This is a genomic window from Actinomycetota bacterium (assembly GCA_016700055.1).
Classification (GTDB): Bacteria; Actinomycetota; Acidimicrobiia; order Acidimicrobiales; family Ilumatobacteraceae; genus Kalu-18.
Genome location: CP064997.1, coordinates 2,678,251 through 2,903,624, shown reverse-complemented (window position 1 = coordinate 2,903,624; position 225,374 = coordinate 2,678,251). Strand labels below are relative to the sequence as shown.

The following is a 225,374-nucleotide window of genomic DNA, read 5'->3' as shown; positions in this document are numbered from 1 at the left end:
TCGCCGCGCGCAGGGGGTTCGTCGAACAGCTCGTCGTCGCCGACGTCGACGCCGGCCGGGCCGAACGTGCCGCGCACCGCACCGGCGACGTTCGCATCTCCTCGACGCGCGTCGACGCCTCCGACCCTCTGGACGTGGCCGAGCTGGCCCGCTCGGTGCGCGCCGACGTGCTCGTCAACGCTTGCGATCCACGGCTCAACCCCGCGCTCTTCGACGGTGCCTTCGAGGCCGGCTGCCACTACCTCGACATGGCGATGCACATGTCGCAGCCGCATCCGACCAAACCCACCACCCACGTCGGCGTCCTGCTCGGGTCGGAGCAACTGGCGGTCAGCGACAAGTGGGCCGAGCGCGACCAGCTCGCTCTCGTCGCGATGGGCGTCGAACCCGGCCTGTCGGACGTCTTCGCCCGCTACGCCTGCGACAACCTGTTCGCGACCGTGCAGGAGGTGGGCGTGCGCGACGGAGGCGACCTCGTCATCGACGGGCACGGCTTCGCTCCGACGTTCTCCATCTGGACCACGATCGAGGAGTGCCTCAACCCGCCGATCGTCTACGAGCGCGACCGCGGGTGGTTCACCACCGAGCCGTTCAGCGAGCCCGAGCACTTCACCTTCCCGGAGGGCATCGGTGCCATCGAGTGCGTGAACGTCGAGCACGAAGAGGTCGTCCTGATGCCCTGCTGGCTCGACGTCGGCCGGGTGACGTTCAAGTACGGCCTCGGCGAGGAGTTCATCGACGTCCTGCGGACCCTGCACAAGCTGGGCCTCGACAGCACCCGGCCGCTGAGGGTGCGCGACGTCGAGGTGGCGCCTCGTGACGTCGTCGCGAGCGCGTTGCCGAACCCGTCCGAGCTCGGCGACCGGATGCGGGGGCGCACCTGCGCGGGAGTCCTCGTGCGCGGCACGGGCCGCCTCGACGGCTCACCGCGTGAGGCGTACCTGTACCAGGTGGTCGACAACGACTGGACGATGCGCGAGTGGGGTCACCAGGCCGTCGTCTGGCAGACGGCGGTGCACCCGGTGGTCGCGCTCGAGCTGCTCGCCGAGGGCATCTGGGAGGACGCCGGCGTGCTCGGGCCGGAGGCGTTCCCCGCCGAGCCGTTCCTCGACCTGCTGCCTGCCCACGGCATCGGTTGGGCGATCGAAGAGCGGAGCCCGACCATCCCCGAACGGTGAAGCCGATCAGCGGGCGCGCAGGGTGAGCACCTGGAACGGGCGCATCGCGATCGCCACCGTGCCTTCCGGGCCGAGCTGGAGGGGCGCCAGCGGGCGCTCCAGCAGGTCGCACTCGACGACCGATGCCGCGCCGTCACGCCAGGTGAGGTGACCCGTGGTGCGGGCGCCTCTCGTCTCCCACAGCCGGACGACGAGGTCGCCGGAGCCGTCCTCGGCCCGCTTCACGGCGCCGACGAGCACGCCGGGCACCGCGCAGTCGACGATCGGCGCCGTCGTCACCGGCCGTCCGGCGACGACGCGAACGGGGTGCGCGAGGCGGTGGGCCTCGGTCTCGATCCCGGCGTCGAACGGGTCGCCGTCGTGCACCCACCACGACCAGTGCAGGTCACGCTGCCCGCGGTCGGCCGACGGGTCCGGATAGCGCGCGGCGCGGAGCAGGGTCAGCGCCAGCGCCGGGCCGCGCACGTCGTAACCACGCGGGCCGTCGGCCAGCACGGCGACGCCGAAGCCGGGTTCACCGACGTGCACGTACCGATGGGCGCACACCTCGAACATGGCGGCATCCCACGTGGTGTTCGCATGGCGCGGCCGCTGCACGTGTCCGAACTGGATCCCGCAGGTCGCCGAGCGAGCGAGCACGTCGACGGGCAACACCGACTGCAGCCGGCGCTCGTCCTCGTGCCAGCTCGCGCTGAGGTGGTGATCGACCCGCGCCGACCCGGCGACCACGCTCGTGCGTAGCTCGAAGGTCGACTGCTCGGTGCGGAACCGGGTGACGACGAGAGCGCGGAGCGGACCGGACTCCACCACCTCCCACGAGCACGGGATCAGCTCCTCGCCGGCACCACGCGTGTCGGTCTCGTCGATGTCCCAGGCGTCGTACTCGGCCGGATGATCGCGCCGCAGCACGAGCGTGCCGGCAGCCGAACCGACGGGTAGCACCTCCCGGCCGGAGGGGAGGTGCCGCAACGACACCACGCGTCCGTCGCCGTCCCAGACGAGCTCGACGATTCCGTTGCGTATGCAACGATCCGCGACGACGACGGGCTCGACACCATCTGGCAGCTCGCCGCTCGACCCCAGCTCGGATGCCCCGAAGGCCGCGACGTCCACCCACGCCGCCTTGCCACCCACGTCGACGACGCCGCCGGCGCGCACCGGCGCGGGGTTCACCACCCACTCGGCCCCGGCCGCCGCGGCCCCCGACGCGCCGAGGGCCGCCGACGCGCCGAGGGCCGTCGCGACGAGCTCTTCGGCCGCGGCGGCGACGCGCGCGTGCGCAGCTTCGGCGTCTTGGTGCACCCACGCGATCGACGAACCGGGCAGGATGTCGTGGAACTGCTGGGTGAGCACCTCGCGCCACAGCGCGCCGAGCTCGGCGCCGGGCCAGCGGCCGGCACCGGCGGACGCGCTCCACAGCTCGGCCTCGTGGAGGGCCAGCTCGCACCGGCGGTTGCCCTGCTTCGTCGCCACCTGGCTGGAGTACGTACCGCGGTGCTTCTCCAGGTATAGCTCGCCCACCCACACCGGAGCGTCGTCGCCGTACTCGGCGAGCGTCTCGGCGAAGAAGCCGTCGGCGGAGCCGATGCGCACCGCGGGTGTGCCCTGCCAGTTCGCGCTCAGCCTGGCGCGGGCGAGCATCGTGTCGGTGGCACCGCCCCCGCCGTCGCCGTGGCCGAAGCAGACGAGCGAGCTCGACGCCCCGGCATGGTCGGCGAACCGCCGCGCGGCCCCGCGTAGCTCGGCCGGGGCGAGCCGGGCGTTGTACGTGTCTATCGGACTGAAGTGGCTCAGCACGCGGGTGCCGTCGATGCCCTCCCACCAGAACGTGTGGTGGGGGAAGCGGTTCGTGTCGTTCCAGCTCAGCTTCTGCGTGAAGAACCATCTGCATCCCGCGCCGGCGAGTAGCTGGGGCAGGCTGGCCGGGTAGCCGAAGTCGTCGGGCAGGAACCCGCCGGGGCACGTGAGGTCGAACCACTCTGCGAATGCGCGCTGGCCGTGGACGAGCTGGCGCACGAGGCTCTCCCCGGAGGGCAGGTTGAGGTCGGTCTCCACCCACATCCCACCCGCCGGCTCCCACCGGCCTTCGCGCACCAGCGCCTGCACCTCGGCGAACAGCTCCGGCGCGTCCTCGGCCACCCAGGCGTAGTGCTGGGCCTGGCTGTGCGTGAAGTGGTGGTCGGGGTGCCGGCGCAGCAGGTCGACGGCGTTGGCGAACGTGCGGACGGCCTTGCGCCGCGTCTCCCGCAACGGCCACAGCCACGCCGTGTCGAGGTGGGCGTGGCCGGTGGCGACGAGGCGATGGGCACCGGGTGCCGCACCGACATCGAAGACCGGCGCCAGCGCGGCGCGCGCCGCCGGCGCGGTGGCGGCGACATCGCCGCGGTCCAGGGCGAGCAGGCAGTGGTCGAGCGCGCGGAACGCCCGGGCCCGCAGCGGGTCGTCCGCGTCGAGCACGATCACGAGGTCGATCAGAGCGTGCAACTCGACGGCGAGTGCCTGCACCTCGGGCTCCAGCACGGCCAGCTCGGCGCGGCGCAACGTGTACAGCGGGTGCGCCGGTGCCGTCGCCGGGTCGCCGAGCAGCGTCGGCTCGTACCCGAACACCGGGCCGGCGAGCATCGGTATCGCCACCGCCTCCACCCACACCTCAACCGGAGATCCCGGCATGTGCTCGCCGACGCGGACGAGGCGACGGTCGGGCTGCACGCCGTGCACGATCCGGCCGTCGACGTAGGCGAGGCCCTCCACCTGGAAGCCGTCGGCGCGGCCGCTGAAGCCGAGGTCGACGTGGGCGACGAGCGTTCCGCCGCGTGCCTCGGGCGCGACGGCTCGCAAACGGAACCAGCGCGTGTGCCACGGGCGACCCCAGCGATCACCCACTCGGAACGCCTCGACGGGCGCATCCCGCGCCTCGATGAACGGCACCGGATCGAACCACTCCGCGGTGGCGGCGACGTCGAACTCGACGGCACGCGCGGTGACCGCCGGGCGCACCCAGGTGTCGAGCACGCGCTGGGCTCGCTGCACGGCGGGGCCGCTCACCTGGTGCACGTGCGCCTCAATCCGCCCCGGTCGCGCCCGCGCCGTCGTCGGCGCTCGCCAGCGAGCCGATCACCGGCTGCGCGAAGCGCAGGCGACGGTCGAACCCGGCCTCCGACGGCAGCCAGCCGTCGCGGTCCGGCCACAGCAGCTGCACCATCGACACGCCATCGGCGGGCCGTCGTGAGCGCCGCTGCCAGGAAACCGCGGTGGTGAACAGCTGACCCCACCGCGCCATGTCGAGCGGGGCGAACGCGCAGCGCAGGTCGTTGTCGAGCAGCCCGACGACGGCGACGCCGAGGGGGATCTCGGTTCCTCCGCCGAGCAGCGAGGCGACGAGGTCGAACATCCCCCGGCTGGCGACGGGCGTCAGCCCGAACAGCGCCACGTCGGGGAAGCCGAACGCGTCCTCGAATCCGATCGTGTACGAGTAGCCCGGGAACGGTGGGTCGAGATCGGGGCGCGCCGGCACAGCTTCGATCGCCCAGCCGTTGGTCTCGATCATCCACTCGATCTTCTCGCTGTGCGGGATGTGGAAGTCGGGCAGCTCGTCCGGCACCGCGCCAGCGTTGCACACGCCCGAGCGCAGTACGTTGGCCCCGACGTCGGTACGGTTCGACCCCCCTTCACCATGTACAAGTTCTTGCTCCGCCCTCGCTGGCTCGCGTTCCACCTGCTGTGCCTCGCCGGCATCGTGTTGATGGTGAACCTGTCGCTCTGGCAGTTCCGCCGTCTCGACGAACGCCAGCAGCTGAACGCCGCGGTCGAAGCGCGCAGCGCGGTCGCCACCAGACCCGTCGAAGAGCTGCTCCCCGGCGAAGAGCCGGTCCCCGGCGACGACGCGCTCGACGCGCTGGAGTGGTACACGACCATTGCGTCGGGCACCTACGACACCGCCGCCCAGGTGATCGTCGTCAACCGCAGCCAGGGTGGTCAGGCCGGCCAGAACGTGGTCACCCCGTTGGTCCTCGACGACGGCCGGCTGCTGCTCGTCAACCGCGGCTTCGTGCCGCTCGCCGCGGCGGTACCGCCTCCACCGGAGGGGACCGTGGTCGTCGAGGGGCGCCTGCGCGTCTCGCAGGAACGCAGCCTCGGCCAGCTGAGCGACCCGGCGGAGGGCACCCTCGCCGAGGTGCTCCGGATCGACATCGAGCGCCTGGCCCGCCAGCTCGACGCGCCGGTGGTACCGATGTACGTCGATCTGATCGCGTCGCAGCCGGCGGAGGGCGACCTGCCGATCCCGGTGCCCGAGCCCGAGCTCGGCAACGGGCCTCACCTGTCGTACGCGATCCAGTGGATCATCTTCGCCACCTCGGTCGCCGTGGGTTGGGTGCTGGCCGTCCGCTGGTCGGTTCGCAAGCGGGCCGAGCGAACCTAGCGAGGGTGGTCGAGGGCGGCCATGCGACGGAACTGCTCGACCACGTCGGGGCTCTGGTGCGCGGGGTCGAGATGGCGGTAGGCGGTCTCGACGTTGACGGTGATCCGGCCGAACTCGCCCCAACGGTCGAACCCTCCGACGTGGGAGACGCCCATCTCGCGCGCGATGTCGCGCGCCGCCTCGAACGCGTCGATGCCCTCCCGGAAGTGCTGCGTCGCCTGCTCGTCGACGAACGTGAGGTAGTCGCGCACCGCGACGACCCCGGCCTTGTCGGTGAGCGGGCCGTGCCCCGGCACGACCGACTCGACGTCCATGCCGAGCATCAGGTCGCAGGCCGCCACCCAGTTGGACAGCGGGCCGGCCCACACGATCGGGGTGCCGCCGATGAACAAGATGTCGCCGGTGTACACCGTCTTCGCGTCGGGCACGTGCACCAGCAGGTCTCCTTGCGTGTGCGCCGGGCCGACCTCGATCAGCTCGATCGCCCGGCCACCGACTTCGACGTCGAGGCGACCCTCGAACGTGCGCGTCGGCAGGCGCACCTCGATGCCGTCGAAGTCGAACGCGCCGAAGAAGCCGCGGAACAGGTCACCGACCTCTCCCTCGGCGTGGTTGAGCGCGGCCAGCATCGCCGGCGGCACCTCGGTCATCTCGTGGGCGGCGGCGGCGGTGGCGATGATCTCGGCCCGGTCGACGAGCTGGTTGCCGTAGCAGTGATCACCGTTCGCGTGGGTGTTGACGAGCGTGGCGATCGGCGCCGCCCGCGTGTGCGGAGCCATCTCGGCGAGCATCTCGGCGGTGAGCCGTAGGTCGAACAACGTGTCGACGAGCAGCGACGCCCCCTCGCCGACGACGAGCCCGGCGTTGGACCACCCCCAGCTCCCGTCGGGCTGGAGATACGCGAGGCAACCCTCCCCCAGCTCGTGCAGACCCAACGTGTACGCATCCGGCGCGCTCATCGCCACAGGATGCCAGCTGAGCCGCGACGTCGACGGCGTCAGCGACAGGCGACGGCGAGCAGCTGCTGGCTGGTGATCCGGTTCGCACCGTACCTGCGCACCGACTCGGCCAGCTCGGCGTCGTTGGTGGCCACCACCACCGGCCGGCTGCTCGGGAGCGCGGCCACCTCGTCGCGGATGACGTCGTCGGCGATGACCCCCGCGGGCGAGTACACGATGCGCACCAAGCGGCGCCCCGACGCCGCGGCACCGGCCACCGTCTGGCCGTCGAACACCACCAGAACCCGGCAGCCGTAGCGGCGCGCAAGCTCCTCGCCGGCGAGGATGCACTGCTCGCGCTGGGCGGCAAGGTCGAGCGCCGGCCAGCCCAGCTTGGCGACGTTGTAGCCGTCGACGACCACCTCGACGTCGGGAGCCCGCACCAGGGCCCGTGCGGCCTCGACCGAACCCGCGGCCACACCGCCGGGCAGCGCGAGCGGCTTGCGCCGCGCCGGGCGCGGTGACGGCACCGGCGCCGACCCCGCCCCGCCGTCGTCTGCGCCAACCGCCGTCACGTTGCCGGCGATGCCCGGGTCGGCGCTGCCGCCGAGCACCACCGCGACGCGCTCTAGCGCGTCGGCGAGCTGGCGGACGCTGCGGATCGCGTCGCCCAGCCCGGCCGCCGCACCGGCGCGCACGACGGCACCGTCGTCGCGCGGCGGGTGGGCGAGATGCTCCTCGTCGCCGGCACGGTCGGCGAGGGCCCGGTCGCGGACACCCTCGGCCGCGCTGAGCGCCGCCTGCAGGTCGCCCCGCTCCGACCTGGCCAGCTCGGCCGAGCGCACCGCGCTCTGCGCCGCCTCTTCCGCGCGCTGGGCCCGGGCGGTGAGCCCCTCGATCTCCCGGCGCAGGGTGGTGACAGCCTGCTCGTGGGCCCGCTCCAGCTCACGGGTGTCGCTGCGTTGGGCCCGCTCGCGAGCGAGGTCGGCCTCGAGCCCGGCGAGCCTCGCCTCGGCACGCGCGGCGCGTTGCTCGGCCCCCTCACGCCGGCGCTGCTCGGCGTTCAGGCCGGACTCCAGTTCGGCGGTGCGGGCTTCGTCGCGCTCGGCGGCGGTCTGGACCTCGGCGGCGGCACGCACGGAGTCCTCCCATCCGGGTCCGCGGTGCAGCCACGCCAAGCCGGCTGCGCCGACCAGGTCGATGTCGGCGACGGTGGCGACCCGTGCTCTCAGCTCGGGATCGCTGACGACCACCTTGCGCATCGCGATGAGGTGGTTCTTGGTGAGCCGCCTGGCCTGGAGCGCCTGGCGGATGGCGAGCGAGACGGGCGCCGCGCCGGGTTGGCGCTGGTCGTGGCGCAGCACCTCGACCACGAGCTCCAGCGCCGCGCGGAGCACCTCGACCGGCACGTCGGGCACATCGCGCGGTGAGTCAGCGATCACCCGTCGGCCTCGTCGAGCGCTTCGACGACCATCTCGACGACACCGCTCGGCCCGCACCACCGGCAGGTCACCGACTCGACGCGATCGTCGAGCACCACCGGCTCCTCGACGGTCAGCTCACCACCGGTGGTGTAGTGGTGGAACGCGCTGGTGCGCGTGGAGCGCACGACGTCGAAACGGGTGAGGTTGCCGCACGAGCTGCAGCGGTACCGGAACGGAGCAGCCATCGCCGGCACCTTACCGAGGCTTGACAACGAACACCCGTACGGGTACATCTGTTCGCCGGATGGGACGGGGAACGCAAACAGGGCGCGCCGCAGCCGGGCAGCGCAGCCTCGACGAACTGGGCACGCCGCTGCACGAGGTGGTGTTCTGCGTGATCGACCTCGAGACCACCGGGGGCTCCCCCGGAGCCGACCGGATCACCGAGATCGGCGCCGTGAAGGTGCGCGGCGGAGAGTGCCTCGGCACCTTCCAGACGCTCGTCAACCCGGGGTGCGCGATCCCCCCGTCGATCACCGTGCTGACCGGCATCACCGAGGCCATGGTGCTGCCCGCACCCCGCGTCGAACAGGTGCTGCCGTCGCTGCTCGAGTTCGCGGCAGGCACGGTGATCGTCGGGCACAACGTGCGCTTCGACGTCGGGTTCGTGAACGCTGCGCTCGAACGCGGCGGCCGCGGACGCCTGACGCACAGCGTCGTCGACACGGTCGCCCTTGCCAGACGCCTCGTGCGCGACGAGGTGCCCGACTGCAGGCTCGGCACCCTCGCCTCCCGCTTCCGTCTCGACCACCGCCCCAGCCACCGCGCCCTCGACGACGCCCTCGCCACCGCCGACCTGTTGCACCTGCTGCTCGAGCGCGCCGCCGCGTACGGGGTGCTCGGCCTCGACGACCTGCTCTTGCTGCCCCAGCTCGCCGGGCACCCCTACGTCGCGAAGCTCCGCCAGACCAACCTGCTTCCTCGCTCCCCTGGCGTGTACCTGTTCCACGGCGCCGGCGACGAGGTGCTCTACGTCGGCAAGGCCACCAACCTGCGCCAGCGGGTGCGCAGCTACTTCAGCACCAACGAGACCAGGCGCAAGGTAGGTGCGCTGTTGCGTGAGGCGCAGCGGGTCAGCCACGTGGAGACGCCCGACCCGCTCACCGCCGCCGTGCTGGAGCAGCGCTACCTCCACCAGCTGCTGCCGCGCTACAACCGCGCGGGCACCACGTGGCAGCGCTACTGCTACGTCAGGCTCACCACCGAAGAGGCATGGCCGCGCATCGTGGTGGTCAAGGACCCGGCGCGCAGCGGCGTGCACCTCGGCCCGCTACCCAGCCGCGCGATGGCCACGCTCGTCGTCGAGGCGCTGCAGTCCGCGATCCCGCTGCGCCGCTGCGGCAAGCGCATCGGGCCCCGCCACGTAGTCGCCTCCGACGCCACCCCGTGCGCGCCGGCGCAGCTCGGCGTGGCGATGTGCCCGTGTGCCGGTCAGGCCGATCCGGCCTTGTACGCCGAAGCGGTCGGCGCGGCGGAGCGGGCGATGACCACCGCGCCGCACCTGGTGCTCGACCACCTGTACCGGCGGATGACCGAGCTCGCCGCCGCCCAGCGGTTCGAGGAGGCCGCCGCGGTGCGTGACCGGGCCAGCGCGTTCGCGGGTGCAGTGCGCCGCCAGAGGCTCACCGACCAGCTGCGCCACGCCGGGCGGATGGTGCTGCGCCTCGGCGACGTCGAGATCGAGCTCGACCACGGCCGCCTGCTCGACGCCCGCGTGCCGGGCGCTCTGACGGCCGCCCTTCCACTGCCGCCCGACGAAGCAGTGCTCCCCGGGGTCCCGCTGCCGAGAAAGGCGGTCGACGAGCTGCTCTGCATCGGGCGCGCGCTCGACGCCGACGCCGACCGGCTGCAGATCCTCGAGTGCTCGGGCACCTGGGCGTCGGCCCACCCGGCGGTGCCTCACGTCGAGCGCCTCACCCTGCCCCGGCGCGGCCGACTCGCGGCCTGAGACCGCGCTCGTCGCCGTCGTCAGGCGGTCGTGGTCGCGGCTGCCTCGGCGGCCGCGGCGGCCTGAGACACCTCGACCAAGCGGTCGAGGGTGTCGGCCGCCTTGCCGGAATCGATCGTCTGGGCGGCGAGCTCGATCCCGGCTTCGATCGAGTCGACCGCGGCGCCCACCACGAGCGCCGCGCCGGCGTTCAGCAACACGATGTTGCGGTGCGCGCCGTGGTCACCGGCCATCACCCGGCGGACGAACTCGGCGTTCTCCGATGGCAGGCCGCCCTCGAGCTCCTCGGGGATCGCCGGCGCCAGGCCGAGACCGACAGGGTCGACCGTGAACGTCGTGACGTGGTCGTCGTCGAGGGCGAGCACCGTGCTGGGGCCGGTGGTGGAGAGCTCGTCGAGCCCGTCGCCGTGCACCACCCAGGCCCGCACCGCCCCGTGGATGCGCAGCGAGGCGAGCATCCGCTCGGCCATGCCCGGGTCGGCGACACCGATCAGATGGCGCCGCACACGACCGGGGTTGGCCATCGGCCCGAGCAGGTTGAACACCGTGGCGATGCCGACCTCTTTGCGCGCGCCCGCCGCGAAGCGGAACGCGGGGTGGTAGCGCGGCGCCAGACAGAACCCGATGCCGGCCTCCTCGATGCAGCGCAGCACACCGTCGGGCGCGAGCTCGATCGCCACGCCCAGGGCTTCGAGCACGTCGGCGGCGCCGCACTTCGAAGATGCCGCACGCGCGCCGTGCTTGCACACCGGCACCCCGGCGGCGGCGACGACGATCGCCGACATCGTCGACACGTTCACCGAGTGACTGCGGTCGCCCCCGGTGCCGACGATGTCGACCGCCCGGTCACGCAGGTCGTCGGCGAGGGGCACGAGCGTGGCCGCGGCCAGAACCGCGTCGAGCATCCCCGAGATCTCCTCCGGCGTCTCGCCCTTGGCGCGCAGTGCGACGACGAACGCGATGAGCTGGGCCGGGGTCGCGTCGCCGTCGAGGATCGTCGACATCGCCGCCCGCGCGTGCACGCTCGGCAGGTCGTAATGGTCGAGCACCGCGGCAATCAGGCTCGGCCAGCCCCCGATCTCGTCCAGGCGCGGGTGGGTGCTGGTGGTCATCGAAGCGAGGCTAGCGAGCGCGGTTCAGGCCGACCGGCGGCGCTGGCGCACTATCCGGCGCCGTTCACGCTCCGTGGCACCGCCCCACACGCCCACCTTCTCGCGACTCGACAGCGCGTGCTCGAGGCACGCGATGCGCACCCCGCAATCGGCACACACCGATTTCGCCTGATCGGCCTCGTCGTCGGTCTCCGGGTAGAAGATGCCCGGGTCGAGACCCCGGCAAGCCCCCAGCTGCCGCCACACGATTTTGTCCACCAGTGATCATCCCCTGTGAGCCGGACACGGTCGCAGAGACGACACTAGGACTAGTTCCGGGCCGTTGGGAAGGCCCAAATCGCGAAACAGCCGACGTGGCTGGGTCAGGCCGCCCCGAGGTCGCCGCGCAGCTCTTCCAGGGTCTCGGCGCCGAGCCGGGTCGACCACGGATACTCGGGGTGAACCGACTCGAAGACCACCTCGCCCGTCGCCATCGCCGTGACCTGCGCGGGGGTGAAGTCGAACTGCACGTAGTGCACGGCCGCGGTGACGTGTTCACGGGTGAGCTGGCGGGCGTGCTGTTCTTCGCTAGCCGAGCGCACCGCCTGGGAGTCGGGCAGGCGGAACTGCAGCGAGCGCTCGATGCCGACGAGCTTGGGCAGCCACTCGCGCAGCTGGTCGTCGGTGGTCAGCTCCAGGAACAAGGTGGCGCAGAGCTGGCCGGGCTCGGGGATCATCGGGTTGTAGGCGTCGAGCTCGCCTTGGATCTCGGCGTCGGAGATCAGCTTCTCCGCCCGGGCCATCTCCTGCACCTGGTACCGCACCGTCTCGCGGTTCTCGAACGTCAGCGTCATGATCGGACCGAGGTGCACGCGGCGGCGCTCCTTCAGCGCCATCACCCGCGCCCGCGTCGCCTCGCGCTCTCGTTCGTACTCGCGCAGATCGGCGATGTCGCCGACCTGCAGCCGGCGTGACCCCTTCGTCGCATCGGTCATCGAGGCTCCTCGGGGATGCCGTACGCACGGGCGAGGAGCTGCAACGGGTGCAGCGGCTCCCGCCCGGTCTGCTCGTTGATCGCGGTGTTCGCCAGATGGCAGTCGCCGGTGACGACGTCGCCGCCGGCGCGAAGGATGTCGTCGCCGAGCTTGCGGGCGATCGGCACGGAGATCTCGGTGTTCTCGGCGCGCAGGCCCCACATGCCGTCGATGCCGCTGCACTGCTGCACCAGCTTCACCTTCGCGCCGGTCAGCTTCATCAGGTCGCGGCTGCGCAAGCCGATGTTCTGGGCGCGCAGGTGGCACGGGGTGTGGTACGTGATCGTCTCGGGCACGTCGCCCTCGAACTCGAGGTCGAGGCTGGCGCCCTCGCTCTTGTGCAGGTCGACCAGGTATTCGGCGGCGTCGAACGTGTGGGCGGCGACTAGCTCGGCCTCGGCGCGGTGGGCCTCGTCGACGTAGTCGACGTAGTCCTTCTTCAACACGTAGCCGCAGGTCGGCTGGGGCACGACGATGTCGGTGCCCTTGCGCACGGTGGTGGCGAGCGCCGCCACGTTCTTGTTGGCGATCTTCTTGAACTGGTCGATGTCACCGCTGTGCAGGAACGGAGCGCCGCAGCAGTGGGTGGTGTCGGTCAGCGAGCACTCGATGCCGTTGCGCTCGTACACCTTCACCAGATCGTGGCCGATCTGAGGTGCCTGATACTCGACGAGACAGGTGGGGAACACCGCCACCCGGCCCTGGCGCTTGCCGATGCGCAGCTTGGGACGCCGCTTGAACCAGGTGGTGAAGCGCTGCCTCGCGAACGGCGGCAGCAGGCGCACGCTCGACACGCCGGCGGTCTTTTCGACCAGCTTGCGCAGCAGCGACCCCGGTGCGGCACCGAGCACCTTGTTCATCATCGGGCTCGCGGTGGTCGCCACCTTGCCGAGCATGTCGGTGCGACCCATCAGCTCGGTGGTCAGGCGGTCGCGGGCCGATGCGAGCTTGCGCTCGTGGCGCATCGCGTCGGCCCGCAGCATCAGTCGCGGGAAGTCGAGCGCCCACTCGTGCTGGCCGGGGATGTAGGGGCAGTTGACGTAGCAGAGCTTGCACTGGAAGCACTCATCGATCACCTGGTCCTGCTGCGCCGGGGTGAGCTTGCCGGCGTCCTGGTCGTCGTGGCGGTCGATGAACTCGAACAGCGTCGGGAACGAGGTGCAGAACTTGAAGCACAACCGGCAACCGTGGCAGAGGTCGTAGACGCGGGTCAGCTCGTCGCGGACGTCCTTCTCGTCGAGGTACTTCGGGTGGTGCGGGTCGTACGTGATGGTCATCTGGGCCTGCTCGGGTCGCGTGGGTGGACTGCAGCGTTGGGAGGGGCTGTATCAGAGTCGGGTGGGGCCCAGGCCGAACGGCCTCGGCCCCACCCGACGCGGCGCGCGTCAGAGCGCGTCGAGGCCCTGCTGGAAGCGCCCGGCGTGGCTCTTCTCGGCCTTCGCGAGCGTCTCGAACCAGTCGGCGATCTCGCCGAAGCCCTCGTCGCGGGCGGTCTTCGCGAATCCCGGGTACATCTGCGTGAACTCGTAGGTCTCGCCGGCGATGGCGGACTTGAAGTTGTCGTCGGTGTCGCCGATCGGCTCGCCGGTGGCCGGGTCGCCGACCGTGGCCAGGTACTCGAGGTGGCCGTGGGCATGGCCCGTCTCACCCTCGGCGACGGAGCGGAACAGGGCCGCAGCGTCGGGGTAGCCCTCGACGTCGGCCTTCTGGGCGAACCACAGGTAACGGCGGTTGGCCTGGCTCTCGCCGGCGAACGCTTCCTTCAAGTTGTCGTGGGTCTGGGACTTGGTCAGATCAGCCATGGGTCGGCTTCTCACTTTCCTCTTGTGGTTTGGCTCGGTTGGGGATCGGTGTTGCTGGATGGGCTGGATGGGCTGGATGGGCTCGATGAGCCGGCGGGGACGGCCGGGACGGACTGGATGTCGCGAGCGGCGCCGGCACAGGACGCGCACTGGCCGCGGAACACGATCGCGGTGGACTCCACCTCGAACCCCGCGAGGTCGGCGAGGTCGAGCTGTTCGGCTCCGGTGACGTAGACGTCGCGCACTGCCGAGCAGGTGTCGCATACGAGGTGCTGGTGTTCGTCGACGTTCGGATCGAACCGGCTGGCGCCGGCGCCGAGGTCGAGCAGGCGCAGCTCACCCATCGCGACGAGGTCGGTGAGCGTCTGGTACACGGTGCGCAACGAGATGCCGGGCATCTCGGCGCTCGCCGCCGCGTACAGCGAGTCCGCCGTCGGATGCGTCTCGTTGCCGTGCAGCAGCCTGAACAGCAGCTGGCGCTGAGGTGTCAGCTTCAGCCCGTTCGCGCGGAACTCGGTGGTGAGCTCGGCAGGCAGCTTCATCACCGCCCACCATAAACGCACTGATTGCTAGTTCGCAACTCATGCGAACTACTCCCTCCCGTTCTCGGTCGGATGAGTCGCGCTATGTGTCACAAATCCGACCGAGAACTTGGGGGACGCCCGATCGCTGCGGGGGTTGCTACCCAGGAGTAACCTCTGCGGCGAGGACGAATCGCGCCCGGACCTGATCCGGGGACGGGCACTCGGAGCGGGGAGGCTCACCATGGCTCACTTCTGTGCCAGCTGCGGTTCGGGGATCACCGAGGGCGCGGCGTTCTGCCCGAACTGCGGTGCACTCACGCAACCGGGTGCCGGCGCCCAGTCGTCGTCGCTGCCCCCGCCCCCGCCGGGGGGCGCCGTTGCGCCACCGCCGCCCGGACCGCCGACGGCCGTCGGCTTCCCGGCCGCGGGAGGCGACGAGCCGCCTGGCGAGAAGAAGAAGAACGTCCCGCTGCTCGTCATCCTCGGCATCGGTGCCGTCTTGCTGCTCGTCGCCGGCGTGCTGGCGTTCAGCGGCGGCGGAGACAAGGACCAAGCCGACGGGTCGACGACCACTGCCGTCACGAGCGCCGGAGAGGTGTTCCTCGAGCCGGCGACGCAGCCGGGACCCGACCCGTTCACGGCGAGCGTCGACACCAACACCGCTGACGCGCCGGCGCGAGTCGTGCCCGCCAGGGCCGGTGTCACCACGACCGTGCCGCGAACGACCACCTCCGGCGCGACCACGACGGTCACACCGACAACCGGTGTGCCGACGGCGACCACCTTGCCCCTCGACAGCGCCGTCGGGGTGCGCACCATCGAAGCCACCCGACCCGGCCTGTACGGCGGCACGCGGGACAACGCCTCGTGCAACGCGGCGCAGATGATCTCCTATCTGCAGAGCGAGCCGGAGAAGGCCGCCGCGTGGGCCGGTGTGCAAGGCATCGACCCCGCAAGGATCCCCGAGTACATCGCCGGCCTGACGCCTGTGGTGCTGCGCCTCGACACACGCGTGACGATGTACGGCTTCCGCAACGGCGTCGCCACCGCGCGCCAGGTGGTGCTCGAGGCCGGTTCGGCGGTGTTCGTCGACGAGTACGGCATCCCCCGCGCGAAGTGCAGCTGCGGCAACCCGCTGGCCCCGCCGATCGCTCAGCCTGAAGGCATCACCTGGCGCGGCGACCCGTGGCCGGGGTTCGACCCGACGACGATCGTCGTCGTCAACAACACGACGAACATCACCATCAACGACTTCACCCTCGTCGACCTGAACGGGGCCGGGTTCTTGAAGCGCCGCCCCGGCACCACCGACGGCAGGGTCGACGACGGCCCGGTCCTCATCGACTACATCTGCGACCTCTACCCCGAGGCCTGCATCCCGCCCGACCTGATCCCGCCCGACGTCATCGTGCCTACGACCCGGCCAGGAGAGCCCGAGCTCGGCACCGGCGACGTGCAGGTGACGCTGCGCTGGGGAAGCACCGCCGACCTCGACCTCGCCGTCGTCGACCCCGCCGGGTCCAGGATCGACTTCACCACCCCGACGTCGCCTTCGGGCGGAGAGCTCGACGTCGACTCCAACGCCGCATGCTCGTCCGCCACGACCTCACCGGTGGAGAACGTGTTCTGGCCGCCAGGGCAGAGCCCGGAGGGTGAGTACACGGTCATCGTCAGCTACTGGGCCGAGTGTGGCGACGCCACCGGCCCGCAGTCGTACGAGCTGTCGGTGTTGATGAACGGCGTCTCGATCGAGCCGACGGCTGCCGGCGTGTCGTACAGGACCGATCCCGGCGGTGCCACGGCCGTCGAAGCGGCGTTCACGGTGCGTGCGCCGGCCGCCGGCGTCGACGGGAGAGGAGAGCGTCTCACCCAGGTAGCGGGCACGCTCGGTGCCCCCAGCGAGGAGAACTCGTACACGTTCGCGAAGGAGGTCGGCCAGGAGATCAACCCGGTGCCGGGAACTCCCGAGAACCTGAACGTCGACCCGCTCGCCGCCGGGTCGCTCGAGGTGTCGTGGACGCCGGGCGGGGTCGAGACGAACGCTCCGGAGACGGGCTACGAGATCACCGTCGATCCGATGGGCGTGCGCTTCGTCGTGCCGTTCGACACGCTCAGCTTCACCATCCCGGGGCTCGAGCCGGGCGTTGCGTACACCGTTTCGGTCGTCGCGTTCAACGAGGCCGGTGGGAGCCCTCCGGCCACCGCGATCGTCGAGACCATGGGCGAGGAGCCCTCCGTCCCCCAGACGGCTCCGCCACCGGCGAGCCCGGACGGCTCGGCCGTCGAGACGCTGGAGCAGTACTGCGACCGGCTGTTCCCGGACGACTTCATGAACTGGACGCTCTGCATGCACGACCCCGCTGGGGATCCGATCCCCGCGTGAGTCCGCGCTACAACATGGGGGTGCCAGCGCAGCCCCCGTTCGAACGCACGACGATGCTGCGCCGTCTCGCGACCGAGGAGTTCGACGTCGTCGTCGTCGGCGGTGGGATCACCGGCACCGGCGTCGCGCTCGACGCCGTCACCCGCGGGTTGCGCACCGCACTCGTCGAGCGTGACGACTTCGCGTCGGGCACGTCGTCGAAGAGCTCCAAGCTGGTGCACGGCGGGCTGCGGTACCTGCAGCAGGGCGAGGTACGCCTCGTCTACGAGGCACTGCGCGAACGCCAACGGCTGAAGCGCAACGCGCCGCACCTCGTGCGCCTGCTGCCGTTCATGATCCCGATCCTCGTGAAGGACGGCCTGATCTCGAAGAAGATCGCCCGCGCGCTCGGTTCGGCGTTGTGGATGTACGACCTCACCGGTGGCGCCCGCATCGGGCGCGTCCACCGGCGCCTGCGGCGGGCGAGCGCCCTCGCCCACATGCCGACGATGGACTCCGAGCGGCTCTCCGGCGCGTACCTCTACTACGACACGGCCGCCGACGACGCTCGCCTGTGCCTCACCGTCGCACGCACCGCTGCTGCGCACGGAGCGGTTGTGGCCAACGGTGCCAGGGTCACCGGGATCGGCCACGACGCGAGCGGCAAGGTGTCGACGGTGCAGGTCGATGCCGGCACTTCGACGCTGACCATCCGCACGCGGGTCGTGGTCAACGCCACCGGCGTGTGGGCCGACGAGGTGCGCGCGCTCGATGAGGGCTCCGACCCGGCAAGGTTGCGACCGGCCAAGGGCGTGCACGTCACCGTCCCGTGGGAGAAGGTGCGCAACACGATCGCGGTCATCATCCCGGTGCCGAAGGACAAGCGCAGCCTCTTCCTGGTGCCCTGGGGCCAGCGGGCGGACGGCACGTTCCAGCACACCTACGTGGGCACCACCGACACCGACTACGACGGCCCACTCGACGACCCGCAGTGCACGAAGGAGGACCTCGACTACGTGCTCGCCGCGCTCGGCGCGAGCGTCACCACCGGCATCACCGCCGACGACGTCACCGGGACCTGGGCCGGTCTGCGCCCGCTCGTCGACGCGGCTCCTACCGACCGCACCGCCGACCTCTCCCGGCGACACTCGGTGCAGGTGAGTGCCTCCGGAGTGGTCACCGTCACCGGCGGCAAGCTGACGACCTACCGCGAGATGGCCGAAGACGCCGTCGACGCAGCGGCGCTGCTGCTCGGCAGCGACGGGCGTTGTCGCACCAAGCGGCTGCGCCTGCTCGGCGGCGACCGGCGCAAACGCGCGGGTGCGTCGCCGGGCTCGCTCGCAGACCACCTCGACGGTCGCCACGGCAGCCTCGCCGCCGCGCTCACGCATCTCGTCGACGCCGACCCGTCGCTCGGCGCGCCGCTCGTCGAGGGCCTGCCCTACTTGCGCGCCGAGGCGGTCTACGCCGCCCGCCACGAGATGGCCCGCTCCGTCGACGACGTGCTCAGCCGGCGCACGAGGGCCAGGCTGCTCGATCGCCGGGCGTCCGTCGAGGCCGCGCCGGAGGTGGCGCGCCTGCTCGCCGCCGAACATGGCTGGGACGAGGCCGAGACCAGCCGGCAAGCCGACGAATACCGGGAGCTCTGCGCCCGCGAGGCGCAAGCGGGCCTCGGATTTGAACCGAACAGGCCCGATGGCTCCCCTCTCCCGACGACACCCTTGGCCGGCCCCAGATGAGCGCACCTACGCCGCCGATCGAGCTCACCGGAACCGGCGAGCACCTCGGCTCTCCCGTGGTCGAAGTCCCCGCCGAGCTCGTCGACCGGCTGCGCGCCGTGTGCCCCACCGACACCACGGTCGCCGCCACGGCAGAGGCGAGCCGCGACTGGTGGCCGCTCGCCCTGCATTGGTCGCTCGCCGGCGAGGTGCCCCGGCGCGCCGGCGCCGTGTGCCGGCCGACGACACCCGAGCACGTCGCCGCCGTCGCGGCCGCCTGCCACGGTTCCAGGGTGCCGCTCACCGCCGCCGGGGGGCGCAGCGGCGTATGCGGGGCTTCGGTCCCGGTCCACGGCGGAGTGCTGCTCGACCTCAGCGGGCTGCAAGGGGTCGTCGACGTCGACGAGGAGTCGATGGTGTGTGAGGTGCTCGCCGGCACTTTCGGGCCCGACCTCGAGCAGGTGTTGCGCGCCCGCGACCTCACCGCGGGGCACTTCCCGCAGAGCTTCGACCTCGCCACCGTCGGCGGATGGGTCGCGTGCAGAGGAGCCGGCCAGTACTCGACGCGGTACGGCAAGATCGAAGACATCGTCGCCGGTCTAGAGGTGGTGCTCGCCGACGGCACCGTCGTGCGCACCGGTGGAGCGCCGCGCTCGGCCGCCGGACCGGACCTCACCCAGGTGTTCGTCGGCAGTGAGGGCACGCTCGGCATCGTCACCCGCGTGTGGTTGCGCTGCCGGCCTGCACCCGCTGTCGAGCGCCGCGCGGCGTACGCGTTCGAGTCGTTCACCGCGGGCATCGATGCCTGTCGGCGCATCCTGCGCCGCGGGGCGACGCCGGCCGTGCTGCGCCTGTACGACGCCCCCGAGAGCCAGCGCGGACAGGGTGGGGACGGCACCCAATGCGTGCTGCTCGTGCTCGACGAGGGGGACCAGGGTCTGGTGGACGCGGGCATGGCGGTCGTCGCCGACGAGTGCGCGGCCACGCCCGGATCGAGCCCATGGCCGGTGGAGACCGTCGAGCGCTGGATGCACCACCGCAACGACACGAGCGCACTGCAGGGGCTCACCCGCAAGGGCTTCGTCGTCGACACGATGGAGATCGCCGCGCCGTGGTCGAAGCTGGCGGCCATCGACGACTCCGCCCGCGCGGCGCTGCTCGCCGTCCCCCACGCCCGGGCCGCCACCTGCCACCTGTCGCACAGCTACGTCGACGGCGCCTGCCTGTACTTCACGTTCGCGGCCACCCCTCCTGCCGACGAGGTCGACGCCACCTACGCGGCGCTGTGGGACGCCGGGACGCGAGCGGTGCTGGCCGCGGGCGGCAACCTGAGCCACCACCACGGCGTCGGTCTGAATCGCTCCCGGTTCACCGCCGAAGCCCTCGGTGACGCCCACCAGGTGCTGGTCGCGCTGAAGAAGGCCCTCGACCCCGCCGGCATCTTGAACCCCGGCAAGCTCGGCCTGCCGAGCCCCTTCGGCGCGCCGGCATGGCCCGCGGCCCCAGCAGGCGCCCCACCCGGTGAGGAGCCGCGGCGTTGACCGACCGCTTCGACCGGGCGGCCATCCGCGCCGGAGCCTCGGTGGCACTGGTCTTCGCCGTGCCCCTTTCGATCGCCGCCCGCGCAGTGGCCGACTCCGCCGACGGTGCCGACGGCGACGGGGGTAGCGCGCTCGCCGCGCTGTTGTCGTTCGGCGCCGTGCTCGGCTTCGTGCTCGGTGCCGGCGTGGCGGCCTGGCACCAGCGCCGCGGCACGCCGCTGTCGCACGGCATCGTCACCGCCGGCGGCACCTACGTGGCCGCCCAGGCCGTGTTCGTCGCCGTCAAGCTGCTGCGCGGCGACGAGGTGCGATGGTCCGCGGTGTTGTTCAATCTCACGATGGCACTGGTCGCCGGGGTGGTCGGAGGCTTCCTCGGCTCCTACCTGCAGGCCAAAGGAATGAGCCCACAGCGCCAAGGCGCCGGAAAGGACGGCTGAGCCATGAGCATCCTCGTCATCGATGTCGGCACCAGCGGTCTGCGCGCCGGGGTCGTCAACCCCGACGCGTCGATCACGGCCCTCGAGCACCGCGCCACTCCGCCCTCCACCCCGTTCCCGGGAATGGTCGAGTTCGACCCCGCCGAGATGGCCGCGACGGTGCTCGAAGTCGCCCGGGCGGTGATCGAGCGCACCGGGCCGGTGGACGCGGTCGGCGTCACCTGCCAGCGCGCGTCGACGGTGCTGTGGGACCGCGCCACGGGCGAACCGCTGGGGCCAGGGATCGGCTGGCAAGACCTGCGCACGGTGTTCGACTGCATCATGGCCAAGGCCGAGCACGGCCTCGGGCTGGCTCCCAACCAGACGGCGACGAAGGCGGCGTGGCTGCTCGCCAACCATGCCGCCGGGCGCGACCCCGCCGAGCTCTGCGTCGGCACGGTCGACTCGTGGATCGCGTGGACGCTCTCCGGTGGAGAGCTGCACGTCACCGACCACACGAACGCAGCCGTCACCGGGCTAGCGCTCGTCGACGGCACCGCCTGGAACCCGGCCAGCTGCACCGCCCTCGGTCTGCCGATCGAGCTGCTCCCCCGCATCGTCGACACCTCCGGAGTTGTCGGCCAGGCGTCGGCTCTTCCCGGCGCCCCCGTGATCGCCGCGCTCGTCGGCGACCAGCAGGGCTCGCTCGTCGGGCAGGGTTGCGTGAAGCCGGGCATGGCCAAGATCACCTTCGGCACGGGCGGGATGCTCGACGTATGCACCGGCGCTCCTGCTCCGAAGACGGCGCACAGGCTGGCCAACGGCACGTTCCCGATCGTCGCCTGGAGCCGCGACGGCGAGCTCACTTGGGGCGCGGAGGCGGTGATGCTCTCCGCGGGCACGAACGTCGAGTGGCTGGTCGACGACCTCGGCGTGCTGGCGAACCCGCCCGAGAGCCACGACGTCGCCGCGCAGTGCGAGACCACGGAGGGCGTCGTCTACGTGCCTGCGCTGCTCGGCCTCGGCACCCCTCGCTGGGACTACGGCGCCCGGGGCACGCTGCTCGGCGTCACCCGCGGCTCGGGCCGGGCCCAGCTCGTGCGTGCCGTGCTGGAAGGCGTCGCCCATCGCGGGGCCGACCTCGTCGAAGCCGCCGAGGCGGATACCGGGCTGTCCATCGGGTCGCTGCGTGTGGACGGCGGGATGAGCACGAACCCGACGTTCGTGCAGGCGCTCGCGAACACGACCGGCCGCCCGATCGAGGTCTCCCCGGTGGTCGAGGCGACCACTCTCGGCGCAGGCTTCCTCGCCGGGCTGGCGATCGGCGCCTGGAGCTCGCTCGACGACGTCGCCGCCGCCTGGCGGCCCGCCTACCGGGCGGAGCCGACGGCTCCCCTCGACCGCGCAGAGTGGGCAAGAGCAGTCGAAAGAGCCGCCGGATGGATCCCCGACCTCTCCGCCCTCGACTTCTAGAGTTGCCCGGGCGCCCCCCGGCCGGGAAGGCTGGGAGGGATCGACGATCGGACAGCAATGATCGAAAGGAATCCTTCGTGGACATCACGCACGCCGACGTGACGGAGAAGTCCGCCGCCGACGGCGCGAACAGGCGCCGTTTCCTCGGCGCCGGCATCGTCGGAGCCGCGCTGGCCGCAGTCGCCGCCCGCCCCGTCTCCGCCCAGACGGACGACAGCGTCGCCGAGTCCACCACCACGGCCCCGCCGGCGCGACCGACCGCTGCCGACACCGACCTGCTCGTCTTCGTCCAGCAGGTCGAGCTGACCGCGATGGCGCTGTACCGCGCCGCGCTCGGCAGCGACGTCGATCTCGACGACACCATGCGTGCCAACTTCGACGCGCTCCGCCTCCACCACGACGCCTACGCGAAATCGGTCGCCGGGCTGGTCGGCGGTGTCGCCACCAACAGCCACGACGAAGCGCTGTACGACGAGCTCGTCGACGGCTTCGAGCAGGGCAGCGCGGCCGAGGTCGCGAAGGCCGCCCACGACCTCGAGAACTCCCTCGTCGCTACGCACACAGCGCTGTTGAGCGAGCTGGAAGGCACCAACGCGTCCAGCTTGGTGGCCTCCATCCAGATCGTCGAGGCCCGCCACGCAGCGGTGCTCGCCAAGCTGGCCGGGCTCGATCCTGTCGCCGACGCCGACGCCTTCTTGGTGACACCCGACATCGAGCCGCTGACGCCGGCGGACGACGCCTGAGATTGGAAGGGATCTCCATGGAAGCGGTCAACCGCCGTCGATTCCTAACGACCACCGGTGCGACGCTGTCGCTCGGTGCCCTCGTCGCCGCCTGCGGCGGTGAGTCCGACGCAGGCGGGATCCCCCGCGTCGGCACCGTGCCCCCGACGACGGCACTCCCCGATGCGCCGGTCACCGATGTCGCCCTGCTGCGCACGTCGACCTCGCTCGAGCACAGCGCGATGCACGTGTACGAGGCGCTCGGGACGACGCTCGGCGCCGACGCGGGCGAGCTCGCCTCCCGCTTCCTCGCCGACCACGAGGCCAACGCCGCGACGTTCGCCGAGCTCACCACCGCGGCCGGCGGTGAGGTGTTCGCCTGCCCCAACCCCCGCTTCCAGCGCGTGTACATCGAGCCTGCGATCCAGCTGATCGAAGGCGGTGACGGGGTCGAACCCTCCCCGGAAGCAGCAGCCGATTCGCTCACCGTCGCGCACGCGCTCGAATCGCTGATCGGCTCCACCTGCCAGTCGTTCGTCCCCATGCTGAACGACCAGGAGCTGCGGATGGAGATGATGAACATCGGCCAGCAGGCCGCCCGCCGCTCGGCCGTTCTCGCCATGCTGATCAATCCCGACGTGCTGATCGACTCGAGCAGCCTGCCCGGCGGCACCGCTGTCGAGGAGGGGGCGTCCACCACGTTCGCCGTGCCCGGCGCGTTCGGGTCGCTCGCGCCGATCCCGATCACCATCGGCGCGCCCGACGAGAACGGCACCGCCACGACGGTGAACCTCGAGACGCTGAGCCTCAACTCGCTCGCGTACGAGTACCTCGGCGCCTGCGAAGCCTGAGCTCGCGACTCCAGCCGTAGACTGGCCCGCGACGGTGAGTCGGCCGGGTGGCCGCGGCACGCACATGTGTGTCGAGGAAAGTCGGGACTCCGCAGGGCAGGGTGCTGGCGAGAGCCAGGTCGGGGCGACCTGACGGATCAGTGCAACAGAGAGAGTCCGCCGATGGGCCCGGGTGACCGGGCCACAGGCAAGGGTGAAACGGTGCGGTAAGAGCGCACCAGCGCCCGGGGTGACCCGGACGGCTGGCAAACCCCACCCGGAGCAAGGCCGAGCAGAGGGCACGGACGGCCCGTTCGCCCTTCGGGGCACCCTCGGGTAGGCCGCGTAGATGGATGGTCACCAGCTCGCCGAGGCGAGCCACAGGATCCCGCTTACAGGCCGGCTCACCGTCACCAACCCTGCCCGCCCAGCGCCCTGAGCCCGGCGCGCCCTCCGCCGCGGTGGAAGTGCGATATCTCAGCGCACCCGTCTGTCTCCACACATCGCACTTCGCCGGGGGCTTCTGGAAGTGCGATATCTCAGAGCACCCGTCTGTCTCCACACATCGCACTTCCCCGGCGGCGGGGGTATGCGCTCGAGCGGGCCTGGGCGGCTAGCGCAGCATCACCGCGCGGGCCACGGCAGCGACGGCGCCTACGTCGTCGGTCAGCACGTGGCCCCGCCGGCCGGGCCCGGGGCCGGGGCCGGGGCCGGGGCGCAGCACCAGGCCGAGCGCCGAGTCGGCGCCGAGCACGGCGACCACGGTCAGCCCGGCGTTCGGATCGTCGCGGCCGACGTCGACCACGTACGCGCCAACAGGTGCCAGCCCGAGAACGCTCGTGGCGGCCACCGTCAGGTGGGCCCCCGCGCCTGCGATCGCGGCCAGCGGACACTGCAGCGAGGCCGCCCCACCGGGGAGGTCGCCGACCTGCACCACGACCGTCGCCTCGTCGCCGATGCCGAGCGCCTCGTCGAGCAGCCGGCCGACGAGCACCGTCGCCGTCTCGGTGTCGATCTCGGGCCAGTCATCGCCCCATTCGTCGAGCAGGCCGCTCATCGTCGTCGGCGCCGCCGCGGCGGGCAGCACCAGCGGGCCCCCGTGGACGACCTCGGAAACCTCACGGGGGTAGCCGAACCACCAGCCCTGGCCGAGCTGAACCCCGAGCTCCCACGCCCGGCCGGACTGCAGCGAGCTCTCCACTCCCTGGGCCACGGTCGGTGCGCCGGTGCGTTCGTGCAGCATCGACAGCACGGCGGCCATCCGCTCCGGTGGCAGCGCTCCCCCGGCGTCGATCGTGCACGGGGCGAGCTTGACCACGTCGGGCTCGAGCAACGCGAGCATCGACATCGACGTGGTCTCCTCGCCGAGGTCGGTCAGGGCGATCCGCCAGCCTCGTTCCCGAAAGCGCTTGATCGTGTGCAGCACGTCCACCGGGCGGTCGTAGGCGTCGGCGACGCCGATCTCCAGTGTGCACGTGGCGTTTGCGGCAGCCGCGCGCATCGCTGCCTCGAAGTCGTCGGTCACGGCGCCGAAGAGCATCGCCGGACCGGCGTTCACGAAGACGCCGTTCTCGGGCTGCCAGCGCCCAGACCGGCTGACCGCGTCGACGGCCAGCGAGAACGCGTGCCTGTCGAGCTCTACGTGGCAGCCGACCTCGGTGGCGCGTTGGAAGTACCCAGCGGGCAGCTCGATGTCGGACCCGGCCGGGCCCCGCAGGAAGGCCTCGTGGCCGACGACGACACCGGAAGCGATGTCGACCACCGGCTGGAACACCATTCGGGCTTCCGCCAGCAGCTCCTCCGGGCCTAGCCCGGTCCCGTGGGCGCGGACATCCACGACCGGCTCGGCGGCCGAGGCCTGAGGAGCCGGAGAGGTCGAGCGCGCAGGCGCTTGCACGACCATGACATCGGCAGTCCCAACGGCCGACTTGACCCTTTCTTCACGAGCGGGTGGTTCAGCCCTCGGCCGGCGGATCGAGGAGGTGCAGCGTCTCGTTGAAGCTGTACAGCATCGGCCCGCGGGGACCGATCCCGATGCGTGTGATCGAAGCCGTGTCGAGGCGCACGCGCCACGACACAGAGACGTCGGTACCCACCGCCCAACACACCGCGGCCTTGATCGGGGACACATGGCTGACCACGACCACGTCGCCCTCGGTCGCCCGCTGGCAGAGCTGCTCGCAGGCGGAGCGCACACGGCGATCGAGCGTTGCCAACGACTCGCCCCCTGGTGGTTCGAAGTCGGCGTCGGTGCGCCAGCGGTGCCACGTGTCGCCACCGACGTCTGTGATTCGTCGGCCGTCGAGGTCGCCGTAGTCGAGCTCTGTCCAGCGCTCGTCCACCTGGATGGGACGTCCCTGCGCGATCGCCGCAGCGGTCTGGCGCGCCCTCGCGAGCGGGCTGGAGACGACGGCGGAGATCCCACCGAGCACGCCCGCGAGGCGTGCCGCCTGCCACTGTCCGAGGTCGTCGAGGTTGGCGTCGAGCCTGCCCTGGAGCTGCCCGGCGGCGTTGAGCGCCGTACGCCCGTGACGCACCAGGATCAGCACGTCGCTGCCCCGCCTTGGGGCGCCGCGAGCTGCCCGGTGCGCACGAACGCGCTCCGTTCGGTGGCCCGCCGCAACCCCAGCCGCCTCCAACCGATCACCAGCACCGCCAGCCCGGCCAGTTCGAGCGGCACGTTCCACCACCCCCGGGCGACGACGGGCAGCGGCTCGTCGCCGAAGCCGAGCCCGGTGAACGGCCACCAGAACGCCTCGGCGTTGGCGAAGGCCCCGTCGAACACCAGGTGCAAGAAGGTGCCGATCGGCAGCGCCAGCCAGCGTCGGCGAGCAGCCCGCCGGCCGACGGTGGCCACCATCACCACGACCATCAGCCCGACGCTGCCGGCAAGGGAGTGCAGCACGGACGATCCGCCGGTGAGCCCGTCGACGACGTCAGGCAGCAGCAGGCCGAGCGCGAGCACGCGGTAGTCGAATCGTGGGTCGCGGAACACGAACCACACGGTGGCGATTCCGGTGCCGAGGAACCACAGCAGCACTGGGGCCTCAGCTCACCAGCATCCGGCCGCAGTTGGGGCACTCACCCACTTCGCCGGCTGGAAGGTGACGCACCTCCTCCAGTTCCGAGCGGGACAGGTCGATGTGGCAACCCCCGCAGCGTGAGCCGTCGAGGCGCGAGATGGCTACACCGTCGTGCAACGACCGGGCGCGCTCGTAGCGCACCACCACCGCCGCCGGCAGCTCCCCCGCGAGGACACCGCGGCGGTCGGTCAGCTCGGCCAGCTCGGCATCGATCTTCGATTCCGCCGCGGCGAGCTGCACCTCGGCCACCGATACCTCGGCTGTCACGTCGGGTTCCTTGCCGGCGAGTTCGCCCGCAGCCGACTCGAGCGCACCGAGCTCGTCGAGCAGCTCCAAGCCGCGGTCGTCGAGATCGCTGCGCTGTTGGGCGAGCCCGGCGATCTCCCGCTGCAAGGCCTCGGCCTCACGCGGCGCGATGACCGTGCGCAGCTGTGCCTCCAGTCGCCTGGAATGCGCGGCGAGGGAGTCTCCCTCGGCCTCGGCGCGGGACAGCTCCGCCTCCAATTCGGTCATCCGTGCTGCCGCCGCGCGCTGCGCCGCGGCCAGCTCGGAGCGCGACCTCGTCGCCTCGGCGTGCTGCGCCCGCTCCGGCAGCCGCTGACGTGCGACGCGGAGTTGGTCGGCTCCCGTGTCGGCACGCTGGATCTGCAGCAGCAGATCGAGCACGTCGGTGTGGTCTGGACCACCCTCATCCATCAGTTGATTCGCCTCCCTCAGCGAGCAACCCTGTCGGGCGCGGTCAATCGCGCACCCCGGCCGGAAGGCTGCCGGCACAGTCGTACACCATGAACTCGTTCGGCCTCACGCTCGGCAGCGGCCACGTCGGGTCGGTGTTGCCTCTGGCGATCGTCGTCCCGGGATCGACCGGCCTGATCACGGCGGTGGGTGGTGGTGACGTGGTGGGTGCCGCCGAGCCTGGCGGAGCGCTGCCGTCGGGAGGCGTCGTCGTCGGCGGCGGGGTCGCGGCTGTCGTCGTCGACTGGCCCGGCGTCGGGATGGTCCCGGACACCAGACGCCCGAGGCAGTCCGCACCGGGCAGGTACAGGCGCGTCGACGGGCGGGTGTACGGCGCGGGCGGCGGGAAGGACTCGAACCCCAGCCCGAAGTGGGCGTAGTCCATGAACTCCTTCCAGATCGCGGCGGGGAACGTGCCGCCCTGCACCTTGCGCACGCCCGCGGCGACGAACTCGGGGATGTCCTCCATGGGCAGGTGTCGATCCGGGTGCCCCACCCAGACCGCGGTGGTGATCTGAGGCGTGAACCCGACGAACCACGCGTTCGTGTTCTCCTCCTGCGTGCCCGTCTTGCCGGCCGCGATCCGTCCGTCGGCCAGCGCGTGGTCGTCGGCGGTGCCGCGCTCGAGCACGCCGGTCAAGATGTCGGCGGTGCGCCACGCCGCCTCGGAGGTCAGCACCGGCGTGCCGAGGTCGAGGTGCTGGTACACCATCCCGCGTGGCGACTCGATCGTCTCCACCAAGTACGGCTCCATGTGGACGCCGCCATTCGCGATCGTCTGCGCCCCCGAGGCCATGTCGAGCGCGCTCATCTCGTTCGCCCCGGTGGCATAGCTCGCGTACGGCATGATCGGATCGCGCTCGGCGATCGGCTGGCCCTCGTACAGGTAGCCCGAGCGCGCCATGCGGTACGTGGTGGACACCACGCGGTCGAGACCGACCATCTGCGACAGCCGCGCGAAGGCACAGTTGATCGAGTACCAGGTCATCTGTTCGAGCGGGCCGAGCGAGCGGCTGACGCCGCTCTCCACGACGAACGGCTCGTCGGGGTTGTCCGGGTTGGGCAGCGTGCAGGGGCGGGTGCCGTCGATCAGGTCGTTCGCCTGCGCGCCGGCCTGCACGGCGGCGGCGAGGATGAACAGCTTGATGCTGGAGCCGGTCTGGCGGGTGCTCAGCGCCAGGTTGACCTCGTTGCGCCCTGCCTCGAACGGTCTGCCGCCGACCATCGCCAGCACAGCGCCGGTGCGGGAATCGAGCGACACGAGCGACGCCTCGACACCCGCGAAGTTCATCGGTAGCTGGTCGGTCTTGGCCTGCTCGGCGGCGAGCTGCTTGAACGGATCGAGCGTGGTGTGGATGCGCAGACCACCGCGGAAGAGCGCGTTGTAGCGATCCTGGTAGGTGTCCCCGAGGATCGTCGAGCGGTTCAACAAGAAGTCCTTGACCGCTTCGGAGAAGTGCGTGCGCTTGATGTCGCGCTCGGGGAAGCTCTGCACCACCTCCGGGATCTCCCAGTTCTCGGCCAGGTCGTCGGCCTCGGCCTGATCGAGCAGTTCGGCACGAACGAGCATGTCCAGCACCTGGGCGAAGCGGCGCCGGCTCTGCTCGGGGCTGCGGATCGGGTCGTACGCCGAGGGTGCCTGGATCAACCCGGCGAGGAAGGCACCCTCGATCAGGTCGAGGTCGACGAGGCGCTTGCCGAAGTACACCTCTGCCGCGGCCTGGATCCCGTAGGCGTTGTTCCCGAAGTAGATCGTGTTCAGGTAGCGCTCCAAGATCTCGGACTTGGTGTGCTCCTTCTCCAGGCGCAGCGCGTAGACGGTCTGGAGCAGCTTGTAGCGCCCGTCGCGCTCGAGGCCGGCGAGGAACTCGATCTTCACCACCTGCTGCGTGATCGTCGAAGCGCCTTGCCGCGCACCACCTTCGAAGTTGGACAGCGTGGCTCGGATCAGGCTGCGGACGTTGACGCCGTCGTGGCGGTAGAACTCGCGGTCCTCCACCGCCAGCACCGCGCTGATCACGTCGGCGGGCACCTGGGAGAGGGAGACGGGCTGGCTGTTCTCCAGCTCGTAGACGGCGATCTCGTTGTCCAGCGTGTCGTAGACGTACGTGCGCTCGGCGAGGTCGGCGAAGGCGGGCAGACCGAGGGGCACCTGCGAGTGCGCGTTCAGCGCCTGCCACCCGCGCGGCCCGGCGCCGACCACCACGGCGGTCAGCAACAGGGCGCCGGCGCTCACGACGATGCCGAGACGCAGGAGCCAGCCGACGAGACGCATGACCGGGATCACGGTAGTGCTGGTGCCGTTCCCGAGGGCATCACTGCCTCGACCCCGCGACTACCGTGCCCTGTCGTGACCCACCCGATCCGTCCCTTCCGCTTCGGCGTCCAGGCCTCCGGCGCCCCCGATCGGGAGAGCTGGCTCGAGATCTGCCGCCGGACCGAGGGCAACGGTTACGACGTGCTGACGCTTCCGGACCACTTCTCCGACCAGCTCGCGCCGGTGCCCGCGCTCATGGCGGCCGCGGCGGCGACTACGACGCTACGCGTCGGGTCGCTGGTGTTCGACAACGACTACAAGCACCCGGTGGTGTTGGCGAAGGAGATGGCCACGCTCGACGTGCTGTCGGACGGCCGTTTGGAGATCGGCCTCGGAGCCGGATGGATGCTGAGCGACTACGAGCAGTCGGGCATCGAGTACGACTCGGCCGCCGTGCGCATCGACCGCTTCGAGGAAGGGCTCGCGATCATGAAGAGCGCGCTCGGCCCCCACCCGTTCTCCTTCCAGGGCGAGCACTACCGGATCAGCGGGTACGACGGGCTGCCCAAGCCCGTGCAAGAACGTCCGCCGATCCTCATCGGAGGCGGTGGCAAGAGGGTGCTGTCGATCGCCGCGCGGCAGGCCGACATCGTCGGCATCAACGCCACGCTCACCGCCGGGAAGGTCGGACCCGAGGCCTTCGACTCGATGTCGCCTGCAGCCGTCGACGCGAAGGTCGCGATCGTGCACGAAGCGGCCGGTGAGCGGCTCGACCACCTCGAGATGAACGTGCGCGCCTTCATGGTGAACGTCACCGACGACAGGGACTCGGTGATCCAGGGCCTGGCCACCATGCTCGCCGTCGACGTGTCGATGCTCGAGGAGTCGCCGTTCGCGCTCGTCGGCAACCCGGCGCAGATCGCCGACTCGCTGCGCGCCCGGCGCGAGCGCTGGGGCTTTTCGTACGTCATCGTCGGTGCGGAAGACATCGACAGCTTCGCTCCGGTCGTCGCCGAGCTCGCCGGCACCTGAGCCAGCGCCAGCGCCCGGTGGAACCGCCCCGCGGCCTTGCCCTGTGCGGCGCGGGTCTGATCTCGTACGCGCACCTCGCTGCGGCCCGCCATCTCGGCCTGGAAGTCGTGGCGGTCGCGTCACGGACGCCGGAGCGCGCAGCCGAGCGAGCGGCCCAGGTGGGCGCGAGGGCGGTGGGCTACGCCGACCTGCCGGCCGGGGCGCAGCACGTGCTCGTGCTCACGCCGCCCGCGCTCCACGCAGGAGACACGTTGACGATGCTCGACGCCGGCGCGGCGGTGCTCGTCGAGAAGCCGTTGTGCCGCACCCTCGCCGAGGCCGACGCGCTCGTCGCGGCGGCCGCCGAACATGGCGAGCGGGTGCTGTACGGCGAGAACCTCGCCTACTCCCCCGTGGTGCGTGAGCTGTTGCGACGGGCACCGGCACTCGGAACGCTGACCAACCTCGAAGTCCGCGCCCTGCAGCACCTACCGACGTGGGGGGACTTCACCACCGACGAGTGGGGTGGAGGGGCGCTGTTCGACCTCGGCGTGCATCCCCTTGCCGTGGCGGTGCTCGCCGCACGCGCCGGCGGTGCCGGCGAGGTGAGCGCGGTCGAGTGCGCGCTGCGCGGTGGCAGCGGCCACGGCACCGACGAACACGCCGACGTGTCGCTGCACTTCGAGAGCGGACTCGTCGGCAAGGTCGTCTCCAGTTGGCAGGGTCCGCAGCAGCCGCTGTGGGACGCGCAGCTCGCGAGTGCCACCGGCGTGCTGCGCGCCGAGTTGCTGCCCGTGCCTCGTCTGGAGCAGCTCGGCGAGCCGGTCGCCTTGCCGCCGGCGCGCACCGATCCGCCACTCGTCGACCAGTACGGATACCTCGACCAGCTGCGGGCGTTCGTCGCGGACGTGGGCGACGGTCGCAGGCCGTTCATGGACGCCGCGTTCGGGCGCCACATCCTCGAGATCGTGTGCGCCGCCTACAGCTCGGCCGGCGCCGACGGCGCGCCGGTCGCGATGCCGTTCGGCGGCGAACGGGCCTGGACGCCGCTCCAGCACTGGCGCCAAGGCAGATAGCCGCGTCGGTAACCTGGCCGTCATGGCCGAGCCGGCGACGCCACGCAGCGACCATCGCATCCGCATCACGTACTGCGTGCCTTGAGACTATTCAGACCGCGCCGTGAGCGCCGGACGAGACCTCTTGCACGACTACCAGCACGTCATCGCCGAGCTGACGTTCGTCACCGGGTCGAAGGGGGTGTTCGACGTCGAGGTCGACGGCGAGATCCTCTATTCCAAGCATGCGATCGGACGCCACGCGGAGCCGGGCGAGGTCCTCTCGCTGTTCCGCGAGATGTACGCCGCCGACGTCACGCCGTACGAGCGCTGACGTCCTGTCGCCGGGGCAACGAAGGAAACCGAGGGCGATGACGGACGCGCCCGAACCGGCGTCGCTGCGGGTTTCGCGCCGGCTGGCGATCCCGCTCGACGAGCTCGACATCCGGGCGACGACGAGCGGCGGGCCGGGCGGCCAGCACGCGAACCGCTCGCACACCGCGATCGTCGTCCGCTTCGACGTCGCCGCCTCGCCGTGCCTCGACGAAGCGCAACGTGAGCGCCTGCTCGAGCGTCTCGGCCCGGTGGTGACCGCCCGCTCGTCCACCGAGCGTTCGCAGGCTCGCAACCGCGAGCTCGCGCTGGAGCGTCTGGCCGACAAGCTGCGCCGCGCGCTGCTGGTGACCCCTCCGCGGCGCGCTACCCGCCCGACGAGAGCGTCTGTCACCAGGCGCCTCGACGCGAAGCGCCGCCACAGCACCCGCAAGGCCGATCGCCGTCCGCCGTCTGCAGCGGACTGAGTGAGCGCCGCGCTAGGACGCGCCGCGCAGCCGGCGCAGCGGGGGCACCGTCGACGGCGGCTGGCGTCGTGGCGGCAGCGAGGCCAGCAGCTCCGTCGTCGCGTCGGTCACCTGACGCACAGCGCGCTCGAAGGCGTCGACCGACAGCGCGGAGACGGTCTGCACGCCGCTCACCTTGCGCACGTATTGGCGGGCAGCAGCCTCGATCTCGTCGGTGGTCGCGGCCGGATCGAGGCCACGCAGGATGGTGATGTTGCGGCACATCTCGATCTCCTCAGCGGGCGGTGACGCGCCCGATCCAGCCGACGAGGGCGTCGGTGATCTCGTCGCGGTTGGTCTCGTTGAACACCTCGTGGCGCGCCCCGGGGTAGAGCGCGACGGTCACGTCGTGCACGCCGGCCTGGCGGTACCGGTCGCCGACCAACTCCACCAGCGGGCCACCTCCGGCCAGCGGGTCGGCGTCGCCCGACACCAGGTAGATCGGCAGGTCCGAGCGGATTCCCTTCAGGCGGTCGGGATCGGCGGTGTCGGCGAGGCCGGCCAGCATCCCGGCGGTGGAGGCCGCGTCGATCCCGAACCCGCAGGCGGGGTCGGCGCAGTACTTGTCGACCTCGTCGGGGTCGCGGCTCAGCCAGTCGTAGTCGGTGCGCGACGGCTCGAATGGGGCGTTGAACGCGCTCAGGTCGACGTCGGCCGACGGGTCGATGCCCACCGCGATCACGTCGATCGCCGAGGTACCCGACAGCACGGCCGCGTCGATGTCGGCGCTGTGGTCGAGCAGATAGCCCTGGAGGGCGAACGAGCCCATGCTGTGCCCGAGGAGGACGAGCGGGATGCCCGGGTGCTCACGACGGGCGAGCGCCCCGAGCTCGCCGATGTCGCTGACCAGACCTGCCCAGCCGCCGTCACCGAGGTCGCCCTGGCGCTCGACCGACCCGGCGGTGCGGCCGTGACCACGGTGGTCGTTCGCGTAGACGACGTATCCGGCGGCGTTCAGCGCCTCGCCCAGGCGCCGGTAGCGGGCGGCGTGCTCACCCATGCCGTGGGCGATCTGCACCACTGCCCGCGGGGCACCGTCGCCCGACCACTTGTACACGTACACCTCGGTGCCGTCCGCCGCGGTGAGAGTGAAGGTCTTTTCGTCCATGGCGTGAATGCTGGCAGATCCGGGTATGGCGTGCCGCGTGACACCCGGGCTGGTCTACGTCGACGACACCGAACCAGGGCTTGCGCGGCGGCGCCGGGGGCGCGGCTTCACGTACCTCGACGTCGACGGCCGGCCGCTGGACGACCAGCTCGTGGTGGCGCGACTGCGCTCGCTGGCCGTACCGCCGGCGTGGACCGACGTGTGGTTCTGCGCCGACCCCGACGGCCACATCCAGGCCACCGGGCGTGATGCGAAGGGGCGCAAGCAGTACCGCTACCACGCCGAGTGGCAGCGTGCCCGCAACGAGGCCAAGTTCGAGTCGCTCCGTGACTTCGGCGGGGCGCTCGCGGGACTGCGCGAGCGCGTCGGCGCCGACATGCGGCGCGGCGACCTCTCCGCCGAACACGTCGTCGCCACCACCGTGTGGCTGCTCGACAAGACGCTCATCCGCATCGGCAACGTCGAGTACTCACGCGACTCGTTCGGCCTGACGACGCTGCTGTGCAAGCACGTCAAGGTGGCCGCAGACACGCTGCGATTCAGGTTCGTCGGCAAGTCGGGCAAGCCCCACGACGTCGTGCTCAGCGATCGCCGGGTCGCCCGCATCGTCGCCAAGTGCCAAGAGCTCCCGGGCCAGAAGCTGCTCCAATGCGTCACCCGCGACGGCAATGCGGGTGACGGTGGCAACGGCGGTGGCGGTGTCGGTGGCGGTGGGGTGCGCGGCATCGGCTCCCGCGACGTCAACGACTACATCCGTGAGGTAACGAGCACGGACTTCACCGCGAAGACGTTCCGCACGTGGGGAGCGAGCGTGCACGCGATGGCCCAGCTCCGCGAGCTCGATCCGCCGGCGACGGAGGGAGAGGCGACGGCTCGCATCCGCGAGGTCGTCAAGGCGACGGCCGAGCGGCTGCGCAACACGCCTGCGGTCTGCCGACAGAGCTACGTCCACCCGGCGGTGCTCGACGCGTATGCCGACGGGTCGCTGCGGTCGGCGGCACCGCGGGTGCGCGGCAGGGCGCGTGAGCTGTTGGCAGACGACGAAGCCCGCCTCCTCACCCTCCTGCGAACCAAACCGTAAGCCAACGCCCTCCATTCTCGGTCGGATGAGTCGCGCTATGCGTCACAAATCCGACCGAGAACTTAGGAAACCGATCCGTCCGTTTTGCGCGACAGTTGGCCGTGGGGAAGATCTGGGTCGCGGACATGGAGCCGAGCACGCGCTTTCCGCTGTACACCCGCGGCAACACCGGGGAGGTCTTCCCGCACGTCGTCACCGCGCTGACCGGCACACTCGTCGGCGCCGCGGTGGGCCAGGCGCAGCTCGAGGTGTTCTTGGAGATCGGCTTCGTCCGGCCGGGCGACCTGGATGAGGCGCTGCTCGGCACCGGCGTGTTCGGCGGCTACCTGTACGCCAACGGCTCGCTTGCTCGACTGATGGGCGTGCGCACGCCGGGGATGACGCCGGCCGACGCCGAGGAGCAGGTGTTCGGCAACGTCGAGGGGGTGCCGCCGTACCAGCCGCGCAAGGGCGATAGGAACCTGTCCGCCACGGCGCGGATCGTCCGTTCGATGGTGAGGTTCCTACGCCACCCGGATCTGGGCGAGCTCGACAGCGCCCGCGCCGACGCAACCGAATGGCTGGAGTCGTTCCCGCCGCTGGAATCCTGCAGTGACGACGAGCTGCTCGCCCTGGTGCACCAGTACCCGCCTCGGCTCGTGCAGAGCATGAAGAACCTGCTGCAGATGGGCATGTACGGCGGAATGGCGCGGGTGTTGCTCGATCAGCTGGTGGCCCGCGCGCGGCTGCCCGCGAGCACCGCCAACCGGCTGGTCGCCGGCATCGACGACGTCGACTCGGCGCAACTCGCCACGCAGCAGTGGGCGCTCGCGCGGACTGTTGCCGACGATCCGGACCTGACGGCCGAGTTCGACGTCGGTCTGGACGGTCTGCTCACCCGCGTCGCCGGCACCTCGTTCGAGGCGCATCTGCAGGAATTCCTGGGGCGTTACGGGCACCGCGGCAACGACGAATACGAGCTCGCCACTCCGTGCTGGGCGATGGACCCGTGGCCAGTGCTCGCCGCTATCGACCGGCTGCGCCACGTGCCTGAGGAGCGCTCTCCCCGGGCGGCGATGGACCGCCTAGTCACCGAGCGCGCCGCGGCCGAGGCGGAGTTGACCCGCCGGATGCGCGGCCTCCGCCGGCCGATGCGCCGTATGGCGCTGCGCTGTGCGGCGATCTCACGCGAAGGCTCCGTCGGCCGGGAGCGGGTGAAGGACATCCTCGTACTCGAGAACCTCGGCGCGCGCCGTCTGCTGGACGAGGCGGCGCGGCGGGCCACGTCGAGAGGTGGGCCGGCCGATCGGCGAGCCATGTTCTGCGTGACCATCGACGAGCTACCTGCCTACCTCGCCGATCCGGCCTCGTTCGCGTCGACGATCGCCGAGCGCGTCGCGCTGGAGGCGCGGCTGAACGAACGTGAACCGCCGATGTGGTTCGAGGGCCGCATCCCCCACCCCGATACCTGGCCGCTGCGCCACGGCACCAAGCGCGACGCCGCTTCGCCGGGAACGGAACTGACCGGCCTCGCCGTGAGCGCCGGTCAGGCGAGCGGCCCGGCACGCGTCGTCACCGACCCCGGCGATCCGCGTGGGCTGGAACCAGGTGAGGTGCTGGTCTGTGCGATCACCGACCCCAGTTGGACGCCGCTCTTCCTCGTCGCCGCCGCAGTGGTGTGCGACACCGGTGCGATGCAGAGCCACGCCGCGATCGTCGCTCGCGAGTTGGGCATCCCCGCCGTCATGAGCGTGCCCGGTATCACCGCCGTCGCGGACGGCACCTGGCTCGACGTCGACGGCGACACCGGCACCGTCCGCCTCCCCCTCTCCGGCGCAGGCTCAGAGCCAGACCCAGCGTCAGGCGTACCATCCGGGGACCGCCCGGGAGGAGCGCCATGACCCGCACTGAATCGTTCCCCGATGGCTTCCGCTGGGGCACGGCAACCGCAGCCCACCAGATCGAAGGTGGCAACTGGAACAACGACTGGTGGGCCTTCGAGCACGCGCCGAGCTCCCCGGTGGTCGAGCCCTCCGGCGACGCCTGCGACTCGTGGGAACGATGGGCCGACGACATCGCCATGTGCGAGCAGATCGGAGTCGACAACTACCGGTTCTCGCTCGAATGGAGCCGAATCGAGCCCGAGCGCGCCACGTGGTCGACGTCGGCGATCGATCACTACCGCCGCCAGTGCGAGGCGCTGCTCGCCTGCGGCATCGACCCGGTGGTCACGTTCCACCACTTCACCACTCCCCGCTGGATCGCCGACCTCGGCGGCTGGAGCTCGCCCGCAACCGCCGACTACTTCGCCAGCTTCTGCGAGCGGGCGGCCGGTCAGCTCGCCGACGTGCTCCGCATGGCCTGCACCATCAACGAGCCGAACATCGCCTCGTTCGTGGGCTACGGATTGGGGCTGTTCCCACCCGGGCTCGCCGATCTCGGTCTGGTCGTCGAGGTGAACGAGGTCTTCGTCGCCGCCCACCGCAAAGCCGGCGACGCCATCCGCTCGGCTGCCCCGGGGGTACCCGTGGGCCTGACGTTGGGGATGACCGACTACCAGGCAGTCGACGGGGGCGAGCGCACACGCGACGCCGTGAGGGCCTTGATGGAGGACTCGTTCCTCGAGGCCTCGGTCGGCGACGACTTCATCGGCGTCCAGACCTACAGCAGGTCCCGTTGCGGGCCTGACGGCCAGCTCGGACCCGAAGCTGGTGTCGAGGTACTCCCGATGGGCTACGAGTACTGGCCGGAGGCGCTCGGTGCCACCATCCGCCGGGTGTGGGAGGCGACCGAGGGGAGGGTGCCGATCCGGGTCACCGAGAACGGCATCGGCACCGACGACGACGCCCAACGGATCCGGTACCTCCGCACGGCACTGGAAGGCGTGCTCGACTGCATCGCCGACGGCATCGAGGTCACCGGCTACACGTGCTGGTCCCTCCTCGACAACTTCGAATGGGCCTTCGGCTACGGACCGCACTTCGGCCTGGTCGAGGTCGAGCGGACGGCCCCGTTCACGCGGACCCCCAAGCCGAGTGCTCACTGGTACGCCGAAGTCATCCGAGCCAACGCCCTTCCCACAACCTGACAACCCGAGCGCCCCCTAAGTTCTCGGTCGGATCAGTCGCGCTATGTGTCACAAATCCGACCGAGAACGCGTGGGGGCCGGGCGAGAAACGGAGCAATCGAGATGTTCGACTTGAGCGGGCGTACCGCGCTGGTGACCGGATCCGGGCGCGGTGTGGGCGCAGGCATCGCGAAGGTGCTGATCGAGGCCGGGGCGCGCGTCCTCGTCAACGACCTCGTCGCCGAGCGAGCGGAAGCGACCGCCACCGAACTCGGCCCACAGGCGACGCCGCTGCCGTTCGACGTCTCCGATTACGAGGCCGTCGAGGGGGCCATCGCATCGGTCGGACCGATCGACATCCTCGTGCACAACGCCGGCATCCCCGCCTCGATGCGGCCGGTGAAGTTCCGCTCCCTGCCACGGCAGGAGTGGGCGCCCTACGTCGACGTCAACCTGTACGGGCTGCTCAACTGCGCCAAGGCCGTCGTCGACGGCATGTGCGAGCGGGGCTGGGGGCGCGTGATCACCATCTCGTCGGGCTCGGGGACCCACGGCCAGAACATCGGCGTCTCCCTGTACGGAGCCGGCAAGGGCGCCGGGATCAGCTTCACCCGTCACCTGGCGATGGAGTGCGCGGCCGACGGGGTCACCGCCAACACGCTCGCGCTCGGGCTGATGGAGCGGCCCTCGGACGACGGCGGCGCCGGCGAGGAAGCCAGGACGGTCACCGCCAAGATGGCGTCGATGGTGCCCGTCAAACGACTGGGGACGGGCGAGGACATCGGCTACGCCTGCGTCTTCCTCGCATCGAACGAAGCGAGCTGGATCACCGGCCAGACCATCTCCGTCAACGGCGGATCGATCACCACCTGACACGCGCGCGCTCCCCACTACAGTCGCTGCCATGGAGACGGCCCCGCTGATGAGCTTCAAGAGCCATGTCGCTGGCAAGAACGCCGAGGTAGACATCTACGTCGACCGGATCGAGTGGAGCAAAGCCGGTGACGCCCGCTGGCGCAACCGGGCATTGACGCTTGGCTTATCGCTGCTCAAGCCGGCCGCATGGATGGCGCAGAAGTGATGCCGATCAAGTCAATGTCAGGCGTCTGGCAAAGATGGACTCCCTTCCAGGTGGCGTCATTGCTCCGCACACGGTCGAGTTCCGTGTCAAAGGCCGCGCCGCCCCTCACCCAGCTCCCGGCACCCTGCTCAACAGACACCCCCCCGCCCCGCCCGCGCAGAGCGCAGCCCCCCCCCCCCCCCCCCCCGGCGGGGGTGGGTCCCGTCGTGGTCGGCGATCGCGCGACCCCGGGACTTGGACAATATCGCGGAAGCGGCATCCGGTCGCCGCGCAGCACCTGCGGCGTGAGGAATTGTCACTCATTATCGAGGATCTTGTGTACGTCGACGCCCCCCCCCCCCCCCCCCCCCCCCCCCCCCCCGGGCGCGGTCGCAGCCGAACCCTGACCGACGTCGATGGTGGGCGCAGAGGGACTCGAACCCCCGGCATCTTCCATGTAAAGGAAGCGCTCTGACCAGCTGAGCTATGCGCCCGTCGAAGGGACGCTGCAGCCTAGCGGTGGTGCCGCGAACGCCGAGAGGCATCCGCGGACCGCGCGCTGCGCGCAACTACCGTCTCGGCCGTGGGGAGCCGTCCGGGTGACGCGGAGAGCGAGCTGCTGAAGCAGTACCTCGACGAGATCGGCGAGTACACGCTGCTCACTGCCGCCGACGAGCGCCACCTCGGCGAGACGATCGCCCTCGGGCGTCGGGCCGAGCAGAGCCTCGCCGACGACGCGATCGCGCTCACCCGCCGGGAACGTCAACGGCTGCAGCGCCTGGTCGACGAAGCGGGCAAGGCCCGCCACACGTTCATCCAGTCCAACCTGCGCCTCGTCGTCAGCGTCGCCCGCCGCTACCAGGGCGCCGGACTCGGCCTGCTCGACCTGGTGCAGGAGGGCAACCTCGGTCTGATGCGCGCCGTCGACCGCTTCGATCACACGAAGGGCTTCAAGTTCTCCACGTACGCCACCTGGTGGATCCGCCAGTCGATCGGCCGGGCGCTCGCCGACTCGTCACGCACGATCCGCGTGCCGTCCCACGTGCGTGACCTGTACTCGCTGATCGACCAGAGCACCGACCGCCTCGCCAAGGATCTCGATCGCCCGCCGACCGTCGAAGAGGTCGCCGCGCACTCGGGAGTGCCTGCCGAGCGCGTCGCCCTCGCCCGCCAGCACCGCCGGGCGCTCGTCTCGCTCTCGGCATCGGTCGGCTCCGACGGCGAGACCGAGATCGGCGACTTGATCGCCGACGACGAAGCCGTCGCGCCCTACGAAGCGGCTGCCGCGGCGCTCGACCGGCGTGCGTTGGAAGTGCAACTGCAACGACTTCCCGTGCGTGAGCAACTTGTGCTGCGACGGCGCTTCGGTCTGGACGGCGCGCCGGAGACGCTGGCCGACATCGGCGACGCGTTGAACCTCACCCGCGAGCGCATCCGCCAGATCGAGGCTCGCGCCCTCGGCAAGCTCCGCCACCCGAGCCTTTCGCGCTCGTGGGATGCCGCGCACCGCCCGCTCACCCCCAATCGGCTGAGCACGGCACCGACGCTCAGCTGAAGCGCTGGCGCGCCGCGAGAGCAACGGGCAGCAGTTCGTCCCGGGCGGCCACAGGCGTGCGCCGCGCCGCCGGGTCGAGCGTCACCAGGTCTCTGCCCAGCGCGTCGACGACGGGTATCCCCACCTCGGTGCAGATGAGCATCCCGCCGAGGTAGTCCCACGGGCCGTGCGCGTCGAAGCTGCAGTCGATGTACGCGTCGAGCACACCGCAGGCGACCATGCACAGGTCGAGCGCAACGGCCCCGAAGGCCCGGAACTGGCCCCAGCCGAGGTGCTCGGGCGGCAACCCGGACAAGCCGACGAGAGCCTCTTCCCACGGCGGAGGCAGCTCGTGACCCTCGCCGAACGGGTCGAGGGTGCCGTCGTGGTCTCGGTACGCACCGGCGCCGCGCTGGGCGGTGAATGTCGTCCCGGTCACGTGGTCGAGGACGAGCGCGACCAGCGGCCCTTCGCGGTCGACGACGCAGAGCGACGTCGCATACCAAGGGATGCCCCGACTCGCGTTCGTCGATCCGTCGAGTGGATCCAACACCACGACGAGATCCGAGTCCCCTCGCTCGAGCCCGCTCTCCTCCGACAGGATCCCGAGGTTCGCCTTGCGCAGCACCTCGAGCGCGGCCTCGTCGGCGTGAAGATCGGCCACATACTGGCCCGGCCGTACGCCGGAGAGCCCGAACGGAATCGCGCCCGGGACCACGCCGGCGACGGCGTCGGCCGCCTCCCGGCACAGCATCAGCAGGGCGTCGGGGTCCACGGGGCGACGGTAGTGTCGGGGCGGCACGCGCCCGGTCATCCGATGCCGGCGCTTGATCCTCGAGGGAGCGGTGTGGCGGTCATCGACGTCGCCGGGTTCGTGGCAGATCTGAAGAGCCATGCGATCGACCACGGCTTCCACGTCCACGACGAGCGTCACTTCGTGGAGACCTACTCGTTGCGTCAGCTGTGGGAGGTCGATCTGCATCCCGAGGAGGCGTGCAGCGGCCCGATCGATCTCCACCTGGCGCTAGAGGTCGACCCTCGTGCCCTGCTCGGCTTCGAGGACGAAGTGCTGAAGATGGACGATCCCGACGACGAACCGCCCGACGGGTTCACCTTCCCGCTGATCTTCAACTGGACGCTGCCGCCGCTCCCCCAGCCACCCGACCTGCTGGTGCTCGCCACCGAGCTCGCCGGCGTCGGCGGCATCGACCTGCCCGTCGAGGTGTCGGCGATCGACTCCTTCCCCTCAGTCACCGACGCCCCCGAGCGCAGCCTGTCGATCGTCGCCAGGATCTCGGTCTCCTTGGCCGAGGTCTACCTGGCCGACGAGGATTCGTTCTGCGTGGTGCTCGATCGATGCAAGGACGTCAGCCTCTTCCTCCTCGAGCAGTCCCCTGTCTGGCTGAGCGAGACGTGAACCTCTTTCCCTAAAGGAGCACTCCATGCGTGTCAGTGAGCTGATCGACATCCTCCGCGAGCAAGACCCGAACGCCGAGGTGGAGATGGCCGTCATCGCGCCGGTCGACGACGCCGCCGACGAGATCACGGTCGACCGCTACACGGTCGAAGGCGTCCTGCCGTGGAACAACGAAGAAGACGACGACGACGAGTCCGAGGGCGTGTCGATCTGGCTGGTCGGCGGCGACGAGGGCGACGTCGAGGCCTTCCTCGACGCGATCGACGCGGAGACCGACGAGCTCGATCCGCTCGATCCGCCCGACGCGGTCGACGCGGTCGACGCCGTCGAGGGCGCCGCCACGAACGCCGAAGCCGACACCGGCAAGGAGTGAACGCGACGGAGTCCAGCCCCGCGCCGAGGGCCGCGCGACGGGTGGCCTGACCCATGCCCCGCCTGCGCCTGCGCCTGCTGCCCGCGGGAGCCGGTCGGGATGCGGCGCTGCTGCTCGAGACCCGCTCGATCCGCGCCTTCGGCGACGGGCTGGTGAGCGTCGTGCTCGCCGCGTACCTGAGTGCACTTGGCCTGTCCGATCTGCGCATCGGCATCGTCGTCGCGGCGACATTGCTCGGATCGGCGGCACTGACCCTGGCCGTCGGGCTGCGAGCACACAACGTCGGGCGGCGGAGACTGCTCCGGCTGGTGTCGCTGCTGATGGTCGCCACCGGGCTCGGCTTCGCGGCGGTGACCGGGTTCTGGCCGTTGCTCGTCGTCGCGTTCGTCGGCACGCTGAACCCAAGCGGAGGCGACGTCAGCGTCTTCCTCCCCACCGAGCAGGCGCTGTTGCCGGCGACGGTGCCCGACAACCAGCGCACCGCTCTGTTCGCGCGCTACAGCCTGCTCGGCGCGCTAGTCGCCGCCGTCGGCGCACTGTCGGCAGGCTTGCCGGAGTGGATCGCAGACGCCTTCGGGGTGGCGTCGACGACGGCGTTGCGCTGGGCGTTCGTCGGCTACGCCGCGCTCGGCGGTGTGGTGCTGATGCGCTACCGGCTGCTCTCGCCGGCGATCGAACCGACCGAGGAGGCCCCCGCATCCGCGCTCGGCCCGTCCCGCCACGTCGTCTACAGGCTCGCCGCCCTGTTCAGCCTCGACGCGTTCGGCGGCGGGTTCGTGATCACCGCGCTGCTCGTCCTGTGGCTGCAGCGCCGCTTCGGGCTGTCGATCGCCGTCAGCGGCGCGGTGTTCTTCTGGGCTGGTGTTCTTTCCGCCTTCTCCGCGCTCGTCGCCGTCCAGATCGCGCGGCGCATCGGGCTGGTACGCACGATGGTGTTCACCCACCTGCCCGCCAACGGGTTCTTGATCCTCGCCGCGTTCATGCCGAACGCGCCGCTCGCGGTCGCGGCGCTGCTCGCTCGCTCCGCGCTGTCGCAGATGGACGTGCCCGCCCGCACCTCGTACGTGATGGCGGTCGTGTCGCCCGCCGAGCGGCCGGCGGCGGCCAGCGTCACCAACGTGCCCCGTAGCCTCGCGCCCGCGCTGCCCGCCGTGGCCGCCGGCTGGATGCTCGGGCAGTCGACGTTCGGCTGGCCGCTCGTCATCGGCGGGTGCCTGAAAGCCGTCTACGACATGGCGCTGCTCCGCCAGTTCCGCGACATCCGCCCGCCCGAGGAAATCCCCGAGCGGGACTGAGGACGCCACGGATCGGTGGGTCAGGGCCGAGCTGCGATGACCATGTTGAACGGCGTCTCCGTTGCCCGGAGCACCGACGAGAACCCGGCGTCGGTGAGCACGCTGCGCAGCCGAGTCTCGCCGGCCTGCGCACCGAGGCATGCAGCATCGGCGCCACCCTGCGCGCGGGACGCAGGCGTGCACACGAACGTCGACGCCGAGTAGAAGACCCGCCCGACGATGTTGAAGTTGTCCTCGACCTGCTCGGCCGCGTTCGGCTCTACCAGCAAGAGGACGCCGCCCTCGGCAAGGGATGCCCGCACGTGGGCCGCAGCCTGCGTTGGGTCGCCCATATCGTGCAGCGCGTCGAAGATGCACACCAGGTCGAAGTCGCTGCCCGGATACGCCGCGGCGGAAGCCACCTCGAACGTGACCCGGTCGCCGACACCTGCGTCGGCCGCGCGGCTGCGGGCCGCGGCGATCGACTCGGGGTGGTAGTCGTACCCGACGAAACTCGAGTTGGGGTACGCCTCGGCCATCAGGATCGTCGAAGAACCGAAGCCGCACCCGATGTCGGCCACGCTGATGCCGCGCCGCAGCGCCGCGTCGAGACCGTCGATCGCGGGGATCCAGGCGCTCACCAGGTTGGCCGCATACCCCGGGCGGAAGAACCGCTCCGTCCCCGAGAACAGGTCGTGGTGGTGCTCGTGCCAGCCGACGCCCTCGCCGGTTACGAACGCGTCGCGCACGGCGTCCTCGTCGCGGTGCATCGACGACACCACCGCCATACCGCCGGCGAGGAACGTCGGCGCGGAGTCGTCGGCCAGGCACGCAGCCTGCGCGGCGTCGAGCCAGAAGGTGCCCGTCTTCGAGTCGTAGTTCGCATAGCCACTTGCGGCCTGGGCCAGCAACCACTCGCGCAGGTAGCGGGCGTCGTAACCCGTTGCGTCTGCAAGCTCGGCGGGGGTTGCCGGCCCAGTCGCGGCGAGCGTCGTGTACAGGCCGAGCTTGTCGCCGAGGACCACTGTCGCGGCGTGCGCGACGGCGCCGAGGTCACCGACGAACTTCATCGTGAACGCCTCGAGCTGCTCGAGCGACGGCGCTGGTGTCGCCGTCTGGGTCGGGGTGGTGGTGGTGGCAGTTGACATCTCGACTCCTTACGAAGAACGTGGAGCCTCATCGTCGGCCCTCACCCCTGCAGCGACCTTGCAGTCCCGACTGCAAGGTGCCTGCAGTCCTTCAGAGAACGATGACCTGAATGAACCCGATCCCGCGCCCGCTTGCCTCATCAGTCGACGAGTTGCTCGCGGGCACGCGCCGTCTCGGCGAGCACCAGCCGGCTAGCTCACGCTCTGGTGCTCACTTCGAGCAGCTCGAGCTCGACGGCGAGCGTTGCGTCGTCAAGTACGTGCACCCCGACAGCGACTTCACGATGCGGGTGTCGGGTGACATCGGGTGCCGCTCGCGGCGGGTGTGGGCGTTGGGGATGATGGACGTGGCCGCCGACGTCGTCGACCACGCCACCATCGGCGCAGCGCCGTGGGGCAGGAACGGCTGGGGTGTCGCGCTGCTGATGCGTGACGTATCGGCACAACTCGTTCCAGCCGACGAAGAGCCACTGCCTGAGGAGCACCACCTTCGCTTTGTCGACCATTGCACGGCGATGGCGGCACGTACGTGGGGGTGGCACGACGATTTCGACCTGCTGCCGCACCGGCTGCGATGGCAGTGGTTCGGGCGCGGTCAGCTGGAAGGCGAGCGCCAGCTCGGATTCCCCGAACCCGTTCCACGGATCGCCGTCGAAGGCTGGCAACGCTTTGCCGAGCGTGTCCCCGCACCGCTCGGGGCAGCCGTCGAGGAGCTGCGCACCGATGCGACGCCGCTCTCCGAAGCGCTCTTGACCACACCACAGACGTTCCTCGACGGCGACTGGAAGCTGAGCAACCTCGGGATCGGCGATGACGGCCGCACGATCCTGCTCGACTGGGCGTACCCGGGCGAAGGCCCGATCTGCCACGAGCTCGGTTGGTACCTGGCCCTGAACAGGGCACGCCTGCCGGCCGGCCACACGAAGGAGTCGACGATCACCGAGTTCGAGGCGGCACTGCGCCGCCACGGCGTCGAAACCGACGCCTGGTTCGCGCGTCAGCTCGACCTTTGCATGCTCGGTGCCCTGGTGCAGTTCGGCTGGGAGAAGGCGCTCGGCGACGATGAGGAGCTGGGCTGGTGGTGCACCGCCGCGAGCGCCGGGCTGGAACGGCTGTGATCTAGCCCGCAAGACCGGACTGGTCGAGCTCCTCCAACAACGCGGGCAACTCGAGCGCGGCACAGCGACGGAGTACGCCGACCGAGCGGGCGACGCGATCGGTGTCGCGGTCGCCACCCGCCAGCGCGAGCTGAACGTGGGCGAGCGCCTCGTAGCGTGCCGTGCCGAGCGCAGCCGCACTCGTCACAACGTCGCACGCAAGCTGCGCCGCGGCCGGATCGTCGCCGCCCGCTCGGGCGACGCGAGAACGGATCAGCCCGAGTCGGTGGCGCTGGTGCCACGCCATCGTTCCGTCCCAGGTGTCGATCGCGTTGAGCGTCTGCAGCAGTGCAGCGGCGGTGGACGCATCGCCGCCGGCGAGGTAGCCGTCGGCGAGGTCCAGCCACGCCACCCAGTACGCCTCCGCCAGCGCGTCCGAGGACGGGCCCGATCCGTCGACTGCGCCGTTGTGCTCGATCGCGGATCGGTTGAGGTCGATCGCCTCGGCGGAGCGACCGGCCCCGCGCAGCAGCCAGGAACGAACGTTCAGCTCAACGGCCACGAAGCGCGTGCCCGGGGTTCCGGCGCGCCGGGTCGCCTCACGCAGGTCGTCGCAGGCGTTCATCGCGTCACCCAGCCGGCCCAACTGACCGAGCGCCATGACTCGGGCGAACCGCCCGTGGAGCGGCGCGAACGGATGGGCGATGTGGTCGGGATCGAGGAGCGCGTGCTCGACGAGCTCGAGCGCGTCGTCGGGTCGGCCCTCGTGCAGCCGGACGTGACCGAGCCACACCTCTGCCACGCCTCGCACCGCGGGGGGCCCGTCGAGCGCTTCGACCAGCCTCTCCCCCGCGACCGACGTGTCGCCGATGCCGTGGCGGATGCGCCCGCCGAGCGCCAGCGCGCTCGCCCGAACCGCACTCCCGGGCGCCGCCCGCGCCACTGCCTCGTCGGCGAAGCGCCGCGCCCTGTCGTAGCGGCGCCGGTAATAGTCGATCCAGCCCGCGGTTTCCAGCGCCTCGGCGGAGCCGTCGAGCGCCATCGCCCGCTCGGCTGCCGCGGCGGCCTCGTCCATCCGCCGCCCGGCCATCAGCACGAGTGCAAGCGCGCGGTGCGTCTCGGCGGATTCGGCAGCATCCAGCGAAGCTCGCATCTGTGTCTCGGCGGCGGCGAGGTCGGCCCGCCCGAACGACACCATCGCGGCCTCCCTGTACGCGCGGCCGGCAATCTCGCTCGCGCCGCCGAGGCCGGCGTGCACGGCGACGGCGAGCGGGTCACGGGCCGGCCGGTCGTCGAGCAAGCGCGCGGCTTCGCGATGCAACAGCGCGGCGCGGGCCGTGCCCGTGCTCTCGGCGAGTGCCTCGCGCATCAGCGCGTGACGGAACTCGTACCCCGTCCCGCGCTCGACCAGCAGGCCGACGCCGGCCGCGCGTTCCAACCGCCCGATCAGCTCGATCGCGGGCTGGCGCAGCACGCCAGCGACGAGGTCGACGTCGAGAGACGCGTCGAGCACAGCGACAGCGCGCAGCAGCTCGACGTCGAGTGGATCGAGCCTGGCAAGCGTGCTGGCGACGACCTGCTGCACCGACTCCGGCAGCGCATCGTCGGGCGCGCCGGCCAGCGCCAGGGCGAACAGCGGATTGCCGCCGCTGCGGGCGTGCACAGATGCTGTGCGAGATGGATCGCTGCTGCCGATGAGGGTCCCGACCGCGTCCTGGTCGAGGGGGTCGAGCGCTACCTCGTGCGCGCTTGCGATCGTGTCGCCCGACCGCGTGATCGCGATCACCAGCAGGGCACCGTCTTGGCCCTGCACCCAGCTCAGCCACTCCCGTGTGGCCGAGTCGGCCCACTGGACGTCGTCGACGACGAGCACCGCCGGCGCCGGCGCAGCCATCAGGCGCTCGAGCACGGCTCCGAACCACCTGAACCGGTCCGCACGGGTATCGAGACGCGAGCCGGCCGTGAGCCTGTCGGAAGGACCGAACTGCGCCAACGCGCCGTCGTGAGCCAGCGCGTCGATGATCGGCTGCAGGGGCAGGTCGCGGCCGAGCTCGTCGGCGCTCGCTGTGATCACGCGGACCCCCGCCACGGAGGCACGCTCGACGAAGGCCTGCACCACCGCGCTCTTGCCGACGCCGGCCTCACCGACCACCAGCACGAGGCGCACACGCCCACGTGCTTGCTGGAGCTGCTTCTCCAGAACCTGCAGTTCCTCATCGCGACCGATCAGCTCCGAGCGCGCCCGGGTCGGTATCGGGACGATGTCTGCCGCCCCGGTCAGCACCTTCGTGTGGAGTGCCTCCGTCTCCGGGCTCGGCGACACGCCGAGGTGCTCGGCGAGACGCTCCCGCGCCCGCGCGTACGACGCGAGGGCGGAGGCCGGTCGTGCCCCGGCGACCTGCGCCCTCATCAACACCCGCAATGTGGCTTCGTCGTACGGGTCGTGGGCGAGCGCGGCTTCGGCCGCCAGCTCGGCGGCGAGGTGATCTCCCGCTATCAGCGCGGCCTCCGCAGCCACACCGCGGGCGCGGGCGGTGACCGCGGACGACGCAGCCCGCTCCGCCTCCAGCCACTCCCCCTCGTCGTCGGGCAGCAACACGCCCCGGGCCAGCTCGAGCGCAGCAGTGCTCGCGGCGCGAGCCGCGCCGAGGCGGCCCGCTTGGAGCGCTCCGGCAGCGTCTTCGACCAGCGCGCTCAGCTCGTCGACGTCGAGCCAGTCGACGTGGAGCGCAAACCCGCCCTCCGATCGGGTCAGCCGGTCAGCGCCGAGCACCCGACGCAGACGGGACACGAGCACGCCGACCTGCTCCGTCGGCCGCGCCGGGCGGGCGTCGTCGGCCCACAAGATGTCGGCGAGCGCCGGCACCGACACCGGGCTAGCGCGAGCCAACGCCAGCACCTTCACGAGAGTGCGGGCCTTGCGGCTGCCGATCTCGACTTCGCTCAGACCTTCCACACTGAGGCCACCCAACAGACGAACCCGCAACGAAGACTGGCCGGCACTCACCGGCCAATTGTCGCCGATCTCGACGACCCACCGTCCGAAGTGGGGTGCTCGCTAGCGTCTTGCCGGAGGAGCAGCCGATGCTGGAGTTCGACAACGCGAGTAAGCAGTTCGGACAGCTCGCCGCACTCGACGGGTGCAGCTTTACCGTCCTACCGGGGAGATTGACCGGCTTCCTCGGACCCAACGGTGCGGGCAAGACGACGGCGATGCGCGCCGTGTTCGGCCTGCTTCATCTCGATACGGGCGAGGTGCGCTGGCGAGGTGGCCCGATCGGTGCCGCAGAGCGCAAGACGTTCGGGTACATGCCCGAGGAGCGGGGCCTCTACCCCCGCATGCGGGTGCGTGAACAGCTCGTCTACTTCGGTGAGCTGTGCGGACGCTCGAGTGGAGAGGTCCGGCGCAGTGTCGACACCTGGCTCGAGCTCCTCGGCCTGGCAGACCGCCGCGATGCCCAAGTGGACGCGTTGTCGCACGGGAACCAGCAGCGCGTCCAGCTGATCGCCGCGCTCGTCAACCAGCCGGAGCTGCTCGTGCTCGACGAACCCTTCTCCGGGCTCGATCCGCTGGCGATGGCCACGATGGGCGATCTGCTCGCCGAGGTCGCCGCTGCGGGGGCGACGGTGCTGTTCTCGAGCCACCAGCTCGACCTGGTCGAGGATCTGTGCCAGGACGTCGTGGTCATCGACCACGGCCGGATCGTTCTGGCCGGGGAGCTCGACGAGATCCGCAGCGCGGTGCCGGAGCGGTTCGTCCACATCCGGTACCGCGGCGAGTCACCCGACTGGTCGATGTTGCACTCCGTCGAACTCGTCGAGGTCAAAGAGGGTGAGGTACTGCTCCGTGTAGCTGACGACGCCGACCTCACCGCGGTGGTCGCGATGGCCCGCCAAGCGCCGGAGGTCATCTCGTTCACCTATCAGCCGCCGACGCTGTCGGAGCTCTTCCACCGGGCCGTGGCCCCGTGAGCACCACATGGCAGGTCTGGTTGGTGGCCCGCCGAGAGCTTCGCGAGCGCATCCATTCGAAGGGGCTCTGGGCAGGCACGGCGCTGATGCTGCTCGTCGTCGTGGCGGCCATCGCCATACCGTCGCTGGCCGACAGCGGCCCGGTCACGATGGACGTCGGCTTCACAGGATCCACCCCCGACGACCTCTCGATGGTGGTCACCGAGATGGGCCGAGGTGTCGACGTGACGGTGCGTGTCCACGACTACGGCGATGTGGACGCCGGGATGGAGGCAGTCCGCGGCGAACACATCGACGCGCTCGTCGTCGACGCCTCGCGACTGATGTGGCTAGGGACGCCAAACGAACGCCTACGTGCGGTGCTGACAGGAGCGATTCAAGTGGTGGCAGTGCAAGAGCGTGCCGCCGCGGCAGGCATCAGCGCCGACCAGCTCGCCGAGTTGACCGCACCTGTCGAGGTCGACAACGTCGAGTTGGGCATCACCTCGGGGCGCAGCCCCGACGACGAGACGGCCGCCGCCATCATGTCCGTCCTGCTGATCGTGGCCATCGCGTCCTACGGGCAGCTGGTGCTCATCGGCGTCGCGCAGGAGAAGTCGAGCCGCGTCGTCGAGGTGCTGCTCGCCCGCATGCCGGCCCGCACCCTGCTCGCCGGCAAGGTGCTCGGCATCGGTCTGGTCGGGTTCGCCCAGTTCGTGCTGACCGCGCTGGTCGCGCTGGTCACCGCGCTCGTCGTCGACGCCGCCGACATCCCCGCGATCGGTGGCGACGTGCTGGCCTGGGTGGTGGTGTGGTTCGTGCTCGGCTACGCCTTCTATGCGATGGCGTACGGGGCGTTCGGCTCGCTCGCGTCGCGAACAGAAGACGCCTCCAGCATCGCCACCCCGGTGACGACACTGCTGATCGTCGCCTATTGGGCCGCATACGTCCCGGTTGCCGGCGATCCAGAAGGCGCCTGGGCCAAGCTCGTCTCGTACCTACCCCCAACCGCACCGTTCGCGATGCCGGCGCGCATCGCGTTAGGAACGGCGACCTGGTGGGAGCCGTTCCTGTCTGCGGGCATCGCCGTTGCCGCCATCGCCGCGCTGGTCGTGTTCGCCGGCCGGGTGTACACCGGCGCAATCCTCCGCACCGGCGCCACCGTCAAACTGCAGGACGTCTGGCGCTCGACCCCACCCAGTTCTCGGTCGGATTTGTGACGTATAGCGCGACTGGATCGACCGAGAACGCGAGAGGGTCACTCGGGCGGGGTCCAGGTGGCGCCTTCGGAGGGCTCCGGGTTGGTGGCGCTCGGGGTAGGTACGCCACCCCACACGACGAGCTGGTCTCCGGTCCACACGGCGTTCGGGCCGTTCAGGCCGGCGAGCGGACCGTCGTCGTGTCGCTTCCACTCCCCCGTAGGCACATGGACGGTGACCGGCGCGTCTTGATCAGAGAACAGCACCAACCACTCCCCGGCGGCAGCGAGGGTCAGGGTCTGGGGGGCAGCGATCGGGATCGCGCTGGTCCGCAGGCTCCACCCGTCCCCGACACGCACCACGACCGCGAGCTCAGACCCGCCGCCGCCCTCGGGTTCGACGATTGCGACAAGTCCGGCCTCGGTCATCACGATGCGGCTGTCGCTGAGCGGCGCCGCCGTCGGGAGCGGCGGGGCCGGAGGATCGATCGCCCGCCACTGCTCCGTCGCGGGATCGAAGGCGATCCCACCGCTGGTCCCGTTCCACGCGACGATCTCGCGTCCGGTCCACACGACATCTGTCTCTAGCCGGCTGAGGCCGGCGACGATCTCGGCTTTGGCGCCAGTGCCCTCGTACACCGGTCCGTAGACCCACGAGTCGTTCGCCGGGTCGTAGCGGGCGATCGCGAGATCGGGCTGTCCGATCGGGTTGGTGCCGGCAGGCCCTAGCCCCCATACGGCGTCGTCTGTGGCGACGGTCGCGGCCAGGTACATGTCTTCGACGTAAGGCAGGTCGACCCATTCCCCCGCGACCGGGTCGAAGCGGCCGCCGCCACCTTTGGCCAATGCATAGAGCTCGCCGTCGAAGAACGCGCTCGTCAGGCCCGGGTGGCCCCATCCGGGCCCATCCAGGTTCCGCCAGGAGTCGGTGCGGGGGTCGTAGGCGGCGCCGTCGGAGTAGGCGAAGCCGCGCGACAGGCTGGACCCCGCCCAGAACACGGCCTCGGTGCCGGTCCACGCCGACACCGCGTACGGGCGAGGGTCGATCGGAGCCTCCGCGACCGGGCTCCACGTGCCGAAGTCGCGCGGCATCTGCGGTAGTGGGGCTGCAGGATCTGCAGCGCCGCCGGGGCCGTCGCGGCGATCGAGCGTGACCAGCACGCCGACCAGAACCAGCACCGCTGCCGCGGCGACGCCCAGCGCGGCCAGCACCGCGGGCCGACGGCGCCGACCCGGCTGCCGAGGAGCCGTCGCAGTCACCGCATACGGGCCCGACGTCTCACCGGCGATCGGCGACGTCTGCGCCTCGGTCGCGCTCACGAGCGCTTCAGCGAGCTGCGGGAGCTGTTCGCGGAGTCTGTCTTCGACGACGCTCATGTGAGCTCCTTTCTTAGGGTCGACAGGGCTCGGCGGGCCAGCGAGCGAACGGTCGGCGGCCTCACCCCGAGAGCAGTTGCGATCTCGTCGTCGCCGACGTCGACGAAGTAGCGCAACACGACGACGATCCGCTGGCGATCAGTGAGCCGGTCCAAGGCATCGCGCAGCTCGATGAGCTGAGTCGGGAGCTCCACCACAGCTTCGTCGGTCAGCCGCACCGAGTGGCGGTGCTCGATCGAGCGCCGCCGCAGCACGGCTGCACAGCCGCGCACGACCGTGGTGCGCAGGTAGGCACCGGGGCGTTCGATCGACGACCAGCGGTTGCCGACCGAGATGAACGCGTCCTGCACGACCTCTTCGGCCACCGCGTGTGAGCCCACGAGCAACGTCGCCATCTTCACCATGCCGGCGCGTTCGACGGCGAACAAGCCCTCGAGCTCCGCCCGGGGCATCCCCGAGCCCGTTCCGGGCTCCGGTGTCGATAGCGCAGCCATTCACCCCCAACGATGCACCATCGCGGCCCGATGTTGCACCGGTCATGTCAAGTGAGCAGCTCGATCTCGCATTTCAGGCCCGACGCTCCGGCCAGTCGTGCGTCTGCGGTGAGAAGACGCGCCCATCTGGCCAGCGAGGCGTGTCGTAGAGGTGAGGTTGTCGCCAGCTCCCGCCCCGGTGGAGCCGTGGGGACGCTGGATGCGGAGTGCACGAAGGTCGTCGAGTGCGAACTGCGCCCGCCGAGGATCGAGATCGCCCGACGCCGCCAGGCGGCGCCACGCAGAGGTCACCTCGAGGTCGATGAGGTGTGGCGCGGCAAGCCGTTCACCCTCCAGCCGACTGCGCGCCCGGTCGCCGTCGCTGCCGTCGTCGCCGAGAGCCGTCACCAGAATGCTGGCATCGACGACGATCACCGGGAGGCACGATCGGAGCGAACGATCTTGGCCGCAGTTCTGAGCGGTGCGTGTCCACCGGCCCGGCCGCCCGCCCTGGCCAGCACTTCGTCGAGCGTCAGTGTGCGGGCTTCGTCGACGAGCAGCGGCTCCTGCAAGGACATCCCCCGCACGTCCCCGGTCACCCTCCTCACTGCGCCACCCCGCCACTGTCACACCCCCGAGCGCATTCCCCCGCCGGCCTCGGGTCGGAGTTCGAGGGGCTCACCGCTGCGATCGATGCCATGCGCCGGGTGGACGCCGACGGTCTGAGTGACGCCGAGTTGCACGCGTCGGTGGTCGCCCTTCAGCAGACCGAGGCCTGCCTGCGCGTGGTGAAGGCAGGCTTGCTGCGGCGCTGGGACGCACGCGGGGTGTGGACCGACGACGGTTCACGCAGCGCCGCTCACCGCCTCGCGCGCGAAACAAACACCTCAGTGCGCTCCGCGAAGGTCGAAGTCGCCCGGGCCCGTGATCTGGCCGTGATGTCCCACACCGCGGCGGCGATCACCGCCGGGCGGCTGTCGCTCGACCACGTCCACCTGTTCTCCAAGGCACGCAAGGAGCCCTGCGAGGCGGCGTTCGCCGAAAGCGAGGAGTGGCTGGTCGATCAATGCGCCAGGCTGCGGTACGCGCAGGCCCACAAGCTGATCGACTACTGGCGCCAACGCGCCGACGCCGCCGCTGCAGAAGAACAAGCCGAACGGCAGCACTTGGCGAACTCGCTGTACGCCTCGACGACCATCAACGGCACTGTGGTGATCAACGGCCAGCTCGACGCCGTCTCGGGCGCGGTGTTCGCCGCCGAACTCCAACGGCTCGAACGCCAACTGCTGCTCGCGGACAAGGCATCGCTGACCGTGCGCACCCCCACGCAGCGCCGCGCCGCGGCACTGGTCGAGATGGCGAAACGCTCAGCCGCGTCCACAGGCGGCCGGCAGCGGCCGCTCGTCACCGTGCTCGTCGGCGAAGACACGCTGCGCAACATGTGCGAGCTGTCCAACGGCACCGTCATCACCCCCGGCCAAGCTGGCGCACTGCTCGACGACGCAATGTGGGAGTCGGTGCTGTTCGACGGACCGTCCACCGTCATCTCGATCAGCAACAAGCGCCGCTTCACCGCCACGCTGCGACGCGCGATCGAGGTCCGCGACCGCCACTGCCAACACCTCTCCGGCTGCGACGTGACCATCGAACGCTGCGACGTCGACCACATCGTCCCCCACCGCGACGGCGGCCCGACCAGCCAGTTCAACGGACGGCTGCTCTGCCCCTTCCACAACCGCCACCGCGACGTCAGCGACCACAACTTGGTGCAACCACAACCTGAAGTCCCACTCGACGAGCGTGACCGCATCCGCGCCCGACTTCGCTGGCGCCTCCAACACCAAGCCACCGACGGCGACGGCGACGGCGACGAGGACGACAGCGACAGGTAGCTGTGTCCTACGGCGTCCACACCCACATCTCGCCGACGAGTCGTCCCTCACCGGAGGTCCAGTCCTGTCCGCCGAACACGACGAGGCGGCGCCCGCTGTTGGTGATCGCTTCTCCCTCGTGCACGCGTGACACCGTCGAGGAAGTTCTCGTGGCCGAGCTAGTGCCGCGTCAGCCAACGTTGGCCGCGTTCCGGTCGACACAGAGCCGGCGGTATGTGGCAGTCAGCGATTGCCTCCCAACGGCCACTCGTGGGGAAGCACAGCGTAAACGTCCACATCCTTGCGCTGCCCGTTCCACACGCCGTGGGCGCGAAGCGTCCCCTCACAGGTGAACCCGGCGCGGAGCGCGACCGCGGCCGAAGCCGCGTTCTCGGACTCGATCGTGAGGAAGACGCGAGCAGCTCCGAGCTCGAACAACCAACCCGTCATCAGTGTTGCGGCGCAAGTCGCAAGCCCTCTTCCTCTCGCACCTGGCGCCAGCCAGTAGCCGAACTGAGCTACGTGTGTGCTCGACCATTGGTCGACGCCACACATGCCGACCGGCTGCCCCAAGTCCGCATCAACGATCGCGAAGGCGGCGCCCGTCGGATCACCCTCCACCTCGAATGTACGCCAGCTCTGCTCAATGCGTTCGATGACTGTGATCGCGTCAAGGAGCGAGGCGGGCGCTGGGCCGTTGTAGCGCTCGATTGCCGGGTCCCTCCACGCTTCGGCCATGAAGACTGCGTCGGAGGAGCTCCAGTGTCTTAGCACGACCGCATCGTCGGACAAGCTGACCGGCGATCTCGCACCGCCGGGCTCCGGCTCGCCAGCTCGTCCGTCGAAGACGACCGCAGAATCCGGATTCTCCGACACGCCCATTCGGCTGACGCTACGACCTCCAGCCAGTAGAACCGTCCCCGAGGTGCCGGCAGGCGGCAGGGCAAACGTTGACTGACAGAGCACTAGCAGAACAGGCTTTGGCACCCGTCGTCGTCGGGGTCGGGGGGTTCGCTGGCGTCGAGCCAGACGGCTTCGTCGACGGGTGCGATGCTGCGGGCAATCCGTTCGGCAGCATCGCGATCGCCGACGTAGCCGAACAACACCTCGGCGCCTTCGGTCGTCCAGGCGACCGTCACTCGGATTCCGTCGACGGCGATCACGACAGGTGTGCCGTCGAGGTCGATGGTGTCGACCTCTGCTGTCTCGCTCCAGCCGGTGATGACCGCCTCGGCATTCTCTGCCTGGATGCGAAGCTCCGCGATCGGGGTCCCCTCGGCGTCAAACCAGACCAGCGCTCGCTGTGGTCCCGACTCGCTCTCCGCGAACTGGCGTAGTCCAGCCGGCAGCTCGAGGTCCCATCCGGGTTGCGTCGAGGGGCGCCTCTGCATGGTGCGGGCGAGGTCGATCACCGCACTCTCTTCGAGGTTGAACGCTCTGATCTTGACCAGACCGCCGGGCGCCGCGAGCTCGACGAAGACCACGTTCCCCGGGCTTTGCACCAGGTACGCGTCGGTCCACGGGTTGACCCAAGCACTCGTGTCGATCTGTTCGGTGCGGAACTCCTCGGGTGTCGCCGGTGCCGGTTCGGCAACGGTTCGCACGAGCAACCAAGCGTTGTCGTCAGTGTCGACGTAGGTCTGGACGTACTCGGCGAACGCGAACCCGCTCTCGACCGACTCGCTGCGCACGATTCGTTCTTGGTTCGGCACCGGTTCCGACGGAAGGAGCAACGGCAGATCCTCGACGGAGCCGGGCGAGTCCCCACCCCATGGCCAATCCTCGAGGAGGATCGGAACGTCGGGTTGCGACGGCGGAGAGGTCTCCGGCAGCGTCGTGTCCGGTGCCGACGTTGCCTCCGGAGGGTCGGTCACCTCGCCAGGGTCGGTGGTGGGCGCGACCGCATCGTCACCTCGGTTGAAGGCCAATACCCCCGTTACGAGGACGACGATGGCAGCGGCCACAGCGCCGAGCATCCACCTGCGCCGGCGGTGCGGCACGGTCGGTGTCACTTCGATGAGGCCATCCCACTCGGCGTCGAGCAGGCCACGGAGCTCGTCCCGGAAGCCAGGCCGCGGCTCGGTGTCGACCATGCCCGCACGCAGTTGGTCGATCCAAGGATCGTTCATGAGATCCTCCTCGATGCTCGTGCTTTTCGCTTGGCCCGCTGCAGCAGCGACTCGGTGGCCCGTACCGACGAGCCCATCAAGTCGGCGACCTCGCCTACGGGAAGATCCTCGACGTAGCGCAACACCAGCGCAGCCCGCTCGCGATCGCTCAGGCCGTCGAGCACACTCGCTGCGCTTTCCTTCGCCGGCTGTTCGTCGGCCGAGGCTGCCACCAGCCGCAAGCGGCGCTGCTCGCGATCGGCGGAGCGGAGCCGGTCGATATGCAGCCGCCGCACCGTCGTGATCAACCAGCCCACACCCACGGTGCTCACCTGACCTGCTCGCGCGGAGCGTGTCAGTCGTACGAAGGCGTCTTGCACGAGGTCCTCGGCTGCCTGGCGATCACCGTTCGTCAGCCGCGCCGCACTTCGATACACGTCGGCGAACGCGACGTCGTAGAACGCCATCAACCCCTCACGGGTCGTCACGTCATGCTGTTCTGCTCGGTCAGCCACGAACCCGTTCACCTGCCTTCACCCGTATGACGTCACCGAGCCGTCCGTTTCCGTCGCGCGATTTCTCAGCAGGTCCTGCTAGTGGGGCGGGTGGGGATCGAACCCACGACCCAGGGATTATGAGTCCCCTGCTCTGACCACTGAGCTACCGCCCCGTGCTGCCCCGGCCGCCTCGGGCGGGCCAGACCCGAGCCGACGGTACCCCCTCCCCAAGATTCTCGGTCGGATCTGTGACACATAGCGCGACGGATCCGACCGAGAATGGGAGGGCGTGATGAGCCTGCGGGGGCACAGCGCTGGCGGGGCTGGCGGGGCACGGCGCCGCGGGGCTGGCGGGGCACGGCGCCGCGGGGCTGGCGGGGCACGGCGCCGCGGGGCTGGCGGGGCTGGCGGGGCTGGCGGGGCTGGACGCGGGACCGGGGTCGCTGCCGGATGGCAAGCGACCCCGGTTGCGTGCGTGTCTGCCCCGCTAGGGGCCGGGCTCCGGGAGCAGGGCTCGAACCTGCGACCCGCTGATTAACAGTCAGCTGCTCTGCCAACTGAGCTATCCCGGAAGGCGAGGGATGAGGATAGCAGCGGCCCCCCGCCTCCGAGGCTCTCAGTCGAGCTCGATCGGGGCTTCGTCGGCAGTGGAAAAGCCAGCTGCATCGACCTTCTCGGCAACGGCGACCTCTTCGGGCTGGTCGTCGTCGCCGATCCCGGCTTGGCGGCGCACCCGCTCGGAGATCTCGACCATGATCTCGGGGTTCTGGGTGAGGAAGGTCTTCGCGTTCTCCCTGCCCTGACCGAGCTGCTCGCCCTCGTAGGTGAACCAGGCACCGGACTTCTTCACGATCCCGAGGTCGACGCCCATGTCGAGCAACGTGCCCTCACGGCTGATGCCCTTGCCGTACATGATGTCGAACTCGGCCTGGCGGAACGGCGGGGCAACCTTGTTCTTGACAACCTTCACTCTGGTGCGTGAGCCGACCACCTCGGCGCCGTCTTTCAGCGACTCGATGCGACGGATGTCGAGGCGCACCGACGAGTAGAACTTCAGCGCCCGACCACCAGGGGTGGTCTCCGGGGAACCGAACATCACGCCGATCTTTTCGCGCAGCTGGTTGATGAAGACGGCGATGGTCTTGGTCTTGTTGAGGTTCGCGGTGAGCTTGCGCAGCGCCTGGCTCATCAGCCGCGCCTGTAGGCCAACGTGGGTGTCGCCCATCTCGCCTTCGATCTCGGCCCGTGGGGTGAGCGCGGCGACGGAGTCGATGACGACCACGTCGAGCGCACCGGAGCGCACCAGCATGTCGGCGATCTCGAGCGCCTGCTCGCCAGTATCGGGCTGGGAGATGAGCAGCTGGTCGATGTCGACGCCGATCGCGCGGGCGTAGATGGGATCCATCGCGTGCTCGGCGTCGATGTACGCGCAGATCCCGCCGTTGCGCTGGGCCTCGGCGACGACGTGCATCGCGAGGGTGGACTTGCCCGAGGACTCGGGGCCGAAGATCTCGACGACGCGACCCCTCGGCAGGCCGCCGACGCCGAGCGCGAGATCGAGCGAAAGCGCGCCGGTCGACACGGTCTCGATGTGCATGCTGCTCTTTTCGCCCATCCGCATGATCGATCCCTTGCCGAACTGCTTGTCGATCTGGGAGAGCGCCATGTCCAGTGCCTTCTCGCGGTCGGTGCTCATCTGGTTCATCTGCCTTCCCCCGCATGGAGCGGGCCGGTGGTGGTGTGAGGGCCGGATCGCACGGCCCCGATTCGTATGTGCGGACCATACGGTGGGGGTGTTACACCGAAGGCTGGACCGAACGACAGGAGCGTAACTTCGAACAGGCGTTCGTTCAAGCACCTTTCGCAAAGATCCGCGATCAAGCGCCGTCCAGGTCGCGAGCCGCGAGCCACAGGTGGGCGTCGGCCAGCTCGTCGGCCAGCGGCGGGCGAGCGCTCAGGTCGATCGCCATCCAGATCGTCTGGCTCAACGGGTAGGCGACGACGGGAGCCACCAGCCCGACGATGCCGAGCACGACGAGCAGGCCGACGACGGGCACCTCCGGCACCGTCGCCACGATCGCCACCGTCATCGCGATCAGGATCATCGCCAGGTTCAGCACCAGGTTCACGGTCAGCGACCCGAGCTCTTGGCCCTCCGCGCGCGTGCGTCGCAGGCCGCAGTTCTGGCACCGCTCGCGGTTGCCCATCCACCCCCGGAACCACGCCCGGGGGTCCGAGCACCACGGGCAACGGCGCCGCGCCGCCCTGCCGAGCCGGGCCGCGAGGCCGGCGTCGGCACGGGCCATGTCCTCGTCGAGCGGTGAGACACCGTCATCACCCCCTCGATCCGGCATCTCGCCATGCTACGGACCGAGCGCTTCGGGCCGCGAGACTGCCGCCGTGCGGCGCTCCGTCTCTACCCTCTTGCTCTGGCTCGCCTCGTTGCTGTTCGGCGCGGCGATGACGGGATGGTGGATGCAGCAGACCGTGTTCGACCCGTCCAACACCGAGTCCGTCACCGACGCGGTGTTGGACCACGAGTCGGTGCGCACCGAGCTGACCCGGCGGATCACCGAAGCGACGGCCGAGCAGCTCGGCGTCGACCGTGACGAGGTCGCGTTCGCCGTCGACCGGGCGGCGCAGACCCCGGCCGGTGCCGAACTGCTCGCTCAGCTCGTCGTCGACAGCCACGCCCGGCTGATCGGCGAGCGCGACGCCCCGGTGCAGATCACACCCGCCCAGCTCGTCGTCGTGCTCGGCGACGACCGCGCGGCCCTGCTGCCGGCGATCTTGCTCCCCGTGCCGCGGGTGTCGTCGCTCGCGTGGTTCAACAGCACGCTCGACGACCTGGTGCTCGCCACGTTCCTCGGCGCACTCGGGTGCGCGCTCTTGGCCCTCGTGGTGCACCCGGACAAGGCGCGGATGCTGAAGATCCTCGGACTCGGACTTGTCGGTGTGGCGGTGTTGGTCGGGATCATCGGCTGGGTGCTGCCGACGTTCGTGCTGCCGGTGCTCACCGACAGCCCGTGGGCGAAGGCGATCCCGGAGATCGCGCACAGTGCGCTGTCGCTGCTCGTCGGGCTGTCGCTCGTCAGCGCCGGCCTCGGCATGGCGGCGATCATCGCCGGCGTCGCCTGGGGCCGTTCCGAACGCGCCTTCTAGGTGCAGAGCTCGGCGGCGAACTCGCGGAACACGTCGGCGTAGCGAGTGGAGTCGTGCTCGTCGTGCATCACCGAGATCAGCCACTGCTCGTCGAGTCCCGGCGGCAGCAGGATGCCGCGGTTGATGCCGTGGATCCACTGCGCGAACGCGAGGTCGAAGTCGGTCGCCTTGTAGTCGCGGTAGTTGCGGATCGGCTCGTGCGCCCAGGTGACGCAGCCCTTGGCGCCGAACTGCACGGTGTGCGCGGGCAGGTCGTGGTCGCGGATGACCGCGTCGCATCCCTCGACCAGTCGCTTGTTGCGCGCGATCGCCGCGTCGACGTTCTCGCGCGTGCACGCCTCGCTGAGGGTCGCCTTGGCCGCGGCCATCACCAGCGGGTTGCCGTTGTAGGTGCCGAGGTGCAGCACGCGACCTTGCGTGATCAGGTCCATGTACTCCTGTCTGCCGCCGAACGCACCTAGGGGCAGCCCGCCGCCGATCGACTTGGCGAGGGTGACGAGGTCGGGCGTGACGTCGAAGTACTTGGTCGCCCCTCCGTAGCCGGCGGTGATCCCGGTCTTCACCTCGTCGAAGATGAGCAATGTGCCGTGGCGCTCGGTGATCTCGCGCACCGCGGCGAGGTAGCCGGGCTGGGGCATGCAGATGCCGATGTTCTGCATGACTGGCTCGACGATGAAGCACGCCACGTCGCCACCCGCGAGGGCACGCTCCAGCGCGGCGGGGTCGTTGTACGGGATGACGATCGTGTCGGCGAGCACCGCTTGCGTGATGCCCTCGGTGCTCGGCACCGGGATCGGCGCGTCTGCCGGGCCGGCGAGGTGCAGCGGCGGCTTCATCGAGATCATCACCTCGTCGTGGTGGCCGTGGTAGCCACCCTCGACCTTGACGAGCTTCTCCCGCCCGGTCGCCCCGCGGGCGACGCGGATGGCGTCGTTCGTGGCCTCCGTGCCCGAGTTCGTGAACCGCCACATCGGCAGTCCGTAGCGCTCGCCGAGCAGCTCGGCCACCTCGGCGTTCAGCTCGCACGGGGTGACGTACAAGGTGCCGTGGTCGAGCTGCTCACGCACCGCACGCTCGACGGCGGGATGCATGTGACCGGCGAACAGCGCGCCGAAGCCCATGTCGTAGTCGACGTACTCGTTGCCATCGACGTCGACCATGCGTGATCCGGCAGCGTGACGCACGACGATCGGGTGCGGGTCGTAGGCCTGGAAGCTCGACGGCACGCCGAGCGGCAACACCTTGCGTGCCCGATCGGTGGCCCGCTGGGAGCCGACCGTGCGCTGCGCGTAGACCTCGAGCTCTCGGCTGGTGATCTCCTTAGCGCGCTCGACGAGGTCGGCATGCGTAATGGAATTCGTCGTCTTCATCGTTCCCCTCGGCTGAAGTCGTTGCAGAGACGCTACCACGCCACGTATCACGCACGATGGGGAGGTCCAGGGTTTGGGGAATCGGCCCGGCTCGGCCACACTTTTCGTCATGCCCGATGCGAACGACGAGAACGTCGAGTCCTCACCCCCGCCCTACAGCGGCCCAGGCGCGCCGGTGAGCGCCTTCATGGGGAGCGAGGTCGTCTGCATCGCCGCCTCGGCGACGGTCCGCGAGGCCGCCCGCCTGCTGGCCGACGCCAGCGTCGGATGCATCGTCGTCGGCTCGCCGGCACAGGTGGAAGCGGTGATCTCCGAGCGTGACATCGTGCGCGCCGTCGCGAGCGGAGTCGACATCGACGCCGTCACGGCGAACGAGCTCGGCAGCCACCAGCTCGTCTGGGTGTCGGCCGACGACACGGTGGGCGACGTCGCGGAGGAGATGATGGAGGACTACATCCGCCACGTGCTGGTGCGCGACGACACCGGGCTGGTCGGGGTCATCTCGATGCGCGATGTGATCTCCGCCTACACGTTCTGAGTCGGGCACGTTCGGAGTCGGGCACGTTCTGAGTTGGGGTCGCGCAGGCCCTGTGGCACACTGTGCACCCCTCATGGTGGGCGTAGCTCAGTTGGTTAGAGCGTCAGATTGTGGCTCTGAAGGCCGGGGGTTCGATTCCCCTCGCTCACCCCAAGCAGCCCGGACCGCTTCGTCGAGCGGTCCAACGAACGCAGTTGGGGCCCATCGCGGCCATGCCTAGACTGCCCTTTCGGCTTATCCGCCTCTAGCTCAACGGCAGAGCAGTGGACTCTTAATCCATTGGTTCTGGGTTCGAATCCCAGGGGGCGGACTGTTGTCGGCAGCATCCCTGCGCGCACTCGTCGTCTGCGCCAACCCCAACGCGCAGAGCTTCAGCCACGCCCTTGCCGCCGCGGCGCGCGAGGGACTCGAACGCGGCGGCCACGACGTGACGACGATCGACCTGTACGCCGATGGCTACCGGGGCGCGATGTCGGCCGACGAACGGGCCGCGTACCACGGCGAGCGGCCCGTGCTCGACGAAGCGGTGGCCCGGCACATCGAGCTGGTGCAGCAGTCGCAGATCCTGGTCTTCGTCTACCCGACGTGGTGGAGCGGCATGCCGGCGATCCTGAAGGGCTGGTTGGAACGCACGATGGTGCCCGGCGTCGGGTTCGTGTTCCACCCCCGCACGCACCGCGTGAAGCCCGGGCTGACCCACGTGCGCCACATCGTCGGGATCAGCACCTACGGCTCCTCCCGGGCCTACGTGGCCACGATCAACGACAACGGCCGGCGAGCCCTGTCGAGGGCGCTACGCATGTCCACCGGGTGGCGCACCCGCTGCCACTGGCTCGGCCTCTACGGGATCGACACCAGCACCGCCGACGAGCGCGCCGCGTTCGTCGAGCGCGTCAAAGAGCGCACGGGTCGTCTGACGTGAGGGTGCTCGTCGTCTACTGCCACCCGGATCCGGGTTCGTTCACGGCGGCGGTGCGTGACCGGGTGCTCTGCGGTCTCGCCGCCGGCGGCCACGAGGTGCGCCTCACCGACCTGTACGCCGACGGCTTCGAGCCGGCGATGACGGCCGCCGAGCGCGCCGCGCACCGCGACCCTCCCGAGGCGAAGTCCGCCGTAGCCGCGTATGCCGCCGACCTGCAGTGGTGCGAGGCGCTCGTGCTCGTCTACCCCACCTGGTGGTCCGGCCAGCCGGCGATGCTGAAGGGCTGGATCGACAGGGTGTGGGTGAGCGGCGTCGCCTGGCACTTACCGCCGGGCAGCTCGCGCATCCGCCCTCTGCTGCGCAACATCGACCGCATCGTGGCGGTCACCACGCACGGATCACCGAAGCGGATCAACGCGCTCGAGGGCGAGGGCGGCAAGCGCGTCGTCACCCGCGCCTTGCGCGTGCTCTGCCATCCACTTACACGCACCAGGTGGATCGCGCTCTACGGCCTCGACACCGCGTCGTTCGAACGGCGCACTGCTTTCCTCGACCGCGTGGAGCGCCGCCTCAGGCGACCGTGATCTCCGCCGATCCACATGGTAGAATCCCGACTAGTTTTGTCAACAATGCTACCTACCTCCCCGGAGCCATGACCTCGCCTTCCGCCATCGCCCGCAGCCACCTCGACCAGCTCGAGGACGAGAGCATCTTCATCTTCCGCGAGGTCGCCGCCGAGTTCGAGCGGCCGGTGCTGCTGTTCAGCGGCGGCAAGGACTCCGCGGTGATGCTCCACCTCGCCCGCAAGGCGTTCCTGCCCGCCCGCATCCCGTTCCCCGTCATGCACGTGGATACCGGGCACAACTTCGCCGAGGTGTACGAGTACCGCGACGAGATGGTGGAGCAGTACGGCGTGCGCCTCGTCGTCGCTTCGGTGCAGGACTCGATCGATCGGGGCAGGGTCACCGAGGAGTCGGGCCCGCGGGCCAGCCGCAACAGGCTCCAGTCGGTGACGCTGCTCGACGCGATCAACGACAACCAGTTCGACGCCGTGTTCGGCGGTGGCCGGCGCGACGAGGAGAAGGCACGGGCGAAAGAGCGCGTGTACAGCTTCCGCGACGAGTTCGGCCAGTGGGACCCGAAGAACCAGCGGCCCGAGCTGTGGAGCCTGTACAACGGCCGCCACCGCAAGGGCGAGCACATCCGCGTCTTCCCGATCAGCAACTGGACCGAGCTCGACGTGTGGCAGTACATCCAGCGGGAGCCGGTTCCGTTGCCGTCCATCTACTACGCCCACCGCCGCCCGGTGTTCCGCCGTGACGGCCTGCTGTACGCGCACACCGAGTTCATCCAGCTCATCCCGGGCGAGGAACTGGAAGACCGCGTGGTGCGGTTCCGCACGGTCGGCGACGCCACCTGCACCGCCGCGGTCGAGTCGATGGCGGCGACGGTGGAAGAAGTGATCGCCGAGGTCGCGGCGGCCCGCATCACCGAACGCGGCGCCACTCGCGCCGACGACCGGATCAGCGAAGCAGGCATGGAGGACCGCAAGCGGGAGGGCTACTTCTGATGACCGAGCTGTTGCGATTCGCCACGGCAGGAAGCGTCGACGACGGCAAGTCCACCCTGATCGGACGCCTCTTGCTCGACGCGAAGCAGATCTTCGAGGACCAGCTCGAGCAGGTGGAGCATGCCTCGCAGAGCCGCGGCCTCGACTACGTGAACCTCGCGCTGCTCACCGACGGCCTACGCGCCGAGCGCGAGCAGGGGATCACCATCGACGTCGCGTACCGGTACTTCGCTACGCCCCACCGCAAGTTCATCATCGCCGACACCCCCGGCCACGTGCAGTACACGCGCAACATGGTCACCGGCGCGTCGACGGCCAACTGCGCGCTGGTGCTCGTCGATGCCCGCAAGGGGATGACCGAGCAGTCCCGGCGGCACGCGGTCATCGCCTCGCTGCTGCGGGTGCCCCACCTGGTGGTGTGTGTGAACAAGATGGACCTCGTCGACTTCGAAGAGGGCGTGTTCGACGAGATCCGCTCGATGTTCGGGGACTTCGCGCGGAAGCTGACGTTCACCGACGTCACGTTCATCCCCGTGAGCGCGCTGCACGGCGACAACGTCATCTCGCACTCACCCGCGATGCCGTGGTACCACGGCCCGACGCTGCTGTGGCACCTCGAGAACCTGTACGTCGGCAGCGACGCCAACCTGATCGACCCGCGCTTTCCCGTGCAGTACGTGATCCGCCCGTTCGACGACGACCACCACGACTACCGCGGCTACGCGGGCACCGTCGCCGGTGGGTCGTTCGGCGTCGGCGACGAGGTGATGGCACTGCCGAGCGGACTGACCGCGTCCGTCGTCGGGATCGACACCGCCGACGGCCCCGTCGCCACCGCCGTCGAGGGCATGGCCGTCACCTTGCGCCTCTCGGCCGAGATCGACATCTCCCGCGGTGACCTGCTCTGCCGGCCGAACAACCACCCGGAGATGAGCCAGGACCTCGACGCGATGGTGTGCTGGTTCTCCACCAAGCCGCTGCAACCCGGCGGCATGTACGCGCTGAAGCACACCACGCGCTCGGCCCGGTGCAGGGTCGGCGAGCTCCTCTACCGGCTCGACGTCAACACCTTGCACCGCGAAGAGTCCGACACCCTCGCGATGAACGACATCGGTCGCATCCGCTTCCGCTCGACCACTCCCCTCACGTTCGACGCGTATCAGCGCAATCGCACGACGGGCAGCTTCATCCTCGTCGACGAGGCCACGAACGAGACCGTCGCCGGCGGAATGCTCATCGGCGCGGCACCGTGACCCGTCTGCGCCGATGACCTCCGATCGGTCCCCCGACGTCACCTGGCACGCGAGCGCGCTCGCTCCCGAGGTGCGGGCCGGCGCGACCGGTGGGCCTGGAGCAACCGTGTGGCTGACCGGGCTGTCGGGGTCGGGCAAGTCGACGCTCGCCTTCGCGGTGGAAGACGCCCTCGTGCGCTCCGGGCGCGCCGCGTACGTGCTCGACGGCGACAACCTGCGCCACGGCTTGAACGGCGACCTCGGCTTCTCCGATGAGGACCGTGACGAGAACGTGCGGCGCGTAGGCGAGGTGGCGCGGCTGATGGCCGACGCGGGGCTGGTCGTGCTCGTGCCCGTGATCAGCCCGTTCCGGGCCGGACGCGCGCGGGCCCGCCGAATCCACGAGCTGGCCGGACATCGCTTCGTCGAGGTGTTCGTCGACACCCCGCTCGCCGAATGCGAGCGACGCGACCCGAAGGGGCTCTACGCGCGGGCCCGGCGCGGCGAGTTGGAGGGCATGACCGGGATCGATTCCCCGTACGAGCCCCCGCAGCGGCCCGAGCTGCATCTCACCCCCGTGACACCGTTCGACCAACAGGTCGAGCAGCTGATCGCCGCGCTCGCCCGCTGAGCGTTTCGACCTTCAGCGGGCGCACAACGCGACGGCCACGTCGGCCGCCACGCGAGCGTTGTTCTCCGCCAGCGCGAGGTTGGCCGGCACGCTGCGCCCCGCGGTCGCCGCGGCGATGCGACCGAGCACGTACGGCGTCACCGCGGCGCCGGTGATCGCCTCCCTCGCGCAGGCGGCGAGGGCGTCGGCGAGCACCGCCTCCAGCTCGGCGGCGTCCAGCTCGTCGCCATCGGGGATCGGCACGGTCAGCAGCACCCCCGTGCGCGGTCGGGCGCGGGCGGCCAGCACCGCGGCGACCTCGGTGGCGGTCTCCACCCGGTGGGGTACCGCCAGCCCGGACGAACGCGTGTAGAAGGCCGGGAACCAGTCGTGGCGCCAGCCGAGCACCGGCACCCCCGCGGTCTCCAGGTACTCGAGGGTGCGCGGCAGGTCCAAGAAAGCCTTGGCTCCGGCGCACACCGTCACCACGGGATGGTTGGCCAGCGCGTCGAGGTCAGCCGAGATGTCACCGGTCACCTCGGCCTCGCGGTGCACACCGCCGATCCCGCCGGTGGCGAACACCGACACCCCTGCGGCCGCGGCGAGAGCGACGGAGGCCGAAACGGTGGTCGCGCCGAGATCCCACCGCTGGGCCACGGCCACGGCCAGGTCACGTTCGGCCGCCTTGCGGGCGGGGCCGAGGATCCGCGCCTCCTCGCCGGGCTCCAACCCGACGCGCGCCACGCCGTCGACCACGGCCGTCACCGCCGGGACGGCGCCACCGGCGCGGATCGCGCCTTGGCAGCGGTCGAGCGCCGCGGCGTTGTGCGGGCTGGGCAGGCCGAGGTGCGAGAAGATCGTCGATTCCAGCGCGACCACGGGTCGTCGATCGGCGAGCGCTACGGCCACCTCGGTCGAGACGACGGGCTGCAACATCGCGCCAGCATCGCAGATGGCTCAGCCGGTGCCCACACGCTCGAAGCGGGTGACCACCTCGACGTGCGTCGTGTTCGGGAACGTGTCGATCACCTCGGCGCCGGCGAGGCGGTAGCCGTGCTCGCGCAACAGCCCGGCGTCGCGGGCGAGCGACACCGGGTCGCAGGAGACGAGCACGAGCAGTGGGGTGCCGGTGGCCGCCAGGCGTTGCGCGGCCTGCCGGCCGAGCCCGGCGCGGGCTGGATCGGCGATCACGAGCGCGGCCGGACACGGCTGCCACGACTCGACCTGGCGATTCACCACCTCGGCCCGGTGGCCTGCCAGGTTGACGGCCGCGTCCGCGCACGCTGGGGCAGCGGACTCGACCACGACCACCGGCCGGTCCGCGGGGACCACGGTCGCGGCGAACAGCCCGACGCCGCCGTACGCGTCCACGACGGCGCCCGCCGGCCAGTCCCTGGCGGGGCCCGCGCTTCGGCGCACGGCGTCGACGATCGCCTCGGCCGCCTCTCGTGACGGCTGGAAAAAGGCGCCGTTGCCGACACGCAGCCTCCGTCCGCCGACCACTTCGTGGACATGACCCCGCCGACCGGTCTGCACGTCGTCGGGCAGCGATGCGGGGCGCGCCAGCTGCGCGGGCGTCCACCAGGCGGCGCGCTCGGCGGTGGCCGCGCCCACGCGGAGCACGATCTCCTCCCCATCCGGAAGACGCAAACGACCGAGCAGCTCGGAAAGCAGCGGGTGGGCGACCAGGCAGTCCGTGACCGCCACGACGTCGTGGCGCCGCGCGGCGCGGAACCCCACCCGGCCCTCAGCGTCGACCGCGAGACGAACCGTCGTGCGGTAGCGCTCGTCGGGGAGCGCCGGGGCGACGGTCACGGCAGGATCGGCGATGCGGCCGGTGCGCTCCAGCGCTTCGACGACGATCTGTCGCTTCAACTCGCGCTGGGCGTCGACCTCGACGTGTTGCCAGCCACAACCGCCGCAGCCGCGCTCGACCGCCGGGCAGGGCGGAGTGCGTCGCGCAGCAGTTGGCTCGATCACCTCGACCGTGCGGGCAAAGGCCACGTCACGGCGCTCGCGGTCGATCTCGGCCACGACCAGCTCACCGGGTAGCGCCCCGGTGACGAGCACCACCCGCCCGGTGTCCTCGCGCCCGAGCCCGTCTCCGCCGGCGACCACCTTGTCGACCCGGAGGGTGATCCTGCGCCGGTCCACAGCAGGCAAGGCTAAGGCGCTCCCGGGTCGCGGCCCTTCCCGGGTCCTGCAGCTAGGTTCGGGTCGTGTCGCTGCCGGTCCAGATCGCGCCTTCAGTTCTCACCGCCGACCTCGCCCGGCTGGGCGAGGAGATGGTCGCGCTCGAGGCGGCAGGGGTCGACCTCGTGCAGTGGGACGTGATGGACGGCCAGTTCGTGCCTAACCTCACGTTCGGCCCCGACGTCATCGCCGCCGCCCGCCGCCACACCACCGTGCCGTTCGAGGCGCACCTGATGGTGCTCACCCCCGACGTGCTCGCCGAGCGCTACGTCGAGGCCGGGTGCAGCCGGCTGATCGTGCACGCCGAGGCGTGCCCCCACCTGCACCGCACGCTCGGCAACGTCGCCTCGATGGGCGCCACGGCCGGCGTCGCGCTGAACCCGGCGACACCCGTCTCGGCCGTCGCCCACGTGCTCGACCTGGTCGATCTGGTGCTGGTGATGACCGTGAACCCCGGCTTCGGGGGCCAGTCCTACATCGCCGCGATGGAGCCGAAGATCCAAGAGCTGCGCGCGCTGCTCGACGCGAGGGGCCTCGCCGACACGGTCAACATCGAGGTCGACGGCGGCATCGGCCCCGCAACCATCGCCGGCGCTGCGGCGGCGGGTGCGAACGTGCTGATCGCCGGCACCGCGCTGTACCGCGACGAGCTGGGGCTGGCCCACGCGGTGGCCGACCTGCGCGCCCGCGCCGTTGCGGCCGCCGCCGGCTGAGACACCCGTGGCAGGGCCGAACGCCCCGTCAGCGTGGGCGCGGGGTGCGCGGTGCCGGGTGGGTCTGCACCAGCGGCTCACCTCGCCATAGGCGCGCCGTGCCCCTGCCGACGCCCAGCAACACACCGCGCAGCGCGGCCAGGACGACGAGCAGGCCGAGCACCCACGCGGCAGGAAGCAGCAGCGCCCCCAGCAGGCCGCGCCTGTCGTCGAGCATCGGGCTGAGCACACCGGAGTCGATCGTCGAACCGTCCAGACGCAGGGTGCGCATCGCGTCCTCGAACTCGGGGCAATCCTCTCCCGAGTCGTCGATGCCGACCACCTGGTCGCCGCCGAACATCGGCGCGGGCTCGCGTATGCGCGAGGCCAGTCGCCCGGTCGCGTCGTCGACACCGGCGCCCACCAGGTACTGATCACCGATCACGAGGTAGCGCACGTCCTCGCCGTAGTCGACGTCGACGAAGCCTTCCACCGCGAACTGCCCGAGTGACCCGGAGCGCACCTGCACGACCGCGAAGCGGGCGGTGCGGACGTCGGTGACATCGACCCGCCCGACGAACACGGCCTGCACCGGTTCCGGCGGAAAGCAGCCCGGCGGCAGCGTGCTCGACGTCGGCGGCGGAGACGTCGTCTCGGCGCCGCTGGTGTCGTCCTGGGCACCGGCACTCGTCGGCGAGATCGTCAACACGAGCGCGGCGGCGGCTACCAATCCGACCGCCGACACGGCCACGGCAGCGCTCCCGCGTGTTGGCAGTCGCATGACTGCGCCCACGCTAGCGAGCGCCCGCGCGGCCCGGCGGTCACCCGCGCGAGCTGCTAGCGGCCCTCGTAGGTGGGCTCCCGCTTGTCGACGAAGGAGGAGATCGCCTCGACGGTGTCCCTGGTGCCGAAGTTGACCGTCTGCGCCGCGCCTTCGTCTTCGAGCGCCTGCTCCAGGCTGAGGCTCATCGAGTTGTTGAGCATCCGTTTGTTCTGGGCGAGGGCGATCGGCGGCAAGGCGGCCAGCCGGCGGGCCCACGCGTCGACGAACTCGTCGAGCTCGGCGTCGGGAACCACCCGGTTGACGAGCCCGATCCGGTCGGCCTCGGCGGCGTCGATGATGTCGGCGAAGAAGGCGAGCTCCTTCGCGCGGTGCAGCCCCACGCGCCTTGGCAGGATCCAGCTCCCGCCGAAGTCGAGCGACAACCCGCGGCGGGTGAAGATCTCCGAGAACCGTGCCGTCTCGCCGGCGACCACCAGGTCGCAGCCGAGCGCCAGGTTGCAGCCGGCGCCGACGGCGACGCCGCGCACCTTCGCGATGGTGGGCTGGGGCAGGCGGGCGAGCGCCAAGGCCACCTCGGTGATCGCGCGCATCGAGCTGAGCTGGTGCGTGTGGCGCGCCTCGCCTCCCCTGTCCCACAGGTCGGCCCCGGAGCAGAACTCGCCACCCGCGCCGGTGATCACGACCACGCGATCCGTGCTGCTCGGCTGCACCTCACGCAACGTCGCGTACAGCTCGTCCCACATCAGAGCGCTGATCGCGTTCTTCTTCGCCGGGGCGTCGAGGGTGATGGTGACGATGCCGTCCGCACGAGCCACGTCGATTGTCTGCATGCCGGCCGACGATACTGACCGCCGTGGGTTTCAATCCGTACCAGAAGCACCGAACGAACGTCGCCGACTACTTGTTCGTGCTCGCCGCGCTGGTGGTCGTGGTGGCGCTCGTCGCCTGGGCGTTCCTCGGCTGAGGCGTCCGCCGCCTGCTCAGAACGCGTTCTCGAGCACCTCGAGGTGCACCCCGGTCATCGCCGCGACGTCGAAGCGCACCTCGACACCACGTCGCCCGCTCACCGCCAGCCAGACCGCGGCCACCCGCCGCAACCGGCGCTGCTTCGCGAAGCCGACGGCCAGCGAGGGGCTCTCGAACGCGCCGGTGGCTCGTGCCTTCACCTCGCAGAACACCACCAACGTGCCCTTGCCGGCCACGATGTCGAGCTCGCCGTGCTCACACCACCAGTTGCGATCGAGCACCTCGTAACCGCTCGCCCGGTACCAGCGGGCCACCTGCTCTTCCGCCCACGCGCCACGGGCGCGGTTCGCGTTCCCGGATCCGTCGGACATCCGCTTCACCCCTACGACCGTCGGGCCATCAGGGGGAAGCGTCGACATTGAACCGTCGCCGGCCCGCGATCACACCGTGGCGGGTTGGAGGGAGTCGCGGGCGTCGAGCCGGTCGAGCTCGTCGAGCTCGGCACGCCGGCTGATCGCCCAACCCGGGCTGCGCACCACGAACCCCACCCGATCGCGCCATGTCTTGCTGCGGGCCACGTCACGGGCGATGTCGCGGTACTCGTGGGTGCTGACGGTCCACAGGTTGTAGGTGCCGACGTTCTTGGTGAGCCCGTACACCACCGGGTCGGCGATCGGCATCTCGCGTTGGAACGTGCCGAACAGCTTGTCCCACACGATGAGGATGCCGGCATGGTTGCGGTCGATGTAGCGGCGGTTGCTGCCATGGTGCACGCGGTGGTGCGACGGGGTGTTGAGCACGGCCTCTGCCCGCCCGAGCGAACGGATCATGTCGGTGTGGATCCAGTACTGGTAGATCAGGTTGAGACCGTGCGAGACGCCGATGATGTTCGGCCGCACACCGAAGCGGGCCATCGCCCCGTACGGCACCCACACGCCGAACGCCCCGGCGACTGGTTGGCGCAGCGCGGTGGACAGGTTGTAGTGCTCGCTCGAGTGGTGCGGCACGTGGATCGCCCAGAGCGCACGCACCTCGTGCATCAGGCGGTGGTTCCAGTAGTAGCCGAGGTCCCACCCGACCATCGCGACGGACCAAGCCAGCGCCCCGTTGCCGAGGTCGCGCCGGTGACCGCCCTTGCGCCACATCCGCTTCGCACTCGTGGCGGTGGCGGCCGCGCCGCAGAGCGCTACGCCTCCGGCAGCCAGCGCGACCACCCCACCCACCTCGGCCACCTTCCGCGCGCGCTCGACGCGGCCGCGATCGGCCTCGGGCTCCACATCCGCGCGGCGAACGACGCGGTCGGCGATGGTGGCCGCCGTGGCCGCCGATGCGGCGACCCCGACGACTGCCCATCCGAGCGCACCGCGCTTCGCGCGTCGCGGTGCAGTCGCGGCGACGAGCGCGGCGGTGATCGGTGTGGTCAGGCTTAGCACACCCATGCCCAGGCTGGTGGCGGTGTCGGGGCCGGTGTAGTCGGCCGCGCTCGGCCCCAGCCGAGCGGCGCGGCGCTGCAGGGCCAGGCGCTCCCACGCCATCGAGGCGAAGTAGAGCGGCGTGACGGCGACGGCCAGGTCCACCATCTCAGTCTCGCTCCTAGAGGCGGGAGAAGCTCAGCAGAGCGACCACGAAGTCGGAGTCGCCGGTGAACGGGCGCATGTCCCACGTGGAGAACAGGTCGTCGGGCAACAGGTCGGCATCGGCGATGTCGCCGAGGAAGTCGTCCAGGTCGTAGCCCCTGGCAAGACCGAAGCCGACGGCGATGCGGCCCTGCTCCCGCAGGTGCAGCCCCAGCCGGCGCAACACCTCACCCCTGGTGCTCGGCGCGAGGAACGTCATCACGTTGCCCGCACAGACGATGGCGTCGAAGCCCTCGGTGATCCCCTGCTCGGGCAGGTCGAGCTCGGCCAGGTCGCCCACCAACCAGAGCGGGCCGGGATGGTCCTGCTCGGCCGCGGCGATCAGCCTCGGGTCGACGTCGACGCCGACCACGTCGTGACCCGCAGCGCCGAGGAAGCCCCCCACCCGCCCGGGGCCGCACCCGGCGTCGAGGATGCGCGCCCCGCGACCCACCAGCGCGTCGACGAAGCGGGCCTCGCCGGCCAAGTCGTCACCGTTGGCCGCCATCTGGCGGAACCGCTCGATGTACCAGGCCGAATGCTCTGGATTGGCGTCGGTGATCTCGACCCACCGGCTGCGTTCGACCACAACGTGCTCCTTCTACGAGGTTCGGCTTCGTCTACGGCGAAGACGCGCTCAGAGGTCGAGCTCGGGGTTCGCCAGTTCCTCGACGTTGACGTCTTTGAACGTGAGCACCCGCACCTTCGGCACGAAGCGCGCCTTGCGGTACATGTCCCACACCCAGGCATCAGTGAGCTCGACCTCGACGAGGGGCCGGGCACCGTCGCCACGCAGGTGCAGCTCGACCGAGTTGGCGAGATAGAAGCGGCGCTCGGTCTCGACCGCGTACCGGAACATGCCGGCGACGTCTTGGTACTCCTGGGCGAGTTGCAGCTCTCGTTCGGCCTCGAACTGCTCGAGATCGTCAGGTGTCACGGAGGCGCTGCTCAGGCCGGGGCGCGAGGCTCAGCTCTCGCGCTTTTCCTTGACGCGGGCGGCCTTACCGACGCGATCGCGCAGGTAGTACAGCTTGGCCCGGCGCACGTCGCCGCGCTTCACGACCTCGACCTTGGCCACGATCGGGCTGTGCTTGGGAAACGTTCGCTCGACCCCGACGCCGTAGCTGAGCTTGCGCACGGTGTAGGTCTCGGCTACGCCCGAGCCCTGGATGGCGATGACGTTGCCCTGGAAGATCTGGACCCGCTCCTTGCCGCTCTCGACCACCCGGACGTGGACCTTCAGCTCGTCACCAGGGCGGAAGTCGGGGATGTCCTCGCGAAGGTTCTGCAGGTCGACGATGTCGGTGGTCTTCATGGGGGCTCGGTCCTGTTGGGCGGCGAGTGGAACGCTCAAGGATAGGTGAGCGGAGGTACCTCTTCCAACAGCCGCCGCTCGGCGTCGCTCAGCCCTCCGCGCCGCTCGATCAGGTCTGGCCGGTAGCGCAGCGTGCGATGCAACGCCTGGGCGCGGCGCCACCGCTCGATGCGAGCGTGGTCACCGCTGCGCAGCACTTCGGGCACCGACCACCCCTTGAAATCGGCGGGGCGGGTGAAGTGGGGCTCCTCCAGGAGACCCGTGGCGCCGAAGCTCTCCGCGACCGGGCTCGCCGCGTTGCCCATCGCCCCCGGCAGCAGGCGGGTGACCGCTTCGATCACCAGGCACGCCGCCACCTCTCCCCCGGCCAACACGACGTCGCCGACCGACAGCTCGCCGTCGACCAGGTGCTCCCGTACCCGGTGGTCGACGCCTTCGTAGCGCCCGCACAGCAAGCTGAACCCGGCGAGCGAGGCGAGCTCGTGCGCGAGGTCCTGATCGAACCGGCGTCCGCCGGGGCCGAGCAGGTAGAGCGGGCGCGGCGGCGCCGCGGCCTCGACCGACGCGAACACCGGATCGGGGCGCAGCACCATGCCCGCGCCGCCGCCGAAGGGAGCGTCGTCGACGCTGCGGTGCACGTCGGTGGTGTGCTCACGCAGGTCGTGGCAGCACAGCTCGACCAGCCCGGTCTCGCGCGCCCGGCCGAGCAGGCTCTGCGCGCAGAAGCCGTCGACGAGGTCGGGGAAGATCGTGAACACGTCGATCCGCATGGGAGCGCCCAGGCTACGTGGGCTCGCCCTCGGCCAGGTCGAACAGCCCTGGCGGGGGGTCGATCTCGACGACCCCGTCGTCGAACGACACGACGAAGGTGACCGGCACGAGCGCCCCGGAGTCGAGCTCGAGCAGTTCGTGAGCAGGGTTGGCGACGACGCTCACGCACCGGCCCCGGTCGGCGCCGCCGACCTCCACCACCCGGGCACCGATCAGCTCGTGGACCCACAAGACGTCGTCGTCGAGGACGGGCTCGGCGTAGGCCAACCGGTTCACCAGGCGCTCGGCACCGGCCCGGTCGTCGACACCGTCGACATGAACGAGGAAGCGCCCCGGCACGGGGCGCGAGGCGGTGATCGTCAGCCACTCCCCCGCCCACAGGCGCGCACCGGGTTCGGCGCGCTCGACGCGATCGGTGGACAGGTCGAGATAGAGCTCGCCGCGCACACCGTGCGCCCGCCCGATGCGGCCCACCTCGAGCAGTCCCGGGGGGACCTGGGCCGCCATTCTGGCTGGGTGGTTCAGTCGACGAAGTCGACGTCGACGTCGACAGCGTCCTTCGCCGCGGCTGCACGCACCACGGAGCGGATGCTCTGCGCGGTACGGCCCCGGCGTCCGATGACCCTGCCGAGGTCGCCAGGGCCGACGCTCACTTCGAGCTTGGTGCGGTTGCGGCCGGCCACGACGTCGACGTGGACGTCGTCGGGGGCGTCGACGATGGAACGCACGATGTGGGTGAGCACGGCCACTGCCGTCGGAGCGACGACGTCGTCACGCCGGTTGCCCTCTTCGACCTCGTCGAACTCGGTCATGTCGTCGGTCATGTCGTCCACGGGCGAGGCGTCACTTGGCCGCGCGGGCGGCGGTGAACTCGTCCCAGGCGCCGGAGACCTCGAGCAGCTTGCGCACGCGGTCGGTCGGCTGGGCGCCCTGGAGCAACCACTTGACGGCCTTGTCGTTCTGGATCGTGACCACCGACGGCTCGCTGCGCGGATTGTACTGACCGACGATCTCGATGAACCGGCCGTCTCGGGGCGAGCGTGAGTCGGTCGCCACGATGCGGTACTGCGGCTGCTTGGTCTTGCCCACTCGGGTGAGGCGCAGCTTCACTGCCATCTCGTTCAGGGCTCCTCGGGTGCTCGGGAAACCTCGCAAGGTTAGCGGTCGGGCACCTCGCCCCCAACGTGGCCCGGTGCCTGCGAAGCCGGACGCGGTGTACGCCGGCGGCTCAGCGCACGTCGGGGAAGTTGCCGGCGGTCCCGGGCATTCCCGGCAATCCCGCCATCCCGGGCATCCCCGGCATACCCGGCATCGAGGGCAGCGACATCTTGCGCCTGCCCTTCTTGCCCTTGGCGCCCTTCGGGCTCATTCCCATGCGCTTCATCATCCGCTGCATCTCGGAGAACTGCTTCACCAGCCGGTTGACGTCAGCGGTGGTGGTGCCGCTGCCGTTCGCGATGCGCAACCGGCGCCCGCCGTTGATCACCTCGGGCCGGCGGCGCTCCTCTGGCGTCATCGAGCGGATGATCGCCTCGATCGGCTTCAGCTGGTCGTCGCCGATCTGGGCGCCCTTCAGCTCCTTCGGCACGCCCGGCAGCATCCCGAGCACGTTGCCGAGCGGACCCATCTTCTTCAGGCTCTGCATCTGCTCCATGAAGTCGTCGAGGGTGAACTCACCCTCGAGCAGGCGGATCGCGGCCTCTTCGGCGCTTTCCTGCTCGAACGCCTGCTCGGCCTGCTCGATCAGGGTGAGCACGTCGCCCATGCCGAGGATGCGCCCCGCCATGCGGTCGGGGTGGAACTGCTCGAACGCGTCGAGCTTCTCTCCCGTCGAAGCGAACGCGATCGGACGCCCGATGACCTCCTTCACCGACAGCGCTGCGCCGCCGCGGGCGTCGCCGTCGAGCTTGGACATGATGACGCCGTCGATCTCGAGGGTCTCGTGGAACGCCTCGGCCACCCCGACGGCATCCTGGCCGGTCATCGCGTCGACGACGAGGAACGTGTAGTTCGGCTGCACCGCCAGCGACACCTGGCGCACCTGCTCCATCATCTCGACGTCGATGGCGAGGCGCCCGGCGGTGTCGACGATCAGCACGTCCTTGCCGAGCCGGCGTGCCTCGGCCAGGCCGCGGTTGGCGGTCTGCACCGGATCTCCGGGCTCGGAGAAGACCGGCACGTCGATCTGGCGGCCGAGGGTGCGCAGCTGCTCGACGGCTGCGGGGCGCTGCAGGTCGGCACCGACGAGCAGTGGCTGGCGGCCCTGCGCCTTGAACCAGCGGGCGAGCTTGGCCGCGCTGGTGGTCTTGCCGGACCCCTGCAGACCGGCCATCAGCACCACCGTCGGAGGCTTCGACGCGTACGCGATGCGCAGCGTCTCGCCGCCCAATATGTTGGTCAGCTCGGCATTGACCGCCTTCACCACCTGCTGGCCGGGGTCGAGCGCCTGGGACAGCTCGAGCCCGATGGTGGCCTCGCGGATGCGGGCGACCACGTTGCGCACGACGCCGACGTTGACGTCGGCCTCGAGCAGGGCGGTGCGGATCTCGCGCAGCACCTCGTCGACGTCGTCGTCGGTGAGGCGGCCCTTGCCGCGCAGGCGCTTGAAGATGCCCTCGAACCGGTTGGACAGTGTGTCGAACATGGTGAGGGCCCGAGCCTACCGGCCCGCGGTGGTGCTCAGCCGATGGTGGCGGAGGTGACGAGACCCGCCGCGACGACGAGGTTCACCCGGTCTTCGCGGTAGTCCATCGTGGCCGGGAAGACCTCGCCGTCACGCTCGACCACGCGGGCGACGAAGCCGCTCGTCTCGATCACCTTGACCGCCTCTTCCTCGGCGAGCCCGACGAGGTCGGCGACGTCGAGCGCCGTGGCCGCGTCGCTGCCGGGAGTGCCGGTCTCGACGGGCGCAGTGTCGACCGGTGCCACGGTCTCCGATACTGCCGTGTCGGGGGGAGCTGTATCGGGCAGCGGGACCGTGTCCACGGGGACCGTGTCGACCGGGACGGGCTCGACCGGCACCAGGAACTCGGCGGGTACGGCGCTGACCGAGTACCGGCCGCCGTCGGCGTCGAGGAAGCTGTAGCCGGGCAACAGGTGGATCGGACCGTCGACGGACCACACCATGACGAGCTCCTCCTCGACCCCGACGATGTCGACGACCATCGGTTCGATCGGCTCGATCGGCTCGATGCCGACCGTGGGGTCGACCATGGGGTCGACTGCGGGGTCGACCAGGGCCATCGTGTCGGGGACGACGTCGTCGCTTCCTGCCTCGACGCTTCCGCCCTCGACGCTCTTCACGGCCGCGCCCGAGTAGGCCGCCCAGCCGGCGAAGACGGGGTCGTTGCCGAGCTGCAGGCGCTCGAGGCCGGCGGCGGTGCCGATGCGCGGATAGTCCGCATCGCGCTGGGGATCGGCGAGATAGCCGCCGGCGTACATCAGCTCGCCGTTCTCCCCGTAGCTCGCGGTGATCGACAGCGGGGAGCGAACACCGTCGAGCAGGCGGTAAGCCGTCGGGCTCGCGCTCCACTCGTCGGCCCAGGTCTCGAACACGTATTCGCCGGGATCCTCACCGAGGCTGGCCATCAGCTCGCCCAGCTTCGCCTCGGCCTCGTCTGCGGTGGGAACGCCGACAGGAGGCTCCATCTCGGGACACTCGACCGCAGGCATGTCGACGGCCGGTTCGGCGGTGTCCGAGGTGGCGACGGTGTCCGAGGTGACGGCGGCGTCCGAGGTGCCGGCGGCGTCCCCGCCCTCGCTGCTCTCGGCCACGGCACACCCCACCGCCGCGGTGTCCTGCCACGCGGGCGAGTACCACCAGTAAGCCGTCGAGTCACCGGAAACTCCCAGGGAGGGCCCGGAGCCGTCGTCGGGGCCGACGATCCATCCCCCGCCCCAGTCGGCGGGCTGCTCACGGGGCTCCCCGGTGACAGCGAAGACCGCGGCGAGCTCACGCACCTGGTCGGCGGTCACCGTGACGTCGGGCAGCGTCCACGAGGCGGCCTCCGTGTCGAATGCCGGCAACTCGGCGGCGAGGCGGTATTCGATGTACGCGAGCATCGTCATCGCGTCGGCCATCATCTTGCCGTCGGCTGTCGCCACGTCTGCCGGGGCGCCACCGCCCCCGACGGACTCGGCCGACGCCGCGGCGCCTCCTCCGGACGGGGCCGCGGCGACCTGGATGACCGGTGGCCCACCGGCGTCGGAGCCGTCGCCGCCGCAGGCGGAGAGCACGAGGGCGAACGTCGCGGACAGGGCGAGGAACGTGCGGCGAGATGGCGTCATGTGCTTACGACGTAGTCGGCGGTGATCTGGTTCCCGGGTCGTTCCGCTAGATGAGCGGGGGGTCTCAATCGCCGAACAGCGCGGCGACGAACTCGTCGGGATCGAACGGCACCAGGTCGCCGAGCGTCTCGCCGAGTCCGACGAGCTTCACCGGGATCCCGAGCTCGGTCTCGATGGCGAACACGATGCCGCCCTTGGCCGAACCGTCGAGCTTGGTGAGCACGACGCCGGTCACCTCGGTGGCCTCGCGGAACTCGCGGGCCTGGGCGAGGCCGTTCTGGCCGGTGGTCGCGTCGATCACGAGGAGCACCTCGGTGACCCGGCCCGGCTCACGGCCCGCCACGCGGCGCACCTTGCGCAGCTCTTCCATCAGGTTGCTCTTGTTCTGCAGCCTGCCAGCGGTGTCGGCGAGCACCAGGTCGTAGCCACGCGCCGCCGCGCGCTGGATGCCGTCGAAGATGACCGAGCTGGGGTCGCCGCCCTCGGCGCCGCGCACGAGCTCGGCACCGGAACGCTGCGCCCAGACGTCGAGCTGCTCGGCGGCCGCGGCGCGGAAGGTGTCGCCGGCGGCCATCAGCACGCGCCTGCCCTCCGCCGCCTGCTGGGCACCGACCTTGCCGATCGTCGTCGTCTTGCCGACCCCGTTCACGCCGACGAACAGCCACACGTTCGGCGAGCCCTCTGGGCCGGGCTCGAAGAGCAGCGACCGGTCGGCGCCGGCGAGCCGCGCGGACATATCTGCCTGCAGTGCGTCGAGGAGCTGGTCGGGCTCGGAGATCTCCTTCGACTGCACCCGCGAACGCAGGTCGTCGAGCAGGTCGTCGGTGACCTTCACACCCACGTCCGCGCGCAGCAGGGCCTCTTCCAGGTCGTCCCACGAGTGCGGGGTGATGCCGGAGCGGCTGCGTACGCCGACGAAGGCGGACGTGAGGGTGGCGCGCGCACGCGCCATGCGGTCGCGGAAGCTGGGAGCCTCCGCCTCGACGACGATCGTCGAGCCGGGTGCAGCCTGCTCGTCCTCGACGGGCTGCGGGGGTGGCACCGGCGGGCGCCGCGTGGGGGCAGGGGCTGGCGAGGCGGACGGTCGGGCGCGGTGGCGGCCGACGAGCAGCACGCCGATGCCGAACACCACGACGAACGCGATGAGGACGAGGTAGATCCACAACATGGCGCCGGCCACGCTAGCCCTGGACCGGCGCCGCCCACCTGCTGCTCAGGTGCCGGCCGACACCCGCTCGGTGACCACCTTCGACGAGCCGCCGGGCTGCATCGTCACCCCGAGCAGGCAGTCGGCGGCCTCCATCGTGCGCTTCTGGTGGCTGACGATGAGCAGCTGCGCCTCCTGGCAGAACTCGGCGACGAGTCCGAGGAAGCGGTGCAGGTTCACGTCGTCGAGCGCGGCTTCGACCTCGTCCATGACGTAGAACGGCGACGGCCGGCTGCGGAACACGGCGAACAAGAAGGCGAGCGCGGTGAGGCTGCGCTCGCCACCGGAGAGCAGCGACAGCTTCTTCACGTTCTTGCCGCCCGGCTTGGCCTCCACCTCGATGCCGGTGTTCAACAGGTCGTCGGGGTCGGTCAGCATCAGCCGGCCGCTGCCACCGGGGAACAGCGTCGTGAACAGATCGGTGAAGTTCGCGCTGACGTCGGCGAAGGCGGCGGCGAAAACCGACTGGATCTCGTGATCGACGGCCCTGATCACCCGCAGCAGCTCGCGCCGCGTGGTCCGCACGTCTTCGAGCTGCTCCTCGAGGAAGCGGTGCCTTTCCTGCAGCTCGTTCCACTCCTCGAGGGCGAGCGGGTTGATCGGGCCGAGCAGGCGCAGCTCACGCTCCAGCTCCCGAACGCGCTGGGGCGCGGTCGCGCCCTCCGGCAGGGTCGGCAACTCGGCAGCCATCGCCACGTCGGGCTCGGTGTCGAGGTCGCGGCGCAGCGTCTCGACGGCGGCTTCGAGCCGCATTCGCACCTCGGCCTCGTCGATCTCCACCCGGCGGACTCGCTCGCGCACCTCGTCGAGGCTCGTCTCGGCTGCGGCGCGTTCGCGGCGGAGCTGGTCGAGGCGCGCAGACACCGCCCTCACCTCGTCGCTCAGTCGCCGACGCCGCTCGTGCAGCGCGGCCAGCCGGTGCTCGATCAGGTGCCTGTCGGCGTCGACGAGCGCACCCAGGCGGTCGACGGCCCGCACCGACCGCTCGATCAGCTCCCGCTGCCCGGCCGCCCTGGCCCTGGCCTCGGCGTCGGCGGCGAGGCGGCGCTCGGTCTCGGCCAGGCGCTGTTCGAGCAGCTGGCTGCGCTCGTGCAGCCCGGCGCGATGGACGTCGAGGTCCTTGCGACGCCCGGCAAGCACCGCGGCGCGGGTCTCCAGTTCCGAACGCAGCTCGGTGCGCGCTCTGACCGCCGCCGACTCGGCAGCTTCGTCGGCCTCGAGCGAGGGCACGAGGAGCTCGAGCTCGGCGATGCGTGCGCGCTCACGCTCGAGGCGGTCGTCGAGGTCGGTCAGCGAGCGCTCGGCGACCTCGACCTCGGTGGTGAGCTCGCGTCGATCGCCTTGGACGCGCGCGAGCGACTCCGACGCAGCGGTGAACCGGGCGTCGTTCGCGTCGAGCTTGCGGTGCAGGTCGTCGGCGGCGCCGGTCGCGGAGTGCACCCTGGCACTCGCCTCGGCGACCTCGGCGCTGCACGCCTCGAGCGCCTCGGTAGCGACGAGCACCTGCTCGTCGGCCTCCTCGAGCGCTGCCGCGGTGGCGCCTCCGGAGGCAGCGGCCAGGCGCCAGCCAGCGGCTCCGAACCGGTCTCCCTCAGTGGTGACGACGACCGTGTGGGGGTGCGCGAGCGCCACGTCCAGCGCTTCTCGCCAGCCGGCCACGCGCACGGCACCGTCGAGCAGCACGTCGAGCAGCCCTTCGACCCTCGCGTCGCGCGCCGAGACCCGTTTGCGGACCGCATCCCCGGCCGGCTGGACGCCCTGATGGCGCGGAGCGACCGCGGTCGCCCCGAGCGACAGCACCGCACCGGCCGCGTCGGCCGAGCGCAGGTGCTCGAGCGCCCGGCGCGCCGCCGCGGCGTCACGCACCACCACGCCGAGCAGCGCCTCGCCAAGGGCTGCTTCGACCGCGGCTTCCCAGCCCTCGTCGATGACGACGAGCTCCATCAGCGTGCCGACGACGCCGTCGACACCGGCGAGATGCTCTGCACCTGCACGGGAGCGCGCGCTGTCGAGCGCCATCTGTAGTGCCTCGGAACGGGCCTGCCAGCGCGCGAGCGTGGCCGCGCAGCTCCGCTGACTCGCCGTGGCCCCGTCGAGCTCGGCCTCGGCCTCGAGCCGGCGCGCCTCTGCCTCTTCCACCTCGGCCACGAGGGGTGCTTCGACGGTCTCGGCCGCGCCGCAGTCCGCCCGCAACCGCTCGACCTGGTCACCGAGGCGGCCGAGGCGATCACGCAGCTGATCGACGCGGTGCCGGGCGCGCTCGCGCTCGGACTCGGCGCGCCCGAGCGAGCCGAGCAGCGACCTCAACTCGCCGCGCACCTCGGCAGCAGCACTCGCCGCCATCGCCGGCTCACCGCCGGCGTCGAGCGCCTCCAGCGCCAGCCTGCGCTCGGCGCCGAACGCGGCCTCCTCGGCCGCCAGCTCGTCGGCGCGTGGCGCGAGGGTGCCGAGCTCGGCAGACACGAGCGCCAGCTCGTCCTGCACGCGGGCGGCGTCGTGCTCCAGGTTCGCGACCACTCCGGCGTCCATCAGCTGGCCGCGGTCGCGCTCCATCGAGCGCCGACGCTCGACGAGCACGGCGGCGAGGCCGCGCGTGCGCTCACGGAGCTGCTCCACCCGCACCAGCTCGTCACCGATGTCGAAGTCGCCCCGCGCGGTGAGCTCTGCCTCGGCGCCGATCACCTCGGTGTCGAGCCGGGTGAGCATCTGGCGCAGATCCCGCTCCTGCACCGTGGCCGCCTCGCGATCGCGCCCGAGCACCTCGAGCCGCCGGCGGTGGCCGGCGATCTCCCGTCCGGCGAGAAACAACCGCAGCGCGGAGAGCTCGGCGACGAGGTCGTCGTGGCGGCGGGCGGCCTCGGCCTGGCGTTCCAGCGGGCGGAGCTGCCGGCGGACCTCACGCAACAGGTCCTGTACACGCAGCAGGCTCGCCTCGGTGGCCTCCAGCCGGCGTTCGGCCTTCTCCTTGCGCTTGCGGAACTTCAGCACCCCGGCCGCCTCTTCGATGACCGAGCGCCGCTCCTCGGGCCTCGCGTTGAGCACCGCGTCGATCTGGCCCTGGCTCACGATCACGTGCTGCTGGCGCCCCACTCCGGCGTCGGAGAGCAGCTCTTGGACGTCGAGCAGGCGGCACCCCACGCCGTTGATCGCGTACTCGCTCTCACCGGTGCGGAACAGCGTGCGTTTCACGCTGACCTCGGAGAACTCGAGCGGCAGCAGGCCCGCGGAGTTGTCGAGCGTCAAGGTGACCTCGGCCCTGCCGAGCGCTGCCCGCTTCGCCGTCCCCGCGAAGATGACGTCGTCCATCTTCTGGCTGCGCACCGAGCTGGGAGCCTGTGCGCCGAGCACCCACGCGATGGCGTCGACGACGTTCGACTTACCCGAGCCGTTCGGGCCGACGACGACGGTGACACCCGGCTCGAGATCCAAGACGGTGGTGTCGGCGAACGACTTGAAGCCTTTGAGGGTGAGCGTCTTCAAGAACACGGCAACCGGCGACGATAACGCGCCAAGCGTCGCCGAGAGGGCACCATCTGGCCACCCGCGGGCCCGATTCGCGCGTCAGGGCGCGTCAGTGCTGGCAGCGGGGGCAGTAGGCCGTCGAACGCCCGGCGACCATCTCGCGCACGATCGTCGCGCGCCCGCAGGTGAGGCACCGCTGACCGGCGCGCTCGTACACGCGATGGAACAGCTGGTACCCGCCGTCTCCCCCCGTCAGGTCGACGTACTGGGCGTCGCGCAAGGTGGAGCCACCCTCGTCGATCGCGGCGCGCAACACGTCGTGGATCGCCGCGTGCAGGCGGGTGATCTCGCGGGCGGTGAGCGTCGACGAGACACGGTCGTGGCGCAACCTGGCCTGATGCAGGATCTCGTCGGCGTAGATGTTGCCGATGCCGGCGATCAGGTGCTGATCGAGCAGCAGCGCCTTCAGCCGCCGGCTGCGACCGAGCAGGATCGAGCGCAGCACCGCCCGGCTGAGGTCGTCGGCAATCGGGTCGACGCCGAGGCGGGCCAGCTCAGGCACCTCCTGCTCGGCGTTGTCGGGGTCGAACACCACCACCTCACCGAACGTGCGCGGATCGACGAACCACAGCTCACGTGCTGCGCCGACCTCCGCGCCTTGGCCGGCTCCGGCCAGGTGCATGACGACGTGGGTGTGCGCCGGCCGTGGTGCCCCGGGCGGAGCGAGCAGCAGCTGGCCGCTCATCCGCAGGTGGACCATCAGCGAGTCGCCGGTGTCGAGCGGGCAGACCAGGTACTTGCCGCGCCGGCCGGCCGAGGTCATGGTGGCGCCGCTCAGGCCGGCGACGAGGGCCTCGCGCGAGGTGCGCCGCACGGTGCGTTCCCGCCCGACCTCGACCCGCTCGATGCGATGCCCGACGACGTGGGCCTCCAGCCCGCGCCTGACGGTCTCGACCTCGGGCAGCTCGGGCAAACCGCCGGCCTCAGTGCGCCGAGCCCGTCTGCATGCGAGCGAAGGCCACCTCGGCCGCCGCCTGTTCGGCGAGCTTCTTCGAGCGCCCTTCGCCCTCGCCGAGCAGACGGCCCTCCAGGTAGACGCTCGCGAAGAACCGCTTCGCGTGGTCCGGGCCCTCCTCGTGCAGCACGTAGACCGGCGCCCCTTCGCGCATCCGGGCGGCGAGCTCCTGCAGCGACGTCTTGTGGTCGAGCCGGTCCAGGCGTTCTACAGCGCGGGTCATGCGGTCGTCGAGCAAGCGCTCGATCAGCGCGTACGCCTCGGCGCTGCCGCCGTCGAGGTACACCGCCCCGATCACCGCCTCGACGGCATCGGCGAGGATCGAGTCCTTCAGCCGGCCGCCGGCCGCGTCCTCGCCGCGTCCGAGGAGCAGGTGCCGGCCGAGGTCGAGCTCGGCGCCGACGGCCGCGAGCGTCTGGGCGTTGACCACGCTCTTGCGCAGGTCGGTCAACTTGCCCTCCGGCAGCTCGCCGTGGCGGCGGAACGCGAGGTCGGCGACGACGAAGCCGAGCACCGCGTCGCCGAGGAACTCGAGGCGCTCGTTGGACGGCTGGCCGCCGTGCTCCGCGCACCACGAACGATGGGCGGTCGCGCGTTCGAGCAGCGCCGGGTCGCGGAACGAGTACTCGAGGCGCCCGGCCAGCTCGAGGAGATCTGGACGGCTGCCGGAGCCGAGGTCCGGACGGATCTCGAGCCGGTCGGTCACCGTGGTCCGCTCACCCGGAAGCCTGAACGCGCGCGAAGACGTAGTCGACCGCGTCACGGACGGTCTTCAGGTCCTCCAGGTCTTCGTCCTCGATGCGAAAGCCCACCGAGCGCTCCCCCAGCTCCTCCTCCAGCGCCTCGACGAGCTCGATCAGCGCCAGCGAGTCGGCGTCGAGATCGTCGACGAAGGACTGCCCTTCGCTGATCGTCGACGGGTCGATCTCGAGGATGTCGGCGAGGCGGTCGCGGACGATCTCGAAGATCGCGGGGCGGTCGAGCGGTCCCTCGACGACGTGGGTCTCGGCGGGCACGGGTTCCTCCTCGGTGCGGCTCCGCGCACGGCCCGCGACCACCACGGCCGGCCGGCGCTCGCGGAGATGGTAGCGGTCGGGCCGTTCAGGACTCGGCAGCGACGGCAGAGCGGATCTCGTCGACCATGCCACCGCGCACCATCTCGGCCGCGACCTTGATGCCGTTCACCATCGCCCGTGCGCCCGAAGAGCCGTGGGAGATGATGCAGACGCCGTCCACACCGAGCAGCACGGCGCCTCCGTAGGTGTCGGGATCGAGGCTCTCGTACAGCGGCATGAGCGACGGCAGCAGGGCTTCGGCGTGTGGGCGGTTCGCCTCTTCGGCGTTGAAGGCTTCGAGCAACGCGCGGACCACCGTCTTGATCCCGCCTTCGAGCGTCTTCAGCACGACGTTGCCGGTGAAGCCGTCGGTGACGACGACGTCGACGTCGTCGCTCATGATGTCGCGGCCTTCGACGTTGCCGACGAACTCGATCCCCGCCGCGCTCGCGAGCAGGCCGAACGCCTCCTTGCGGAGCGAGTCGCCCTTGCCGGGCTCCTCGCCGATCGACAACAGCCCGACGCGGGGAACGGCGATGCCGAAGCGGTGGCGCGCGTAGACCGAGCCCATCTGGGCGAACTGCACCAGCCACTCCGCCTGCACCTCGGCATTGGCACCTGCGTCGAGGAGCACGGTCGGCGTCGAGCCGGGTACCGGTATCGGTGTGGCGATCGCCGGGCGGTTGACGCCCTTCACGCGCCCCATGCGGAACAGCGCGGCAGCCATCGTCGCGCCGGTGTTGCCGGCGGAGATCATCGCCGAGGCACGCCCGTCGCGCACGGCCTCGGCACATCTCACGAGCGTCGAGTCCTTCTTGCGCCGCACCCCTTGGGCGGGGTCGTCGTGCATCTCGATCACTTCGCTCGCCACGATCAGGGGCAGATCACCGAGGCCCTCTAGCTCGGCCGGGCCGACGAGGACGACGGGAATGCCGAGCGCGGCAGCGTCGTGGGCGCCGGCGAGGATCTCGCCCGGCGCACGGTCGCCGCCCATCGCGTCGACGGCGATCGGGAGCATCGTCTGTTCGGAGATCAGCCGACGTCGACCGCGACGCGGTCCTTGTACCACCCGCAGGCAGGGCACACGGTGTGGGGCAGCTTCGCGTTCCCGCACCGAGGGCAGATGCTGCGTGACGGGCTGCCCAGTTTCCAGGCGCCCGCCCGGCGACTACGGGTCTTCGACTTCGACTTCTTCTTCTTGGGAACGGCCACGGCGATCTCTCCTCGACAAAGGCCGGGAAAGACTAGCGGCGCCATCGAGGAACCGACCAGCCCGCCGGTTCAGCCGTCGGGCACGTTGCCGCGCAGCACGTCCAATGCCGCCCAGCGTTCGTCGACCACGTCGGGGGCGCAGCCGCACTGCTCCACGTTGCGATCCACACCGCACACCGGACACAGGCCGGCGCAGGCCGGCTGGCACAGCGGCGCATCGGGCAGCTCCAGCAGGACCGCCTCACGCACCATCGGCTCGAGGTCGACCTGTTCGTGCTCGATCGGGAACGCGTCCGGATCGGTCAGTTCCAGCTGGTACAGCTCGTGCAACGCCGCGCGGGCGACACCCCCGATCGGGCGCAGGCACCGCCGGCACTCGACGAGATACGGAGCGCTCACCCAACCGTCGACGACGAGGCCGTCGGTGAGGCTCTCCACGCGCAGCTCGATGTCGACCCGCGCATCATCGGCGAGGCGCTCGTCGGCCAGGCCCAGCTCGTCGGCGTCGATGTCGAGCACCACGAGGCGCTCCGAACCCGGCCGGCGGAGCAGCTCGAGAGCGTTGACGAGGAGTGGTCTCACCATGGCGGAGCCTCAGCGGTCCTGGTCGAAGAAACCCTTCGTCGGATCTTCCTCGGCGTCTTCGGGTTCTGCCTGCTGCGCGCCGATCGAGAGCCGGTGGCGGCCGGCGGAGACGGTCTTCTGCAGCTTGTCGAGCAGGATCTCGAAGCTGCCGAGCCGCTGATCCAAGAAGTCCTCGGTCTCGTGGCGCAGCCGGCGCGAGTCGGTCTCGGCGGCGTCGATGATCGCCCGGGCGCGCTGCTCGGCGGCGCGGACCACCTCGGTGCGCTGCACCATCCGCTCGGCCTGGACCCGGGCCGCATCGAGCAGCTCGTCGGCTTCGCGACGAGTCTTCGCGACGAAGTCCTGGCGCTCCTTCAGCATCCACCGGGCCTGGCGGAGCTCGTCGGGCAGCCGGTGCAGCGCCTCTTCGAGCAGCTCGATGATCTCGTCGCGGTCGATGCGCGGCGTCGACGACAACGGCATGTTGGGCGCCGTGGCGACGATGTCGACCGCGCGCCGCAGCAGAGTCTCGGCGTCGCCGATGTACTGCCCGCCCTCTTGGGGGTCGTTGCGCCCCCGGCGCAGGTCACCGTTGCCGGGGTGCTCGTGCAGGGTGGCGTCGTCGTCGTCGTCGTAACCGTCGTAGCCGTCGTAGCTCATCGGGACTGCCCTTCGGCAGAAGAGGCACGGGAGAGATGCTTCGCCACGGCGGCAGGCACTAGATGGGCCACGTCGCCACCGTACTGGCTGATCTCCCTGATGAACCGACTGCTGATGAACGAGAGGTCCGGCCTGCACGGCACGTACACAGTGCGCACTCCGCTGACGGAGTGGTTGGTGTGCGCCATCTGCTGCTCCACCTCGAAGTCGCCCGAGGTGCGCAAGCCCTTCACGATGAAGTCCGCCCCGAACTCGCGCGCGGCATCGACGGCGAGGCCGGTGAACGACTCGACGCGGACACCGGCGACGTGGGCCGTGCTTTCGCGGATCATCGCCAGCCGCGCGGCGAGCGGGTAGAGCCCGCTCGGCTTGGCGGGGTTGTGCATGGCGACGACGACGACCTCGCCGAAGAGCTCGGCCGCCTGCTCGACGACGTCGAGATGACCGAGATGGAACGGATCGAAGCTGCCGGGGTACAAGGCTGCGGTGGACATGGTGCGGGCCGTCACGGTACTCGCTGGAGGAAGGTGACCCATGTGCGGCCGTACCGGCGGGAGCGCACGGCCTCCCAGCCGTCGGGGCCGACCACCTCTTCGTCGCTCTCGGCGACGACGAACGGAGCGCTGAGGCGCCCGAGCAGGCCGTCCCATCCGGTGAAGCCGTACGGCGGGTCGGCAAGCACCAGGTCGAGGCCGGCGAGCGTGCCGGCGAGCGCGCCGACGTCACCGGGCACCACTCTGGCCCGCTCGGTGAGGCCGAGGTTGGCGAGGTTCGTCCGCAGCATCGTGAGCGCGTCGCGGTCGCGCTCGACGAACACACACGTGGCCGCGCCGCGCGAGAGCGCCTCGATGCCGAGTGCCCCGCAGCCGGCGTACAGGTCGGCAACCGCCGCATCCTCGACCAGTCCCAGGCTGCTGAGCGCATTGAAGACGGCCTCGCGCACCTTGTCGGTGGTCGGCCGCGTCGCCCTGCCCTCGGGGGCCAGGATGCGCCGGCCTCGGAGCGTTCCGGCCACCACGCGCATGCGCTGGAGCGTACGGGCCAGACTGGACCAATGGTGGTGCCCGAGCCCGAGATCGTCTGCGTCGACTGCGGCGGGCCGGCACGGCTCACCTCGTACCCGCGCGAGGACGGCACCTGGTGGCCCGGTGACATCGTCACGTACCGCTGCCGCGACTGCCTCGACCGCTGGGACCTCGTCCTGCCCGACGACCTCGACTAGCTCTTGAAGAGGAACTCTTCGTCTTCCGGGCTGAGCAGCAGCTCGAGCTCCTCACGCAAGTCCTGGTGGGCGGCCAGGGTGGGGTCGGCGTCGACGATCGCGAACGCGGCATCGCGCGCGAGGCCGACCAGCTCGCGGTCACGGCGCAATGACGCGAGCTTCAGATCGCTGCGTCCCTTCTGGGCCGTGCTCATCAGCGTCCCCTCGCCGCGCAGGTCGAGGTCGACCTCGGCCAGCTCGAAGCCGTCGTCGGTGCCGACCACCGCCTCGACCCTCGCGCTCGGCTCCTCGCGCTCGGGCGTCACCAGCCAGCACCTCGACACCGCCGCCCCCCGCCCCACGCGCCCCCGGAGCTGATGGAGCTGGGCGATGCCGAAGCGGTCGGCGTCGAGGATCACCATCGCCGTCGCGTTGGGCACGTCGACGCCCACCTCGATCACCGTCGTCGCCACGAGCACGTCGAGATCACCTTGGCGGAACCGGCCCATGACGGACTCCTTCTCCGCCGACGAGAGCCGTCCGTGCAGCAGGCCGAGGCGGAGTCCGGCGAGCTCGCCGGCGGAGAGCCGGTCGTACGTCTCCTGCGCCGAGGACACCTCCAGCTTCTCGCTCTCCTCGATCAGCGGGCACACCACGTACGCCTGGCGGCCGGAGTCGACCACCTCGCTGCGCACCTCCGCCCACATCATCTGCTCGATCAGCGGGCCGTTGACCCACTCGGTGCGCACCGGCGTGCGCCCGGGCGGCTTCTCGCGCAGCACGCTCACGTCGAGGTCGCCGTAAACGGTCATCGCCGCCGTGCGCGGGATCGGGGTGGCGGTCATCACCAGCACGTCGGGCACGCTGCCGGCCGTCTTGGCACCCTTCGAACGCAGCGCGGCACGCTGTTCCACCCCGAAGCGGTGCTGCTCGTCGATCACGACCACGCCGAGGCTGTGGAACTCGACGCCTTCTTGGATGAGTGCATGCGTGCCGATCACCAGGTCGACCGAGCCGTCGGCGAGCCCGCTCAGGATCTCGCGCCGCTCCACGCCGGTGACGCGGTTGGTGAGCAGCTCGACGCGCAGCGGCCGGTTGCCGAACAAGCTGGCTGGCGACGGCACGGTCACGTCGCGGAGCAGCTCCCGCACGCCGGCGAAGTGCTGCTCGGCGAGCACCTCGGTGGGCGCCATCAGCGCGCCCTGGTGCTCGCCCTGCACCGCGACGAGCAGCGCCGACACGGCGACGACCGTCTTGCCCGATCCGACGTCGCCCTGGAGCAGCCTGTGCATCGGCTGGGGTCCGGCGAGGTCGGCTTCGATCTCCGCGATGACCCGGGCCTGGTCACCGGTGAGGGGATGGCCGAACGCTTCGTGGAAGCGGCGCACCTGCGCTCCCCCTACGTCGTGGCGGATGCCGGTCGAGTTGCGCTCGATCGCCCGTTTGCGCACCACGAGCACCAGCTGCACGCGCAGCAGCTCGTCGAAGGCCAGCCTGCGCCGGGCAGCCTCCTTCTCCGCCATCGACTCCGGGACGTGGATGCCGGTCAGCGCGCTGTGCCGATCGACCAGGCCGAAGCCGGCGAGCACCGCGCCGGGTACGGGGTCGTGCACACCGCGCCCACGACAGCGCGCGAGCGCCTCGTCGACCGCTTGCAGTACGGCCCAAGAAGCGAGATCGACCTTCTCGCTCTGCGGGTAGATCGGCACGATCGGGCGCGGCCGCTCGTGCGGGTCGCCGAGCACGTCGACTGTGGGGTTGGCCATCTGCTTCACCCCCTGGAAGCGGCCGACCCGACCGAACACGGCCACGACCAGCCCGGGCTGCAGCTGGCGCTCACGCCACGGCTGGTTGAAGAACACGAGCGACATCCGTCCGGTGCCGTCACCGATCGTGGCCACCACCCGCCCTGGCGCCCGGCCGCGCCTCGGCGGCGCACTCACCGAACGGATCTCGCCGACGACGAGCGCCTCGGTGCCGTCCGCGGCGGCCTCGACGGTGGCCTCACGGGTGCGGTCGACCCAGCGCCGCGGGTAGTGCATCAACAGTTCGAGCACGTTCGTGATGCCGAACTTCTCGAACGAAGCGAGGCGCTTGCCGGTGCCCACCTTGGCCAGCCGGGAGAGCGGGATCTCCGCCAGCTCGGGGAAGGTGATGCCAGCGGCGGTCACTCCACCCCGAACAGGTACGGGTAGAGCGGCTGCCCGCCGCGGTGGCGCTCGACGACGAGATCGGGGTAGTGCGTGGAGAGCCACTCCTCGATGGCGTCGCTGGCGGAGCGTTGCGCGTCGGCGCCCTCGATGACGGTGACGATCTCACTCGCCGGGCGGATCAGCTCGGCGAGCAACGTCGTCGACACGGCGACGGGGTCGGAGGCGACGGCGACGATGCCCTCACCGCGCACCAGCCCGATCCAGTCCCCCGCCCTCACCGCGGTGCCGTCGCTCGAAGAGTCGCGCACCGCCTGCGTGACCTCGCCCGTGCCGACGGACTCGATGGCCGAGATCATGCCTTCCTGGTTGGCCTCGGCGCTGCCCTCGGGGTCGTACACGACGAGCGCGGCGAGCGCCTCGGGCATGGATCGGGTCGGGACGACGAGGACGTGCTTGTCGGACAGCGCGTCGACCTGGTCGGCGACGGGGATGATGTTCTTGTTGTTCGGCAGCAAGATCACCTGGCCGGCGTTGACGTGGGCCACCGCGTCGAGCAGCTCGGCGGTGGACGGGTTCATCGTCTGACCACCGGTGACGACGCCCTGCACGCCGAGCTGGCCGAACAGCTCGGCCAGCCCCTCACCGCTGCACACCGCGACCACCGCGGTGACGACAGGCGGCAGCCCCGCGCCCGGGCCGGCGAACGGAGGCACCCCGTGCAGCTCGGCCTCCCGTGAGGCGTGCTCGTGCTCCACCTCTTCGAACAGGTCGGTCACCCGGATCTTGCGCGGCCGGCCTTCGAGATCGAGCGCGACCTCGATCGCCGCGCCGACGTCGTTCGTGTGGACGTGGCAGTTCCAGAACCCCTCGCCACCGACGACCACGATCGAGTCGCCGATCGCGCCCCAGCCTTCCTTGAACTCCTCGATCCGCTCGTCGTCGAGGTCGAGGAAGTACATCACCTCGTAGCGCAGCTCGGATACGTCGAGCTCGAGCCCGGTGGCGTCGTGGTGGCGGTGCGCGGCCGCCTCGAGCTGGGCGGGGCTGGGGCCGGCCGATGCGTCCGGTTCGGGCATCGGTTCTCCGTCGAGCACGTGCAACGCCGAGTCGAGCAGCAGCAGGTATCCCGCGCCGCCTGCGTCGACGACCCCGGCGTCTTTCAGGACCGACAGCAGCTCGGGGGTGTTGTCGAGCGCCTTTCGACCCGCCGTGCGGGCCGCCCGCAACATCTCGGTGAGGCTCGCGCCCCCCGCCGCGCTCGCCCGCGCGGCCTCGGCGGATTCGCGCGCGACGGTCAAGATGGTGCCTTCGATCGGCTTCAGCACGGCCTTGTAGGCGGCGGCCGCAGCGGCCGACAGGGCATCGGCCAGCTTCGAGGCCGTGGCCGACTTCGCGTCGGCCAGCGTGCTCGTCAGCCCCCGCAGGATCTGGCTGAGGATGACCCCGGAGTTGCCCCGCGCCCCCATCAGGGAGCCATGGCTGATCGCGTGACACGTCGGCCCCAGGTCGGGCGCGGCCTTCTCCAGCTCGGCGACGACTGCGTCGAGCGTGCGCGCCATGTTCGTGCCGGTGTCCCCGTCGGGCACCGGGTACACGTTGAGCCGGTTGATGCCGGCCGCGTGAGCCTGCATCGCGTCGCGATAGGTGATGACCGTCTGGCGCAAGAGGTCCGCGTCGAAGACCTCGGCGGGACGGTCGGGCAGGGCCACGGGCCGCACTGTAGTGACGATGCATCGCCCGTCGACGCTTGGGTAGTTGGCGTGTCCGCTGGTAGCCTTCGTCGTCCAGGCGGGATCTCCACCCGCACGGCTCACCCGGAAAGATCTCGTCATGGCAGCAGTGTGCGAAGTGTGCGGCAAGCACCCGTCCTGGGGCATGTCCGTCTCCCACTCCCACCGGCGCACGAAGCGTCGCTGGAACCCGAACATCCAGCGTGTGCGTGCCCTCGTCGGCGGCGCCCCGAAGCGGATGTACGTGTGCACCGGCTGCATCAAGGCCGGCAAGATCGTGAAGGCCGGCCGCTAGCGAGCGAGGGTCCGACGACGCCATGCAGGGGATCATCAAGTCCTACGACCCGGGCACCCGCATCGGGGTCGTCATCACCGACACCGATCTGAGCGAGTACGAGCTTGCCCCCGACGCGCTCGCAGGCAGCATCTTCCGCATGGTGCGCCAGGGTCAGCGGGTGATCTTCGACATCGACGCCGACGGCCGCGCCACGCGGCTGCGCCTCGGCTCCGAGGTCGATATGAAGACCCCCGGTCACTGATTTCCAAGTCGGCGCAGCGTGGCGTCGACCGAACACAGGAAGAAGGTCCGAGCGATGAGCGGTACAACCACCAACCAACGCCTTCGGCAGTGGGTCAGCGACTGGGCCGACATCTTGGGACCCACCGACGTGTACTGGTGCGACGGTTCGGCCGACGAGTACGACCGCCTCGCCCAGCAACTCGTCGACGGCGGCACGTTCACCGAGCTGGACGAGGCCAAGCGACCGAACAGCTACTGGGCGCACTCCGACCCCGGCGACGTCGCCCGCGTCGAGGACCGCACGTACATCTGCTCGGTCGACGAGGCCGAGGCCGGCCCGAACAACAACTGGCGCGACCCCGCCGAGATGCGCGACGAGATGAAGCGCCTCTACACCGGCGCGATGCGCGGCCGCACGATGTACGTGGTGCCGTTCTCGATGGGCCCGCTCGGCTCACCGATCGCCCACATCGGGGTGCAGCTGACCGACTCGGCGTACGTCGCGGTCAGCATGCGGATCATGACCAGGATGGGTCAGGGCGCGCTCGACGTGCTCGGCGACGGCGATTGGGTGCCCTGCATCCACTCGGTCGGGGCCCCCTTGCAGCCCGGCGAGGCCGACGTCGCGTGGCCCTGCAACCCCGACAACAAGTACATCGTGCACTTCCCCGAGACCCGCGAGATCTGGAGCTTCGGTTCCGGATACGGCGGCAATGCGCTGCTCGGCAAGAAGTGCTTCGCGCTGCGCATCGCGTCGGTGATGGCCCGTGACGCCGGCTGGCTTGCCGAGCACATGTTGATCCTGAAGCTCACCAACCCTGCCGGCGAGGCGAAGTACATCGCCGGCGCCTTCCCCTCCGCGTGCGGCAAGACGAACCTCGCGATGCTCGTGCCGACGATCCCGGGCTGGAAGGCCGAGACGGTGGGCGACGACATCTGCTGGATGAAGTTCGGAGACGACGGCCGCCTCTACGCGATCAACCCGGAGGCCGGCTTCTTCGGGGTCGCCCCGGGCACCGGCTACGACACCAACGCCAATGCGATGAAGACCCTCTGGGGGAACTCCATCTACACCAACACCGCATTGACTGCCGACCTCGACGTGTGGTGGGAGGGCATGACCGACACGCCGCCGGCAAGCGCCACCGACTGGCGCGGCAATGAGTGGACGCCCGCGGCCGACACACCGGCTGCACACCCGAACGCCCGCTTCACCGCGCCGGCCGCGCAGTGCCCGTCGATGGCTCCCGAATGGGAAGACCCCGCCGGCGTGCCGATCTCGGCGATCCTCTTCGGCGGGCGGCGGCGCACGACGATGCCCCTCGTCACGCAGGCATACGACTGGGAGCACGGCGTGTTCCTCGGCTCGATCATGGCTTCGGAGACCACGGCCGCGCAGGCCGGGGCGGTCGGCAAGCTGCGCTTCGACCCGATGGCGATGCTGCCCTTCTGCGGCTACAACATGGCCGACTACTTCGCCCACTGGCTGACGATCGGCAAGGCGACCGACGCCGCCAAGCTGCCCAAGCTGTTCTTCGTCAACTGGTTCCGGCGCGACGACGACGGCCGCTTCCTGTGGCCGGGCTTCGGCGAGAACAGCCGCGTGCTGAAGTGGGTCTTCGAGCGTGTCGACGGCGAAGCCGATTGCGTCGACACCCCGATCGGGTATTTGCCGACCAGGGATTCGCTCGACACCGAGGGACTCGACGTCGACCCTGCCGACCTCGACGCGATCTTGTCCGTCGACGTCGCGGGCTGGCGCGACGCCATCCCCCAGGTGCGCGCGCACTACGCCCAGTTCGGCGGCAAGGTCCCCGCGCAGCTCGGTGTCGCCCTCGACACCCTCGAGACCAAGCTCGGCTGAACAGCCCCGCCGGGGCCTTCAGGCCTGGCCGACGAGCATCGCCCGTATGCCAAGGCCCATCAAGAACAGTCCGCCGAACCCGTACAACAGGTACAGGCGGTGCTGCATCTGGTTGCGGTAGCTGTAGATGATCGCCGCGGCGATGATGCCCACGAACCCGTAGAACGCGTGGAACTCGGGGAACTGCAGCTTGTACCGGTTGACGAGCAGCACGCCGAGCACCACCTGCACGAGGATCGTGAGCTCGGCGACGAGCGTGAACCACCACAGGGCTCGGCTGCGCAGCGAGCGGAAGCGGTGGGCGGCCAGCGCCCACAGCCCGGCGAGGCCGTTGGAGATGACGACGAACCACGCCCACGACGAGTGAAGATCGAGCATTGCCAGCGCGGACATGAGCGCGGCGAGCCTACCGGGCGGTCATTCCCCGCAACCGATGCCGCCGAAGACGGAGGTGACGACGCCCGTCGGTGTCGTGTTGGTGAGGTTGCCGCTGAGGCGCTCCTCGATGATGAAGCCCGACCCGAACACGTCGTCGGCGAAGAGCTGGACGCCAGGAACCGCGGCCTGGAGCTGCTCCACCGACGAGCCGAGTCCGATGCCTTCCGCAGTGACGAGGCCGTCGGGAACGGGCGTGGCGCCGAGCGGCGGTCCGTAGACGTACGCGAAGAAGTGCAGCCGGCCGCCCGAGGACTCCTCGCTCTCGTCGCCGAACAGCAGCAGCAGCTCGTTCCAGTTCACGCCCCTCACGGTCGTGCCGGGGCAGGTGCCGAACGGGCTGAACGGGTCGATCCAGCCGCTGTCCGCGGTGGGCGGGCCGAGGACGCCGGTCATGTACTCGATGACCGGCTCGGGGTCGACACCGAACGCGGCGTCGCCGATCCCTGTGGCCGACAACGTGAGCGCCGCGCCGGGAGCGGCCGTGGTCGTCGTCGGGGCGACGGTGGTGGTCGACGACGTCGAGGTGGTGGACGTGGACGTGGAGCTCGACGTGGAGGTCGTCGTCGGCGAGCCGGTCGTACTCGTCGGCAGGGTCGTCTGCGGCGCCGCCGACGTAGGTGGCTCGGGGGCGAGTGTGCTGTCTCCGGTCGAGTCGTCGCCCCCGCAGGCCGAGACGGCGAGGAGGGTCACCGCCGATAGTGCAGCGAGCGCGACGGCCTTGGCAGAGCGGGACATGGCCCCATTGTGGCCCGTCAGCGGATCAAGGTGTCGGCTTCCCGGCCGGGCTCGACGAGCACCAGCTCGGGCCCGACCACGTCGACGACGGTGATCGAGCAGTTGTCGAGGCGCTTGATCACGAGCCGGTCGTCGCCGAGCGCGGCACCGATCGCGGCGTTGATCGCGACGAAGTGGGAGAAGACGACGGTGTCGGCTGCGCACGCGAGCAGCCGGCGCAGAACACCGTCGCGGAAGTGCGTGTAGCGCGGCCCGAGCGCCTGCCAGGTGCCCGCCATCGCCGCCTGCAGCCATACCACCCGTTCGGCCATCGCCACCCCCTCCGGCGAGGGGATCTCGGCGACCGCGTCGTCGACGACGGCGGGCGTCGTCCAGGCGTGCGCGAGCGGGGCGGCGGTCTCTTGGCATCGCCGCAGCGGGCTGGTGATCACCGCGAGCGGACCGAGCGGGCTCAGGGTGTCGCAGGCCTCCCCGGCCTGGACCCGGCCGAGGTCGTCGAGCGGCGGGTCGGGGTCCGAGTCCCATCCGGCGGCGGCCCGACCGTGGCGGACGAGGTAGAGGCGGGTCACAGCGTGCTCGTCAGCCGAAGATCCAGCCGGCCCGGGGTCCGTCCGCCTCGACGCCGGGCTCGATGTACCACTCCGTCCCGAAAGCGCCGGCGAAGATCTCGTCGGGCATCTGCAGGAAGAAGCTGGTGTCGGTGATCTGGCTGCGGTGACAGGCCATCGAGGCCCGCTTCTGCGCCACGAACGCGGTCACGTCGACGGCGAGGGTGATCTCGTGCTGGGGCGTGCCGAACGGGTTGCCGTCGTCGGCCGGTCCCTCGGGGTCCCACTCGTCCTCGCCCTCGATCTCTGGGAAGGCGGTGCCGGTCTCACGGGCGGCGAGGAACATCTCGGCGACCCGGGTGCGGTTCATCGTCGCTTCGAGCACCCGCGGTGTGCCGGCCAGTTCTGCCGCGCGCCGCCCGACGCGATGCACCTGGATGTGGTCCGGATGGCCGTAACCGCCGTGCCAGTCGTAGATCGTCAGCACGTCGGCGGACTCCTCACGCAAGACCTCCGCCAACCGGGCCGCGGCCTCCTCGACCGGTGCCTGCAGGAAGCTGCCCGGGTGCTCGTTCTGGTCCCACCCGGTCATGCCGCTGTCGCCGTAGCCGAGCCACACGACTCGCGCCACCCCGAGCTCGGCCGCTGAGCACATCGTCTCGGCACACCGGCGCTCGACGAGGGTCTCGGCCGGACCGAGGTCGTCGGGAACCTCGCCGTGCTCGCCGTCGGTGGCCACCACCAGCACCACCCGGCAACCCTGCGCCGCGGCCCGCGCGATCGTGCCGCCCGTCTGGATCGACTCGTCGTCGGGGTGGGCGTGGAAGCAGACGAGGGTGCCCATCGGCGCTTCAGGCGTCCTTGACCGCGCCGGCTTCGACCAGCGCCGTCACCTCGGCGTCGGTCAGCCCCCAGTCGACCAGCACCTCGCGCGTGTGCTGGCCGGGGTGCGCCGGCGGGCTCGACACCTCGGCAGCGGTACGGCTGAACCGGGGTGCCGGGCGGGGCTGAGTGACGCCCCCGATCTCGACGAACGTCTCGCGCTCGACGTTGTGCGGATGGGCGGCGGCCTCGCTCATCGTCAGCACCGGGGCGAAGCACACGTCGGTCGCTTCCATGATCGCGCACCATTCGTCGCACGACTTCTGCGCGAACAACTCGGCCATCCGCACCTTCAGCTGCGGCCAGGCCGCCTTGTCCATCTGCTTCGCGAACGCCGGGTCGGCGTCGAGGCCGGTCAGGCGCAGCAGCTCAGCGTAGAACTGGGGCTCGATCGAACCGAGCGAGATGTAGCGGCCGTCGGCACAGCGGTAGACGTCGTAGAAGTGGGCGCCGGTGTCGAGCAGGTTGGTGCCCGGGGCGTTCTCGTCGAACAGGCCGAACGACTTGAACGCCCAGAACATGGTCATCAGCACGGCGGCGCCGTCGACCATCGCCGTGTCGACCACCTGCCCCTGCCCGCTGCGCCCCGCCTCGAGCAGCGCGCACACCACTCCGTAGGCGAGGAACATGCCGCCACCACCGAAATCGCCGACCATGTTGAGCGGCGGTACCGGAGCCTCACCGGCCCTCGCGAAGTGGGCGAGGGCACCCGCGAGAGAGATGTAGTTGATGTCGTGGCCGGCCGCGTGCGCGTACATCCCGCTCTGGCCCCAGCCCGTCATCCGCCCGTAGACAAGCTTCGGATTGCGCCCGAGACAGTCGTTCGGACCGACGCCGAGGCGTTCCATCACGCCGGGGCGGAAGCCCTCGATCAGGGCGTCGGCAGACTCGACCAGCCGCAACAGGGTGGCGACCCCGTCAGGATGCTTCAGATCGAGCGCGATGTTGCGCCGGCCGCGCTGCATCACGTCGAAGCCCGGCGTATCCGGTGCCGGGCCGCGCACCGCCTGGGTGCGCTCGACGCGGATCACCTCGGCGCCCATGTCGGCGAGCATCATCGCCGCGAACGGCCCGGGGCCGATGCCCGCCATCTCGATCACTCGGTAGCCGCTCAGCGGTCCGGGCATGTCTCGTTCTCCTCGGTCGGGTTCGTAGCTGCGGCGCAGCAATCAGGCGTCGGCGAGCTTCGCGTGTGCTGCGATGGCGCCGGTGACCGTCGGCCACAGTGGCTGGGGGATGTCGTGGCCCATGTCGGCGAGCATCAGCAACGAGGACCGCGGCACCAGCTCGGCGGTGCGTTCGCCGCCGGAGGGCGCGATGAGGGTGTCGTCGCGGCCGTGGATGACGAGCGTCGGCACCTCGAGCTTGGCCAGACCGGCGGCGCGGCTGCCGGTCGCGTAGATCGCCCCCAGCTGGCGCTGGGCGCCCTCCGGGTAGAAGGAGCGGTCGTAGCTGCGCGCGGCGAGGGCCTTCACCTCGACCGGGTCGAACCACCGCTTCGACTGCCACACCGAGTACTTGACGCTCGATTCGACGTAGTCGTCACGGCCCTCGGGTGGCGGAGCGAGCAGCACCTGAGCGGCCTCTGGCATGGGCGACCCGAAACCGGGCTCGCCGGTCGTCGACATGATCGAAGTCATCGAACGCACTCGCGTCGGGTGCTCGATCGCCATCTGCTGGACGATCATCCCGCCCATCGACGCGCCGGCGATGTGCGCGCGGTCGATCCCGAGGTGGTCGAGCAGGCCGACCGCGTCGGCGGCCATGTCCGAGAGCGTGTACGGCAGTTGCGGGAGCTTGTCCGGCTGGCCGCCGAGCGCGGCTTCGAGCACGAGCCCGATGTCGACCGACACGCCGTCGAACTTGGTGGACAGCCCGCAGTCACGGTTGTCGAAGCGGATCACGCGGAAGCCGTGTTTGGCGAGCTGTTCGCAGAACCCGTCCTGCCAGGCGATGAGTTGGGCGGTGAAGCCCATCACTAGGAGCAGTGGGGTCCCATCGGCCGAGCCGACGACGTCGTACTCGAGCTCGATCCCCCCGTTCAGCGTGGCGCGAGGCATCGGGCGAGTCTCACCGGGTCCCGCCTCGCCGGTCAACCCGGAGCCACTCCTCGGCTACGTTCGGGCCCCATGGCGTCCGCCCGCTTCTCCTCGACGACGTTCGGTGTGCACACCGGCCCGCAGCACTGCACCATCGACGACCTGCGCGCCGTCTGGCGCAAGGCGGAGGACCTCGGCTTCGGCTGGATATCGATCTGGGACCACTTCTACGGAGCCACCGGCAGGCCCGACGACGCGACGTGCTTCGAGGCCGTCGCGCTCCACGCGGCGCTCGCCTGCGAGACATCCCGGGTGCGCGTCGGCTCGCTCGTCTACTCGATCGGCTACCGCCATCCAGCCGTACTGGCCAAGCTGATCACGACGATCGACCACCTGTCGGGGGGCCGCGCCGACCTCGGGCTCGGCGCCGGCTGGGCCGAGGTCGAGTACAACGCCTACGGGATCGACTTCCCGACGGTGAAGACGCGGATGGACCAGCTGGAAGAGGCCGCGGAGTGCGTGCGCGGGCTGCTCCGCGACGAGACCACCTCGTTCGCCGGTGAGTGGTTCACCATGCGCGAGGCCCGCAACGAGCCTCGCCCGGTGCAGGCCGCACTGCCCATCTGGGTGGGCGGCACGGGCGAGAAGCGGACGCTACGCATCGCCGCCCGCTTCGCCGACGGGTGGAACGTGCCCTTCGTCAGCCCGGAGCAGTTCGCGGCGAAGAACGAGGTGCTCGACCGCCACTGCGCCGACGTCGGGCGCGACCCGGGCGAGATCCGCCGCAGCGTCAACGTCGGGATCGCCTGGACCGAGGAGAGCCTGCAGCGCCAGTTCGGCCTGCTCGCCGACGTGGTGAGGGGCGGGGTGCTGACCGGCTCCGACGACGAGGTGCTCGAGCGCATCGCCGGCTACGTCGACGCCGGCGCCGGGCAGATCAACCTCGCGCTGCGGCCGCCGTTCGACATCGACGCCCTGGAGCGCTTCAGCGCCACGCTCGGGCTCGGCTAGGACCCGTATCCGCCGCGGGGCGATGACGTCGCCCCGCGTGGCGATCGCCTATGTTTCCCCGCGTATCCGAGCGTGGGAGACCCGCGGGAAGGACGTGGCAAATGCCCGAGGCGACGCTGCTGACCGACGGCCTCTACTTCGGCGAGGGTCCTCGCTGGCACGACGGCAAGCTGTGGTTGTCGGACTTCTACGACCATGCCGTGAAGACCATCGACGAGCACGGCCACGTCGAGGTGATGGTCGAGGTGCCCGGCATGCCCTCCGGCCTCGGGTGGTTGCCCGACGGCCACCTGCTGCTCGTCAGCATGACCGACCGGCGGCTGCTGCGGATCGAGGCCGAAGGCCCCGTCGAGCACGCCGACCTCTCGGGCGTTGCCACATTCCACACGAACGACATGGTCGTCGACGGCTCGGGTCGTGCCTATGTCGGCAACTTCGGCTTCGATCTCGACGAGGCGATGACCACGAAGGGCGTCGAGCACGTCATCGCCGATCACGCCACCGCGGCGCTCGCCCGTGTCGACCCCGACGGCTCCGTCCACGTCGCTGCCACCGACCTTCACTTCCCGAACGGGATGGTGATCACCCCCGACGGGTCGACGATGATCCTCGCCGAGACGCTCGGCTTCCGGCTGACGGCGTTCGACATCGCCACCGACGGCTCGCTGTCCAACCGAAGGGTCTGGGCCGATCTCGACACCCGCGTGCCCGACGGCATCTGCCTCGACGCCAACGGCAACGTGTGGGTCGCCAACCCACTCGCGCCCGAATGCGTGCTGGTCGCCGAGGGCGGCGAGGTGCTCGAGGTGATCGTCACCGACCAACCGTGCTTCGCGTGCATGCTGGGCGGCCCCGACGGCAAGACCCTCTACATGTGCACCGCGGCGAGCTCGGTCGCCACACTCGCCAGTCAGGCGAGGAGCGGCCACGTGCTCACCGCGCGGGTCGCGGTCGGGCACGCGGGGCTTCCCTGAGGGCTCGCGCGATCCGGGCAAGCGCTGCCGGGGTACGCACGCCCCACCAGAAGAGATCGCGGCCGTCGATCCGCATGATCGGCACGCCCGCCAGCACCTCCGCCAGCTCGGTCTCGTGGGCGACCTCGAACACGTACGGCTCGCTCGGCAGCAACACCAGGTCCGGAGCTGCGGCACCGATGTCGGCGAGCTCCACCGCCGGGTAGCGCTGCGGCGCGTTAGCCGTCACCAGCTCGATCCCGCAGCGATGCAGCAACGCGCCGCCGTAGGTGTCGGCGGAGATGCTCATCCACGGCCGACGCCAGATCGGCACGAATGCCCGCCGCGGCGCTTCCCCGGTCGCCGGGCCCGGCGACGCAAGAGAGTCGAGATCGTGCGGGGTTGCGGCCCCGGCCGCGGAGGCGAGCTCGGACAGCTGCTCACCGAGGCCGTCGATGCCGTGCACCGCCGTCACGTGCAGGTGCAGACCACGCTCCTCCAGCGCCACGGCGTCCTCACGGCGGTTCTCCTCCTCGTCGAGCACGACGAGCTCGGGTGCCAGCGCGACGATCTGCGCGATGTCGGGGTTCTTCGTGCCCCCGACGCGGGCGATGCCGGGCTGGTCGCAGAAGCGCGTACACCCGACGACGTCGACACCCCACGCGAGCAGCGTCTCTGTGGCGGAAGGGACGAGGCTGACGACCCGCATGCCGATGGGCCGCCCGCCTGGTCGCGTCAGCCGAGCCCGAGCAGGCGGCGCTTCTGCGCCTCGAACTCCTCTGGCGTGAGGCTGCCGCGGTCGCGCAGCCCCTCGAGCTTCTCGAGCTGCGAGGCGACGTCGGTGCCGGCCGACCCGCCGCCGCCCTCATCGCGCCGCTCCTTCATCTCCATCTGCGCGTTGATCAGGTTCTGCACCCGGGCCGGGCCGCGCACGTCGGTGAACTGCTGCTGGCCGGTCTCGCCCGCGGACTCGATCAACAGGTCGCCGGCGCCGATCATCCGCTCGAACGGGCCCTGGTGGAACAAGACGTTGTTGACGCGCTGAAGGGGGATCTCGATACCGGTCTTGGAGAGCAACCCCTCGCGGAAGATGATCCGGTGGGTGGTGACGACGAAGTTCGTCGTCGCCCACTTGATGTACCGGATGGCGAGCGCGATCGCCGAGACCACGATGAACGCGAGGAGTACCCACTTCACCCACGACGGCGGGTCCCAGAAGACCACGGCGACGATCGACAAGACGATCGCGAGGGCGAGGGCGAGGGCGGCCTCGGCGAAGTACCACCAGTGGGGGTGCAGGTCGAGCACCACCGACTCGTAGTCGTTCAGCAGCTTCCTCGGGTAAGGCATGGGCGGCACTGTACCGAGCGGCAGGCGGGCAGCCGGAACACATCTCGCGCCTAGGGTGCCGAGCCGATGGACGTCGACGCGATCACGAGGGGGCTCGACGCGGCGCAGGCCGCGGCCGTCACCACCCCGTCGCCTCTGCTCGCCGTCATCGCCGGGGCCGGTTCGGGCAAGACGTCCGTGCTCACCAGGCGCGTTGCGCATCGCGTGGCCACCGGGCTCGCCGACGCGCAGCACACGATGGTGCTCACGTTCACCCGCCAAGCGGCAGGAGAGCTGCGCCGCCGGCTGCGCACGCTCGGCCTGCGTGACACCGTCGCGGCCGGCACCTTCCACGCCATGGCCCTGGGCTTCCTCCGCCAACACTGGGCCGACAGCAACCGCCCGCCGCCGACCGTCGTCAACGACCGCGCGCGCCTCGTCGCCGAGGTGTTGAGCGCCCGCACCACCAGCCGTCCCGCCGACGTGTCGGCGGAGATCGACTGGGCAAGGGCACGCCTCGTGCCTGCCGACCAGTTCGTCGAGGCGGCGAAGTCCGCCCGCCGGCGCTGCTCGGCCCCTCCGGCTGTCGTCGCCCGTGCCTACGCCGACTACGAGCAGCTGAAGCGCCGACGCGGCATCGTCGACCTCGACGACCTGCTCTCGCTCCTCCACGAGGCCGCCGCACAGGACCGCGAGTTCGCCGAGGCGCTGCGCTGGCGAGTGCGCCACCTGTACGTGGACGAGGCCCAGGACCTGAACCCCCTGCAGGCCCGCCTGCTCGAGCTGTGGCGCGCCGGCCGCGACGACCTGACCATCGTCGGCGACCCCGCCCAGGCGATCTACGGCTTCACCGGCTCCGACCCGACTCTGCTCGTCGACGTCGGCGAGCGGTTCCCCGGGGTGGAGATCGTCCGGCTGAACACGAACTACCGCTGCACCCCCGAGATCGTCGCCGCGGGACGCCGGGTTCTCGCCCACGCCACACCTCCCCCACCACTGCACTCGTCGCGCCCGGAGGGCGCAGCCGTTCGGGTCGTCGGCCTCGCCGACGAACGCGAGGAGGCTGCCAGCGTCGCGCGGCTCGTCCGCGACATGCGCCGACCGGGGGGCGGTGGTCGTCGGTGGCGGTGCTCGCCCGCACCAACGCCCAGCTACCACCGATCCTCGACGAGCTCGCCCGGCGCGCCATCCCCGCCCGACTCGGCAGCCGCCGCCTGACCCCGGGCGTCGCCGACGCCGTCGCCGACGCCGCCGCGCAACCGAGCGCGCACCGGCTCTCGGCCTGGGCGCACGACGTGCTCCACACACCCCTCGACGCGACGTCGCCAGGCCCGGGCGCTGACCACCGCCACAAGACCGCGGGTGAGGATTCTGCGGCCGCGGACCGCCGGCGGGTGGCCGCCGCCGTGATCGAGTTCCTGGAGGACGGCGGTGGTGACGGGCGGGCGTTCGCCGGTTGGGTACGCACGACGTCGCCGTTCACCGACGTCGAGGGCGACGCCGTGGAGCTGTGCACGTTCCATGCGGCGAAGGGCCGCGAGTGGGCGAGCGTGGTGGTGTGCGGGGCCGAGGCCGGCCTGCTCCCCCACGGGTCGGCCACCACCAACGTCCAGCGCGCCGAGGAGGCACGGCTCGCGTACGTGGCGATCACCAGGGCTGCCGACCAAGCGGTGATCACGTGGGCCGCGTCGCGCGACGGTCACCCCCGCGAGCCGAGCCCGTACCTGCACGGCCTTACGACCCATGACGAAGCGAACGCCATCACCGCTCCGCCGCCAAGCCTGCGCGCCGAGCGCAAGGCGCCCGACCCGAGGCTCGAGGCACTCGCCAAGTGGCGACAATCGGCGGCGCGGGTTGCGGGCATCGACCCGGTGCTGGTGCTACCCGACGCCGTGCTGGCCGCCGTGGCCACGCGCCGCCCGACGAACGTCGACGAGCTCGCCGCCGTGTCCGGCGTCGGCCAGATGATGGCGAACCGGTTCGGCCCGCGCATGCTCGAAGTGCTCGCCGCCGCCGCCCAGACCGCAGCCGAGGTTGAGCCCGAGCCCGCTCAGGCCGCTCAGGCCGGCGACGCCTCCGCGCCGCCGGACGCCTCCTCGGGCTGAGCTTCGCCGAGACGCATCTGCAGCAGCCGCTCGAACACACCCGGCTTGATGGCGATGAACACCCCGGAGGCCTCGGCGCACAGCGTGTCGCCCGCACTCAACGTGGCATGGGTGAACACCTTGCGGCCTTCGGTGCGCTCGTAACGCCCGACGTAGCGCACCTCCCGGTGCAGCGGCGTCGGCGAGCGATAGCTCACCTCGAGCCGGCCCGTCATCCCGGTCTGGCCCGACAGGGCTTGCGCGAAGCCGAGCACCTCGTCGAAGCCGGCGGCGATGAACCCGCCGTGCAGGCATCCAGGAGGGCCCTCGTAGGCCGAGCCGTAGGTGGCGGTGGCGACCACCTCGGCGGTGCCGACCCGCAGTTCGAGCGGCGGCGCCAGCGGGTTCAGGAGCCCCATGAACGGGCTGAACTCGACGAAGCCGTGTGACTCCTCGAGACTCCTGCTGCGCCGGCCGAGAGTAGCGAGCCTGGCGAGCGAGCCCTCCGCCGCGCCTTCGTAGTTGCGCCCGTGGGCGCGCCCGGCCAGGCCCGCGATGGCCTGCTCGACGAGCGTCGCGGCAGCCTCGAGCTCGGCGTCGGGCGCGGTCGAGCGCACCAGTTCGTCGATGATCGTCCGCGTCGCCGCCGCCAGGCGGTGGCGGGCGTCGATCGGTCGGTCCGCGCCAACGATTTCCTCCATCGATGCTCCTTCTTGCTCAGTCGTCGAGATCGACCACGACCGGTGCATGGTCGCTCGGTTGCTGGCCCTTGCGGGCATTGCGGTCGATGACCGCCCAACGGGTGCGGTCGGCCACCGGGCGGGAGCCGAACACCAGGTCGATGCGCATCCCCCGGCCCTGGTGGAAGTCACCGGCTCGGTAATCCCACCACGAGTACAGCCCAGCGTCGTCGTGCTGCAGGCGGAACAGGTCGACGAGACCCCACTGCTCCACATGGGCGAGCGCCGCCCGTTCGGGAGGGCTGACATGGGTCGCGTCGACGAAGGCAGCCGGGTCGTACACGTCGCGATCGTCGGGGGCGATGTTGAAGTCGCCGGCCACCAGCACCGCGTCGCCCGGTGTGCTCGCCGCGGCGACGTGGTCGTGCAAACGCGCGAGCCAGCTCAGCTTGTACCGGTAGTGGTCGTGGTCCACGACCCGGCCGTTGGGCACGTACACGGTGCTCACCCGGATGCCGGCACACGTGGCGGAGAGGATGCGGGCCTCGTGATCGGGCTCGACACCGGGCGCAAAGTTGGTCACCACGTCGTCGAGGCCCACCCTGGACAAGATCGCGACCCCGTTCCAGCGCCCTTCCCCGAAGTGGGCGGTGGCATACCCCATCGCCTGGAAGCTGAGTGCCGGGAAGGCCGCGTCGGCGAGCTTGGTCTCCTGCAGGCACACCACGTCGGGCTGCACCTCGGCGAGCCACGCCTCGACCCGCGGCAGACGGGCCTTCAACGAGTTGACGTTCCACGTGGCGAGGCGCACGACCAAGAACCGTAGGGCCGACGACGGGTGAGCGCCTCACCCGATGTGTTCAGCTGGCGCCCCGCTTGGCCGGCGGCTTCTTGGCCGGCGGGGCCTTCTTCGCCGGAGCCTTCTTCGCCGCCGGCGCCGACTTGGCTGCCGGCGGCTTCTTCGCCGCCGGCGTCTTCTTCGCCGCCGGCGGCTTCTTGGGTGCAGGCGCCGTGGCCGCGGCGGTGGCTTCCTCGGCGGCGGTCTCGGTGGCCGGTGCCTTCTTCGCGGGCGATTTCGCCGGTGCCTTCGCCGTGGCCGGAGCCTTCGCCGCGGTCGGTTCCTTCGCCGCGGCCTTCGCCGGTGCCTGCTTCGCGGCCGGCGCCTTCCTCGCGGCCGGCGCCTTCTTCGCCGCCGGCGCCTTCTTCGCCGCGGCCTTCTTGCGCGCCGCGATCTTCGTGGCGGCCTGCTCGACGAGCACCGGCGTGTCCGAGGGCTGCAGATGCAGCACCCTCGCCACGTGGGGCACGGCGAGGTCGATGCTGCGTCTGCCGGGGGCATAGCTCTCGACGACGAGGGTGACCGCTTCGCCGAGCTGCATCGCCTCGCGCGCCGAGCGGGGCGCGGGGTCGGACATCAGGCTCAACGGCACGTAGCCGCGGACGTCGCCGATGCGGACGTACGCGCCGTGCGAGGAGTACGTGTCGACCACCGCGTTCACGCTGCTGCCCACCGGGTGGAGCTCTACGAACCCGAGGTAGGCGAGCAGGTCGTTCACCGGGGCTCCGGCCGCCGGCGCCGGTTGGGCCGCCTCGGTGTCACGCGGCCGCCGCCGGCGGGCAGGTTGATCGGAAGAGGGTGCCGCCGCCTTCGCCCGCGGCGGTGGGGCGGTCGGTACCGGCATCGGCTGGCTCGCGGCCTTGCTCGCCCTCCGGCGCCCGCCCTCGTTCGTGCGGGAGGAACCCGCGGCCTTGGCGGCGACGCCCGGCTCTGACCCGGCCGGCGCATCCTTGCGCCTCGCATCGCGGGTGGAACGCCGGCTCGTCGGCCCGCGTACGGGGCTGCGCTCGACGAACACCCAGCCCACGTGGGGTACGGGCTTGCCGCCGATCAGACGTCCTTCGGTGAACAGCCAGTCGTAGACACCGTGGAACTCCTGGAACGAATCGTTGGACAAGATGGTCGCTCCGACCTTGTCGGCGATCGCCAATACGAACGCGTCTCCGCGCCCGACGGCGCCCGCCGGGGGTGCGACCAGCTCGTTGTTGGCGATCCCCTCGTCGAACTCGGCGACCTCTTTCGAGTCGATCCGGTGACCGAACGTGGCGTCGACGACGACGGTGATCAGGTCGGTCGGGTGCTCTTCGATGTACGAGGTGACTGCCTCGTTCAGCTGACGCAGGCTGGGCTTGGAACGCCCCTCGGTGGCCAGGTTGGATCCGTCGACGACGACATATCTCGGCATAACAACAGCTCAGTCAACCATCCGAGCGCCATGATCGGCGGGATGGGCCCCGCTGACCACGGCCGCATACGGTGGCGGGATGATCCGGGCCGTGCTCTGGGACTTCGGGGGCGTCATCTTGTCGAGCCCGTTCGAGGCGTTCAACGACTACGAAGCGGAGAACGGCCTGCCCACCGATTTCATCCGTGGCGTCAACTCGACCGATCCGCACACCAACGCGTGGGCCCGGTTCGAGCGCAGCGAGATCGACCCGGTCGCGTTCGACGCTGCCTTCGCCGCCGAGTCGGCGCGCCTTGGCCACGAGGTGCGCGGTGCGGCGGTGCTCGCGCTGTTGCACGGTGAGATCCGTCCGGAGATGGTGCGCGCCCTCGCTCGCGTGAAGGAGGCCGGGTTGCTCACGGCCTGCCTCACCAACAACGTGGTCAGCGGGGGCGGTGACCCCACCGGCCGCGGCGACCTGATCGCCGAGGTGATGGGCCTGTTCGACGTGGTGGTCGAGTCGAGCAAGGTGGGCGTGCGCAAACCCGAGGTCCGCTTCTACGAGCTGGCCTGCGAGCTGCTCGCCGTGACCCCCGAGGAGTGCGTGTTCCTCGACGACCTCGGCGTCAACCTGAAGCCGGCGGCCGAGATGGGGATGAAGACGATCAAGGTGGCGTCGGCTGCCCAGGCGCTCGGCGAGCTCCAACACGTGCTCGGCATCGACCTGCGCTGAGATCGGGCCGCTAGTCGGATCCGAGGCCGGCGAACGTGGCGTCCATCAGATCGGCGTGCTCTTGGTCGTGGATGGTCTTCGAGCCCGTGGCCGGGCTTCCTGACTCGACGCGGGCGACGTGGCGCAGGTCGTATCCCTGCTCCTTCACCCTCCAGGTGCGGTGCTCGACGAACTTCCAGGGGCCCATGTTCTCGGGCTCCTCCTGCAACCAGACGACCTCCCGCGCCCCGGCGTAGCGGTCGAGCACGGCTTGCATCGCCGCGGTCGGGAACGGGTAGAGCTGCTCCACCCTGACCACTGCCACCGGCGCGGCGCGCTTCGTGCGCTCGGCCATCGCGTCCCAGGCCACCTTGCCGCTGCAGAACACCACCCGGCGCACTGCCGCCGGATCGGTGACCCACGGGTCGTCGAGCACCTCTTCGAACGACCCCCGCGTCAGGTCTTCGAGGCTGCTCATCGTCTCCTTCATGCGCAGCGGCGACTTGGGCGTGAAGATCACCAGCGGACGGCTCACGTCGTGGTGCACCTGGCGGCGCAGCAGGTGGAAGTACTGCGCCGCGGTCGTCGCGTTGCAGAGCTGGATGTTGTCCTCGGCGGCGAGGACGAGGAAGCGCTCGATCCGCGCCGAGCTGTGCTCGGGCCCCTGGCCCTCCATGCCGTGGGGCAGCAGCAGCACGAGCCCGTTCGTCAGGCCCCACTTGTCCTCGGCGGCCACCAGGTACTGGTCGATGATCACCTGCGCGCAGTTGATGAAGTCGCCGAACTGGGCCTCCCACATGACCAGCGCGTCGGCGTTCGCGTGTGAATACCCGTACTCGAACCCGAGGGCGGCGTACTCGCTGAGCAGCGAGTCGTAGACCCAGAACCTCGCCTTCGCGCCGGGCAGCTCGTCGAGGGGAACGAAGACCCGCTCGTTGTCGTAGTCGATGAGCGCCGCATGGCGCTGGCTGAACGTGCCCCGCCTGCTGTCCTCGCCCGACAGCCTGACCGGGGTGCCCTCGAGCACGATCGACCCGATGGCCAGGGCTTCTGCCGTCGCCCAGTCGACCATGCCCGTCTCTTCGAGCTGGCGGGAGCGAGCTGCGAACTGGCGCGCCAGCTTGGGGTGCGGTGTGAAGCCCTCCGGGTACGCGGTGAGGCCGTGGAAGACCTGTTCGAGCACGGCCCGATCGACGCCGGTGGCGACGTGGGGCAGCACACCGTGAGGCTTTGGTGGCTTGGCCGCTCGCACTTCGTCAGGGGCGTGTGCGCGGGTCTCGTCGAGGGCGACCTGCAACTTCGACTGGAAGTCGTTGAGCGCGGTCTCGGCCTCGTCGAGGGAGATGTCGCCGCGCTTGACGAGCGTCTCGACGTAGAGCTTGCGCACGCTGCGCCGCTCGGCGATCGCCTTGTACATCAGCGGCTGGGTGTAGCTCGGGTCGTCACCCTCGTTGTGACCGTGGCGGCGGTAGCACACCATGTCGATGACGACGTCCTTCGCGAACCGGCGCTGGTATTCGTACGCCAGCCGGGCCACCCGCGCGCAGGCCTCTGGGTCGTCGCCGTTGACGTGGAAGATCGGCGCCTGCACGGTCTTCGCGACGTCGCTGCAGTACAGCGAGGAACGTGCGTACTTGGGCGAGGTGGTGAACCCGATCTGGTTGTTGATGATCAGGTGGATCGTGCCCCCGATGCGATATCCGCTGATGTCGCTCATCGCCAGGCACTCGGCAACCACGCCCTGGCCGGCGAAAGCGGCATCGCCATGGATGAGCAGGGCCAGCACCGGGAACGAGCCGGGCGGCTCGATCTGGTCCTGCTGGGCGCGGGCGATGCCCATCACGATCGGGTCGACGGTCTCGAGATGGCTCGGATTGGCGGCGAGCTCGACGCGGATGCTGCGCCCCGTCGGGCTCTCGTACTTGCCGCTCGCGCCGAGGTGGTACTTCACGTCGCCGGAGCCCTGCACGCTCGTCGGGTCGAGGTAGCCCTCGAACTCCTTGAAGATCTGGTCGTAGCTCTTTCCCATCACGTTGGCGAGCACGTTCAGCCGGCCGCGGTGCGCCATGCCGAGCACGGCGCCGTCCATGTGGTCGTCGGCGGCGCGGGAGAGGATCTGGTCGAGGATCGGGATCGCGCTCTCTGCGCCTTCCAGCCCGAAGCGCTTCGTGCCCACGTACTTGGTGGCGAGGAACTTCTCGAAGGCCTCGGCTGCGTTCAGGCGCTCGAGGACGCGGTGCTTCTCCTCCTTCGACAGCTCGAAGCCGACGCCCTCGACGTGCTCTTGGATCCACCGCTGCTCTTCGGTGTCCTGGATGTGCATGTACTCGATACCGATGCTGCGGCAGTACGCGTCGCGCAGCGTGCCGAGCAGGTCGCCGAGCGTTGCCCGCTCGACCCCGCCGACTCCGCCGGTGAGGAACTCGCGATCGAGGTCCCAGATCGTCAGGCCGTACGTGGCCGGGTCGAGCTCGACCGGCAGCTCGGGCTCGCGCCAGCGCAGCGGGTCGAGGTCGGCGATCAGGTGGCCACGGACGCGGTGGACGCGGATCAACGTCGCGACCTGCATCTGCTTGTGCAGCATCGCCTCGTCGCGCTCGGACGGGTTGACGTCGGGGCGCCACTTCACGCTCTCGTACGGGACGTTCAGGCTGTGGAAGACGTCCTCGTAGAAGTCGTGCTCGCCGAGCAGCAGCTCGTGCACGCGCTTCAGGAAGAGCCCGCTCTCGGCGCCCTGGATGATGCGGTGGTCGTAGGTGGAGGTGATGGTGACCACCTTGGACACCCCGAGGCCGCGCAGCGCCCGCTCGTCGGCGCCCTGGAACTCGGCCGGGTAATCGATCGAGCCGACGCCGACGATCACCCCCTGGCCGGGCATCAGCCGCGGCACGCTCTGGACGGTGCCGATCGTGCCGGGGTTGGTGAGCGTGACCGTCGCCCCCTGGAAGTCGCTCACCTGCAGCTTGTTGGCCCTCACCTTGCGGATGAGGTCTTCGTACGCGCCGAGGAAGGCGGCGAAGTCGGCGGTGTCGGCATCGCGCACCACCGGCACCACGAGGGTGCGTGAGCCGTCGCTCTTCGCGACGTCGACGGCGAGGCCGAGGTGCACGTGCTCGTTGCGCACCACGCGCGGCTTGCCGTCGGTGCCCTCGACGAAGGTGTTGTTCATCGCCGGGACCTCGTCGGCGATCGCGCGCACGATGGCGTAGCCGATGAGGTGCGTGAAGCTGACCTTGCCCAGGCCGGCGCGCTGGCGGTAGCCGTTGATCACCTTGCGGTTGACCTCGAGCAGCTTGGCCGGGACGTTGCGAAAGCTCGTCGCGGTGGGGACCGCGAGGCTGCGCTCCATGTTGGCCACGATCGCTGCGCCCGCGCCGCGGATCGGGTCACCGACCTCGACCGCTGGCACCGGCGCCGCAGCAGGTGCTGGTGCCGGCTGCCCGGCGGGGGCCGCCGGCGCGGTGGCCTCGGCGGCCGCAGGTGGTGCCGGTGCCAGGTGTGGTGCTGGCTCAGCGGAGCGGAAGTCGGAGAAGAACTCCCGCCAGGCGTCGCCGACCGAAGCCGGATCGGCGCGGTACTTCTCGTACATCTCCTCGACGAGCCACGAGTTGGTGCCGAACCCGCGACCCGCATCTCCGTCTGACATCGAGCCAACTGTACCGGCGCCCGTTGCACCCCTGTTCAGGACGGTTGGCGGCCGGGGCGCCACAGTCGCCATCTCTTCGGTCGACCCCCCGGATAGCGTCTCGGCCCATGCGCAACCGCTTGATCAGCTCCGTCGCGATCGCTGCCGGCGCCCTCGCCATTGCCGCCTGTGGCGGCGACGACGCAGGATCCTCGCCGGAGATCCCCGCCGACGCCGACCTCGTCGTGCGCGCTGTGCCCACGATCCGCTGGGACAGCCCCACGTACACCGTCACCGGTGGCGAGGCGAAGGTGGTGCTCGTCAACGAGGAGAGCATCTACCACGACATGGTGATCCTCGAGGGCGACAACGTGATCGTCGGTGACGTCAACTGGGAGGTCACCGCCAAGGGCGACGTCGCCGTGCAGACGCTCACCCTCGAACCCGGCGAGTACGCCGTCTTCTGCCGCGTCCCGGGTCACTCGACGATGAACTCCACCCTCACCGTCTCCTGACCCCCGGCCCCCGGCCCCCGGCCCCCCGGCCCCCCGGCCCCCCGGCCCCCTGGCCAAAACCCCGACCCCAAACCGCAGCTTCCGCGCCAATCTGTCAACGAAACGACCCTGAGCGCACGTTCGTTGACAGATTGGCGCGATACCTGCGCGAGGGAGAGCTGCGGGGAGAGGATCTCGCGCAGGTGCTGGCTACATCGAGGGGGCTTCTTCGAGGACTTCCACCTCGACGGTCTGGGTAGCGCCAGAGCCGAACTCGAGCGTCAGCTCGAACTTCTGGCCGATCTCGAGGGGGGCGACGAGGTCGAGCATCATCACGTGGTAGCCGCCGGGCATCAGGTTGACCACCTCGCCTGCGGGCAGGGCGATCTCGTCGACCGGGCGCATCACCATGCCACCTTCCATCGTCTCGCTGGTCATGCCCGTGTCGTCGGTCTCCTCGACAGGCACTACCTCGTGGATCTCGACGGTGCCGGCGATCGATGCGTCGACCGCTGCCCCGACCAGCGTGTCATTCGCCGACGCGGTGATGTCCATGTACGCCGCGCCTGCGGTCGTCATCGCCGGGCTGTTGCGGGCCCAAACGTTCTCGATGACGAACGTCGCATCCTCCGACGGGGCGTCGGTCTCGGTCGGACCCGAAGTCACGTCGGTCGGGCCGGAGGTGTCCGACGAACCGCCGTCGTCGCCGCCGCATGCACCGAGCACGAGCGCCGTAGCGGCGAGCCCGGCCACGAGCGCACTCCTGTGGGATCTCTTGATCATCTGTCGTCGACTCCTTCGGTCGTTCACGAATGTTTCACGCTGCTTCTGTCGGTCTAGCTACCTGCACGACTGACCGTTCGCGCGTGAGCGCCTGGGGCAGCCGTCGCCCTAGAGGTCGTCCCGGGGCGGCTCACGGTTCCCAACCGGGGCTGAGGTGATGCATGACTCGCGTCACATTCGGACGCGGCCGGCCGGCGAGCGACCACAGCAGCAGCAGACCGACCACCTCGAACAGGTGCTGGGACTCGGCGAGCGCGCCCGCGTGCCCGTCGACGGTGTCGATGACCGCGGTCAGCATCGACAGCACGGCGAGCGCGCCGACGACGGGCAGCATGCCGAACGCCCGCACCGGCCGCCACGCGGCGTACAGCAGACCGATGGCCACGGCCACCGTCAACGACCCGACGTGGCGCGCGACGTGCACCGTCGCCCCCGTGTCGTCGCCGAGCACGAGCGCCGGCAGTCCGAGCACGATCTGGGTCAGCGCCACGCAGGCCAGGGTGAACCTCACCCACTGGCGATGCCCGAGCCGCGGGGGGTGCACGCGGGCCAGGACGGCAGCGGTGAGGTCAGGCACGGGTTCGGCCGGGTGCAGGCGCACCATGCGGTGCAATGCCAGCCACTCGTGCTCCAGCGCGGCGCACGCCGCACAGTCGGCGAGGTGTTCCTGCAGCGGGGCGCTGCCGGACAGGTCGAGCTCGCCGTCCAAGAAGGCGGAGAGCACTTCGGGGACTTCTTCACACCGCATGTACCTAGAGTCGAACGGCCCTGCCCGTTGGTTCCCGGGCCCGCCAGCATTGGAGCCAGATGGACCAGCTGACGTCTCTCATGCTGCGCGCCTCGGACGGCGAGCGCGAGGCATTGGCCGACGTCGTCAGGCGCACGCAGGCAGACGTGTGGCGCCTTTGCGCCTACCTGACGAGCCCCGACGATGCCGACGATTTGACCCAGGAGACCTACGCCCGCATGTGCGCGGGCCTGCAGCGGATCACACCCGAGACCGACGGGCGCGCCTGGCTGCTCGGCATCGCCCGCCACGTGGCCGTCGACCACGTTCGCCGCGCGGTGCGCTGGCGTCGTCTGGTGCTGCCGCGACCGAGACCCACCTCGCCCGACGACACGGGCGCCACCGACCTGATGGCGCTCGTCCAGGCGCTCGACCCCGACCGCCGGGCAGCGTTCGTGATGACCCAGCTGCTCGGCCTGTCCTACGAGGAGGCGGCCGAGGCCTGTGGGTGCCCGATCGGCACCATCCGCTCTCGCGTCGCGCGGGCACGCACGGAACTCGCCCACCAGGTGAGCGAGTCCGGGCAGGCTCCCCGCCGGAGGGCGGGCGGCGACGGGCTCAGGGGATGATCAGCCCTTCGGACAGCAGGTAGAGCACGACGAACAGCACGCCGCCGGTGATCATCGCGTTGCGGTGCGTCTCGAACGGCCACAGCAGCTTGTTCGTGGCGGCGGTGCCACCGAGCATGCCGAGCGCGGCCAGTTCGATGACCGCGCCGAGCACCACTGCGATCAGGACGAACACCCACGCGTTGCCTGCGGAATCGTGGAAGCCGTACAGGTGCGCCGACGCGACCATGAACCAGAGCATCGGGATGCTGAAGATGAAGTTCGCTCGTGAGGCGAGCAGCGCCCTCCGGCCCGCACCGGCCGCGGCCGGATCGGCCTCTGCCCCGCCGAGCACGTTGGCCGCGTTCGCCAGCACCGTGCGCTGCTGAGGCCAGATCACCATCCAGACGTTCGTCGCCATCGTGAGCCCGAGCAGCATGCCGACGAGGATCGCCGCACTGTGGCCGAGCCCGATCGCGGCGGTGTCCGTCATGAAGCCCTTCATGTAGTCGTTGATCACGCCGAGCATGAGCAGCCCGAGGATCAAGGTGACGAGCGCCGACCAGCGGAACCACCACAGCGCGCGGCGGGCGAGCTTGTCGATGGAAACGGTCCGGGCGCGGGCCTCGTCGCCGTACGCGGCGAAGCTCGGCACCTGCACCACGTTGAAGTAGTACAGCAGGCCGATCCAGGTGACTCCTGCGAGCACGTGCAACGCGCGCAACAGCACTGGTAGGCCGGTGTCCGGATCGAGGATCTCCATCGCTTACCCCCTAGACGTTCGATGAACAGGTGCGCGGACCGTAGCACCGCGTCCCGATCAGGCTCGGGAATGTCACGGGCGGGCGCGGCGGTAGCGTCAGCGCCCCACCCCGAGGGCAGGACGGACACCAACTCGACATGGCGCACGAGTTCATCTACACCTGCTACAAGCTCGCCCGGCACTACCCACCCGACCGCACGGTGCTCGAGAACATCTCGCTCTCGTTCTACCCGGGAGCGAAGATCGGCGTGATCGGCCCGAACGGGTCGGGCAAGTCGAGCCTGCTGCGGATCATGGCCGGGCTCGACGACGGCTTCTCGGGCGAGGCGCGGCTCACGCCGGGCTTCTCCGTCGGGTTCCTCGCGCAGGAGCCAGTTCTCGACGCCTCGAAGGACGTGCTCGGCAACGTGATGGACGGCGTCGCCGGCGTCCAAGCACTGATCGAGCGGTACAACGACGTGATGGCGATGTGGGCCGACCCCGACGCCGACTACGACAAGGTCGGCGCGATGCAGGCCGAGCTCGAGGACAAGATCGCCGCCGCCGACGCGTGGAGCCTGGATCGCAACGTCGAGATCGCGATGGATGCGCTGCGTTGCCCACCGAACGATTCCGACGTGACGACGCTGTCCGGCGGTGAACGCAGGCGGGTGGCACTGTGCCGGCTGCTGCTCTCCCACCCCGACCTGTTGCTGCTCGACGAACCGACGAACCACCTCGACGCCGAGAGCGTCGACTGGCTGGAGCGGTTCTTGCAGGAGTACCACGGCACCGTCGTCGCGATCACCCACGACCGCTACTTCCTCGACAACGTGGCCAAGTGGATCCTCGAGCTCGACCGCGGGCGGGGCATCCCGTTCGAAGGCAACTACACGAGCTGGCTGGAGCAGAAGCAGGAGCGCCTCGCCCGGGAGGAAAAGGGCAACGAGGCTCGCCGGCGCACCCTGCAGCACGAGCTGGAGTGGGTGCGGATGGCCCCGAAGGCCCGCCAGGCCAAGGGCAAGGCCCGGCTCAGCGCGTACGAGCGGCTCCAGGCCGAGGCCGAGGCCGCCGAGCGCGGCCCCGAGCGGTTGGAGATCACGATCCCTCCCGGCCCGCGTCTTGGCGAGACGGTGATCGAGGTCGAGGGCCTGTGCAAGGGGTTCGGCAACCGGCTGCTGATCGAGGACCTCTCGTTCTCCCTGCCGCCGGCGGGCATCGTCGGCATCATCGGCCCGAACGGCGCCGGCAAGACGACGCTCTTCCGGATGCTGACCGGGGACGAGCCCCCCGACGCCGGCACGATCAAGACCGGCGAGACGGTGCAGCTCAGCTACGTAGACCAGAGCCGCGACAGCCTCGACCCGGCCAAGACCGTGTACGAGGAGATCACCGGTGGCGTCGAGCACATGCGGGTCGGCCATCGCGAGGTGCACGGCCGCGCCTACGTGGCCTCGTTCAACTTCAAGGGCAGCGACCAGCAGAAGCTGGTCGGCGACCTGTCCGGCGGCGAGCGCAACCGGGTCCACCTGGCCAAGGTGCTGAAGAGCGGCGGCAACCTGCTGCTGCTCGACGAGCCGACGAACGACCTGGACGTCGACACCCTCCGCGCGCTGGAGGAAGGCCTCGATTCCTTCCCCGGCTGCGCGATCGTCATCAGCCACGACCGGTGGTTCCTCGACCGCATCGCGACCCACGTGTTGGCGTTCGAAGGTGACAGCCAGGTGCGCTGGTTCGAGGGCAACTTCGCCGAATACGAGACCTGGCGCCATAAGAACCTCGGCGCCGCGGCCGACCAGCCGCACCGACTGAAGTACAAGCCGCTCGCCCGCTGAGCAGTAGCCTGGTCCGAGCCAAGGAGGGACCCCCGATATGTGCGCTTCATGCCTGTCGAACGCCGAGTTCGTGCTCACCAACGTCGCCCTCGTCGGTGCCTTGGTGAAGGCCCCGGTGCATCGGGCGCTCGCCGATCTCGGTGTCGTGGCGCCGCCCGATCCGGTCGCGCACGACGTGCGTACCGTCGCCTTCTTGCGTTCGCTCGATCTCGACCCCGTGGCGCTGCTCGGCGCCGACGCCGTCGAGGCTGCAGCCGCGTGGGCACCCGCCCCGGCGAGCTACGGGTTCGGGCTGGGACGCCGCTCGCGCCGCCCCATCGGCTCCCACAGCCTGGCCATCACCAAGTAGACGAGCCCGAGCAGGGCCAGCGCCACAGGGAACACGATCCACGGGTTCACCCCTGGCAGCGAACGAGCCTTGATCCACCACGGGCCGGTCCACGACAAATCCATCGGATAGCCGCGCCGCTTCACCCCGTCGATCGTCGGCGTGGCGAGTACGTGGGCGTACAAGAACCAGGCCGTCATCCGGCAGACGCCGAAGAAGAAGGTCGCCCGGTAGAGGGCCAGCAGGCCCCGCTCGGGCAGGAACCGCCCGAACCACGCCCAGGTGCGCGAATCGGCCGTGACCACGTTCGTCCGCCAGAACTCGCGGGTCAGCACCCGCCACGAGACGAGCACCACCGCGAGCCAGAACAGGTCCATCACCAGGCCGAGGCTGCTGTAGTAGGCGGCTGCGTCGAGGTACTTGCCTCCCTCGACCGTTGCCGCGTAGGCCCACGTCTTCATCGACCAGTTCAGCGTGGAGAACGGGAAGATGAGCATCGTTCCGACGCTGTCGTTCACGTCGGTCAGCGCGTGCGCGGCAAGCCCGAACACGAAACCCACGGTGAGGGCCCGATTGCGCTTCCACAGCCAGAGGAGCAGGCCGAGCACGACGCCGAGGAACAACGTGTGGGTGAAACCCATCCCCGGCCATCCACGGTGCCAGCGCTCGGGCACGTCGGCGCCGTAGTGGACGCCGTTGACCGTGATCCCGTACACCCAGAACTTCGACAAGAAGTCGGGCATGAAGTCACCGAGGTACACCCCGAAGAAGCTGACCTTGCCCTTCATCTTCGACGGCAGGTGGGCCTGCACGGCGTAGACCTCGAACTGGTGGGCGGCCCAGCTCATCGGTGCTTGCGGACCATGTCGACGAGGGCGGGGCCGGCGACGACGGTGACGACGAGCCATGCAGGCCCGAGGAACCACGTCAGCAGCCACTTGTGGTACATCCCGATCACGATGTAGCTGACCGCCGCGAGGCTGTACCAGAAGACCGTCTCACGAGCCGAGAGCCGGCGGCTGCCGCGGTGATCCAGCGTGGCGTCTCCTTCGGGCATCCGTCGGGAAGGTACCGGACCCGAGCGGGGCCATGCGCATCGGCCCTTCTCGGCCAGAATGGGGGGCGCATGGCTCCAAAGCTCATCCGGGCCGCGTGCGGAGTGTGCTTCGTCGCGGGGATCGCCGGCATGATCGTCACGTCGGTGAACGGCAACAACGAGGGGTACGTGGTGACGATCGGCATGGTCACCGCCGTGGCCGCGCTCGTCCTCGTCGTGACGTCGGCGCTCACCGCCAGCCGGCGGATCGACGTCTTCGTCGAGGCAGATGCCGAGCGCTTGGAGCGCCGTGTCGACGCCCTCGTCGCCGCCGGGGCCGACGAGCACTCCGTGCGTGAGCTCGTGCGCGACGCGGTACACCTCGGGCGCGGCGCGTGACGGACACCCGCTCCGACCACCAACTTGCCGCGCAGCTCGCCACCGATGCGGGCCGCTTGCTGGTCGAGGTCCGCGCGGACCTACAGGCCCGCGGGGCGTCGCCGTGGCAGGTGAAGGACGCCGGTGACATCGTCAGCCACGAGTACCTCGCGCAGGCCATCGCGCAGGCTCGGCCGGGCGATGCGGTGCTGTCCGAGGAGGGGGCGGAGGATCGGCGCCGCTTCGACGCGGAGCGCGTCTGGATCATCGACCCGCTGGACGGCACGAACGAGTTCGGCGAGCCCGGCCGCCACGACTGGGCCGTGCACATCGCGCTGTGGGAGCGCGGTGCCCTCACCGCCGGGGCGGTATCGCTGCCGGCGCTGGAGATGACGTTCGCCACCGACCCCGCGCCCGAGCTGGCCGACAGCAGCCGTCAGCGACCGCGCCTGATCACCTCCCGCACCCGCGCCCCCTATGCCGCGGTCGTGGTCGCCGAGCAGCTCGGCTGCGACGCCGTGAGGCTCGGCTCCGCGGGGGCGAAGACCATGGCGATCATCGTCGGCGAGGCCGACATATACGTGCACGACGGGGGCATGTACCAGTGGGACAGCGCTGCTCCCGCCGCCGTCGCGAGAGCTGCCGGCCTCCACGTGAGCCGCATCGACGGCTCCGAGCTCGTGTACAACGACAGAGACCCATGGCTGCCGGACCTGCTCGTCTGCCGTCCCGAGTACGCCACACCGGTCCTGGACGCGCTGTGGGGCACGGAGCGGCGCGGGGCAGGGCCTGGTTCCTGAAGACCCCGGACACGCGGCACCCCCGCCGACGGCGAAGGGCGCCTCACGTCGTAGACTCCGCAGGTTCCTTCCAGGGCCGATCGGAGCCGAAGCCCAGATGTCCGCCATCATCTCCAGCCCCGGTGAGATCCCCCCGGTCGGCGCGCCCGCCCACGCCGCGCGCGCCACCGTCGAACGGCCCCCGGGTCTGGTCGTGGCCGCGCTCGCCTCGATCGCGGCGGGGGCGATCCATGCCGGCGCAATCGGCATCCACACCGAGCACCCTCAGCTCGCCCGGCTGTTCGTCGTCGTCGCCGTGTTCCAGCTCGGCTGGGGTCTGCTCGCCCTCGCCGTCCCGTCACGCCCGATGGCAATCGTCGGCTTCGTCGGCAACGCCGCCATCGTCGGCGGGTGGGTGCTCACCCGCGTAGCCGGCATCTCATGGATCGACGGGCTCGAGACCCGCGAAGCCGCGCAGTTCACCGACAGCGTCTGCGCCGCGTTCGGCGTGATCGCGGCAGGGACCGCTCTAGCCGCGGCGCTGCTCGGCGAGCGGACCCTGCCGAGGGCGCGGGTGGTGGTACCTGGCGTGGCGATGGCCGCGCTCGCGATTCCGGCGATGTTCGTCGGCAGCAGCCACAGCCACGCGAGCGCCGACCACGGCCACGACGAGACGACCACGGCGGCCGTTCCCCACGACGACTCCGTCCCCCACGACGACTCCGTCGCCCACGACGACTCCGTCCCCCACGACGACTCCGTTCCCCACGACGACTCCGTAGCCCACGACGACTCGGTTCCCCACGACGACTCGGTCGCGCACGAGGAGACGACCGACGTGGCCGCGTGGCCACGGCCGTGGGACCCCGCCGAGGGCATCGACCTCTCCGGTGTACCGGGCGTCACCCCCGAGCAAGAGGCGCGCGCTGCCCAGCTGCTCGAGGACACGCTGCGCGAGCTGCCCGCGTTCGCCGACCCGGTGGCGATCCAAACCCTCGGCTACCGCTCGATCGGCGACGCCAGCACCGGCTTCGAGCACTTCATCAACCGCGAGATGATCAACGACGACAAGCTGCTCGACCCGACAGCACCCGAGTCGCTCGTGTTCCAGGTGGACGCCGCGAGCGGAGAGAAGTCGCTCGTGTCGGCGATGTTCATCGCACCGACGGGCACCGCGATGGACGACCCCAAGCTCACCGACATCGGCGGCGCGCTGATGCAGTGGCACATCCACGACAACTTGTGCTGGGGCCTGCGCGACGGAGTGCCCGTGGTCGTATCGGTCACCGATGCCAACGGCGGATGCCCGCCCGGATCGTTGCGGGCCGGAGGCGCGAACCCGATGGTGCACGTGTGGATCGCGCCCCATGCGTGTGGGCCCTTCGCCGCGCTGGAGGGCCACGGCGCCGGACAGACGGCTGGTGACGGTCCACGCGCCGACCAATGCCAGGCCGACCACGCCGACCACGCCGAGGCCGACGCCGACGACACCTCGACCTCGGTGCCTCCCCAGCAGTACGACCCTGATCTACCGATCGACCTGTCCGGCGTCGAGGGCGTCTCGGTGGCCCAGCAGGCTCGCGCCGAGAACCTGATCGCGGTCACGCTGCGCTACCTGCCGCAATACGCCGACCCGGCCACCGCCGAGGCCGACGGCTTCGCCAGCATCTTCGACGGTGCCACCGGCTACGAGCACTACATCAACTGGTCGTACATCAACGACGATCACATCCTCGACCCGCTGTACCCGGAGAGCCTCGTCTACCGCCACGAGAACGGCGAGAAGACGCTCGTGTCGGCGATGTTCATGCTGCGCGACGGCGAGACTCTCGACACCGTTCCCGACGTGGGCGGCGCCCTCACCCAGTGGCACATCCACGACAACCTCTGCTTCTCGGAGGACCCCTACGTCAGCGGCAAGACCCGCGTCGTCGGTCTGACCAACAGCGAGGGTGGATGCACGTTCGGGATCGAGCTGCACCAGAACCCGATGCTTCACGTATGGATCGTCCCCCACGAGTGCGGCCCGTTCGCCTCGTTGGAGGGAATCGCCGGCGGACAGATCGCCGAGGGCGAACAACGCTGGTGTGACACCGCCCACGGCGGCCACTGACGCGAGATGCAGACGGAGCCCCCCGCAGACCTCGACTTCGGAGCGTTCACCTCCGCGGCCCCCTGGGTGCTCACCCCAGATGGCGGCGACTGGACGCCGATCGCCGGCTCCCTGCGGGTAGCGGCGCGCGAGGAAGCACCCCTGCTCACCAGGCCGCGGCGGCTGCCGCCCGGCGCTCGTGTGCTGACCGTCGTCGGGCGTCTCGGCTACGCCGTCGGGCCATGGCTGTGGCAACGCCGACGCGGGCGCTTCGACTCGCCCGAGGCGGGCCGCGCCGTCATCTCACGACGGCTGCGTCTCGCGGCCGAGGCGCTCGGACCGACCTACATCAAGCTCGGCCAGATCATCTCCGCCGGCGAGGGCCTGTTCCCCGCCGAGCTCGTCGCCGAGTTCAAGCTGTGCCGTGACCAGGTCGCCGCAGAGCCGTTCGAGACGGTGAGGCTGACCGTCGAGCAGGATCTCGGCGCGCGTCTGGAGGACGTGTTCGCGGAGTTCGACCCGACCCCGCTCGCCGCCGCCTCCATCGCGCAGGTCTACGCGGCCCGGCTGCGCAGCGGCGAAGAGGTCGTGGTGAAGGTGCAGCGGTCGCAGATCGCCACGCTCGTGCGCAAGGACCTGCGGGTGATGGCATGGCTCGCCCCCCACCTCGTCGGGCGCATACCGGTCGCCTCCCTCGCCAACCCGCCGGCCCTCGTCGAGCTGTTTGCCGAGACGATCGTCGAAGAGCTCGACTTCCGGATGGAAGCGGCCAACATGCTCGACGCCGCCGCCGTACTCCACGACCTCGGCCAGACCGGCTTCGTCGTGCCCCGGCCGCACCCCCATCTCGTCACCCGCCGCGTGCTCGTCATGGAGCGCTTGCACGGGTTCAACTTCGACGACGTGGTCGGCATGCGCGAGGCGGGCATCGACACCCACGAAGTGGTGCGCTCGCAGATGGTGGCGCTGATGGAGGGCGCCATGGTGCACGGCCTGTTCCACGGCGACCTGCACGGCGGCAACCTGTTCGTGCTGCCCGACGGGCGCACCGGCCTGCTCGACTTCGGCATCGTCGGCAGGCTCACGCAGGAGCGCCGCCTCGCGTTCTTGCGCATGATGCTCTGCGGGATGACGAACGACGTCGTCGGCCAGATGGCCGCGCTGCGCGACCTCGGGGCACTGCCGCGCGACACCGATATCGACGCCGTGATCCGCGACCTGCACCTCGACCAGCCCCCGGTCGACCCGACGTCGCTGACCGGGGAGCAGCTCGTCAACGAGGTCCAGCGGATCGTCAAGGCCTTGCTCGGCTACGGGGCGCACATGCCGAAGGAACTGATGCTGTACGTGAAGAACATGGTCTTCCTCGACGGCGCGATCGCCCGGCTGGCCCCCGACCTCGACATCCTCGCCGAGGTGAGCGCGATCTCGCTCAAGTTCGCCGAGCGCCACGGCGAACGCCTCGGCCGCGAGCTGGGGATCGACCACACCAAGGTCGAGTTCGACCTCGGTGGTGTCAAGGCCAGCTTCGGGGTGGATGCCGATACCGACCAGCTGACGTACCGTGAGCTGCAGGCCCGGCGTGAGCTGATCCAGAAGCGAATGCGCGAACACGTCGGACGCTGACGGCGCAGGTCGGCGAGGGACGTTCGACACATGCGGTTGCTGATCGCCAGTTGTGAGGTCACGTACACGGGCCGGCTCGACGCGCACCTGCCTCCGGCCGTCAGGTTGATCATGGTGAAGGCCGACGGGTGTGTGGCCGTCCACGCGGACGGCGGCGCGTACAAGCCGCTCAACTGGATGAACGCGCCGAACACGCTCGTCGAGTCCGACAGCGAGTGGGTGATCACTAACCCGAAGGGCGAGCAACTGCGGATCACCCTGCACGAGGTGCTGCTCGACACGGCTCACGACCTCGGGACCGATCCCGGGCTCAGCAAGGACGGCGTCGAAGCGCACCTGCAGGAGCTGCTCGCCGCGACGCCGGGAGCCATCGAGCCGGGGCTGGTGCTCGTCCGGCGGGAGTACCCCACCGCGATCGGCCCGATCGACCTCGTGTGCCGCGACCAGCAAGGCCAGCTGGTGGCCATCGAGGTGAAGCGCCGCGGTGACATCGACGGAGTCGAGCAACTCGGCAGGTACATCGAGCGGTTGCGTCTCGACTCCTCGCTCGGCGACGTGCGCGGCGTGTTCGTGGCGCAGTCGGTCAAGCCCCAGGCGCGCGTGCTCGCCGCGGCCCGCGGCGTGCGCTGGGTCGAGGTCGACTACGAAGGCCTGCGCGGCAGCCGCCCCGACGAACTCACGCTGTTCTGATCGATCGAAGTTCTCTCGAAATCTCCCGTCTTCGGGTTGACGAGACGAACATATGTTCGTATACTGGTTTGATGGAACCCGTAGTTGGGTTTGTAGGGGTCGAGGACGAGGCGCTGGCGGCTTTGAACGCCGGTGTCGATGCCCTGTCCGGCCTCGATCTCGTCGGGTTGTCTGACGACAGATTGCACGCGTTGACGATCGCCGTGCAGCGCTGCACCGCCCGGTTGGGGGTGGCCCGCGCCGCTGTCGTTCGACGCTGGGATACACGTGGGGTGTGGGCCGGCGACGGGTCGCGCAGCCCCGCCCACCGCCTGGCCCGGGAGACGAACACCTCGACGCACTCCGCCAGGGTGGAGCTCGCCAGGGCGCGGGATCTGGCGGTGATGCTCAAGACCAGAGACGCGATCGACGCTGGTCGGCTGTCGTTGGATCACGTGTACCTGTTCGCCAAGGCGCGCAAGGAACCCTGCCAAGCCGCGTTCGCCGACAGTGAGCAATGGCTGGTCGACCAGTGCGCCCGGTTGCCGTTCCCCGACGCCGAACGGCTCGTCCGCTATTGGCGTCAACGCGCCGACGCCGCCGCCGCGGAGGACGAAGCCGAACGCAACGAAAGCGCCAACACGTTGCACGCGTCCGCGACCTTGGACGGCACGGTGGTGATCAACGGTCAACTCGACGCCGTGTCGGGGGCGGTGTTCACCAACGAACTACAACGCCTGGAACGCCAACTGCTGCTCGCCGACAAGGCGCAACTAGTCGTGCGCACCGCGACACAGCGCCGGGCGGCGGCGTTGGTGGAGATGGCCAAACGCTCAGCCGCGTCCAAGACCGGCCGCCAACGCCCACTGATCACCGTGCTCGTCGGCGACCAGACACTGCGGCACATGTGTGAGCTGTCCAACGGCACCGTGATCACCCCCGGCCAAGCAGCCGGACTGGTCAACGACGCACTGGTGGAATCGGTGATCTTCGACAACAAGACCACCGTCATCGCCGTCACCCACAAACGACGCTTCACCGGCGCCCTACGCCGCGCGATCGAAGTCCGCGACCGCCGCTGCCAACACTCCTCAGGTTGCTATGAGACCGTGGAGCGTTGCGACGTCGACCACATCACCGCCTGGCGCGACGGCGGGCCGACCAGCCAGTTCAACGGGAGACTGCTGTGCGCCTTCCACAACCGCCACCCCGACGTCAGCGACCACCACCAGGTCAAACCCCAACCCGTGAGACCGATCGACGACCTCGACCGCCTCCGCGCCCTCATCCGCTGGCGCAACCAACAAGCACAAGCCGCCGAAGACAAAGCCAACGACAACGACGACGACGGCAGCAAGAACGACAGCGACGACGGCGACGAGAGCAACAGCTAGCTGAAGCGGAGCAGCCCCTGGTCGATGACCGTGCGATCGCCGACCGCGGTGGTGAACACCGCTTCGCCGTCACCGGTGACCCACATGCGTACGGTCAGTGCCTCACCGGGCAGCACCGGCGAGGAGAACCTGCCCTCGACGTGGTGGAAGCGCGAGGGATCGCTGCCGCAGAGCGTGTGCAACAGCGCCCTGCCGGTGAAGCCGTAGGTGCAGAGGCCGTGCAGGATCGGGCGGTCGAAGCCGCCCATCTGCGCGAACGCGGGATCGCTGTGCAGCGGATTGCGGTCGCCCGACAGCCGATAGACGAGCGCCTGGTCAGGCGAGGTCTGGTACGTCACCTCGTGGTCGGCGGCGCGCTCGGGTGGCACGTTCTGGGGCCCCGACGGGCCACGGTCGCCTCCCCACCCACCCTCGCCACGGATGAACGCCGACATCGTCGTCGTGTAGAGCGGGTTGCCGTCGGCAAGCACGGCCTCGGCCGCGGACACCACGACGGCAGCCTTGCCCTTGTCGTAGATGCCGGTGATCTTCGACGTGATGGTGGCCGCACCCTCCACCGGGAGCTCGCGATGCAAGGTGACGCCCTGCTGGCCGTGGACGAGCATCGCCGGGTTGAACGAACCGATCTGGCCGAGCGCACCGCCGCTGCCCCGTCCGAACCCGATCACCACCGGGAACGTCGGGAACACACGCTGGGGTGTGTTCTGGGTGTTCTCCGTGGTGAACGCCAGCTCGTCCGTACCGGCGCCGATTCCTACTGCGTAGAGCAGGGCGTCTTTCGAAGTCCACGAGATCTCGACAGGCTCGCTCGTGGCTCCTACAGCATCGGGGTTGATGGGCATCGCAGTCTCTCCTTGGCGGTGTTTCGTCGATCTGTCGCCGGCCGATCGGCCGGGGAGGTCACTTGGGCTGAGGTTGAGGACGCGACCCTGGCCTGCCGTCCATTCCGCTGTTCCTGCGGGCGGTGGCCAACAGCTCGGCCACGACCGGGCCGAGCTCTGTCGGGTCGTCGACCGGAGCATGTTGAGGGCCACGCACCCAACCCTCGGCGACGGCGAGCATCTGCCCGCTCGCCTCGAACACCTGGCCGCTGACCCCCTTCGACTCCGCCGATGCGAGCCAGGTGACGATCGGGGCGATCCACCGCGGGGAACGCATCTCACGCTCCTCGTCGGTCTCGGGTGCCGGGCCGAGGCCCTCGGTCATGCGCGTGAGCGCCACAGGCGCGACTGCGTTGACGGTGACCCCGTAACGAGAGAGCTCGAGCGCGGCGATGTTCGTGAACGCGGCGATGCCGGCCTTCGCGGCTCCGTAGTTGGTCTGGCCGGGGTTGCCGTAGATGCCGCTCACGGACGTGGTGTTGATGATCCGTCCGTCCACCGGCTTGCCCGCCTTCGACTGCTCCCGCCAGTACGCCGCGGCCCACCGGCTGGGGGCGAACGTGCCCTTCAGGTGCACGTTGATCACCGAGTCCCACTCCTCCTCGGTCATGTTGACGAGCACCCGATCGCGCAGGATGCCGGCGTTGTTCACGATGACGTGCAGGTCGCCGAAGGTTTCGATGGCGGTGTTGACGAGGCGCTGCGCGCCCTCCCAGTCCGACACGCTGTCGCCGTTCGCGACGGCCTCGCCGCCCATCGCCTTGATCTCCTCGACCACCTGCTGCGCCGGGGACACGTCGCCGCCGCTGCCGTCGACGTTGCCGCCGAGGTCGTTGACGACCACCTTGGCACCATGGCTGGCCAGCATCAGCGCGTGTTCACGGCCGATCCCTCGCCCGGCACCGCTGACGATGGCGATGCGTCCTTCGCAGAGTCGAGCCATTGACTACCCCCTCGTGACGAACCCCGGCCCACGAATCCGTTGGGTCCGGGCCAACGGCGTCGATCATAAGTTCACGGGTGGGCCGCCACACCAACCGGCCCGTAGCCTCGCGGTCGTGGCGTTGACGTGCGACGTGCTCGTGATCGGCGGAGGCCCCGCCGGTAGCGCCGCGGCGATCACCCTCGCCCGGGCCGGGCGCGACGTCGTGCTCGCCGACAAGGCGACGTTCCCCCGCGACAAGTGCTGCGGTGACGGGCTGACCACTCTCGCGCTGCGCCTGCTCGAAGGCCTCGGGCTCGACCCGCTCGCGGTGCCGAGCTGGTTCGACGTCTCCGACGTGATGCTGCGATCGCCGACCGGGTTCGAGGTGAAGCTCCCCCTGCCCGCAGGCTCCGGGCGCTACGCAGCTGTCACGCCGCGGATCGAGCTCGACCACGCGCTCGTCGACCTCGCCCGAGCGTGTGGGGTCAAGGTGTACGACGGCCACGGCTTCGCGGGCTTTGCGGCCGCCGACAGCGCGAGCTCCGTCGGGGTCGAGCTCGACGGGATCGGGGTGGTCACCTCCAGGTACGTCGTCGCTGCAGACGGCATGTGGAGCCCGGTGCGCCGAGCGCTCGGTGTGGCCAACCCCGGTTACCTCGGGGAGTGGCACGCCTTCCGCCAGTACGCCTCCGGCGTCACCGGTGCCGCGAGCGAGCAGTTGATGGTCTGGTTCGACGCCGACCTGCTGCCGGGGTACGCCTGGAGCTTCCCGTTGCCCGGGGGTCGGGCGAACGTCGGTTTCGGCGTGCTGCGTGACGGCACGCGCCGGGTGCAGGAGATGAAGGCGCTCTGGCCCGACCTGCTCGCCCGGGAGCACGTGCGCGCCGCCCTCGGACCGACCGCGGTGATGGAGGGTCGCCACACGGCATGGCCGATCCCCGCCCGCGTCGACCAGGCGGTCACCGGCGTCGGGCGGGTGCTGCTCGCGGGCGATGCGATCGCCGCCGCCGACCCGATGACCGGCGAGGGCATCGCCCAGGCACTGCTCACCGGCATCGAGGCCGCGCGCGCGATCGAAGCCGCCGGGGCGCTGGTGCCCGGGGTCGCCCGCGACTCGTACCGCGCGGCGGTCCACCACCACCTCGTCACCGACCACCGCTGCTCGCTCGCGCTGTCACGCGTGCTCGCCCACCCGCTCGGCGCCCGCGGCGCGCTCCGTCTCGTGTCGTGGAGCGGCGACTGGGGCCGCAGCGCCTTCGCCAGGTGGATGTTCGAAGACGAGCCGCGTGCGCTCGCCGTCACACCGTCACGCTGGCACCGCAACTTGTTCCGCCGGCCGGGCGCGTTCACGGATTAGCCGCGTCGGCTACTCCGCGGTGCCGGTGATCCGGTTCATCCGCTCCATCGTGTCGAGATACTCGCTCACCATGTCGAACATCACGTCGCGCACGGGGCGCACCTTCTTCATCGCCCCGACGATCTGGCCGACGGGGACGAAGAACTCGTCGACCCGCCCGGCGCGGTAGTACGCCTGGCTGGCGGGGGCGATCAGGATGTTCTGCAGCGGCATCGGCAGTGTCCCCGGCGAGTCGGGGGCCTCCCAGGCGTCGGTCCACGGGGTGCGCAGCATGCGTGCCGGCTTGCCGGTGTAGCTCTTCGAGCGCACCGTGTCGCTGGACGTCGCCTTCAGGTACGCCTCGAGCTGCTCGGGGCGCGAGTCGCTCTCCGCGGTGCCGAGCCACACCGAGCCCATCCACACGCCGTCAGCCCCGAGCGCCAACGCGGCAGCGATCTGCCGGCCGGTACCGATGCCGCCGGCGGCGAGCACGGGCACCTGGTCGCCCACCGCGTCGACCACCTCCGGGATGAGCACCATCGTCGCCACGTCGCCGGTGTGGCCGCCGGCCTCGGTGCCCTGCGCGATCACGACGTCTACACCGCTGCGCACGTGCCGCTCGGCGTGCACTGCCCTCCCGGCGAGGGCGGCCACCTTCACTCCCCTTTCGTGGGCCAGGTCGATCACATCCGGCGGCGGCGAGCCGAGCGCGTTGACCGCCAGCGAGACGGGGTGGGCGAACGCGACCTCGACGAGCTGGTGCGCGACCTCCGAGATCCACCCGACCACACCGCCCGATCCCCCGTCGCCCTGCTCCAGCTCGCCGCGGGGCAGATCGAAGCGCTCGATCAGCTCGTCGACGAACTGGCGGTGCCGCTCGGGGATCATCTCCTGCACCTGAGCGCGCAGGTCGGCCGGATCGTGGCCGTCCACGTCCATCGCCTTCGACGGCATCACGAAGTCGACCCCGTAAGGCTTGCCGTTGACGTGCTCGTCGATCCAGGTCAGCTCCACCTCGAGTTGCTCGGGGCTGAAGCCGACCGCCCCCAGCACACCGAGACCCCCGGCTTTGCTCACCGCGGCGACCACGTCACGGCAGTGGGTGAAGGCGAAGATCGGATACTCGATGTCGAAGACGTCGCAGATGCGGGTGTGCATGGGGAGATCCCTCCGGGTCGTTAAGCCGCGTCGGCACAGGCTGCCGCGGCGTCGCTGAGGCGAGCGGCGCGGACATCGTTCGCCAGGTTCTGAGCCATCAGGTTCATCGCGTAACCGAAGGCGAGCTCACGCTCCGGCTGGGCGAAGGCCACCGAGCCCCCGGCGCCGGGATGACCGAACGAGCCCGGGCCGGCGTAGAGGCTGAACGGGCCGTGGGTCATGAAGCCCATCCCGAACGTGGTGGGCATGATCAAGCACGCATCGGCCTCACCCTCTGGGGTGACCGTCGTGCGCGCCCGCTCGATCACCGCCGGCTCGACGAGGCGGACACCGTCGACCTCGCCGATCGTCGCCGCGTAGATGCGCGCGAGCCCACGAGCGGTGCCGATCCCGTTCGCCGCGGGGATCTCGGCCGCGTGCACGTCACGCCGGTTGAACGCTCCGTCGTCGAACGCGCCGTTCAGCGACAGCGCCCGGCCGCCGAACGAGCCGGGGCCGAGGAACTGCTCCAGCAACGCCTTCAGTGCAGGATCCGACGCCTCGGTCGAGATCGGCTGGCCGAGGATCGGGGCCACCCGGTGCTCCTCGGCGTCGGGCAGACCGATCCACAGCTCACACGACGGATCGTCGGCAGCCAGCGGGGCGACGATCTCGTCGGCGACGAAACCGCCGAGGCTGCGCCGTGCCGGGTCGACGCGCCGCACGAGCTCACCCGCCAGCCAGCCGTACGTCAGCGCGTGGTAGCCGTGCGCCGAGCCCACCGGCCACATCGGCGCGGTCGCGGCGAGCCGAGAGGTGATCGTGTCCCAGTCGAGCGCCTCCGCGAGCGTCATCTCCCCCTCGACCGTCGGCAGCCCGGCCTGGTGGGAGAGCAGCTGCGCGACGGTGACGTCCTCCTTGCCGGCAGCGGCGAACTCGGGCCAGTAGGTGGACACCGGCTCGTCGTACGAGATCAGGCCGCGCTGCACGCACATCGCGACCGCGATCGCGGTGATGCCCTTCGTGGTGGAGAACACGAGCTGCAGCGTCGACTCGTCGTACGGCCGCTCGCTGCGGTCGAACGAGCCGGCCCAGAGATCGACCACCAAAGAGCCGCGGTGGTACACCGCGACCTGTGCGCCGACCTCCTCGCCGCTGCGCATGTTCTCCTCGAACGCCGTGCGCACCGGCTCCCATCCAGGAGCGGTGTCACCCCCGATTCGTGCGTGTGACATGGGGTCCGAACGTAGCCGGGCGGCCCGGCGGGGGGCGAGGTGACGCGGTCAGTCGTCGATCAGCTCACGCAGGGTCTCGATCGTGGCGACGGGGTCGGGTCCCACAGGGTTGACGGCGAGGATCGTCACGCCGGCCTCCTTGAACGCGGCGAGGCGCTCCGCCACGTAGCTCCTCGGGCCGACGAGGTTGATGTTGCGCAACATCTCGACGGGCACGAGCGACGCCGCCTTCTCCTTGTCGCCACCGAGGTAGGCGTCCTGGATGGCGATCGCCTCGTCGACGTAGCCGTACTTCTGGCAGATCGTGTTGTAGAAGTTCTTGTCACGCGCGCCCATGCCGCCGATGTAGAGCGCGAGCATCGGCCGGGCGAAGTCGAGCACCTTGTCTTCCGCGCCGCCGGTGAGCTTCTCGTCGATCAGCACCATCCCCCCGGCCGAGATCTCCAGCGGGCCGAGTGCGGGATCGCGCCGCGCGAGGCCCTTGCGCAGGTCGTCACCCCACACATCGGCGAACTTGTCGGGATCGAAGAAGATCGGCAGCCAGCCGTTCGCGTACTGGGCGGTCGCGGCGACACTCAGGCCCATCAGGCTCGCCCACCAGATGGGGATCTCGGCGCGCACGGGGTGGTTGATCAGCTTCAACGCCTTGCCGAGGCCCGTTCCCTGCTCCGGCGGCAGCGGCGCTTCGATCGTCTGGCCGTGCATCTCGAACACCTCGCGCCGCCAGATCATCCGGCAAGCCTCGATGTACTCCTTGATCCGCACCATCGGCTTGTCGTAGGGCATGCCGTGGAAGCCCTCCACCACCTGGGGCCCCGACGCGCCGACACCGAGGATGAAGCGGCCCCCGCTGACGTAGTCGCAACCGGCCGCGGTCATCGCCATCAGCGCCGGCGTACGGCTGAACACGTTGACGATGGCGGTACCGATCTCGACGCGCTCGGTCTTCGCCGCGAGATAGCCGACCTGGCTGATGGCGTCGAAGCTGTACGCCTCGGAGACCCACACCACGTCGAGGCCGGCCTTTTCCATGTCGACCACCCGGGCGACCGCTTCTAGGAACCCACCGGCGTAGTTGATCTGCGTCGACAACTTCACGGTCTTGACCCCCTGGATCCGTGCGGACCCGGCCCGAACCGGCTCCTCTTCAGCGCACCCTACGTTCCGACTCCGGGTCCGTCTCCACCCGTAGCGCGCCGTTCAGGTTTCCCGACCGGAAGCCCTCGAGGTCGATCGTCACGTAGCTGTAGCCCGCCGCGTGCACCGCGGCGACCACCTCGGCCCGGCGCTCCACCGCCTCGGCGAGCTGGGCGAGGTCCAGCTCCAGCCGGGCGACGTCGCCGTAGTGGCGCACGCGGAGCTGTCCGAAGCCCAGCCTGCGCAGGGCGGACTCGGCCCGCTCGACGCGGGAGAGCACCTCGACCGAGACCGGGGTGCCGTAGGGGACGCGGCTGGCCAGACACGCCGCCGCGGGCTTGTCCCAGGTGCGCAGCCCGAGCTCGCGGGACGCGGCGCGCACCTCGGCCTTGGTCAACCCGGCTTCGACGAGCGGGAAGACGGCGCCCTGCTCCAACGCCGCACGCTGGCCGGGCCGGTGGTCGCTCAAGTTGTCGTCGGCGTTGACGCCGAGCACCACCGTCGCCTTGTCGGCCCGGGCGATCGGGCCGACGACCTCCATCAGCTCCAGCTTGCAGTGGTAGCACCGGTCGGCGTCGTTGCGCCGGTACGCGGCGCGCTCCATCTCGGCGGTCGCGACCGGCGTCCACCGCAACCCCCACTCGTCGGCGAGCGAGCCGCAGGCACGCAGTTCGTCGCCGGCCAGCGAGGGCGACACCGCCGTCACGCAGTGCACGTGAGACGCCCCGAGCACGCCGCTCGCGAACGCCGCGAGGAACGCGGAGTCGGCACCACCGCTGAACGCCACGGTCACCCGGCCGAGGTCTTCCAGCGCCGACCGCAGCGCGTCGAGCTTGTCGGGGAGGCTCACTCGGCCATCGTGGCACGAGTGCGCCGCGCGCGACACTCGGTCGCGTGTCCGCCCGGCTCGACCGATACGCATGGCTGTCGATCACCGCCGCGCTCGTCACGATGGGGATCAAGCTCCTCGCCTGGCGCATGACGGGATCGGTCGGCCTGCTCTCCGACGCGCTCGAATCCAGCGTCAACCTCGCCGCCGCGGCGCTGCTCGTGGTCGCTCTGCGCGTCGCCGCGCAGCCTCCCGACGACGAGCACCAGTTCGGCCACGACAAGGCCGAGCTGTTCTCCGCCGGTGCGGAGGGCCTGATGATCGTCGTCGCCGCCGGCTTGATCTTGTGGCAGGCAGTCGACCGGCTGCTCGACCCACGCGACCTCGACCAGGTCGGTGCAGGTGCGGCAGTCAGCGCCGTCGCCGCCGCCGTCAACCTCGCCGTCGGCATGCGGTTGACGCGCGCCGGACGTGAGCACCACTCGCTCGCTCTCGTCGCCGACGGCAAACACCTGCTCACCGACGTGTGGACCTCCGCAGGGGTGGTCGCCGGCATCGCTTTGGTCGCGGTGACCGGTCTCCGCTGGCTCGACCCAGTGCTCGCCATCGCGGTCGGCCTCAACATCGTGCTCACCGGCGGAAGGCTGGTCTGGCGTTCGATGCACTCGCTGATGGATCCGGCGATGCCGGCCGCCGAGCGCGAGGTCGTCGACGCCATCCTCGGTCGCTACGCGGCGCGCGGCGTGCGCTTCCATGCACTTCGCTCCCGGGTCGCCGGCCAGCGCCGGTTCCTCACCCTGCACGTGCTCGTGCCCGGCGCCTGGACCGTGCGCGACGGCCACGACCTGGTGGAAGTGCTCGAGCGGGAGCTCCAGGGCGCGATCCCCCACCTCACCGTGCTCAGCCACCTCGAGCCCGTCGAGGACCCAGGGTCCTACGGCGACGACCAGCTCCGCTAGCACCCCCCACCGCACCCGACCACGGCGCGACCTACATTGGGCGCGCATGGAGACCGAGGCCAAGGGTGTCGTGCGGATCGGGCCGCACGGGCTGCGCGCCGACCAGGTCGTAGCAGTCGCCCGGGCCGGTGCCACGGCGGTGCTCGACGACGGGGCGCGGGAGGCGATCGCCCGTAGTGCCGCCCTGGTCGAGGCCCACGCCGACTCGCTCGAGGCGGTGTACGGGGTATCGACCGGCTTCGGATCCCTCGCGACGACGGTGATCCCACCCGAGCGCCGTGAGGAGCTCCAGCGCGCGCTCATCCGCTCCCACGCGGCCGGCATGGGCCCACTCGTCGAACCCGAGGTCGTGCGGGCGATGATGCTGCTCCGCGCGCGCACCCTCGCGATGGGCCACTCCGGAGTCCGTGTCGACGTCGTCGAGGGCCTGCTGGCCCTGCTGAACGCGGGGATCACACCCGAGGTGCACGAGCACGGATCGCTCGGGGCCAGCGGCGACCTCGCTCCTCTCGCGCATGTTGCACTTGCACTGATCGGCGAAGGCGCGAGCAGACCGGCGCTGGACGCGGCGGGCCTGACTCCGGTGACGTTGCGCGCCAAGGAGGGCCTGGCGCTGATCAACGGCACCGACGGCATGCTGGGGATGCTTGTGCTCGCGCTCCACGACCTCGGTGTGCTGGCCCGCACCGCCGACGTCGCGGCGGCGATGACGGTGGAGGCCCTGCTCGGCACCGACACCGCGTTCGCCGCCGACCTGATGGCTCTGCGACCCCACGCCGGCCAGACGGCGTCCGCGGCCAACCTGCGCCGCCTCTTGCAGGGCAGCGCGATCGTCGCCAGCCATCGCACTGGCGACCCGCGGGTGCAAGACGCCTACTCGCTGCGCTGCACGCCCCAGGTCCACGGCGCGGCCCGCGACACCATCGCCCACGCCTGCAATGTGGCCGACGTGGAGCTGCGCTCGGCGATCGACAACCCGACGGTGATGGCCGACGGTCGGGTGGAGTCGTGCGGGCACTTCCACGGTGCCCCGATCGGCTTCGTGTGCGACTTCCTCGCCGTGGCCGCCGCAGAACTGGGCGCGATCTCCGAGCGCCGCACCGACCGCATGCTCGACCGCGGCCGCTCCCACGGCTTGCCGCCCTTCCTCGTCGAGGACGCGGGGGTCAACTCGGGGTTGATGATCGTGCAGTACACGCAAGCGGCGATGGTGGCCGAGAACCGCCGCCTCGCGGCGCCGGCCAGCGTCGACTCCCTGCCGACCTCGGCGATGCAGGAGGACCACGTGTCGATGGGCTGGGGCGCAGCCCGCAAGCTCCGCTGCGCCGTGGCCAACCTGGCGCGCATCGTGGCCTGCGAGCTCGTCTGTGCCGCACGAGCGCTGGAGCTGCGCTCACCGCTGCAGCCTGCACCGGGCACCGGTGCCGCGCTGCGCGCGCTGCGCGCGGCCGGAGTCGGAGGTGCCGGCCCGGACCGCTGGCTGGCGCCGGAGCTGGCCGCGGCCGAGGCAGCGGTGGTCGGGGCACGGATCACCGCCGCAGTGGAAGACGTCGTCGGGATGTTGGAGTGAGCGGGTTGCCCGCGCGGGAGTGCAGCGAAGGGAGACAGCGATGAGCGGACCCAGGCCGGTGCGCGCCCCGCGGGGCGCCGAGCTGAGCTGTCGTGGCTGGCAGCAGGAGGCCGCGCTGCGCATGCTGATGAACAACCTCGACCCGGAGGTGGCCGAGCGCCCCGACGACCTGGTCGTCTACGGCGGCACCGGCAGGGCGGCACGGTCGTGGGACGCGTTCGACGCGCTCGTGCGCACGCTGCGCACCCTCGGCGACGACGAGACGATGCTCGTCCAGTCCGGTAGGCCCGCCGGAGTGTTCCGAACGCACGAATGGGCGCCGCGGGTGCTGATCGCGAACTCCAACCTGGTTCCGGAGTGGGCCACGTGGGACGAGTTCCGCCGGCTCGAGGCGATGGGGCTGACGATGTACGGCCAGATGACCGCCGGGTCGTGGATCTACATCGGCACGCAGGGGATCCTGCAGGGAACGTACGAGTGCTTCGCGGAGATCGCCCGGCGCAGCTTCGGGGGCACACTCGCCGGCACGATCACGCTCACCGCCGGGCTCGGCGGCATGGGCGGCGCCCAGCCGCTGGCGGTGACGATGAACGGCGGCGTCGTGCTCTGCGTCGAAGTCGACCAGCACCGCATCGAGCGCCGCCTCGAGACCCGCTACCTCGACGAGCAGGCCACCTCCCTCGACGACGCCGTCGCCCGGTGCGAGCGCGCGCGTGCCGAGCGCCGGGCGCTTTCGGTGGGGCTGCTCGCGAACGCCGCCGAGGCGCTGCCGAAGCTGCTCGAGCTCGGCTTCGCCGCCGACGTGGTCACCGACCAGACGAGCGCGCACGACCCGCTCAGCTACGTCCCGGTCGACCTCACGCCACAGGCGACGGCCGAGCTCGCCCGCACGGAGCCCCAGGAGCTGATCCGGCGTTCGCGGGCGTCGATGGCGCTGCACTGCGCGGCGATGGTCGGGTTCTTGGACCGCGGTGCCGAGGTGTTCGACTACGGCAACAGCCTGCGCACCGAGGCCAAGCTCGGCGGCTTCGAGCGTGCCTTCGACTACCCCGGCTTCCTGCCGGCGTACATCCGACCGCTGTTCTGCGAGGGCAAGGGCCCGTTCAGGTGGGTGGCGCTGTCGGGAGATCCCGCCGACATCGCCGCCACCGACAAGGCGGTGCTCGAGGTGCTGCCCGACGACGCCGGCCTCGCGCGGTGGATCCGCCTCGCCGAAGAACGCGTCGCTTTCCAGGGCCTGCCGGCACGCATCTGCTGGCTGGGGTACGGCGAACGTCACCGGGTCGGTCTGCGCTTCAACGAGATGGTCCGCCGGGGCGAGGTGTCCGCACCGATCGTGATCGGGCGGGACCACCTCGACTCGGGCTCGGTGGCCTCGCCCTACCGGGAGACCGAGGCGATGCTCGACGGCTCCGACGCGATCGCCGACTGGCCGCTGCTGAACGCGCTCGTCAACACGGCGAGCGGCGCGACCTGGGTGAGCATCCACCACGGCGGCGGCGTCGGCATCGGCCGCTCGATCCACGCCGGCATGGTGTGCGTGGCCGACGGCTCCGACCTCGCCGAGCAGAAGCTGTCCCGCGTGCTCACCTCCGACCCCGGCATGGGCGTGATCCGCCATGTGGACGCCGGCTACGCGAGGGCCGCCCAGGTGGCGGCCGAGCGCGGCGTGCGCGTGCCGATGACCGAGGGCTCCGGATGAGCGTCCGCGAGATCCTCACCATCGGGCATCCGCTGCTGCGTGAGCGAGCACGTGAGGTGTCCGCCGCGGAGCTGGCCACGGCCGAGGTGCAGGAGCTGGTCGACGACCTGGTCGACACGATGCGCGCCGCGAACGGCGCCGGGTTGGCCGCCCCCCAGATCGGGGTGCCGCTGCGCGTGGCGGTGATCGAGGTGGCCGGCCACAACCCCCGCTACCCGTACAAGCCGCCGATCCCGCTCACCGTCGTCGTCAACCCGGTGATCGAGCCCGTCGACGACGAGCTGGTCGAGATCAACGAAGGATGCCTGTCCGTGCCCGACCTGCGCGGCTCGGTACTGCGCCACGTCACCGTTCGGGTCCGCCACATGGACCGGGACGGGGGCCAGCACGAGGCCGTGGTCCGTGGGCTCACCGCGGGCACCTACCAGCACGAGTGCGACCATCTCGACGGGGTGTTGTTCGTCGACCGTGTCGCCGACCCGCGCACTCTCGCGACGTGGGCCCAGTTCGAGCGCTTCCACCGCGCTGCCTTCGTGGAACGGATCACGCGGTTCGTGGAGCGCGTCGGTTCGTGACCGACTACTGGTGCGAGCTCGCCTGGCTCGAAGACGCGCCGTCCTTCGCGGGTGAGGTGTCCGCAGGGGTCCTCGTCGGTGTGTCCGGCGACCGGATCACCTCCGTCGTCACCGGCGTCGCCGCGCCGCCACCCGGCACGACGCGCCTGCACGGGCTCACCGTGCCGGGGCTGGCGAATGCGCACAGCCACGCCTTCCAGCGGGCGTTGCGCGGCCGCACCCACCGCGGGCAGGGCACGTTCTGGACATGGCGCGACGAGATGTACCGGCTCGCCGCGGGCCTCGATCCCGACACCTTGCACGAGCTGGCCAGGGCGACGTTCGCCGAGATGCTGCTCGCCGGGTACACGACCGTCGGCGAGTTCCACTACCTCCACCACGCGGTGGGCGGGAAGCCGTACGCAGACCCCAACGCGATGGGGCTCGCGCTGATCGACGCAGCCGCAGCGGCGGGCATCCGGCTGACGCTGCTCGACACCTGCTACCTGCACGGCGGCATCGGACAAGAGCTGTCGCCCGCCCAGGAACGCTTCGGCGACGGCGACGCCACGGCCTGGGCGCAGCGTGTAGAAGCCCTGCTGCCCTCGGCTGGAGCTGCGACCCGCATCGGGGCCGCGGTGCACTCCGTTCGCGCGGTCGACCCACCGTCGATCGAAGTGGTCGCGCGCTGGGCGAGGCACCGAGGCGCCCCGTTGCACGCGCACGTCAGCGAGCAGCCGGCCGAGAACGAGCAGAGCATCGCCGCGTACGGCGCCACGCCGACGCAGGTGCTCTCGACCGCCGGGGCGCTCGGCGAGTGGTTCACCGCCGTCCACGCCACCCATCTCACCGATCGGGACATCGCCGACCTCGGCGCAGCCGCCTGCGCGTGCTGCATCTGCCCGACGACGGAGCGTGACCTGGCCGACGGAGTCGCCCCGACGGTACGCCTTCGTGCAGCCGGGGTCCGCTTGAGCGTCGGCAGCGACTCGCAGGCCGTCGTCGACCCGTGGGAGGAGATGCGCGCGATCGAGCTCGGCGAGCGCCTCGTCAGCGGCCGGCGCGGCAACCACGCCCCCGGCGAGTTGCTGGCCACCGCCGCCGTGCACGGCCACGCCGGCCTCGGCTGGGCCGAAGCCGGCCGGATCGCGCCCGGGGCGCTGGCGGACCTGACCACCGTCTCCCTCGACTCGGTGCGCCTCGCCGCCACGCAAGCAACCGACGCGGTCGCGTCGACCGTGTTCGCAGCATGTGCAGCCGACGTGCACCACGTCGTCGTCGGCGGGCGGGTGATGGTCCGCGAAGGCCGGCACGTGCACATCGACGTGCCCCAGGCCCTCGCCGCAGCGGTCGAGGCAGCATGGGCGTGACGGTCTTCACCGGCATCGGCACCCTCGTCACCAACGACCCGTCGCTCGGACGCGGGTTGCTCGGTGAGCTGGGCGATGCCTGGCTCGTGGTCGTTGGTGGCCGGGTCGCGGCACTCGGCACGGGTGCGCCGCCGGCCGCCGACCGAGCTGTCGACGTCGGCGGCGCCGCCGTGATCCCCGGGTTCGTCGACAGCCACAGCCACCTCGTGTTCGCCGGCGACCGCGCCGAGGAGTTCGCCGCTCGCATGGCCGGCCAGCCGTACGCCGCGGGCGGCATCCTCACCACCGTCGAGGCCACCCGGGCAGCGAGTGACGACGAGCTGGCGACCCGCGCGCGACGACTGCTCACGGCGGCGCACCGCTCGGGCACGACGACGATCGAGGTGAAGTCCGGATACGGGCTGAACGTCGTGGACGAGGCCCGCACCCTGCGCATCGCGGCAGAGCTGAGCGCAGAGACGACGTTCCTCGGCGCTCACGTCGTGCCCGCCGAGATGGCGGGGCGCACCGGGGAGTACGTCGAGCTGGTCACCGGGGCGATGCTCGACGCCTGCGCGCCATTCGCGCGCTGGATCGACGCGTTCTGCGAGCGGGGTGCCTTCGATGCCGACCAGTGTCGGTCGGTGCTCGAAGCGGGACGAGCGGCCGGCCTCGGTACCCGGCTGCACGCGAACCAGCTCGGGCACGGTCCCGGCGTGCAGCTTGCCGTCGAGCTCGGGTGCGCGTCCGCCGACCACTGCACCTACCTGACACCCGCCGACGTCGACGCCCTGGCGTCTGGCTCGACGGTGGCGACGCTGCTCCCGGCGACGGACTTCTCCACCCGTCAGCCGTACCCAAACGCCCGCCAGCTGCTCGATGCCGGCGCGGTCGTGGCGCTCGCGTGCAACTGCAACCCCGGTTCGAGCTTCACCACCTCGATGCCGTTCTGCCTGGCGCTCGCCGTGCGCGAGATGCACATGACCGTCGACGAAGCGATCTGGTCGGCGACGAAGGGCGGGGCTGTCGCGCTGCGTCGCGACGACATCGGCCACCTCGCTCCCGGAGCCCGGGCCGACCTGGTCGTGCTCGACGCCGCGAGCCCGATCGAGCTCGTATACAGGCCCGGGGTCGACCTCGTCGCGGCCACGTTCGTCGGAGGCGTGCTCGCGAGTAACTCCACCGCGACGGGCCCGGCGTCCTAGTCTCGACGCCGATGCCGCCTGCGGACACGCTCGCCTACCGGAAGGGCTGGCGTGGCGTCGTCGACCGCGTCCGCAAGGACCTCACCCTGCGCCGCGAGGCCGACACGATGGGCTTCTACGTGTCGATCGCGCTGCTCGCGGCACTGATGACGGGCAACGACCACAGAGACCACAGCAACCTGCAGGTGTTCTGGGTGGTGTGGGGCACCACCTTCGGACTCGCCCTCGCGCACTGGTTCGCGATCTTGCTGGCGACCCGCCTGGTCCACGATCCCGATTCGCACCACACCGCCGGTGAGCTGCTCTACGCGCAGATGGTGATGGCGGTGTTCCTGGCGGTCATCGCCACGGTTGCCGTCCTGGTGGTGCCGGCCGACTTCGACTACCTCGCCGGCCGGCTGTCCGCGGCGCTGTTCATCGGTGTGCTCGTGTTCTACGAGACCCGCAAGGGCGGCAAGACGCTCGCCCAAGCGGCGGCACGGGCGATCGCCGCGCTGCTGATCGGGTTCGCGGTGGCCACCATCAAGTGGTCGATCGGCAAGTAGCGCGCTCGGGACGGTCCGCGCTCAGGCCGGGACGGCGTTGCGCAGCAGCGCAGCGTTCGCGCCCTCGGGGAGCTCGGTGAGCGGCGTCGCGATCTCTTCCACCGTCGGGCCCACCCGTGCCGCGAGCGGCGCCAGCGCGTCGAGGTCGAAGTCGTAGAGCTGCGCCGCGTTCTCGGCGAGGATCCTGCGCAGGTCGGCCTCCGGCCAGTCGTGGAAGAGCTGGCGCAGGCTCTCCTTCGAGAACGGCGAGGTGGCCTCGTCGTGGGGGAAGTCGCTGCCCCACATGAAGTGGTCCAGGCCGACCGTGCTGCGCGCGACCTCGACGTCGTCACGCATCGGGAAGCTCACGCCCATCCACACGCTCTGTCGGAAGTACTCCGATGCCGACCGCTCCAACACCTGATCGGGCTTGAAGCGCAGCTCGCCGACGGCGCCGTTGGCGCGGATCTCGGCGAGGATCCGGTCGAGCTGTTCGAGCAGCGGCGGCAGCCACGAGCAGCCCTGCTCGGTCATCACGAACTTCAGCCTGGGGAACCGCTCGAAGACGCCGGACAGCAACAGGAAGAGCAGCGGCCGGCGGGAGTACACGGCCACTTCGGCGAGCATGATCACCGCCGACGACGGCACCATCGCGTACTTCGGCGAGCCGGTCCCACCGTGGCAGTTGACCGGCACCTCGAGCTCTTCGCAGACCCGCCACAGCCGCTCGTAGTCGGGGTGGTTGAGCGGCTTGACCCAGTCGACGTCGGGGGGAACCGTAGGTAGCAGGATCCCGCCGCGCAGACCGTGCTCCTTGATCCACTCGACATCGGCGATCGCGTCGTCGACGTCGTTCAAGAAGATCTGGCCGATGCCCGCGCGCCGTTCGGGGAACCGCGAGCAGAAGTCGACCATCCAGCGGTTGTGGGCGTGGATCCCCGCCCGGCGGCGGGGGTACTCCTCGGGCGTCGGGGGCGGGGCGAACAACACGAAGCTGGGGAAGAACGGCGGCACGGTGTTCGGGTAGATCACCTCGCCGGCGACGCCGTCGGCGTCCTGCTGGGAGTTGCGCAGGTCGTCGTCCCAGTTGCGCAGCCTGCGATAGTCGCCGAGGTCGCTGAACGGGTTCTTGTACGCGCTGCGCCACTCGTCGAAGTCGTCTCTCCACTCAGGGTCGAGGTACTCCCTGTACATCGCATGGCTGCCGCCGGCATGCGTGTCTGCGGAGATGATCGTGTAGCGAGGCGGCGAGGAAGCGGTGGTGGTCGTGCCCATCAGACGTCGATGATGCCCTAGGTCGAGGCTCACCGTCGAACGATGCGGCGTGCACGCCGGCGCCACAGCACCACGCCGCCGCCGAGCACGGCGACCCCGCCCACCACCAATGCCGCCTGTGTCCGCGGCGACGACCACCGTCGGCCGGCACCGGAGACACCATCTGCCGCGTCGTAGAACGAGCGCGGCACCGAGAGCACGAACGACGCGCCCGCGATGATCGGCGTGCCGCGCAGGCGGTGCACCTCGAGCTCACCCGCCCGCCACGCGGTGAACGGTGACACGGTGCCGCTGCACACCCTGGCCATCGAGAGCCACGGAGCGGCCACCTCGGCCGCGCCGGGCTCGGCGCCGTCGCGGACCGCGATCACGTCCGGCCCGAACGAGAGCGTCACCGACATCGCGCGATCGGCAGCCGTGAGCACGACGTCGCCGCGCACGAGTGTCGCCACCCTCCGCCGGCCACGGAAGTCGCGCAAGTTCGCCTCCAGCAGTTCGGCGAGCATCGTCGCCAAGCCGGAGGACTCGTCGCCGTCGGACAGCACGACGGCGGGAGCATCTCTCACACGTCTCTCCACCAGGGATCAATGCCGAGGTCGTCGGCGATTATCTGCAGCGCGTTGTACGCCGGGCCGAACGTGATGAACCCGTGGGGGTGCTGCGTGGACCCGGCCATGTACAGGCCCTCGATCGGGGTGCGGTACTGGCCGAGCTCGGGCAACGGCCGCTGGTCGAGCATGTTGGCGAGCGACACCTCGCCCATCATCCAGTCGCCGCCGATCATGTTGACCATCTTGCGGGAGATGTCGAGGGGTGTGAACGGCACCCAGTCGAGGATGACGTCGCCGGTGAGGTTGGGGGCGAACGAGCGCCAGGCGTCGAGGCATCGCTGCCCGTACCACCGCCCGAGCGTCTCCCACTCCCCGGCTCCTGCCCCGTTCACCGCGAAGGGGGCGAACTGGCGCAGCAGCCCGGTGTAGTAGCCCACCGGTGCGTCGGTGGGGTCGTAGAGCGAGTTCACCGCCGCGTTCGGGCGCGGATCGGGCAGTTTGCCGTCGCGGATCAGGCGCCAGTCGACGTCGAGGTCGGCCGGCGAGGCGTAGCCGAGGTTCACCACCCAGGCCCGGTTCACGTCGGGATCGAACGCCGCCGCCTCGTACTCGGGCAGTGCGCTCATCGCCGCGTGGACCGAGAACAACGTCCAGTCCTTGTGCACCACCTTGGTAGCGACACGCTCGCGGAACTCGGCGCTCAGGTGGCTCGGGTCGACGAAGTCGAGGAACGTCTGCTCCACGGCCACCGTCGAGCACACCGCCCGCCGGGCGGTGATCTGCTCGCCGCTCGTGAGCTGCACCCCCACCGCGCGGCCCGATTCGACCACCACCGTGGCCACCTCGGCGTCGCTCACCATCACGCCGCCGTGCTGGGCCAGATCCCGCCACAGCGCGTGGGCGAGGCGGTGGGAGCCGCCGACGCACAGGTGCCAGTTGTCCATCTTCCCGATCAGCAACGGGAAGCCGATCGCCAGGCCGGCGACGTCGTTCGTGTACCCGCACACGGCCGCGTGGAACGCGAGGTGCACCTTCACCTTCGGGTGGGTGAAGTGCTGGTCGAGGAAGTCGTTGATCGTCTCCCGGCGCAGCTTCACCGACAAGAACTCCGAGCGGTCTTCCACGCCGAAGGCGGCGAGAGCCCTGGTCAGCTCCTTCACCGACATCGGCGGCTGGTACATGAGGGTTCCGAGGAGAAGCTCGACGTAGCCGTGGGCCTCGGCGTGCAGGCGACGGAACGTCTCGGCGTCGCGCTCGCTGAAGCGGGCCATCGACGCAATCGTCTTCTCGAGGTCGGTGTGCACGGTCAACGCGGTGCCGTCGTCGAAGATCGACGCCATCTGCACCTCGGGGCGCACGTACTCGACACCGTGCCCGCGTACGTCGAGGTCGCGTACGGGCGGGGCGAGGTCGACGAACGTGTGGTAGTTGGCGTGGATGTTGTGCAGGAAGCCGGCACCGGTCAGCTCCTCGGTGCACAATCCGCCGCCCTCTTCGTGGCGGCGCTCGAGCACCAGCACGTCGAGCCCGCTGCGGGCCAGGTACGCGCCGAGGGTGAGCCCGTTGTGGCCGGCACCGATGACGATCACGTCGCATGTGTCACGCATAGGGAGGCGCCCCCTTCGGCCAGTTGGTGTCGACACCGTTCACGTACGCGTCGAGGAGCACTTGCACGTGCTCGGCCTGGCGCATCAAGAAGCGCATGTCACCTTTCACCTTGATGTTGCCGCGCAGGGCGGCGTCGATCGGGTCGATTCGGCCGGCGACGATGTCGTCGAACACGGCGGCGGGGCCGACGAAGCGGTAGTCGAGGCGCAGCTCGGGACTGCTCTGCGCCGGACCGTCTTCTTCGCGGTACCAGGCGCAGTGGCCGTCCTCGATCCGGATCAGGAAGTGCCTCGAACCGGCATCACTGACGTAGGGCGACACGCCGTCGCCCTCGATGTCGACCGCCACGTGCCAGGTGCCTTCCGGCAACGACGACATGGTCGCCACGCGGGTGTTGATCGCCGCGCGCACGGCCTCGTACCACTCGGAGCTGTAGGCGTCGGGCATCAGTAGCCCCGCTCGCTCACGACGGGGCTGGCGAGCTGGTGGTCGGCGGCGATCGCCTTGTACGCGTTGTAGCCGCAGGCGGCGTGGATCCCGCCGCCTGGGTATGCCGAGGGGCCGCACAGGTAGAGACCCTCGATCTCGGTGCGGTAGTTCGACGCCTCTGGGAACGGGCGGTTCGTCCCGAGCTGGTCGGGGGCGAACTCGCCGTTCGAGAAGTCGCCCTCGCGCATCTTGTTCTTGTGCTCCATCTGGTCCGGCGTGTACAGCCGATGGGCGAGCACGTTCGCCGGGGTCATGTTCGGCGCGGCTTCGCGCCACTTGGCGAGGAAGCGGTCGTTGTAGGTCTCGCGCACCTCCGTCCATTCCTGCGCGCTCAGCGCGCTGGCCGGTGGGAAGAAGTACCAGCCGGTCGCCGCGTGCCGTCCGGGCGGCGCCTGGGAGCGGTCCCACAGGCTGTTCACCCACGTCCCGGCGCCGGGCTCGGGCAACCTGCCGCCGTAGGAGTCGCGGATGTAGTGCGCCATGTCGACGGGCCCGTCGAAGCCGACCACGGTGTAGAAGCAGCGGTCGATCTCCGGATCGTGGCGCGCGGACAGGTAACGCGGTGCGTCGATCAGGCAGAACATCGGCGTGCCGAGCACATGGCTCGGGCCGTAGCGGAAGGCCTCGGAACGCTTCCTCCACAGATCGGACAGGTGATCCTTGCCGACGAGGTCGAGCATCGTCTGTTGCAGGTCGGCGTTCGACGCCACGCAGACCTCGGCGCGGATGTCGCCGCTGCGCGTGCTGACCCCGACCGCCCGGCCGTCTTCCACGAGCACGCTCTCGACGGCGGTGTTCTCGATCAGGTCGACGCCCTCGCGGTAGCAGGCCTGCGTCATCGCCTTGGCCAGCGTATGGGTGCCGCCGAGAGCCAGCTTCCAGTTGCCCATCGTCCACATCACGAACGTCAGGAAGCCGGCGCCCATCCCGGCGGTGTCCACCGGGTAGCCCCACTCGACGGTGGTCCGGTACATGAGCGCGCGCAGCTCCGGGCACTCGAACAGCTCGTCGATGACGTTCTTCGCCGACTTGGCGACGAAGTGGCCCGAGACGCCGAGATCGCCGAACGCGGCTTCGACCAGCATCTCCTGGGCAGCCGGGTCTGCCGGCGCCGGGGGGTTGTACAGCCCGACGGCGAGCATCTGCTCCAGCATCATCGCCCGCTTCTTCAGCTCCACGTACGTGTCGGCGTCGGACTTGGAGTAGCGGGCGATGCTGGCGTGGGTGCGATCGAGCAGGTCGGGGCGGTGCAAGACGATCGGCGGCCGCCCGTCACCGAACGCGATGCCGGCCTGGGCCTCGGGCATCACCGTGCGCAGCCCGAGCGATTCGAGGTCGAAGTCCTTGACCATCGGCATGATGTCGAAGAACTCCATGTACTGGGCGTGGAGGTTGAAGCGGAACCCGGGCAGCAGCGGCTCCTCGGTGTTCGCTCCCCCGCCCTCTTCGTGCCGGCGCTCGACCACCGCCGTGCGCAGGCCCGAGCGGGCCAGGTACGCGGCCAGACAGAGACCGTTGTGGCCGGCGCCGATGACGACGGCGTCGTAGGTGCGGTGCACCGTCATTGAACCCCCATCCCCTCGTGAAGCGAGCCTGCGCCCGTTCGGCGATTGTCCGGGCTGGGCACGCCTGGGTGTAAGGGACCTAGGTCCCGATTACCGCGACACGGGCGAGCATGCGTCACACCGGGCGAGGAGGATCAGTTCACCTGGCGGGTGCGGCCCTCCCAGTAGGGGGCGCGCAAATCCTTGCGCAGCACCTTGCCGCTCGGGTTGCGCGGCAGCACGTCGGCCCAGTCGACGGTCGTCGGGCACTTGTACTTCGCGAGCTGCGAGCGGCAGTACTCGATCAGCTCCTGCGGAGTCGGATCGGTGCCCGGAGCCCGCACCACGATCGCCTTCGGGGTCTCGCCCCACTTGTCGTCGGGCACCCCGATCACCGCGACGTCGGCCACAGCGGGGTGCCCCATCAGCGCGTTCTCGACCTCGGCCGGGTAGATGTTCTCGCCGCCGGAGACGATCATGTCCTTGACCCGGTCGTGGATGTACAGGTACCCGTCGGCGTCGAGGTAGCCGGCGTCGCCGGTGCGGAACCAGCCTTCGGGGGTGATCGCCTGGGCCGTCTCCTCGGGCATGTTCCAGTAGCCGCGCATCACCTGTGGCGAGCGCACCCAGATCTCGCCGATCTCCCCGCCGGGCACCTCGGTGCCGTCCGCGGCGACGATGCGCAGCTCCACCCCGGGCCCGGGCAGCCCGCAGCTGCGCAAGCGGTGCTTGTTCGGCCCGTCGGGGTCGTGGTCCTGCGGGGGCAGGTTGACCACCGTCCCGGTGGTCTCGGTCAGCCCGTAGACCTGCCAGAACTTGCACCCGAGCAGCTTCACGCTGCGGCTGAGGACGTCCTCGCTGATCGGCGAGGCGCCGTACGCGAACACCCGCAGGCTGGAGAAGTCGGCGTCCTCCACGCCGGGCAGCATCAGCATGAACTGCAGCACGGCGGGTACCAAGAACGCGTGGGTGATCCGCTCCGCCCCGAACAGGCGGACCAGCTCGGCGAGGTCGAGCTCGCGCAGGATCACGCTGGTGCAACCGAGGTACATGCCCGCCGTCGCCCACCCTCCGCCACCGATGTGGAAGAGCGGCATGGCGACCAGGTTCACCGAGTCCGCGTCGAGCTCCCACATCTCCTCGGCCATCGGCAGCAGTCCGAAGAAGTTGGAGTTCGTCAGCATCACGCCCTTCGGGCGACCGGTTGTGCCGCTCGAGTAGAGCTGGAACGCGACGTCGTCCAGTGACGCGGTGATGCCCGGGTCTCCGGCCGGCTGGCGGGCGACCCAGTCGTCCCAGCTCTCGTACCCGTCGTGAGCTCCGATGACGAGCACCAACCTGGCGGTCACCAGGTTCGGGGCGATGGCGTCGAGGATCGGGACGAACTCCGCCCCGACGACGAGCACCTTCACCTGCGCGTCGTTCAAGATGTACTCGACTTCGGGGGCGGCGAGCCGCCAGTTGACGTCGACGCACACCGCGTTCAGCAGGGCGGCACCGTAGAAGGCCTCGAAGTGCTCGATCCCGTTCTTGTCGAGGAACCCGATCCGGTCCTCCGGGCCGACGCCACCCTCGGCCGCGAGTCCGTTGGCCACGCGTTGTGCCCGCTCGTACAGCTCGGCCCACGGCATGCGCCGCTCGCCGAGCACGAGCGCGGTGTGCTCCGGACGCTGCGTGCCGTGCACACGAACGATCTCGGCGACTGAAGCGATGGCCGGTGCTGTCATGAATCCACGGTAGCTCCGCCTCGGCGCTTGGCGGCCCAGTGGTCCCAGTGGGTGACGGCCTCCACCGGCTTGCGGGGCGCAACGCCGAAGCTCCCCACCGGGCGCCCCACCGGCACGAGCGCGGCGATCTCGAAGCGGGCCTCGCCGTCCGGCGCGCCTGGCACCCCGAGCAGCGCGAGCACTTCCGCGGTGTGGATGCGGACCACCGTCGTGAGCGCGGTGCCGAGGCCGAGCGCGCGCGCTGCGACGCAGAAGTTCTGCACCGCCGGATAGACGCTGGCATCGAGGCGGCCGATGTCCATCTCCCCCTCTGCGTCGGCAGGGGTCCACGGGATTCGCGGCTGCAGGAACAGCACGATCGCCGGGGCGTCCTCCAGGTGGTCGGCGAGGTGCCGGGAGGCGTCGCGGGTGCGTCGCCACGACTCGGCCGCCGCCACGTCGCGGAACCCGGTGGGTTCGGGCAGGCTGGCCTCGTAGCGGTCGTACGCCGCCCGGTACCAGCGGGCGAGCTGGGCCTTCACGGTGGGGTCACGGACAACGACGTACTGCTGCGGCTGCACGTTGCCACCGCTCGGCGCCTGCTGCGCCGCGCGCAGGCAGGTCCACAGCTCCTCCTCGGAGACCGCCTCGTCGGTGAACCGGCGGATGGCCCGCGTGGTCATCAGCGCGTCGATCACGGGCATCGACTTCGCGTCCATCCTCACTTGCCCTCGAACCGCGGCCGGCGGCGCTCCTGGATCGCGGCCAGCGCCTCGACGTGGTCCTCGCTCAAGAAGCACGGGATCTCCATCGCCGTCGACACGTCGAAGCTGTCGAGCAGGGCGCGCTTCACGTGGGCGTTGATCGCCTGCTTGGTGCCCCGCACGGCGAGCGGCGCTTGGGCCGCCAGTCGGTGGGCCCACTCCAACGATCGCTCGGCGACGTGCACCGGGTCGCACACCTCGGCCGCGACTCCGAGCCGCAGCGCCTCCTCGGCTGTCAACGGCTCGGAGAGCAGCAGGTGCCGCTTGGCCGCGAGTGGGCCGATGAGCAGCGGCCACACGGCCGTGCCGCCGTCACCGGCGACGAGGCCGACGTTGACGTGGGGGTCGACGATCACCGCGTCGCTCGACATCACGATCACGTCGCAGAGCAGCGCCACCGATGCCCCGAGCCCGGCGGCCGAGCCGTTCAGCGCGCAGACGATGGGCAGCTCGGCGTCGAGCAGGTCCCAGATGAGCTGCTTGCCGTCGCGACGTAGCTGGTCGAGCGCGCCGACGTTGCGCAGCTTGGGGAACCAGGCGAAGTCGCCACCTGCACTGAACGCTCGCTTGGAGCCGGTCAGCAGCACCGCCCGAGCCGTCCGCTCACGCTTCAGCCCGCGGAACAGCTCGCAGAGGTCGTGGTGGAGGTGCTCGTCGACGGCGTTCAGCTCGCTCGCCGGGTTGTCGATCGTGACGACGAGCACGTCGTGGTCGCGCTCGGTGCGCAACGTCTCGAAGCGGTCCATCGCGAGAGTCTCGCGTGGGATCGACGCGAAGGATGAAGGGGTCAGGCGCGGGCGGCGGCGCGCTGAGCCTCGGCCCAGCTCATGCCTTGCTCCACGTCGTGGTCACGCGGCAGCCCGAGCACGAGCTCGGCGACGATGTTGCGCTGCACCTCGCCGGTCCCGCCGCCGATCGTCAGCGCCGTCGAGAACATGAACCCGTCGTACCAGCCCGGGTCGCGCAGGTCTCGCGGGGGCACGCCGGGGCCGAGGTCACGGCTGTCGGTGCCGGGCACGAACTGTTCGTCGCCGGATGCGCCGGCATCGGTGAGCATCCCCGACGCGCCGAGCATGTCGCGCGCCGCCGCCATCACGTGCTGACCGTGCTCGTCGGCCAGGATCTTGCGGATGCTCGATTCCGCGCCGGGTTGTTCGCCCCGCAGGCGCGCGCTGAGCGTGCGCAGGCGGATCAGGTCGAGCAGCACGTGCTCGGTGTAGACGCCGGCCAGGCGCTGGCGCATCGACGGGTCGGTCACCTTGCCCATCTGGCGTACGGCGTCGAGCATCTCGAGCGCGGTCGGGCCGTTGCCCCACAGCACACCGCCGCTCGAGAGCGAGACGCGCTCGTTGCCGAGGGTCACCTTCGCCAAGCGCCACCCGTCCCCTTCGGTGCCGACCAGGTTCGCGGCCGGGATCCTGACGTCGGTGAAGAACACCTCGTTGAAGGTGTGCCCGCCGGTGATCTCGGTGATCGGGCGGATCTCGATGCCCGGGGCGTCCATCGGGCAGATGAGGTAGGAGATGCCCTTGCGCTTGCTGGCGTCTGGGTCGGTGCGGGCGATCAGGATGCCGTACTTCGCGTACTGGGCGCCCGAGGTCCAGATCTTCTGGCCGTTGACGACGTATTCGTCACCGTCGCGCACGGCGCGCGTGCCGAGGTTGGCGAGGTCGCTGCCGCTACCCGGCTCGCTGAACAGCTGGCACCAGAACTCCTCGCCCGCGAGCAGCGGCGGCAGGTATCGCGCCGCCTGCTCGGCGGTGCCGCCGTAGAGGATCGTCGGGCCCGCCCAGCCGATGCCGATCGGGTTCACCGGCCGGCGCACCCGGGCCGCGGACAGCTCTTCGTCGATGATCAGCTGGTGGACGGGGTCGGCCCCGAGGCCGTACGGCGCCGGCCAATGCGGCACGACGTACCCGGCTCCGGCCAGCTCTCGGGGACTCGGGTCCGGATTGGCGGCGAGCCACTCTCTGACGGCGAGTCGGCGCGGATCGTCGTCGGCGGGGAGCTGGAAGTCCATGGCGGAACGTTAGGCCGAGACGTACGCAGGAGGGCTTACGCTCGGTGACGATGAACGCATCGCCGCAGGCCCACGGCTGGAACTTCGCCAACGCCTGGGAGGCGATCGCCGAACGCGTGCCCGACGCTCCGGCACAGCTCCAGGGCGAGCGCACGTTCACGTGGTCCGCGATGGACCGCCGCGCAGACGGCATCGCGCGCGTCCTGCTCGACAGCGGGGCGTCCGAGCAGGACAAGGTCGCGCTCTACCTGCACAACTGCCCCGAGTACATGGAGACGGTGTTCGCGCTGTTCAAGGCCGGCCTGGTACCGGTCAACACGAACTACCGGTACTCCGCCGACGAGCTCGTCTACCTGTGGGACAACGCCGACGCGGTCGCGGTGGTGTTCCACGGCACCTTCGCCGAACGCATCGACCCCCTGCGCCACCGCGTGCCGGCGGTGAAGACCTGGCTCTGGGTGGACGACTCGACCGGCGGCTGCCCACCGTGGGCCGTCCCGTACGAGGCTGCTGCGTCCGCCGCGTCGTCCGCCGACTCGGCGCGAACGGTCGCCCCCTGGGGGCGGCGAGGTGAACATCTGCTGCTGCTCTACACCGGCGGCACCACCGGCATGCCCAAGGGCGTCATGTGGCAGCAGATGGACCTGCTCGGCAGCCTCGACGCGACGTCGAAGCGCCGCTTGCCCCCCGAAGAAGATCTCGACGCGCTTGGCGAGCGCATCACCGGTCCCGGGCCGCGCAACCTTCCGGCGGCTCCGCTGATGCACGGCACGGGGCTGTTCAACGCGATGACGAACATGCTCGCCGCGGGGTGCATCGTCACGATGGAGGGTCGTCACTTCGACCCGGTCGAGCTCCTCGACACGATCGAGCGCCGGCGGATCACGTCGATGTCGATCGTCGGCGACGCGTTCGCGAAGCCGATCCTGCGCGCCCTCGACGCGGAGCCCACCCGGTGGGACTTCTCCAGCCTGCGCGTGGTGGTGTCGAGCGGCGTGATGTGGTCGGCCGAGTCGAAGGCCGGCCTGCTCCGCCACAACGAGCGCCTGATCATGGTCGACGCGCTAGGTTCGTCGGAGGCGATCGGCATGGCCCAGAACACCGTCTCCAAGGACGGCGCGAGCGGCGGCACGGCCAAGTTCGAGCTCGGCCCGTTCACGAAGGTGCTCACCGAGGACGGCCGCGAGGTGACCCCGGGCAGCAGCGAGCGCGGCCGCGTCGCCCTGCGCGGCTTCACCCCGGTCGGCTACTACAAGGACCCCGAGAAGTCGGCGTCCACGTTCCAGGTGTTCGACGGTGTCCGCTGGTCGATCCCCGGCGACTGGGCCGAGGTCGAGGCCGACGGGTCGGTGAGGCTGCTCGGGCGGGGCAGCCAGTGCATCAACACCGGTGGGGAGAAGGTGTACCCCGAAGAGGTGGAAGAGGTGCTGAAGGAGCACCCGTCGGTCGCCGACGCCGCCGTCATCGGTGTGCCCGACGAGCGCTTCGGCCAGGCGATCACCGCGCTCGTCGAACCCCACGTCGGCTTCGAGGTGGACGAGGCGGCGCTGATCGCGCACGTCAAGTCCCGACTCGCCCACTACAAGGCGCCGAAGCGCGTCTTGCCGCTGGCAACCGTCGGGCGCGCGGCCAACGGCAAGCTCGACTACCGCCAGCTCACCTCGGACGCCCTCGAACGCTTCGATCCCCCGGCGCGCTGAAGGCCGGCCGAGCCCCTCGATTGGCGGCTTGGTCCACGATGCGGACGAGCCGTAGCGTCGAGACGGTCCCCGATCCCCCTTCAGGAGCGAACATGTCCGATCTCGGTTACGACGGCAAGGTTGCGATCATCACCGGTGCCGGCGGAGGCCTCGGCCGCCAGCACGCCCTGCTTCTCGCCGGACGAGGCGCACTCGTGGTCGTCAACGATCTCGGCGGCTCGATCGACGGGACCGGGGAGAGCACGAGTGCGGCCGAGCGGGTCGTCGAAGAGATCCGCGCCGCCGGCGGCGAGGCCGTGGCAGACCACAACTCGGTGGCCACCCCCGAGGGCGGCGCGGCGATCGTGCAGACGGCGGTCGATTCCTTCGGACGGGTCGACATCGTCGTCAACAACGCCGGCATCCTGCGCGACAAGTCCTTCAACAACATGGGCCCCGATCTGCTCGGGCCGGTGCTCGACGTGCACCTCGCGGGTGCCTTCTACGTCACCCAGCCCGCCTGGCTCCACATGCGAGAGCAGGGTTACGGCCGGATCGTGTCCACGTCGTCGGCGGCGGGGATCTTCGGCAACTTCGGCCAGACGAACTACGGCGCGGCGAAGATGGGCCTCGTCGGATTCACCCGCGTGCTCGCCGTGGAAGGCGCGAAGTACGGCATCAAGGCCAACGCGATCGCCCCGCTTGCTCTCACCAGGATGACCGAGGACATCCTGGGCGGCCTCGGCGACAGGCTCGACCCGGCCCTCGTCTCGCCCCTCGTCGCGTTCTTGACCCACGAGGAGTGCCCGGTCTCGGGACAGGTCTTCTCCGTCGGCGGGGGCCGCGTCGCGCAGGTGTTCATCGGTGAGACCAAGGGCTACTGGAAGGCCGACCTCGCGCCGGAGGACCTCCGCGACAACTGGGACACGGTGACCGACCAGACCGGCTACTCGGTGCCCGCGAACCTGGGTGAGGAAACCGCCCTCTTCCTACCCTTCTTCAAGTAGCGAGACGAGCAGTTACGTTCTCGGCGGTGTCCGGCAGCGTCGAGGAGTTCCAGGCCACAGCGCGCGAATGGCTGGCGGCCAACCGCGAGCACGCTCCCGGCGACTACGGCGCGATCTGCCCACCCGACCTGGTGGATGCCGGCATCGCCTGGCAGCGCCGGATCCACGACGCCGGCTTCGCCGGCATCCACTGGCCCGTCGAGTTCGGCGGCAGGGGGCTCGGCCCCGAGCACAACGGCATCTGGATGCTCGAGTGCGCCCGCGCCGGGGTGCCGGCGGTGCTCAACATGGTCGGGCTGGTGCTCGCCGGCGGAGCGGTCCTGCGCTACGGCACCGCTGCGCAGCAGACCGAGCATCTGTCGGCGACTCTGCGGGCCGAGCACGTGTGGTGCCAGTTGTTCAGCGAACCGGGAGCGGGCAGTGACCTCGGCTCGCTCACCACCCGCGCCGAACGCGACGGCGACCGATACGTGGTGAACGGCCAGAAGGTGTGGTGCTCGGGAGGGCGCTACAGCAACTGGGGCATCCTGATGGCGCGCACGGACCCGGAGGCGAAGAAGCACGAGGGCATCTCGTTCTTCCTGCTCGACATGCGCCTGCCCGGCATCGAGGTGCGCCCGCTTCGCCAGATGACCGGGGAGAGCGAGTTCGACGAGGTCTTCCTCACCGATGTCGAGGTGCCGGTCGAAGCGCTGCTCGGCCCGCTGCACGGCGGCTGGGGAGTCGGCATGGCGGTGCTCACCAGCGAGCGCGGCCACATCGGCACAAGCGTGATCTCCCTCGAACGTCGGCTCGCGGCCTTCGCCGGCCTGGCGGGAAGCGCCAGCCTCTCGGCGGTGGAGAAGGACCGCCTCACCCGCCTGCTCGCCACCGGCACCGCCTACAAGGCGCTGGCGCAGCGACAGGGCGCGGTCGCCTCGACCGCCGCATCCTTGATGAAGCTCGGGATTACGGAGATGATGTTCGAGATGACGATGCTGCGGGGTGACCTGGCCGGGCTCGAGGCGACCCTCGACGGCGCAGCCGCGCTCGGGATGCTCGCCGCACCCGGCGGGCGAATCGCCGGGGGGACCAGCCAGGTACAGCGCAACATCATCGGTGAGCGCCTGCTCGGACTGCCCAGGGAGCCGAAACCGTGAGCTCGATGCGCAACCCCGACGCCAACGACACGCAGGGATTCGAGGGCTCGGGGAGCGGCGGCCTTCCCTGGCGCCTGATCGGGTTCGTCGTGGTCGCCGCCGCGGCCGCGATGTTCGTGCTGCAGAACCGCGAACGCAAGACCGTCGACTTCTTGTTCTTCGAGATCAACAGCCGCCAGTGGGTGAACATCGTCGTCGCCATCGCGGTCGGGGTGGTGCTCGACCGCCTGTTCATCGGGTGGCGCAAGCGGCGCCGCAACAACGGTTGAGGACGCTGCCCCACTCGCCTGCCGCGCCTTCCCTTACGGGGAGCAGGCTGGCACCACCGAAGCGGTAGGGGCGAGGATGGCGCAGTGCAGGTGCTCTCCACAGACGGCGTGACCGTCGAGGTCCACGACCTCGGCGGCACCGGTCCCTCTCTTCTCATGGCGCACGCCCCCGGCTTTCACGGGCGCGTGTTCGCCCCGGTCGCCGCCCATCTCGCCCGCCGGTTCCACTGCTTCGCGCTCGACTTCCGCGGCCACGGCGACACGCTCGCCCCGCCGGCTTGGGAGGTGGACTGGGAGGGGTACGGCGACGACGCGACCGCTGCCGCCGAAGCGGTCGCCGAACAGGGCAAGGACCGGGCCGGCATCATCGGCGTCGGCCACTCGCTCGGCGGTGCGTGCCTGCTGATGGCCGCGCACCGCGATCCGACGCTCTTTCGCGGCCTCGTCGTCTACGAACCGGTCGTGCCTCCGCCGACGGGGCTGACACCCCCCGGGCGCAAGAACCCCGCGGTCGAAGGGGTCCGCAAGCGCCGCGCCTCGTTCGCGAGCATCGACGCCGCGCTCGCCGACCTGGGTGGGAGGCCACCGACGTCCTACTTCGACGAAGACGCCCTGAACGCCTACGTGCAGGGCGGATTCCGGTCCGCGAACAAGGCGGGCAGGGTCGAGCTGAAGTGCGCCCCGGCGTACGAGGCCGCGACCGTCGAGCGGGGCAGCGCGCACGGCACGTGGGACTACCTGCCCGAGATCGACGTCCCGGTGTGGGTGATCTCGGGCACGCCGGAGCCGTTCCAGCCCTCGAGCCTGGCCGAGCAGATCGCCGAGCGCCTTCCGCACGGCAACCACATCCAGTACTCCGACCTGGACCACAACGGGCCGATGACCGACCCGGCGCGCCTCGCCCGCATCGTCGAGACGTTCGCCGACACCCTCGAGGTGTGACGCGTGCCCGGGCATCACCCCGGTTGCCACACCCCCTACCTACGATGAACCCGATGTCGGACACCGCGGTCTCCACCGCTCCCGCAACGCCGTTCCAGGTGCCGACGAGCCTGTCGCCGTCACGGGTCGACGCCTTCACCAGCTGTCCGCTCGCGTTCCGTTTCGCCAGCATCGAGCGCCTACCCGAGCCACCGAGCATCCACATGACGAAGGGCTCGCTCGTCCATCGGGCGCTGGAGCTGCTGTTCACCCGCCCGGCCGGCCAGCGCGACCGGGCAGCGGCGATCGCGGCGCTCGACGCGGCGATCGAGGAGTACCGCGCCCACCCCGACTTCACCGACTTGTCGCTCGACGACGACGACGCGCAGGCCTTCGAGGCCGACGCGCGCGCCCTCGTCGAGCGCTACCTCGCGATGGAAGACCCGGCGCGGGTGAACGAGATCGGGCTCGAGCTGCGGCTCGAGGCAAAGGTGGGCGAGCTCAGCCTGCGCGGCGTCATCGACCGCCTCGATCTCGACGACGACGGTGAGCTGGTCGTCACCGACTACAAGACCGGCCGCTCGCCGGCCAGGGCATACGAGCAGCAGCGCCTCGGCGGGGTGCACTTCTACTCGTTCCTCTGCGAACAGGTCTTCGGGCGACGCCCCGCACGCATCCGCCTGATGTACCTGCGCGACAGCGAGGTGATCGAGACCAGACCCTCCGAGCAGTCGGTCAAGTTCATCTCCACGCGCACCACCGCGGTGTGGCGAGCGGTCGAATCGGCGTGTCGCAGCGGTCAGTTCCGTCCTCGGCCCGGGCGCCTCTGCGCCGGCTGTGCCTTCCAGCAATGGTGCCCGGCGTTCGGCGGCGACCCAGAGCGCGCCGCCGTTGAGGTGCGCGCCCGTCTGTCGTCGTGAGCGCCTCACCGGCGAGCGTCCCCGGCGTCGGCCACCTCGGCACCGCCGTCGCGGCCGCCGACGAGCGGATCGACGCCCTGCTCGAACGGGTGCGCGGCAACCCGGTGACCGACGCGGTGTTCACCACGGCGAGCCACGTCGGCGACTTCAGCCTCGTCTGGCACGCGATCGGGGCCGCCCGCGCCCTCGCCGGCGGCCGACGCGAGCGGCGCCAGGCTCTCGCGCTCTCCGCCCTGCTCGGCGCCGAGAGCCTGCTCGTCAACCAGGGGTTGAAGCGCCTGTTCCGGCGCCAGCGCCCGACCGCCTCCGGCGACGAGCGGTTCACCGTCCGCACACCGTCCACCACGTCCTTCCCCAGCGGGCACGCCAGCTCAGCCGCGTTCGCTGCCACGGTGCTGTCCACCTGGTCGCCGCGCCGCGCGCCGCTCTTCGCCGCCGTGGCCGTGATCGTCGGCACCAGTCGCGCATACGTGCGCATCCACCACGCCTCCGACGTGGCCGGCGGTGCTGTAGTTGGTCTCTGCCTCGGCGCACTGGCCCGACCGCTCGTCAAGCGCTTGGCCGCGGAGCGGGAATGAGGGCGAGGGCGCGACGGTTATGCCTCCTCGTGCCCCGCCGCTTCGCCGTCACCTTCGACTACCGCTGCCCCTTCGCTCGCATCGCCCACGACCACGTTGTCACCGGGCTCCGCGGCGGCGCCGAATGGGACGTCACGTTCTTGCCGTTCTCGCTCGGCCAGGCCCATGTCGTCGAGGGAATGCCCGACGTCTGGGACGAGCCCCAATCAGACAGCGGGCTGACCGCGCTCCAGGTCGGCGTCGCCGTGCGCGACAACTGGCCCGAGCAATTCCTGGACGTCCACCAGGCCTTGTTCGAGCACCGCCACCTCCGCGCGGGCAGCCTGCGTGACCGCGACGCCGTGGGCGAGGTGCTGGTGAGCGCCGGCGTCGACCCTCGGGCCGTGTTCGACGAGGTCGACAGCGGCCGGCCGCTCGCCACCGTCAGGGACGAGCACACCGCCTACGTCGAAAGCCATCACGTGTGGGGTGTGCCGACGTTCGTCACCGGTTCACGAGCTGTGTTCGTCCGCCTCATGGAAGGCGCCGGCGGCGACGCCGGATTCGCGGGCGCCACCATCGAGCGGCTGCTCGACCAGATCGAGTGGCCGATCCTGAACGAGTTCAAGCACACGGCGATCCCGCGCTGATCGGGTAGGTCGGGCGGCCGCGTAGCCTCAGCCACGATGTCAGGGCAACCGCACCACGACCACAAGATGAGCGACGCCGAGGGGCTGATGTGGCGCCTCGACAAGGACCCGTATCTCTCGTCCACGTTCGCGAACGTCACGATCCTCGACCGGCCACCTGACATGGCCCGGCTGATGCGCCGGATGGAGCGCGCCACGTACGTCTTCCCCCGCCTGCGCCAGCGGGTGCAGCCGATGCCGGTCAACCTGAGCGCACCGGCGTGGGTGGAAGACCCCGAGTTCGACATCGCCTACCACGTGCGCCGCATCGGGCTTCCCAAGCCGGGGAACATGCGCCAGCTCCTCGATCTGACCTCGCTCATCTCGATGGACCCGTTCGACCGCACGCGCCCGTTGTGGCAGTTCCTCGTCGTCGAAGGGATCCGCGGCGGACAGGCAGCCCTCGTCGAAAAGCTCCACCACACGATCACCGACGGTGAGGGCGGGGTGAAGCTGTCGCTCGAGTTCCTCGACTTCGACCGCGACGCACCAGAACCCGAACCGCTCGAGCCCGACGAGATCGAGCGGCACGAGGCCGCGGCGACAGCGGGACCGTCTGCGAACGAGCTGCTGCGCGGGCTGGTCGCCGGGCCGCTGCGCCTGCCGATCGGCATCGCCAGGCAGATGAAGGACCTCCTCGCCGACCCGGCGTCGATCCCCGGCGCCAGCGCGGCAGCTGGTGATGCCTTCCGCGGCGTCGTGTCGCAGCTCTCCGACATGGACGCGGCGCGGTCGCCGCTTTGGACCGAACGCTCCTTGCGCCGCAACCTGCAGGTGCTGAAGGCGCCCTATCACGAGACACGGGCCGTCGCGAAGGCCCTCGGCGGCACGCTGAACACCGCGTTCCTCACGGCCGCGGCCACGGCGGCCGGGCGGTATCACGACGAGTTCGGCGAACCCGTCGATCAGCTGCGCGCGTCCATGGCGATCAGCACGCGCACGGAGACCTCCGGCGCCAACGCGTTCTCGCTCGCCCGCATGCTCGTGCCCACCGGCCCGATGCCGATCGCCGAACGGTTCACCTCTATCGCCGAGGCCGCCGACGAAGCACGTGAGGCATCGGCCTCGGCGTCACTCGAGACGCTGGCGAGCATCGCCACCTCGCTGCCGACCTCTGTCGTGACGCGCATCGTGCGCACGGCAAGCCAAACCGTCGACTTCGCCACGTCGAACGTGCGCGGCACGCCGGTGCCGGTCTACATCGCCGGTGCGGAGGCGCTCGCCAACTACCCCGTAGGACCGCTCGCCGGCGTGGCCTTCAACCTCACCTTGCTGTCCCACGTCGGGAGCCTGGACATGGGGTTGAACGTGGACGCCGCGGCTGTGGAGCGCCCCGATCGGCTACAGCACCACCTGAAGCGGGCGTTCGACGAGCTGCTGGCGGAGGTCTGAACCCGGCGCGCTCAGGCGTCGGAGGAAGAAGGCGCGGCACCTGCCGGGGCGGTAAGCAGGGTGCGGACGTCGAGCAACAGGTCGGCCACCTCACCGGCGGACACGAGCTCGCGGTGCAGCACCTGGGCCAAGGCCTGGTCGATGACCGTCAGCGCCTCGTTGATCACGGCGACGTCACGAGTGTCGGTCATCGATGCCTCCTTTTGCGGCCTGCCGGAAAGCTAGTGCCACCAACCGGCCGGCAAGCGTCATGGTATCGCCCGGTGGTGCGGAACGGCTGGCGCGCCGCGGGCGTCTGCGGCCACCTACCATGCGCTCCCGTGGAGCTGAGGGACCGGGTGACGGTGGTGACAGGAGCAGCCGGAGGAATCGGCGCCGCGCTTTGCCGAGCGTTCCACGACGAGGGTGCCGCCGTGGTGTGCTCCGACGTTCGCGCCGAGGGGGTCGAGGCGCTCGCCGCCTCGCTGAACGCCGCTCGGGCGGGCTCGGCGCTCGGTGTGGCCGCAGACATCTCCACCGAGGCCGCCAACGTGGCGCTGATCAGAGCCGCCGAGGAGCACTTCGGACCGATCGACCTGTTCTTCGCGAACGCGGGGATCGCGGCCGGCACGCTGCTCGAGGAGACCGATGAAGAGACCTGGCAGGCTGCCTTCGCGGTGAACCTGCATGCCCACCGCTTCGCCGCCAAGCACCTGGTGCCGGGCTGGCTGGCTCGCGGCGAGGGCTACTTCTGCTCCACGGCGTCGGCGGCCGGCTTGCTCAGCCAGATCGGCTCCGCTCCATACTCGGTGACGAAGGCCGCCGCGGTGGCGTTCGCCGATTGGCTTTCGATCACCTACGGCTCCCGCGGTGTGTTGGTGAGCTGCCTCTGCCCGCAGGGCGTGAACACCGACATGTTGCGCCAGGGCGACGACCCCGGCGCGGGCCCGGCCTCGGGCGTGGTGCGCTCCGCCGGCGAGGTGCTCGAGCCCTCTGTCGTCGCCGACATCGTCGTGGAGGCGATCCGCGACGAGCGGTTCTTGATCCTGCCCCACCCCGAGGTGGCCGAGTTCATGCGCCGCAAGGCTTCCGACCGTGACCGCTGGCTCGCCGGAATGCGCAAGCTGCAGGCCTCGGTCACGGGCCGGTGGTGATCGCGGTGGCCCAGCTCCAAGAGGCGTCGCTGGTGCGCTTCGGTCTGCACCCCGGCGAACCGGTGAGGTTCCGCAAGGGCGAGCGCGGTCGGTGGCACCACGGCCGCCTGGCCGCGGTCGAGCGCGACGGCAGCCTGCTGTTGCACGACGCCGACGGGGCGGCGCGCTCGCTGCGCCCGGAGCGGATCGAGGTCCGCCGACCGGGCTCACGAGGGCGGCTCCGCTGGTGCAACGTCGCCGACGTGGCTGTCACCTGGGAGCAGCTCGCGCTGTGGGTCTGAACGTGTCCCGACGCGCTCGCGCCGGCGTCGCCCTGGCTCTCGCCGTGACGGGGGTGCTCGCCGTCTTGGGTGTGGCCTCCGGGCCCGCCGCCGCGGGCAGCAAGTCGTTCCGATTGGTCTCGCTGCACACCGCGGCCGAGGTGCTGGCCGACGGCACGATGGAAGTGCGCGAGGAGATCGTCTACGCGTTCGACGGCGGGCCGTTCACCATCGGCACTCGGTCGTTCGCCCCCGCGTCCAGAGACCTGGTGCAGGACTTCGCGGCCAGCGAGGACGGTCGGTCGCTGACTGTCGATCCTCCCTCGGAGACCCCGACGGGCGAGTGGGAGTGGCACTTCGCCAGCCCGGCCACGAACGAGCAGCGGACGTTCGTGCTCACCTATCGCGTCGACGATGCGCTCACCGTCGGGCCCGACGTGGGCGAGCTCTACTGGCAGTTCCTCGGCGACGACCACCCCGGCATCGACACGATGACCGTGGAGCTGGCTGTACCCGGCGACTCCCCCGCGAGCACCCCCGACTCACCCGACGACGACGCGTCGGTGCTGCGCGCGTGGGGCCACGGGCCGGCTAGCGGCGCCGTCACGGTGAATCCGGGCCTGGTGACGGCGACCGTCGACGACGTGCCCTCCCGCCAGTTCGTGGAGCTGCGTGTGCTGATCCCGACCACGGAGCTCGACGTGGAGCCGAGCACTCCGCCCCGCCTCGCCCAGGTGCTCGAGGAGGAACGGTCGTTCATCGAGGACGAGGACTCCGAGCAGACCCGGCGGCGCTTCGGCGGCTTGCTCGGGCCGATCGCTGCCGGCCTCGGGCTGGTCGGCGCCGGAGTCCTGTGGCGGCGCTTCGGGCGCGAACCCAAGCCCGACTTGATGATCGGTGAGTACTGGCGCGAACCGCTCGACGATCCGCCGGCGATGGTGATCGCCAACCTGCAGCGCGGGTCGGCTCCGATCGGCCAGGCAATCGCCTCCACGCTCATCGACCTCGCCCAACGGGGCTACCTGCGCATCACCGCCGAGGTGGAGGAGCGCTGGGGACCCGACCACACCGTGCACACGATCCACTGGCAAGGCCGCGAGTTCGGACCGGAGGTGCAGACCTACGAGCGTTCCCTCGTCGCGATGGTGCTGCGCGGCCGGAACCAGATGTCCACCGACGAGCTCACCGAGTGGGGCCAGGCGCATCGCAGCGCGGCAGCGAAGGAGCTGGCCAAGGTGCAGAAGGAGATCACCGCCGAGGCCAAGCTGCGCGGCTTTGCAGTGTCCGCCCAGCCGCGCGCCAACGCGCTGGTGCTCGCGCTCACGGCCGCGGTCGCGGGTGCCGGACTCGTGGCCAGGTGGCTCGGGTCCGGATGGGGGTGGCTCGCGATCGGTGTAGCTCCGCTGATCCTCTTCGGCGGGGGGTGGCTGGTGCGCAACCGCAGCACCCACGCCGCCACCGAAGCCGCCAAGGCCAAGGGCCTGCGCAACTTCCTGCGCGACTTCTCCCAGCTCGAGGATGCACCCGTTGGCCATCTCGTGCTGTGGGAGCGCTACCTCGTGTACGCCGTCACCCTCGGCGTTTCGGCAGAGCTGCTACGCGGCCTCGCCACACGACTGCCCGCCGTCGCCCAAGATCCGGCGTTCGGCGCCTGGTACATCGGCCCCGCCGGGCGACTCGACCACATCGACGGCTTCAACAACGTCGGCGGCAGCATCTCCAGCTCGTTCTCCCCTCCGTCGAACAGCTCCGGCTCAGGTGGCGGGTTCTCCGGCGGAGGCGGCGGAGGAGGCGGCGGAGGCGGGTTCGGCGCCCGCTGAAGCCGAGGCGCTTCGTCCGCTTCGGCGGGCGCGACAAGGGACTCCTAGGGTGCGCGCATGAAGGTGCGCCTCGATCCCTCAGACGAGTACATGCATGAGCTCGGCCCCGAGTCGAACTTCAACGAGAGCATGTACATCAACTGCTTCGACCCCCGTCACCAGATCGGGGGCTGGTTCCGCATGGGCAACCGCGCGAACGAGGGCTACGCGGAGATGACCATCTGCCTGTACCTGCCCGACGGCCAGGTCGGGTTCATGTTCAAGCGGCCGACGATCACCTCCAACGACGCACTCGACGCCGGAGGGCTCACCTGGACGATGGTCACGCCCTTCGAAGAGCTGCGGGTGGACTACACCGGCAAGGTGGTGCTGCTCGACGAACCGCTGCAGATGGCGAATCCGAAGGAGGCCTTCACCGACAACCCCTATGCCGAATGTGAGGTGCACCTGAGCTTCACCGGGCAGGGGCGCGACTCGATGTTCGGCGGCGAGCCCGACAGCCCGCATGAAGCACCCGGGGAGGAGTTCGCGAAGGGCCACTACGAGCAGCTCGTCGAGGCCACCGGCACGATTCGCGTCGGCGACCGTGAATGGGACATCGCCGGCTGCGGGCTGCGTGACCACTCGTGGGGCCCGCGCTACTGGCAGGCGCCGTGGTACTACCGCTGGCTCACCGCGAACTTCGGGCCCGACCGCGGCTTCATGGCGAGCAGGGTGGCCAAGAAGGACGGCCCCGGTACACGCGGGGGTTTCGTGTGGGAGGACGGCCAGCTGCATCTGTGCGATCACTGCGAGATCAGCACGGAGTTCACCGGCGACGACGTATACCACCGCCGCGTCGACGGCGTGCTCAGCTCCAGCCGCTCGGGTAAGGAGTGGCGCTTCACCGGCGACGTGCTGAGCCTGATCCCGCTGCGCAACAGGCGCCAGGACCCCGACGGCAACTGGCTCGTCACGCGGATCAGCGAGGGCATGACCCGCTGGACGCTCCACGGCGACGGCGAGGACGCCCAAGACGACGCCGAGGGCTACGGCTTGTCCGAGTACCTCGACCAGATCATCGACGGCCAGCCGGTGGGCATCGCCGAGTAGGCGACGTCGCCGTCGTCAGCCGGCGTCGTCGTCGTTGTCGTTTGCTTCGTCTTCGGCGGCTTGGGCTTGTTGGTTGCGCCAGCGGATGAGGGCGCGGAGGCGGTCGAGGTCGTCGATTGGTCTCACGGGTTGGGGTTTGACTTGGTGGTGGTCGCTGACGTCGGGGTGGCGGTTGTGGAAGGCGCACAGCAGTGCCCGTTGAACTGGCTGGTCGGCCCGCCGTCGCGCCAGGCGGTGATGTGGTCGACGTCGCAGCGTTCCACGGTCTCATAGCAGCCGGAGGAGTGTTGGCAGCGGCGGTCGCGGACTTCGATCGCGCGGCGTAGGGCGCCGCTGAAGCGTCGTTTGTGGGTGACGGCGATGACGGTGGTCTTGTTGTCGAAGATCACCGATTCCACCAGTGCGTCGTTGACCAGTCCGGCTGCTTGGCCGGGGGTGATCACCGTGCCGTTGGACAACTCACAGATGTGCCGCAAGGTTTCGTCGCCGCGAGCACGGTGATAGTGGTCGTTGGCGGCCGTCTTGGGCTGAGCGTTGGCCATCTCCACCCGCCGCCGCCCGCCGCTGCGTGGTCGCACGACCAGTTGTGCCTTGTCAGCAGCAGCAACTGGCGTTCCAAACGGTTGAGTTCGTTGGTGAACACCGCCCCGATATCGCGCCGAGTGACCGTTGATCACCACCGTGCCATCCAACGTCGCGGACGCGTGCAACGTGTTGGCGCTCTCGTTGCGTTCGGCTTCTTCCTCGGCGGCGGCGGCGTCGGCGCGCTGACGCCAGTACCTGACCAGCCGTTCGGCGTCGGGGAACGGCAACCTGGCGCATTGATCGACGAGCCATTCCTCGCTTTCGGCGAACGCGGCCTGGCAGGGCTCCTTGCGCGCCCTGGCGAACAAGTACACGTGATCCAACGACAACCGACCGGCGGTGATCGCCGCCGCGGTCTTCGTCATCATGGCCAGATCCCGCGCCCTGGCGATCTCCACCCTGGCGGAGTGCGTTGAGGTGTTCGTCTCCCGGGCCAGGCGGTGGGCGGGGCTGCGTGACCCGTCGCCGGCCCACACCCCGCGTGTATCCCAGCGGCGAACGACAGCGGCGCGGGCGACCCCTAGCCGGGCGGTGCAGCGCTGCACCGCAACGGTCAACGCGTGCAATCTGTCATCAGAGAGCTCGACGAGGTCGAGCCGAGAGAGGGCATCGACACCGGCGTTCAAAGCCGCCAGCGCCTCTTCTTCGACCCCTACAACCCCGACTAAGGGTTCCATGAAGACAGTATACGAACATATGTTCGTATCGGCAACCCGAAGAGTGAGGAATCCGAGATCTTCTGCAGGCGATGCCGCGCGACCTAGTCGAGGTTCGTCATGGCGAGCAAAGCGGCGCCGACCGCGGCGTTGCCGACGACATCCAGCGCGCTCACCGGTAGGCGACGCCACAGCGCGAGCAGCAGGTCGCTCGCCGTGCCGCGCAGCGCGCACTCCCCCTTCGCGTGCTCACGGGTGACGACGAGCGACGAGCCTGCTCCGGGCACGACCAGCCACTCGCCGGCAACGTCGGTGCAATGCAGGTGCACCGAACCGGGCAGGACCACCAGCGCCTCTCTCGCGCCGAGCATGTGGTGGAGGAACTCGTCGATGCCGTCGCTCGCGAGCAGGGGCTCGATCGGCGCCGCGCGCCCAGCGGCACCCTCGGCGTCCCAGCGGTGGACTGCGGTCTCCTGGGCCATCCGCCGCACCACGAAGCCGACGTCTCGACGGTCGCTCCACGTCCACACGGCATCGTCATCGGCGGCCGCGTCGAGTGCGCCGACGAGGCGATCGAGACCGGCCCGGTACCACTCGATCAGTTCGTCGGCGGGAGGTCGCGGTGGCTCGGCGATCGCAGGGTCTTGGCGTCGTTCGGCGACGATCGTGCCCCAGAAGTGGTGCACCTCGCCAAGGTGCCAGACGAGCTCACCGACGTCCCAGCCGGGACAGGACTCGACCGGTTCGGGCAGGCCGGCATCGAGCGCGGCCTCGGCGAACGCCTGGCCGTCACGACGCAGGGCAGCGAGGTACGAGGAGCGGTCCATGCCGTCGATCCTCACAGCTCGGCGACGGCGGCGGCGAGCGTGCGCCACTCGGCCATCGGCAGCGCTCGCGGGTCTTCCGTCAGCACTTGCACGCACACGTGGTCGGCACCGGCGTCGAGGTGCGCGCGCAGGCGGGCGACGACGGCATCCAGCTCGCCCCATGCGACGATCGCGTCGACGAGTGCCGTGCTCGGCCCGGCGATGTCCTCCTCGGTCCAGCCGAGGCGGCGCAGGTTGTTGGCGTAGTTCGGCAGGCCGAGGTAGCCGCGCATGAACCGCACCGCCACCTCACGGGCCACCGCCGGGTCGCTCGACAGCACCACCGCCTGCTCCGGCGCCAGCAGGGCGTCAGGGCCGAGCGTCTCGCGGGCGAGCACCGTGTGCTCGACGGGCACGAAGTAGGGATGTGCGCCGAGAGCACGCTCCGCGGCGAGGCGCAACATCTTCGGACCGAGCGCGGCCAAGACGCGCTGGGGCGCAGTGCTGGGGGCCGCGCCCAGATAGAAGCTGGAGTCCATCGCGTCGAGGTAGCCGACCATCGTCGTGTAGGGCTTTTCGTACCCGGCGTGGTGCAGCCCCTCGACCGCGGCCTGGTGGCTGACCCCGATACCGAGCAGGAAGCGGCCGGGGAACGCCTCGCTGAGCGTCTTCTGGCCGGCCTGCATCGTCATCGCCGTGCGGGCGTGGAGGCTGGCGATGCCGGTGGCCACGACGAGGTGCTCGGTGGCCGACAGCAACAGCGCGCTGTTGACGAGGGGCTCGCGTCCCACCGCCTCGGGCACCCAGAGGGCGCGGTAACCGAGCGATTCGAGTTCGGCCGCAGCCTCTTGAGCGGCGGTCATCGGTTGCAGGTCGAGCTGGAACGTCCAGAGCCCGACGCGCCCGAGTGACTGGCGGTCGAGCGGCGGGGCGGGAGACGGGTCGTTCATGCGCGGCCAACCTATAGGCGACCGGTGCCGGGGGCCGTGCGATGCTTCGCCGGTGCTGATGTCCGGGCAACTGGCCGACACCGGCCTGGTCTTCCTTCCGTGGGACGTCGCGCTCGAGGACTGGCCCGACGAGCAGGTCGTCGCGCTGCCGCGTGGCATCTCCCGTCACGTCGTGCGCTTCGTGCGCCTGCCCGGCGGGGTCTTCGCGATCAAGGAGGTCGAGCAGCGCTACGCCGAGCGCGAGCACGAGCTGCTGGTTCTGCTGAACCGACGAGGGATCCCGTGTGTGGAACCGATCGGCGTCATCGCCCAGCGTGTCGACAGCTCCGGCGAGCCCCTGCCCGCCGCGCTGATCACCCGACACCTGGCGTTCTCGCTCCCCTACCGCGCGTTGTTCTCCAGCAGCCTGCGCGGCGACACCGCCGGACGCCTGCTCGACGCACTCGCCCTGCTCCTCGTCCAGGTTCACCTCGCCGGCTTCGCCTGGAACGACTGCTCGCTGTCCAACACGCTGTTCCGCCGCGACGCCGACGCGTTCGCCGCGTATCTCGTCGACGCGGAGACCGGCGAATTGCATCCGTCGCTGTCCAGGGGCCAGCGGGAGTACGACCTCGACACGGCGGCGACGAATGCCGTCGGCGAGCTGATGGACCTGCAGGCAGGTGGCCGGCTGCAGGAGGACATCGACCCTGTCTCGACCGGGCTCAGCCTACGGAGGCGCTACGACCGGCTGTGGGAGCGGGTGACGACGCCGATCGTCATCACCCGCGACGATCGCTACGCCCTCGAGAAGCACATGCGTGCGCTCAACGCGCTCGGTTTCGACGTGGCCGAGCTGCAGCTGCACACCGAGCCCGACGGTGAGCACGTGCACGTCCGGCCGAAGGTCGTCGACGTCGGCTATCACTCGAGCCGTCTGATCAGGCTCACCGGACTCGACGTGGAGGAGAACCAGGCGCGGCGATTGCTGATCGACCTCGACTCGTACCGCATCAAGCTGGGACTCGGCCTGAAGGACGAGGAGTTCGCGGCGCATCGCTGGGTGACGGATCGCTTCGAGCTGGTTCGCACCTCGGTGCCCCAGCAGATGCGCGGCAAGCTGGAACCGGCGCAGATCTTCCACGAGGTGCTGGAGCACCGCTGGTTCATGTCCGAGCGTGCCGGTGCCTCTGTGCCATTCACGGAGGCGGTCGAGGACTACGTCGCGAACATCCTCGCCGCGAAACCCGACGAACAGGCGGTGCTCGGCGCGCGCATCGAACGGTCTTGAATCCCGGAAGGCCGGTCCCAGGGGGCGTGTAGCGTCGCCGGCCATGCCTACGCCGCCCGAACCGAGCAAGCATCGCCCGATCGTCGAGCGCTTCCTGGACGGCCTCGTCGCCGCCGGGGGCCCCGTCGTCTCACCGGACGGCGCGCAGGTGGCGTTCGTCGTCGGGCGGGTCGATCTCACCCGCAACAAGACGGTGTCGCAGGTGTGGCTCGCACCTGCCGACGGGTCCCGGTCGCCGCGCCCGTTCACGGCCGGCGACCCGGGCGAGTCCTCCCCCGCCTGGTCACCCGACGGCACCCAGCTCGCGTTCGTATCGCGTCGCAGCGAGAAGAAGGGCCAGGCGACGGTGCACGTGCTGGCGGTCGACGGCCCGGGCGAGGCGCGCACGGTAGCCACGATGAAAGACGGTGCCGGCGACCTTTCGTGGTCACCCGACGGGCGCTGGCTGGCGTTTACCAGCCGCGTACCCGACGAGCGCTACGACGCCGAGGACGAGTCGTGGCAGTCGGCGCGCAGGATCGAGACCTTCTTCACCCGCCTCGACGGCGAAGGATGGGTGTTCGACCGTCCGAGCCACGTGTTCGTCGTGGCCGCTGACGGCACAGGCACCCCGCGCGACCTCACCCCCGGCACCCACCAACACCACGATCTGTCGTGGCTGGCCGACTCGTCCGGGCTCGTCACCGGCGCCGCCCGGCACGAGGGTTGGGACCGTGACCTCGCGACCGATCTCTACGTGGTGCCCCTCGACGGCGAGCCACGAGCGCTCACCGAGCAGACCGGGAACTACGGCTCACCGTCGGTCTCCCCGGACGGCACGCAGCTGGCGTTCGTCGGCAGCGACGACCCGCTCACCTACCCCCAGAACTCCAAGGTGGGAGTGCTCGATCTCGCCACCGGCGAGCGGCGGTGGGTCAGTGAGGCCCTCGACCGCACGTTCGACACCACGAGTGGCACGGTCGCGCCGGTCTGGGTCGACGACGCGACGCTCCTCGCGACGGCCGAGGACCGCGGCCGGTGCCACTTGCACCGCCTCGACGCCCGGGCGATCGACCCGCCGGTCGCACTGACCGACGGCGACAGGTGGGTGCGGGGAGCGCATGCGGCAAACGGCACGGTGGCGATCGTCGTCGCGAGCGTCGACCGCCCCGCCGAGCTCGCCCTGCTCACCGCCGGCGGCAGCGAGCGCGCGGCGAGCTCGCTCACCGACGCGTACGTCGCCCGCGCCCGGCCCCAGCCGTGGGAGCGCTTCACCGTGCCCTCGAGCGACGGCACGGTCGAGATCGACGCGTGGATCATGCGTCCCGCCGGGCTGGGCGACGAAGGTAAGCACCCGGTGCTGCTGAACGTGCACGGCGGACCGCACACGCAGTACGGGGAGACGTTCTTCGACGAGTTCCAAATGCAGGCGGCGGCCGGCTACGTGGTGGTGCTGTGCAACCCGCGCGGCTCGTCTGGGCGCGAAGAGACCTGGGGGCAGGCGATCCTCGGCCCGTTGCACCCCACCCGACCGGGTTCGGGTTGGGGCACGGTCGACGTCGACGACGTGCTCGCCGTGCTCGACGCCGCGCTGGCCCGATACCCGTTCTGCGACCCCGAGCGCGTGGGGATGCTCGGCGGCAGCTACGGCGGCTACATGGCCACCTGGCTGGCGGCCCACCACGGGGAACGGTTCAAGGCCATCTGCAGCGAGCGGTCGGTGAACAACCTGCTCACCGAGGAGTGGTCGAGCGACATCGGCACCATGTTCCGCGTCGAGCACGGCCCCGACCCGGTGGAGAACCCCGGCGAGTACCTGCGCATGTCGCCGATCATGTTCGCGCGCGACATCCACGTGCCGTTGCTGATCGTGCACAGCGAGGAAGACCTCCGCTGCCCGATCAGCCAGGCCGACGAGCTGTTCGTGACCCTGCGCCTGCTCGGACGCGACGTCACGTACTACCGCTTCCCCGGCGAAGGCCACGAGCTGTCACGCGGCGGCTCGCCGGTACACCGCCGCCAGCGGGCCGAGATCATCCTCGACTTCTTCGCCGAGCATCTCCAGCCCGCCGAAGGCTGAGAGCGACGCTCACCCCCCGCCGGCCACCCACGCGTCGATCAGCTTGCGGGCGATCGATATGCCCCCCGGCACCATCGGCAACTCGTCGCGGCGGAACCACGCCGCGTCGAGGATCTCGGTCTCGTCGCAGACGATCTCGCCGCCTGCGTGGCGTGCCCGGAACCCGAGCATCAGGCTGTGCGGGAAGGGCCAGGGTTGGCTCGACTGGTAGCGAACGTCGCTCACCTCGATCCCCACCTCTTCGCGCACCTCGCGCGCAACCGCCGATTCCAGCGTCTCGCCGGGCTCGACGAACCCGGCTAGGCAGGAGTACATCGGGATCTGCCAGTGGACGCCCCGAGCGAGCAGGGCCTCCTCGTCGTCGTCGCCACGTGTGACGAGGGTGATCATCGCCGGTGCGATCCGGGGAAACGCGACGAGCCCGCAATCCGGGCACTTCATCGCCCGTTCGGCGCGGGCAGGCTCGGTCGGTGTTCCGCAGCGCCCGCAGAAGCGATGGGTGCGCGCCCATTCGACGATCTGCACCGCGCGGCCCGCGGCGAGCCACTCGGCCTCGCTCACCCTCCCGTGGTAGCCGTACAGGTCGACCGCGGCACCCTCGGTCGGATCCTCGCCGGCGGGCACGTCGACGCTCCACAGCGCGTCGTCACCGAGCATCCCGACGAAGTGCCGGCCCCATCCCTCGTCGACCGGTGCTTCGTGCACCCAGACGCTCACCCCGACGACGTGGATGAAGCGCTGCGACACGGCGTCGGTCGGCGGCTCGAACAGCGGGGTGAAGTCGGCTCCTGGCATCGCTCGTAGGCTGGCCCGATGACCACCCCTACGTCCAGTGTCGTCGTCGTCGACGCCGTCCGCACCCCCATCGGGCGCCGCGGCGGCGGTCTCTCGACGATGCACCCCGCAGAGCTGCTCGGTGTTGCCCAGCGGGCGCTCGTCGACCGCACCGGCATCGACCCGACCGAGATCGGCCAGGTCGTCGGCGGATGCGTGAGCCAGGTCGGTGAGCAGAGCTTCAACATCACCCGCACCGCCTGGCTGGCCGCCGGCCTGCCGATGGCAACCGCCGCGACCACCGTCGACACCCAGTGTGGGTCCAGCCAGCAAGCGACGAACCTCGCGACGGCGCTCGTGCAAGCGGGTGTCGTCGACGTCGCCGTCGCCTGCGGGGTCGAGGTGATGAGCCGTATCCCGATCGGGGTCAACTCGTCGAAGAAGCTCGGCCTCGGCGTGCCGGTGCCGAAGTCCTACTTCGCCCGCTACGAGTTCACGTCGCAGTTCGAGGGAGCAGAACGGATCGCCGAGAAGTGGGGCATCAGCCGTGAAGACACCGACCGGTTCGGTCTCGACTCCCAGCAGCGCGCCGCCCGGGCGTGGCAGGAGGGCCGCTTCGACGGCCAGGTCGTCGAAGTCGACGCGCCCGACGTCGACGAAGAGGGCAAGCCCACTGGCACCACCCATCGCGTCCACCGCGACGAAGGCCTGCGCGAGACGTCGCTCGAGAAGCTCGCCACGCTGAAGCCCGTCGCCCGGGAGGACGGAGTGCACACCGCAGGCAACTCGTCGCAGATCTCCGACGGTGCGGCGGCGGTGCTCTTGACGACCGAGGCGAAGGCAGCCGAGCTGGGCCTGACACCGCGCGCCCGCGTCGTCGACACCTGCCTCGTCGGCGCCGACCCGGTCTTGATGCTGACCGGCCCGATCGACGCCACCGAGCGCTTGCTCGCGCGCACCGGGTTGTCCATCGGCGACATCGACACCTTCGAGATCAACGAGGCCTTCGCCTCTGTCGTGTTGGCCTGGGCGAAAGAGGTGGGCGCCGACCTGGAGAAGACGAACCCGAACGGCGGCGCGATCGCGCTCGGCCACCCGCTCGGCGCCACCGGCGCGTTCTTGCTGACCAAGGCGCTGTACGAGCTGGAGCGCACCGCCGGACGCTATGGGCTGGTGTCGATGTGCTGCGGCGGCGGCCTCGGCACGGGCACCGTCCTCGAACGCCTCTAGCGGTTCGAGCCCCGGTAGAACTGCCGCCGTGGGGGGCACGGCACGGAGCGCTGCGGCAACGGTCTCGGCAGTGGCATGCGCGGCGGCCGCGCTCGCCGCGGTGGCCGGCTGCACGCGCGGCGCCGGCGACAGCACCCGTCCCGCCGGGGAGGCCCTCGTGGTGGGGGTCGTCGACGGCGACACGATCGATGTCGATATCGCCGGCTCGGTGGAGCGGGTCCGCATGATCGGCATCGACACCCCGGAGAGCGTCAGGCCGGACTCGCCCGTCGAGTGCTTCGGTCCCGAGGCGTCGGCGCGCACCGGCGAGCTTCTGCCCGCGGGCAGCGTCGTGCGCCTGGTGCGTGACGTCGAGGCACGCGACGACTACGGGCGCCTGCTCGCCTACGTGTACCGCGCCGGTGACGCGATGTTCGTGAACCTCGAGCTCGTCCGCGGCGGCTATGCGGTGCCGTTCCCCTTCCCGCCGAACGTCACCTTCGCCGACGACTTCGTCGCTGCCGCGCGCGACGCGCAGGCCGCAGACCTCGGTCTCTGGGCAGCGTGTGGCGGATAGCGTCCGACCGGTGAGGTCGCTCGCCGAACGCCTTGGTCATCGCCCCGATGACCGTCTCGTGATCATCTCCTGCGACGACCTCGGTTCCTGCCACGCGGCCAACGTCGGCGTGTACCAGGCGCTGCGCGAGGGCCTCGCGACGTGCGCGTCGATCATGGTCCCTGCGCCGTGGGGACGTCACGCGGCCTCGATGTACCGGGGAGAGGACATCGGCGTGCACCTCACGCTGAACGCCGAGCATCCTCTCTACGGATGGGGCCCGATCACCCACGCGCCGTCACTGCTGTCGGGCGACGGAGGTTTCCCGAAGACGGTCGACGACCTCTGGGAGCACGCCGACCCGGCCGAGGTGCTGCGTGAGTGCCGTGCCCAGATCGAGCGCGCGATCGTCTGGGGAATCGACATCACCCACCTCACCCCGCATCTCACCGCGATCACGCTGCGCCCCGAGTTCTTCGACGTCTACCTCGAGCTCGCGGTCGAGTTCAGGGTGCCGATGCGCCTGCCTTCGACGATCAGCGCCGAGCAGGCCGGGTTCCCCTTCCGCCAACTGGCCGCCGACGAGGGAGTCGTCGTGCCCGACCACTTCGACCGCGACTGGCGCGCCGGTAGCCGCAAGCGCGTCTACGACGCGGTCGCCCGGCTCGAGCCCGGCGTGACGGAGATCCACGTGCAGCCCGCAATCGACACCGCCGAGGTGCGGGCGCTCACCGACGCCGCCGAGGGCTGGATCGACGACCTCGACCTGGTCGTCGGCGACGAGCACCTGCGAGGGCTGCTCGCCGACCGCGACGCGAAACTGGTCGGCTATCGCGAGCTGCGCGAGGCGATGCGCCGCGGCTGAGGGCGTCAGCTCGCCGCGAGCCGCGCGAGCACAGCAGCAGCCTCGCCGGAGCGGAGCACGTCGAGCAGCACCCCGGTGTCACCGGAGGCCTTCAGCCGTCCGCGCATGTACGCCACGTCGGGAGCGGTCAGCGCGTCGGCCAGGGGTACGACGATCACCACCTCGGCGTCGTCGGGGCCGTCGACGCGTTCGTCGCCCTTGCCCACCACCACCCGGTACTGCACGCTCACGCGCCGCCGCCTGCCGAGCCCGCGACAGCTGACACCAGGTCGGGCGTGCGCACGCCGGCGAACAGGTCGTCTTCGAGCTCGCCGTCTCTCGGCCCGTCGACCGCCGATCGGGCGAGCACCCAGTCCTCCCAGGGATACACCTCGACCAGCTCGTCGTCGCTCAACCCGAACCACCAGGGCTCGGACGGGTCGATCTGGGTGGCGTGGGCCCGCAGCGCCCCGGAGCGGGCACTCAGGTAAGGGCCGACGTCGAGCCGGGTGGTGATCCGGTGGTCCTGGCCGGGGCGGTCGAGCCAGCTCTGCTCGTAGGGCGAGGAGCCGCGGCGGTGGATCATCGCCTCGTGCACCGCGAGCAGGCGCGCCTTGGACCAGACGTTGTAGTACAGCTTCAGCGGCTGCCACGGGTGCCCCGCCCACGGGTACCAGATCGGGTCGCCGGCCCGGTGGAACGCCAGCACGGAGATGTCGTGGACGCGCACGTGATCCGGGTGCGGATAACCCCGCTGGTCGTCGCTGTACGTGAGGACCACCTGGGGCCGCTCGCGGCGGATGATCGTCACCAGACGGCCGACGGCCTCGTCGATGTCGGCCTGGTGGAAGCACTCCGGGTGCTCGTTGGCCGGGCTCTCGGGCATGCCCGAGTCACGAAAGCCGAGCATCACCACCTCGTCGTACCCGATGATCGCCGCCGACCGGGCGAGCTCGATCGGGCGCAGGTGCGCCATCAGCGCCTTCTCGGCCTCGGCGTCGAGGCCGTGGAAGGGCTGTCCGGCGTCGCGCAGCCCCGGGTTCTGCAGGTCGCCCTCCTCGCCGCCGGTGCAGCACACGAGCACGGTCCTCACCCCGCCGGCGTGGTACCTGGCGACGGTGGAGGCACCCTTCGAAGCTTCGTCGTCGGGATGGGCGTGCACCGCGAGCAGGCACAACGGCGCGTCGGCCTGGCTGAGGAGATCTCGCACCGACATCGGCGGAAGGCTACCGGCCCCTAGTGTGGCCCTGTCATGCAAGTGCCTCCGCCACCCCCCGCGCCGGCCCGGCGCCTCGTCCTCGCCAGCCTCGCGAGCGCGGCCACGGTGCTCGCGCTCGCCGCGTGCTCCGACGACGGTCGCGAGATGCGTGAGCCCTCGCCGGACCAGAGCCTTTCGATCATCACCACCAGCACCGCCCCGATCGACTCGGTGACCGGCAGCGAGGACATCGGCGGGTTCGACACGCCTGCTCCGAGCACCGTCGGCCCGACGCTCGGCTCGGCCGTGTCGTCGACGCTCGCTGTCACGACGGCGCCGCCGACCGCGCCGCCAGTAGATGGTGGGTTCGCCGTCAGCGCCCCCTGGCCCGACGGCGGCGAGATCGACGAGCGGCACACCTGCGACGGCCTCGACGTGTCTCCCGAGCTCTTCTGGGAGGGCGTTCCCGACGACGCGGTGGAGCTCGCGATCGTGATGCTCGACGACGACGCGGTGTCGACCGGTGACGGCGGTTTCATCCACTGGGTGGTCGCCGGCATCGATCCTGCGGTGACGAGCGTGGCCGAGGGCGAGCTGCCTCCGGGCGCGATCGAGGGTTCCAACGGCTTCGGCTCGGCGGACGCCCCCCAGCTCGGCTACGGGGGGCCGTGCCCGCCCGCTGGCCAGCCGGCCCACACGTACCGGATCGAGGTGCATGCGCTCGACCAGCAGATCGAGATGGACCAGGGCACCGTCGGCGCCGACCTGCTGGCCGCGATCGATTTCTCCAGCATCGAGCGTGCAGTGGTGCTCGGCGACTTCGCCCGCTAGCGCCCCACGGGCTGTACGGCCCGTTTTCGTCAAGGAATCCTCAAGGCCTCACCCCCGGGGAGCCCGGCTGGTGGAACAATGGCCGGCATCGGGAACGGGCAGCTCAATACGAGCGCGGCGGCCCTGCCGATCGGATTGTTCGAAACCGATCAGGCAGGTCGACTCGTCGCTGCGAACGACGCCTTCCGCGCGCTCGTGCTGGCCGGCGCGGCCGTCCCCTTGGGTTTCGCCCCGTGGGCCAACGCTCACCCCGGCGACCGCGCCGCCGCAGAGCTCGCCTGGCAGCGATCTGCCGACCGGGGCGAGCCGTTCACCACGGATTTCCGGGTGTGGCGCCCCGACGGTCGGCTGGTGTGGGTGCGCATCACGACGACCGTCCAGCACAACCCCGACGGCACGCCGCGCGGCTATCTCGGCATCGCCACCGACCACACGGAATACGTGCGCCAGCGCCAGCTCACCGATCGGTTGGTGCACCTGCTCGACGCGTCGAGCGACGCGGTGATCATCCTCGACCGCAACGGTGTCCCGCAGTTCGTCAACGAGGGTGCCCGCCGGCTGCTCTCCCTGGAGCACGACGTCGACATGGTGCGTGACCAGGGCACGCGTGAGCTCGTGCAGGCGCTGCGCGATCAGCTCCCCCGCGAGGTGATGACCGCACCGGAGAGCGCGACGTGGCAGGGCGAGGTCGGCTTCCGTACGGCCGAGGGCTTCTTGCGCACGTTGCAGCTCGACATGGTCGTGCAGCGCGGCAACGACGGCATCGTCGAGTACTACGCGTGCTGCCTGCGCGACATCACCGCCGCGAAGCAGCTGCAGGCCGAGCTTGCGCACCAGGCGACCCACGACTCCCTCACCGGGCTGCCGAACCGCACCATGTTCTTGCGCCGCCTCGGCGAAGCGCTCGAGCGCTGCCGCACCGCCCGCACGTCGCTCGCCGTGCTGTTCCTCGACCTCGACAACTTGAAGGACGTCAACGACTCGATCGGCCACGAGTTCGGCGATCTGCTGCTGACGAACATCGCGAAGCGCCTGGTGTCGGCGACGCGCCCGGGCGACGTCGTCGGGCGCATCGGCGGCGACGAGTTCGTCATCCTCGCCGAAGGCGTCGCCGAGACGTCCACCGCCTTGGAGCTCGGCGAGCGGGTGCGCCACGCGGTCACCGGAAGGCTCATCCTGCAGGGGATCGAGGTGTACACGGGCGCGAGCGTCGGCATCGCCATCGCCCACAGCCAGACGATGGAGAACGAGGGCGTCCACGACACGGCGATCTCGCTGATGCGCGACGCCGACACCGCGATGTACCACGCCAAGCTCCGCGGCCGCGCCCGATGCGAGATCTTCACCGAAGAGATGCGGGCCTCGGCCAAGGAACGCCTCGTGCTGTCCGCCGGGCTGGAGCGGGCGATGGCCCACGGTGAGCTCTACCTGGTGTTCCAGCCGGTCGTGTCGGCGCACACCGGCCGCGTGGTCGGCGCCGAGGCGCTGTTGCGCTGGAGCCATCCAGAGCGCGGCGTGCTCACCCCACCCTCTTTCGTCACGCTGGCCGAGGAGTCCGGCCTGATCGTCCCGATCGGCGACTGGGTGCTGAAGCAGGCGTGCACCGACCTGCGGGCGTGGATCGACTCCGGGCTCGTCGACCGCCAGTTCGTGATCCACGTCAACGTGTCCGCCCGCCAGCTCGCCGACTCGATCTTCGTCGAACGAGTGCTCACCACGCTGCGCGAGCTGGAGCTGGCGCCGACCCAGCTCGATCTCGAGTTCACCGAACGCACGCTGCTCGACGAGTCCTCGGCGACGGTGCGCACGCTGCAGTCGTTGAAGCGCTACGGCGTCCGCCTTTCGATCGACGACTTCGGCACCGGCTACTCCTCGCTCTCGTACCTGCGCCGCTTCCCCGCCGACTACCTGAAGCTCGACGGCTCGTTCGTGCGCGGGCTCGGCACGGACGACTCCGACGAGCCGATCGTGCGCTCGGTGATCCAGCTCGCGCACAGCTTGGACATGGCCGTCATCGCCGAGTGGGTGACGACCGATCGCCAGCTCGAACGGCTCCGCCTGCTCGGCTGCGACTTCGTGCAGGGCTACAAGCTCGGCGAGCCCGTACCCGCAGACGCGTTCGGCAAGGTGCGCTGCCCGTAGCCTCCGGGCCATGCCCGCAGAGCTCGAGGACCCGCCCGCCGAGCGTCGCGTCTTCGCCAACCGCACGCTCAACCTGCGGTCCGTGGCCGCGATCGGCTACGACATGGACTACACGCTGCTGCACTACCGGGCAGAGGTGTGGGAGGCGACGGCGTTCGAGCACGCCCGTTCATTGCTCGTCTCGCGGGGTTACCCCGCCGGCGACGCGACGTTCGCGCCGGACGACTTCATCCAGGGCCTGGTGCTCGACCTCGAGCTCGGCAACCTGGTGAAGGCGACACGCTTCGGGTACGTGATCCGCGCCCAGCACGGCACCCGCCAGCTCGCCTTCGACGAGGTGCGCTCCAACTACTCGGGCACGTTCGTCGATCTCGGCGAGCCGCGCTTCGCGTTCTTGAACACCCTGTTCTCGTTGTCCGAGGCCTCGCTCTACGTCCAGCTCGTCGACAAGTTGGACGAGGGGCTGGTGGCAGGGGTGATGGGCTACGACGACCTGCACCGGGTGGTGAAGGCTGCGCTCGACGAGTCGCACACCACCGGTGCGCTGAAGGCCGAGATCGTGCGCGATCCCGACCACTACCTAGAGCTCGATCCCGCGGTCGTGGAGACCCTGCTCGACCAGCGCGCCGCGGGCAAGAAGCTGATGCTGATCACGAACTCGGAGTGGTCGTACACGCGCTCGATGATGGGCTACGCGTTCGACCGGTTCGTGCCGAGCGGCAATTGGCGAGACCTGTTCGACGTCGTCGTCGTCGCCGCCGGTAAGCCTCGCTTCTTCGAGATCGACGAGCCGGTCTACGAGGTCGTCGACCTGGAGCGCGGCCTGCTCGCCCCCCACGTCGGCGTGCTCGAGCTGGGAGGCGTCTACCACGGCGGCAACGCGAGGCTCGTCGAGCGCAGCCTCGGCCTCGCCGGCGACCAGATCCTGTACGTCGGCGACCACCTGTTCGGCGACGTCCACGTGAGCAAGGCCACGCAACGGTGGCGGACTGCACTGATCATGCGCGAGCTCGAGGCCGACCTCTCGTCTGCACACGACTTCGCCGCCGACCAGGCCAAGCTTGTCGAGCTGATGGAGGAGAAGGCCGAGAAGGAGGAGCGTGTGGCTCACCTGCGCCTGCGCCTGGCACGCCTGCGCGACGGGCGCGCCCGCCGCGGCGACCGGGCGGGAGATCTGCACCGTGAGGTGGAGGGCGTCCAGGCCAGGTTGCGCAGCCTCGACGAGGAGATCACCCCGCTCGCGATCGCGGCCGGCCGGTTGGGCAACCCGACGTGGGGCCCGCTGATGCGTGCCGGCAACGACAAGAGCCTGTTCGCCCGCCAGGTGGAGCGTCACGCCGACGTCTACTCCTCGCGGGTGTCCAACTTCGGGCTACGCACCCCGTTCGCCTACTTCCGGGCCGCGCGCACGAACCTGCCCCACGACCAGCCGACGCTCTGAGCGCCCGCGTGAGATCGCCGGTTCAGGAGCTGACTGCGGCGTCGTCGAGGTAGTCCGCGAACTTGGCGAGCGCGGCGGCGCGACGGGTCGGCACGTGTTCGCTCGGCGGGTCGCTCGGACGGTAGCCCTTCAGCAGCTGGCGGGCGACGGTGACCTTGTGCACCTCGTCGGGGCCGTCGTAGATGCGGGCCGCGCGGGCGGCGCGATACATCGCCTCCAGCGGCAAGTCGGTGGTGTAGCCGAGGCTGCCGTGGATCTGGATGGCGCGGTCGATGACGTTGTACAGCACCTTCGCGCCCCAGAACTTGATCACCCCGATCTCCACCCTGGCGTCGCTGTAGTGCTTGCCGGCGGCATGGAGCTGGTCCATCTTCCACGCCGCCTGCAAGGTGAGCAGGCGCGCGGCCTGCATCTCGGCGTGGCTCTCCGCGATCCAGTCCTGGATCATCTGCTTCTCGGCCAGGATCGACCCATGCACGTACCGCGTGAGCGCCCGCTCGCAGAGCATGTCGAACGCGCGCCGCGACTGGCCGAGCCAGCGCATGGCGTGGTGGATGCGTCCCGGCCCGAGGCGCTTCTGGGCCAGCGCGAAACCCTGCCCGATGCCGGCCTCGCCGCCGACCACGTTCTCGAACGGCACCCGCACGTTGTCGTAGATGATCTCGGCGTGCCCGCCGGGCTCGCCCGTGCGGTGGTCGGGCTCGCCCATCGTCGGCACGTCACGCACGATGTCGACCCCGGGAGTGCTCGTCGGCACCAGGATCATCGAGTACGCCTTGTACGGGCTGGTGTCGGCGTCGCCCGTCTTGCACATGACCACCAAGAAGTCCGCGATCGAGGCGTTCGAGGAGAACCACTTGTGGCCGTTGATCACCCACTCGTCGCCGTCGCGCATCGCCGACGTGGTGAGCAGCGTCGGGTCGGCACCGGCGTTCGGCTCGGTCATCGAGAAGCAGCTGCGCATCGTGCCGTCGAGCAGTGGCTGCATGAACCGTTGGCGCTGGTCGTCGGTGCCGCCGACGGCGAGCAGCTCGGCGTTGCCCGAGTCGGGCGCCTGGTTGCCGAAGATCCCCGGCGCGTACGCACACTGGCCGAGGATCTCGTGCATCAGACCGAGCTTGACCTGGCCGAAGCCGAGCCCGCCCATGTCCGGGGGGAGATGGGCCGCCCACAGGCCCTGGCGGCGCACCTCGTCCTTCAACGGGTCGGTGATGCTGGCGTAGGTGGCCCGGCCCTCGGGCGAGCGCCACTGCTCGGCGAGCGTCTCGAGCGGCAGGATCTCTTCGCGGACGAAGCCGCGCATCCACTCCAGCTTCTCTTCGAACTCTGCCTCGGTCGAGAAGTCCCAGGCCATTGCGTCGCCCCCCTTGGTCGTCTGCGCCGCCGACCGTAGCCCGGCGCCCCCCGGCATTCGCTGCCCGGGGGATCGCCTGCGGGCGAGGTACCGTCGGCGGCGATATGGCACCTCTGCCGCCTCCCCAACTCGCGCGTTGCTACAGGCACCCCGACCGCGAGGCCGGTCGTAGCTGCACGCGTTGTGGCCGTCCGGCGTGCAGCGAATGCCTTGTGCAGGCGACCGTCGGGAGCCACTGCGTCGATTGCACGCGCGCCAGCCGCCCGAGCACGACCACCCGAGCACGTGACTGGAACGCGCGTCAGCCGGTGCTCGTCACCTACGCCTTGATCGCCGTGAACGCGGCCGTGTTCGTCTGGGTGCTGCTCGGCAGCAGCCGTGCCCTCGGCAGTCGTGTCACCGCACGCGAGTTCGACCTCGGGCTCAACAAGGCGATCCTCGAGGCCACGGGCGAGTGGTACCGCCTGGTGACGAGCGGCTTTCTGCACTTCGGCATCTTCCACCTGGCGATGAACATGTTCTTGCTGTATCAGCTCGGTCAGCTCATCGAGCCGGCGATCGGGCGCGTCAGGTTCGCTCTCGTCTACGCCGCCTCGCTGCTCGGCGGGTCAGCGGGCGTGCTCGTGCTGCAGGGCGACAGCCTCGGGCTGCACGGTGGCGCGTCCGGCGCGGTCTTCGGCCTGATGGGAGCCGCGGCCGTCGGGCTCCACCGCCGGGGCGTGAACATCTTCCAGACCGGGATCGGGCTGACCCTGCTCTTGAACCTGGTGATCACGTTCACGATCCCGGGCATCTCGATCGGGGGCCACATCGGCGGGATCGTCGCCGGCGTGCTCTGCGGCATCGTCGTGCTCGCGCCGGGCTGGAAGCGCTTCCCGCTCTGGGCCACCTACGTCGCCCCGAGCCTGGTCGCCCTCGCCGCGGTCGGGCTGAGCGTCGCCGTCGTCGGCTGAGGATCACGGGGGCGTCTGCAGATCGCCGGGGTGGCCGGTGCGCAACCGCCGTTGCGCCGGCGACAGCCGCAGCCCGGCCGCCCGCAGCCGTCGCACGAGCTCGCGACTGCCCACCTCGACCGCTCCCGCAGCGATCACGGCGGGGCGCAGCTCTTCGGGCACGTCGTAGTGGTCGCCTTGGAAGGCGCGTTCGGGGAGGCCCGCCGCCTGTGCCACCCGGTGCAGCTCGTCGAGGGTCTGGTCGCTCACCAGGTGGCACCACCGGCGCCCCCGCCACCACCACCTCGGCTCGTCCACCAGCACCGTCACGGCACCTGGCTACCGTGTCGGGGTGGGAACGGACGAGTCGATGGTGCGAGCCACCTGGCGGGCTGGCGTCGTTGCCGGCCCGGCTGCGGACGAGGCGTGGGAAGGGCTGACCGCGCGCTATCGCGAACCGCACCGCACGTACCACACGTTGCGCCACATCGCCGCGGTGGTGACCGACGTGGAGCTGCTGATCGCCCAGGAACCTGCGGTGGCCGACGCGACCGCGGTGCGCCTGGCAGCGCTGTACCACGACGCGGTCTACGACCCCCGCCGCGCGGACAACGAGGTGGCCAGCGCCGTGCTGGCCCGCAGGTCATTGCACCCACTCGGCGTCGGGCGCCCGACGCTCGACCGCGTGGAAGCGCTGATCATGGCCACCGCGGGCTACACCGGGCCCCACCACCACGGCGGCGACGACCGTGACACCGACGTCTTGGTAGACGCGGACCTGGCCGTGCTCGGTTCCGAGCCCGCCGAATACGACGCCTACGTGCGCGGCGTGCGCGCCGAGTACGGGCACCTGGACGACTTCACCTGGCGGCGAGGGCGGGCGAGCGTGCTGCGCGCTTTCCTCGACAGGCTCGTGCTGTACCGCACCGAGACCATGCAACGCACCCACGAGCACCGCGCCCGGGCGAACATGCAGGCTGAGCTGGCCGCGATCGAAGGCAGCGGGTGAGCTGAAAATCGGCTCGAAGCTCAGGATCTGCGTGAGCCGCGGCGGGACTTGACCCGCAGCGGGATCGGCGCAGGGGTTCCCGCGGCCACCACGGCACCGGCCGCTGCAGCAGCGGCGATGGCGGCGATCACGGTGACGAGCATGAGTCGAACCCTACCCGAGGTCCGCTCCGTTGGGAAGGCGGGGCCGCCGACTGCCGAAGCGCCCGCCCGGTGTCAGTGCGCGCAGCCGCAGGCCGAGCCGCAGCCCCCGCGCGACGGCGCGGCCGGTGAGGGCGACGAGGGGCTCGACGATGCACCCACCGACGCGAACACCGACAGCACGCGCACCGCGCCCTGGTGGCCCTCGGGACAGCTCGCGGGTTCGTTGGCCTCGGCCATCGGTCGGCGCAGCTCGAACGCAGCGTCGCAGGTGCGGCAGCGGTACTCGTACAACGGCATCGGCACGCAGTGTAGGTGGCTACGCTCGACGAGCGATGGCCGAAGCAGCAGGCACCCTGACAGGTCCCACCACCGAGCTGTTGCAGTCCCTCATCCGCAACGAGTGCGTCAACGACGGCACGCCGGACTCGGGCAACGAGACCCGCAACGCCGACCTGCTGCAGACCTACCTCGAAGGAGCGGGTCTCGACGTGCAGCGCTTCGAGTCCCGCCCAGGGCGCGGCTCGCTCGTCGCCCGCATCGAGGGCACCGACCCGACGGCGCCGACGCTGTGCCTGATGGGCCACATCGACGTCGTGCCGGTGAACCCGGCCGGCTGGTCACGTGACCCGTTCGGTGGGGAGCTCGTCGACGGCGAGGTCTGGGGACGCGGCGCGATCGACATGTTGAACGTCACCGCGTCGATGGCCACCGCGTTCCGCCAGTTGGCGAGCAGCTCGTGGAAGCCGCGCGGGACGTTGATCTACTTCGGGGTGGCCGACGAAGAGGCCGGCGGCCTGTGGGGCGCGCAGTGGATGATCGACAACCACTGGGATGCCGTCCGCTGCGACTACGTGCTGACCGAGCTCGGCGGCTGGTCGTCGGTGGCCCCCGACGGGGCGCGTCGCGTCACCGTCAACGTCGGCGAGAAGGGCATCGCCTGGCGACGGTTGCGCGTCGGGGGTACGCCCGCTCATGGCTCGATGCCCTACGGCGTCGACAACGCGCTGGTGAAGGCGGCCGAGGTGGTCCGGCGGCTGGCCGCATACCGCCCCGCCGCCCACGTCGACGACCTGTGGCGTGCCCAGGTGGCCGTCATGGACCTGCCCGACGAGATGAAGGCCGACCTCGTCGACCCGGCACGCATCTGGAGCGCGATCGAGCGTCTGCCGGCGCCGCACGCGCGGACATGCCACGCGATGACCCACACCACCTTCTCGCCGAACGTGGTCCACGGCGGCCAGAAGACGAACATCATCCCCGACCTCGTCGAGGTCGACGTCGACATCCGCACCGTGCCCGGCGTCACCGCCCTCGACGTCGATGCGCATCTGCGCGACGCGCTCGGAGAGCTGGCCGACCACGTCGAGGTGCAGCACCACAGCCCGGCGAGCGAGGCCACGATCTCACCCGTCGGCAACCCGTTGTGGGACGCCGTCGCCGCCCGCACCCAGGTGGCCTACCCGGGGGCGCAGCTCGTTCCGGGGCTGCTCGTCGGAGGCACCGACGCCCGCTTCTTCCGCGACAAGGGTGTCGTCGCGTACGGGGCCGGGCTGTTCTCGCCCTCCGTCACGCTCGAGTCGTTCGGCACTCGCTTCCACGGCAACGACGAGCGCATCGACGTCGAGTCGTTGGGTCTCGCGGCCGACTTCTGGACCGGTGTCGCCCACCACCTGCTCGACTGAGGCGGAAGACATGTCCGAACTGCAGACGATGCCCGCCCAGACGATCCCGGTCACCGACGAGGTGACCGAGACCGGCACGCCGGCCGCGGCCCACATCGTGAAGACCGACCCCGGCGAATCTGCCGCGGCGAAGGTGCTCGAAGCCCGCATATACGGCACGCCGCTCGAAGCGCTGTGCGGACACGTGTGGGTGCCCTCGCGCGACCCGAAACAGCTCCCGGTGTGCGAGGAGTGCAAGTCGATCTACGAGATGTACAAGGCGTTCAACGACGGCCTGCGCGATCAACCGGCCGACTGAGCCGAACAGCGCCCGGCTACGGTTCCGCCGTGCCCGACGCCGCCGCCATCGCCGCCTTCGCCGCCGCGTCGTTCGCCCTGCTCGTCATCCCCGGTCCGGCAGTGATCTACATCGTCAACCGCAGCGTCGCGGACGGGCGTGAGGTCGGCCTCGCGGCGGTGGCCGGGATCGAGATCGGCAACCTCGTCCACGTCGTCGCTGCCGCAGCCGGCCTGTCGGCAGTGCTCGCCGCTTCGGCGGTGGCGTTCACCGCGGTGAAGTGGCTGGGCGCCGGGTACCTGGTGTTCGTCGGCATCCAGACCCTGCGCCGGCGCCCGGACCCCGTCGATCGCGACCGCCGCCACATCAGCCTCGGGCGGGCGTTCCGCCAGGGAATCGTGGTGAACACCTTGAACCCCAAGGTGGCGCTGTTCTTCTTGTCGTTCCTGCCGCAGTTCATCGATCCCGACCGGGGTGCCGCGGGCATGCAGGCGCTCGTGCTCGGTCTGGTGTTCGTGGCCATCGGCTGCGTCACCGACGGGACGTATGCGCTGACCGCGAGCGCGTTCCGCGAGGTGCTGCTGCGCGGCCGCGGGCTGGCGTTCGTGCAGCGGTACGTGGCCGGCACGGTGTTCATCGCCCTCGGCGTGCTGGCCGCCACGACGCACCCCGCGCAGGCAGACGCCGCGCTCACGCCCTCGCCGTCGAGGGCATAGGGGTCAGCGGAAGTCGCGGCTCGACACGCCGGCGGGCACGACGAGCGGGGTGAGGTGCTCAGCGACGATGTTGATCACCCCATCACTGCGCTCCAACCGACCGCGCACGACGAGTGCCGGGGCTCCCCGAGCGACACGGCGGAACCGAGCCCAGCAACCCTTCGACACGACGACGTTGATCAGGCCGGTCTCGTCCTCGAGGTTCATGAACGTGACCCCCTGGGCCGTCATCGGCCGCTGGCGATGGGTGACGATGCCGGCGACGAGCACGGTGGAGCGGGGCTCGCGGTTCCACAGCTCGACCGACGTGACCACCCCCATCGCGTCGAGCCGGCGGCGCAGGAACTGGGTGGGGTGGCCGTCGGCGGAGATGCCCGTCGCCCACAGGTCGGCGACGGCGGTCTCGATCGGGCCCATGCCGGGCAGCGGGGGGGCCTCGACGCCGCAGGTGAGGCCCGCGAGACGATCCGGGGTCGACTGGGCGGCGGCCCCCACCGCCCACAGCGCCTGGCGGCGCTCGAACCCGAAGCACTCGGTGAACGCGCCGCCGGTGGCGAGCGCCTCGAGCTGGGCCAGGTTGAGCCCGGGCACCCGGCGCACGAGGTCTTCGATGCTGTCGTACGGCCCGGTGCGCGCCGCTTCGATCTCGGCGGCGAGCTCGGCGCCGATGCCCCTCACCGAGCCGAGCCCGAGCCGGACGGCCTGCCCGCTCGTCGAGTCGGCGCAGGGTTCGAGCGTGGCGCCGGCGAGAGAGGTGTTGAGGTCGGGTCCGCGCACCACCACCCCGTGACGGCGCGCGTCGCGCGCCAGCGAGTGCGGGCTCCAAAAGCCCATCGGCTGGGCGTTCAGCAACCCGGCGCAGAACGCCGCCGGCTGGTGGTACTTGATCCACGCCGAGGCGTACACGAGGTACGCGAACGACACGCTGTGGCTCTCGGGGAAGCCGTAGTTCGCGAAGGCGGACATCTTCGTGTAGATCTCGTCGGCCACCTCTCCGGTGATGCCCCGCTCGGCCATCCCCGCGTACAGGCGCTCTCTCAGGCGCTCCATCCGCGTCCGGCTGCGTTTGGAGCCCATCGCCTGGCGGAGCTGGTCTGCATCGGCCGGCGAGAACCCGGCGACGTCGATCGCCATCTGCATCAGCTGCTCCTGGAACAGCGGGACACCGAGGGTCTTGCCGAGGCTGTTCTCGAGCAAGGGGTGCAGGTAGGTGACCGGCTCTTGCCCGTTGCGGCGGCGGATGTACGGGTGGACCGAGCCGCCCTGGATCGGGCCGGGGCGGATCAGGGCCACCTCGACCACCAGGTCGTAGAAGCGGCGGGGCTTCAACCGCGGCAAGGTGGCCATCTGGGCCCTGCTCTCGATCTGGAACACACCGACGGTGTCGGCGCGACAGAGCATGGCGTAGACGTCGTCGTCCTGGGCGATGGTGGCGAGGTCGACGGCGATGCCCTGGTGCTTCGCGATCAGGTCGACCGAGTAGTGCAGGGCACTCAGCATGCCGAGCCCGAGCAGGTCGAACTTCACCAACCCCGCCGCCGCGCAGTCGTCCTTGTCCCACTGCAGCACGCTGCGCCGCTCCATGCGGGCCCACTCGACCGGGCACACCTCGATCACCGGCCGGTCGCAGATGACCATCCCCCCGGAGTGGATGCCGAGGTGGCGGGGCGCGTCCTCGACCTCGGCCGCCAGCTCGAGCACGGCAGGGGGGATGTCGTGGTCGGGCGTGCCGTCCGGGCGCACCGCGGCGGAGACGGACGCGACCCCGCCCCAGGCGTCCATCTGCTTCGACCACGCGTCCTGCTGGCCCGGCGCGTAGCCGAGCGCGCGGGCCATGTCGCGCACCGCCGAACGGGCCCGGTAGGTGATCACGTTCGCCACCTGGGCGGTGTGGTGGCGCCCGTAGCGCTCGTAGACGTATTGGATGACCTCTTCGCGGCGGTCGCTCTCGATGTCGAGGTCGATGTCGGGCGGCCCGTCGCGTTCGGTCGACAAGAACCGCTCGAACAGCAGCCCGAGCGAGACCGCATCGGCCTTGGTGATGCCGAGCGCGTAGCAGACCGCGCTGTTCGCCGCGCTGCCCCGCCCTTGGCAGTAGATGTCTGACCGGGCGCAGAACTGCACGATGTCCCACACCACCAAGAAGTACCCGGGGAAGCCGAGGTGCTGGATCACGTCGAGCTCGTGGTCGATCGTGCGCCATGCCCGCGCCCTGACGCTCAGATCCTCTGCGGGGTCGAGCGGGCGCGCCCCGTAGCGAAGCCGGCCGGCTTCCTCGACGAGCCGGCGGAGGTAGCTCATCTCGCTCAGCCCGTCGGGGCACGGGTAGGGAGGCAGGTTCGGGGCGACGAGCGCGAGGTCGAACGCCGCGGCCCGCCCGATCTCTGCAGCCAGCTCGACCACCCCCGGGTAGCGGGCGAAGCGGCGGGCCTGCTCGGCGCCGCTGCGCAGGTGCGCCCACGATGCCGCCGGCAGCCACGGGTCGAGCTCGTCGAGGCTGCGCCGGGCGCGCACGGCGGCGAGGGCGGTGGCCAGGCGCCGCTGGGCAGGTACGGCGTAGTGGACGTTGTTCGTCGCCACGCAGGCCACGTCGTGCCGGGCGGCGAGCTCGGCCAAGGCGTCGTTGCGCACCGAATCGAGCGGGTCGCCGTGGTCCCACAGCTCGACGAGCACCCGCTCACGCCCGAACGCCTCGACGAGCCGGCGCAGCTCACGCCCCGCGGCCGAGGGCCCCTCCCGCCCGAGCGCTGCGGGGACGCTGCCCTTGCGGCAGCCGGTGAGCACCCACCACCGACCTGCCCCGGCATCGGCGAGGTCGGGGAGGGTGAACCGGGGTGCCCCCTTCTCGCCGGCGAGATGGCCGAGGCTGAGCGCCCGGGCCAGGCTGGCGTAGCCGTTAGGCCCGTCGGCGAGCACGACGAGATGCTCGCCGTGAGGGTCGGCGAGTGGGGGCGACGGGGTACGGCGCGCCGACACCTGCTGCACGGTGTCGTGCTCGCTGCGCGCCACCCGCGCGGCATCGGCAGCGCCCTTGGCCAAGGTGACCTCGGCCCCGAACACGGTCGGCAGGCCGACGGCACGGGCGGCTTCGGCGAAGCGCACCACACCGTAGAAGCCGTCGTGATCGGTCAGCGCGAGGGCTTCGAGGCCGAGCCGGGCTGCCTCTTCGGCCAGCTCTTCTGGATGGGAGGCACCGTCGAGGAAGGAGAAGCTGGAATGGCAGTGCAGCTCGGCGTAGGGCACCCCAGCGCTCCGTGGCGCGATGGACGCGTCGGGCGGGGGCGGCTCGTAGGGGTGGCGCTTGCGCCCCCAGGCCGGCCCGTCGCCGCCCGCGTTCCACGACGGGCTCCCCGGGGCGCGACCGTCGCGCTGGCGTCCCGAAAGCAGAGCTTCGAGCTGCGTCCAGGGCATCGACGGGTTGTTGAACCCCATCCCGCACAGCTTAGCGAACGTCTGTTCGTTTATGCTACGGCCGCGGCCAGGCCTTTCGCAGCGCTCTGGCCCGCTTCAGCCCCTTCAGCCCTGCGAGCTGAGCACCGCGTCGAGCGCAGCGACCACGTCGGCGACGACGTCGTCGGGGTGCTCCAGCCCACACGACACCCGCACCGTGCCGGCGGTGATCCCCGCCGTGGCCAGCTCTTCGCGGGTGAGCCCGGCGTGGGTGGTCGACGCCGGATGGGTGACCAGGGTCTCCGGGCCGCCCATCGAGGCCGCCGGCAGGCACAGCTTCACCGTCTCCACGAACTTCTCCCCCGCGCTGAGCCCGCCGCCCAGCTCGAACGCCAGCATCCCGCCGTGGTGGCGGAGCTGACGCTGCGCGAGCTCGTGCTGGGGGTGGGAGGCGAGCCCGGGATAGCGCACCCAAGTCACCGCCGGGTGCGACTCGAGCGCGCGGGCGACCGTGAGCGCCGTCTCTCCCTGCCGGCGCAGCCGCACACCGAGCGTGCGCAGCCCGCGCAGCCCGTTCAAGGCGTCGAACGGCGAGGCGTTCGCACCCTGTAGCACTGCGAACCCCCACAGCGCGTCGATCATCTCGCGCTCGCCGGCGACGACGCCGAGCGTGGCGTCGTTGTGCCCGGCGATCGCCTTTGTCGCCGAATGGATGACGAGCTGCACCCCGTGCGCGAGCGGGTTCGCGCCGAGGGGGGTGGACAGCGTGGAGTCGATCGCGGTGATCGGGCCTCGGATCGCGCCGAGCTCGTCGAGGTCGACGAGGTCGAGCAGCGGGTTCGCCGGCGACTCGGCGAGCACGAGCATCGTGCGCCCGGGTTGCACTGCGGCCGCGAACGACCCCGGCTCGGTGGCGTCGACGAAGGTCACGTCGATCCCGAACCGCGGGCAGATGCCGGCGAGGAGCTGCATCGTGCCGCCGTAGAGCTGACGCTGGGCGACGACGTGGTCGCCGGCGGAGCACAGCCCGAGCACGACCGCGCTCACCGCGCCCATGCCGGAAGCGAACGCCCTTGCCGCCTCGGCACCCTCGACGTCAGCGATGGCCTGCTCGAAAGCGTTGACGGTGGGGTTCCCGTGACGTGAGTAGAAGCGTTCGGCGCGCGACGAGTGCGCCATCGTGCGGCCATCCTCGATCGACTCGATCTCGAACGTCGTCGACGCCCACAGCACCGGCGCGAGCGCCGGCTGGTGACCTGCGCGCCCGCCGTGGACCAGGCGCGTCTCGGGATGCTCGGGGCTCCGCGGCACCGGGGGAGTCAACCAGTCACGGTGGTGCCGTGGCAACCGGGATCCGACCCGGGGCTTAGCGGTGCTCCACGATGACGTTCGACCCTCGCTCGGCGACCCGCGCGCCTGGCAGGATGGAACCCACAGGTCACGCCGTGCCCGGCACGACACCCGGAGGTGTGCGATGGACACCGACGCCCGCAACGGGATGGAGATCCTCGATCAGGACGAGTGCTGGCATCTGCTGGCACACGCGACCGTTGGACGCCTCGCGATCTCGATCCAGAACCATCCCGACATCTTCCCCGTCAACCACGTGATCGATCAGCGCGAGATCGTCTTCCGCACCGCGGAGGGCACCAAGCTCGCCGCTGCGCTGCTCGGCGCGAGCGTGGCCTACGAGGTGGACGGGTACGAGCCGGGCGAGGAATCGGCGTGGAGCGTGGTCGTGAAGGGCCGCGCTGAGGAACTGGAGCGCCTGCTCGAGGTGCTGCACGCCGAGGACCTGCCGCTCTTCCCGTGGAACGCTTCGTACAAGCCCCGCTTCGTGCGCATCGTGCCCGAAGAGGTCACCGGCCGGCGGTTCCACGTGGTTCCCGGCGCCCTCATCCACGACTGAGCGCTATCCACCACTGAGCGCCCGGGCACTCGTCAGGGCGGTGCGCAGCGCGACGTCGGCGACGGAAGCCGCAACATCCCACGGGAGCCAGCGCACGTCCGGGCTCTCCCCTGGCGGCGGGCACGGGTTGGCGTCGCCGGCTTCGAGCAGGAAGCACACGTCGAGGTGGTTGTGTCCCCGGGGTGCCAGATGCACGTCGACGTGCACGAGGAGCGGCCCGTCCAGTGGGTGGCACACGAGGAGACCAGTCTCCTCGATGGTCTCCCGCAGAGCGGCCTCCCACACGTCCTCGCCCGGCTCGACGTGTCCGCCCGGCTGCATCCAGGTGCCGAAGCGCTTGTGGAGGTGCAGCACCACTCCCCTCCGCCCGACGACGATCGCCGATCCGGTGACATGAGTGGGATCGGCGTGCTCGTCGAACGGCCGCGGCAGGCGGACGAGCTCGCGCCGGATCACGGCCAGCGAATCGGCTTCTCGTTGGTCGGCCGGGCGGTGCCCGGCGAGGAGGGCGACGAGCGCTTCGACGCGCTCCGCAGGTGCCTCTTCAGCCATCGGGCGCAGACGGTAGCCGTCGGCGCCTGGCATGTGTGGAGTGTCAAGGAACCGTTCAAGTTCCAGACGATCCGCGCCGATGCTCTCCCCGAGACCGCTATGTACACCACCCGCAGCTCCCCCCCGATGCGATACGCGCAACCGGACCCCCAGCTCGCCCCGCGCGTGCTCGTCACGCTGGACGATCCGATGATGCGCAGAGAGATCGAGGGCTCACTGCGCTCGCTCGGCTTCTCGGTGCGCGCCACGGTCGACCCCGCCGCCGCCGAGGTGCTCCTGCGCTCGTACGAGCCCGAGGTGCTGGTGATGGACGCGAAGGACGTGACCCCGAACCTGTCGCCGTTCGCCGAGAAGGCACGGCGTGTGTCCGAGCTGTACCTCGTGGTGTGGGGCGCCGACGACAGCGGGCGGCTCGGAGCGCTGCGCAACGGGATCGACGAGGCGCTGGCGCACGACATCTCCGCCGACGAGGTGGCCCTGCGGTGTGAGGTGCTGCTGCGCCGGCCCCGCCGCCAGCGGCCCCGCTGGGATCCGAACAACGTGAACGAGATCCGTCTCGGCCCGCTCACCATCGACCTCGGGCGCCGTGAACTGCGGGTGAACGGTTCGCCGATCGCCGCCACCCGTCTCGAGTTCGACCTGTTCGCGCAGCTCTGCCGCCATCCGAACGAGGTGCGCACGCGCGCCCAGCTGCTGGAGAGCGTGTGGGGCCCGGGTTGGGTGGGCGACAGCCATGTCGTCGACGTGCACCTGTCGAACCTGCGCCGCAAGCTGCGTCAGCGGGCACCTGGCCTCCAGTTCGTCCACACCGTGCGCGGAGTGGGCTTCCGCCTCGCCGACGACATCTTGCGTCTCGGCGAGGAGGACCTCGACCAGGCCGGCACCTGGCGAAGTCGCCCGGCCTGAATACCGGCTGGCGCGGAGACCGGTGCTCAGTCGTACTCGGCGGTGAGCCACCAACGCCCGCCGGACACCTCGACCAGGCAGGCCCGTCCTGACGCGGCGACGATCTGGAAGCGTGCCGCCCGGCGGGCATGAGGTAGCCACCATCGCTCCTCCACCGGCCACGGTCCGGCCCAGGCAACGACCTCTTCGACACCGGACCCGGCCACGAGAGTTGCCGGTGGCGCGCTGAGCATGCCCCTCGCGCTCACCCGCACCAGCTCACCGTCGGCGCTGCGCACCTCGACCGCCAGCGGCGCTGGATGAGTGGTCGCCGGCGACGGTGCCGGCAACCTCCCCGGCCAGGGATCCTGGTGGTCGCCGGCGTCCGACCGACCGTGCAGATCGCTGGCCGCCGCCGCGACGAGGGCGTAGGCCTGGTGAGGGGTGCGTCCTCCCCGCGGCTCGGCGACGGTCACCGCCTCGGGACCGAGCAGGCCGGTGAGCCGGGCGATCGCCCGCGCCGCCCAATCGTCGGCCTGGGTCACCCCACCCCAGAACCCGCCTTGGCGCCCGGCGTCGGCCCGCACCTGCTCGGGCACGAGGCGCAGCAGCACCACCCCCCCGCTCGGTCCGCCCGGTGTCGTCGCCCACCCGTCGAGCTGCCAGCGGACACGTTCGACCATGGCCGCCGCGCTCAGTCCTGCCGCTTCGTACCAGCTACGGGTGGTGCGTTCGCCGTGCTCGGTCTCGGCCTCGACGAGCAGCCGGGTGCACACCTGACCGGCTGTGCCGAGCTGCTCGGTGAGCGCTTCGGCGAGCTGCTTGCCGACGAACACGAGCACGTCGAGCGACGGGACGGGATCGTCGAAGGCACGGGCGACGGCGAGCTCGGGTGAGGGCGCCCGGGCGGCTGGGGGCTGGTCGTCGGTGCCGGTGGCCAGCCGGTGGAGGGCCTCTCCGGCGGTACCGAAGCGGGCGAGCAGGTCGGCCACGCCGATCGCGGCGACATCGGCGAGCCTGCCGAGCCCGAGCCGCTCGAGCAGGTCGACGAGCTCGGCAGCGACACCTCCGGCGGAGGCCAGCACCTCGACCGGGTGGGGCCCGAGGAAGGCACCGGTCGCCGCCGGGCCGGGGGCGACGACCACCGGCGACCCCGTGGAGACGGCGCGTCGGGCGGCGATCGTCGCCGCGAAGCGCCCGTCGGCGATACCCACCCCCCACACCGCACCGGCCGCGGGCATCGCCGCGCCGACGATCCGGTGCAGGCGCTCGGCCAGCGCCTGGTCACCGCCCACGTAGCGGGAGGGCCCGCGGGTGGCGAGCGCCAGCCGCCCTGGCTCGGCGACCTCGATGAGGGGCACGAGCTCGCCCACCGCGCGCACCACGGGCTCGAACACGCGGGCGTCACGCGCCTCGTCGTGCTCGACCACTTCGACCTGCGGGCAGGCCGCCTGCGCCTGGCGGCGGCGGTGGCCGACGCGGACTCCTTCGGCTGTGGCCGCCGGCGAGCAGGCGATCACCCGGTTGGCCCGCACGACGACGAGCGCCACGTCGCCGGGGAAGCCGGTGGCCACCGCTGGCCACCCGGCGACGTGGACCACCGCTAGGCGAGGGGGTTCAGCCGGCACAGGACCAAGCGGTCGTGTTCGTGGTCGTGTTCGTGGTCGTGTTCGTGACGGCGGGCGGGATCGGCTCCGGGGCGCCGGTGGCCCCGGGCAGCCACAGCTCGACGTCGCGGGGGCGCCCCATCCGCCGACCGCGGGCCTGGAGCCTCACCCGGCGGCGCTGGAGGTGGCCGTGACCGCTGCCGAGACCCTCCCAAGAGCTGGCGGTGACGTCGAGCACCACGTCGACGGACACCGGGCCGGGGTCGCCGACGAGCACGAGGGCCTTGCCTCCCGCCTGCACCCGGGCCTGCAGGCGACGGGCATCGCCGGGGCGAAACGAACCGGGCACGCCGGCCACCACGACGTCTGTGCCGTCGACGAGCGTGGCGAGCACCGCCGACCACTGCGACGGCGGCGGCGTCGCCACGAACACCGTGCGCCGCAGGGCCAGGCCGAGCTCGCCAGCAGCAGCGAGACCGACCGAGGGCAGGCCCACCACACCGGCCCACGAGCCGGCCTGAGTCGCCTCACCGACGAGCGCCAGCGCCAGCGACATCGCCGCCCCACCTGTGCAGCACACCGTGCTCCCCCGCGCCAGCCCTCCGGCGGGGAGCGCCGCGGTGAGTGCATGGTGTACGGGCAGCAGCCGCTCGTGGGCCATGGAGAGCGGCTGCACGGCCTGGGTGAGCCTGGCCAGTTGGCCGAGGCGGTCGATCTGGGTGGCCCGGTCGAGGGCGGAGGGCATGCCCCTACATTAGCGAACGGGTGTTCGCAGATCTACAGCCAACCTTGCCTTCGACCCGACGTCTTCAGCCCTTCGCCTTCGCGCGCTCTCGCGCGAGACGGCTGCGCTCCAGCAGGTGCGCCGGCACCCGCTTGGCGGCCTCGGACAGCCCGGCATCGTCGACCGCGACCGGTTTGCCTGCCGCCGGTGCCTCCTCGGCGGGGGCCAGGTCCTCGAACGCGGGGGGGACCATGCCCGGCTGCCAGTACTGGTAGAGATCACGGGCGACCTCCAAGAGGCCCGCGGAGTCCGCACCACCGGCGAGAGCGACGGTGACGATGTTGCCGTGCACGTGCATGCCCGCCACCTGCCCGGTGGCGAACATCCGGCGGGCCAGCTCTGCAGACGGCGTGGTGCCGGCCGCGTCGGCGGGCGAGGCGAACGAATCGTGTCCCATGCCGGTGAGCGAGCGGTTGAGCTCGAACAACACCACCCCTGGGCGGCTGGTCTGCTTCTCGACGACGGCGACGGGTTGGCCCATGGATGCCGAAGCTAGTCCGCCAGCCGCGCCACGACCCACGCCATCAGCTGCTCGGTTCGAGCGCGACGCCGTGGCGCACCGTCCATGCCGCCACCTCGGCCCGACCGGAGAGGCCGAGCTTGGCGAGGATGTTCGACACGTGCACGGCGGCGGTCTTCGGCGAGATGAACAGCCGGTCGGCGAGCTGGCCGTTCGTCAGACCCTCGGCGATCAACGCCGCTACCTCACGCTCACGCGGCGTCAGCTCGCCGTCGCCGCGAGCGCTGGCACCCTGCACGCGACGCAACAGCGCCTGGGCGCGGTCACGGCGCCACCCGGGCCACCGGGCGAGGTCCTGCTCCGCCTCCTGCGCGGCGGCGAGTGCCCCGGCCCGGTCACCGAGGGCCAGGTGGGCCTGGGCCAGCGCGGTGCGCAACGAGCCGGCGAGCGGGCGCGCGAGATGCAGGTCGGGTTCGTCGAGCACGCTCGTGAGGGCTTGCACCGCCCGCGCGTGCTCACCGTCGGCGAGCAGCAGCAGACCGTCGGCATGAGCGCGCAGGAGCGCCACCGAGGGGTGGTCGCGGAAGAACCCGTCGAGCAGCTCGCGCCGGATGCGCGCGGTGTCGATGCCGGCGGCCAGCGCGGCCTCGACCACACCGAGGCCGAACGTGGGCACGAACACCGTGTCGGGAAGGGTGGGCGAGTCGACGAGATCCGCGAACGCCGACTCGGCACCATCCCGGTCACCGCGGAGAGCGGCAAGCACGAGCTGTTGGCGCAGACGCTCGCTGGAACTGCCCGGCAGGTGGCGAGCGATACCTTCGGCGAGCGACGCGCGCGCGTCGTCGAGGCGTCCCTCCTCCAACGCGAGGTCGATGCGTGCCGTCGCTGCGAACTTTTGCTGGCGGCCCGCCCACCACTGCATCCCTTCGTCGAAGGAACGCCGGTATGCAGGCAGGTCGCCCTCCCAGAACGCCGCTTGGGTGTCCCACAGCCGGGCAACCGGCTCGCCCAGCTTGTCGAAGCCGGCCCTTGCCACCGCGGCGCGCATCTCGCGGCGGAACGCGCGCCGTTCCTCGGTGTTGGGCGCGACCAACTCGGCGAGGTTGTTCAGCACGCGCGCCAGCAGCACCGAGTCGTCCACCTCGCGGGCGGCGTCGGCGGCGGCGAGCAGAGCGGCCTTCGCTTCGTCTCGCGGCGCGGCGTCGATCAGCGCGCTGCCGCGCTCCACCATCGCCTGTGCCGCGGTCAGCGCGTCGCCGCATCGCTCGGCGTCGGCAAGGGCCCGATCCGCCCACGAGATCGCTTCCTCGGCCCTGTACGAGAGCATCAGGATCTGCGCCACCGATGCCTCGGCCCTGGCCCGGCGCAGCGGATCGCCTTCGCTCTCGGCCAGCTCGACCAGTTCGTCGAGGGCCTCGCGCGATTCGACGTCGTGGTCGAGCTCGAGCTCTGCTCGGGCGAGGAACCGCAGGGCGTCGACGCGCGCCATCCCCGTGGCCACCGCGGCCCATCGGCGACCGTGCTCTTGCGCCTCGTCGCGAAAGTCAAGCCGCCATGCGGCTTCGGTGGCCACGCCGAGCAGCAGCGGGTCGTCGGGCGTCTCGGCCAGCGCCGCGCCGGCAAGACGCAGCGCCTGGAAGCTCGCGCCCCGCGCCAGGTAGCGCGGCGCGCCCTCGCGGGCGATGGCGGGCACCTCGTCGAAGCGTCCGGCGCCGAGCGCGTGGTGCGCCAGCGCGGCGTGGTCGGGCTCGGCCAACCGGCGCTCCGCCTCGAAGCACCGCTGGTGCAACCGACGGCGTTCGCGCCCGATGAGCTGGCGGTCGACGGCATCGGCGACGAGCGCATGGGTGAGCCAGAACTTGTCGTCGCTCTCCTCGACGACGACGCCGCGCCGGGTGAGCGCCTGCAACTCGCCGGAAAGTGCGCCCTCGTCGACGTCGGCGACGTCGACGAGCACCGCGAACGGTGCCGGGCGGCCGTAGACGGCCATCGCCTCGGCAAGGCGGCGCTCCCCCGGTGTGAACGAGCCGAGCTGTTGTTGGACGGCGTCTTGCAGCGACCACGGGAGCTGCGCGCTGAGCACGTCGTCGGTGCACGCCGTCGGCCCGCAGCAGCGGATCAGCTCCTCGACGACGAACGGGTTGCCGCCGCTGCGCCGATGCACCGCCTCGACCGCGCCGGACGAGGGGATGCCACCGTCGATCGCCGCGAGCAGCGCTCCCACCTCGGAGCGGTCGAGGTGTTCGAGGCGGATCTGTTCGACGGCGTGACGGCGCTCCAGGCGCAGCACCAGGTCGCCTCCGGGCGAGCCCCTGAACAGGTCGCCGGGGCGGTAGGTGCCGACGATCACCAGGCTCGACCACGGCTGCTGCGCAATCCGGTCGAGCGCGTTCACGCTGTCGATGTCGGCCCAGTGCAGGTCCTCGACGACGAGGACAGTCGGGCCGAGCGCCGCCGCGGCACCGACCGCCGCCAACGCCGCCTCCGCGGCATCGCTGGCACCGGGCGGGGCGAGCTGGGCGATCACCTCCCCGGCGCGCCCGATCGAACCCGGCTGGGCCTGCACGGTGAGCACGCGCACCCCATCGCCCACCGCAGTGGCCAGCTCACGTACGAGTCGCGTCTTGCCGAGCCCGGCCTCACCGGAGATGAGCGCCACCGCCGGCTGGTCGCCGGCGCCCACCTCTGCCGCGGCAACCAGCCCGGTCAGGCGGGCAAGCACCCCGGCTCGCCCGACCATCACCGGGCTCATCCCGACGCGGCCGCTCAGCACTCTGGCGAGGCTACCCACCCGGGGAGACGGCGTCGCGGCCTCGCCGGGAGCGGAACCGGAACAGCGTGGCCTCGCGCTGACGGGTGGCGCTGCGTTCGTTGGCGATGTCGATCATGACGTGGGTGGGGAGCATTTCGGGCCTCCGGCCTGGTCTCTTCTCGTGCACCATCGATGATGCGCCTCTGAGGTACCGGGCCACATCGGTCGACCTGCGTATTTCGCGCCGCGGGGGTCGGCTGTCGAGTACGCGCGGGCCTAGGGCGTCGGCGCGGCGGTGACGATGCCGTGCTCGGCCGCCCAGCGGCCGAGCCGGTCGGGCTGTCCGTGGCGGTCGAGCGCGGCCGCCAGCATGTCGGGAAAGACGTCCGGTGAGCAGCCGAACGCGACGACGCCGAAGCCGGCCAGTGCTGCCGCCAGGGAGTGGTCGTACGCGGGTACACCCTCGTCGGACAGGGCGAGCAGGACCACGATCGTCACCCCGATGCGGCGCAGTTCGGCCACGCGGAGCAGCAGTTCGTCGCGGGAGCCGCCGTCGAACAGGTCGGAGACGATCACGACGACGGTGTCGGCGGGCCGGGTGATGGCGCTCCGGCACACGGCGAGCGCGGCGCCGATGTCGGTGCCGCCGCCGAGTTGCACGCCGAACAAGACGTCGACGGGGTCGGCCGCCACCGGGGTCAGGTCGACGACCGCGGTGTCAAACGCGAGCAACGTGGTGCGCACAGCCGGCACCGACGCCAGCACCGAGCCGAACAGCGCCGCGTAGACGACACTGTCGGCCATCGAACCGCTCTGGTCGATCGCGATGATCACGTCGCGGGCCATGCTGCGCCGCCGGCGGGTGGCGCCGATCACCCGCTCGGGCACGACCGTGCGCTGCTCGGGCAGCCAGTGGCGCAGGTTGGCCAAGATGGTGCGGTCCCAGTCGACGTCGGCCGGTAGCGGGCGCCGGGTTCGTGCCGAACGCGCGACCGCGCCGCGCACCGCCGCCCGGGTGCGATCGGCGAGCCGCCGTTCGAGCTGCTCGACGACCTGGCGCACGACGCGGCGCGCCGTCGCCCGCGAGGCGTCGGGCAGCAGCCGGTTCAGCTCGACGATCATCGCCACCAGGTGCACGTCGGGCTCGACCGCGTCGAGCAGTTCGGGCTCGAGCAGCAGCCGCTGCAACCCGAGCCGCTCGACGGCGTCGCGCTGGAGCACCTGGACGACACGCGTCGGGAAGTAGCGGCGGATGTCGCCCAACCACCTGGCGACCGCCGGTGACGAGGCGCCGAGGCCGGCCGAGCGCCGCCGTCCGCGTTCGGTGCCGGACCCGGTGGGGTTGTTGTCGTACACCGCCGCGAGTGCGGCGTCGATGCGGGTGTCGTCGCCGTGAAGCTCGGCACCGGTGCCGTCGTCGCCGCCGCCGAGCACCAGCCGCCAACGGCGCAGGCGCTCGGGCTCCGACACGCGGTTCGCGCCCGGTGCGGACCCTGCCGCCACCGCCGCCGGTCCAGGGCTCATCTCGCCACCCCCAGCATCGCCCTGACCGTGGCCATCGCCGCCGCCGCCCGCTCGGCGTCGAGCTCGCCGAAGCTGCTCGGGTGGGGGCGCCGCGCCCGCCGAGCGACGAGCTCGCCGAGCTGGCGCCGCTCCGCGGAGGCGAACGCGCCGAACGTGCGTCGCAGCAGCGGCATCGCGTCGAAGAACGGGTCGGGCCCCAGCTCGGACAGCCATCTGTCGATCAGCGCGAGCAGCTCCGCGTCGTGCACGAGCACCGCGCCGCTGCCCGAGAGCATGCCCTCGACGAACGCGGCCCCCTCGGCGGGAGGCACCCCCGGCGAGAGCGCCCTCCCGAGGCGGGCGCCGAGCAACTCCGAGCTCCAGTGCCCCGAGTCGTGCAGCAAGCGAGCGGCCCGCCCCTGCACCGCCGCCGCGACCCCGGAGCGGGCGGCGAGCCGCGCGAGCACCTCGGGCCACGCGCGGTGGCGGGCGGGGTGATCGACCAATGCGAGCGCCGACTGGGCCGCGGCCAGGCGTTCGGCCATCGCCCCCGCCTCGTCGGCGGCGAGCGCGACGCACGCCGTCTCGAGCCCGGCCAGCGCCCGGCCGACGAGGCCGTCGACCACCTTGCCGAGCGCAGTGGCCTCGGTGCCGCGGACGTCGCCGTAGCGGGAGGCCTCGGCGAGCGGGGTGAGCGCGTCGAGCAGGTCGACGACGGCGGGGTCGTGGGCGGCCCGCAGGGCGAGCTCATCGACGAGCTCGACCACCGCGCCGCGCAGGTCGGCGGCGAGCGCGGTGGAGATCAGCCCGACCAGCGCGGCGAGCGACGAGGTGCCCCGCGCCCGCTCTGCCAACCTGGCGCTCGCTGCCGCAACGACCGTGGTGCCGAGCCCGGCCCGTTCCACCAGCACCACCGCCAACTCCGGCTCCCAGGCCAGGCGCCAGGCCTCACGGAAGGTGCCGCTCGATCCGCGTCCCGACGTGAGCGCACCCCAGCCGAGCTCCAGCGCGTCGAGCCGATGCAGCAGGCGCGAGCGGGCCGAACCGTTCGGCGTGCGCAGGTCGAGCTCGACGACGTGCACCTCGGCACGCGGGGTGAGCCGGCACCGCCGCTGCCAGGTGGCTAGGTCGCGGGCGAGCGGCACCATCGGCACGTCGGCGGGCACCGACCCGATCGAGCGACCGACGACGAGGCGGTCGTGGAGAAGCTGCAGCGGCCCCGGTTTGCCGTCGCCGAGCACCGCCCCCGCCGCGTCGAGCACCTCGGCCAGCCCGGCCCGCGGGCGGGAGCGCAATGCGGCGAGCGAGTTGGACAGGCGCGCCGCGGCGACGAGATGGTCGGGTGAGGCGTCGTAGCCCTCGGCCCGCAGCGCGTGCGCGGCGTCGGCGAACCAGTGGACGACACCATCGGCACCGGGGTGCTCGAACACGTGGGCGTACCACTTCGGCGACGCGACGCCCGCGCTGTATCCGGTGCCGGCAGCAAGGCGCCGCAGCGTCCACGGCACCCAGGTGAGCGACACCTTCACCTTCGGGCAGCCGCGCAGCAGCGCGGCGTCGTGGCCCGCGGAGGGCCACGGCTCCACCAAAGCGGGGACGTGCCAGGCGCCGCACACGACGGCGATGTTCTGGAACCCGTCCCGCCCGGCCTGGTGCACGCTGCGGCGCATGTGGGCCTCACGGCGCGCGTCGACGCCACCGGGCACCCATCCTGCGCGCACCGCCGCCATCGCCTCGCCGACGGCGTCGAACGCCGGCTCGCCGTCGCCGCGGTGCTCGACGACGTCGTCCCACCATCGCTCGGGGTCGTCCTCGCCGGCGGCGTCGGCGAGGACGCGCAGCGGATCGGCGGGAGGCGGCGTCGATTCCTCGATCCCGGCCAGCGTCGGTTCGTCGCGCGGGGCGGCATCGAGGGCAAGCGTCGCCGCGGCGGGCAGGTCGATGGCCCGCACCGCGACCCCGTTCGCATGCGCCCACCTGGCCGCGACCCACTCCGGGCTGAACGACGCGAGCGGCCAGAACGCCGCCTGCTCGGGATGGTCGACGACGTGGGCAAGGAGGGCCACCGGGGGCACGAGGTCGTCACGGGCGACGAGCGCCAGCGCCGACGCGGCGTCGGCGGGAAGCTCGATGAGCACCACGTCGGGACGTGTCGAGTCGAGCGCGCGCTGCACCGAGCGCGCCGACCCCGGGCCGTGGTGCCTGATCCCGAACACGTGCCGGCGCGCCATGTCGACCGACCGCGTCAGCTGCTGGCCTCGCGGCACGCGGCGTAGAGGTCGCCCCAGCCCGGCCGTTCGCGCACGACGACCTCGAGGTACTCGCGCCACGCCACGTCGTCGTGGATCGGATCCTTCACCACCGTGCCGACGAGACCCCCGGCCACCTCGGCCGCGCCGAGCGTCCCGTCGCCGAAGTGGGCGGCCAGCGCGAGGCCGCCGACGATCACGGAGATCGCCTCGGCAGTGGACAACGAGCCGCTCGGCACCTTCAGCGCGGTGCGGGCGTCTTCGGTGACGCCGTTGCGCAGCTCGCGCAGCACGGTGACGACACGGCGGATCTCGTCGGCGCCCGAGCCCGGCGGCGCCAGCCCGAGCGAGGCGCCGAGCTGGTCCACCCGAGCGGCGACGATGCCGACCTCTTCCTCGACGGTCGCCGGCAGCGGCAGCACGACGGTGTTGAATCGCCGGCGCAGGGCTCCGGACAGCTCGTTGACCCCGCGGTCGCGGTCGTTCGCTGTGGCGATCAGGTTGAACCCACCCACGGCCTGCACCTCGCTGCCCAGCTCGGGCACGGGCAGCGCCTTCTCCGACAGCACGGTGACGAGCGCGTCCTGCACCTCGGGCGACATGCGGGTGAGCTCTTCGACACGCGCGATCGCACCGCGTTGCATCGCCACCATCACCGGGCTCGGCACCATGGCCTGCGGACTGGGGCCTTCGGCGATCAGGCGGGCGTAGTTCCACCCGTAGCGCAATGCCTCTTCCGGGGTGCCCGCCGTGCCCTGCACGATCAGAGTGGAGTCACCGCTGATCGCCGCCGCGAGGTGCTCGCTGAGCCAGGTCTTCGCGGTGCCGGGGACGCCGAGCAGCAACAGCGCGCGGTCGGTGGCCAATGTGGCCACGCAAACCTCGACCAGTCGGCGGCTGCCGACGTACTTCGGCACGATCACCGTGCCGTCGGCCAGCTCGCCGCCGAGCACGTACTGCACGACAGCCCACGGCGAGAGCTTCCACCCCGGTGGACGCACCCTGTCGTCGGCGGCGGCGAGCACGGCCAGCTCGGCGGCGTGCTCCTGCTCGGCGTGGGGACGCAGGATCTCGGTCATCCGCTACGGACCTCCGGGTCGTTCTCTCGGGTGAGCGTGGCGACGAGCTCGGCCCGGGTCCTCGCCAGGTCGGCGAGCGCGCCCGCCACCGCCCCGGCGGGTAGGCCGTGATCGGTGGCTTCCAGTGCCTCGGCCAGAGGCACGAGGGTGTCGGGGCGCACCCGCGACACGGCGAGCACGAGCACCGCTCGGTGGGAGCGCCCGAACGTGGCGCGCTGCACGCCGCCGGCGACGACGTCGACCACGTGTCGCGCGTCGGCGTCGATGACCGAGCGCAGCTCGGCCGGCAGCGCCAGCTCGCCCGGCGCCGGGGCGGGCGCACGCGGTGCTCGCGCGGGCGCGAGCTCGGCGAACCGGTCGACCAGCCACGGGGCCAACGGGCCGGCCAGCCGCTCGACCGCGCCGCGCCGCTCGGGGTGGGACCGGTGGCGCGCCAGCAGCGGCACCACGTGCTCCGGTGCCAGCCGGAAGCCACCCGCTTCGGCGTAGGCGAGCCACTCGTCCTCGAGCACGTCCCAATGGGAGAGCACCCGCCGCAGCACCTCGCCCGCGCGTGCAGGCGTCGGCGGCCGCGGGTCGGGGGGCAGCGGATCGTCGATCACCCCCAGCTGTACCGGGCCCATCCCGGCCCGGCGCATCGCGGTGAGCGCGGCCACCTGCTGCAACAGCGACGCGGCGGGATCGGCCTGCGGCGCCTCGGCGGTCAGCTCGGCCAGCAACCCCGGTGGCGGCGGTGGCACGGGTCGGCGGTCGGTGCCGAGCAGGCCGACGGCGACGAGTTCGTCCCAGTGCTCGGTGAGCGCGCTCACCGGAAACCTCCCCGGGGACCGACGTCGACGCAGTGGTCGCCGAGGTGCACGGTGAGAGCGACGACGCCGAGTGGCGTCCACTCGGCCACGATCGGCTCCGGGCCATGCGCGGTGCACGCGGCAAGCACCGCCCCCGGCTCGCCCGGCCCGGCCAGCGCGAGCCCGCCGGTGTGGTCGTGCAGCCACCACTTCCCGTCCACGATCGAGACTGCGCCGCGGACCGCGAACGGGACGTGCTCCAGCCACGGCTCGCTGGCCAGGCTCGCCCCGACCTGTTCACACGCGGCGGCGATGGAGGGGGCGACGACGGGCGCGGCGGCGGTCGGCTCGAGCCGGCGGTGGACGCGCCCGACGAGGGCGCGCAAGGGCACCGTGCCCGGGTAGCGGTGCAGGTCGGCCTCGAACGACGCGCCGACCGGGAGCGAGTCGTCGAGCACCTGGCCGTACGCGGCGAACGAGAGCACGAGCGCCCATCCGTGTCGCTCGCCGACGAGCCACGTGCGCCGCACGGTGATGCGGTCTTCGAGGGTGTCGCCGCGCCCGGCGACGAACCAGGTGTCGGTCTCGGGCACGCCCGCGAGCACGTCGGCCTGGCGCACGGTGAACCCGACGGCGGCGGCGACGCCCTCGGGCAGCGGTTCGGGCAGCGACGGGATGCGCCGGCCGGCCTCGGCCAGCAGGTGGAGGACGCCGAGCTCGGCGAGCACCCGCTCGTGCCAGCCCGAGCTGGTCCCCACCATCCCGCCGATGCGCCTGACGCGGTTCGCCAGGGCGAGCGCCTGGGCGTCGACGAGGCGCGCGGCGAGCTCGTCCCAGGTGCCGTAGCGCGCGAGCGACGCCTCGCCGAGGCCGGTGCGCAGCCGGTCGGTGATCCACCGGTCGAGCTCACGCAGGCCATGGCGCACCCGTTCGGCACGCTGGTCACGGCGTCGCTCCGCATCGGAGCGCGACTTGCCTTCCGTGGCGCGCTCGGCTCCGGGCTCGCCCGCCGCCGCGGTTCCGCCGGCGGCGCCCACCCGCGCCCTCGGACGGGAAGGGCCGGCGGTGCTGGCGTCGGGCTCTGCCGTCTCGAGCGACGTGGCGGTGCCCGAGCGAGCGAGCAGCGCCTCGCGCCGGGTTAGCCACGCCGCGGCCGTGGCCGGGCGGACGCCGTCGGGCACGTCACCTCTCGCCCACAGCAGCAGCAGGGCCACGGCGTGCTTGCACGGATGCAGCCGGCCAGGGCAGTTGCAGCGGAAGGCGACGCCGACGTGGTCGACGACCACGTCGTACGGCTCTCGGTTGAGACCTTGGCAGCGACCCCACAAGCCGGTGGCGTCGCAGCCGGTGCCGACCCATGCCGCGGGTACGGCGAGCGCCCGGGCGGCGGCGAGGCGCGCCGGGGCGAGCGCCGCGACCTGCTCGACCGACCACCTCTGCGCGGCCTCGACCACCATGGGGCGAGGGTAGCGAGAAGGTGTGGCGCGGCGTCAGTGGTTGAACCGCACCTTGGGCAGCACCTTCTCCAGGGGCTTGGGAAGCCACCAGTTCCTGTCGCCGAGCAGGCCCATCAGCGCCGGCACGAGCATCATCCGGATCACCGTGGCGTCGATCGCCACGGCGACGGCGAGGGTGACGCCGAGCTCGGTCGGAGGGATCGGCCCGGTGACCCCGAAGGCGACGAAGACCACGATCATGATCAGCGCCGCGTTGGTGATCGGCCGTCCGGTGCGGGCGATCCCCTCGCGGATCGCGCGCTTGGTGTCGCCGGTCGCGTCGTACCGCTCCCGGATCGCAGCCAGCAAGAACAGCTGGTAGTCCATCGACAGTCCGAACAGCAGGGCGAAGAAGAACAGCGGCGCCCAGGCGTCGACGAAGCCCTGGGGCTCGATCCCGAGCAGCTCGGCGCCGACGCCGTGCTGGAACACGAGCGTGGCGAAACCGAAGCTGGCTGCCACCCCGATCAGGTTCAGCACGATCGAGCTGAGCGCGATCGTCAGGCTGCGGAAGACCACGAGCAGCAACAAGAACGCGACCAGCATGATCGCGAGCACCGCGTAGGGGGCGCGCCCGGTGAGCACCGAGGTCAGGTCGTGGTTCATCGCCGCCGGACCGCCCACCAAGGCGTCGGGCACCGCTTCGCCGATGGTGCCGCGGAGGCGCTCGACCATGTCGGACGTCGCCTGCTCGTCGATCGCCGTCGCTCCGGTCACCCTCACCACCGTGCGCCCGGTGGCTGCGTTTGGCTCGGCGACGATGCGGGCGTCGACGACGTTCTCGTCGGCGATGGCCAGTTCGACGACCTGGGCGGCCGACTCGGCGGGCACGGTCACGAACACGGGTGCGGCCGCGCCCTCTCCGAAGGACTCGGCGACCATCTCGTAGCCGTCGCGGCTGGTGCGGCCCTCGTCGACGACGCGTCCTCCGGGCATGCCGAGGCGCATCCCGAGCGCGGGAGCGGCGAGCGCGAGGAGCAGCACCAGCCCGATGGTCAACGTCAAACCCGGGCGCTTCAGCGCCATCGACGTCCACCTGGCCCAGCGCCCCTCGGCGGCGCGGTCGCGGTCGTCCTCGGGCTTCGCGACGAGCACCCTGTCGCCGAGAGAGACGAGCACGGCGGGCAGCAGGGTGAGCGAGGCCAGCGCCACGGCGACGACCGAGAGGATCATGCCGAGCGCCATCGCGCGGAAGACCATGACCGGCACGAGGAACACAGCCGCCAGTGACAGCACGACGGTGAGCGCGGACAAGAAGACGGCCTTGCCCGACGTGTCGAGCGTGACCGCGATGGCGTCCTCGGCGCTGCGGCCGTCCTCTCGTTCCTCCCGGTAGCGGGAGACGATGAACAAGCTGTAGTCGATGCCGACGGCGAGGCCGATCATCATCGAGAAGTTCATCGACCACACCGACAGCGGCGTCAACGCGGTGAGCAGGTGCAGCGATGCGAAGCCGACGGCGATGCCGGCGATGGCGAGGATCAGCGGCAGACCAGCGGCGAGCGCGGCGCCGAAGGCGACGAACAGCAGGATCAGCGTCGGCAGGCCGGAGAGCAGCTCGGCCTTGTGCAACGCCTCTTCGTTGGAGTGGTTGAAGTCGCTCCAGATCGGCCATTCCCCGGTCACCTCGGCGCGTGCACCGTCGGGCAGGTCGAGACCCGCGACGTGGTCCATCAGCTCTCCGGCGGACTCGGGCAGGTCGGCGTCGGTCTCGGCGACCAGGTTGACCGGCACGAGTGCCGTCACGCCGTCGGGCGACATCAGCCCGGCCTCCGGCGGCATCTGCGTCGGGTCGACCACCGAGGTCGTCCCCGGCGCCCCCTGCAGCGACTCGACCAGTGCCAGCAGGCCGGAGGTGTCGTCGGCGAGGGGCGTCTCCTGGCGGTAGACGACCATCGCCGCTTCGGCGCCGAGCTCGGGGAAGTCGGTGCGCAGCTCGTCGCGCACCGCGGTGGCGGTGCTGCCCTGCGCCTCCCACCCGGCACCCGACAGTGCGCCGGTGAGCGTGAGGGCGAGCGGCGCCGCGCCGAGGGTGACGACCAGCCAAGCCACGATCACCATCCGGCGATGGCGGGCGGAGAAGCGGGCGAGGCGCGCGAACACCGGCTCGCGGCCGGTGTCGGCTGCAGGGATGTGGCCGGAGGCTCGCTCGGCGGCGATGGGATCGGCGGTCGGCATGGGGTCTCCCTCTCGGATCACTTCCCGGGTCGCTAATACCCTAGGGGGTATAGCTACCTTACCCATCGGGGTACCGCGCGACAACTCCCCCGAGTGGCGAAGTCGTTTCCGACCAGGCCAGTAGGGTTTCGCCCATGCCCTGGGGTGACGACGCCGAGGATGCCCGGCTGCACGGCACCCAGATCGCGGACTCCGTGCTCGACCTGATCGGGGCCACTCCCCTCGTCCGGCTGAAGCGCCTGAGCGAGATCGAGCAGGTCTCCTGCCTGCTCACGATGAAGATGGAGACGTCCAATCCCGGCGGGTCCTCGAAGGACCGCCCGGCCCTCGAGATGATCCTCGCCGCGGAGCGCGACGGAACCCTGCTCCCGGGAGGCACGATCGTCGAGCCGACCAGCGGCAACACCGGCGTCGGGCTCGCCATCGTCGCCGCCCAGCGCGGGTACCGGTGCGTGTTCGTGATGACCGACAAGGTGGCCCCGGAGAAGGTCTCGCTGCTGCGCGCGTACGGAGCCGAGGTGGTGGTGTGCCCGGTGGCGGTGCCGCCGGAAGACCCGCAGAGCTACTACCGGGTCGCCGAGCGGCTCACCCACGAGCTCGCTGCGTTCCGCCCCAACCAGTATGCGAACCCGAACAACCCGCTCTCCCACGAGCTGACCACCGGACCCGAGATCTGGCAGCAGACCGCCGGGCGGATCACGCACTTCGTCGCCGGTGCAGGCACCTGCGGCACGATCACCGGGGTAGCCCGCTACCTGAAGCGGCAGAACCCCGACGTGAAGATCGTCGCCGCCGACCCGGAGGGTTCGGTGTTCTCCGGCGGGTCCGGCCGCCCCTACCTGGTCGAGGGCGTCGGCGAGGACTTCTTTCCCGCCGCCTGGGACGCGAGCATCCTCGACGACATCATCGCCGTCTCCGACGAGGAGAGCTTCTTGACCGCGCGCCGGGTCAGCCAGGTGGAAGGCATCCTCGTCGGCGGCTCGGGCGGGATGGCCGTGGCCGCCGCGTTGCGCGTCGCCGCGCAGGCCGGCCCCGACGACCTGATCGTGGTGCTGAACCCGGACTCGGGCCGCGGCTACCTGTCCCGCGTCTTCGACGACGCGTGGATGGCGACCTTCGGCTTCCTCCGCGAGTGCGAGAACTGCGTCGGCGAGGTGCTCCAGACCCGCGGCGACACTCCCCAGCTGCTCTACGTCAACCCCTCCCACACGGTGCGCGACGCGATCGACCTGATGCGCGCGAACGGCATCAGCCAGCTTCCCGTGTGCAAGAACACCCCGCCGTTCGCCGCGGCCGAGGTGTCCGGCGCGGTCGACGAGCTCGACCTGATGGAGGCGGTGTTCCGCGACCCGGCGATGATGGCGACGCCGGTCGAGAAGGTGACCGGGCCGAAGCTGCCGACGATCGGCATCGGCCAGACGATCCAGCGCGCGGTCGAGATGCTGGAGACTGCACCCGCGCTGCTGGTCCTCGCCGGCGGGCGGCCGCTGTCCGTGCTCACCCGCACCGACCTGCTCGCGTACTTCGAGTCGGTCGCCCCCGCGGCAGGGCGGGTGACGGGCCGTGGGTGAGCAGACCGACGAGGAGGGCTGGGGCTTCGAGACCCGCGCGGTCCACACCGGCCAGCAGCCCGACGCGGCGAGCGGTGCGGTGGTCACGCCGATCACCCTGTCGACGACCTTCGCCCAAGAGGGCGTAGGGGTGCACCGCGGGTTCGAGTACTCACGCTCGGGCAACCCCACCCGGGCGGCACTGGAGACGTGCTTCGCCTCGCTGGAGCGAGCTCGCCACGGGCTCGCGTTCGCGAGCGGGCTGGCAGCCGAGGACAACATCTTGCGCCTGCTCTCCCCGGGTGACCGCGTCGTGCTCGGCAACGACGCGTACGGGGGCACGTTCCGGCTGATCGCCAAGGTGCACGCCCCGGCGGGGATCGAGTGGACCGCGTTCGACCTCACCGATGTAGACGCGCTGGCCGCCGAGTGGCCGGCGGGCACGCGCATGGTGTGGCTGGAGACACCGACCAACCCGCTGCTCACCTGCATCGACATCGAGGCGGTGGCCGCAGTAGCCCACGCGCGGGGGGCGCTCGTCGTCGTCGACAACACGTTCGCCACTCCGTATCTGCAGCAGCCACTCGCCCTCGGCGCCGACGTGGTCGTGCACTCGGCGACGAAGTACCTCGGCGGCCACAGCGACGTGGTCGGCGGTCTGGTCGCCGTGGACGAGGACGGGCTTGCCGAGCGGCTGAGCTTCACCCAGAACGCGGCGGGGGCGGTGCCCGCCCCGTTCGACTGCTACCTCGTGCTGCGCGGGCTGAAGACCCTGGCGCTGCGCATGGAGCGCCACTGCTCGAACGCGCGTGCCGTCGTCGACCTGCTGCTCGCCCACCCCGGCGTCGACCGCGTGCTCTACCCGCAGCTCCCCGACCACCCCGGCCACGCAGCGGCGGCGAAGCAGATGCGCGACTTCGGCGGCATGGTCAGCTTCACCCTGCGCGGCGGCGTCGACGCCGCCCTCGAGGTGGTGCGGCGCACCGAGCTGTTCACCCTGGCCGAGAGCCTGGGTGCGGTGGAGAGCCTGATCGAGCACCCGGGGCGGATGACCCACGCCTCGGCCGCGGGGTCCCCACTTGAGGTTCCCGACGACCTCATCCGCCTCTCCGTCGGCGTCGAGTCCGCCGCCGACCTCGTCGCCGACCTCGCCCAAGCCCTCGACCCCCACCCCTAACCGCCCAAGAAACCGCAGCTTCCGCGCCAATCTGTCAACCAACCTGCGCCAGGCGCGTGCTCGTTGACAGATTGGCGCGCAAGCCGCGCTAGCTGGGGAGGTCGGGGAGGTCCGCGAGGATGGCGGCGGCGACGGCGGAGCCGCTGCGCAGGGCGCCTTCCATGAACCCGGTGCCGTCGTCGGCGTGCTCGCCGGCGATCCACATCCGGCCGTGGCGGCGACGCATCGCGGCCCGGGCGGGCTCGATCTGGCCTGGTCCGAAGGCCGCGTAGCAGCCGAGGCTCCACGGGTCGTTCGTCCAGTCGGTGAGCACGCGCTCCAGCACCAGGCCGCGCAGGCCGGGAAAGATGCGGTTCATGTCGGCGACGACGCGGTCCGCCGCGTCGGGCAACGAGACGAGCGCGGCGCCGTCGTGGCTCGACGCGAGCGCGGTCAGCACACCGGCATCGCCGGGCTGGACGTCGCTCGTCTCCCACAGCTCCCCGAACGCCCTGTCGCTCACCACGTAGCCGTCGCGGCCGTAGTCGCGCCACAGCCTGCGCCCGACGTGCACGCTGAGCTTGCCGCCGATGCCGTAGCCGACGGCGGTCAGCTCGCTCGGGGCGTCGGGCCAGATGCGCCCGAGCACCGGCAGAGGGACCGTGGCTACGACCGCCGCCGCGCGAAGGACGGCTCCGTCGGCGAGCTCCACCTCCCCCGCCGCCGGACGCAGCGCGCGCACCGGCGTCGAGAGCCGCACCCGGGGTCCGAGCCCCTCCGCCAAACGCCGGGGGAGTTGGTCGTTGCCGCCCGCGATCCGGAAGGCCTCCTGGCCCGCCCCGCGACCCCGACTCGCCCGCTGCGCGCCCACGAAGAGACAGCTCAGCTCGTCGGGCGGCAGCATCCACTCGGTGCGCACGTGGCGGCCGACGACGACCCTGCCGGCCACGGTCATCGACAAACCGGCGAGCGCCTCGCCGAGCGACTCCGCATCGACCGCAGCCGAGCCGACCGCAGCAGAGCCGACCGCGGCCGCGGCCGAGCCGAGCGCGGCGGCGGCCACGGCTCTCTCGGCGAGGGAATCGAGCAGGGCTTCGTAGGCGGCGAGGTCGGCGGAGAGGCCGGGGTGCGCCTTGAACGGGGCCGGCCGGCCGCCGACGTCGAGCAATCCCCCCGCGGGCAGCATCGCGCTCGGTGGCCGCTGCAACAGCGACAGCCCCATCTCGGCGACGAGCTCGCGGGTGAAGCTGTGCTCGGCGTCGATGAACTCTGCGCCGCGCTCGCACCACTGGCCGTCGGCGAACGTCTGGCTCCACACTCGCCCACCAACCCGGTCGCGGGCTTCGACGACCGTCACGTCGAGGCCCGCCGCGGTCAGCTCACGCGCGCACTGGATCCCGGCCAGTCCTGCTCCGACGACGACGACGTCGTGGCTCGCGGCCATCGCCGCACTCACCAGTCGAAGAGCGTCGGCTGCTCGGGCCGCACGACACGCCGCACGCCGCTCCACGGCACGTAGTGGTCCATGAACACCCACGTGCGGCGGTGGGCGGCGGAGGGCCCGTACCCCTGCAGCGCGGTCTTGTGCAGCGGGCACGGGTAGCCCTTGTTGGTGTCGAACGCCCAGTTGGGGTAGTGCTCGGCGAGCTCGCGCATCAGGCGATCTCGCGTCACCTTGGCCAGGATCGAGGCCGCCGCCACGCTCAGGCAGTGCATGTCGGCCTTCACCCGCGTCTCCACGCACGGCACCAGCGGCGACACGAAGTCCCACTTGCCGTCGACCACCGCGGCGTCGGGGCAGCGGCCGAGCTGCTCGGTGAGCGACGCCACCGCGCGGCTGGTGGCGAGCTGCTGGGCGGCACTCATCCCCAGCTCGTCGCACTCCTCCTGGCTCGCCGCGCCGACGGCCCACGCCTCACACCACGCCGCGACGCGGTCGAAGATGCGCTCCCGCTCGCGCTCGGTGAGCAGCTTGGAATCGCGCACGCCGTTCACCCGCCGGTCGCGGGGAAGGACCGCCGCGCCCACCATCAGCGGGCCGGCCCAGGCGCCGCGCCCGACCTCGTCGATGCCGACCACCAGCGCGTGTCCGGCATCCCACAGCTCACGCTCGAGCCCACGGGTCGGCCCCCGGCGGGTGCGCGGGCGCGCCCGGCTCGTCGTCGCTCGGGCGGGGGCGGCCATCGCTCTCGACGGTAGCCAATCAGCGCAGGCGGATGCAGGAGGGGCCGGGGTCGACGGTTCCGACCACGGTGAACCCCGCAGGGAGGCAGTCGTCGACAGCCGCCGGGTCGATCGCGCCCAGCAGGCCGCCCGAGGTCTGGGGGTCGTAGAGCATCGCCTCCCACGCCGGGTCTAGACCGGGCTCGATCCTCACGTGCTCCCCGACGGCGGCACGGTTGCGGACGTCTCCCCCGGTGCGCACACTGCGCTCTGCGGCACCGAGCGCGCCGGCGTACAGCGGCAGCAGCGCGCTCTCGAACGTGAACGCGACACCGCTGCGTTCGGCCATCTCCCACCCGTGCCCGGCCAATCCGTACCCGGTGACGTCGGTGACGCCGTGCACCGCGGTGCCCATCGCCTGCAGCGCCTCCGACGCGGCTCGGTTCAGCTGACGCATGCCGAGCACCGCCGCGGCCTTTTCGGCCGCGTCGCCGCCCGCGAGCACGATCCCCGTGCCGAGCGGCTTGGAGATCACGAGGACGTCGCCGGCCACGGCGCCACCCTTGGCGAAGACACGATCCGGGTGCACCGTGCCCTGCACGGCGAGGCCGAACACCGGCTCGGGGTTGCGGATGGTGTGACCGCCCGCGATCGTCCCTCCGGCCGCGGCAACGACCTCGGCCGCGGCAGCGAAGATGGCGGCGATCGCCTCGCGGGGGAAGTTCTCCGGGAAGGCGGCGATGCTGACCGCCACGACCACCCGCCCGCCCATCGCGAACACGTCGCTGCAAGCGTTGGCCGCGGCGATGGCGCCGAAGTCGTGCGGGTCGTCGACGAGCGGGGGGAAGAAGTCGGTGGTGCTGACCAGCGCGAGGTCGTCGCTCAGGCGGTACACCGCGGCGTCGTCGAACGGCGCCAACCCGACGAGCAGCGCCGGGTCGTCCCCGCGCGGCAGCTCGTCGACAAGGCTGGTGAGCAGGTCCTTTCCCCACTTCGCGGCGCATCCGCCGCAGGTCGTCCACTCCGTCAGCCGGATGGCAGCGTCGGTCACAGCGGCGCAGCCTACGGGCCGGATACGCCGGGGCCGGCCGACGTGAGGACGCCGACGAGCTCGGCCAGCGGGCCGCGGAAGTCGCGCAGCGGGCGCAGCCCGTTCGCGCGCAGCACGCAGTTGTCGAGCACGCTGTTCGCCGGCCGGGGCGCGGGCCGGGCGGGGTGCAGGTCCGACGTCGCGATCGGGCGCACCCTGCCGGCGTCCATGCCGCCGGCGCGCAGCACCTCTTGGGCGAAGCCGAACCAGCTCACCGCGCCGCCGTTCGTGACGTGGTGGATGCCGCTGCGGCGGTCGACTCCTAGCCGGCGCAGCATCGGCGCCAGGTCGGCGGTGAACGACGGGCAACCGACCTGGTCGTCGACGAAGCTCAGCTCGTCCTGCTCGCCGGCCAGGCGCAGGATCGTCTTCACCATGTTCGGCCCGTGCTCGCCGCACAGCCACGAAGTGCGCACGACGGCTGCCCCCGTTCCGAGGACGAGCGCCTCGTGCTCACCGGCCAGCTTGGAGCGCCCGTACACCGACTGCGGGTTGGGCTCATCCCATTCGTCGTACGGCGATCCCTTGGCACCGTCGAACACGTAATCGGTGCTGACGTGCACCAGATGAGCGCCCACCCGAGCACAACCCTCGGCGACGAAGCGCACGGCCAGGGCGTTGTGTGTCATCGCCCGGCCGGCATCTGCTTCACAGGCGTCGACCGCGGTCCACGCCGCGCAGTGCACCACCACATCGGGACCAAGCGTCGTGACGACGCCCAGCACCGCGTCGCGGTCGGTCACGTCGAGCTCGGTTCGCCCCAGAGCGAACACGGTGTCGCCCGCGGCTTCACACGCCAGCACCACGTCGCGACCGAGCTGGCCGCCCGCGCCGGTGACGAGCACGCGCAGGGCGCGCATCAGAGGCCGGCCCGTGCCTTCAGCGGCTCCCACCAGTCGCGGTGGCCGCGGTACCAGTCGACCGTGCGCGCCAGCGCTTCGTCGAAGTCGTGGCTCACCGACCAGCCGAGCGCGGTGATCTTGTCGATGTTCACCGAGTATCGCCGGTCGTGACCTAGGCGGTCGGCGACGGGCTCGACGAAGCTCTCGTCGCGTCCGGTGAGCTGTAGCAGCCGGTAGGTCAGCTCGCGGTTGGTGATCTCGTTGTGCGCGCCGATGTTGTAGATCTCGCCGACGACCCCGGAACGCAGCACGAGGTCGGCGGCGCGGTTGTGGTCTTCCACGTGGATCCAGTCGCGCACGTTGCCGCCGTCGCCGTACAGGGGAACCGGCTTGCCGTCGAGCAGGTTCGTGGTGAAGAGCGGAATCACCTTCTCCGGGAACTGGTACGGCCCGAAGTTGTTCGAGCAGCGCGTGACCACCACCGGCAGGCCGTAGGTGGTGAAGTACGAGAGCGCCACCAGGTCGCTACCCGCCTTCGCCGCCGAATACGGCGAGCGTGGCGTCAACATGTCGGTCTCCGAGAACGAGCCGACCTCGATCGAGCCGTAGACCTCGTCGGTGGAGATGTGCAAGAACCGCTCCACCCCCACCTTGTGAGCCACGTCGCAGAGCACGTTCGTGCCGAAGACGTTCGTGTGGACGAACGCGTAGGGGTCGACGATCGAGCGGTCGACGTGGCTCTCGGCGGCGAAGTGGACCACGGCATCGTGGCCCGCCATCTGCTCGACGACTGCGTCCTGGTCGCAGATGTCCCCGCGCACGAAGCGACAGCGCGTGTCGTCGAGGACGTCGCGGATGCTTTCCAGGTTGCCGGCGTACGTGAGCTTGTCGAACACCGTCACTTCGTCGTCAGTGCAGTCGAGCAGCCAGCGCACGTAGTTCGAGCCGATGAACCCCGCGGCTCCGGTGACGAAGAGCTTCATCGCAGCGAACCCCTATGTCCGCATCGGCCAGTAGGGGCGGCGCCCCGGCGGCAGGTCGGCGACGCGCGGGTTGTCCTGGTCACGCGCTGACAGCACCGGATCGGCGACCCCCCAGTCGGCGCCGACCGCGGGGTCGTTCCACGCGATGCCGAGCTCGTCGGCGGGGTTGTAGTACCCGTCGACCAGGTACGTCATCACGACGTCGGTCAGCGCCGCGAACCCGTGAGCGACACCGGGAGGGATGTAGACGCCACGGTGGTCTTCGCCGGAGATGTCGAACCACACCGTCGCCCCCTGCGTCGGACCGCCCTCGCGCAGGTCGTGCAGCACCACGCGAGCGGTACCGGTGGGCACGTACCAGTAGTCGGCCTGGTGCAGGTGGTAGTGCAGCCCGACCAGTGCGCCCGCCTGCTTGTCGGAGCGGTTGGACTGCAGCATCTCGCGAGCCGACGGGATCCACTCCCGCCTGTAGGTCTCCACGAACCGCCCCCGCCCGTCGCCGTGGACGCGCGGCTCGACGACGTAGACACCCGCGATGCGCTCGGATTCGGTGACGGTGGCCATAGGACTACTCCGCTTCCAGTACTACTCCGCGTCGATCTGGCAATGGTCGCCGACCATCAGGCGCAGCGCCCTCGGCCGGCGCTGGCTGCGCGTCACCTCGACGTCCCTGCCGATCAAGCTGTCCTCCAGGCGGGGGATGTCGACGATGCGGCTGTCGGCCATCACGACGGAGTGCTCCACCTCGCTGTTGCGCACCTCGCAACGCTCGCCGATGGCCGTGAACGGGCCGATGAAGCTGTCGACGATCCGCGCGTCGGCGCCGATGGCGATCGGCCCACGCAGCGTCGAGTTCTCCACCACCGCACCCTCGGCGACGACGACACGGCCGTCGAGCACCGACCGCTCGTCGACGAAGCCGAGGCACAGCGGAGCGATCGTCTCCAGCAGCAGCCGGTTCGCCTCGAGCAGCGGGGTCAGCTTGCCGGTGTCGATCCACCATCCGGTCAGCAGCTCGCACCGCACCGTGCGTCCGTGGTCGATCAGCCACTGGATGGCGTCGGTGATCTCCAGCTCACCACGTGCCGAGGCCCTGATCGAAGCGACGGCCTCGTGGATCGACGGGTCGAACAGGTAGACGCCGACGAGCGCTAGGTCGCTCGGTGGGTCGGACGGCTTCTCGACCAGGTGCAGCACGTGGCCCTCGGGGTCGAGCTCGGCGATGCCGAAGCGGTGTGGATCCGGCACCTGCTTCAACAGGATCTGTGCCGCCGGTGGCGACTCGCCGGAGCGGGCCTGCTCGAACGCGTCGACGAACGCGCCGAGATCCTGCTCCAGCAGGTTGTCGCCGAGGTACATCACGAAGTCGTCGTCGCCGAGGAAGTCGCGCGCGAGCAGCACGCAGTGCGCGAGGCCGAGCGGCTCGTCCTGCGGGATGAACGTGATGCGTGCCCCCCACTGCGAGCCGTCGCCGAGCGCGGCCATCACCTCGTCGCGGGTGTCCCCGACGATCACCCCGATCTCGGTGATCCCGGCGTCGACCATCGCTTCTATCCCGTAGAAGAGGATCGGCTTGTTCGCCACCGGCACCAGCTGCTTGGCGCTGGTATGGGTGATCGGCCGCAGGCGAGTACCCGCGCCTCCCGCCAGGATCAGGGCCTTCATCGCGCCGCAGTCTGGCACGGGCCTCACGGTGTCGAGGTCACCGGCGGGGGCGGCCCCGTGCCGGCGAAGTACGCCAGCAACGCTTCGGCGTCGTCGAGCATCACGAGCACCGCCTTGTCGTCGATCTCGGTGCCCTCCACCGGCAGGCTGTACCGGGCGAGGGCGCCGTCGGCCAGCGGCAGCAGCCGGTCGATCACCTCCACCAGGTCGGTGCGGGGGTCGACGCGCAGCGAGCGCGCCGCGGCGTCGATCAGCTCGCTCGCGCGGAGCGGGTTCGACCGCGCCTGCGCGAGGGCGGCGTCGATCGCGGACTGGACGAACTCCTGCTGGCGTTCGATCCGCCCGAGGTCGGCGCGCGGGTCCTCGAACCACTCGCCGTACACGAACTCCTCGAAGTGCCGGCTCCGCGCGTACTGGAGTGCCTGTACCGGGTCGAGCACGAAGCAGCCCTCCGTCGGCACGAGCAGACCGGTGTTGCGATCGCGGGTCGGGGCGACGAAGCACGCCTCGACTCCGCCGATCGCACCGACGATCTCTTTGAACGACTGGAAATCGACCTCGATGTAGTGGTGGATGGGGATGCCGAGCGCGTCTTGGACGGTGCGCACGAGGGTGTCGGCGCCTTCTTGGTAGGCGGTGTTGATGCGGTTCTCGCCGTCGCCGTCGATCTCCACCCACAGGTCACGGGGGATGGACAACAGCGAGGCGGTGTCACGCTCGTAGTCGACGTGGAGCACCATCATGGTGTCGCTACGGCGACCCTGCACCTCGTCGGTGTCGCCGATGCCGCCGAAGTCGGGGTCGGAGGGATCGGCGCCTTCCCTGGTGTCGCTACCGACCAGCAGGTAGTTCTCGAACGGACCGACGTCGACGGTGAGGACGCCAGCCAGCTCCTCGACCCGCTCGACGCTGTCGGCCTTCTGGCGGGTGGCGAGCAGCAGTCCTCCGGACCCGAGCACGGCCACGGCCAACCCGAGGGAGACGGCGTTGATCCCCGGCAGCGGCCTACGGCGTCGGCGGCGCGTCACGACCGCGGGCGAGGTGGGGATCACGGCAGGAACGCTACTTGGGCGGCTCGCGCGGGAGGCGTCAGGGCGCTGTTGTGCCGGTCACGCGTGCCGTAGGTGGACGACGTCGCCCGTGGCCACCCAGTGGGTGACGCCGAGGGTGTCGAGCACCACCAGCCGGCCGTCGGCCTCGACGGACACCGCCGTGCCGACGATCGGCTCGGCCTCGCCAGGAAGCACCACGCGCACCTCCTTGCCGACCGTGGCCAGCCGCTCCCGATAGGCAGCGCCGATGCCCGTCGTCAGCGAGTCCAACTCGTCCAGCTCGGCGAGCAACGCCCGCAACACGTCGAGCGCGACGAAGCCGTCGCCGAGGCACGCTGCTCCCTCCGGAGCCCAGGCCACGTTCAGACCGAGCCCGACGACCACGAACGTCCGCCGTGAGTCCGCCGGCCCGCTCCGGCCCAGCTCGGCCAGCACCCCGGCGAGCTTGCGCTCGCCGACGAGCAGGTCGTTCGGCCACTTCAGCTCAACCCGCACCCCGCTCAGTCGCTCCGTCGCGAGCGCGGCGGCCAGCGCCACGCGCTGGGTGAGCTCTTGGGGGCGCGCCGGGACGGAGCGCAAGAGGATGCTCACCAGCAGGTTGGCGCCGGGCGGCGCCTCCCACCGACGATCGAGGCGCCCGCGCCCGGCGGTCTGGTGACCGGCGGCGAGCACCGTGCGGTCCGGTGCACCCGCCGCTCCGGCAAGGAGCAGGTCCGCGTTCGTGCTCGCCGTCTCGGCGACGTAGCGCACCGTCCAGCCGGGCGGCCACTGCCCCTCGGCGGGCGCTCCGGGCAGCGCCGGATCCGGTGGGGTGGCGGAGTGACCCTCCATGGCACCAACATTGACACTCGTGCTGCAAAAGATCCTGATCGCCAACCGCGGAGAGATCGCCGTCCGCGTCATCCGGGCCGCCCGCGAGATGGGCATCCCCACGGTGGCCGTGTACTCCGATCTCGATCGCAACGCGCTCCACGTGCGTCTGGCCGACGAGGCCTACGCGCTCGGTGGTCAGACGGCTGCAGAGAGCTACCTCAACACCGAGGCGATCCTCGACGCCATCGGCCGCAGCGGAGCCGACGGCGTGCACCCCGGCTACGGCTTCTTCAGCGAGAACGCCGACTTCGCTCAGGCGATCACCGAGATGGGCGTGGCCTTCATCGGCCCACCGGCATCGGCGATCCAGGAGATGGGCGACAAGGTCTCCAGCCGCAAGGCGGCGCTGCGCGGCGGGGCGCCGATCGTGCCCGGCACCACCGAGTTCGTCACCTCGGCCGCGGAGATCACCGCGTTCGGCAACGAGCACGGGTGGCCGCTCGCGGTCAAGGCCGCGTACGGCGGCGGCGGGCGCGGGATGAAGGTGGTGCGCTCCGCCGACGAGGTCGGGGCCGCCATGGAGAGCGCGCAGCGTGAGGCGAAGGCGTTCTTCGGACGCGACGAGATCTACATCGAGCGCTACCTCACCTGGCCGCGCCACGTCGAGGTGCAGATCGTCGGTGACCAGCACGGCGACTGCGTGTGGGTGTCCACCCGCGACTGCTCCGCCCAGCGCCGGCACCAGAAGCTGATCGAGGAGTCGCCGGCCCCCGGACTCGGCCCCGGCGTCGAGGACGCCATGGGAGAGGCCGCCGTCAAGGCCGCCAAGGCGGTCGGCTACTACAACGCGGGCACGGTCGAGTTCATCTACCAGGACGGCGACTTCTTCTTCCTCGAGATGAACACGCGCCTGCAGGTGGAGCACCCGGTGACCGAGGTGGTCACCGGAATCGACCTGGTCGAATGGCAGATCCGCGTCGCCTCCGGCGAACCGCTGCCGATGACGCAGGCCGAGGTGGCCGCGCAGCGACGCGGTCACGGCATCGAGATCCGCATCAACGCCGAGGATCCGGCAGGGGGCAAGTTCTTGCCCTCACCGGGCATCATCCGCAAGCTGCACGTCAGCGACGGCTTCGGCGTTCGCTTCGACAGCGGCTACGAGTCGGGCGACGAGATCAGCCAGTACTACGACAACCTCGTCGGCAAGCTGATCGTGTGGGGCAAGGATCGCCCGACGGCGATCCGGCGCACCGTGCGCGCGCTCGAGGAGATGGTCGTCGAGGGGATCGCCACCACGATCCCCGCCGATCTCGCGATCCTGCGCCACCCCGACTTCGCGGCGGTGACCCACTCGACCAAATGGGTGGAGGAGAACCTTGATCTGTCCGCCGTTGCTCCCGCGGCGGCGCCGCCGGCGCCCGAGACCGACGGTGAGGCGGCCCCGCTCGTGGAACGAGCGACCACGGTCGAGGTGAACGGCAAGCGGTTCGACGTGAAGATGTGGGTTCCGGAGGCGGCCCCGCTCGCGGTCGCGGCCGGCGGGGCCAAGCCGGCCAAGAAGACGCCTCGCGCGTCGAGCGCCGGCGGAGCGGCCGCCGGTTCCGGGCAGGTGAGCGTGCCGATGCAGGGCACGATCGTGAAGATCCTCGTCGAGGTCGGCCAGCAGGTCGAGGCCGGCCAGGCGGTGGTCGTGCTCGAGGCGATGAAGATGGAGAATCAGATCGCGGCCGAGAAGGCGGGCACCGTGAAAGAGGTGAAGGTCGCCGCCGGCGACACCGTCGGCTCCGGCGACGTGGTGGTCGTCATCGAGTGAGCACGACGAGCGTGCCGGCCGCGGCGTCGTGCCAGCCCTGGCGCAGCGGGTGGAACGCCGCGCGCAGGTAGACCGCCACCTGCAACCCGAGCCCGATGTACGGCACCAGGCCGGCAGCAGCGGGCACGAGTGCCCTCACCGACGCGTAGGTCCAGCCGACGCGACCGCCGTCCTCGCTGCGCACCACCTTCAGCCCGAGCACTCGTTTGCCCACGGTGCGCGCGAACACCGCGATCGCTACCGTCTCGTACACGATGCCGATGGCGAGCCACAGCGCGGTGACCGCAAGCAGCCCGCCGCTCTCGCCCCCGTCCTGGCCGGCCAGGGGATCGATGTCGAAGACCAGCACGACGACGATGACGGGTGCGAGTACGAGCAAGCTGTCGATCACCTGGGCGAGGGCCCGCTGCGCGATCGAGGCGAGGGCATCGCTTCCGGCGGGCGCTGGCCCGAGTGTGCCGGGCCGAGCGTCGCCGCGCTCGCCCCCGTCGCTCACTCCGCCGCCTCCATCAACGCCTCGGAGAGCGCGGGGTGCACGAGCAGGCTTTCCACGATGTCGGTCACCTTCAGGTTCGCGGTGACGGCGAGGGCGATGACGCTGATCAGCTCCGCCGCATGCCGCCCGACGATCGATCCGCCGAGGACGACCCCGGTCGCCGGGTCGGAGATGATCTTCACGAACCCACGCGAGTCGTTGTTGATCAACGCCTTCGGGGTGGCCGAGAAGGGCACCTTGGTGACCCGGATCTTGCGCCCCGAGGAGAACGCCTCGGCCTCGGCGAGGCCGACGTCGGCGATCTCGGGATCGGTGAAGATCGCCGATGCCGCCTTGTCGTAGTCGAGGTGGCGGTGTTCGCGGGTGTGCAGCCCCATCACGTGCTCGGCCACCTTGCGGCCCTGCATCGAAGCCACCGACGACAGCGGCAGCTTGCCGCTCACGTCGCCCGCGGCGTAGATGTGGCCGACGTTCGTGATGCAGTGGTGGTTGATCGGGATGTAGCCGCTGCCGTCCATCTCGACACCGGCGGCCTCGAGGCCGAGATCGGAGCTGTTCGGCACCGATCCGATGGCGAGCACCGCATGGGTGGCGCGCACCTGGCGGCCGTCGTCGCAGCACACCACCACGCCGTCGTCGTCCTGCTCGATCGCCACCGCCCGCGCCCCCATCACCAGGCGCACCCCGCGGCGGATGAAGTCGGCCTCCAGCACTGCGGCCACCTCGGGGTCCTTGCCGGGAAGCACCTGCTGGCGACTGACGACGAGGGCCACCTCGGCCCCGAACGAGGAGAACATGTGCACGAACTCGACACCGGTGACTCCCGAGCCGATCAGGACCACGCTCTTCGGGAACACCTTCGGCGGGTAGCAGTCGCGGGTGGTGAGGATGCGCTCGCCGTCGGGGTGGCACCAGTCGGGGATCCGCGGCCGGCTGCCGGTGGCGACGAGGGCGGCGTCGAAGACCACCCGTTCGGTGCCTTCGGCGGTGGTGATCTCGGCCTCGTGGCTGCCGGTGAAGCGGGCCGTGCCGATGACCAAGCGCACGCCCTGGCTGGTGAGCAGCTCGACCTTGCCGCGCTGGAGGTGGTTCTTGATCCCCTCGATGCGGTCGGTCAACGCATCGGTGTCCACCTCGGCGACAGTCGTCGGCTCGAGGCCCATGCCGTGCATGTCGCGCGTGAAGCTCATCGCTCCCCCGGTGGCGATCATCGTCTTCGAGGGGATGCAGTCGAGCAGGTGAGCCGCGCCACCGACGATGTCCCGCTCGACGACGGTCACCTCGGCACCGAGGCGCGCCGCGTAGGTGGCGGCGGTGTTGCCGGCGGGCCCCCCGCCGATGATCAAGAAGCGCACGGGCACGACGGCAGGCTATGCCGTATCGAGTCGCGCCGAGTGCCCGGCAGGCGATACGTTCGGTAGCTCGTGAGCACGCCCGACCTCCCCGACGAAGCAGCGCCGGCAGCAGGGATCGGCGACGGCAGCGGCATCGCCGGCGAGAAGAAGCGGCGCCTCGCGCAGGTCGAGCAGCTGCGCGCCGACGGGGTCGAGCCGTATCCGTACCGCTTCGACCGCACCCACACCCTCGGCGAAGTGCGCGCGCTGTGGGGCTCGCTCGGGCCCGGTGAGGAGACCGACGCCGAGATCGCCGTCGCCGGCCGCGTGATGTTGAAGCGCGAGCAGGGCAAGCTCGTCTTCGCCACCATGCGCGACCGCTCCGCCGAGCTACAGCTGTTCGTCTCGTTGGCCGTCGTCGGCGACGACGCGTTCGCCGCCATACGCGAGCTGGATCTCGGCGACTGGGTGGGCGTACACGGGACGGTGATGACGACGAGGAAGGGCGAGCTGTCGGTGAAGGTGACGCGCCTGCAGTTGCTCGCGAAGGCGCTGCGGCCGCTGCCCGACAAGTGGCACGGCCTCACCGATCCCGACACCCGGTTCCGCCAGCGCTATGCGGACCTGATCGTGAACGACGACGCCCGCCGCACGTTCGAGGTGCGCCACGCCGTGCTTGCCAGCTTCCGGCGCACGTTGTCGGCCGAGGGCTACGTCGAGGTCGAGACACCGGTGCTGCACGTCGAAGCCGGCGGCGCCCATGCCCGTCCCTTCGTCACCCACCACAACGCGCTCGACATGACGCTGTACATGCGCATCGCCCTGGAGCTGCACCTGAAGCGCCTCGTGGTGGGCGGGATGGAGCGGGTGTTCGAGATCGGGCGCGTGTTCCGCAACGAGGGCATCGACGCGAAGCACAACCCCGAGTTCACGATGATGGAGCTGTACCAGGCCTTCGCCGACGTCGGCGAGATGATGGCGATCACCGAGCTGCTCGTCGCCAACGCCGCGCGCGACGCGATCGGCACCACGATCGTGACCATCCCCGACTCCGGCGGCATCGAGCACTCCGTCGACTTCGCCGGTCCCTGGCCCCGACGGCGGATGATCGACCTCGTCGCCACGGCGACCGGGGTAGAGGTGCACCCCTCCCAGCCGGTGGCCGACGTGCGCCGGCTGGCCGAGGCCCACGGCGTGCGCTGGGAGGAACGCTGGGGCTCGGGCAAGCTGATCGAGGAGATCTTCGAGGCCACGGCCGAGGCCTCGCTCGTCGCCCCGACGTTCGTCACCGCTCACCCGGTAGAGGTCTCGCCCCTCGCGCGGCTCGACCGCCACGACCCCCACCTCACCGAGCGGTTCGAGCTGTTCGTCGGCGGGCGCGAGGTGGCGAACGGCTACTCCGAGCTGAACGACCCGGTGGAGCAGCGAGGGCGCTTCGTGGAGGAGCAACGGCTGCGCGATGCCGGCGACGCGGAGGCGGCGATGGTCGACGAGGACTACCTGCGGGCGCTCGAGTACGGGCTGCCCCCCACCGGCGGGCTGGGCATCGGGATGGACCGGCTGGTGATGCTGCTCGCCGGCGTCCACTCGATCAGGGAAGTGATCCTGTTCCCCACACTTCGACCGGAGGTGCTGTGATGCCTGCCGCCTGGGGTCGCGGACTGGCCACCGTCGCCGACAACGGCGCGGTGCTCGACACCTGGTTCCACACGCTCGGCTGGGGCGATGCCCCCGCTCCGGACGATCACGGCGCGCACGGCGCGCACGCTCAGGGCGAGCTCCGCGACGACGTGCGCCGCGTCGTGCAGCGGCCGGTTGATCTCGTCGTCGACACCGCCGCTCCACCTGCAGATCCAGCGGACGTCTACCTGCGCCTCCACCTGCTGTCGCACCGCCTCGCCCTGCCCCGATCCGTGAACCTCGACGGCGCGTTCAGCCTGCTCACGAACGTCGCGTGGACGAACCTCGGCCCGGTGCACCCCGACCGGGTCGACCATGTCCTGTGGCACGAGCGCCGCGCGGGCAGGGTGCTGAGCGTCCACGGCGTCGACAAGTTCCCGCGGATGACCGACTACGTGATCCCCTCCGGGGTGCGGATCGCCGACGCCAGCCGGGTTCGCCTCGGGGCCCATCTCGCTCCCGGGACGACCGTGATGCACGAGGGGTTCTGCAACTTCAACGCCGGCACCCTGGGAACGTCGATGGTCGAGGGCCGGATCTCGGCCGGCGTGGTCGTCGGCGACGGCAGCGACATCGGCGGTGGGGCCTCGATCATGGGCACGTTGTCCGGCGGCGGCAAGGAGGTCGTGTCGATCGGTGAGCGCTGCCTGCTCGGGGCGCAGGCCGGCATCGGGATCAGCCTCGGCGACGACTGCATCGTCGAGGCCGGCCTCTACGTCACCGCGGGCACGCTCGTGAAGCTGCCCGACGGCGACGTGGTGAAGGCCCGCGAGCTCTCCGGGGCGAGCGGGCTGCTCTACCGGCGCCACAGCCAGTCGGGCGCGGTCGAGGTCGTTCTCCGTTCTGGCTCCTGGGGTGGGTTGAACGCCGCGCTCCACACGCACAACTGACGTGCAGGGCAGCGCCGCCTCCTCCGCCTCGTTGGCCGACCTCGCGGCCACCATCCGGGCGCGGCGCACCCACATGCTCGTCGACCGCGCGCGTGAGGTGCCCTTG

General features: G+C 70.8%; 222 protein-coding genes, 5 tRNA genes and 1 other RNA gene (2 of these 228 only partly in view). 99 read left to right on the top strand and 129 right to left on the bottom strand.

What is annotated here, in order from left to right; all coding sequences use genetic code 11:
* Nucleotides 1–1,178: the 3' portion of a saccharopine dehydrogenase NADP-binding domain-containing protein gene (locus IPM43_14085; protein ID QQS24514.1), read on the top strand. 52 nt of this gene lie to the left of the window's left edge; 1,178 of the gene's 1,230 nt are visible here — the last part of the coding sequence; the start codon falls outside the window, past its left edge; the stop codon is at nucleotides 1,176–1,178.
* A 6-nt stretch (nucleotides 1,179–1,184) separates the two neighbouring features.
* Here the strand turns inward: IPM43_14085 and IPM43_14080 are convergent, their stop codons facing one another.
* A complete protein-coding gene (locus IPM43_14080) occupies nucleotides 1,185–4,223 on the bottom strand; it encodes an alpha-mannosidase (protein QQS24513.1) in 3,039 nt (1,012 codons plus the stop codon).
* A gap of 16 nt (nucleotides 4,224–4,239) precedes the next feature.
* Nucleotides 4,240–4,779, bottom strand: coding sequence for a DUF4262 domain-containing protein (locus IPM43_14075; protein QQS24512.1), 540 nt, complete (start codon nucleotides 4,777–4,779; stop codon nucleotides 4,240–4,242).
* Nucleotides 4,780–4,851: 72 nt separating this feature from the next.
* Here IPM43_14075 and IPM43_14070 point away from each other — a divergent pair, with 72 nt between their 5' ends.
* Nucleotides 4,852–5,598 (top strand): SURF1 family protein, encoded by a 747-nt coding sequence (locus tag IPM43_14070; GenBank protein QQS24511.1) that lies wholly within the window; start codon nucleotides 4,852–4,854, stop codon nucleotides 5,596–5,598.
* Here the strand turns inward: IPM43_14070 and IPM43_14065 are convergent.
* From IPM43_14065 to IPM43_14055, 3 genes are read right to left on the bottom strand one after another with little or no spacing between them, the layout of a single operon-like run.
* Nucleotides 5,595–6,557, bottom strand: coding sequence for an MBL fold metallo-hydrolase (locus IPM43_14065; protein ID QQS24510.1), 963 nt, complete (start codon nucleotides 6,555–6,557; stop codon nucleotides 5,595–5,597). The genes IPM43_14070 and IPM43_14065 overlap by 4 nt on opposite strands.
* Nucleotides 6,558–6,595: 38 nt before the next feature.
* Nucleotides 6,596–7,978 carry an NYN domain-containing protein gene (locus tag IPM43_14060; GenBank protein ID QQS24509.1) on the bottom strand — a complete coding sequence of 461 codons (1,383 nt, stop codon included), beginning with the start codon at nucleotides 7,976–7,978 and terminating at the stop codon, nucleotides 6,596–6,598.
* Nucleotides 7,975–8,205, bottom strand: coding sequence for a hypothetical protein (locus IPM43_14055; protein ID QQS24508.1), 231 nt, complete (start codon nucleotides 8,203–8,205; stop codon nucleotides 7,975–7,977). Before IPM43_14055 ends, IPM43_14060 begins: the two co-directional genes overlap by 4 nt.
* A gap of 59 nt (nucleotides 8,206–8,264) precedes the next feature.
* On the opposite strand from IPM43_14055, the gene IPM43_14050 reads away from it, so the two are divergent.
* On the top strand, nucleotides 8,265–9,968 hold the full coding sequence (locus IPM43_14050; protein ID QQS24507.1) for a DEDD exonuclease domain-containing protein: 1,704 nt from the start codon (nucleotides 8,265–8,267) through the stop codon (nucleotides 9,966–9,968).
* A gap of 20 nt (nucleotides 9,969–9,988) precedes the next feature.
* On the opposite strand, the gene trpD is transcribed toward IPM43_14050, so the two are convergent.
* The 6 genes from trpD to IPM43_14020 all read right to left on the bottom strand — a co-directional run bounded on the left by trpD (nucleotide 9,989) and on the right by IPM43_14020 (nucleotide 14,437).
* On the bottom strand, nucleotides 9,989–11,080 hold the full coding sequence (gene trpD, locus IPM43_14045) for an anthranilate phosphoribosyltransferase (GenBank protein QQS24506.1): 1,092 nt from the start codon (nucleotides 11,078–11,080) through the stop codon (nucleotides 9,989–9,991).
* Between the two features lie 24 nt (nucleotides 11,081–11,104).
* Nucleotides 11,105–11,341 carry a WhiB family transcriptional regulator gene (locus IPM43_14040; protein QQS26471.1) on the bottom strand — a complete coding sequence of 79 codons (237 nt, stop codon included), beginning with the start codon at nucleotides 11,339–11,341 and terminating at the stop codon, nucleotides 11,105–11,107.
* A gap of 101 nt (nucleotides 11,342–11,442) precedes the next feature.
* A complete protein-coding gene (locus IPM43_14035; protein QQS24505.1) occupies nucleotides 11,443–12,054 on the bottom strand; it encodes a DUF3501 family protein in 612 nt (203 codons plus the stop codon).
* The gene (locus IPM43_14030; GenBank protein ID QQS24504.1) at nucleotides 12,051–13,370 is read right to left on the bottom strand and encodes a 4Fe-4S dicluster domain-containing protein; all 1,320 of its coding nucleotides are present in this window, start codon (nucleotides 13,368–13,370) and stop codon (nucleotides 12,051–12,053) included. The genes IPM43_14035 and IPM43_14030 overlap by 4 nt, the downstream gene beginning before the upstream one ends.
* A gap of 108 nt (nucleotides 13,371–13,478) precedes the next feature.
* Nucleotides 13,479–13,895, bottom strand: a complete 417-nt coding sequence (locus IPM43_14025) for a rubrerythrin (protein ID QQS24503.1) — start codon at nucleotides 13,893–13,895, stop codon at nucleotides 13,479–13,481.
* 11 nt (nucleotides 13,896–13,906) lie between these two features.
* Complete coding sequence (locus IPM43_14020) at nucleotides 13,907–14,437, bottom strand: transcriptional repressor (protein QQS24502.1); 531 nt, start codon at nucleotides 14,435–14,437, stop codon at nucleotides 13,907–13,909.
* Between the two features lie 223 nt (nucleotides 14,438–14,660).
* Here IPM43_14020 and IPM43_14015 point away from each other — a divergent pair, with 223 nt between their 5' ends.
* The 8 genes from IPM43_14015 (at nucleotide 14,661) to rnpB (ending at nucleotide 23,892) form a co-directional block, all read left to right on the top strand.
* The gene (locus IPM43_14015) at nucleotides 14,661–16,802 is read left to right on the top strand and encodes a fibronectin type III domain-containing protein (protein ID QQS24501.1); all 2,142 of its coding nucleotides are present in this window, start codon (nucleotides 14,661–14,663) and stop codon (nucleotides 16,800–16,802) included.
* 20 nt (nucleotides 16,803–16,822) lie between these two features.
* Entirely contained in the window at nucleotides 16,823–18,520 is a 1,698-nt protein-coding gene (locus IPM43_14010) for a glycerol-3-phosphate dehydrogenase/oxidase (protein QQS24500.1), read from the top strand.
* Entirely contained in the window at nucleotides 18,517–20,040 is a 1,524-nt protein-coding gene (locus IPM43_14005; protein ID QQS24499.1) for an FAD-binding oxidoreductase, read from the top strand. Before IPM43_14010 ends, IPM43_14005 begins: the two co-directional genes overlap by 4 nt.
* Entirely contained in the window at nucleotides 20,037–20,477 is a 441-nt protein-coding gene (locus tag IPM43_14000; protein ID QQS24498.1) for a hypothetical protein, read from the top strand. The genes IPM43_14005 and IPM43_14000 overlap by 4 nt, the downstream gene beginning before the upstream one ends.
* 3 nt (nucleotides 20,478–20,480) lie before the next feature.
* Nucleotides 20,481–21,929, top strand: a complete 1,449-nt coding sequence (locus IPM43_13995) for a glycerol kinase (GenBank protein ID QQS24497.1) — start codon at nucleotides 20,481–20,483, stop codon at nucleotides 21,927–21,929.
* A gap of 77 nt (nucleotides 21,930–22,006) precedes the next feature.
* Entirely contained in the window at nucleotides 22,007–22,672 is a 666-nt protein-coding gene (locus IPM43_13990) for a ferritin-like domain-containing protein (GenBank protein QQS24496.1), read from the top strand.
* Nucleotides 22,673–22,689: 17 nt separating this feature from the next.
* Nucleotides 22,690–23,502, top strand: a complete 813-nt coding sequence (locus IPM43_13985) for a hypothetical protein (GenBank protein ID QQS24495.1) — start codon at nucleotides 22,690–22,692, stop codon at nucleotides 23,500–23,502.
* Nucleotides 23,503–23,537: 35 nt separating this feature from the next.
* Nucleotides 23,538–23,892: RNase P RNA component class A (rnpB, locus tag IPM43_13980), an RNA gene on the top strand.
* Nucleotides 23,893–24,094: 202 nt separating this feature from the next.
* Here rnpB and IPM43_13975 read toward each other — a convergent pair.
* From IPM43_13975 to IPM43_13955, 5 genes are all read right to left on the bottom strand, one after another.
* Complete coding sequence (locus IPM43_13975) at nucleotides 24,095–25,258, bottom strand: EAL domain-containing protein (GenBank protein QQS24494.1); 1,164 nt, start codon at nucleotides 25,256–25,258, stop codon at nucleotides 24,095–24,097.
* A 178-nt stretch (nucleotides 25,259–25,436) separates the two neighbouring features.
* Entirely contained in the window at nucleotides 25,437–26,030 is a 594-nt protein-coding gene (locus IPM43_13970) for a histidine phosphatase family protein (protein ID QQS24493.1), read from the bottom strand.
* Nucleotides 26,024–26,521 carry a hypothetical protein gene (locus tag IPM43_13965; GenBank protein ID QQS24492.1) on the bottom strand — a complete coding sequence of 166 codons (498 nt, stop codon included), beginning with the start codon at nucleotides 26,519–26,521 and terminating at the stop codon, nucleotides 26,024–26,026. The genes IPM43_13970 and IPM43_13965 overlap by 7 nt, the downstream gene beginning before the upstream one ends.
* A 7-nt stretch (nucleotides 26,522–26,528) precedes the next feature.
* Nucleotides 26,529–27,260 (bottom strand): hypothetical protein, encoded by a 732-nt coding sequence (locus tag IPM43_13960; protein ID QQS24491.1) that lies wholly within the window; start codon nucleotides 27,258–27,260, stop codon nucleotides 26,529–26,531.
* Nucleotides 27,261–27,303: 43 nt separating this feature from the next.
* The gene (locus IPM43_13955) at nucleotides 27,304–29,574 is read right to left on the bottom strand and encodes a penicillin-binding protein (GenBank protein ID QQS24490.1); all 2,271 of its coding nucleotides are present in this window, start codon (nucleotides 29,572–29,574) and stop codon (nucleotides 27,304–27,306) included.
* A 75-nt stretch (nucleotides 29,575–29,649) separates the two neighbouring features.
* On the opposite strand from IPM43_13955, the gene IPM43_13950 reads away from it, so the two are divergent.
* The 4 genes from IPM43_13950 to arfB all read left to right on the top strand — a co-directional run bounded on the left by IPM43_13950 (nucleotide 29,650) and on the right by arfB (nucleotide 32,422).
* Nucleotides 29,650–30,588 (top strand): TIGR03621 family F420-dependent LLM class oxidoreductase, encoded by a 939-nt coding sequence (locus IPM43_13950; GenBank protein ID QQS24489.1) that lies wholly within the window; start codon nucleotides 29,650–29,652, stop codon nucleotides 30,586–30,588.
* A gap of 17 nt (nucleotides 30,589–30,605) precedes the next feature.
* Nucleotides 30,606–31,643: a Gfo/Idh/MocA family oxidoreductase gene (locus IPM43_13945; GenBank protein QQS24488.1), complete on the top strand. Its 1,038-nt coding sequence runs from the start codon at nucleotides 30,606–30,608 to the stop codon at nucleotides 31,641–31,643.
* 103 nt (nucleotides 31,644–31,746) lie between these two features.
* A complete protein-coding gene (locus tag IPM43_13940) occupies nucleotides 31,747–31,956 on the top strand; it encodes an Rdx family protein (GenBank protein ID QQS24487.1) in 210 nt (69 codons plus the stop codon).
* A gap of 37 nt (nucleotides 31,957–31,993) precedes the next feature.
* Complete coding sequence (gene arfB / locus IPM43_13935; GenBank protein QQS24486.1) at nucleotides 31,994–32,422, top strand: aminoacyl-tRNA hydrolase; 429 nt, start codon at nucleotides 31,994–31,996, stop codon at nucleotides 32,420–32,422.
* A gap of 12 nt (nucleotides 32,423–32,434) precedes the next feature.
* Here the strand turns inward: arfB and IPM43_13930 are convergent, their stop codons facing one another.
* Nucleotides 32,435–32,686, bottom strand: coding sequence for a DUF2277 domain-containing protein (locus IPM43_13930; protein QQS24485.1), 252 nt, complete (start codon nucleotides 32,684–32,686; stop codon nucleotides 32,435–32,437).
* A 10-nt stretch (nucleotides 32,687–32,696) separates the two neighbouring features.
* A complete protein-coding gene (locus IPM43_13925) occupies nucleotides 32,697–33,569 on the bottom strand; it encodes a lysophospholipase (protein ID QQS24484.1) in 873 nt (290 codons plus the stop codon).
* A gap of 25 nt (nucleotides 33,570–33,594) precedes the next feature.
* Between IPM43_13925 and IPM43_13920 the strand changes: the two genes are divergently transcribed.
* The 5 genes from IPM43_13920 to IPM43_13900 all read left to right on the top strand — a co-directional run bounded on the left by IPM43_13920 (nucleotide 33,595) and on the right by IPM43_13900 (nucleotide 38,777).
* Nucleotides 33,595–34,650 carry a DNA topoisomerase IB gene (locus tag IPM43_13920; protein ID QQS24483.1) on the top strand — a complete coding sequence of 352 codons (1,056 nt, stop codon included), beginning with the start codon at nucleotides 33,595–33,597 and terminating at the stop codon, nucleotides 34,648–34,650.
* 101 nt (nucleotides 34,651–34,751) lie between these two features.
* Complete coding sequence (locus IPM43_13915) at nucleotides 34,752–36,530, top strand: hypothetical protein (GenBank protein ID QQS24482.1); 1,779 nt, start codon at nucleotides 34,752–34,754, stop codon at nucleotides 36,528–36,530.
* A complete protein-coding gene (locus IPM43_13910; GenBank protein ID QQS24481.1) occupies nucleotides 36,527–37,717 on the top strand; it encodes a family 1 glycosylhydrolase in 1,191 nt (396 codons plus the stop codon). The genes IPM43_13915 and IPM43_13910 overlap by 4 nt, the downstream gene beginning before the upstream one ends.
* A 102-nt stretch (nucleotides 37,718–37,819) precedes the next feature.
* Nucleotides 37,820–38,569 carry an SDR family oxidoreductase gene (locus IPM43_13905; protein ID QQS24480.1) on the top strand — a complete coding sequence of 250 codons (750 nt, stop codon included), beginning with the start codon at nucleotides 37,820–37,822 and terminating at the stop codon, nucleotides 38,567–38,569.
* A 31-nt stretch (nucleotides 38,570–38,600) separates the two neighbouring features.
* Nucleotides 38,601–38,777, top strand: a complete 177-nt coding sequence (locus tag IPM43_13900) for a hypothetical protein (GenBank protein ID QQS24479.1) — start codon at nucleotides 38,601–38,603, stop codon at nucleotides 38,775–38,777.
* A 396-nt stretch (nucleotides 38,778–39,173) separates the two neighbouring features.
* Here the strand turns inward: IPM43_13900 and IPM43_13895 are convergent.
* Nucleotides 39,174–39,250, bottom strand: a tRNA-Val gene (locus tag IPM43_13895).
* A gap of 89 nt (nucleotides 39,251–39,339) precedes the next feature.
* Between IPM43_13895 and IPM43_13890 the strand changes: the two genes are divergently transcribed.
* On the top strand, nucleotides 39,340–40,311 hold the full coding sequence (locus tag IPM43_13890) for a sigma-70 family RNA polymerase sigma factor (GenBank protein QQS24478.1): 972 nt from the start codon (nucleotides 39,340–39,342) through the stop codon (nucleotides 40,309–40,311).
* Here the strand turns inward: IPM43_13890 and IPM43_13885 are convergent.
* Nucleotides 40,304–41,065: an inositol monophosphatase gene (locus IPM43_13885; protein QQS24477.1), complete on the bottom strand. Its 762-nt coding sequence runs from the start codon at nucleotides 41,063–41,065 to the stop codon at nucleotides 40,304–40,306. The two genes, IPM43_13890 and IPM43_13885, sit on opposite strands and share 8 nt — an antisense overlap.
* A 99-nt stretch (nucleotides 41,066–41,164) precedes the next feature.
* On the opposite strand from IPM43_13885, the gene IPM43_13880 reads away from it, so the two are divergent.
* Genes IPM43_13880 through IPM43_13870 form a run of 3 tightly spaced genes read left to right on the top strand, consistent with a single transcriptional unit; the run spans nucleotide 41,165 to nucleotide 43,375 of the window.
* Nucleotides 41,165–41,707 (top strand): hypothetical protein, encoded by a 543-nt coding sequence (locus tag IPM43_13880; GenBank protein QQS26470.1) that lies wholly within the window; start codon nucleotides 41,165–41,167, stop codon nucleotides 41,705–41,707.
* Between the two features lie 25 nt (nucleotides 41,708–41,732).
* Nucleotides 41,733–42,080 (top strand): hypothetical protein, encoded by a 348-nt coding sequence (locus tag IPM43_13875; protein QQS24476.1) that lies wholly within the window; start codon nucleotides 41,733–41,735, stop codon nucleotides 42,078–42,080.
* A 53-nt stretch (nucleotides 42,081–42,133) separates the two neighbouring features.
* Nucleotides 42,134–43,375, top strand: coding sequence for an MFS transporter (locus IPM43_13870; protein QQS24475.1), 1,242 nt, complete (start codon nucleotides 42,134–42,136; stop codon nucleotides 43,373–43,375).
* A 20-nt stretch (nucleotides 43,376–43,395) separates the two neighbouring features.
* On the opposite strand, the gene IPM43_13865 is transcribed toward IPM43_13870, so the two are convergent.
* On the bottom strand, nucleotides 43,396–44,502 hold the full coding sequence (locus IPM43_13865; protein QQS24474.1) for a methyltransferase domain-containing protein: 1,107 nt from the start codon (nucleotides 44,500–44,502) through the stop codon (nucleotides 43,396–43,398).
* A gap of 110 nt (nucleotides 44,503–44,612) precedes the next feature.
* Here IPM43_13865 and IPM43_13860 point away from each other — a divergent pair, with 110 nt between their 5' ends.
* Entirely contained in the window at nucleotides 44,613–45,620 is a 1,008-nt protein-coding gene (locus IPM43_13860) for an aminoglycoside phosphotransferase (protein QQS24473.1), read from the top strand.
* A 1-nt stretch (nucleotide 45,621) separates the two neighbouring features.
* On the opposite strand, the gene IPM43_13855 is transcribed toward IPM43_13860, so the two are convergent.
* Nucleotides 45,622–48,555: an AAA family ATPase gene (locus tag IPM43_13855; GenBank protein QQS24472.1), complete on the bottom strand. Its 2,934-nt coding sequence runs from the start codon at nucleotides 48,553–48,555 to the stop codon at nucleotides 45,622–45,624.
* 128 nt (nucleotides 48,556–48,683) lie between these two features.
* On the opposite strand from IPM43_13855, the gene IPM43_13850 reads away from it, so the two are divergent.
* Nucleotides 48,684–49,571 carry an ATP-binding cassette domain-containing protein gene (locus IPM43_13850; GenBank protein QQS24471.1) on the top strand — a complete coding sequence of 296 codons (888 nt, stop codon included), beginning with the start codon at nucleotides 48,684–48,686 and terminating at the stop codon, nucleotides 49,569–49,571.
* Complete coding sequence (locus IPM43_13845; GenBank protein ID QQS24470.1) at nucleotides 49,568–50,770, top strand: ABC transporter permease; 1,203 nt, start codon at nucleotides 49,568–49,570, stop codon at nucleotides 50,768–50,770. Before IPM43_13850 ends, IPM43_13845 begins: the two co-directional genes overlap by 4 nt.
* Nucleotides 50,771–50,808: 38 nt before the next feature.
* Here the strand turns inward: IPM43_13845 and IPM43_13840 are convergent, their stop codons facing one another.
* From IPM43_13840 to IPM43_13830, 3 genes are read right to left on the bottom strand one after another with little or no spacing between them, the layout of a single operon-like run.
* On the bottom strand, nucleotides 50,809–52,125 hold the full coding sequence (locus IPM43_13840) for a hypothetical protein (protein ID QQS24469.1): 1,317 nt from the start codon (nucleotides 52,123–52,125) through the stop codon (nucleotides 50,809–50,811).
* Nucleotides 52,122–52,619, bottom strand: coding sequence for a sigma-70 family RNA polymerase sigma factor (locus IPM43_13835; GenBank protein ID QQS24468.1), 498 nt, complete (start codon nucleotides 52,617–52,619; stop codon nucleotides 52,122–52,124). The genes IPM43_13840 and IPM43_13835 overlap by 4 nt, the downstream gene beginning before the upstream one ends.
* A gap of 42 nt (nucleotides 52,620–52,661) precedes the next feature.
* Nucleotides 52,662–53,033 (bottom strand): type II toxin-antitoxin system VapC family toxin, encoded by a 372-nt coding sequence (locus tag IPM43_13830; GenBank protein QQS24467.1) that lies wholly within the window; start codon nucleotides 53,031–53,033, stop codon nucleotides 52,662–52,664.
* 50 nt (nucleotides 53,034–53,083) lie between these two features.
* Here IPM43_13830 and IPM43_13825 point away from each other — a divergent pair, with 50 nt between their 5' ends.
* Nucleotides 53,084–54,490 carry a DUF222 domain-containing protein gene (locus tag IPM43_13825; protein QQS24466.1) on the top strand — a complete coding sequence of 469 codons (1,407 nt, stop codon included), beginning with the start codon at nucleotides 53,084–53,086 and terminating at the stop codon, nucleotides 54,488–54,490.
* Nucleotides 54,491–54,712: 222 nt separating this feature from the next.
* Here the strand turns inward: IPM43_13825 and IPM43_13820 are convergent, their stop codons facing one another.
* The 7 genes from IPM43_13820 to IPM43_13790 all read right to left on the bottom strand — a co-directional run bounded on the left by IPM43_13820 (nucleotide 54,713) and on the right by IPM43_13790 (nucleotide 59,428).
* Nucleotides 54,713–55,351: a GNAT family N-acetyltransferase gene (locus tag IPM43_13820; protein ID QQS24465.1), complete on the bottom strand. Its 639-nt coding sequence runs from the start codon at nucleotides 55,349–55,351 to the stop codon at nucleotides 54,713–54,715.
* Nucleotides 55,352–55,434: 83 nt separating this feature from the next.
* Complete coding sequence (locus IPM43_13815; GenBank protein ID QQS24464.1) at nucleotides 55,435–56,598, bottom strand: hypothetical protein; 1,164 nt, start codon at nucleotides 56,596–56,598, stop codon at nucleotides 55,435–55,437.
* Complete coding sequence (locus IPM43_13810; protein ID QQS24463.1) at nucleotides 56,595–57,065, bottom strand: sigma-70 family RNA polymerase sigma factor; 471 nt, start codon at nucleotides 57,063–57,065, stop codon at nucleotides 56,595–56,597. Before IPM43_13810 ends, IPM43_13815 begins: the two co-directional genes overlap by 4 nt.
* A gap of 109 nt (nucleotides 57,066–57,174) precedes the next feature.
* Nucleotides 57,175–57,247: transfer RNA gene (locus tag IPM43_13805), tRNA-Ile, on the bottom strand.
* Between the two features lie 326 nt (nucleotides 57,248–57,573).
* A tRNA-Asn gene (locus IPM43_13800) sits at nucleotides 57,574–57,646 on the bottom strand.
* 44 nt (nucleotides 57,647–57,690) lie between these two features.
* Nucleotides 57,691–58,779, bottom strand: a complete 1,089-nt coding sequence (gene recA, locus IPM43_13795; protein QQS24462.1) for a recombinase RecA — start codon at nucleotides 58,777–58,779, stop codon at nucleotides 57,691–57,693.
* Between the two features lie 172 nt (nucleotides 58,780–58,951).
* Nucleotides 58,952–59,428 (bottom strand): DUF983 domain-containing protein, encoded by a 477-nt coding sequence (locus IPM43_13790; GenBank protein ID QQS24461.1) that lies wholly within the window; start codon nucleotides 59,426–59,428, stop codon nucleotides 58,952–58,954.
* A gap of 46 nt (nucleotides 59,429–59,474) precedes the next feature.
* Here IPM43_13790 and IPM43_13785 point away from each other — a divergent pair, with 46 nt between their 5' ends.
* Nucleotides 59,475–60,236, top strand: coding sequence for a hypothetical protein (locus IPM43_13785; protein QQS24460.1), 762 nt, complete (start codon nucleotides 59,475–59,477; stop codon nucleotides 60,234–60,236).
* Here IPM43_13785 and IPM43_13780 read toward each other — a convergent pair.
* The gene (locus tag IPM43_13780; GenBank protein QQS24459.1) at nucleotides 60,233–61,606 is read right to left on the bottom strand and encodes an aspartate aminotransferase family protein; all 1,374 of its coding nucleotides are present in this window, start codon (nucleotides 61,604–61,606) and stop codon (nucleotides 60,233–60,235) included. The genes IPM43_13785 and IPM43_13780 overlap by 4 nt on opposite strands.
* Before the next feature lie 187 nt (nucleotides 61,607–61,793).
* On the opposite strand from IPM43_13780, the gene IPM43_13775 reads away from it, so the two are divergent.
* The 8 genes from IPM43_13775 to cysC all read left to right on the top strand — a co-directional run bounded on the left by IPM43_13775 (nucleotide 61,794) and on the right by cysC (nucleotide 66,499).
* Nucleotides 61,794–62,144, top strand: a complete 351-nt coding sequence (locus tag IPM43_13775; GenBank protein QQS26469.1) for a CBS domain-containing protein — start codon at nucleotides 61,794–61,796, stop codon at nucleotides 62,142–62,144.
* Between the two features lie 76 nt (nucleotides 62,145–62,220).
* Nucleotides 62,221–62,297: transfer RNA gene (locus IPM43_13770), tRNA-His, on the top strand.
* 85 nt (nucleotides 62,298–62,382) lie between these two features.
* Nucleotides 62,383–62,454 (top strand) — tRNA-Lys (locus tag IPM43_13765).
* A 3-nt stretch (nucleotides 62,455–62,457) separates the two neighbouring features.
* Entirely contained in the window at nucleotides 62,458–63,066 is a 609-nt protein-coding gene (locus IPM43_13760; protein ID QQS24458.1) for an NAD(P)H-dependent oxidoreductase, read from the top strand.
* Nucleotides 63,063–63,650: an NAD(P)H-dependent oxidoreductase gene (locus IPM43_13755; GenBank protein ID QQS24457.1), complete on the top strand. Its 588-nt coding sequence runs from the start codon at nucleotides 63,063–63,065 to the stop codon at nucleotides 63,648–63,650. The genes IPM43_13760 and IPM43_13755 overlap by 4 nt, the downstream gene beginning before the upstream one ends.
* 68 nt (nucleotides 63,651–63,718) lie before the next feature.
* Entirely contained in the window at nucleotides 63,719–64,636 is a 918-nt protein-coding gene (gene cysD, locus IPM43_13750; protein QQS24456.1) for a sulfate adenylyltransferase subunit CysD, read from the top strand.
* Nucleotides 64,636–65,889, top strand: coding sequence for a 50S ribosome-binding GTPase (locus IPM43_13745; protein QQS24455.1), 1,254 nt, complete (start codon nucleotides 64,636–64,638; stop codon nucleotides 65,887–65,889). The genes cysD and IPM43_13745 overlap by 1 nt, the downstream gene beginning before the upstream one ends.
* Nucleotides 65,890–65,902: 13 nt before the next feature.
* Nucleotides 65,903–66,499 carry an adenylyl-sulfate kinase gene (cysC, locus tag IPM43_13740; protein QQS24454.1) on the top strand — a complete coding sequence of 199 codons (597 nt, stop codon included), beginning with the start codon at nucleotides 65,903–65,905 and terminating at the stop codon, nucleotides 66,497–66,499.
* Nucleotides 66,500–66,511: 12 nt separating this feature from the next.
* Here cysC and IPM43_13735 read toward each other — a convergent pair whose 3' ends face one another.
* Together IPM43_13735 and IPM43_13730 are read right to left on the bottom strand one after the other, a co-directional pair.
* A complete protein-coding gene (locus tag IPM43_13735; GenBank protein ID QQS24453.1) occupies nucleotides 66,512–67,414 on the bottom strand; it encodes a pseudouridine-5'-phosphate glycosidase in 903 nt (300 codons plus the stop codon).
* A gap of 21 nt (nucleotides 67,415–67,435) precedes the next feature.
* Nucleotides 67,436–68,632: a class I SAM-dependent RNA methyltransferase gene (locus IPM43_13730; GenBank protein ID QQS24452.1), complete on the bottom strand. Its 1,197-nt coding sequence runs from the start codon at nucleotides 68,630–68,632 to the stop codon at nucleotides 67,436–67,438.
* Nucleotides 68,633–68,697: 65 nt separating this feature from the next.
* On the opposite strand from IPM43_13730, the gene rpe reads away from it, so the two are divergent.
* Entirely contained in the window at nucleotides 68,698–69,384 is a 687-nt protein-coding gene (rpe, locus tag IPM43_13725) for a ribulose-phosphate 3-epimerase (protein ID QQS24451.1), read from the top strand.
* A gap of 28 nt (nucleotides 69,385–69,412) precedes the next feature.
* Here the strand turns inward: rpe and IPM43_13720 are convergent, their stop codons facing one another.
* The 24 genes from IPM43_13720 to rsmD form a co-directional block, all read right to left on the bottom strand.
* The gene (locus IPM43_13720; GenBank protein ID QQS24450.1) at nucleotides 69,413–70,144 is read right to left on the bottom strand and encodes a hypothetical protein; all 732 of its coding nucleotides are present in this window, start codon (nucleotides 70,142–70,144) and stop codon (nucleotides 69,413–69,415) included.
* Between the two features lie 56 nt (nucleotides 70,145–70,200).
* A complete protein-coding gene (locus tag IPM43_13715) occupies nucleotides 70,201–70,977 on the bottom strand; it encodes an enoyl-CoA hydratase (protein QQS24449.1) in 777 nt (258 codons plus the stop codon).
* 150 nt (nucleotides 70,978–71,127) lie between these two features.
* Nucleotides 71,128–71,484 carry a YraN family protein gene (locus IPM43_13710; protein QQS24448.1) on the bottom strand — a complete coding sequence of 119 codons (357 nt, stop codon included), beginning with the start codon at nucleotides 71,482–71,484 and terminating at the stop codon, nucleotides 71,128–71,130.
* 69 nt (nucleotides 71,485–71,553) lie between these two features.
* A complete protein-coding gene (locus IPM43_13705) occupies nucleotides 71,554–72,693 on the bottom strand; it encodes a sterol desaturase family protein (protein QQS24447.1) in 1,140 nt (379 codons plus the stop codon).
* 13 nt (nucleotides 72,694–72,706) lie between these two features.
* Nucleotides 72,707–73,318 (bottom strand): class I SAM-dependent methyltransferase, encoded by a 612-nt coding sequence (locus IPM43_13700; protein ID QQS24446.1) that lies wholly within the window; start codon nucleotides 73,316–73,318, stop codon nucleotides 72,707–72,709.
* A 48-nt stretch (nucleotides 73,319–73,366) separates the two neighbouring features.
* Nucleotides 73,367–73,666: a DUF2469 family protein gene (locus IPM43_13695; protein ID QQS24445.1), complete on the bottom strand. Its 300-nt coding sequence runs from the start codon at nucleotides 73,664–73,666 to the stop codon at nucleotides 73,367–73,369.
* Nucleotides 73,667–73,696: 30 nt separating this feature from the next.
* Nucleotides 73,697–74,044 (bottom strand): 50S ribosomal protein L19, encoded by a 348-nt coding sequence (gene rplS, locus IPM43_13690; protein QQS24444.1) that lies wholly within the window; start codon nucleotides 74,042–74,044, stop codon nucleotides 73,697–73,699.
* Nucleotides 74,045–74,079: 35 nt separating this feature from the next.
* Nucleotides 74,080–74,814, bottom strand: a complete 735-nt coding sequence (trmD, locus tag IPM43_13685) for a tRNA (guanosine(37)-N1)-methyltransferase TrmD (protein QQS24443.1) — start codon at nucleotides 74,812–74,814, stop codon at nucleotides 74,080–74,082.
* 13 nt (nucleotides 74,815–74,827) lie between these two features.
* A complete protein-coding gene (locus IPM43_13680) occupies nucleotides 74,828–75,322 on the bottom strand; it encodes a ribosome maturation factor RimM (protein QQS24442.1) in 495 nt (164 codons plus the stop codon).
* A 14-nt stretch (nucleotides 75,323–75,336) separates the two neighbouring features.
* Entirely contained in the window at nucleotides 75,337–75,627 is a 291-nt protein-coding gene (locus tag IPM43_13675) for a KH domain-containing protein (protein ID QQS26468.1), read from the bottom strand.
* 31 nt (nucleotides 75,628–75,658) lie between these two features.
* Nucleotides 75,659–75,931 (bottom strand): 30S ribosomal protein S16, encoded by a 273-nt coding sequence (gene rpsP / locus IPM43_13670; protein QQS24441.1) that lies wholly within the window; start codon nucleotides 75,929–75,931, stop codon nucleotides 75,659–75,661.
* 112 nt (nucleotides 75,932–76,043) lie between these two features.
* Nucleotides 76,044–77,459 (bottom strand): signal recognition particle protein, encoded by a 1,416-nt coding sequence (gene ffh, locus IPM43_13665; GenBank protein ID QQS24440.1) that lies wholly within the window; start codon nucleotides 77,457–77,459, stop codon nucleotides 76,044–76,046.
* A 35-nt stretch (nucleotides 77,460–77,494) separates the two neighbouring features.
* On the bottom strand, nucleotides 77,495–79,102 hold the full coding sequence (locus IPM43_13660; GenBank protein ID QQS24439.1) for a hypothetical protein: 1,608 nt from the start codon (nucleotides 79,100–79,102) through the stop codon (nucleotides 77,495–77,497).
* A gap of 64 nt (nucleotides 79,103–79,166) precedes the next feature.
* Entirely contained in the window at nucleotides 79,167–80,270 is a 1,104-nt protein-coding gene (gene ftsY / locus IPM43_13655) for a signal recognition particle-docking protein FtsY (protein QQS24438.1), read from the bottom strand.
* A gap of 45 nt (nucleotides 80,271–80,315) precedes the next feature.
* A complete protein-coding gene (smc, locus tag IPM43_13650; protein ID QQS24437.1) occupies nucleotides 80,316–83,795 on the bottom strand; it encodes a chromosome segregation protein SMC in 3,480 nt (1,159 codons plus the stop codon).
* A gap of 85 nt (nucleotides 83,796–83,880) precedes the next feature.
* The gene (gene mutM, locus IPM43_13645) at nucleotides 83,881–84,744 is read right to left on the bottom strand and encodes a bifunctional DNA-formamidopyrimidine glycosylase/DNA-(apurinic or apyrimidinic site) lyase (protein QQS24436.1); all 864 of its coding nucleotides are present in this window, start codon (nucleotides 84,742–84,744) and stop codon (nucleotides 83,881–83,883) included.
* A gap of 10 nt (nucleotides 84,745–84,754) precedes the next feature.
* Nucleotides 84,755–85,474 (bottom strand): ribonuclease III, encoded by a 720-nt coding sequence (gene rnc / locus IPM43_13640; protein ID QQS26467.1) that lies wholly within the window; start codon nucleotides 85,472–85,474, stop codon nucleotides 84,755–84,757.
* Between the two features lie 28 nt (nucleotides 85,475–85,502).
* Entirely contained in the window at nucleotides 85,503–85,802 is a 300-nt protein-coding gene (locus IPM43_13635; protein QQS24435.1) for an acyl carrier protein, read from the bottom strand.
* An 85-nt stretch (nucleotides 85,803–85,887) separates the two neighbouring features.
* Complete coding sequence (plsX, locus tag IPM43_13630) at nucleotides 85,888–86,859, bottom strand: phosphate acyltransferase PlsX (GenBank protein ID QQS24434.1); 972 nt, start codon at nucleotides 86,857–86,859, stop codon at nucleotides 85,888–85,890.
* A gap of 14 nt (nucleotides 86,860–86,873) precedes the next feature.
* A complete protein-coding gene (gene rpmF / locus IPM43_13625; GenBank protein ID QQS24433.1) occupies nucleotides 86,874–87,053 on the bottom strand; it encodes a 50S ribosomal protein L32 in 180 nt (59 codons plus the stop codon).
* A 69-nt stretch (nucleotides 87,054–87,122) separates the two neighbouring features.
* Entirely contained in the window at nucleotides 87,123–87,638 is a 516-nt protein-coding gene (locus IPM43_13620) for a DUF177 domain-containing protein (GenBank protein ID QQS24432.1), read from the bottom strand.
* Nucleotides 87,639–87,647: 9 nt separating this feature from the next.
* Complete coding sequence (locus IPM43_13615; GenBank protein ID QQS24431.1) at nucleotides 87,648–88,277, bottom strand: hypothetical protein; 630 nt, start codon at nucleotides 88,275–88,277, stop codon at nucleotides 87,648–87,650.
* On the bottom strand, nucleotides 88,274–88,771 hold the full coding sequence (gene coaD / locus IPM43_13610; GenBank protein QQS24430.1) for a pantetheine-phosphate adenylyltransferase: 498 nt from the start codon (nucleotides 88,769–88,771) through the stop codon (nucleotides 88,274–88,276). Before coaD ends, IPM43_13615 begins: the two co-directional genes overlap by 4 nt.
* Before the next feature lie 11 nt (nucleotides 88,772–88,782).
* Nucleotides 88,783–89,301 carry a 16S rRNA (guanine(966)-N(2))-methyltransferase RsmD gene (rsmD, locus tag IPM43_13605; GenBank protein QQS24429.1) on the bottom strand — a complete coding sequence of 173 codons (519 nt, stop codon included), beginning with the start codon at nucleotides 89,299–89,301 and terminating at the stop codon, nucleotides 88,783–88,785.
* 30 nt (nucleotides 89,302–89,331) lie between these two features.
* On the opposite strand from rsmD, the gene IPM43_13600 reads away from it, so the two are divergent.
* Nucleotides 89,332–89,499, top strand: coding sequence for a hypothetical protein (locus IPM43_13600; protein ID QQS24428.1), 168 nt, complete (start codon nucleotides 89,332–89,334; stop codon nucleotides 89,497–89,499).
* Here the strand turns inward: IPM43_13600 and recG are convergent.
* On the bottom strand, nucleotides 89,496–91,649 hold the full coding sequence (gene recG, locus IPM43_13595; protein ID QQS24427.1) for an ATP-dependent DNA helicase RecG: 2,154 nt from the start codon (nucleotides 91,647–91,649) through the stop codon (nucleotides 89,496–89,498). The two genes, IPM43_13600 and recG, sit on opposite strands and share 4 nt — an antisense overlap.
* The gene (locus IPM43_13590; protein QQS24426.1) at nucleotides 91,646–93,340 is read right to left on the bottom strand and encodes a DAK2 domain-containing protein; all 1,695 of its coding nucleotides are present in this window, start codon (nucleotides 93,338–93,340) and stop codon (nucleotides 91,646–91,648) included. The genes recG and IPM43_13590 overlap by 4 nt, the downstream gene beginning before the upstream one ends.
* Before the next feature lie 121 nt (nucleotides 93,341–93,461).
* Here IPM43_13590 and IPM43_13585 point away from each other — a divergent pair, with 121 nt between their 5' ends.
* Genes IPM43_13585 through IPM43_13575 form a run of 3 tightly spaced genes read left to right on the top strand, consistent with a single transcriptional unit; the run spans nucleotide 93,462 to nucleotide 95,745 of the window.
* Nucleotides 93,462–93,656 carry a 50S ribosomal protein L28 gene (locus tag IPM43_13585; GenBank protein QQS24425.1) on the top strand — a complete coding sequence of 65 codons (195 nt, stop codon included), beginning with the start codon at nucleotides 93,462–93,464 and terminating at the stop codon, nucleotides 93,654–93,656.
* Between the two features lie 22 nt (nucleotides 93,657–93,678).
* Nucleotides 93,679–93,900, top strand: a complete 222-nt coding sequence (locus IPM43_13580; GenBank protein ID QQS24424.1) for a hypothetical protein — start codon at nucleotides 93,679–93,681, stop codon at nucleotides 93,898–93,900.
* A gap of 54 nt (nucleotides 93,901–93,954) precedes the next feature.
* The gene (locus IPM43_13575) at nucleotides 93,955–95,745 is read left to right on the top strand and encodes a phosphoenolpyruvate carboxykinase (GTP) (GenBank protein ID QQS24423.1); all 1,791 of its coding nucleotides are present in this window, start codon (nucleotides 93,955–93,957) and stop codon (nucleotides 95,743–95,745) included.
* Nucleotides 95,746–95,763: 18 nt separating this feature from the next.
* Here IPM43_13575 and IPM43_13570 read toward each other — a convergent pair whose 3' ends face one another.
* From IPM43_13570 to IPM43_13545, 6 genes are read right to left on the bottom strand one after another with little or no spacing between them, the layout of a single operon-like run.
* Complete coding sequence (locus tag IPM43_13570; GenBank protein QQS24422.1) at nucleotides 95,764–96,138, bottom strand: hypothetical protein; 375 nt, start codon at nucleotides 96,136–96,138, stop codon at nucleotides 95,764–95,766.
* A 24-nt stretch (nucleotides 96,139–96,162) separates the two neighbouring features.
* Nucleotides 96,163–96,918, bottom strand: coding sequence for a hypothetical protein (locus IPM43_13565; GenBank protein ID QQS24421.1), 756 nt, complete (start codon nucleotides 96,916–96,918; stop codon nucleotides 96,163–96,165).
* A gap of 17 nt (nucleotides 96,919–96,935) precedes the next feature.
* A complete protein-coding gene (locus IPM43_13560; protein ID QQS24420.1) occupies nucleotides 96,936–97,487 on the bottom strand; it encodes a histidine phosphatase family protein in 552 nt (183 codons plus the stop codon).
* A 10-nt stretch (nucleotides 97,488–97,497) separates the two neighbouring features.
* Nucleotides 97,498–98,310 carry a PIG-L family deacetylase gene (locus IPM43_13555; GenBank protein ID QQS24419.1) on the bottom strand — a complete coding sequence of 271 codons (813 nt, stop codon included), beginning with the start codon at nucleotides 98,308–98,310 and terminating at the stop codon, nucleotides 97,498–97,500.
* Between the two features lie 7 nt (nucleotides 98,311–98,317).
* Nucleotides 98,318–99,475, bottom strand: coding sequence for a CoA transferase (locus IPM43_13550; GenBank protein ID QQS24418.1), 1,158 nt, complete (start codon nucleotides 99,473–99,475; stop codon nucleotides 98,318–98,320).
* Between the two features lie 42 nt (nucleotides 99,476–99,517).
* Nucleotides 99,518–100,408, bottom strand: a complete 891-nt coding sequence (locus tag IPM43_13545; protein ID QQS24417.1) for an alpha/beta hydrolase — start codon at nucleotides 100,406–100,408, stop codon at nucleotides 99,518–99,520.
* A gap of 69 nt (nucleotides 100,409–100,477) precedes the next feature.
* On the opposite strand from IPM43_13545, the gene IPM43_13540 reads away from it, so the two are divergent.
* Nucleotides 100,478–101,398 carry a TIGR03560 family F420-dependent LLM class oxidoreductase gene (locus IPM43_13540; protein QQS24416.1) on the top strand — a complete coding sequence of 307 codons (921 nt, stop codon included), beginning with the start codon at nucleotides 100,478–100,480 and terminating at the stop codon, nucleotides 101,396–101,398.
* A gap of 101 nt (nucleotides 101,399–101,499) precedes the next feature.
* Nucleotides 101,500–102,372, top strand: a complete 873-nt coding sequence (locus IPM43_13535; protein ID QQS24415.1) for an SMP-30/gluconolactonase/LRE family protein — start codon at nucleotides 101,500–101,502, stop codon at nucleotides 102,370–102,372.
* Here the strand turns inward: IPM43_13535 and IPM43_13530 are convergent.
* Together IPM43_13530 and IPM43_13525 are read right to left on the bottom strand one after the other, a co-directional pair.
* The gene (locus tag IPM43_13530; GenBank protein ID QQS24414.1) at nucleotides 102,332–103,060 is read right to left on the bottom strand and encodes a cobalamin-binding protein; all 729 of its coding nucleotides are present in this window, start codon (nucleotides 103,058–103,060) and stop codon (nucleotides 102,332–102,334) included. The genes IPM43_13535 and IPM43_13530 overlap by 41 nt on opposite strands.
* 26 nt (nucleotides 103,061–103,086) lie before the next feature.
* Nucleotides 103,087–103,701: a PH domain-containing protein gene (locus IPM43_13525; protein QQS24413.1), complete on the bottom strand. Its 615-nt coding sequence runs from the start codon at nucleotides 103,699–103,701 to the stop codon at nucleotides 103,087–103,089.
* 66 nt (nucleotides 103,702–103,767) lie between these two features.
* Between IPM43_13525 and IPM43_13520 the strand changes: the two genes are divergently transcribed.
* A complete protein-coding gene (locus IPM43_13520; GenBank protein QQS24412.1) occupies nucleotides 103,768–104,898 on the top strand; it encodes an ATP-dependent helicase in 1,131 nt (376 codons plus the stop codon).
* Nucleotides 104,802–105,785 (top strand): ATP-dependent DNA helicase UvrD2, encoded by a 984-nt coding sequence (locus tag IPM43_13515; GenBank protein QQS24411.1) that lies wholly within the window; start codon nucleotides 104,802–104,804, stop codon nucleotides 105,783–105,785. The genes IPM43_13520 and IPM43_13515 overlap by 97 nt, the downstream gene beginning before the upstream one ends.
* Here IPM43_13515 and IPM43_13510 read toward each other — a convergent pair.
* Genes IPM43_13510 through IPM43_13500 form a run of 3 tightly spaced genes read right to left on the bottom strand, consistent with a single transcriptional unit; the run spans nucleotide 105,740 to nucleotide 108,687 of the window.
* Nucleotides 105,740–106,465, bottom strand: coding sequence for a PaaI family thioesterase (locus tag IPM43_13510; protein QQS24410.1), 726 nt, complete (start codon nucleotides 106,463–106,465; stop codon nucleotides 105,740–105,742). The two genes, IPM43_13515 and IPM43_13510, sit on opposite strands and share 46 nt — an antisense overlap.
* 16 nt (nucleotides 106,466–106,481) lie before the next feature.
* On the bottom strand, nucleotides 106,482–107,255 hold the full coding sequence (gene xth, locus IPM43_13505) for an exodeoxyribonuclease III (protein ID QQS24409.1): 774 nt from the start codon (nucleotides 107,253–107,255) through the stop codon (nucleotides 106,482–106,484).
* A 49-nt stretch (nucleotides 107,256–107,304) separates the two neighbouring features.
* Nucleotides 107,305–108,687 carry a S1 RNA-binding domain-containing protein gene (locus IPM43_13500; protein QQS24408.1) on the bottom strand — a complete coding sequence of 461 codons (1,383 nt, stop codon included), beginning with the start codon at nucleotides 108,685–108,687 and terminating at the stop codon, nucleotides 107,305–107,307.
* A 79-nt stretch (nucleotides 108,688–108,766) separates the two neighbouring features.
* Here IPM43_13500 and IPM43_13495 point away from each other — a divergent pair, with 79 nt between their 5' ends.
* Nucleotides 108,767–109,399, top strand: coding sequence for an HAD-IA family hydrolase (locus IPM43_13495; protein ID QQS24407.1), 633 nt, complete (start codon nucleotides 108,767–108,769; stop codon nucleotides 109,397–109,399).
* A 10-nt stretch (nucleotides 109,400–109,409) separates the two neighbouring features.
* Here IPM43_13495 and IPM43_13490 read toward each other — a convergent pair whose 3' ends face one another.
* Nucleotides 109,410–113,024 carry a multifunctional oxoglutarate decarboxylase/oxoglutarate dehydrogenase thiamine pyrophosphate-binding subunit/dihydrolipoyllysine-residue succinyltransferase subunit gene (locus IPM43_13490; protein QQS24406.1) on the bottom strand — a complete coding sequence of 1,205 codons (3,615 nt, stop codon included), beginning with the start codon at nucleotides 113,022–113,024 and terminating at the stop codon, nucleotides 109,410–109,412.
* A 107-nt stretch (nucleotides 113,025–113,131) separates the two neighbouring features.
* On the opposite strand from IPM43_13490, the gene IPM43_13485 reads away from it, so the two are divergent.
* Complete coding sequence (locus IPM43_13485) at nucleotides 113,132–113,518, top strand: hypothetical protein (protein ID QQS24405.1); 387 nt, start codon at nucleotides 113,132–113,134, stop codon at nucleotides 113,516–113,518.
* Between the two features lie 189 nt (nucleotides 113,519–113,707).
* Here IPM43_13485 and IPM43_13480 read toward each other — a convergent pair whose 3' ends face one another.
* A complete protein-coding gene (locus tag IPM43_13480) occupies nucleotides 113,708–114,280 on the bottom strand; it encodes a copper chaperone PCu(A)C (GenBank protein ID QQS24404.1) in 573 nt (190 codons plus the stop codon).
* Nucleotides 114,281–114,410: 130 nt separating this feature from the next.
* Complete coding sequence (locus IPM43_13475) at nucleotides 114,411–115,028, bottom strand: zf-HC2 domain-containing protein (protein QQS24403.1); 618 nt, start codon at nucleotides 115,026–115,028, stop codon at nucleotides 114,411–114,413.
* Nucleotides 115,029–115,087: 59 nt separating this feature from the next.
* Between IPM43_13475 and IPM43_13470 the strand changes: the two genes are divergently transcribed.
* The gene (locus tag IPM43_13470; GenBank protein QQS24402.1) at nucleotides 115,088–115,636 is read left to right on the top strand and encodes a sigma-70 family RNA polymerase sigma factor; all 549 of its coding nucleotides are present in this window, start codon (nucleotides 115,088–115,090) and stop codon (nucleotides 115,634–115,636) included.
* Here IPM43_13470 and IPM43_13465 read toward each other — a convergent pair.
* Nucleotides 115,626–116,345, bottom strand: a complete 720-nt coding sequence (locus IPM43_13465; protein ID QQS26466.1) for a urate hydroxylase PuuD — start codon at nucleotides 116,343–116,345, stop codon at nucleotides 115,626–115,628. The genes IPM43_13470 and IPM43_13465 overlap by 11 nt on opposite strands.
* 170 nt (nucleotides 116,346–116,515) lie before the next feature.
* On the opposite strand from IPM43_13465, the gene ettA reads away from it, so the two are divergent.
* Entirely contained in the window at nucleotides 116,516–118,192 is a 1,677-nt protein-coding gene (ettA, locus tag IPM43_13460) for an energy-dependent translational throttle protein EttA (GenBank protein ID QQS24401.1), read from the top strand.
* Between the two features lie 37 nt (nucleotides 118,193–118,229).
* Complete coding sequence (locus tag IPM43_13455) at nucleotides 118,230–118,541, top strand: hypothetical protein (protein QQS24400.1); 312 nt, start codon at nucleotides 118,230–118,232, stop codon at nucleotides 118,539–118,541.
* Here IPM43_13455 and IPM43_13450 read toward each other — a convergent pair.
* Together IPM43_13450 and IPM43_13445 are read right to left on the bottom strand one after the other, a co-directional pair.
* Nucleotides 118,472–119,368 carry a metal-dependent hydrolase gene (locus tag IPM43_13450; GenBank protein ID QQS24399.1) on the bottom strand — a complete coding sequence of 299 codons (897 nt, stop codon included), beginning with the start codon at nucleotides 119,366–119,368 and terminating at the stop codon, nucleotides 118,472–118,474. The genes IPM43_13455 and IPM43_13450 overlap by 70 nt on opposite strands.
* The gene (locus IPM43_13445) at nucleotides 119,365–119,577 is read right to left on the bottom strand and encodes a hypothetical protein (protein ID QQS24398.1); all 213 of its coding nucleotides are present in this window, start codon (nucleotides 119,575–119,577) and stop codon (nucleotides 119,365–119,367) included. The genes IPM43_13450 and IPM43_13445 overlap by 4 nt, the downstream gene beginning before the upstream one ends.
* A gap of 69 nt (nucleotides 119,578–119,646) precedes the next feature.
* Between IPM43_13445 and IPM43_13440 the strand changes: the two genes are divergently transcribed.
* Both IPM43_13440 and IPM43_13435 read left to right on the top strand, forming a co-directional pair.
* Nucleotides 119,647–119,955, top strand: a complete 309-nt coding sequence (locus IPM43_13440; protein QQS24397.1) for a hypothetical protein — start codon at nucleotides 119,647–119,649, stop codon at nucleotides 119,953–119,955.
* Nucleotides 119,952–120,734: a 3'(2'),5'-bisphosphate nucleotidase CysQ gene (locus IPM43_13435; GenBank protein QQS24396.1), complete on the top strand. Its 783-nt coding sequence runs from the start codon at nucleotides 119,952–119,954 to the stop codon at nucleotides 120,732–120,734. Before IPM43_13440 ends, IPM43_13435 begins: the two co-directional genes overlap by 4 nt.
* 264 nt (nucleotides 120,735–120,998) lie before the next feature.
* Here IPM43_13435 and IPM43_13430 read toward each other — a convergent pair whose 3' ends face one another.
* Both IPM43_13430 and IPM43_13425 read right to left on the bottom strand, forming a co-directional pair.
* On the bottom strand, nucleotides 120,999–121,136 hold the full coding sequence (locus IPM43_13430) for a hypothetical protein (GenBank protein QQS24395.1): 138 nt from the start codon (nucleotides 121,134–121,136) through the stop codon (nucleotides 120,999–121,001).
* Between the two features lie 106 nt (nucleotides 121,137–121,242).
* A complete protein-coding gene (locus tag IPM43_13425) occupies nucleotides 121,243–121,482 on the bottom strand; it encodes a hypothetical protein (GenBank protein ID QQS24394.1) in 240 nt (79 codons plus the stop codon).
* 69 nt (nucleotides 121,483–121,551) lie between these two features.
* On the opposite strand from IPM43_13425, the gene IPM43_13420 reads away from it, so the two are divergent.
* The 4 genes from IPM43_13420 (at nucleotide 121,552) to IPM43_13405 (ending at nucleotide 126,494) form a co-directional block, all read left to right on the top strand.
* Nucleotides 121,552–122,826 (top strand): hypothetical protein, encoded by a 1,275-nt coding sequence (locus tag IPM43_13420; protein QQS24393.1) that lies wholly within the window; start codon nucleotides 121,552–121,554, stop codon nucleotides 122,824–122,826.
* A 6-nt stretch (nucleotides 122,827–122,832) separates the two neighbouring features.
* Entirely contained in the window at nucleotides 122,833–124,431 is a 1,599-nt protein-coding gene (locus IPM43_13415; protein ID QQS24392.1) for an AarF/ABC1/UbiB kinase family protein, read from the top strand.
* Between the two features lie 30 nt (nucleotides 124,432–124,461).
* A complete protein-coding gene (gene nucS / locus IPM43_13410) occupies nucleotides 124,462–125,121 on the top strand; it encodes an endonuclease NucS (protein QQS24391.1) in 660 nt (219 codons plus the stop codon).
* A 71-nt stretch (nucleotides 125,122–125,192) separates the two neighbouring features.
* The gene (locus tag IPM43_13405; GenBank protein QQS24390.1) at nucleotides 125,193–126,494 is read left to right on the top strand and encodes a DUF222 domain-containing protein; all 1,302 of its coding nucleotides are present in this window, start codon (nucleotides 125,193–125,195) and stop codon (nucleotides 126,492–126,494) included.
* Here the strand turns inward: IPM43_13405 and IPM43_13400 are convergent.
* Together IPM43_13400 and IPM43_13395 are read right to left on the bottom strand one after the other, a co-directional pair.
* Nucleotides 126,491–127,336: a MaoC family dehydratase N-terminal domain-containing protein gene (locus IPM43_13400; protein ID QQS24389.1), complete on the bottom strand. Its 846-nt coding sequence runs from the start codon at nucleotides 127,334–127,336 to the stop codon at nucleotides 126,491–126,493. The two genes, IPM43_13405 and IPM43_13400, sit on opposite strands and share 4 nt — an antisense overlap.
* Before the next feature lie 58 nt (nucleotides 127,337–127,394).
* Nucleotides 127,395–128,318, bottom strand: a complete 924-nt coding sequence (locus tag IPM43_13395) for an SDR family NAD(P)-dependent oxidoreductase (protein QQS24388.1) — start codon at nucleotides 128,316–128,318, stop codon at nucleotides 127,395–127,397.
* 115 nt (nucleotides 128,319–128,433) lie between these two features.
* Between IPM43_13395 and IPM43_13390 the strand changes: the two genes are divergently transcribed.
* On the top strand, nucleotides 128,434–129,657 hold the full coding sequence (locus IPM43_13390) for a geranylgeranyl reductase family protein (protein QQS24387.1): 1,224 nt from the start codon (nucleotides 128,434–128,436) through the stop codon (nucleotides 129,655–129,657).
* Between the two features lie 9 nt (nucleotides 129,658–129,666).
* On the opposite strand, the gene IPM43_13385 is transcribed toward IPM43_13390, so the two are convergent.
* Genes IPM43_13385 through larE form a run of 4 tightly spaced genes read right to left on the bottom strand, consistent with a single transcriptional unit; the run spans nucleotide 129,667 to nucleotide 134,067 of the window.
* The gene (locus IPM43_13385; GenBank protein QQS24386.1) at nucleotides 129,667–130,794 is read right to left on the bottom strand and encodes a nitronate monooxygenase; all 1,128 of its coding nucleotides are present in this window, start codon (nucleotides 130,792–130,794) and stop codon (nucleotides 129,667–129,669) included.
* A 20-nt stretch (nucleotides 130,795–130,814) separates the two neighbouring features.
* Nucleotides 130,815–132,008 (bottom strand): beta-lactamase family protein, encoded by a 1,194-nt coding sequence (locus IPM43_13380; protein ID QQS24385.1) that lies wholly within the window; start codon nucleotides 132,006–132,008, stop codon nucleotides 130,815–130,817.
* 48 nt (nucleotides 132,009–132,056) lie between these two features.
* Nucleotides 132,057–133,106 carry an LLM class F420-dependent oxidoreductase gene (locus IPM43_13375; GenBank protein ID QQS24384.1) on the bottom strand — a complete coding sequence of 350 codons (1,050 nt, stop codon included), beginning with the start codon at nucleotides 133,104–133,106 and terminating at the stop codon, nucleotides 132,057–132,059.
* Nucleotides 133,107–133,155: 49 nt separating this feature from the next.
* A complete protein-coding gene (gene larE / locus IPM43_13370; protein QQS24383.1) occupies nucleotides 133,156–134,067 on the bottom strand; it encodes an ATP-dependent sacrificial sulfur transferase LarE in 912 nt (303 codons plus the stop codon).
* 29 nt (nucleotides 134,068–134,096) lie between these two features.
* Between larE and IPM43_13365 the strand changes: the two genes are divergently transcribed.
* The 7 genes from IPM43_13365 to IPM43_13335 are packed head-to-tail and all read left to right on the top strand — an operon-like array spanning nucleotide 134,097 to nucleotide 141,858.
* Nucleotides 134,097–134,933 (top strand): cation transporter, encoded by an 837-nt coding sequence (locus tag IPM43_13365; protein QQS26465.1) that lies wholly within the window; start codon nucleotides 134,097–134,099, stop codon nucleotides 134,931–134,933.
* A 46-nt stretch (nucleotides 134,934–134,979) separates the two neighbouring features.
* Nucleotides 134,980–136,503 carry a histidine ammonia-lyase gene (gene hutH, locus IPM43_13360; GenBank protein QQS24382.1) on the top strand — a complete coding sequence of 508 codons (1,524 nt, stop codon included), beginning with the start codon at nucleotides 134,980–134,982 and terminating at the stop codon, nucleotides 136,501–136,503.
* Nucleotides 136,504–136,543: 40 nt separating this feature from the next.
* The gene (gene hutU / locus IPM43_13355; protein ID QQS24381.1) at nucleotides 136,544–138,205 is read left to right on the top strand and encodes a urocanate hydratase; all 1,662 of its coding nucleotides are present in this window, start codon (nucleotides 136,544–136,546) and stop codon (nucleotides 138,203–138,205) included.
* The gene (def, locus tag IPM43_13350) at nucleotides 138,202–138,780 is read left to right on the top strand and encodes a peptide deformylase (protein QQS24380.1); all 579 of its coding nucleotides are present in this window, start codon (nucleotides 138,202–138,204) and stop codon (nucleotides 138,778–138,780) included. Before hutU ends, def begins: the two co-directional genes overlap by 4 nt.
* Nucleotides 138,777–140,129 (top strand): formimidoylglutamate deiminase, encoded by a 1,353-nt coding sequence (locus tag IPM43_13345; protein ID QQS24379.1) that lies wholly within the window; start codon nucleotides 138,777–138,779, stop codon nucleotides 140,127–140,129. The genes def and IPM43_13345 overlap by 4 nt, the downstream gene beginning before the upstream one ends.
* Entirely contained in the window at nucleotides 140,120–141,313 is a 1,194-nt protein-coding gene (locus IPM43_13340; protein QQS24378.1) for an imidazolonepropionase, read from the top strand. The genes IPM43_13345 and IPM43_13340 overlap by 10 nt, the downstream gene beginning before the upstream one ends.
* A gap of 11 nt (nucleotides 141,314–141,324) precedes the next feature.
* Nucleotides 141,325–141,858, top strand: coding sequence for a hypothetical protein (locus IPM43_13335; GenBank protein QQS24377.1), 534 nt, complete (start codon nucleotides 141,325–141,327; stop codon nucleotides 141,856–141,858).
* A 21-nt stretch (nucleotides 141,859–141,879) separates the two neighbouring features.
* Here the strand turns inward: IPM43_13335 and IPM43_13330 are convergent, their stop codons facing one another.
* From IPM43_13330 to IPM43_13290, 9 genes are all read right to left on the bottom strand, one after another.
* A complete protein-coding gene (locus IPM43_13330; protein ID QQS24376.1) occupies nucleotides 141,880–143,112 on the bottom strand; it encodes an amidohydrolase in 1,233 nt (410 codons plus the stop codon).
* Between the two features lie 29 nt (nucleotides 143,113–143,141).
* A complete protein-coding gene (locus tag IPM43_13325) occupies nucleotides 143,142–143,678 on the bottom strand; it encodes a hypothetical protein (protein ID QQS24375.1) in 537 nt (178 codons plus the stop codon).
* Nucleotides 143,675–145,270, bottom strand: a complete 1,596-nt coding sequence (locus IPM43_13320; GenBank protein QQS24374.1) for an NAD(P)/FAD-dependent oxidoreductase — start codon at nucleotides 145,268–145,270, stop codon at nucleotides 143,675–143,677. The genes IPM43_13325 and IPM43_13320 overlap by 4 nt, the downstream gene beginning before the upstream one ends.
* Entirely contained in the window at nucleotides 145,263–145,718 is a 456-nt protein-coding gene (locus tag IPM43_13315; protein ID QQS24373.1) for an SCP2 sterol-binding domain-containing protein, read from the bottom strand. Before IPM43_13315 ends, IPM43_13320 begins: the two co-directional genes overlap by 8 nt.
* Complete coding sequence (locus tag IPM43_13310) at nucleotides 145,718–147,325, bottom strand: NAD(P)/FAD-dependent oxidoreductase (GenBank protein QQS24372.1); 1,608 nt, start codon at nucleotides 147,323–147,325, stop codon at nucleotides 145,718–145,720. Before IPM43_13310 ends, IPM43_13315 begins: the two co-directional genes overlap by 1 nt.
* 134 nt (nucleotides 147,326–147,459) lie before the next feature.
* Nucleotides 147,460–149,031: a fatty acid--CoA ligase gene (locus tag IPM43_13305; protein QQS24371.1), complete on the bottom strand. Its 1,572-nt coding sequence runs from the start codon at nucleotides 149,029–149,031 to the stop codon at nucleotides 147,460–147,462.
* A complete protein-coding gene (locus IPM43_13300; protein ID QQS24370.1) occupies nucleotides 149,028–149,729 on the bottom strand; it encodes a nitroreductase family protein in 702 nt (233 codons plus the stop codon). Before IPM43_13300 ends, IPM43_13305 begins: the two co-directional genes overlap by 4 nt.
* Before the next feature lie 2 nt (nucleotides 149,730–149,731).
* Nucleotides 149,732–150,520, bottom strand: coding sequence for an enoyl-CoA hydratase/isomerase family protein (locus tag IPM43_13295; protein QQS24369.1), 789 nt, complete (start codon nucleotides 150,518–150,520; stop codon nucleotides 149,732–149,734).
* A 41-nt stretch (nucleotides 150,521–150,561) separates the two neighbouring features.
* Nucleotides 150,562–151,794, bottom strand: coding sequence for an acyl-CoA dehydrogenase family protein (locus tag IPM43_13290; GenBank protein ID QQS24368.1), 1,233 nt, complete (start codon nucleotides 151,792–151,794; stop codon nucleotides 150,562–150,564).
* Nucleotides 151,795–151,844: 50 nt separating this feature from the next.
* On the opposite strand from IPM43_13290, the gene IPM43_13285 reads away from it, so the two are divergent.
* The 9 genes from IPM43_13285 (at nucleotide 151,845) to IPM43_13245 (ending at nucleotide 160,367) form a co-directional block, all read left to right on the top strand.
* Nucleotides 151,845–153,494 (top strand): acyl-CoA synthetase, encoded by a 1,650-nt coding sequence (locus tag IPM43_13285; protein ID QQS24367.1) that lies wholly within the window; start codon nucleotides 151,845–151,847, stop codon nucleotides 153,492–153,494.
* 92 nt (nucleotides 153,495–153,586) lie between these two features.
* On the top strand, nucleotides 153,587–154,480 hold the full coding sequence (locus IPM43_13280) for an SDR family oxidoreductase (protein ID QQS24366.1): 894 nt from the start codon (nucleotides 153,587–153,589) through the stop codon (nucleotides 154,478–154,480).
* Between the two features lie 26 nt (nucleotides 154,481–154,506).
* Nucleotides 154,507–155,619, top strand: a complete 1,113-nt coding sequence (locus IPM43_13275) for an acyl-CoA dehydrogenase family protein (GenBank protein ID QQS24365.1) — start codon at nucleotides 154,507–154,509, stop codon at nucleotides 155,617–155,619.
* A gap of 5 nt (nucleotides 155,620–155,624) precedes the next feature.
* Entirely contained in the window at nucleotides 155,625–155,888 is a 264-nt protein-coding gene (locus IPM43_13270; protein QQS24364.1) for a hypothetical protein, read from the top strand.
* Nucleotides 155,889–155,972: 84 nt separating this feature from the next.
* A complete protein-coding gene (locus tag IPM43_13265; protein ID QQS24363.1) occupies nucleotides 155,973–156,830 on the top strand; it encodes an alpha/beta hydrolase in 858 nt (285 codons plus the stop codon).
* Nucleotides 156,831–156,883: 53 nt separating this feature from the next.
* The gene (locus IPM43_13260) at nucleotides 156,884–157,729 is read left to right on the top strand and encodes a PD-(D/E)XK nuclease family protein (protein QQS24362.1); all 846 of its coding nucleotides are present in this window, start codon (nucleotides 156,884–156,886) and stop codon (nucleotides 157,727–157,729) included.
* Nucleotides 157,726–158,307: a phosphatase PAP2 family protein gene (locus IPM43_13255; protein QQS24361.1), complete on the top strand. Its 582-nt coding sequence runs from the start codon at nucleotides 157,726–157,728 to the stop codon at nucleotides 158,305–158,307. The genes IPM43_13260 and IPM43_13255 overlap by 4 nt, the downstream gene beginning before the upstream one ends.
* Complete coding sequence (locus IPM43_13250) at nucleotides 158,304–158,936, top strand: protein-disulfide isomerase (GenBank protein QQS24360.1); 633 nt, start codon at nucleotides 158,304–158,306, stop codon at nucleotides 158,934–158,936. Before IPM43_13255 ends, IPM43_13250 begins: the two co-directional genes overlap by 4 nt.
* Nucleotides 158,937–158,972: 36 nt before the next feature.
* Complete coding sequence (locus IPM43_13245) at nucleotides 158,973–160,367, top strand: DUF1298 domain-containing protein (protein QQS24359.1); 1,395 nt, start codon at nucleotides 158,973–158,975, stop codon at nucleotides 160,365–160,367.
* Nucleotides 160,368–160,378: 11 nt separating this feature from the next.
* Here the strand turns inward: IPM43_13245 and IPM43_13240 are convergent, their stop codons facing one another.
* Entirely contained in the window at nucleotides 160,379–160,558 is a 180-nt protein-coding gene (locus IPM43_13240; GenBank protein QQS24358.1) for a hypothetical protein, read from the bottom strand.
* A gap of 129 nt (nucleotides 160,559–160,687) precedes the next feature.
* Here IPM43_13240 and IPM43_13235 point away from each other — a divergent pair, with 129 nt between their 5' ends.
* Genes IPM43_13235 through IPM43_13220 form a run of 4 tightly spaced genes read left to right on the top strand, consistent with a single transcriptional unit; the run spans nucleotide 160,688 to nucleotide 164,672 of the window.
* Entirely contained in the window at nucleotides 160,688–161,500 is an 813-nt protein-coding gene (locus IPM43_13235) for an SDR family oxidoreductase (GenBank protein ID QQS24357.1), read from the top strand.
* Nucleotides 161,497–161,781: a hypothetical protein gene (locus IPM43_13230; GenBank protein ID QQS24356.1), complete on the top strand. Its 285-nt coding sequence runs from the start codon at nucleotides 161,497–161,499 to the stop codon at nucleotides 161,779–161,781. Before IPM43_13235 ends, IPM43_13230 begins: the two co-directional genes overlap by 4 nt.
* Before the next feature lie 2 nt (nucleotides 161,782–161,783).
* A complete protein-coding gene (locus IPM43_13225; protein ID QQS24355.1) occupies nucleotides 161,784–163,580 on the top strand; it encodes a DUF2207 domain-containing protein in 1,797 nt (598 codons plus the stop codon).
* Between the two features lie 57 nt (nucleotides 163,581–163,637).
* Complete coding sequence (locus IPM43_13220; protein ID QQS24354.1) at nucleotides 163,638–164,672, top strand: hypothetical protein; 1,035 nt, start codon at nucleotides 163,638–163,640, stop codon at nucleotides 164,670–164,672.
* Nucleotides 164,673–164,794: 122 nt separating this feature from the next.
* Here IPM43_13220 and IPM43_13215 read toward each other — a convergent pair whose 3' ends face one another.
* The 3 genes from IPM43_13215 to IPM43_13205 form a co-directional block, all read right to left on the bottom strand.
* Nucleotides 164,795–165,934 carry a DUF222 domain-containing protein gene (locus tag IPM43_13215; GenBank protein QQS24353.1) on the bottom strand — a complete coding sequence of 380 codons (1,140 nt, stop codon included), beginning with the start codon at nucleotides 165,932–165,934 and terminating at the stop codon, nucleotides 164,795–164,797.
* 83 nt (nucleotides 165,935–166,017) lie between these two features.
* The gene (locus tag IPM43_13210; GenBank protein QQS24352.1) at nucleotides 166,018–166,740 is read right to left on the bottom strand and encodes a maleylpyruvate isomerase family mycothiol-dependent enzyme; all 723 of its coding nucleotides are present in this window, start codon (nucleotides 166,738–166,740) and stop codon (nucleotides 166,018–166,020) included.
* Nucleotides 166,741–166,751: 11 nt separating this feature from the next.
* A complete protein-coding gene (locus tag IPM43_13205) occupies nucleotides 166,752–167,669 on the bottom strand; it encodes an LLM class F420-dependent oxidoreductase (protein QQS24351.1) in 918 nt (305 codons plus the stop codon).
* A gap of 58 nt (nucleotides 167,670–167,727) precedes the next feature.
* On the opposite strand from IPM43_13205, the gene IPM43_13200 reads away from it, so the two are divergent.
* Both IPM43_13200 and IPM43_13195 read left to right on the top strand, forming a co-directional pair.
* Entirely contained in the window at nucleotides 167,728–168,939 is a 1,212-nt protein-coding gene (locus IPM43_13200) for a DUF4032 domain-containing protein (protein QQS24350.1), read from the top strand.
* A gap of 43 nt (nucleotides 168,940–168,982) precedes the next feature.
* Nucleotides 168,983–170,998, top strand: coding sequence for a S9 family peptidase (locus tag IPM43_13195; protein QQS24349.1), 2,016 nt, complete (start codon nucleotides 168,983–168,985; stop codon nucleotides 170,996–170,998).
* Between the two features lie 9 nt (nucleotides 170,999–171,007).
* Here IPM43_13195 and nudC read toward each other — a convergent pair whose 3' ends face one another.
* Complete coding sequence (gene nudC, locus IPM43_13190; GenBank protein ID QQS24348.1) at nucleotides 171,008–171,793, bottom strand: NAD(+) diphosphatase; 786 nt, start codon at nucleotides 171,791–171,793, stop codon at nucleotides 171,008–171,010.
* An 18-nt stretch (nucleotides 171,794–171,811) separates the two neighbouring features.
* Between nudC and IPM43_13185 the strand changes: the two genes are divergently transcribed.
* The 3 genes from IPM43_13185 (at nucleotide 171,812) to IPM43_13175 (ending at nucleotide 174,402) form a co-directional block, all read left to right on the top strand.
* Nucleotides 171,812–173,002 carry a steroid 3-ketoacyl-CoA thiolase gene (locus IPM43_13185; protein QQS24347.1) on the top strand — a complete coding sequence of 397 codons (1,191 nt, stop codon included), beginning with the start codon at nucleotides 171,812–171,814 and terminating at the stop codon, nucleotides 173,000–173,002.
* 70 nt (nucleotides 173,003–173,072) lie between these two features.
* The gene (locus IPM43_13180) at nucleotides 173,073–173,558 is read left to right on the top strand and encodes a thermonuclease family protein (protein ID QQS24346.1); all 486 of its coding nucleotides are present in this window, start codon (nucleotides 173,073–173,075) and stop codon (nucleotides 173,556–173,558) included.
* Nucleotides 173,559–173,568: 10 nt separating this feature from the next.
* Nucleotides 173,569–174,402 carry a ChbG/HpnK family deacetylase gene (locus IPM43_13175; GenBank protein QQS24345.1) on the top strand — a complete coding sequence of 278 codons (834 nt, stop codon included), beginning with the start codon at nucleotides 173,569–173,571 and terminating at the stop codon, nucleotides 174,400–174,402.
* Between the two features lie 5 nt (nucleotides 174,403–174,407).
* On the opposite strand, the gene IPM43_13170 is transcribed toward IPM43_13175, so the two are convergent.
* Together IPM43_13170 and IPM43_13165 are read right to left on the bottom strand one after the other, a co-directional pair.
* A complete protein-coding gene (locus IPM43_13170) occupies nucleotides 174,408–174,632 on the bottom strand; it encodes a hypothetical protein (GenBank protein ID QQS24344.1) in 225 nt (74 codons plus the stop codon).
* Complete coding sequence (locus IPM43_13165; GenBank protein QQS24343.1) at nucleotides 174,629–175,597, bottom strand: PIG-L family deacetylase; 969 nt, start codon at nucleotides 175,595–175,597, stop codon at nucleotides 174,629–174,631. The genes IPM43_13170 and IPM43_13165 overlap by 4 nt, the downstream gene beginning before the upstream one ends.
* A 36-nt stretch (nucleotides 175,598–175,633) precedes the next feature.
* Here IPM43_13165 and IPM43_13160 point away from each other — a divergent pair, with 36 nt between their 5' ends.
* The 3 genes from IPM43_13160 (at nucleotide 175,634) to IPM43_13150 (ending at nucleotide 179,993) form a co-directional block, all read left to right on the top strand.
* Nucleotides 175,634–176,410: a YbhB/YbcL family Raf kinase inhibitor-like protein gene (locus IPM43_13160; GenBank protein QQS24342.1), complete on the top strand. Its 777-nt coding sequence runs from the start codon at nucleotides 175,634–175,636 to the stop codon at nucleotides 176,408–176,410.
* A gap of 78 nt (nucleotides 176,411–176,488) precedes the next feature.
* Nucleotides 176,489–178,552 (top strand): EAL domain-containing protein, encoded by a 2,064-nt coding sequence (locus IPM43_13155; protein QQS24341.1) that lies wholly within the window; start codon nucleotides 176,489–176,491, stop codon nucleotides 178,550–178,552.
* 10 nt (nucleotides 178,553–178,562) lie between these two features.
* Entirely contained in the window at nucleotides 178,563–179,993 is a 1,431-nt protein-coding gene (locus IPM43_13150; GenBank protein ID QQS24340.1) for an HAD-IG family 5'-nucleotidase, read from the top strand.
* A gap of 22 nt (nucleotides 179,994–180,015) precedes the next feature.
* Here the strand turns inward: IPM43_13150 and IPM43_13145 are convergent, their stop codons facing one another.
* Entirely contained in the window at nucleotides 180,016–181,347 is a 1,332-nt protein-coding gene (locus IPM43_13145) for an acyl-CoA dehydrogenase family protein (GenBank protein ID QQS24339.1), read from the bottom strand.
* A 212-nt stretch (nucleotides 181,348–181,559) separates the two neighbouring features.
* Here IPM43_13145 and IPM43_13140 point away from each other — a divergent pair, with 212 nt between their 5' ends.
* Nucleotides 181,560–182,300, top strand: coding sequence for a rhomboid family intramembrane serine protease (locus IPM43_13140; protein QQS24338.1), 741 nt, complete (start codon nucleotides 181,560–181,562; stop codon nucleotides 182,298–182,300).
* 3 nt (nucleotides 182,301–182,303) lie between these two features.
* On the opposite strand, the gene IPM43_13135 is transcribed toward IPM43_13140, so the two are convergent.
* Entirely contained in the window at nucleotides 182,304–182,609 is a 306-nt protein-coding gene (locus IPM43_13135; protein ID QQS24337.1) for a DUF4031 domain-containing protein, read from the bottom strand.
* Nucleotides 182,610–182,631: 22 nt separating this feature from the next.
* Here IPM43_13135 and IPM43_13130 point away from each other — a divergent pair, with 22 nt between their 5' ends.
* The gene (locus IPM43_13130) at nucleotides 182,632–183,288 is read left to right on the top strand and encodes a metal-dependent phosphohydrolase (GenBank protein QQS24336.1); all 657 of its coding nucleotides are present in this window, start codon (nucleotides 182,632–182,634) and stop codon (nucleotides 183,286–183,288) included.
* Between the two features lie 215 nt (nucleotides 183,289–183,503).
* Here IPM43_13130 and IPM43_13125 read toward each other — a convergent pair whose 3' ends face one another.
* A complete protein-coding gene (locus IPM43_13125) occupies nucleotides 183,504–183,728 on the bottom strand; it encodes a zinc ribbon domain-containing protein (protein ID QQS24335.1) in 225 nt (74 codons plus the stop codon).
* 35 nt (nucleotides 183,729–183,763) lie between these two features.
* Between IPM43_13125 and IPM43_13120 the strand changes: the two genes are divergently transcribed.
* From IPM43_13120 to IPM43_13110, 3 genes are read left to right on the top strand one after another with little or no spacing between them, the layout of a single operon-like run.
* The gene (locus IPM43_13120; protein ID QQS24334.1) at nucleotides 183,764–185,113 is read left to right on the top strand and encodes a M20/M25/M40 family metallo-hydrolase; all 1,350 of its coding nucleotides are present in this window, start codon (nucleotides 183,764–183,766) and stop codon (nucleotides 185,111–185,113) included.
* 28 nt (nucleotides 185,114–185,141) lie between these two features.
* Nucleotides 185,142–185,411, top strand: coding sequence for a DUF3039 domain-containing protein (locus IPM43_13115; protein ID QQS26464.1), 270 nt, complete (start codon nucleotides 185,142–185,144; stop codon nucleotides 185,409–185,411).
* 29 nt (nucleotides 185,412–185,440) lie between these two features.
* Nucleotides 185,441–186,106, top strand: a complete 666-nt coding sequence (locus IPM43_13110) for a LysE family translocator (GenBank protein QQS24333.1) — start codon at nucleotides 185,441–185,443, stop codon at nucleotides 186,104–186,106.
* A 3-nt stretch (nucleotides 186,107–186,109) separates the two neighbouring features.
* Here the strand turns inward: IPM43_13110 and IPM43_13105 are convergent, their stop codons facing one another.
* Together IPM43_13105 and IPM43_13100 are read right to left on the bottom strand one after the other, a co-directional pair.
* Nucleotides 186,110–189,538, bottom strand: a complete 3,429-nt coding sequence (locus IPM43_13105) for an error-prone DNA polymerase (GenBank protein QQS24332.1) — start codon at nucleotides 189,536–189,538, stop codon at nucleotides 186,110–186,112.
* A gap of 84 nt (nucleotides 189,539–189,622) precedes the next feature.
* Nucleotides 189,623–190,807 carry an aminotransferase class I/II-fold pyridoxal phosphate-dependent enzyme gene (locus tag IPM43_13100; GenBank protein QQS24331.1) on the bottom strand — a complete coding sequence of 395 codons (1,185 nt, stop codon included), beginning with the start codon at nucleotides 190,805–190,807 and terminating at the stop codon, nucleotides 189,623–189,625.
* Between the two features lie 163 nt (nucleotides 190,808–190,970).
* Here IPM43_13100 and IPM43_13095 point away from each other — a divergent pair, with 163 nt between their 5' ends.
* Complete coding sequence (locus IPM43_13095; GenBank protein QQS24330.1) at nucleotides 190,971–191,405, top strand: pyridoxamine 5'-phosphate oxidase family protein; 435 nt, start codon at nucleotides 190,971–190,973, stop codon at nucleotides 191,403–191,405.
* Nucleotides 191,406–191,408: 3 nt separating this feature from the next.
* On the opposite strand, the gene IPM43_13090 is transcribed toward IPM43_13095, so the two are convergent.
* Nucleotides 191,409–191,957, bottom strand: a complete 549-nt coding sequence (locus tag IPM43_13090; GenBank protein ID QQS24329.1) for an NUDIX domain-containing protein — start codon at nucleotides 191,955–191,957, stop codon at nucleotides 191,409–191,411.
* A gap of 33 nt (nucleotides 191,958–191,990) precedes the next feature.
* On the opposite strand from IPM43_13090, the gene IPM43_13085 reads away from it, so the two are divergent.
* Nucleotides 191,991–192,863, top strand: a complete 873-nt coding sequence (locus IPM43_13085; protein QQS24328.1) for a response regulator transcription factor — start codon at nucleotides 191,991–191,993, stop codon at nucleotides 192,861–192,863.
* Between the two features lie 26 nt (nucleotides 192,864–192,889).
* Here IPM43_13085 and IPM43_13080 read toward each other — a convergent pair whose 3' ends face one another.
* The 10 genes from IPM43_13080 to IPM43_13035 all read right to left on the bottom strand — a co-directional run bounded on the left by IPM43_13080 (nucleotide 192,890) and on the right by IPM43_13035 (nucleotide 207,741).
* Entirely contained in the window at nucleotides 192,890–194,416 is a 1,527-nt protein-coding gene (locus tag IPM43_13080) for a DNA polymerase Y family protein (GenBank protein ID QQS24327.1), read from the bottom strand.
* Between the two features lie 43 nt (nucleotides 194,417–194,459).
* Nucleotides 194,460–195,194, bottom strand: a complete 735-nt coding sequence (locus tag IPM43_13075) for a hypothetical protein (GenBank protein ID QQS24326.1) — start codon at nucleotides 195,192–195,194, stop codon at nucleotides 194,460–194,462.
* Nucleotides 195,195–195,258: 64 nt separating this feature from the next.
* Nucleotides 195,259–195,714, bottom strand: coding sequence for a hypothetical protein (locus IPM43_13070; GenBank protein ID QQS24325.1), 456 nt, complete (start codon nucleotides 195,712–195,714; stop codon nucleotides 195,259–195,261).
* A gap of 43 nt (nucleotides 195,715–195,757) precedes the next feature.
* A complete protein-coding gene (locus IPM43_13065; protein ID QQS24324.1) occupies nucleotides 195,758–198,469 on the bottom strand; it encodes an AAA family ATPase in 2,712 nt (903 codons plus the stop codon).
* A gap of 255 nt (nucleotides 198,470–198,724) precedes the next feature.
* Nucleotides 198,725–199,972: a VWA domain-containing protein gene (locus IPM43_13060; protein ID QQS24323.1), complete on the bottom strand. Its 1,248-nt coding sequence runs from the start codon at nucleotides 199,970–199,972 to the stop codon at nucleotides 198,725–198,727.
* Nucleotides 199,969–202,182: a hypothetical protein gene (locus IPM43_13055; protein ID QQS24322.1), complete on the bottom strand. Its 2,214-nt coding sequence runs from the start codon at nucleotides 202,180–202,182 to the stop codon at nucleotides 199,969–199,971. Before IPM43_13055 ends, IPM43_13060 begins: the two co-directional genes overlap by 4 nt.
* A 14-nt stretch (nucleotides 202,183–202,196) precedes the next feature.
* Complete coding sequence (locus IPM43_13050; protein QQS24321.1) at nucleotides 202,197–203,279, bottom strand: AAA family ATPase; 1,083 nt, start codon at nucleotides 203,277–203,279, stop codon at nucleotides 202,197–202,199.
* Nucleotides 203,276–204,088, bottom strand: a complete 813-nt coding sequence (locus tag IPM43_13045) for a hypothetical protein (GenBank protein QQS24320.1) — start codon at nucleotides 204,086–204,088, stop codon at nucleotides 203,276–203,278. Before IPM43_13045 ends, IPM43_13050 begins: the two co-directional genes overlap by 4 nt.
* Nucleotides 204,085–205,524, bottom strand: coding sequence for an SWIM zinc finger family protein (locus IPM43_13040; protein ID QQS24319.1), 1,440 nt, complete (start codon nucleotides 205,522–205,524; stop codon nucleotides 204,085–204,087). The genes IPM43_13045 and IPM43_13040 overlap by 4 nt, the downstream gene beginning before the upstream one ends.
* A 33-nt stretch (nucleotides 205,525–205,557) precedes the next feature.
* Nucleotides 205,558–207,741, bottom strand: a complete 2,184-nt coding sequence (locus IPM43_13035) for an MMPL family transporter (protein ID QQS24318.1) — start codon at nucleotides 207,739–207,741, stop codon at nucleotides 205,558–205,560.
* Between the two features lie 134 nt (nucleotides 207,742–207,875).
* Between IPM43_13035 and IPM43_13030 the strand changes: the two genes are divergently transcribed.
* Complete coding sequence (locus tag IPM43_13030; GenBank protein ID QQS24317.1) at nucleotides 207,876–209,312, top strand: cystathionine beta-synthase; 1,437 nt, start codon at nucleotides 207,876–207,878, stop codon at nucleotides 209,310–209,312.
* Nucleotides 209,305–210,468 (top strand): cystathionine gamma-synthase, encoded by a 1,164-nt coding sequence (locus IPM43_13025; GenBank protein ID QQS24316.1) that lies wholly within the window; start codon nucleotides 209,305–209,307, stop codon nucleotides 210,466–210,468. Before IPM43_13030 ends, IPM43_13025 begins: the two co-directional genes overlap by 8 nt.
* A gap of 88 nt (nucleotides 210,469–210,556) precedes the next feature.
* Here the strand turns inward: IPM43_13025 and IPM43_13020 are convergent, their stop codons facing one another.
* Genes IPM43_13020 through IPM43_12980 form a run of 9 tightly spaced genes read right to left on the bottom strand, consistent with a single transcriptional unit; the run spans nucleotide 210,557 to nucleotide 219,073 of the window.
* The gene (locus IPM43_13020) at nucleotides 210,557–211,903 is read right to left on the bottom strand and encodes an FAD-dependent oxidoreductase (protein QQS24315.1); all 1,347 of its coding nucleotides are present in this window, start codon (nucleotides 211,901–211,903) and stop codon (nucleotides 210,557–210,559) included.
* The gene (locus IPM43_13015) at nucleotides 211,900–212,631 is read right to left on the bottom strand and encodes a ribonuclease HII (GenBank protein ID QQS24314.1); all 732 of its coding nucleotides are present in this window, start codon (nucleotides 212,629–212,631) and stop codon (nucleotides 211,900–211,902) included. Before IPM43_13015 ends, IPM43_13020 begins: the two co-directional genes overlap by 4 nt.
* Nucleotides 212,632–212,650: 19 nt before the next feature.
* The gene (selD, locus tag IPM43_13010; GenBank protein QQS24313.1) at nucleotides 212,651–213,661 is read right to left on the bottom strand and encodes a selenide, water dikinase SelD; all 1,011 of its coding nucleotides are present in this window, start codon (nucleotides 213,659–213,661) and stop codon (nucleotides 212,651–212,653) included.
* Between the two features lie 11 nt (nucleotides 213,662–213,672).
* Nucleotides 213,673–214,560 carry a dTDP-4-dehydrorhamnose reductase gene (rfbD, locus tag IPM43_13005; protein QQS24312.1) on the bottom strand — a complete coding sequence of 296 codons (888 nt, stop codon included), beginning with the start codon at nucleotides 214,558–214,560 and terminating at the stop codon, nucleotides 213,673–213,675.
* Nucleotides 214,560–215,525, bottom strand: coding sequence for a dTDP-glucose 4,6-dehydratase (gene rfbB, locus IPM43_13000; protein QQS24311.1), 966 nt, complete (start codon nucleotides 215,523–215,525; stop codon nucleotides 214,560–214,562). Before rfbB ends, rfbD begins: the two co-directional genes overlap by 1 nt.
* A 12-nt stretch (nucleotides 215,526–215,537) precedes the next feature.
* Nucleotides 215,538–216,089 carry a dTDP-4-dehydrorhamnose 3,5-epimerase family protein gene (locus tag IPM43_12995; protein QQS24310.1) on the bottom strand — a complete coding sequence of 184 codons (552 nt, stop codon included), beginning with the start codon at nucleotides 216,087–216,089 and terminating at the stop codon, nucleotides 215,538–215,540.
* Nucleotides 216,090–216,110: 21 nt separating this feature from the next.
* On the bottom strand, nucleotides 216,111–217,190 hold the full coding sequence (locus IPM43_12990; GenBank protein QQS24309.1) for a glucose-1-phosphate thymidylyltransferase: 1,080 nt from the start codon (nucleotides 217,188–217,190) through the stop codon (nucleotides 216,111–216,113).
* Between the two features lie 23 nt (nucleotides 217,191–217,213).
* Entirely contained in the window at nucleotides 217,214–218,242 is a 1,029-nt protein-coding gene (locus tag IPM43_12985; GenBank protein ID QQS24308.1) for an LCP family protein, read from the bottom strand.
* A 57-nt stretch (nucleotides 218,243–218,299) separates the two neighbouring features.
* Nucleotides 218,300–219,073: a biotin--[acetyl-CoA-carboxylase] ligase gene (locus tag IPM43_12980; protein QQS24307.1), complete on the bottom strand. Its 774-nt coding sequence runs from the start codon at nucleotides 219,071–219,073 to the stop codon at nucleotides 218,300–218,302.
* A 19-nt stretch (nucleotides 219,074–219,092) separates the two neighbouring features.
* Between IPM43_12980 and IPM43_12975 the strand changes: the two genes are divergently transcribed.
* Entirely contained in the window at nucleotides 219,093–220,868 is a 1,776-nt protein-coding gene (locus IPM43_12975) for an acetyl-CoA carboxylase biotin carboxylase subunit (protein QQS24306.1), read from the top strand.
* Here the strand turns inward: IPM43_12975 and IPM43_12970 are convergent.
* Nucleotides 220,858–221,364: an RDD family protein gene (locus tag IPM43_12970; protein ID QQS24305.1), complete on the bottom strand. Its 507-nt coding sequence runs from the start codon at nucleotides 221,362–221,364 to the stop codon at nucleotides 220,858–220,860. The two genes, IPM43_12975 and IPM43_12970, sit on opposite strands and share 11 nt — an antisense overlap.
* The gene (locus tag IPM43_12965) at nucleotides 221,361–222,725 is read right to left on the bottom strand and encodes an FAD-dependent oxidoreductase (protein ID QQS24304.1); all 1,365 of its coding nucleotides are present in this window, start codon (nucleotides 222,723–222,725) and stop codon (nucleotides 221,361–221,363) included. The genes IPM43_12970 and IPM43_12965 overlap by 4 nt, the downstream gene beginning before the upstream one ends.
* A 108-nt stretch (nucleotides 222,726–222,833) precedes the next feature.
* Here IPM43_12965 and lysS point away from each other — a divergent pair, with 108 nt between their 5' ends.
* The 3 genes in view from lysS to IPM43_12950 are tightly spaced (at most 1 nt apart) and all read left to right on the top strand, a layout consistent with a single transcriptional unit that may run on beyond the window.
* Nucleotides 222,834–224,336, top strand: coding sequence for a lysine--tRNA ligase (lysS, locus tag IPM43_12960; GenBank protein ID QQS26463.1), 1,503 nt, complete (start codon nucleotides 222,834–222,836; stop codon nucleotides 224,334–224,336).
* Entirely contained in the window at nucleotides 224,336–225,268 is a 933-nt protein-coding gene (gene dapD / locus IPM43_12955; GenBank protein ID QQS24303.1) for a 2,3,4,5-tetrahydropyridine-2,6-dicarboxylate N-succinyltransferase, read from the top strand. The genes lysS and dapD overlap by 1 nt, the downstream gene beginning before the upstream one ends.
* 1 nt (nucleotide 225,269) lies before the next feature.
* On the top strand, nucleotides 225,270–225,374 hold the 5' end (the start) of the coding sequence (locus IPM43_12950) for a nitroreductase family protein (GenBank protein QQS24302.1). Its footprint extends 474 nt past the window's final position; only the first 105 of its 579 coding nucleotides appear in the window; its start codon is at nucleotides 225,270–225,272; the stop codon falls past the right edge of the window.

Excerpts from the sequence above, each read along its gene's own strand:
- IPM43_13570 (QQS24422.1), bottom strand. The coding sequence starts at position 96,138 with ATGTCCGCGCTGGCAATGCTCGATCTTCACTCGTCGTGGGCGTGGTTC.
- IPM43_13185 (QQS24347.1), top strand. The coding sequence starts at position 171,812 with ATGACCACCCCTACGTCCAGTGTCGTCGTCGTCGACGCCGTCCGCACC.
- IPM43_13920 (QQS24483.1), top strand. The coding sequence starts at position 33,595 with ATGGCGTGCCGCGTGACACCCGGGCTGGTCTACGTCGACGACACCGAA.
- IPM43_13165 (QQS24343.1), bottom strand. The coding sequence starts at position 175,597 with ATGTCGGTGCGAGATCTCCTCAGCCAGGCCGACGCGCCGTTGTGCCTG.
- IPM43_13035 (QQS24318.1), bottom strand. The coding sequence starts at position 207,741 with ATGCCGACCGCCGATCCCATCGCCGCCGAGCGAGCCTCCGGCCACATC.
- IPM43_13070 (QQS24325.1), bottom strand. The coding sequence starts at position 195,714 with ATGGGCCAACCCGTCGCCGTCGTCGAGAAGCAGACCAGCCGCCCAGGG.
- IPM43_13330 (QQS24376.1), bottom strand. The coding sequence starts at position 143,112 with ATGGGCACGACCACCACCGCTTCCTCGCCGCCTCGCTACACGATCATC.
- IPM43_13195 (QQS24349.1), top strand. The coding sequence starts at position 168,983 with ATGCCTACGCCGCCCGAACCGAGCAAGCATCGCCCGATCGTCGAGCGC.
- IPM43_13510 (QQS24410.1), bottom strand. The coding sequence starts at position 106,465 with ATGGAGGAAATCGTTGGCGCGGACCGACCGATCGACGCCCGCCACCGC.
- IPM43_14015 (QQS24501.1), top strand. The coding sequence starts at position 14,661 with ATGGCTCACTTCTGTGCCAGCTGCGGTTCGGGGATCACCGAGGGCGCG.
- hutH (QQS24382.1), top strand. The coding sequence starts at position 134,980 with ATGGAGACCGAGGCCAAGGGTGTCGTGCGGATCGGGCCGCACGGGCTG.
- IPM43_13315 (QQS24373.1), bottom strand. The coding sequence starts at position 145,718 with ATGCCCGACGCCTACAGCTCCGAGTGGTACGAGGCCGTGCGCGCGGCG.
- IPM43_13030 (QQS24317.1), top strand. The coding sequence starts at position 207,876 with ATGCCCTGGGGTGACGACGCCGAGGATGCCCGGCTGCACGGCACCCAG.
- IPM43_13095 (QQS24330.1), top strand. The coding sequence starts at position 190,971 with ATGGACACCGACGCCCGCAACGGGATGGAGATCCTCGATCAGGACGAG.
- IPM43_13290 (QQS24368.1), bottom strand. The coding sequence starts at position 151,794 with ATGGACTTCCAGCTCCCCGCCGACGACGATCCGCGCCGACTCGCCGTC.
- IPM43_13835 (QQS24468.1), bottom strand. The coding sequence starts at position 52,619 with ATGGCTGCGCTATCGACACCGGAGCCCGGAACGGGCTCGGGGATGCCC.
- IPM43_13445 (QQS24398.1), bottom strand. The coding sequence starts at position 119,577 with ATGCCCGAAGGAGACGCCACGCTGGATCACCGCGGCAGCCGCCGGCTC.
- IPM43_13575 (QQS24423.1), top strand. The coding sequence starts at position 93,955 with ATGAGCGGTACAACCACCAACCAACGCCTTCGGCAGTGGGTCAGCGAC.
- IPM43_13450 (QQS24399.1), bottom strand. The coding sequence starts at position 119,368 with ATGAGCTGGGCCGCCCACCAGTTCGAGGTCTACGCCGTGCAGGCCCAC.
- IPM43_13870 (QQS24475.1), top strand. The coding sequence starts at position 42,134 with ATGCCCCGCCTGCGCCTGCGCCTGCTGCCCGCGGGAGCCGGTCGGGAT.
- IPM43_14050 (QQS24507.1), top strand. The coding sequence starts at position 8,265 with ATGGGACGGGGAACGCAAACAGGGCGCGCCGCAGCCGGGCAGCGCAGC.
- rsmD (QQS24429.1), bottom strand. The coding sequence starts at position 89,301 with ATGCGCGTGGTGGCCGGAACGCTCCGAGGCCGGCGCATCCTGGCCCCC.
- IPM43_13155 (QQS24341.1), top strand. The coding sequence starts at position 176,489 with ATGGCCGGCATCGGGAACGGGCAGCTCAATACGAGCGCGGCGGCCCTG.
- arfB (QQS24486.1), top strand. The coding sequence starts at position 31,994 with ATGACGGACGCGCCCGAACCGGCGTCGCTGCGGGTTTCGCGCCGGCTG.
- IPM43_13050 (QQS24321.1), bottom strand. The coding sequence starts at position 203,279 with ATGACCGAGATCCTGCGTCCCCACGCCGAGCAGGAGCACGCCGCCGAG.
- IPM43_13900 (QQS24479.1), top strand. The coding sequence starts at position 38,601 with ATGGAGACGGCCCCGCTGATGAGCTTCAAGAGCCATGTCGCTGGCAAG.
- IPM43_13555 (QQS24419.1), bottom strand. The coding sequence starts at position 98,310 with ATGGGCACCCTCGTCTGCTTCCACGCCCACCCCGACGACGAGTCGATC.
- IPM43_13490 (QQS24406.1), bottom strand. The coding sequence starts at position 113,024 with ATGTCAGACGGAGATGCGGGTCGCGGGTTCGGCACCAACTCGTGGCTC.
- IPM43_13115 (QQS26464.1), top strand. The coding sequence starts at position 185,142 with ATGCCCGCCCAGACGATCCCGGTCACCGACGAGGTGACCGAGACCGGC.
- IPM43_13520 (QQS24412.1), top strand. The coding sequence starts at position 103,768 with ATGGACGTCGACGCGATCACGAGGGGGCTCGACGCGGCGCAGGCCGCG.
- IPM43_13305 (QQS24371.1), bottom strand. The coding sequence starts at position 149,031 with ATGACAGCACCGGCCATCGCTTCAGTCGCCGAGATCGTTCGTGTGCAC.
- IPM43_13415 (QQS24392.1), top strand. The coding sequence starts at position 122,833 with ATGCAGACGGAGCCCCCCGCAGACCTCGACTTCGGAGCGTTCACCTCC.
- IPM43_13440 (QQS24397.1), top strand. The coding sequence starts at position 119,647 with ATGGCTCCAAAGCTCATCCGGGCCGCGTGCGGAGTGTGCTTCGTCGCG.
- IPM43_13270 (QQS24364.1), top strand. The coding sequence starts at position 155,625 with ATGCGCAACCCCGACGCCAACGACACGCAGGGATTCGAGGGCTCGGGG.
- rfbB (QQS24311.1), bottom strand. The coding sequence starts at position 215,525 with ATGAAGCTCTTCGTCACCGGAGCCGCGGGGTTCATCGGCTCGAACTAC.
- larE (QQS24383.1), bottom strand. The coding sequence starts at position 134,067 with ATGCGTATCGGTCGAGCCGGGCGGACACGCGACCGAGTGTCGCGCGCG.
- nucS (QQS24391.1), top strand. The coding sequence starts at position 124,462 with ATGCGGTTGCTGATCGCCAGTTGTGAGGTCACGTACACGGGCCGGCTC.
- IPM43_14055 (QQS24508.1), bottom strand. The coding sequence starts at position 8,205 with ATGGCTGCTCCGTTCCGGTACCGCTGCAGCTCGTGCGGCAACCTCACC.
- IPM43_13250 (QQS24360.1), top strand. The coding sequence starts at position 158,304 with ATGAGGGCGAGGGCGCGACGGTTATGCCTCCTCGTGCCCCGCCGCTTC.
- IPM43_13260 (QQS24362.1), top strand. The coding sequence starts at position 156,884 with ATGTCGGACACCGCGGTCTCCACCGCTCCCGCAACGCCGTTCCAGGTG.
- IPM43_13905 (QQS24480.1), top strand. The coding sequence starts at position 37,820 with ATGTTCGACTTGAGCGGGCGTACCGCGCTGGTGACCGGATCCGGGCGC.
- IPM43_13310 (QQS24372.1), bottom strand. The coding sequence starts at position 147,325 with ATGACGGTGCACCGCACCTACGACGCCGTCGTCATCGGCGCCGGCCAC.
- coaD (QQS24430.1), bottom strand. The coding sequence starts at position 88,771 with ATGTCCACCGCAGCCTTGTACCCCGGCAGCTTCGATCCGTTCCATCTC.
- IPM43_13790 (QQS24461.1), bottom strand. The coding sequence starts at position 59,428 with ATGCCGGATCGAGGGGGTGATGACGGTGTCTCACCGCTCGACGAGGAC.
- cysD (QQS24456.1), top strand. The coding sequence starts at position 63,719 with ATGACCTCGCCTTCCGCCATCGCCCGCAGCCACCTCGACCAGCTCGAG.
- IPM43_13955 (QQS24490.1), bottom strand. The coding sequence starts at position 29,574 with ATGCGTCTCGTCGGCTGGCTCCTGCGTCTCGGCATCGTCGTGAGCGCC.
- IPM43_13300 (QQS24370.1), bottom strand. The coding sequence starts at position 149,729 with ATGGACGCGAAGTCGATGCCCGTGATCGACGCGCTGATGACCACGCGG.
- IPM43_13200 (QQS24350.1), top strand. The coding sequence starts at position 167,728 with ATGTCCGGGCAACTGGCCGACACCGGCCTGGTCTTCCTTCCGTGGGAC.
- IPM43_13705 (QQS24447.1), bottom strand. The coding sequence starts at position 72,693 with ATGGTGGACCTGGCCGTCGCCGTCACGCCGCTCTACTTCGCCTCGATG.
- IPM43_14020 (QQS24502.1), bottom strand. The coding sequence starts at position 14,437 with ATGAAGCTGCCTGCCGAGCTCACCACCGAGTTCCGCGCGAACGGGCTG.
- IPM43_13090 (QQS24329.1), bottom strand. The coding sequence starts at position 191,957 with ATGGCTGAAGAGGCACCTGCGGAGCGCGTCGAAGCGCTCGTCGCCCTC.
- IPM43_13985 (QQS24495.1), top strand. The coding sequence starts at position 22,690 with ATGGAAGCGGTCAACCGCCGTCGATTCCTAACGACCACCGGTGCGACG.
- IPM43_13055 (QQS24322.1), bottom strand. The coding sequence starts at position 202,182 with ATGGCGCGCCGGCACGTGTTCGGGATCAGGCACCACGGCCCGGGGTCG.
- IPM43_13710 (QQS24448.1), bottom strand. The coding sequence starts at position 71,484 with ATGTCCGACGGATCCGGGAACGCGAACCGCGCCCGTGGCGCGTGGGCG.
- IPM43_13120 (QQS24334.1), top strand. The coding sequence starts at position 183,764 with ATGGCCGAAGCAGCAGGCACCCTGACAGGTCCCACCACCGAGCTGTTG.
- dapD (QQS24303.1), top strand. The coding sequence starts at position 224,336 with ATGCCTGCCGCCTGGGGTCGCGGACTGGCCACCGTCGCCGACAACGGC.
- IPM43_13405 (QQS24390.1), top strand. The coding sequence starts at position 125,193 with ATGGAACCCGTAGTTGGGTTTGTAGGGGTCGAGGACGAGGCGCTGGCG.
- IPM43_13320 (QQS24374.1), bottom strand. The coding sequence starts at position 145,270 with ATGCGTGACACATGCGACGTGATCGTCATCGGTGCCGGCCACAACGGG.
- IPM43_13160 (QQS24342.1), top strand. The coding sequence starts at position 175,634 with ATGCAAGTGCCTCCGCCACCCCCCGCGCCGGCCCGGCGCCTCGTCCTC.
- IPM43_12995 (QQS24310.1), bottom strand. The coding sequence starts at position 216,089 with ATGGCCACCGTCACCGAATCCGAGCGCATCGCGGGTGTCTACGTCGTC.
- IPM43_13775 (QQS26469.1), top strand. The coding sequence starts at position 61,794 with ATGGGGAGCGAGGTCGTCTGCATCGCCGCCTCGGCGACGGTCCGCGAG.
- ftsY (QQS24438.1), bottom strand. The coding sequence starts at position 80,270 with ATGTTGTGGATCTACCTCGTCCTCATCGCGTTCGTCGTGGTGTTCGGC.
- IPM43_13385 (QQS24386.1), bottom strand. The coding sequence starts at position 130,794 with ATGCACACCCGCATCTGCGACGTCTTCGACATCGAGTATCCGATCTTC.
- IPM43_13205 (QQS24351.1), bottom strand. The coding sequence starts at position 167,669 with ATGAACGACCCGTCTCCCGCCCCGCCGCTCGACCGCCAGTCACTCGGG.
- IPM43_13715 (QQS24449.1), bottom strand. The coding sequence starts at position 70,977 with ATGCAGACAATCGACGTGGCTCGTGCGGACGGCATCGTCACCATCACC.
- IPM43_13475 (QQS24403.1), bottom strand. The coding sequence starts at position 115,028 with ATGCGGTGTGAAGAAGTCCCCGAAGTGCTCTCCGCCTTCTTGGACGGC.
- IPM43_13565 (QQS24421.1), bottom strand. The coding sequence starts at position 96,918 with ATGTCCCGCTCTGCCAAGGCCGTCGCGCTCGCTGCACTATCGGCGGTG.
- IPM43_13335 (QQS24377.1), top strand. The coding sequence starts at position 141,325 with ATGCCGCCTGCGGACACGCTCGCCTACCGGAAGGGCTGGCGTGGCGTC.
- plsX (QQS24434.1), bottom strand. The coding sequence starts at position 86,859 with ATGCTCCCGATCGCCGTCGACGCGATGGGCGGCGACCGTGCGCCGGGC.
- IPM43_13285 (QQS24367.1), top strand. The coding sequence starts at position 151,845 with ATGAACGCATCGCCGCAGGCCCACGGCTGGAACTTCGCCAACGCCTGG.
- IPM43_12980 (QQS24307.1), bottom strand. The coding sequence starts at position 219,073 with ATGGAGGGTCACTCCGCCACCCCACCGGATCCGGCGCTGCCCGGAGCG.
- IPM43_13485 (QQS24405.1), top strand. The coding sequence starts at position 113,132 with ATGCGCAACCGCTTGATCAGCTCCGTCGCGATCGCTGCCGGCGCCCTC.
- IPM43_13545 (QQS24417.1), bottom strand. The coding sequence starts at position 100,408 with ATGCCTCGCGCCACGCTGAACGGGGGGATCGAGCTCGAGTACGACGTC.
- IPM43_13145 (QQS24339.1), bottom strand. The coding sequence starts at position 181,347 with ATGGCCTGGGACTTCTCGACCGAGGCAGAGTTCGAAGAGAAGCTGGAG.
- IPM43_12990 (QQS24309.1), bottom strand. The coding sequence starts at position 217,190 with ATGAAGGCCCTGATCCTGGCGGGAGGCGCGGGTACTCGCCTGCGGCCG.
- IPM43_13455 (QQS24400.1), top strand. The coding sequence starts at position 118,230 with ATGTGCGCTTCATGCCTGTCGAACGCCGAGTTCGTGCTCACCAACGTC.
- IPM43_13240 (QQS24358.1), bottom strand. The coding sequence starts at position 160,558 with ATGACCGACACTCGTGACGTCGCCGTGATCAACGAGGCGCTGACGGTC.
- IPM43_13365 (QQS26465.1), top strand. The coding sequence starts at position 134,097 with ATGGGGATCAAGCTCCTCGCCTGGCGCATGACGGGATCGGTCGGCCTG.
- IPM43_14030 (QQS24504.1), bottom strand. The coding sequence starts at position 13,370 with ATGACCATCACGTACGACCCGCACCACCCGAAGTACCTCGACGAGAAG.
- IPM43_13540 (QQS24416.1), top strand. The coding sequence starts at position 100,478 with ATGGCGTCCGCCCGCTTCTCCTCGACGACGTTCGGTGTGCACACCGGC.
- IPM43_13380 (QQS24385.1), bottom strand. The coding sequence starts at position 132,008 with ATGTCACACGCACGAATCGGGGGTGACACCGCTCCTGGATGGGAGCCG.
- IPM43_13675 (QQS26468.1), bottom strand. The coding sequence starts at position 75,627 with ATGACCGAGTTCGACGAGGTCGAAGAGGGCAACCGGCGTGACGACGTC.
- IPM43_13105 (QQS24332.1), bottom strand. The coding sequence starts at position 189,538 with ATGGGGTTCAACAACCCGTCGATGCCCTGGACGCAGCTCGAAGCTCTG.
- IPM43_13550 (QQS24418.1), bottom strand. The coding sequence starts at position 99,475 with ATGCCCGGACCGCTGAGCGGCTACCGAGTGATCGAGATGGCGGGCATC.
- IPM43_13820 (QQS24465.1), bottom strand. The coding sequence starts at position 55,351 with ATGGGCGTGTCGGAGAATCCGGATTCTGCGGTCGTCTTCGACGGACGA.
- IPM43_13220 (QQS24354.1), top strand. The coding sequence starts at position 163,638 with ATGAAGGTGCGCCTCGATCCCTCAGACGAGTACATGCATGAGCTCGGC.
- recA (QQS24462.1), bottom strand. The coding sequence starts at position 58,779 with ATGAACCAGATGAGCACCGACCGCGAGAAGGCACTGGACATGGCGCTC.
- rplS (QQS24444.1), bottom strand. The coding sequence starts at position 74,044 with ATGAAGACCACCGACATCGTCGACCTGCAGAACCTTCGCGAGGACATC.
- IPM43_13215 (QQS24353.1), bottom strand. The coding sequence starts at position 165,934 with ATGGAACCCTTAGTCGGGGTTGTAGGGGTCGAAGAAGAGGCGCTGGCG.
- IPM43_13580 (QQS24424.1), top strand. The coding sequence starts at position 93,679 with ATGCAGGGGATCATCAAGTCCTACGACCCGGGCACCCGCATCGGGGTC.
- IPM43_14065 (QQS24510.1), bottom strand. The coding sequence starts at position 6,557 with ATGAGCGCGCCGGATGCGTACACGTTGGGTCTGCACGAGCTGGGGGAG.
- cysC (QQS24454.1), top strand. The coding sequence starts at position 65,903 with ATGACCTCCGATCGGTCCCCCGACGTCACCTGGCACGCGAGCGCGCTC.
- IPM43_13075 (QQS24326.1), bottom strand. The coding sequence starts at position 195,194 with ATGCCCTCCGCCCTCGACCGGGCCACCCAGATCGACCGCCTCGGCCAA.
- IPM43_13615 (QQS24431.1), bottom strand. The coding sequence starts at position 88,277 with ATGAGCTACGACGGCTACGACGGTTACGACGACGACGACGACGCCACC.
- IPM43_13745 (QQS24455.1), top strand. The coding sequence starts at position 64,636 with ATGACCGAGCTGTTGCGATTCGCCACGGCAGGAAGCGTCGACGACGGC.
- def (QQS24380.1), top strand. The coding sequence starts at position 138,202 with ATGAGCGTCCGCGAGATCCTCACCATCGGGCATCCGCTGCTGCGTGAG.
- trpD (QQS24506.1), bottom strand. The coding sequence starts at position 11,080 with ATGACCACCAGCACCCACCCGCGCCTGGACGAGATCGGGGGCTGGCCG.
- IPM43_13395 (QQS24388.1), bottom strand. The coding sequence starts at position 128,318 with ATGGCTCGACTCTGCGAAGGACGCATCGCCATCGTCAGCGGTGCCGGG.
- IPM43_13930 (QQS24485.1), bottom strand. The coding sequence starts at position 32,686 with ATGTGCCGCAACATCACCATCCTGCGTGGCCTCGATCCGGCCGCGACC.
- ffh (QQS24440.1), bottom strand. The coding sequence starts at position 77,459 with ATGTTCGACACACTGTCCAACCGGTTCGAGGGCATCTTCAAGCGCCTG.
- IPM43_13495 (QQS24407.1), top strand. The coding sequence starts at position 108,767 with ATGATCCGGGCCGTGCTCTGGGACTTCGGGGGCGTCATCTTGTCGAGC.
- IPM43_13210 (QQS24352.1), bottom strand. The coding sequence starts at position 166,740 with ATGGACCGCTCCTCGTACCTCGCTGCCCTGCGTCGTGACGGCCAGGCG.
- IPM43_13530 (QQS24414.1), bottom strand. The coding sequence starts at position 103,060 with ATGCGGGTCGTCAGCCTCGTCCCTTCCGCCACAGAGACGCTGCTCGCG.
- IPM43_13040 (QQS24319.1), bottom strand. The coding sequence starts at position 205,524 with ATGGTGGTCGAGGCCGCGCAGAGGTGGTCGGTCGAGCAGGTCGCGGCG.
- IPM43_13480 (QQS24404.1), bottom strand. The coding sequence starts at position 114,280 with ATGATCAAGAGATCCCACAGGAGTGCGCTCGTGGCCGGGCTCGCCGCT.
- nudC (QQS24348.1), bottom strand. The coding sequence starts at position 171,793 with ATGCCAGGAGCCGACTTCACCCCGCTGTTCGAGCCGCCGACCGACGCC.
- rpsP (QQS24441.1), bottom strand. The coding sequence starts at position 75,931 with ATGGCAGTGAAGCTGCGCCTCACCCGAGTGGGCAAGACCAAGCAGCCG.
- IPM43_13295 (QQS24369.1), bottom strand. The coding sequence starts at position 150,520 with ATGGACCGCTTCGAGACGTTGCGCACCGAGCGCGACCACGACGTGCTC.
- ettA (QQS24401.1), top strand. The coding sequence starts at position 116,516 with ATGGCGCACGAGTTCATCTACACCTGCTACAAGCTCGCCCGGCACTAC.
- IPM43_13975 (QQS24494.1), bottom strand. The coding sequence starts at position 25,258 with ATGGTGTTCCAGCCGGTGGTCGACATCGCTTCCGGTGTCGTCGTCGGC.
- IPM43_13840 (QQS24469.1), bottom strand. The coding sequence starts at position 52,125 with ATGAGCGTCGTCGAAGACAGACTCCGCGAACAGCTCCCGCAGCTCGCT.
- IPM43_13060 (QQS24323.1), bottom strand. The coding sequence starts at position 199,972 with ATGAGCCCTGGACCGGCGGCGGTGGCGGCAGGGTCCGCACCGGGCGCG.
- IPM43_13925 (QQS24484.1), bottom strand. The coding sequence starts at position 33,569 with ATGGACGAAAAGACCTTCACTCTCACCGCGGCGGACGGCACCGAGGTG.
- IPM43_13815 (QQS24464.1), bottom strand. The coding sequence starts at position 56,598 with ATGAACGATCCTTGGATCGACCAACTGCGTGCGGGCATGGTCGACACC.
- IPM43_14035 (QQS24505.1), bottom strand. The coding sequence starts at position 12,054 with ATGACCGATGCGACGAAGGGGTCACGCCGGCTGCAGGTCGGCGACATC.
- IPM43_13400 (QQS24389.1), bottom strand. The coding sequence starts at position 127,336 with ATGCCCATCAACCCCGATGCTGTAGGAGCCACGAGCGAGCCTGTCGAG.
- IPM43_13960 (QQS24491.1), bottom strand. The coding sequence starts at position 27,260 with ATGGATGAGGGTGGTCCAGACCACACCGACGTGCTCGATCTGCTGCTG.
- hutU (QQS24381.1), top strand. The coding sequence starts at position 136,544 with ATGAGCGGACCCAGGCCGGTGCGCGCCCCGCGGGGCGCCGAGCTGAGC.
- IPM43_14005 (QQS24499.1), top strand. The coding sequence starts at position 18,517 with ATGAGCGCACCTACGCCGCCGATCGAGCTCACCGGAACCGGCGAGCAC.
- trmD (QQS24443.1), bottom strand. The coding sequence starts at position 74,814 with ATGCGGATCGACGTGTTCACGATCTTCCCCGACCTCGTCGACGGCTTC.
- IPM43_13850 (QQS24471.1), top strand. The coding sequence starts at position 48,684 with ATGCTGGAGTTCGACAACGCGAGTAAGCAGTTCGGACAGCTCGCCGCA.
- IPM43_13280 (QQS24366.1), top strand. The coding sequence starts at position 153,587 with ATGTCCGATCTCGGTTACGACGGCAAGGTTGCGATCATCACCGGTGCC.
- IPM43_13470 (QQS24402.1), top strand. The coding sequence starts at position 115,088 with ATGGACCAGCTGACGTCTCTCATGCTGCGCGCCTCGGACGGCGAGCGC.
- IPM43_13860 (QQS24473.1), top strand. The coding sequence starts at position 44,613 with ATGAACCCGATCCCGCGCCCGCTTGCCTCATCAGTCGACGAGTTGCTC.
- IPM43_13525 (QQS24413.1), bottom strand. The coding sequence starts at position 103,701 with ATGCCTTACCCGAGGAAGCTGCTGAACGACTACGAGTCGGTGGTGCTC.
- IPM43_13720 (QQS24450.1), bottom strand. The coding sequence starts at position 70,144 with ATGCGACTGCCAACACGCGGGAGCGCTGCCGTGGCCGTGTCGGCGGTC.
- IPM43_13620 (QQS24432.1), bottom strand. The coding sequence starts at position 87,638 with ATGGTGAGACCACTCCTCGTCAACGCTCTCGAGCTGCTCCGCCGGCCG.
- IPM43_13500 (QQS24408.1), bottom strand. The coding sequence starts at position 108,687 with ATGCCGAGATATGTCGTCGTCGACGGATCCAACCTGGCCACCGAGGGG.
- IPM43_13910 (QQS24481.1), top strand. The coding sequence starts at position 36,527 with ATGACCCGCACTGAATCGTTCCCCGATGGCTTCCGCTGGGGCACGGCA.
- IPM43_13865 (QQS24474.1), bottom strand. The coding sequence starts at position 44,502 with ATGTCAACTGCCACCACCACCACCCCGACCCAGACGGCGACACCAGCG.
- IPM43_13340 (QQS24378.1), top strand. The coding sequence starts at position 140,120 with ATGGGCGTGACGGTCTTCACCGGCATCGGCACCCTCGTCACCAACGAC.
- IPM43_13735 (QQS24453.1), bottom strand. The coding sequence starts at position 67,414 with ATGTTGCAGCCCGTCGTCTCGACCGAGGTGGCCGTAGCGCTCGCCGAT.
- IPM43_13995 (QQS24497.1), top strand. The coding sequence starts at position 20,481 with ATGAGCATCCTCGTCATCGATGTCGGCACCAGCGGTCTGCGCGCCGGG.
- IPM43_13600 (QQS24428.1), top strand. The coding sequence starts at position 89,332 with ATGGTGGTGCCCGAGCCCGAGATCGTCTGCGTCGACTGCGGCGGGCCG.
- IPM43_13245 (QQS24359.1), top strand. The coding sequence starts at position 158,973 with ATGTCAGGGCAACCGCACCACGACCACAAGATGAGCGACGCCGAGGGG.
- IPM43_13680 (QQS24442.1), bottom strand. The coding sequence starts at position 75,322 with ATGGCGGCCCAGGTCCCCCCGGGACTGCTCGAGGTGGGCCGCATCGGG.
- IPM43_13780 (QQS24459.1), bottom strand. The coding sequence starts at position 61,606 with ATGAAGACGACGAATTCCATTACGCATGCCGACCTCGTCGAGCGCGCT.
- IPM43_13875 (QQS24476.1), top strand. The coding sequence starts at position 41,733 with ATGCGTGTCAGTGAGCTGATCGACATCCTCCGCGAGCAAGACCCGAAC.
- IPM43_13585 (QQS24425.1), top strand. The coding sequence starts at position 93,462 with ATGGCAGCAGTGTGCGAAGTGTGCGGCAAGCACCCGTCCTGGGGCATG.
- IPM43_14070 (QQS24511.1), top strand. The coding sequence starts at position 4,852 with ATGTACAAGTTCTTGCTCCGCCCTCGCTGGCTCGCGTTCCACCTGCTG.
- IPM43_13535 (QQS24415.1), top strand. The coding sequence starts at position 101,500 with ATGCCCGAGGCGACGCTGCTGACCGACGGCCTCTACTTCGGCGAGGGT.
- rfbD (QQS24312.1), bottom strand. The coding sequence starts at position 214,560 with ATGCGCGCCCTGCGCGTGCTCGTCACCGGCGCGGGCGGCCAGCTCGGT.
- IPM43_13660 (QQS24439.1), bottom strand. The coding sequence starts at position 79,102 with ATGACGCCATCTCGCCGCACGTTCCTCGCCCTGTCCGCGACGTTCGCC.
- IPM43_13015 (QQS24314.1), bottom strand. The coding sequence starts at position 212,631 with ATGGCCGCCCCCGCCCGAGCGACGACGAGCCGGGCGCGCCCGCGCACC.
- IPM43_14025 (QQS24503.1), bottom strand. The coding sequence starts at position 13,895 with ATGGCTGATCTGACCAAGTCCCAGACCCACGACAACTTGAAGGAAGCG.
- IPM43_13125 (QQS24335.1), bottom strand. The coding sequence starts at position 183,728 with ATGCCGTTGTACGAGTACCGCTGCCGCACCTGCGACGCTGCGTTCGAG.
- IPM43_13150 (QQS24340.1), top strand. The coding sequence starts at position 178,563 with ATGCCCGCAGAGCTCGAGGACCCGCCCGCCGAGCGTCGCGTCTTCGCC.